Origin of the sequence: Tabrizicola sp. (assembly GCF_041919135.1) — a bacterium.
Taxonomy (GTDB): Bacteria; Pseudomonadota; Alphaproteobacteria; order Rhodobacterales; family Rhodobacteraceae; genus Tabrizicola.
Genome location: NZ_JAYRUJ010000003.1, coordinates 1 through 223472, shown reverse-complemented (window position 1 = coordinate 223472; position 223472 = coordinate 1). Strand labels below are relative to the sequence as shown.

214 protein-coding genes, 2 tRNA genes and 1 riboswitch are annotated in these 223472 nt (G+C 68.9%); of the genes, 138 read left to right on the top strand and 78 right to left on the bottom strand.

Annotated elements, in window-relative coordinates; translation table 11 throughout:
- Both ACE3UA_RS04160 and ACE3UA_RS04155 read right to left on the bottom strand, forming a co-directional pair.
- The coding region (locus tag ACE3UA_RS04160) for a hypothetical protein (RefSeq protein WP_374642815.1) at positions 1-200 on the bottom strand (200 nt) is incomplete at its 3' end.
- A complete protein-coding gene (locus ACE3UA_RS04155; protein ID WP_374642813.1) occupies positions 197-907 on the bottom strand; it encodes an ABC transporter ATP-binding protein in 711 nt (236 codons plus the stop codon). The genes ACE3UA_RS04160 and ACE3UA_RS04155, both read right to left, overlap by 4 nt.
- Between ACE3UA_RS04155 and ACE3UA_RS04150 the strand changes: the two genes are divergently transcribed.
- The 3 genes from ACE3UA_RS04150 to ACE3UA_RS04140 are packed head-to-tail and all read left to right on the top strand — an operon-like array spanning position 906 to position 2831.
- Positions 906-1604 (top strand): GDSL-type esterase/lipase family protein, encoded by a 699-nt coding sequence (locus tag ACE3UA_RS04150; protein WP_374642811.1) that lies wholly within the window; start codon positions 906-908, stop codon positions 1602-1604. The two genes, ACE3UA_RS04155 and ACE3UA_RS04150, sit on opposite strands and share 2 nt — an antisense overlap.
- Positions 1605-1662: 58 nt before the next feature.
- A complete protein-coding gene (locus tag ACE3UA_RS04145; protein ID WP_374642809.1) occupies positions 1663-2331 on the top strand; it encodes a ferredoxin in 669 nt (222 codons plus the stop codon).
- Positions 2328-2831 carry a histidine phosphatase family protein gene (locus ACE3UA_RS04140; RefSeq protein ID WP_287865527.1) on the top strand — a complete coding sequence of 168 codons (504 nt, stop codon included), beginning with the start codon at positions 2328-2330 and terminating at the stop codon, positions 2829-2831. Before ACE3UA_RS04145 ends, ACE3UA_RS04140 begins: the two co-directional genes overlap by 4 nt.
- A gap of 58 nt (positions 2832-2889) precedes the next feature.
- Here the strand turns inward: ACE3UA_RS04140 and ACE3UA_RS04135 are convergent, their stop codons facing one another.
- From ACE3UA_RS04135 to puuE, 4 genes are all read right to left on the bottom strand, one after another.
- Positions 2890-4374, bottom strand: coding sequence for a nucleobase:cation symporter-2 family protein (locus tag ACE3UA_RS04135; RefSeq protein WP_374642807.1), 1485 nt, complete (start codon positions 4372-4374; stop codon positions 2890-2892).
- A gap of 80 nt (positions 4375-4454) precedes the next feature.
- The gene (locus ACE3UA_RS04130; RefSeq protein ID WP_374642805.1) at positions 4455-4931 is read right to left on the bottom strand and encodes an ureidoglycolate lyase; all 477 of its coding nucleotides are present in this window, start codon (positions 4929-4931) and stop codon (positions 4455-4457) included.
- 82 nt (positions 4932-5013) lie between these two features.
- Positions 5014-5856: a bifunctional allantoicase/(S)-ureidoglycine aminohydrolase gene (locus ACE3UA_RS04125; RefSeq protein ID WP_374642803.1), complete on the bottom strand. Its 843-nt coding sequence runs from the start codon at positions 5854-5856 to the stop codon at positions 5014-5016.
- Positions 5853-7268: an allantoinase PuuE gene (puuE, locus tag ACE3UA_RS04120; RefSeq protein ID WP_374642801.1), complete on the bottom strand. Its 1416-nt coding sequence runs from the start codon at positions 7266-7268 to the stop codon at positions 5853-5855. The genes ACE3UA_RS04125 and puuE overlap by 4 nt, the downstream gene beginning before the upstream one ends.
- A gap of 139 nt (positions 7269-7407) precedes the next feature.
- Between puuE and uraH the strand changes: the two genes are divergently transcribed.
- Together uraH and ACE3UA_RS04110 are read left to right on the top strand one after the other, a co-directional pair.
- A complete protein-coding gene (gene uraH, locus ACE3UA_RS04115) occupies positions 7408-7761 on the top strand; it encodes a hydroxyisourate hydrolase (RefSeq protein WP_374642798.1) in 354 nt (117 codons plus the stop codon).
- Between the two features lie 96 nt (positions 7762-7857).
- On the top strand, positions 7858-9354 hold the full coding sequence (locus tag ACE3UA_RS04110; RefSeq protein ID WP_374642796.1) for a DUF2125 domain-containing protein: 1497 nt from the start codon (positions 7858-7860) through the stop codon (positions 9352-9354).
- 106 nt (positions 9355-9460) lie between these two features.
- Here the strand turns inward: ACE3UA_RS04110 and ACE3UA_RS04105 are convergent, their stop codons facing one another.
- On the bottom strand, positions 9461-10390 hold the full coding sequence (locus ACE3UA_RS04105; protein WP_374642794.1) for a LysR substrate-binding domain-containing protein: 930 nt from the start codon (positions 10388-10390) through the stop codon (positions 9461-9463).
- A gap of 107 nt (positions 10391-10497) precedes the next feature.
- On the opposite strand from ACE3UA_RS04105, the gene ACE3UA_RS04100 reads away from it, so the two are divergent.
- The 3 genes from ACE3UA_RS04100 to polA all read left to right on the top strand — a co-directional run bounded on the left by ACE3UA_RS04100 (position 10498) and on the right by polA (position 15294).
- Positions 10498-11730 (top strand): urate hydroxylase PuuD, encoded by a 1233-nt coding sequence (locus tag ACE3UA_RS04100; RefSeq protein WP_374642792.1) that lies wholly within the window; start codon positions 10498-10500, stop codon positions 11728-11730.
- 166 nt (positions 11731-11896) lie between these two features.
- Positions 11897-12349 carry a hypothetical protein gene (locus ACE3UA_RS04095; protein WP_374642790.1) on the top strand — a complete coding sequence of 151 codons (453 nt, stop codon included), beginning with the start codon at positions 11897-11899 and terminating at the stop codon, positions 12347-12349.
- A gap of 104 nt (positions 12350-12453) precedes the next feature.
- Positions 12454-15294, top strand: coding sequence for a DNA polymerase I (polA, locus tag ACE3UA_RS04090; protein ID WP_374642788.1), 2841 nt, complete (start codon positions 12454-12456; stop codon positions 15292-15294).
- Positions 15295-15354: 60 nt separating this feature from the next.
- Here the strand turns inward: polA and ACE3UA_RS04085 are convergent, their stop codons facing one another.
- Positions 15355-15726, bottom strand: a complete 372-nt coding sequence (locus ACE3UA_RS04085) for an HIT domain-containing protein (RefSeq protein WP_197642626.1) — start codon at positions 15724-15726, stop codon at positions 15355-15357.
- 15 nt (positions 15727-15741) lie between these two features.
- Positions 15742-17319, bottom strand: coding sequence for a DUF5928 domain-containing protein (locus tag ACE3UA_RS04080; protein WP_374642786.1), 1578 nt, complete (start codon positions 17317-17319; stop codon positions 15742-15744).
- Positions 17320-17460: 141 nt separating this feature from the next.
- Between ACE3UA_RS04080 and ACE3UA_RS04075 the strand changes: the two genes are divergently transcribed.
- Positions 17461-18279: a sulfotransferase family protein gene (locus ACE3UA_RS04075; RefSeq protein WP_374642784.1), complete on the top strand. Its 819-nt coding sequence runs from the start codon at positions 17461-17463 to the stop codon at positions 18277-18279.
- A gap of 11 nt (positions 18280-18290) precedes the next feature.
- Here the strand turns inward: ACE3UA_RS04075 and ACE3UA_RS04070 are convergent, their stop codons facing one another.
- The 3 genes from ACE3UA_RS04070 to ACE3UA_RS04060 all read right to left on the bottom strand — a co-directional run bounded on the left by ACE3UA_RS04070 (position 18291) and on the right by ACE3UA_RS04060 (position 19955).
- Positions 18291-18476: a zinc-finger domain-containing protein gene (locus ACE3UA_RS04070; protein WP_197642629.1), complete on the bottom strand. Its 186-nt coding sequence runs from the start codon at positions 18474-18476 to the stop codon at positions 18291-18293.
- A 123-nt stretch (positions 18477-18599) separates the two neighbouring features.
- Positions 18600-19376 (bottom strand): hydroxypyruvate isomerase family protein, encoded by a 777-nt coding sequence (locus ACE3UA_RS04065; protein WP_374642781.1) that lies wholly within the window; start codon positions 19374-19376, stop codon positions 18600-18602.
- A gap of 6 nt (positions 19377-19382) precedes the next feature.
- Positions 19383-19955: a DUF1285 domain-containing protein gene (locus ACE3UA_RS04060; RefSeq protein WP_374642779.1), complete on the bottom strand. Its 573-nt coding sequence runs from the start codon at positions 19953-19955 to the stop codon at positions 19383-19385.
- Positions 19956-20200: 245 nt separating this feature from the next.
- Between ACE3UA_RS04060 and ACE3UA_RS04055 the strand changes: the two genes are divergently transcribed.
- The 5 genes from ACE3UA_RS04055 to ACE3UA_RS04035 all read left to right on the top strand — a co-directional run bounded on the left by ACE3UA_RS04055 (position 20201) and on the right by ACE3UA_RS04035 (position 28260).
- On the top strand, positions 20201-21205 hold the full coding sequence (locus tag ACE3UA_RS04055; RefSeq protein WP_374642777.1) for an AAA family ATPase: 1005 nt from the start codon (positions 20201-20203) through the stop codon (positions 21203-21205).
- The gene (locus tag ACE3UA_RS04050) at positions 21202-22074 is read left to right on the top strand and encodes a DUF58 domain-containing protein (protein WP_374642775.1); all 873 of its coding nucleotides are present in this window, start codon (positions 21202-21204) and stop codon (positions 22072-22074) included. The genes ACE3UA_RS04055 and ACE3UA_RS04050 overlap by 4 nt, the downstream gene beginning before the upstream one ends.
- A complete protein-coding gene (locus ACE3UA_RS04045; RefSeq protein WP_374642773.1) occupies positions 22075-24846 on the top strand; it encodes a DUF4159 domain-containing protein in 2772 nt (923 codons plus the stop codon).
- A complete protein-coding gene (locus ACE3UA_RS04040; protein ID WP_374642771.1) occupies positions 24843-26912 on the top strand; it encodes a hypothetical protein in 2070 nt (689 codons plus the stop codon). Before ACE3UA_RS04045 ends, ACE3UA_RS04040 begins: the two co-directional genes overlap by 4 nt.
- Before the next feature lie 97 nt (positions 26913-27009).
- The gene (locus ACE3UA_RS04035) at positions 27010-28260 is read left to right on the top strand and encodes a flavin monoamine oxidase family protein (RefSeq protein ID WP_374642769.1); all 1251 of its coding nucleotides are present in this window, start codon (positions 27010-27012) and stop codon (positions 28258-28260) included.
- On the opposite strand, the gene ACE3UA_RS04030 is transcribed toward ACE3UA_RS04035, so the two are convergent.
- On the bottom strand, positions 28228-28914 hold the full coding sequence (locus ACE3UA_RS04030; protein ID WP_374642767.1) for a DUF599 domain-containing protein: 687 nt from the start codon (positions 28912-28914) through the stop codon (positions 28228-28230). The genes ACE3UA_RS04035 and ACE3UA_RS04030 overlap by 33 nt on opposite strands.
- 105 nt (positions 28915-29019) lie before the next feature.
- Between ACE3UA_RS04030 and ACE3UA_RS04025 the strand changes: the two genes are divergently transcribed.
- The 6 genes from ACE3UA_RS04025 (at position 29020) to ACE3UA_RS04000 (ending at position 35263) form a co-directional block, all read left to right on the top strand.
- Positions 29020-30453 carry an FAD-linked oxidase C-terminal domain-containing protein gene (locus ACE3UA_RS04025; RefSeq protein ID WP_374642765.1) on the top strand — a complete coding sequence of 478 codons (1434 nt, stop codon included), beginning with the start codon at positions 29020-29022 and terminating at the stop codon, positions 30451-30453.
- Positions 30454-30501: 48 nt separating this feature from the next.
- Positions 30502-31584, top strand: a complete 1083-nt coding sequence (locus ACE3UA_RS04020; RefSeq protein WP_374642763.1) for an FAD-binding protein — start codon at positions 30502-30504, stop codon at positions 31582-31584.
- On the top strand, positions 31584-32867 hold the full coding sequence (glcF, locus tag ACE3UA_RS04015) for a glycolate oxidase subunit GlcF (protein WP_374642761.1): 1284 nt from the start codon (positions 31584-31586) through the stop codon (positions 32865-32867). Before ACE3UA_RS04020 ends, glcF begins: the two co-directional genes overlap by 1 nt.
- Positions 32868-33051: 184 nt before the next feature.
- Positions 33052-33861 carry a serine protease gene (locus tag ACE3UA_RS04010; RefSeq protein WP_374642759.1) on the top strand — a complete coding sequence of 270 codons (810 nt, stop codon included), beginning with the start codon at positions 33052-33054 and terminating at the stop codon, positions 33859-33861.
- A complete protein-coding gene (locus ACE3UA_RS04005) occupies positions 33858-34667 on the top strand; it encodes a serine protease (protein WP_374642757.1) in 810 nt (269 codons plus the stop codon). Before ACE3UA_RS04010 ends, ACE3UA_RS04005 begins: the two co-directional genes overlap by 4 nt.
- Before the next feature lie 125 nt (positions 34668-34792).
- On the top strand, positions 34793-35263 hold the full coding sequence (locus ACE3UA_RS04000; RefSeq protein ID WP_374642755.1) for an Hsp20 family protein: 471 nt from the start codon (positions 34793-34795) through the stop codon (positions 35261-35263).
- 58 nt (positions 35264-35321) lie between these two features.
- Here ACE3UA_RS04000 and ACE3UA_RS03995 read toward each other — a convergent pair whose 3' ends face one another.
- The 9 genes from ACE3UA_RS03995 to ubiA form a co-directional block, all read right to left on the bottom strand.
- The gene (locus ACE3UA_RS03995; protein ID WP_374642753.1) at positions 35322-35687 is read right to left on the bottom strand and encodes a hypothetical protein; all 366 of its coding nucleotides are present in this window, start codon (positions 35685-35687) and stop codon (positions 35322-35324) included.
- Positions 35688-35808: 121 nt separating this feature from the next.
- Positions 35809-37908 carry a von Willebrand factor type A domain-containing protein gene (locus ACE3UA_RS03990; RefSeq protein ID WP_374642751.1) on the bottom strand — a complete coding sequence of 700 codons (2100 nt, stop codon included), beginning with the start codon at positions 37906-37908 and terminating at the stop codon, positions 35809-35811.
- On the bottom strand, positions 37905-38441 hold the full coding sequence (locus tag ACE3UA_RS03985) for an RNA polymerase sigma factor (protein ID WP_374642749.1): 537 nt from the start codon (positions 38439-38441) through the stop codon (positions 37905-37907). The genes ACE3UA_RS03990 and ACE3UA_RS03985 overlap by 4 nt, the downstream gene beginning before the upstream one ends.
- 152 nt (positions 38442-38593) lie before the next feature.
- A complete protein-coding gene (locus ACE3UA_RS03980; RefSeq protein WP_374642747.1) occupies positions 38594-39076 on the bottom strand; it encodes a peptidoglycan-binding protein in 483 nt (160 codons plus the stop codon).
- 197 nt (positions 39077-39273) lie between these two features.
- Complete coding sequence (yghU, locus tag ACE3UA_RS03975; protein ID WP_374642745.1) at positions 39274-40128, bottom strand: glutathione-dependent disulfide-bond oxidoreductase; 855 nt, start codon at positions 40126-40128, stop codon at positions 39274-39276.
- Between the two features lie 153 nt (positions 40129-40281).
- Positions 40282-41760 (bottom strand): NAD-dependent succinate-semialdehyde dehydrogenase, encoded by a 1479-nt coding sequence (locus ACE3UA_RS03970; protein ID WP_374642743.1) that lies wholly within the window; start codon positions 41758-41760, stop codon positions 40282-40284.
- Between the two features lie 177 nt (positions 41761-41937).
- Positions 41938-42267 carry a hypothetical protein gene (locus ACE3UA_RS03965; protein WP_374642741.1) on the bottom strand — a complete coding sequence of 110 codons (330 nt, stop codon included), beginning with the start codon at positions 42265-42267 and terminating at the stop codon, positions 41938-41940.
- On the bottom strand, positions 42264-44249 hold the full coding sequence (locus tag ACE3UA_RS03960) for an OmpA family protein (protein ID WP_374642739.1): 1986 nt from the start codon (positions 44247-44249) through the stop codon (positions 42264-42266). The genes ACE3UA_RS03965 and ACE3UA_RS03960 overlap by 4 nt, the downstream gene beginning before the upstream one ends.
- Positions 44250-44319: 70 nt before the next feature.
- Positions 44320-45294, bottom strand: coding sequence for a 4-hydroxybenzoate octaprenyltransferase (ubiA, locus tag ACE3UA_RS03955; RefSeq protein WP_374642737.1), 975 nt, complete (start codon positions 45292-45294; stop codon positions 44320-44322).
- A gap of 12 nt (positions 45295-45306) precedes the next feature.
- Between ubiA and ACE3UA_RS03950 the strand changes: the two genes are divergently transcribed.
- The 3 genes from ACE3UA_RS03950 to ACE3UA_RS03940 all read left to right on the top strand — a co-directional run bounded on the left by ACE3UA_RS03950 (position 45307) and on the right by ACE3UA_RS03940 (position 48022).
- Positions 45307-46023 (top strand): 16S rRNA (uracil(1498)-N(3))-methyltransferase, encoded by a 717-nt coding sequence (locus ACE3UA_RS03950; RefSeq protein WP_374642735.1) that lies wholly within the window; start codon positions 45307-45309, stop codon positions 46021-46023.
- Positions 46020-46565: a hypothetical protein gene (locus ACE3UA_RS03945; RefSeq protein WP_374642733.1), complete on the top strand. Its 546-nt coding sequence runs from the start codon at positions 46020-46022 to the stop codon at positions 46563-46565. The genes ACE3UA_RS03950 and ACE3UA_RS03945 overlap by 4 nt, the downstream gene beginning before the upstream one ends.
- Positions 46566-46675: 110 nt before the next feature.
- Entirely contained in the window at positions 46676-48022 is a 1347-nt protein-coding gene (locus ACE3UA_RS03940) for a glutamate--cysteine ligase (RefSeq protein ID WP_374642731.1), read from the top strand.
- Positions 48023-48177: 155 nt separating this feature from the next.
- On the opposite strand, the gene plsY is transcribed toward ACE3UA_RS03940, so the two are convergent.
- The 5 genes from plsY to ACE3UA_RS03915 form a co-directional block, all read right to left on the bottom strand.
- Positions 48178-48789, bottom strand: a complete 612-nt coding sequence (gene plsY, locus ACE3UA_RS03935; RefSeq protein WP_374642729.1) for a glycerol-3-phosphate 1-O-acyltransferase PlsY — start codon at positions 48787-48789, stop codon at positions 48178-48180.
- A gap of 3 nt (positions 48790-48792) precedes the next feature.
- A complete protein-coding gene (gene pyrC, locus ACE3UA_RS03930; RefSeq protein ID WP_374642727.1) occupies positions 48793-50064 on the bottom strand; it encodes a dihydroorotase in 1272 nt (423 codons plus the stop codon).
- 64 nt (positions 50065-50128) lie between these two features.
- Complete coding sequence (locus ACE3UA_RS03925; protein WP_374642724.1) at positions 50129-50653, bottom strand: hypothetical protein; 525 nt, start codon at positions 50651-50653, stop codon at positions 50129-50131.
- The gene (locus ACE3UA_RS03920; protein WP_374642722.1) at positions 50650-51093 is read right to left on the bottom strand and encodes a hypothetical protein; all 444 of its coding nucleotides are present in this window, start codon (positions 51091-51093) and stop codon (positions 50650-50652) included. The genes ACE3UA_RS03925 and ACE3UA_RS03920 overlap by 4 nt, the downstream gene beginning before the upstream one ends.
- A 172-nt stretch (positions 51094-51265) precedes the next feature.
- On the bottom strand, positions 51266-52228 hold the full coding sequence (locus ACE3UA_RS03915) for an aspartate carbamoyltransferase catalytic subunit (protein WP_374642720.1): 963 nt from the start codon (positions 52226-52228) through the stop codon (positions 51266-51268).
- Between the two features lie 99 nt (positions 52229-52327).
- Between ACE3UA_RS03915 and ACE3UA_RS03910 the strand changes: the two genes are divergently transcribed.
- The 6 genes from ACE3UA_RS03910 to ACE3UA_RS03885 all read left to right on the top strand — a co-directional run bounded on the left by ACE3UA_RS03910 (position 52328) and on the right by ACE3UA_RS03885 (position 59420).
- On the top strand, positions 52328-52516 hold the full coding sequence (locus tag ACE3UA_RS03910; protein WP_374642718.1) for a hypothetical protein: 189 nt from the start codon (positions 52328-52330) through the stop codon (positions 52514-52516).
- Between the two features lie 46 nt (positions 52517-52562).
- Entirely contained in the window at positions 52563-53351 is a 789-nt protein-coding gene (locus tag ACE3UA_RS03905) for a uracil-DNA glycosylase family protein (protein WP_374642716.1), read from the top strand.
- Positions 53352-53981 carry a LysE family translocator gene (locus ACE3UA_RS03900; protein WP_374642714.1) on the top strand — a complete coding sequence of 210 codons (630 nt, stop codon included), beginning with the start codon at positions 53352-53354 and terminating at the stop codon, positions 53979-53981.
- A gap of 15 nt (positions 53982-53996) precedes the next feature.
- Positions 53997-54539: a molybdenum cofactor biosynthesis protein B gene (gene moaB / locus ACE3UA_RS03895; RefSeq protein ID WP_374642712.1), complete on the top strand. Its 543-nt coding sequence runs from the start codon at positions 53997-53999 to the stop codon at positions 54537-54539.
- Between the two features lie 94 nt (positions 54540-54633).
- Positions 54634-56067 carry an efflux RND transporter periplasmic adaptor subunit gene (locus tag ACE3UA_RS03890; protein ID WP_374642710.1) on the top strand — a complete coding sequence of 478 codons (1434 nt, stop codon included), beginning with the start codon at positions 54634-54636 and terminating at the stop codon, positions 56065-56067.
- The gene (locus ACE3UA_RS03885) at positions 56067-59420 is read left to right on the top strand and encodes an efflux RND transporter permease subunit (protein WP_374642708.1); all 3354 of its coding nucleotides are present in this window, start codon (positions 56067-56069) and stop codon (positions 59418-59420) included. Before ACE3UA_RS03890 ends, ACE3UA_RS03885 begins: the two co-directional genes overlap by 1 nt.
- A gap of 91 nt (positions 59421-59511) precedes the next feature.
- Here ACE3UA_RS03885 and ACE3UA_RS03880 read toward each other — a convergent pair whose 3' ends face one another.
- Positions 59512-60306, bottom strand: a complete 795-nt coding sequence (locus ACE3UA_RS03880) for a protein-disulfide reductase DsbD domain-containing protein (protein WP_374642705.1) — start codon at positions 60304-60306, stop codon at positions 59512-59514.
- A 149-nt stretch (positions 60307-60455) separates the two neighbouring features.
- Here ACE3UA_RS03880 and ACE3UA_RS03875 point away from each other — a divergent pair, with 149 nt between their 5' ends.
- Positions 60456-61010 (top strand): YqgE/AlgH family protein, encoded by a 555-nt coding sequence (locus ACE3UA_RS03875; protein ID WP_374642703.1) that lies wholly within the window; start codon positions 60456-60458, stop codon positions 61008-61010.
- A 244-nt stretch (positions 61011-61254) separates the two neighbouring features.
- Positions 61255-62073: an abortive infection family protein gene (locus ACE3UA_RS03870; protein ID WP_374642701.1), complete on the top strand. Its 819-nt coding sequence runs from the start codon at positions 61255-61257 to the stop codon at positions 62071-62073.
- Between the two features lie 60 nt (positions 62074-62133).
- On the opposite strand, the gene ACE3UA_RS03865 is transcribed toward ACE3UA_RS03870, so the two are convergent.
- From ACE3UA_RS03865 to ACE3UA_RS03830, 8 genes are all read right to left on the bottom strand, one after another.
- The gene (locus ACE3UA_RS03865) at positions 62134-64473 is read right to left on the bottom strand and encodes an aldehyde dehydrogenase family protein (protein WP_374642699.1); all 2340 of its coding nucleotides are present in this window, start codon (positions 64471-64473) and stop codon (positions 62134-62136) included.
- Between the two features lie 123 nt (positions 64474-64596).
- Positions 64597-65586 carry a deoxyribose-phosphate aldolase gene (deoC, locus tag ACE3UA_RS03860; protein ID WP_374642696.1) on the bottom strand — a complete coding sequence of 330 codons (990 nt, stop codon included), beginning with the start codon at positions 65584-65586 and terminating at the stop codon, positions 64597-64599.
- Between the two features lie 216 nt (positions 65587-65802).
- The gene (locus ACE3UA_RS03855; protein ID WP_374642694.1) at positions 65803-66165 is read right to left on the bottom strand and encodes a cation:proton antiporter; all 363 of its coding nucleotides are present in this window, start codon (positions 66163-66165) and stop codon (positions 65803-65805) included.
- Positions 66162-66434, bottom strand: a complete 273-nt coding sequence (locus ACE3UA_RS03850) for a K+/H+ antiporter subunit F (RefSeq protein ID WP_374642692.1) — start codon at positions 66432-66434, stop codon at positions 66162-66164. Before ACE3UA_RS03850 ends, ACE3UA_RS03855 begins: the two co-directional genes overlap by 4 nt.
- Positions 66431-66919 (bottom strand): Na+/H+ antiporter subunit E, encoded by a 489-nt coding sequence (locus tag ACE3UA_RS03845; protein WP_374642690.1) that lies wholly within the window; start codon positions 66917-66919, stop codon positions 66431-66433. The genes ACE3UA_RS03850 and ACE3UA_RS03845 overlap by 4 nt, the downstream gene beginning before the upstream one ends.
- On the bottom strand, positions 66916-68400 hold the full coding sequence (locus ACE3UA_RS03840; protein ID WP_374642688.1) for a monovalent cation/H+ antiporter subunit D: 1485 nt from the start codon (positions 68398-68400) through the stop codon (positions 66916-66918). The genes ACE3UA_RS03845 and ACE3UA_RS03840 overlap by 4 nt, the downstream gene beginning before the upstream one ends.
- Before the next feature lie 133 nt (positions 68401-68533).
- Positions 68534-68869: a Na+/H+ antiporter subunit C gene (locus ACE3UA_RS03835; RefSeq protein WP_374642686.1), complete on the bottom strand. Its 336-nt coding sequence runs from the start codon at positions 68867-68869 to the stop codon at positions 68534-68536.
- Positions 68870-68987: 118 nt separating this feature from the next.
- Complete coding sequence (locus tag ACE3UA_RS03830; protein WP_374642683.1) at positions 68988-71816, bottom strand: monovalent cation/H+ antiporter subunit A; 2829 nt, start codon at positions 71814-71816, stop codon at positions 68988-68990.
- A gap of 238 nt (positions 71817-72054) precedes the next feature.
- Between ACE3UA_RS03830 and ybeY the strand changes: the two genes are divergently transcribed.
- The 4 genes from ybeY (at position 72055) to metK (ending at position 76215) form a co-directional block, all read left to right on the top strand.
- Complete coding sequence (gene ybeY / locus ACE3UA_RS03825; protein WP_374642681.1) at positions 72055-72555, top strand: rRNA maturation RNase YbeY; 501 nt, start codon at positions 72055-72057, stop codon at positions 72553-72555.
- Between the two features lie 42 nt (positions 72556-72597).
- Positions 72598-73485, top strand: a complete 888-nt coding sequence (locus ACE3UA_RS03820; protein WP_374642679.1) for a transporter associated domain-containing protein — start codon at positions 72598-72600, stop codon at positions 73483-73485.
- A 1-nt stretch (position 73486) separates the two neighbouring features.
- The gene (gene lnt, locus ACE3UA_RS03815; protein WP_374642677.1) at positions 73487-74959 is read left to right on the top strand and encodes an apolipoprotein N-acyltransferase; all 1473 of its coding nucleotides are present in this window, start codon (positions 73487-73489) and stop codon (positions 74957-74959) included.
- A 35-nt stretch (positions 74960-74994) separates the two neighbouring features.
- Positions 74995-75043: riboswitch (SAM-SAH riboswitch) on the top strand.
- A gap of 5 nt (positions 75044-75048) precedes the next feature.
- Positions 75049-76215 (top strand): methionine adenosyltransferase, encoded by a 1167-nt coding sequence (gene metK / locus ACE3UA_RS03810; protein WP_374642674.1) that lies wholly within the window; start codon positions 75049-75051, stop codon positions 76213-76215.
- Positions 76216-76275: 60 nt separating this feature from the next.
- Here metK and ACE3UA_RS03805 read toward each other — a convergent pair whose 3' ends face one another.
- Positions 76276-76605, bottom strand: coding sequence for a GYD domain-containing protein (locus ACE3UA_RS03805; protein ID WP_374642672.1), 330 nt, complete (start codon positions 76603-76605; stop codon positions 76276-76278).
- A gap of 190 nt (positions 76606-76795) precedes the next feature.
- Here ACE3UA_RS03805 and ACE3UA_RS03800 point away from each other — a divergent pair, with 190 nt between their 5' ends.
- From ACE3UA_RS03800 to ACE3UA_RS03730, 15 genes are all read left to right on the top strand, one after another.
- Complete coding sequence (locus ACE3UA_RS03800; protein WP_374642670.1) at positions 76796-77485, top strand: tRNA (guanosine(46)-N(7))-methyltransferase TrmB; 690 nt, start codon at positions 76796-76798, stop codon at positions 77483-77485.
- A 153-nt stretch (positions 77486-77638) separates the two neighbouring features.
- Positions 77639-78985: a 3-phosphoshikimate 1-carboxyvinyltransferase gene (aroA, locus tag ACE3UA_RS03795; protein WP_374642668.1), complete on the top strand. Its 1347-nt coding sequence runs from the start codon at positions 77639-77641 to the stop codon at positions 78983-78985.
- A 14-nt stretch (positions 78986-78999) separates the two neighbouring features.
- On the top strand, positions 79000-79941 hold the full coding sequence (locus ACE3UA_RS03790) for an ATP-grasp fold amidoligase family protein (RefSeq protein WP_374642666.1): 942 nt from the start codon (positions 79000-79002) through the stop codon (positions 79939-79941).
- A 73-nt stretch (positions 79942-80014) separates the two neighbouring features.
- Entirely contained in the window at positions 80015-80614 is a 600-nt protein-coding gene (locus ACE3UA_RS03785) for a d(CMP) kinase (protein ID WP_374642823.1), read from the top strand.
- 1 nt (position 80615) lies between these two features.
- Positions 80616-81581 (top strand): hypothetical protein, encoded by a 966-nt coding sequence (locus ACE3UA_RS03780; protein WP_374642664.1) that lies wholly within the window; start codon positions 80616-80618, stop codon positions 81579-81581.
- Positions 81582-81631: 50 nt separating this feature from the next.
- The gene (locus ACE3UA_RS03775; protein ID WP_374642662.1) at positions 81632-82465 is read left to right on the top strand and encodes a YihY/virulence factor BrkB family protein; all 834 of its coding nucleotides are present in this window, start codon (positions 81632-81634) and stop codon (positions 82463-82465) included.
- Positions 82466-82624: 159 nt separating this feature from the next.
- Complete coding sequence (rpsA, locus tag ACE3UA_RS03770; RefSeq protein WP_197647029.1) at positions 82625-84304, top strand: 30S ribosomal protein S1; 1680 nt, start codon at positions 82625-82627, stop codon at positions 84302-84304.
- 175 nt (positions 84305-84479) lie between these two features.
- Complete coding sequence (gene ihfB / locus ACE3UA_RS03765) at positions 84480-84761, top strand: integration host factor subunit beta (protein WP_197647030.1); 282 nt, start codon at positions 84480-84482, stop codon at positions 84759-84761.
- Between the two features lie 66 nt (positions 84762-84827).
- Entirely contained in the window at positions 84828-85181 is a 354-nt protein-coding gene (locus tag ACE3UA_RS03760; RefSeq protein ID WP_374642659.1) for a LapA family protein, read from the top strand.
- A gap of 1 nt (position 85182) precedes the next feature.
- On the top strand, positions 85183-85848 hold the full coding sequence (locus ACE3UA_RS03755) for a phosphoribosylanthranilate isomerase (protein WP_374642657.1): 666 nt from the start codon (positions 85183-85185) through the stop codon (positions 85846-85848).
- On the top strand, positions 85845-86294 hold the full coding sequence (locus ACE3UA_RS03750) for a GNAT family N-acetyltransferase (protein WP_374642654.1): 450 nt from the start codon (positions 85845-85847) through the stop codon (positions 86292-86294). The genes ACE3UA_RS03755 and ACE3UA_RS03750 overlap by 4 nt, the downstream gene beginning before the upstream one ends.
- A 50-nt stretch (positions 86295-86344) precedes the next feature.
- On the top strand, positions 86345-87577 hold the full coding sequence (gene trpB, locus ACE3UA_RS03745; RefSeq protein ID WP_374642652.1) for a tryptophan synthase subunit beta: 1233 nt from the start codon (positions 86345-86347) through the stop codon (positions 87575-87577).
- Positions 87578-87749: 172 nt separating this feature from the next.
- On the top strand, positions 87750-88202 hold the full coding sequence (locus ACE3UA_RS03740; protein WP_374642650.1) for a PepSY domain-containing protein: 453 nt from the start codon (positions 87750-87752) through the stop codon (positions 88200-88202).
- A gap of 90 nt (positions 88203-88292) precedes the next feature.
- The gene (locus ACE3UA_RS03735; RefSeq protein WP_374642648.1) at positions 88293-88700 is read left to right on the top strand and encodes a twin-arginine translocation signal domain-containing protein; all 408 of its coding nucleotides are present in this window, start codon (positions 88293-88295) and stop codon (positions 88698-88700) included.
- 24 nt (positions 88701-88724) lie between these two features.
- Positions 88725-89270: a helix-turn-helix transcriptional regulator gene (locus ACE3UA_RS03730; RefSeq protein WP_374642645.1), complete on the top strand. Its 546-nt coding sequence runs from the start codon at positions 88725-88727 to the stop codon at positions 89268-89270.
- Here the strand turns inward: ACE3UA_RS03730 and ACE3UA_RS03725 are convergent, their stop codons facing one another.
- Positions 89271-89645: a DUF2237 family protein gene (locus ACE3UA_RS03725; protein ID WP_374642643.1), complete on the bottom strand. Its 375-nt coding sequence runs from the start codon at positions 89643-89645 to the stop codon at positions 89271-89273.
- A gap of 227 nt (positions 89646-89872) precedes the next feature.
- Between ACE3UA_RS03725 and ileS the strand changes: the two genes are divergently transcribed.
- The 3 genes from ileS to ACE3UA_RS03710 all read left to right on the top strand — a co-directional run bounded on the left by ileS (position 89873) and on the right by ACE3UA_RS03710 (position 94284).
- Entirely contained in the window at positions 89873-92878 is a 3006-nt protein-coding gene (gene ileS, locus ACE3UA_RS03720; RefSeq protein WP_374642641.1) for an isoleucine--tRNA ligase, read from the top strand.
- Between the two features lie 5 nt (positions 92879-92883).
- Positions 92884-93345, top strand: a complete 462-nt coding sequence (locus tag ACE3UA_RS03715; protein WP_374642639.1) for a methylated-DNA--[protein]-cysteine S-methyltransferase — start codon at positions 92884-92886, stop codon at positions 93343-93345.
- Between the two features lie 102 nt (positions 93346-93447).
- The gene (locus tag ACE3UA_RS03710) at positions 93448-94284 is read left to right on the top strand and encodes an EamA family transporter (RefSeq protein ID WP_374642637.1); all 837 of its coding nucleotides are present in this window, start codon (positions 93448-93450) and stop codon (positions 94282-94284) included.
- 135 nt (positions 94285-94419) lie between these two features.
- Here ACE3UA_RS03710 and ACE3UA_RS03705 read toward each other — a convergent pair whose 3' ends face one another.
- The 4 genes from ACE3UA_RS03705 to fsa all read right to left on the bottom strand — a co-directional run bounded on the left by ACE3UA_RS03705 (position 94420) and on the right by fsa (position 97667).
- On the bottom strand, positions 94420-95124 hold the full coding sequence (locus ACE3UA_RS03705; protein WP_374642635.1) for a phosphatidylcholine/phosphatidylserine synthase: 705 nt from the start codon (positions 95122-95124) through the stop codon (positions 94420-94422).
- Between the two features lie 54 nt (positions 95125-95178).
- The gene (locus ACE3UA_RS03700) at positions 95179-96102 is read right to left on the bottom strand and encodes a tyrosine recombinase XerC (RefSeq protein ID WP_374642821.1); all 924 of its coding nucleotides are present in this window, start codon (positions 96100-96102) and stop codon (positions 95179-95181) included.
- Complete coding sequence (locus ACE3UA_RS03695; RefSeq protein WP_374642633.1) at positions 96099-96797, bottom strand: DUF484 family protein; 699 nt, start codon at positions 96795-96797, stop codon at positions 96099-96101. Before ACE3UA_RS03695 ends, ACE3UA_RS03700 begins: the two co-directional genes overlap by 4 nt.
- Positions 96798-97013: 216 nt before the next feature.
- Complete coding sequence (gene fsa, locus ACE3UA_RS03690; protein WP_374642630.1) at positions 97014-97667, bottom strand: fructose-6-phosphate aldolase; 654 nt, start codon at positions 97665-97667, stop codon at positions 97014-97016.
- A 133-nt stretch (positions 97668-97800) separates the two neighbouring features.
- Between fsa and ACE3UA_RS03685 the strand changes: the two genes are divergently transcribed.
- The 5 genes from ACE3UA_RS03685 (at position 97801) to ACE3UA_RS03665 (ending at position 103448) form a co-directional block, all read left to right on the top strand.
- On the top strand, positions 97801-99960 hold the full coding sequence (locus ACE3UA_RS03685) for a primosomal protein N' (RefSeq protein WP_374642819.1): 2160 nt from the start codon (positions 97801-97803) through the stop codon (positions 99958-99960).
- A gap of 99 nt (positions 99961-100059) precedes the next feature.
- Positions 100060-101295: an MFS transporter gene (locus ACE3UA_RS03680; protein WP_374642628.1), complete on the top strand. Its 1236-nt coding sequence runs from the start codon at positions 100060-100062 to the stop codon at positions 101293-101295.
- 50 nt (positions 101296-101345) lie between these two features.
- Positions 101346-102005 carry a peptide-methionine (S)-S-oxide reductase MsrA gene (gene msrA, locus ACE3UA_RS03675; RefSeq protein ID WP_374642626.1) on the top strand — a complete coding sequence of 220 codons (660 nt, stop codon included), beginning with the start codon at positions 101346-101348 and terminating at the stop codon, positions 102003-102005.
- A gap of 108 nt (positions 102006-102113) precedes the next feature.
- Positions 102114-102986: a 50S ribosomal protein L11 methyltransferase gene (locus tag ACE3UA_RS03670; RefSeq protein WP_374642624.1), complete on the top strand. Its 873-nt coding sequence runs from the start codon at positions 102114-102116 to the stop codon at positions 102984-102986.
- A 114-nt stretch (positions 102987-103100) separates the two neighbouring features.
- Positions 103101-103448 (top strand): hypothetical protein, encoded by a 348-nt coding sequence (locus ACE3UA_RS03665; RefSeq protein WP_374642622.1) that lies wholly within the window; start codon positions 103101-103103, stop codon positions 103446-103448.
- A 74-nt stretch (positions 103449-103522) separates the two neighbouring features.
- Here the strand turns inward: ACE3UA_RS03665 and ACE3UA_RS03660 are convergent, their stop codons facing one another.
- Positions 103523-103726: a DUF1127 domain-containing protein gene (locus tag ACE3UA_RS03660; RefSeq protein ID WP_197647048.1), complete on the bottom strand. Its 204-nt coding sequence runs from the start codon at positions 103724-103726 to the stop codon at positions 103523-103525.
- A 307-nt stretch (positions 103727-104033) separates the two neighbouring features.
- Between ACE3UA_RS03660 and ruvC the strand changes: the two genes are divergently transcribed.
- The 20 genes from ruvC (at position 104034) to folD (ending at position 122757) form a co-directional block, all read left to right on the top strand.
- Complete coding sequence (gene ruvC, locus ACE3UA_RS03655) at positions 104034-104543, top strand: crossover junction endodeoxyribonuclease RuvC (protein WP_374642619.1); 510 nt, start codon at positions 104034-104036, stop codon at positions 104541-104543.
- A 10-nt stretch (positions 104544-104553) separates the two neighbouring features.
- A complete protein-coding gene (gene ruvA / locus ACE3UA_RS03650; protein WP_374642617.1) occupies positions 104554-105231 on the top strand; it encodes a Holliday junction branch migration protein RuvA in 678 nt (225 codons plus the stop codon).
- Complete coding sequence (gene ruvB / locus ACE3UA_RS03645; RefSeq protein WP_374642615.1) at positions 105228-106259, top strand: Holliday junction branch migration DNA helicase RuvB; 1032 nt, start codon at positions 105228-105230, stop codon at positions 106257-106259. Before ruvA ends, ruvB begins: the two co-directional genes overlap by 4 nt.
- 164 nt (positions 106260-106423) lie before the next feature.
- Positions 106424-107038: a hypothetical protein gene (locus ACE3UA_RS03640; RefSeq protein ID WP_374642613.1), complete on the top strand. Its 615-nt coding sequence runs from the start codon at positions 106424-106426 to the stop codon at positions 107036-107038.
- A 173-nt stretch (positions 107039-107211) separates the two neighbouring features.
- Positions 107212-107616 carry a tol-pal system-associated acyl-CoA thioesterase gene (gene ybgC, locus ACE3UA_RS03635; RefSeq protein WP_374642611.1) on the top strand — a complete coding sequence of 135 codons (405 nt, stop codon included), beginning with the start codon at positions 107212-107214 and terminating at the stop codon, positions 107614-107616.
- A gap of 197 nt (positions 107617-107813) precedes the next feature.
- A complete protein-coding gene (gene tolQ, locus ACE3UA_RS03630) occupies positions 107814-108509 on the top strand; it encodes a protein TolQ (protein WP_374642609.1) in 696 nt (231 codons plus the stop codon).
- Positions 108510-108512: 3 nt separating this feature from the next.
- Entirely contained in the window at positions 108513-108995 is a 483-nt protein-coding gene (tolR, locus tag ACE3UA_RS03625; protein WP_197647056.1) for a protein TolR, read from the top strand.
- A gap of 5 nt (positions 108996-109000) precedes the next feature.
- Entirely contained in the window at positions 109001-110179 is a 1179-nt protein-coding gene (locus tag ACE3UA_RS03620) for a cell envelope biogenesis protein TolA (RefSeq protein ID WP_374642606.1), read from the top strand.
- A gap of 92 nt (positions 110180-110271) precedes the next feature.
- Positions 110272-111597 (top strand): Tol-Pal system beta propeller repeat protein TolB, encoded by a 1326-nt coding sequence (gene tolB / locus ACE3UA_RS03615; RefSeq protein WP_374642604.1) that lies wholly within the window; start codon positions 110272-110274, stop codon positions 111595-111597.
- A gap of 82 nt (positions 111598-111679) precedes the next feature.
- The gene (gene pal / locus ACE3UA_RS03610) at positions 111680-112216 is read left to right on the top strand and encodes a peptidoglycan-associated lipoprotein Pal (protein WP_374642602.1); all 537 of its coding nucleotides are present in this window, start codon (positions 111680-111682) and stop codon (positions 112214-112216) included.
- A gap of 3 nt (positions 112217-112219) precedes the next feature.
- Positions 112220-113074 carry a tol-pal system protein YbgF gene (ybgF, locus tag ACE3UA_RS03605; protein WP_374642600.1) on the top strand — a complete coding sequence of 285 codons (855 nt, stop codon included), beginning with the start codon at positions 112220-112222 and terminating at the stop codon, positions 113072-113074.
- A complete protein-coding gene (tilS, locus tag ACE3UA_RS03600; RefSeq protein ID WP_374642598.1) occupies positions 113065-114246 on the top strand; it encodes a tRNA lysidine(34) synthetase TilS in 1182 nt (393 codons plus the stop codon). The genes ybgF and tilS overlap by 10 nt, the downstream gene beginning before the upstream one ends.
- Before the next feature lie 77 nt (positions 114247-114323).
- Positions 114324-116246 carry an ATP-dependent zinc metalloprotease FtsH gene (gene ftsH / locus ACE3UA_RS03595; RefSeq protein ID WP_374642596.1) on the top strand — a complete coding sequence of 641 codons (1923 nt, stop codon included), beginning with the start codon at positions 114324-114326 and terminating at the stop codon, positions 116244-116246.
- A gap of 96 nt (positions 116247-116342) precedes the next feature.
- Positions 116343-117320 carry a magnesium transporter CorA family protein gene (locus tag ACE3UA_RS03590; RefSeq protein ID WP_374642594.1) on the top strand — a complete coding sequence of 326 codons (978 nt, stop codon included), beginning with the start codon at positions 116343-116345 and terminating at the stop codon, positions 117318-117320.
- Positions 117311-118081, top strand: a complete 771-nt coding sequence (locus tag ACE3UA_RS03585; protein ID WP_374642591.1) for a methyltransferase domain-containing protein — start codon at positions 117311-117313, stop codon at positions 118079-118081. Before ACE3UA_RS03590 ends, ACE3UA_RS03585 begins: the two co-directional genes overlap by 10 nt.
- On the top strand, positions 118081-118671 hold the full coding sequence (locus ACE3UA_RS03580) for an MOSC domain-containing protein (RefSeq protein WP_374642589.1): 591 nt from the start codon (positions 118081-118083) through the stop codon (positions 118669-118671). The genes ACE3UA_RS03585 and ACE3UA_RS03580 overlap by 1 nt, the downstream gene beginning before the upstream one ends.
- 244 nt (positions 118672-118915) lie before the next feature.
- Entirely contained in the window at positions 118916-120592 is a 1677-nt protein-coding gene (locus ACE3UA_RS03575) for a formate--tetrahydrofolate ligase (RefSeq protein ID WP_374642587.1), read from the top strand.
- Positions 120593-120654: 62 nt separating this feature from the next.
- On the top strand, positions 120655-120966 hold the full coding sequence (locus tag ACE3UA_RS03570) for a chorismate mutase (RefSeq protein WP_374642585.1): 312 nt from the start codon (positions 120655-120657) through the stop codon (positions 120964-120966).
- A gap of 7 nt (positions 120967-120973) precedes the next feature.
- Complete coding sequence (locus ACE3UA_RS03565) at positions 120974-121852, top strand: bifunctional 5,10-methylenetetrahydrofolate dehydrogenase/5,10-methenyltetrahydrofolate cyclohydrolase (RefSeq protein ID WP_374642583.1); 879 nt, start codon at positions 120974-120976, stop codon at positions 121850-121852.
- A 14-nt stretch (positions 121853-121866) separates the two neighbouring features.
- Positions 121867-122757, top strand: coding sequence for a bifunctional methylenetetrahydrofolate dehydrogenase/methenyltetrahydrofolate cyclohydrolase FolD (gene folD / locus ACE3UA_RS03560; protein ID WP_374642581.1), 891 nt, complete (start codon positions 121867-121869; stop codon positions 122755-122757).
- A gap of 35 nt (positions 122758-122792) precedes the next feature.
- Here the strand turns inward: folD and pdeM are convergent, their stop codons facing one another.
- Positions 122793-123440 (bottom strand): ligase-associated DNA damage response endonuclease PdeM, encoded by a 648-nt coding sequence (gene pdeM / locus ACE3UA_RS03555; RefSeq protein WP_374642579.1) that lies wholly within the window; start codon positions 123438-123440, stop codon positions 122793-122795.
- A gap of 77 nt (positions 123441-123517) precedes the next feature.
- Positions 123518-125905 (bottom strand): ligase-associated DNA damage response DEXH box helicase, encoded by a 2388-nt coding sequence (locus ACE3UA_RS03550; RefSeq protein ID WP_374642577.1) that lies wholly within the window; start codon positions 125903-125905, stop codon positions 123518-123520.
- A 363-nt stretch (positions 125906-126268) separates the two neighbouring features.
- On the opposite strand from ACE3UA_RS03550, the gene ACE3UA_RS03545 reads away from it, so the two are divergent.
- The 5 genes from ACE3UA_RS03545 to ACE3UA_RS03525 all read left to right on the top strand — a co-directional run bounded on the left by ACE3UA_RS03545 (position 126269) and on the right by ACE3UA_RS03525 (position 130520).
- Positions 126269-127081 (top strand): TIGR00282 family metallophosphoesterase, encoded by an 813-nt coding sequence (locus ACE3UA_RS03545; protein WP_374642575.1) that lies wholly within the window; start codon positions 126269-126271, stop codon positions 127079-127081.
- Positions 127082-127100: 19 nt separating this feature from the next.
- On the top strand, positions 127101-128879 hold the full coding sequence (locus ACE3UA_RS03540) for an SLC13 family permease (RefSeq protein WP_374642570.1): 1779 nt from the start codon (positions 127101-127103) through the stop codon (positions 128877-128879).
- A gap of 12 nt (positions 128880-128891) precedes the next feature.
- Complete coding sequence (locus ACE3UA_RS03535) at positions 128892-129245, top strand: hypothetical protein (RefSeq protein ID WP_374642568.1); 354 nt, start codon at positions 128892-128894, stop codon at positions 129243-129245.
- A 69-nt stretch (positions 129246-129314) separates the two neighbouring features.
- A complete protein-coding gene (locus ACE3UA_RS03530) occupies positions 129315-130055 on the top strand; it encodes a YebC/PmpR family DNA-binding transcriptional regulator (protein ID WP_374642566.1) in 741 nt (246 codons plus the stop codon).
- A gap of 258 nt (positions 130056-130313) precedes the next feature.
- Complete coding sequence (locus ACE3UA_RS03525; protein WP_197647075.1) at positions 130314-130520, top strand: cold-shock protein; 207 nt, start codon at positions 130314-130316, stop codon at positions 130518-130520.
- Positions 130521-130570: 50 nt separating this feature from the next.
- On the opposite strand, the gene ACE3UA_RS03520 is transcribed toward ACE3UA_RS03525, so the two are convergent.
- A complete protein-coding gene (locus ACE3UA_RS03520) occupies positions 130571-131449 on the bottom strand; it encodes a LysR family transcriptional regulator ArgP (RefSeq protein WP_374642563.1) in 879 nt (292 codons plus the stop codon).
- Positions 131450-131535: 86 nt separating this feature from the next.
- Here ACE3UA_RS03520 and ACE3UA_RS03515 point away from each other — a divergent pair, with 86 nt between their 5' ends.
- Positions 131536-132141 (top strand): LysE/ArgO family amino acid transporter, encoded by a 606-nt coding sequence (locus ACE3UA_RS03515; RefSeq protein WP_374642561.1) that lies wholly within the window; start codon positions 131536-131538, stop codon positions 132139-132141.
- A 139-nt stretch (positions 132142-132280) separates the two neighbouring features.
- On the top strand, positions 132281-133174 hold the full coding sequence (locus tag ACE3UA_RS03510; RefSeq protein ID WP_374642559.1) for a DMT family transporter: 894 nt from the start codon (positions 132281-132283) through the stop codon (positions 133172-133174).
- A gap of 10 nt (positions 133175-133184) precedes the next feature.
- Here ACE3UA_RS03510 and ACE3UA_RS03505 read toward each other — a convergent pair whose 3' ends face one another.
- Positions 133185-133628, bottom strand: coding sequence for an N-acetyltransferase family protein (locus ACE3UA_RS03505; RefSeq protein WP_374642557.1), 444 nt, complete (start codon positions 133626-133628; stop codon positions 133185-133187).
- A 126-nt stretch (positions 133629-133754) separates the two neighbouring features.
- Here ACE3UA_RS03505 and ACE3UA_RS03500 point away from each other — a divergent pair, with 126 nt between their 5' ends.
- The 3 genes from ACE3UA_RS03500 to ACE3UA_RS03490 all read left to right on the top strand — a co-directional run bounded on the left by ACE3UA_RS03500 (position 133755) and on the right by ACE3UA_RS03490 (position 137117).
- Positions 133755-135482 carry a DUF4153 domain-containing protein gene (locus tag ACE3UA_RS03500; RefSeq protein ID WP_374642555.1) on the top strand — a complete coding sequence of 576 codons (1728 nt, stop codon included), beginning with the start codon at positions 133755-133757 and terminating at the stop codon, positions 135480-135482.
- A 77-nt stretch (positions 135483-135559) separates the two neighbouring features.
- Positions 135560-136123 (top strand): heme NO-binding domain-containing protein, encoded by a 564-nt coding sequence (locus tag ACE3UA_RS03495; RefSeq protein ID WP_374642553.1) that lies wholly within the window; start codon positions 135560-135562, stop codon positions 136121-136123.
- Position 136124: 1 nt separating this feature from the next.
- Positions 136125-137117 carry a diguanylate cyclase gene (locus ACE3UA_RS03490; protein WP_374642551.1) on the top strand — a complete coding sequence of 331 codons (993 nt, stop codon included), beginning with the start codon at positions 136125-136127 and terminating at the stop codon, positions 137115-137117.
- Here ACE3UA_RS03490 and ACE3UA_RS03485 read toward each other — a convergent pair.
- The 14 genes from ACE3UA_RS03485 to ACE3UA_RS03420 all read right to left on the bottom strand — a co-directional run bounded on the left by ACE3UA_RS03485 (position 137114) and on the right by ACE3UA_RS03420 (position 149641).
- The gene (locus tag ACE3UA_RS03485; RefSeq protein WP_374642549.1) at positions 137114-138145 is read right to left on the bottom strand and encodes an ABC transporter ATP-binding protein; all 1032 of its coding nucleotides are present in this window, start codon (positions 138143-138145) and stop codon (positions 137114-137116) included. The two genes, ACE3UA_RS03490 and ACE3UA_RS03485, sit on opposite strands and share 4 nt — an antisense overlap.
- Entirely contained in the window at positions 138142-138936 is a 795-nt protein-coding gene (locus tag ACE3UA_RS03480; RefSeq protein ID WP_374642547.1) for an ABC transporter permease, read from the bottom strand. Before ACE3UA_RS03480 ends, ACE3UA_RS03485 begins: the two co-directional genes overlap by 4 nt.
- Positions 138926-139783, bottom strand: a complete 858-nt coding sequence (locus ACE3UA_RS03475) for an ABC transporter permease (protein WP_374642545.1) — start codon at positions 139781-139783, stop codon at positions 138926-138928. The genes ACE3UA_RS03480 and ACE3UA_RS03475 overlap by 11 nt, the downstream gene beginning before the upstream one ends.
- A gap of 3 nt (positions 139784-139786) precedes the next feature.
- On the bottom strand, positions 139787-141001 hold the full coding sequence (locus ACE3UA_RS03470; protein WP_374642543.1) for an ABC transporter substrate-binding protein: 1215 nt from the start codon (positions 140999-141001) through the stop codon (positions 139787-139789).
- Between the two features lie 87 nt (positions 141002-141088).
- Positions 141089-141163, bottom strand: a tRNA-Glu gene (locus ACE3UA_RS03465).
- A 42-nt stretch (positions 141164-141205) separates the two neighbouring features.
- A complete protein-coding gene (locus tag ACE3UA_RS03460) occupies positions 141206-141955 on the bottom strand; it encodes a lytic transglycosylase domain-containing protein (protein WP_374642817.1) in 750 nt (249 codons plus the stop codon).
- Between the two features lie 168 nt (positions 141956-142123).
- A tRNA-Glu gene (locus ACE3UA_RS03455) sits at positions 142124-142198 on the bottom strand.
- 61 nt (positions 142199-142259) lie between these two features.
- Positions 142260-143999, bottom strand: a complete 1740-nt coding sequence (gene recJ / locus ACE3UA_RS03450) for a single-stranded-DNA-specific exonuclease RecJ (protein ID WP_374642541.1) — start codon at positions 143997-143999, stop codon at positions 142260-142262.
- A gap of 73 nt (positions 144000-144072) precedes the next feature.
- Complete coding sequence (glpX, locus tag ACE3UA_RS03445) at positions 144073-145038, bottom strand: class II fructose-bisphosphatase (RefSeq protein ID WP_374642539.1); 966 nt, start codon at positions 145036-145038, stop codon at positions 144073-144075.
- A 68-nt stretch (positions 145039-145106) separates the two neighbouring features.
- Positions 145107-146402 (bottom strand): homoserine dehydrogenase, encoded by a 1296-nt coding sequence (locus ACE3UA_RS03440; protein ID WP_374642537.1) that lies wholly within the window; start codon positions 146400-146402, stop codon positions 145107-145109.
- Between the two features lie 65 nt (positions 146403-146467).
- Complete coding sequence (locus ACE3UA_RS03435) at positions 146468-146632, bottom strand: hypothetical protein (RefSeq protein WP_374642535.1); 165 nt, start codon at positions 146630-146632, stop codon at positions 146468-146470.
- Positions 146633-146659: 27 nt separating this feature from the next.
- On the bottom strand, positions 146660-147250 hold the full coding sequence (locus ACE3UA_RS03430; RefSeq protein WP_374642533.1) for a TadE/TadG family type IV pilus assembly protein: 591 nt from the start codon (positions 147248-147250) through the stop codon (positions 146660-146662).
- Between the two features lie 10 nt (positions 147251-147260).
- Entirely contained in the window at positions 147261-147824 is a 564-nt protein-coding gene (locus tag ACE3UA_RS03425; RefSeq protein WP_374642531.1) for a TadE/TadG family type IV pilus assembly protein, read from the bottom strand.
- Positions 147821-149641, bottom strand: a complete 1821-nt coding sequence (locus ACE3UA_RS03420; protein WP_374642529.1) for a pilus assembly protein TadG-related protein — start codon at positions 149639-149641, stop codon at positions 147821-147823. Before ACE3UA_RS03420 ends, ACE3UA_RS03425 begins: the two co-directional genes overlap by 4 nt.
- Before the next feature lie 303 nt (positions 149642-149944).
- Between ACE3UA_RS03420 and ACE3UA_RS03415 the strand changes: the two genes are divergently transcribed.
- The 8 genes from ACE3UA_RS03415 to ACE3UA_RS03380 all read left to right on the top strand — a co-directional run bounded on the left by ACE3UA_RS03415 (position 149945) and on the right by ACE3UA_RS03380 (position 159852).
- Positions 149945-151378 (top strand): Glu/Leu/Phe/Val dehydrogenase, encoded by a 1434-nt coding sequence (locus tag ACE3UA_RS03415; RefSeq protein WP_374642527.1) that lies wholly within the window; start codon positions 149945-149947, stop codon positions 151376-151378.
- Positions 151379-151522: 144 nt separating this feature from the next.
- A complete protein-coding gene (locus ACE3UA_RS03410) occupies positions 151523-151954 on the top strand; it encodes a TadE/TadG family type IV pilus assembly protein (protein WP_374642525.1) in 432 nt (143 codons plus the stop codon).
- A gap of 1 nt (position 151955) precedes the next feature.
- Positions 151956-153371 (top strand): pilus assembly protein TadG-related protein, encoded by a 1416-nt coding sequence (locus tag ACE3UA_RS03405; protein WP_374642522.1) that lies wholly within the window; start codon positions 151956-151958, stop codon positions 153369-153371.
- Between the two features lie 146 nt (positions 153372-153517).
- Complete coding sequence (locus tag ACE3UA_RS03400; protein WP_374642520.1) at positions 153518-154768, top strand: sarcosine oxidase subunit beta family protein; 1251 nt, start codon at positions 153518-153520, stop codon at positions 154766-154768.
- Positions 154769-154862: 94 nt separating this feature from the next.
- Positions 154863-155126, top strand: coding sequence for a sarcosine oxidase subunit delta (locus ACE3UA_RS03395; RefSeq protein ID WP_374642518.1), 264 nt, complete (start codon positions 154863-154865; stop codon positions 155124-155126).
- Positions 155123-158032, top strand: a complete 2910-nt coding sequence (locus ACE3UA_RS03390; protein ID WP_374642516.1) for a sarcosine oxidase subunit alpha family protein — start codon at positions 155123-155125, stop codon at positions 158030-158032. Before ACE3UA_RS03395 ends, ACE3UA_RS03390 begins: the two co-directional genes overlap by 4 nt.
- On the top strand, positions 158025-158570 hold the full coding sequence (locus ACE3UA_RS03385; protein ID WP_374642514.1) for a sarcosine oxidase subunit gamma: 546 nt from the start codon (positions 158025-158027) through the stop codon (positions 158568-158570). The genes ACE3UA_RS03390 and ACE3UA_RS03385 overlap by 8 nt, the downstream gene beginning before the upstream one ends.
- A 94-nt stretch (positions 158571-158664) precedes the next feature.
- Positions 158665-159852, top strand: a complete 1188-nt coding sequence (locus ACE3UA_RS03380; RefSeq protein ID WP_374642512.1) for a DegT/DnrJ/EryC1/StrS family aminotransferase — start codon at positions 158665-158667, stop codon at positions 159850-159852.
- 82 nt (positions 159853-159934) lie between these two features.
- On the opposite strand, the gene ACE3UA_RS03375 is transcribed toward ACE3UA_RS03380, so the two are convergent.
- From ACE3UA_RS03375 to phaC, 5 genes are all read right to left on the bottom strand, one after another.
- Entirely contained in the window at positions 159935-160876 is a 942-nt protein-coding gene (locus tag ACE3UA_RS03375; protein WP_374642510.1) for a LysR family transcriptional regulator, read from the bottom strand.
- Positions 160877-161422 carry a polyhydroxyalkanoate synthesis repressor PhaR gene (phaR, locus tag ACE3UA_RS03370; RefSeq protein ID WP_374642508.1) on the bottom strand — a complete coding sequence of 182 codons (546 nt, stop codon included), beginning with the start codon at positions 161420-161422 and terminating at the stop codon, positions 160877-160879.
- A 64-nt stretch (positions 161423-161486) separates the two neighbouring features.
- Positions 161487-162116 carry a glutathione S-transferase family protein gene (locus ACE3UA_RS03365; protein WP_374642506.1) on the bottom strand — a complete coding sequence of 210 codons (630 nt, stop codon included), beginning with the start codon at positions 162114-162116 and terminating at the stop codon, positions 161487-161489.
- 104 nt (positions 162117-162220) lie between these two features.
- Positions 162221-162670: a Phasin gene (locus ACE3UA_RS03360; protein WP_197645528.1), complete on the bottom strand. Its 450-nt coding sequence runs from the start codon at positions 162668-162670 to the stop codon at positions 162221-162223.
- Between the two features lie 143 nt (positions 162671-162813).
- A complete protein-coding gene (gene phaC, locus ACE3UA_RS03355; protein WP_374642504.1) occupies positions 162814-164589 on the bottom strand; it encodes a class I poly(R)-hydroxyalkanoic acid synthase in 1776 nt (591 codons plus the stop codon).
- Between the two features lie 122 nt (positions 164590-164711).
- Between phaC and phaZ the strand changes: the two genes are divergently transcribed.
- On the top strand, positions 164712-165977 hold the full coding sequence (phaZ, locus tag ACE3UA_RS03350; RefSeq protein WP_374642502.1) for a polyhydroxyalkanoate depolymerase: 1266 nt from the start codon (positions 164712-164714) through the stop codon (positions 165975-165977).
- Between the two features lie 58 nt (positions 165978-166035).
- On the opposite strand, the gene ACE3UA_RS03345 is transcribed toward phaZ, so the two are convergent.
- Positions 166036-166812: an alpha/beta hydrolase gene (locus ACE3UA_RS03345; RefSeq protein ID WP_374642501.1), complete on the bottom strand. Its 777-nt coding sequence runs from the start codon at positions 166810-166812 to the stop codon at positions 166036-166038.
- 165 nt (positions 166813-166977) lie between these two features.
- Here ACE3UA_RS03345 and thrS point away from each other — a divergent pair, with 165 nt between their 5' ends.
- Entirely contained in the window at positions 166978-168918 is a 1941-nt protein-coding gene (gene thrS, locus ACE3UA_RS03340) for a threonine--tRNA ligase (RefSeq protein WP_374642499.1), read from the top strand.
- A 204-nt stretch (positions 168919-169122) separates the two neighbouring features.
- Positions 169123-169329 carry a cold-shock protein gene (locus ACE3UA_RS03335; RefSeq protein ID WP_374642497.1) on the top strand — a complete coding sequence of 69 codons (207 nt, stop codon included), beginning with the start codon at positions 169123-169125 and terminating at the stop codon, positions 169327-169329.
- Here the strand turns inward: ACE3UA_RS03335 and ACE3UA_RS03330 are convergent.
- The 3 genes from ACE3UA_RS03330 to thyX all read right to left on the bottom strand — a co-directional run bounded on the left by ACE3UA_RS03330 (position 169326) and on the right by thyX (position 172875).
- Positions 169326-169652: an arsenate reductase family protein gene (locus ACE3UA_RS03330; RefSeq protein WP_374642495.1), complete on the bottom strand. Its 327-nt coding sequence runs from the start codon at positions 169650-169652 to the stop codon at positions 169326-169328. The genes ACE3UA_RS03335 and ACE3UA_RS03330 overlap by 4 nt on opposite strands.
- Before the next feature lie 722 nt (positions 169653-170374).
- The gene (locus tag ACE3UA_RS03325) at positions 170375-171973 is read right to left on the bottom strand and encodes a P-loop ATPase, Sll1717 family (protein ID WP_374642493.1); all 1599 of its coding nucleotides are present in this window, start codon (positions 171971-171973) and stop codon (positions 170375-170377) included.
- A complete protein-coding gene (gene thyX, locus ACE3UA_RS03320) occupies positions 171970-172875 on the bottom strand; it encodes an FAD-dependent thymidylate synthase (RefSeq protein WP_374642491.1) in 906 nt (301 codons plus the stop codon). The genes ACE3UA_RS03325 and thyX overlap by 4 nt, the downstream gene beginning before the upstream one ends.
- Before the next feature lie 92 nt (positions 172876-172967).
- On the opposite strand from thyX, the gene ACE3UA_RS03315 reads away from it, so the two are divergent.
- Entirely contained in the window at positions 172968-173396 is a 429-nt protein-coding gene (locus ACE3UA_RS03315) for a VOC family protein (RefSeq protein ID WP_374642489.1), read from the top strand.
- Positions 173397-173405: 9 nt separating this feature from the next.
- Here ACE3UA_RS03315 and ACE3UA_RS03310 read toward each other — a convergent pair whose 3' ends face one another.
- Positions 173406-176030, bottom strand: a complete 2625-nt coding sequence (locus ACE3UA_RS03310) for a response regulator (protein WP_374642487.1) — start codon at positions 176028-176030, stop codon at positions 173406-173408.
- 10 nt (positions 176031-176040) lie between these two features.
- Entirely contained in the window at positions 176041-176520 is a 480-nt protein-coding gene (locus ACE3UA_RS03305; protein ID WP_374642485.1) for a molybdopterin-dependent oxidoreductase, read from the bottom strand.
- Between the two features lie 247 nt (positions 176521-176767).
- Between ACE3UA_RS03305 and ACE3UA_RS03300 the strand changes: the two genes are divergently transcribed.
- Positions 176768-177412 (top strand): response regulator, encoded by a 645-nt coding sequence (locus ACE3UA_RS03300; protein WP_374642483.1) that lies wholly within the window; start codon positions 176768-176770, stop codon positions 177410-177412.
- Positions 177413-177703: 291 nt separating this feature from the next.
- On the top strand, positions 177704-177925 hold the full coding sequence (locus ACE3UA_RS03295; protein ID WP_374642481.1) for a hypothetical protein: 222 nt from the start codon (positions 177704-177706) through the stop codon (positions 177923-177925).
- 23 nt (positions 177926-177948) lie between these two features.
- Here the strand turns inward: ACE3UA_RS03295 and cueR are convergent, their stop codons facing one another.
- On the bottom strand, positions 177949-178398 hold the full coding sequence (cueR, locus tag ACE3UA_RS03290) for a Cu(I)-responsive transcriptional regulator (RefSeq protein WP_374642479.1): 450 nt from the start codon (positions 178396-178398) through the stop codon (positions 177949-177951).
- A 158-nt stretch (positions 178399-178556) separates the two neighbouring features.
- Here cueR and ACE3UA_RS03285 point away from each other — a divergent pair, with 158 nt between their 5' ends.
- The 7 genes from ACE3UA_RS03285 to ACE3UA_RS03255 all read left to right on the top strand — a co-directional run bounded on the left by ACE3UA_RS03285 (position 178557) and on the right by ACE3UA_RS03255 (position 184534).
- Positions 178557-178751 (top strand): heavy-metal-associated domain-containing protein, encoded by a 195-nt coding sequence (locus ACE3UA_RS03285; protein ID WP_374642477.1) that lies wholly within the window; start codon positions 178557-178559, stop codon positions 178749-178751.
- Positions 178751-179152, top strand: a complete 402-nt coding sequence (locus tag ACE3UA_RS03280) for a DUF305 domain-containing protein (protein ID WP_374642475.1) — start codon at positions 178751-178753, stop codon at positions 179150-179152. Before ACE3UA_RS03285 ends, ACE3UA_RS03280 begins: the two co-directional genes overlap by 1 nt.
- 58 nt (positions 179153-179210) lie before the next feature.
- Positions 179211-181694: a heavy metal translocating P-type ATPase gene (locus ACE3UA_RS03275; protein ID WP_374642473.1), complete on the top strand. Its 2484-nt coding sequence runs from the start codon at positions 179211-179213 to the stop codon at positions 181692-181694.
- A 136-nt stretch (positions 181695-181830) separates the two neighbouring features.
- A complete protein-coding gene (locus ACE3UA_RS03270; RefSeq protein ID WP_374642471.1) occupies positions 181831-182313 on the top strand; it encodes a group III truncated hemoglobin in 483 nt (160 codons plus the stop codon).
- Positions 182291-182773 carry a hemerythrin domain-containing protein gene (locus ACE3UA_RS03265; protein WP_374642469.1) on the top strand — a complete coding sequence of 161 codons (483 nt, stop codon included), beginning with the start codon at positions 182291-182293 and terminating at the stop codon, positions 182771-182773. Before ACE3UA_RS03270 ends, ACE3UA_RS03265 begins: the two co-directional genes overlap by 23 nt.
- 73 nt (positions 182774-182846) lie before the next feature.
- On the top strand, positions 182847-183866 hold the full coding sequence (locus ACE3UA_RS03260; RefSeq protein WP_374642467.1) for an NAD(P)H-dependent flavin oxidoreductase: 1020 nt from the start codon (positions 182847-182849) through the stop codon (positions 183864-183866).
- Positions 183863-184534: a 5-formyltetrahydrofolate cyclo-ligase gene (locus tag ACE3UA_RS03255; protein WP_374642465.1), complete on the top strand. Its 672-nt coding sequence runs from the start codon at positions 183863-183865 to the stop codon at positions 184532-184534. The genes ACE3UA_RS03260 and ACE3UA_RS03255 overlap by 4 nt, the downstream gene beginning before the upstream one ends.
- Here the strand turns inward: ACE3UA_RS03255 and rnk are convergent.
- Positions 184531-184938, bottom strand: a complete 408-nt coding sequence (rnk, locus tag ACE3UA_RS03250; RefSeq protein ID WP_374642463.1) for a nucleoside diphosphate kinase regulator — start codon at positions 184936-184938, stop codon at positions 184531-184533. The genes ACE3UA_RS03255 and rnk overlap by 4 nt on opposite strands.
- 314 nt (positions 184939-185252) lie before the next feature.
- Between rnk and ACE3UA_RS03245 the strand changes: the two genes are divergently transcribed.
- On the top strand, positions 185253-187550 hold the full coding sequence (locus ACE3UA_RS03245; RefSeq protein ID WP_374642461.1) for a Tex family protein: 2298 nt from the start codon (positions 185253-185255) through the stop codon (positions 187548-187550).
- A 189-nt stretch (positions 187551-187739) separates the two neighbouring features.
- On the opposite strand, the gene tldD is transcribed toward ACE3UA_RS03245, so the two are convergent.
- Positions 187740-189161 carry a metalloprotease TldD gene (tldD, locus tag ACE3UA_RS03240; RefSeq protein WP_374642459.1) on the bottom strand — a complete coding sequence of 474 codons (1422 nt, stop codon included), beginning with the start codon at positions 189159-189161 and terminating at the stop codon, positions 187740-187742.
- Between the two features lie 260 nt (positions 189162-189421).
- Between tldD and coxB the strand changes: the two genes are divergently transcribed.
- From coxB to ACE3UA_RS03190, 10 genes are all read left to right on the top strand, one after another.
- Positions 189422-190333 carry a cytochrome c oxidase subunit II gene (coxB, locus tag ACE3UA_RS03235; protein ID WP_374642457.1) on the top strand — a complete coding sequence of 304 codons (912 nt, stop codon included), beginning with the start codon at positions 189422-189424 and terminating at the stop codon, positions 190331-190333.
- Between the two features lie 71 nt (positions 190334-190404).
- Positions 190405-191349, top strand: a complete 945-nt coding sequence (cyoE, locus tag ACE3UA_RS03230) for a heme o synthase (protein ID WP_374642455.1) — start codon at positions 190405-190407, stop codon at positions 191347-191349.
- Entirely contained in the window at positions 191349-191561 is a 213-nt protein-coding gene (locus ACE3UA_RS03225) for a hypothetical protein (RefSeq protein ID WP_374642453.1), read from the top strand. Before cyoE ends, ACE3UA_RS03225 begins: the two co-directional genes overlap by 1 nt.
- On the top strand, positions 191558-192151 hold the full coding sequence (locus tag ACE3UA_RS03220) for a cytochrome c oxidase assembly protein (protein WP_374642451.1): 594 nt from the start codon (positions 191558-191560) through the stop codon (positions 192149-192151). The genes ACE3UA_RS03225 and ACE3UA_RS03220 overlap by 4 nt, the downstream gene beginning before the upstream one ends.
- 26 nt (positions 192152-192177) lie before the next feature.
- Positions 192178-193026 (top strand): cytochrome c oxidase subunit 3, encoded by an 849-nt coding sequence (locus tag ACE3UA_RS03215; protein ID WP_374642449.1) that lies wholly within the window; start codon positions 192178-192180, stop codon positions 193024-193026.
- Between the two features lie 65 nt (positions 193027-193091).
- Positions 193092-193760: an SURF1 family protein gene (locus ACE3UA_RS03210; RefSeq protein WP_374642447.1), complete on the top strand. Its 669-nt coding sequence runs from the start codon at positions 193092-193094 to the stop codon at positions 193758-193760.
- 10 nt (positions 193761-193770) lie between these two features.
- Positions 193771-195159 carry a threonine synthase gene (gene thrC / locus ACE3UA_RS03205; RefSeq protein WP_374642445.1) on the top strand — a complete coding sequence of 463 codons (1389 nt, stop codon included), beginning with the start codon at positions 193771-193773 and terminating at the stop codon, positions 195157-195159.
- A gap of 151 nt (positions 195160-195310) precedes the next feature.
- Complete coding sequence (locus tag ACE3UA_RS03200; protein ID WP_374642443.1) at positions 195311-196570, top strand: M16 family metallopeptidase; 1260 nt, start codon at positions 195311-195313, stop codon at positions 196568-196570.
- Positions 196570-197154, top strand: coding sequence for a GNAT family N-acetyltransferase (locus ACE3UA_RS03195; RefSeq protein ID WP_374642441.1), 585 nt, complete (start codon positions 196570-196572; stop codon positions 197152-197154). The genes ACE3UA_RS03200 and ACE3UA_RS03195 overlap by 1 nt, the downstream gene beginning before the upstream one ends.
- Positions 197155-197187: 33 nt before the next feature.
- A complete protein-coding gene (locus ACE3UA_RS03190; protein WP_374642439.1) occupies positions 197188-198597 on the top strand; it encodes an FAD-binding oxidoreductase in 1410 nt (469 codons plus the stop codon).
- 214 nt (positions 198598-198811) lie between these two features.
- Here the strand turns inward: ACE3UA_RS03190 and ACE3UA_RS03185 are convergent, their stop codons facing one another.
- The gene (locus tag ACE3UA_RS03185) at positions 198812-199678 is read right to left on the bottom strand and encodes an S-methyl-5'-thioadenosine phosphorylase (RefSeq protein WP_374642437.1); all 867 of its coding nucleotides are present in this window, start codon (positions 199676-199678) and stop codon (positions 198812-198814) included.
- 105 nt (positions 199679-199783) lie between these two features.
- Between ACE3UA_RS03185 and ACE3UA_RS03180 the strand changes: the two genes are divergently transcribed.
- Positions 199784-200419 (top strand): nucleoside/nucleotide kinase family protein, encoded by a 636-nt coding sequence (locus tag ACE3UA_RS03180; RefSeq protein WP_374642435.1) that lies wholly within the window; start codon positions 199784-199786, stop codon positions 200417-200419.
- Positions 200420-200535: 116 nt separating this feature from the next.
- Here ACE3UA_RS03180 and ACE3UA_RS03175 read toward each other — a convergent pair whose 3' ends face one another.
- A complete protein-coding gene (locus ACE3UA_RS03175) occupies positions 200536-202935 on the bottom strand; it encodes a methyl-accepting chemotaxis protein (RefSeq protein WP_374642433.1) in 2400 nt (799 codons plus the stop codon).
- A 232-nt stretch (positions 202936-203167) separates the two neighbouring features.
- Here ACE3UA_RS03175 and ACE3UA_RS03170 point away from each other — a divergent pair, with 232 nt between their 5' ends.
- The 14 genes from ACE3UA_RS03170 to ACE3UA_RS03105 all read left to right on the top strand — a co-directional run bounded on the left by ACE3UA_RS03170 (position 203168) and on the right by ACE3UA_RS03105 (position 217492).
- Positions 203168-204331, top strand: coding sequence for a putative peptidoglycan glycosyltransferase FtsW (locus ACE3UA_RS03170; RefSeq protein ID WP_374642431.1), 1164 nt, complete (start codon positions 203168-203170; stop codon positions 204329-204331).
- An 88-nt stretch (positions 204332-204419) separates the two neighbouring features.
- The gene (locus ACE3UA_RS03165) at positions 204420-205514 is read left to right on the top strand and encodes a UDP-N-acetylglucosamine--N-acetylmuramyl-(pentapeptide) pyrophosphoryl-undecaprenol N-acetylglucosamine transferase (protein WP_374642429.1); all 1095 of its coding nucleotides are present in this window, start codon (positions 204420-204422) and stop codon (positions 205512-205514) included.
- Positions 205511-206920 carry a UDP-N-acetylmuramate--L-alanine ligase gene (gene murC, locus ACE3UA_RS03160; RefSeq protein ID WP_374642427.1) on the top strand — a complete coding sequence of 470 codons (1410 nt, stop codon included), beginning with the start codon at positions 205511-205513 and terminating at the stop codon, positions 206918-206920. Before ACE3UA_RS03165 ends, murC begins: the two co-directional genes overlap by 4 nt.
- A gap of 79 nt (positions 206921-206999) precedes the next feature.
- Entirely contained in the window at positions 207000-207248 is a 249-nt protein-coding gene (locus tag ACE3UA_RS03155) for a DUF2484 family protein (protein WP_374642425.1), read from the top strand.
- On the top strand, positions 207245-207490 hold the full coding sequence (locus tag ACE3UA_RS03150; RefSeq protein WP_197645452.1) for a DUF2484 family protein: 246 nt from the start codon (positions 207245-207247) through the stop codon (positions 207488-207490). Before ACE3UA_RS03155 ends, ACE3UA_RS03150 begins: the two co-directional genes overlap by 4 nt.
- A 39-nt stretch (positions 207491-207529) precedes the next feature.
- Positions 207530-208456: a UDP-N-acetylmuramate dehydrogenase gene (gene murB, locus ACE3UA_RS03145; protein WP_374642422.1), complete on the top strand. Its 927-nt coding sequence runs from the start codon at positions 207530-207532 to the stop codon at positions 208454-208456.
- 42 nt (positions 208457-208498) lie between these two features.
- Positions 208499-209419 carry a D-alanine--D-alanine ligase gene (locus ACE3UA_RS03140; RefSeq protein ID WP_374642420.1) on the top strand — a complete coding sequence of 307 codons (921 nt, stop codon included), beginning with the start codon at positions 208499-208501 and terminating at the stop codon, positions 209417-209419.
- Positions 209407-210309, top strand: coding sequence for a cell division protein FtsQ/DivIB (locus tag ACE3UA_RS03135; RefSeq protein WP_374642418.1), 903 nt, complete (start codon positions 209407-209409; stop codon positions 210307-210309). The genes ACE3UA_RS03140 and ACE3UA_RS03135 overlap by 13 nt, the downstream gene beginning before the upstream one ends.
- The gene (gene ftsA, locus ACE3UA_RS03130; protein WP_374642416.1) at positions 210306-211640 is read left to right on the top strand and encodes a cell division protein FtsA; all 1335 of its coding nucleotides are present in this window, start codon (positions 210306-210308) and stop codon (positions 211638-211640) included. The genes ACE3UA_RS03135 and ftsA overlap by 4 nt, the downstream gene beginning before the upstream one ends.
- A 197-nt stretch (positions 211641-211837) precedes the next feature.
- Complete coding sequence (gene ftsZ / locus ACE3UA_RS03125) at positions 211838-213475, top strand: cell division protein FtsZ (RefSeq protein ID WP_374642414.1); 1638 nt, start codon at positions 211838-211840, stop codon at positions 213473-213475.
- A gap of 190 nt (positions 213476-213665) precedes the next feature.
- Positions 213666-214583, top strand: coding sequence for a UDP-3-O-acyl-N-acetylglucosamine deacetylase (lpxC, locus tag ACE3UA_RS03120; RefSeq protein WP_374642412.1), 918 nt, complete (start codon positions 213666-213668; stop codon positions 214581-214583).
- Positions 214584-214719: 136 nt separating this feature from the next.
- Positions 214720-215559 (top strand): outer membrane protein assembly factor BamD, encoded by an 840-nt coding sequence (locus ACE3UA_RS03115; RefSeq protein WP_197645438.1) that lies wholly within the window; start codon positions 214720-214722, stop codon positions 215557-215559.
- Between the two features lie 33 nt (positions 215560-215592).
- Positions 215593-217236: a DNA repair protein RecN gene (recN, locus tag ACE3UA_RS03110; protein ID WP_374642409.1), complete on the top strand. Its 1644-nt coding sequence runs from the start codon at positions 215593-215595 to the stop codon at positions 217234-217236.
- Positions 217237-217330: 94 nt separating this feature from the next.
- Positions 217331-217492, top strand: coding sequence for a hypothetical protein (locus ACE3UA_RS03105; RefSeq protein WP_374642407.1), 162 nt, complete (start codon positions 217331-217333; stop codon positions 217490-217492).
- Here ACE3UA_RS03105 and ACE3UA_RS03100 read toward each other — a convergent pair whose 3' ends face one another.
- A complete protein-coding gene (locus ACE3UA_RS03100; RefSeq protein WP_374642405.1) occupies positions 217493-218869 on the bottom strand; it encodes an FAD-binding oxidoreductase in 1377 nt (458 codons plus the stop codon). It lies immediately after the preceding gene.
- Positions 218870-218966: 97 nt separating this feature from the next.
- Between ACE3UA_RS03100 and purQ the strand changes: the two genes are divergently transcribed.
- Genes purQ through ACE3UA_RS03085 form a run of 3 tightly spaced genes read left to right on the top strand, consistent with a single transcriptional unit; the run spans position 218967 to position 222778 of the window.
- Positions 218967-219635 carry a phosphoribosylformylglycinamidine synthase subunit PurQ gene (gene purQ / locus ACE3UA_RS03095; RefSeq protein ID WP_374642403.1) on the top strand — a complete coding sequence of 223 codons (669 nt, stop codon included), beginning with the start codon at positions 218967-218969 and terminating at the stop codon, positions 219633-219635.
- Positions 219636-219681: 46 nt separating this feature from the next.
- On the top strand, positions 219682-221439 hold the full coding sequence (locus ACE3UA_RS03090) for an ATP-binding protein (RefSeq protein ID WP_374642401.1): 1758 nt from the start codon (positions 219682-219684) through the stop codon (positions 221437-221439).
- Between the two features lie 10 nt (positions 221440-221449).
- A complete protein-coding gene (locus ACE3UA_RS03085; RefSeq protein ID WP_197645426.1) occupies positions 221450-222778 on the top strand; it encodes a sigma-54 dependent transcriptional regulator in 1329 nt (442 codons plus the stop codon).
- The last annotated feature ends 694 nt before the right edge of the window (positions 222779-223472 follow it).

Here is a 223472-nt window from a genome sequence, read left to right as displayed (position 1 = left end):
AAGCGCATCTCGGCATCGCCGCCGAGGATCACCGCGCCCTGGTCGGCGAGGCCCTGCTGGATCCCGCTGCGCAGCGTGCCGACCGCGGCGATGGCGGCGACGCCAAGGGCAAGGCAGGCGAGAAAGACGCGAAAGCCGCGAAGGCCGCCGCGAAGCTCGCGCCGGGCGATGGTGAGAGCCAGAGACCTGCGGCTTCTCATTCGGCGGCTTTCGCTAGGCAATCGGGCGCGAGGCAATCGGGCGCCAGGCGGCCGTCGGCAAGGCGGATGATCCGGTCGCAGCGCGCGGCCAGCTCCGGCGCGTGGGTCACCAGGACCAGAGTCGCGCCGTGGCGGTCGCGAAGGGAGAAGAGCAGGTCCATGATCGCCTGGCCGTTGACGCCGTCGAGGTTGCCGGTGGGCTCGTCCGCCAGAAGGATCGCGGGACGCGGCGCGGCGGCGCGGGCCAGGGCGACGCGCTGCTGCTCGCCGCCGGACAGCTGGCTGGGATAGTGATGCATCCGGTTGCCCAGGCCCATGGCGGCAAGCTCGGCCTCGGCGCGGGGGAAGGCGTCCGATGCGCCCGCCAGTTCCAGCGGCAGGGCGACGTTCTCCAGCGCGGTCATCGTCGGAATGAGGTGGAAGGATTGGAACACAACCCCCATATTCCCCCGGCGGAAACGGGCGAGCGCGTCCTCGTCCATCGCGGTCAGGTCCTGCCCCAGGGCAAGCACGCGGCCGCCGGTGGCGCGCTCCAGCCCGCCCATGAGCATGAGGAGCGACGACTTGCCCGACCCCGATGGCCCGATGAGCCCGACTGTCTCGCCCCGCTGGACGGTCAGCGTGATCCCCTTCAGGATTTCCACCGGCCCGGCATTGCCCGCGAGGGTGAGGCGCGCGTCGGTGAGCGCGAGGATGTCGTCGGCCATGAAACGGTCCCTCGGGGCAATGGTTGCAAAGGGATATGGCGCGTGGCGGGGGCTGCGCAATGGGCTGGCGATCACGTTGTTGACGGCCGGGCTGGCCTCGGCCGAGCCGGTGACGCTGGTGGCGCTGGGCGACAGCCTGACGGCGGGGTTCGGGCTGGCGGATCCCGCGCAGGGCTTCGTGCCGCAGCTGGAGGGCTGGCTGAAGGCGCGCGGGCATGATGTCGTGGTGCAGAACGCGGGCGTCTCGGGCGATACGACGGCGGGAGGCCTTGCCCGGGTCGGCTGGGCGCTGGGGCCGGAGGCGGATGGGGTGATCGTCACGCTGGGGGGAAACGACCTTCTGCGCGGGATCGACCCTGCGGCCTCGAAGGCCAACCTGGATGGCATCCTGAAGGAGGCCGGGGCGCGGAAGCTGCCGGTGCTGCTGGTGGCGATGAGGGCGCCGGGGAATTTCGGGCCGGAGTACAAGGCGGCATTCGACGCGATGTATGGCGATCTGGCCGCAAGCCATGGCGCGCTGCTGGCCGAGGATTTCTTCGCCGGGTTGCGGGCGGTGGGGGCGGATCCGGCGGACCCGGCCTCGATGGCGGCGTTCATGCAGGCGGACGGGCTGCATCCGGGCTCCGAGGGGGTGCGGCTGATCGTCGAGGGGCTGGGGCCGAAGGTCGAGGAATTGCTGGCCCGTGTCGCCCGGTGACCTGCGTCGGGCCGGCGGGCGGGCATGATGCGGGGGCAAGGCTTTCGCGGAATGAACGATGCAGCATGAGGTGAACGGCCCTGCGGTGGCCGGATTGGCGGAACGGCTGGCCGAGGAGCGGCTGGAGGTGCTGGGCGGCTTTGCCGTGGCCGGGGACGAGGCGGGGTTTCCGCCGGGCACGCGGACGCTGCTGCTGCTCGGCCCGGCCGAGCCGGGGTTCTGGGCGCATCTGACCTCGGCCCCGGAATGGGACGGCGCGCCCGATCCGGTGGACCGCTGGTCGCGCCGCGTGATCGGGCGGATCGCCTGCGACCTGGGGGCCAAGGCGCTGTTTCCCTTCGGCGGGCCGCCCTGGCATCCGTTCTACCAATGGGCGCTGCGCACCGGGCGGGCCTGGGACAGCCCGGTGCGGCTTTTGGTCCATGCCGGGCAGGGGCTGATGGTCAGCTTTCGCGGCGCGCTGGCGCTGCGCGAGGCGGTGCCGGTGCCGCCCCCGGTCGCGAAGCCCTGCGAGACCTGCCCGGCCCCCTGCCTGAGCGCCTGCCCGGCGGGCGCGCTGGGCGGGGCGGGCTATGACGTTCCCGCCTGCCACGCATTTCTGGACCGGCCCGAGGGGGCGGAATGCATGACCGGCGGCTGCCTGGTGCGCCGCGCTTGCCCGCTGTCGCAAAGCTATGCAAGACTGCCGGAACAGTCGGCCTATCACATGGGAAAGTTCCACAAATGAAGCGGTTGATCCTGACGCGGCACGCGAAATCCTCGTGGGACGATCCGATGATGCCCGACCACGACCGCCCGCTGAACGAGCGCGGCAAGGCGGCGGCGGCGGATCTGGGGCAATGGCTGGCCAGCCGCGACTATATCCCGGGCGAGGTGCTGTGCTCGGACGCGCTGCGCACGCGCAAGACCTTTTCCGGCATCGCACCGGCGCTGCCCGGAACCCCGGTGCTGGAGCTGAAGCCCGCGCTGTACCATGCCGGGCCGGATGTGATGATGGCGGTCCTGCGCCACGCGACGGCGGATGTGGTGATGATGATCGGCCACAATCCCGGCATCGCCGAATTCGCCCAGCGGCTGGTGGCGCATCCGCCCGCGACGCCGGACTTCCAGCGCTATCCGACCGGGGCGACGCTGGTGGTCGATTTCGACGCGCCGGACTGGGCCTCGGTCGGCTTCGGCTCGGGCGTGGCGGCGGATTTCGTCGTCCCGCGCGAGATCGTGGCCTGAGGTCCTTGCCGCCGGAAGCCGAGAGGCTGTGGCCGGGGGAGTCCCCCGGCCCCTTCCGTCAGTGATCGGCGAGCGCGGCGGCCGATTTCGCCTCGGCGACCGAGCCCTGCGTGCCGTTGAAGAAGGCGTTCAGGATCACCGCCGCGATCGAGGCGAGCAGGATGCCCGATTCGATCAGCGGGTGGATCTCGTGCGGCATCCACTGCTTGAAGTCCGGCGCGACCAGCGGGATCATCCCCATGCCAAGGCTGACCGCGACGATGAAGAGGTTGTTGCGGCGGGTGAAATCGACGCCGGCCAGGATGCGGATCCCGGTGGCGGCGACCATGCCGAACATCACCAGCCCCGCGCCGCCCAGCACCATGGTCGGGATCGATTCGACCAGCGCGCCCATCTTCGGCACCAGCCCCAGCACGATCAGGATCGCGCCCCCCGCCACGCAGACGAAGCGCGAGCGCACGCCGGTCACGCCGACAAGGCCGACGTTCTGGCTGAACGAGGTATAGGGGAAGGTGTTGAAGATGCCGCCGATCAGCGTGCCGAGCCCGTCGGTGCGCAGCCCCGCCGAGAGCATCGGCTGGGTCACCGGCTTGCCGGTCATGTCGCCGAGCGCAAGGAACATGCCGGTCGATTCGATCATCACCACGATCATCACCAGCACCATGGTCACGACCATCACCAGGTCGAAGGTCGGCATCCCGAAGTGGAAGGGCGTGATCATCCCGAACCAGGCGGCGTCCGCCACCTTGGCGAAGGTCATCTTGCCCAGGGCAACCGCGATCACCGCGCCGATCACGATGCCCAAGAGCACCGAGATGTTGCACAGGAACCCCCTGGCATAGCGCGCGATCAGCAGGATCGAGACCAGGACCACGGTCGAGACCGCGACATTGCCGAGCGGGGCGTAGGCCTCGTTCGGCAGGGTCGCGGCGGCGGAGAATTTCGCGGGCAACTCGGGCAGGCCGGAGATCGTGCCCGCGCCGGCGCCCTCGGTCACGGCCTTCAGCCAGTCGGCATGGGCCGGGTCGACGACCATCGGCGCGGTCGGGCCGACCGGATTGCCGAAGATCCAGTTGATGCCGATCCGCATCAGGCTGACGCCGATCACCAGGATGATGGTGCCGGTCACCACCGGGGGAAAGAAGCGCAGCATCCGGCTGACGAAGGGGGCGATGAGGATCGAGATGATCCCGGCCGCGATGATCGCGCCGAAGATCGCCCGCGCGCCCTCGGGCCCGCCGTTTGCGTTGGCCATGGCGACCATCGGGCCCACGGCGGCGAAGGTGACGCCCATCATCACCGGCAGCTTGATCCCGAACCATTGCGTCGCGCCAAGCGACTGGATCAGCGTGACCAGGCCGCAGACGAAAAGGTCGGCGGAAATCAGGAAGGCCACGTCGGCGGGCTCCAGTTTCAGGGCGCGGCCGACGATCAGCGGCACCGCGACGGCGCCGGCGTACATGACAAGGACATGCTGGAGGCCAAGCGTGAAGAGCTTGGGCGGGGCCAGAACCTCGTCCACGGGGTGGACCTGCTGGGTCATTCGTTCACTACCTTTCCCTCGGGGCTTTCTGTTCGCGCCGTCTGCACATCGCCCCGTGATGTGCTCCGGTTAAGGGCCCCTCAGGGGGCCAGGACCGTCCAGGGCTGGCTGTAACGGTATTCTTCCAGGTTCGGGGTGCTGCCGATCCGGTCCACGACGGCGAACCGTCCGGGCGCGGAGAGTGGGGTGAGGACGCCGTGCCAGGTGCCGCGATGCAGGTTGATGCCCTGGGTGCCGTCGGTCAGGAAGGCCAGCGGCACCGCCTCCGGGCCGGGGGCGACGATGACGAGGAACGGGTGTTCCGTCATCGGCAGGAAGGCCTGGGAGCCTTCGGGGTGGCGTTCGATCAGATCGAAGCTGTAGGGCAGGGCGCGGGGCTCGGCCAGGAAGATCGAGATGCCGGCGCGGCCCCCGGGGCCGAAGTCCAGCGCCGCGCGGTCGTGGTGGCGGCGGCAGAGCCCCGCGTTGATCAGCCGGTGCGCGCCGCTCGCGTCGAGCAGGTCGCCGAAGGGGGCGAAAGCCTCGGCGGTGAGGGGCGCGGGGCGGATCGACCTCATCGGCCGCTCCTCGTCGGCCTTCGACCGCTCGTCGCAGGGGGGGCGGCCAGCGAGGAGTGCCGAAGGCATCGACGAGGGGCGCTCATCGGGCGGGACCGAAGGCGCCGGGGCCGCGCAGCCTGGCGTGGCGGTTGACGTCCTTGTAGAGGAGATAGCGGAAGCGGCCGGGTCCGGCGGCATAGCAGGCCTGCGGGCAATAGGCGCGCAGCCACATGAAATCGCCGGCCTCGACCTCGACCCAATCCTGGTTCAGCTTGTAGACGGCTTTCCCTTCAAGGACATAGAGGCCGTGTTCCATGACATGCGTCTCCTCGAAGGGGATCACGCCGCCGGGCTGGAAGGTCACGATGTTCACATGCGCGTCGTGGCGGAGGTCGTCCGGTTCGACGAAGCGGGTGGTGCCCCAGCGGTCCTGCGTGTCGGGCATCCAGCGGACGGGCACGTCGCGCTCGTTGATCACGAAGGCCTCGGCTGCGGGCACGCCGGGGGCGGGTTCGTAGATCTTTCGCAGCCAGTGGAAGCGGGCGGGTTGGGCGCCCTCGGCCAGGAGGGTCCAGCGCGATCCGGCGGGGATATAGGCGTAGGAGCCGTCCTCCATCTCATAGCCGGTGCCGTCGATGGTGAGGGTGGCGAGGCCGCCGGTGAAGAAGAGCCAGTGCTGCGCGCCGGTTTCCGCGTCGGGCGCGTCGGAGCCGCCGCCGGGGGCGACCTCCATCACATATTGGCTGAAGGTTTCCGCGAAGCCCGACATGGGGCGCGCGATCAGCCAGAGTTTCGTCCGGGTCCAGCCGGGCAGGCTGCTGGTGACGATGTCGGAAAAACAGCCCTTCGGGATGAAGGCATAGGCGGTGGTAAAGGCCGCGCGCTGGGTCATCAGGGCGGTCTGGGGCGGAAGTCCCCCGGTCGGGGCGTAATAGCCGGTCATGGCAGTTGGTCCTTGAGGCGCAGTTCGGCGATGCGCTCCACCTGTTTGCAGGCAGTGGCGAATTCCGTGGCGGTGTCATTGTCGATGCGGGTCTGGAAGGCCTGCAGGATCGAGGCCTTGGTATTGTCGCGGACGGCGATGATGAAGGGGAAGCCGTGCTTGGCGACATACTCCTTGTTCAGCCGCTGGAAGCGGCTTCGCTCCTCGTCGGTCAGCGCGTCCAGTGCGGCGGAGGCCTGTTCGGCGGTGGACTCGGGCGTCAGTCGCCTGGCCGCCGCCAGCTTGCCCGCAAGGTCGGGATGGGCCTTCAGGACGCCGAGGCGTTCCTCGGGCGCCGCACTGCGGAAGATGCGGGCCAGCGCATTGTGCAGGCCCGCGGCGCTGTCATGCGCGGGGCCCAACTCCAGGTCGAAGGCGCGCTCGGCGATCCAGGGGGAATGTTCGAAAATGGAGCCGAATCGTTCGACGAACCTTTCGCGCGTCATCTGCGAGGGACGCTCGAACCGCTTGTGCGGATGGGTCTTTTTCCAATGCTCGGCAATCTCGATGCGGCGAGGGAACCAGACGCCGCAGTGCGATTTTGCATAGTCGAGGAAGCGTTTCAGCCCGGCGATCTTGCCGGGGCGACCGATCAGGCGGCAGTGCAGGCCGATCGAGAACATCTTGGCCGCGCCCGCCGCGCCCTCGGCATAGAGCGTATCGAAACTGTCCTTGAGATACTGGTAGAACTGCTCGCCGGTGATGTAGCCCGGCGCGGTGGCGAAGCGCATGTCGTTGGCTTCCAGCGTATAGGGGATCACCAGCTGGTCGTGGTCGCCATATTCGCGCCAGTAGGGCAGGTCGTCGTCATAGGTATCGGAGATCCAGGCCAGCCGCCGGGTCTCGGCGGTCAGCCGCACGGTATTCATCGAGCAGCGGCCGGTATACCAGCCCTGCGGCGGCTCGCCCACGACTTCCTCGTGCAGGCGGAAGCTTTCGGCGATCTGGCGGGCTTCCTCCTCCGGGGCCATGTCGCGGTGATCGACCCATTTCAGCCCGTGCGAGGCGATTTCCCAGCCGGCGGCCTTCATCGCGGCGACCTGTTCGGGGTTGCGGGCAAGGGCGGAGGTCACGCCGTAGATGGTGACGGGAATCTCCATCCCGGTGAACAGGCGATGCAGGCGCCAGAACCCGGCCCGGGCGCCGTAGTCGTAGATCGATTCCATGTTCCAGTGCCGCTGGCCCGGCCAAGGGGCGGCGCCTGCGATGTCGGAGAGGAAGGCCTCGGACTGGGCGTCGCCGTGCAGGAGGTTGTTCTCGCCGCCCTCTTCATAGTTGAGCACGATCGACACGGCGATCTTCGCGCCGCCGGGCCAGCGGGCATCGGGGGGCGTGGGGCCGTGGCCACGGAAATCTCGGGGATAGCGGTTCAAGGTCGGTCTCCTTCGCGGGAAGGTTAGGCCAGGAGGGGCGAAGATATTTTCAGGATTTCACGAAAGGTCATATGCGCGCAATGCAGGGTCGCGGGGGCGGGGGTTTCGTGGTCAGATGCAGGCAAATCGGGGGGGTGTCATGGGGCGCTTGTCGACGCATGTGCTGGATACCGCGCGGGGAAAGCCTGCCGCGGGGGTGGTGATCCTGCTGTACCGGCTGGAGGGGACCGGGCGGAGCCTCTTGCGCGAGGTCGTCACCAACGCCGACGGACGGACCGACGGCCCGCTGCTGGAAGGCGTGGCGCTGGCGGCGGGGAGCTATGAACTGCTGTTCCGGGCGGGCGATTATCTGCGCGCCAGCGGCCAGGCGGGCGAGGGCGTGCTGTTCCTGGACGAGATTCCGATCCGCTTCGGGGTGCCCGATGCCGGCCAGCATTACCATGTGCCGCTTCTGATCTCGCCCTTCGGATATTCGACCTATCGCGGGTCCTGACACAAGCGTTATGATGGTCGTGAAACCGCCACTTGCGAAGGGCGGCGATAGGGTATTTTGTGCAGCCGTCCATTGCAGGGATTAAGGAGAAACCGCATGTTTCGTATGACGTCTTATTTGGTGGCGCCGGCTGCCGTCTTCCTGATGGGAAGCACCGCCTCGTTCGCGCTGACGGCGGACCAGGTCTGGCAGTCATGGAAGGACGCGGGCGCCTCGGCCGGGCTGGAGGTGAAGGCCGCGACCGAGAACAATTCCGGCGGCGTGCTGACGCTGAACGGCGTCTCGATCGCTCCGGCCGGAGAGTCGGGGATCACCATCTCGGACATGACCCTGACCGAGGCCGCCGACGGTTCGGTCAGCATCGCGCCGGGCGCGAATATCGGGCTGGAGCTTGCGGGCGAGACCAAGGGCTCGGTCAAGGTGACGCATGACGGGCTGACCCTCATCGCGCGCGAGGCCGACGGCGGCCTGGCCTATGACTATAGCGCGGCGAAGCTGGACCTCGCCTATGACACCACCGCGCCGGGCGTGTCCCTGGACGGATCGCCCGCGCCGGAAGTGAAGAATGCCGGCACGATGGGGCTTTCGGGCCTGTCGGGGACCTATTCCGACACCCCCGGCGCCAACCGCGCCTTCGGGCTGGACATGAAGGCCGACACGCTGGCCTATTCGACCAGCATGGACGACCCGTCGATGGAGATGAAGCAGACCAGCACCAGCACCACCGCCGGGCTGGAGATGGCCTTCGACCTGGTGCTGCCGACCTCGATGTCGGCGGCGGACGGCGCGGCGCCGGACTTCGCCACCGCGCTGAAGGAGGGGCTTTCGGTCACCTTCGCCAGCAAGCAGGGCGAGACCAGCGGCACGATGAACCAGGAAAGCCCCTACATGCCGATGAACCTGACCATCAAGGCGGGCGGCGGCGAGGCTTCGGGCCAGTTCGACAAGGACAGCCTGTCGTTCAAGTCGGCCGGCGCGGGGCTGGAGATCGAAGGCACCTCGGGCATGATGCCGGCGCCGGTCAAGGTGACCTCGGGTCCGATCGAATTCGGGCTGAGCACGCCGGTGACGGCCGCCGAGGCCGCGGGGGACTATTCCTTCCTGGTCAAGCTGAGCCAGTTCAGCCTGAACGAGGAGACCTGGGCGCTGTTCGACCCGCAGGGGGCGCTGAAGCGTGACGCGGCGGATGTGGTCATCGACCTGTCGGGCAAGACCAAGATCGACCTGCCGGCGATGATCGCCGCGGAAGAGTCCGGGGTCGAGCCGCCGGTGCCGCAGCCGGAAAGCCTGAACATCAACGAGGTTCTGCTGAAGGTCGCAGGCGCGGCCCTGACCGGGACCGGGGCCTTCACCTTCGACAACTCCATGGGCTTCCCGGCGCCGCTGGGCGAGGCGAACGTGACCGTGACCGGCGCGAATGCGCTGATCGACGGGCTGATCGCGACCGGGCTGATCACCGAGGACGATGCGATGGGCGCCCGGATGATGATGGGCATGTTCATGGTGCCCTCGGGCGACGATGCGCTGACCTCGAAGATCGAGGCCAAGGAGGGGATGCAGATCCTGGTGAACGGGCAGCCGCTGCCGATGTGATCCCGGATCGGGGCTTTGGGAAGGGCGGGGCTTTCGGGTCCCGCCCTTCTTCATGCCGGAAGGGTGGGCGGATCGCCGGCTTGCCGGGGGCGCGGCTGGGGGCGGTTCACCCGCCCTGCGCGGGAAGACTGGCGCGGCGGAGGTCCTCGCGGATCTGGTTCGCCATGAAATCGGTGAAAAGCTGCACCTTGGGGTCCTTCAGCCGCCGGTGCTGGCTAAGCGCCGAAAGCTGCACCGGCAGCGGCGGCGTGGCGGTCGCGACCGGGACCAGCCGGCCCGTCCGCAGATGCTCGGCCACTTCGAACAACGGTTTCAGCACGATCCCATGCCCGTCCAGCGCCCAGCCGGTCAGCACGTCGCCGTCGTCGCTCTCGAACGGGCCCGAGATTTCGAACCGGCGCGGACCCTCCGGGGTCAGCAGGGTCCACTGGAACTCTTTCGCGCCGGGGAAGCGCAGGTTCAGGCAGTCGTGCCGGTCATGGACCAGCGCCGCCCCGTCGGCCGGCATTCCCCGCCGCGCAACATAGGCGGGGGCGGCGCAGAGGAGGCGCGGGCAGTCGGCGATGGTGCGGACCTTCAGCGTCGAATCCTCCAGGAGCCCGAGGTGGAAGGACACGTCGATCCCCTCGGCCACCACGTCGATGCCGCGGTCCGACAGGCGCAGGCGCACGTCGATCTGGGGGTAAAGCTCCTTGAAGGACGGCACCCTGGGCGCGATCAGCCGCCGCCCGATCCCCAGCGGCGCCGCGACGAAGATCGTGCCGCGCGGGTTCTGCGTCAGGTCCATCACCGCGGCCTCGGCCTCGTCGATCGCCTCCAGCACCCGGCGCGCGCCGTCATAGAAGATGCGGCCGTTTTCCGTCGGTTGCAGGCTGCGCGTGGTGCGGGCGAACAACCTTACGCCGAGGTGCTTCTCCAGTTCCGAGATCCGCGCCGAGGCGACCGCCGGCGAGGTCCGCTGGTCGCGGGCGGCGGCGGACATGCTGCCCAGCTCGTAGACGCGGACGAACATGCGGATATTGTTCACATAGGACATGCGGGGGCCATTTTTCGGCACGGCTTGAAAGTGATGCGGGCTTTCGCTGAATTAACAGAAAGGTGTGCGACGGTATAGCGTGAAGGCGGCAGACCGGGGGGGCGGGCATGTACGACTGGGCGGTGCTTTGGGAGTGGGTCGAGATCGCGGTGCGCTGGCTGCATGTGGTCACCGCAATCGCCTGGATCGGGTCGAGCTTCTATTTCATCGCGCTGGACCTTGGCCTGCACCGGGACCGCAACCTTGCCTCGGGCGCGGATGGCGAGGAATGGCAGGTCCATGGCGGCGGGTTCTACCATATCCAGAAATACCTCGTCGCGCCCTCGGCGATGCCGGACCATCTGATCTGGTTCAAATGGGAAAGCTATGCGACCTGGCTTACGGGCTTTGCCATGCTGGCGCTGGTCTACTACCTCGGGGCCGAGCTGTTCCTGATCGACCCGACGGTGATGGAACTGTCGGTCTGGCAGGCCATTGCCATCTCGCTCGTCTCGCTGGCCTTCGGCTGGGTGGTCTACAACACGCTCTGCAAGGTCTTCGTCAATGCCGACCAGAACCTGCTGATGGTGGCGTTGTTCGTGGTGCTGGTGGGCATGGCCTGGTTCTATACCCAGGTCTTTTCGGGCCGGGCGGCGATGCTGCACCTGGGGGCCTTCACCGCCTCCATCATGTCGGGGAACGTGTTCTTCGTCATCATGCCGAACCAGCGGATCGTGGTGGCCGACCTGAAGGCGGGGCGGAAGCCGGACCCGAAGTATGGCAAGATCGCCAAGCAGCGCAGCACGCACAACAACTATCTGACCCTGCCGGTCGTCTTCCTGATGCTGTCGAACCATTATCCCCTGGTCTTCGCGACGAAGTGGAACTGGGTGATCGCCAGCCTCGTCTTCCTGATGGGGGTGACGATCCGGCACTGGTTCAACACCCGCCATGCGCGCAAGGGCAGCCCCTACTGGACCTGGGGCGTCACGGTGGCCCTGTTCCTGGCCATCGCCTGGCTTTCGACCGCGCCGATGCGGCTGGTCGAGGGCGAGGCCAGGTTGCAGGGCGCCGCGCTGACCTATGCTTCGGCCGAGGGGTTCGAGGATGTCGTCGGCATCGTGCAGGGCCGTTGCAGCATGTGCCACGCGGCCGAACCCTCGTGGGAGGGGCTGCACTGGCCGCCGAAGGGCGTGGTGCTGGAGACCGAGGCCCAGATCGCGCATGAGGCGCGGCGGATCTACCTGCAGGCCGGCGTGACCCATGCCATGCCGCCGGGCAACCTCAGCTTCATGGAGCCCGAGGAACGCGCCGCGATCCTGCGCTGGTTCCGCGCGGCGGGCGCCGGCGCGCCGATCTGACGGCGGCAAGGACCCGCGCAGCCTCTTTCCTGTTTCGGCGGGTCGGGAACAACCCGGCCCCGCGCCCGGTTGGGGACGCGAACCTTGGCTGGAAGCGGCCCGCCCGGACGGCGGCCTCGCTCTTGCCCGGGGTTTGCCAAGGAGCCATCCAATCCGGAGATAGAAGATGAAACTCTATGCAACCCTTTTCGCTGCCCTGCTGGCCGTTCCGGCCTTTGCCCAGACCGACGGCGGCACCGACGCCACTGCCGAGGCCACCGGCAACAGTGCCGGCGCCGATGCCCGGATGGAGGCCGAGATGTCCTCGCGCGTGGGGCCGGCCTTCTACAGCGACACCGAGATGACCACGCTGCGCCCGGCGGCCGAGATCCAGACCCAATGGGCCACGATCAGCCCCGAGGACCAGACCGCGCTGCGCGACCGCTGCGAGAAGCTGATGAACCAGGCGTCGGAAAGCGAGGGCGGTGACGCCTCTGCCTCGGGCGGCACCGATGCCGGCGCCAGCACGGGCGGCACCGCGACCGACTCGACCACGGCCGGCGCGACGGCGGCCGAGATCAACATGTTCGAGAACGACGCCCACATGCGTCAGATCTGCGAAGCGATCAAGGGTCTCTGACCCGGACTTCGGGCGGGGCTTCGCGGCCCCGCCCATCCGCAGGGTGGCACCCCGCCGGGCTTCGTGGCAATACTGGCCCAAGCCAGCCAAGGGGGCCAGGGATCATGACATTCGGCAAGGGTCACCACCTGCACCTGATCGACGGCTCGGCCTATATCTTCCGGGCCTATCACGCGCTGCCGCCGCTGACGCGCAAGTCGGACGGCCTGCCGGTGGGCGCGGTCGCGGGCTTCTGCAACATCCTGTGGAACGAGTTGTCGCGGTCGAACGGATCGAACGGGGACAAGGCCGCCACGCATCTCGCGGTGGTCTTCGACCATTCCTCCAGGACCTTCCGCAACGCGATCTACGCCGACTACAAGGCCAACCGCCCCGAGCCGCCCGAGGACCTGCGCCCGCAGTTCCCCCTCACGCGCGAGGCGACGCGGGCCTTCAACGTCGCCTGCCTGGAGACCGAGGGTTTCGAGGCCGACGACATCATCGCCACGCTGGCGAGGCGCGCGGTGGCGGCGGGTGGAAGCTGCACGATCATCTCCTCGGACAAGGACCTGATGCAGCTGGTCGGGCCGGGGATCGACATGTTCGACCCGATGAAGTCCCGCACCATCGGCCCCGACGAGGTGATCGAGAAATTCGGCGTCCCGCCGGACCGGGTGATCGACGTGCAGTCGCTGGCCGGAGACAGCGTCGACAACGTGCCGGGCGCGCCGGGCATCGGGCTGAAGACGGCGGCGCTTCTGATCCAGGAATACGGCGACCTCGACACGCTTCTGGCCCGCGCCGGAGAGATCAGGCAGCCCAAGCGCCGCGACACCCTGGTCGAGAACGCCGACCGCATCCGCATCAGCCGCGAGCTGGTGACGTTGCAGGACGACACGCCCGTCGATGCCACGCTGGAAGATCTGGAGATCCGCCTGCCCGAGGCCGACAAGCTGATGGACTTCCTCGCGAAGATGGAATTCCGCACCCTGACGAAGCGCGTGGCCGACAAGCTGGGCATCGCGCCCCCGTCGCTGCCCGAGGTCTCGCAACTGCAGGTCACCCCCCGCGAGGAGGAGACGAAGTCGAACGAGGAGCCGCTGCCCTTCGACCATGCCTCCTATGTCCGCATCGGCGACACCGCCACGCTGGACCGCTGGATCGCCCGCATCCGCGAGGTCGGCCATGTCGCCGTCGACACCGAGACCACCAGCCTTGACGAGATGCAGGCCGGGCTTGTCGGCATCTCGCTGGCGGTCGATCCGGGGCAGGCCGCCTATATCCCGCTCGGCCATACCACCGGCGGCGGCGACCTCTTCGGCGCGACGGCGCCGGCCCCGGACCAGTTGCCGCTGGCCGAAGTGCTGGCCGCGCTCAAGCCGGTGCTGGAAGATCCGGCCGTGCTGAAGATCGGCCAGAACATGAAATACGACTGGAAGATCTTCGCCCGCCTCGGCATCCGCATCACGCCCTTCGACGACACGATGCTGATGAGCTATGCCATGCAGGCCGGGCTGAACGGTCACGGCATGGACGAGCTTGCCGACCGCTATCTCGGCCATCAGTGCATCCCGATCAAGTCGCTCCTCGGCTCGGGCAAGTCGCAGATCACCTTCGACAAGGTCGCCATCGACGAAGCGGTGAAATACGCGGCCGAGGATGCCGACGTGACCCTGCGGCTCTGGCAGCTTTTCAAGCCGCAATTGCACCGCGCGCGCGTGACCACGGTCTACGAGACGCTGGAGCGCCCGCTGGTCCCGGTCCTGGCCGAGATGGAGATGGCCGGGATCAAGGTCGACCGCGAGGTCCTGCGCGGCATGTCCAACGTCTTTGCGCAAAAGCTCGTGCAGCTCGAGGAGGAGATCCAGTCCATCGCCGGCGAGCCGTTCAATGTCGGATCGCCGAAACAGTTGGGCGAGGTCCTGTTCGACCGGATGCAGGTGCCGGGGGGCGAGCGCGGCAAGACCGGGGCCTATGGCACCGGCGCCGATGTGCTGGAAGACATCACCACGCTGGAGGACAGCCATCCGCAGGGCGCGCGGCTGGCCGCGCGGGTGCTGGACTGGCGCCAGATCGCCAAGCTGAAATCCACCTATACCGACGCGCTGCAACAGGCGATCAACCCCGATACCGGCCGGGTCCATACCTGCTATTCCATCGCCGGGGCGAACACCGGGCGGCTGGCCTCGACCGACCCGAACCTGCAGAACATCCCCGTCCGCACCGAGGAAGGCCGCCGCATCCGCGAGGCCTTCGTCGCCCCTGCGGGCCGGGTCCTGGTGTCGCTCGACTACTCCCAGATCGAGCTTCGCATCCTGGCGCATATCGCCGACATCCCCGAACTGCGCCGCGCCTTCGAGGAAGGGATCGACATCCATGCGCTGACCGCGTCCGAGATGTTCAACGTGCCGCTGGACCAGATGACCCCGGACATCCGGCGCAAGGCCAAGGCGATCAACTTCGGCGTGATCTACGGCATCTCCGGCTTCGGCCTCGCCCGCAACCTGCGCATCCCCCGGGCCGAGGCGCAGGGCTTCATCGACCGCTATTTCGAACGCTTTCCCGGCATCCGCGGCTATATGTCCGATACTGTCAAATTCGCGCAGTCGAACGGCCATGTGCAGACGCTTTTCGGTCGGAAAATCCATACGCCCGAAATCAACGCCAAGGGTCCGGGGGCAGGTTTCGCCAAGCGCGCGGCGATCAACGCGCCGATCCAGGGCACGGCGGCCGACGTGATCCGCCGCGCGATGATCCGCATGCCCGCCGCCATCGCGGGGCTGGACGCGAAGATGCTTCTCCAGGTCCATGACGAACTTCTGTTCGAGGTGGCCGAGGCCGACGTCGCCCGCCTGATCCCGGTCGCGAAGGAGGTGATGGAAAGCGCCGCCCGTCCCGCCGTCGCGCTGAAGGTCCATCTCGCGGTCGAGGCCGGGCAGGGCCCGACCTGGGCGGCGGCGCATTGACGGGGGCCTGACCCCCGGATTTCCCGGCCGGGGGCAGCGCCCCCCGGCCAGGGCCCCCGGTCAGGCCGGCTCGATCATCCGGCCGATCGGGCGGCCGCCCAGGATGTGCAGGTGGTAATGCGGCACCTCCTGGTGCCCGTGGTCGCCGGTGTTCGAGATCGCGCGGAACCCGTCCTCGCCCGACAGGCCCAGGATCGCGCAGGTCTTGGCGATGGTGCGGTGGAAATCGACGATCTCCTCCTCGGATCCTTCGGCCGCGAAATGGTCAAGGCTGACATAGGCGCCTTTCGGGATCACCAGGACATGCACCGGGGCAAGCGGCCGGATGTCGTGGAAGACCAGCGTATGCGGGGTCTCCATCACGGTCCGGTTCGGGATCTCGCCCCGCAGGATGCGCGCGAAGATATTGGTGGGGTCGTAGGTCCAGCCCATGGGCACAGCCTTTCTTCAATCGACGAACAGATAGTCGGTGGCCGCGATCTTGTGCGCCACTTCCACCGGGATACCTAGGAATTCGGCCAGGGGCGAGGCGTTTTCCTCGGGGCTGGCGGATTGGCGGATGCGATGGTGGCCGGAAAGATCCATGTCGCGCAGCCGGTCGCTCTCGAAGCGGATGTCGTAGCGGATCGTGGGCAGAAGCCGCGCCAGCGCCGCCGCCGGGCTGTGCGGCCCGGCCAGCCCGACGCGGCGGGCGTGGCCGATCAGGTAGTCGTCGCTGAAGTCGCAGCCGATCTCCAGAAGCCGCACCTGCGCCCGGTCGGCGTAGAAGTCCTTGATCAGGTCGGTCGAGGCGGGATCGAGGCACAGCACCAGCCGGTCGGTCCCCCAGTAGTCGAACAGCATCCGCACCAGCGCGCGGCGATGGCGCATCCGCTTTTCCAGCCGGCTCTGGATGCCGCCAAGGTCGGGCAGGGGGGTGGCCTCCTCGTCGAACAGATAGTCCACCGCCGGCAGTCCGGTCACCTGGCGCACCCGCTCGACCAGGCGCTTGGCCACATGCCATTTCTTGCAGGTCACCAGCATCAGCGTGCGCGCATGGCCAAGGCTGGCCTCGGCCTCCCAGAAGCGGGGGGCGAAGCGGCGCCCCTCGCGGCCGCGGGCGGTCAGGAAGGCGAACTGCCGCTTGCCGTCGCCGCCGGTGTCGAAGCTGCGCCCGGTCTCGGCGTAAAGCGCGCCAAGGCTGTCCTTCAGCAGCTTCGCTTCGGGGCTGATCTTGCGGGCGAACAGGTAGTCCTGGCCAAGCAGCAGATCGAGATGGTCGTCGTGGAAGGTCACCGGCATCCCGTAATCGGTGAACATCAGGAACGTGAGCGTCCGCTTGCGCAACTCGCGTTCGGGGACCAGATGGGCGACGAGGGTCTGGAAGAAGGTCTCGTCCGGGATCCAGGTGGTGCGGAAGAAGCGCACCAGGTCGCGCCGCCTTGCGACCAGGTCCAGCACCGCCTCGACCGTGCGGCGGCGCAGGCACCACCACTGGCTGCCGATGCGCATCTTCAGGTCCGCGGGCACCCGGCGCGTCAGCCCCAGCCGCTTCTGCCAGTCGACCGAGGCATAGAACAGCCGTTTGTGCCGGCGCTCGTTGAACCAGTGGCGGCAGGTCAGCCGTTCTTCCCGGATCCCGGTCTTGATCCAGTCCGAGGTGAAGAAGTCGAAGCTCTCGATGTAATCCACATCCTCGGCCTCCAGCCGCCGATGCGCATATTCCGCCGTCTTGACCGGCATGCAGTCGCCCGAGAGCATGTAGAAATGCGTGGCCGCGGGAAAGGCGGCCTCGGCGGCGCGCAGGGCCTCCAGCGTCGCGGCGACCAGGCTCCACTCCCCCCAGCCGCATTTCACCCGCCGCCGGGTGAAGGTCACGCGCGGATTGCCCTCCAGCGCGCTGCGGATGCGGGCATGGTCGGCGGGATTGGCGCGGGCGTCGAAATGGATCGCGATGCCGTCGCCCCCGGCCGTCAGACGCAATGCCTGGGCGATGATCCCCTCGGGGTCCTTGTGGCAAAGCAGGATAAAGGCAATCTGCGTCATGCTGCGCACTGGCTACACCGGGACCTCCGGCATCCCTAAACCGTGGCAAGCTTCCTTGAAAAGCCCCAAGTTGTCTGCTTGATTGCCGCAGTCTTCGTGCAGTTGCTCATTTCTGCAGGATGTCCTTGGAAGGAGCGTGGCATGGGTTTCCCCGGAACCTGGATGACCGAAAGCGAAAGCGTCGTCTACCGCGTGGTGCCGAAATGCGCCTGCTCGACCATCGGGCAGATTCTGTACTATTCCGACCACGGCCGGTTCTTCGACGGCGACATCCACGATTCCAGCACCGGCCTGCACAAATGGGCGCAGGAGCATAGCCAGCCCCGGATCGAGGCGGTGGTGCGCGGCCGCAAGGCCCTGGCCTTCACCTGCGTGAGGAACCCCTACACGAGGATCCTGTCCTCGTTCTTCGACAAGATCTGCGGCATCCAGCGCAACGGCAGGCGCTACCGGGGCAATCTGGTGCCGCTTCTGGTCCAGAAATACGGGGTCGAGGTCGGCGGCGAGGACGGAAGGCAGGAGTTCGACCAGATCGCCAGTTTCCGCCGCTTCCTTCTTTTCGCGCGCGACACCATCCGCTTCAAGAAGCCGATGGAGCCCGACATCCACTGGTCGGCGATGGCGGGCCATGTCTCGACCTTCATCGTCAACGGCGGGCGCTACGACCGGATCTTCTTCACCGAGGATTTCAATGCCGGGATGCAGAATGTGCTGGACGGGATCGAGGTGCCGCATCCGGTGGACCTGGCGACGATCCCGCGCTTCAACGAAAGCGAGGGCCACGGGCCGAAGCGCGCCCATCCGGTCGAGGCCTATTTCGACGATCTCTCGATGCATCTGATGTGGGAAATCTACAAGCGGGACTTCCAGCTGTTCCGCTACGACTTCGACAACCCCGCCAACAAGATGCCGAAGGGCCCCGTCGACCTGGACGAGGTGCACGCCAAGCTGGGCGACTGAGCCGCGCCTGTTCAGTGATCGTCGTGGGCGTGTTCGCGGTCGATGACGTAGCGTTTGTCGCAATAGCCGCATTCGACCCAGCCGATGTCGGCCGGGATCGTCAGCCAGACGCGCGGATGGCCAAGCGCGCCCTCGCCGCCGTCGCAGGCCACTTTCCAGCTGGTAACGATCTGGGTCTCGGGGGCATCATCGCGCATGGGCCGGGTCCTGTCTGCTGTCGCTGCCCGCTTTTAGCTGCCACTGCCCTCCGGACACAAGGGACAGAGCGCCGCCCCGGCACCGAAAACCACCCCCTCGACGGGGGGGCAAGCCCGGCGCCCCTATCCCCCGATCAGCGCCCCGCGCGACTTCAGCGCCGCCAGCCAGCCCAGGCCCTGCGCCGTTCCCCTGGCGGGGCGGTATTCGGCGGCGATCCAGACCTCGGGGCAATGGCTGTCGATCTCGTCGCAAAGGTCGGGCAGCGAGAAGCCGCCGCCGCCCGGCTCGTTCCGGGCCGGGAAGCCTGCGATCTGGACGTGGTTGATCCGGTGGCGGTGCTCGGCCCAGACGGCGCCCGCGTCGCCATGCAGGCGCGCCGCATGCCAGAGGTCGAACTGGAGCCCGATCCGCGGATCGCCGATGTCGTCCAGGATGCGGGCGGCCTGATCGTAGTCGTTCAGGAAATAGCCCGGCATGTCGTCGGGGTTCAGGGGCTCGACCGTCAGGGTCAGCCCCGGCGCCTCGGCCAGCGCCCAGACGAGGTTTTCCGCATAGCACTGCTCCGCCTGCGGCCCCTTGGCGACGCCCGACATCACATGCACCCGCCCCGCCTTCAGCCGCGTGGCATATTCCGCCGCGCGCAGGAAGCTCTCGCGGAAGCGCAGTTCCATCCCCGGCACGGCGGCAAATCCCCGGTCGCCCGAGGCCCAGTCGCCCGGCGGCGTGTTGATCAGCGCCAGCGGCAGGCCGTTCAGCGCGGATTCCCAGTCGCTCATCGGCTGGTCATAGGGGAACAGGACCTCGACCCCGTCAAAGCCCGAGCGCACCGCCCAGTCGGGGCGGTCAAGCATCGGAACCTCGGTGAAAAGAAGCGTCAGGTTGGCGGCGAAACGGGGCATGTCTGATCAGGGCAATTCCGACGAGGGGATGACCGGGAAGAACTGCCCCGAGGACCACAGGCCGAACCACTTATGCCCGTCATGCTCGTGATGGCAACAAAGATCGACCAGCCGGTAGAAGGATTTCCGGTCCACCAGCGCCCATAGATTGCTGCGGATCAGGATATAGGGCGACGGCTCGCCGCTCTGCGGGTCGCGCTCGACGCGCAGGGGATGGTCCGGGCCAAGCGCCGCCACATCCTCGGTCCTGGTGGTGAAGGTCAGGATCTGGTCGCGCCCCGCGCCCGCTACGTCGAAGTCGATGGCCAGGAGCGGCGCGTCGTCGACCCGGATCCCGACCTTCTCGACCGGGGTGACAAGGAAATAGTCGTCGCCCTCGCGCTTCAGGATCGAGGAGAAGAGCTTCACCAGCGGCGCGCGTCCGATGGGCGTGCCAAGGTAGAACCAGGTCCCGTCCCGGGCGATGCGCATGTCGAGGTCGCCGCAGAACGGCGGATTCCACAGGTGAACGGGCGGCGGGCCCTTGGTTCCGGCGGCCTTGAGGGCGGCGGCGAGCGTATCTGCGCTGGGTTTCGACATGGATGCGCACTCTAGCGGCGTCTCGTGCGGGTGCAACGGGGGATGGCGGCCGGGGTTCCGGCGCACGGCCGCCAGGGGCCAGATTTCCTGAGCGAGAAATCTGTCAAAATCCTTGCTCAAGGATTTTGGCTCCCGATGCTGGCGACCCTCTCACGATCATTTGTGTCAAGGTGCCTTTTGCCATTTGTGCCCGCCGGGATAACTCGCTTTACTGACCGCGTATCACCCTGAAGGGAGCATCAGGCATGGCCGACACCAAGGCGCTTGTGGCGGAAATCGAGGCTCTGGGCGCCACGCTGGGCCAGGCCAAGGCCTCGATCAACCGCCGCTTCATCGGGCAGGAGAAGGTGGTGGACCTGGTGCTGGCCAGCCTGCTTTGCGGCGGCCATGCGCTGCTGGTGGGCCTGCCGGGGCTGGGCAAGACCCGGCTGGTGGACACGCTGGGCACGGTGATGGGGCTGAAGGCCAACCGCGTCCAGTTCACCCCCGACCTTATGCCCGCCGACATCCTGGGCTCCGAGGTGCTGGAGACGGCGGCCGACGGCAGCCGCTCGTTCCGCTTCGTCGAGGGGCCGATCTTCTGCCAGCTCCTGATGGCGGACGAGATCAACCGCGCCAGCCCCCGCACCCAGTCGGCGCTGCTGCAGGCGATGCAGGAAAAGGAAGTGACCATCGCCGGCCAGCACCGCCCGCTCGGCCGGCCCTTCCACGTCCTCGCCACCCAGAACCCGATCGAGCAGGAGGGCACCTATCCCCTGCCCGAGGCGCAGCTGGACCGCTTCCTGGTGCAGGTCGATGTCGAATACCCCACGCGCCAGACCGAACGCGACATCCTGATCGCCACCACCGGGGCCGAGGAGGCCGAGGCGCATCAGGTCTTCACCGCCGAGGACCTGGTCAAGGCGCAGGCCGTGATCCGCCGGATGCCGGTGGGCGAGCAGGTGGTCGAGGCGATCCTGGATCTTGTCCGCGCCTGCCGTCCCGGCGAACCCGAGGGGCGCGAGCTGGCCGACAGCCTGAGCTGGGGCCCCGGCCCCCGCGCGGCGCAGGCGCTGATGCTGACGGTGCGGGCGCGCGCGCTGCTGGACGGGCGACTGGCGCCCTCGGTCCCGGATGTGGCGGAACTGGCGCAGGCGGTGCTGGTACACCGCATGGCGCTCAGCTTCGCCGCCCGCGCCCGGGGCGAGACGCTCTCGGGCATCATCGCCCGCACCACCGGCCGCGTGCTGGGCCTCGAGGCGGCGGCGTGAGCACCAGCCCCGACCTCCGGTCTCGCGCCGAGGCGCTGGGGCAGACCCTGCCGCCGCTCCTGGCCGAGGCCGAGATGCTGGCGGCCACGGTCATGCTGGGCGAGCATGGCCGCAGGCGGGCGGGGCTCGGGGATGAATTCTGGCAATACCGACCCGCGCATCAGGGCGATTCGGCGCGGATGATCGACTGGCGGCGCAGCGCGCGGTCGGACGCGCATTTCGTGCGCGAACGCGAATGGCAGGCGGCGCAGTCGGTGACGATCTGGGTGGACCCCTCGCGGTCCATGGCCTTCACCGGCGACAGGTCGCGCCCGGCCAAGGCCGACCGGGCAAGGCTCCTCGGCCTGGCGCTGGCGGTCCTTCTCCTGCGCGGCGGCGAGAGGGTGGGCCTCGCGGGCCTTGCCGCCCCCCGCGCGGGCCGGACCCAGCTTTTGCGGCTGGCCGCGCGGCTGGCGGCGGGGGACGGGACCCAGGATTACGGCGCCCCCGAAACCGAGGGCATGGCCAGCCACGGCCGCGCGGTCTTCCTGTCGGATTTCCTGGGCGACCTGTCCGGCATCGAGGCCGGGCTGGCCCGCGCCGCCGACCGGGGGGTGAAGGGCGTGCTCCTGCAGGTCCTCGACCCGGCCGAGGAGGAATTTCCCTTCGACGGCCGCACGATCTTTGAATCCATGGGCGGCAGCCTGCGGCACGAGACCCGCCAGGCCGGGGAATTGCGCAGCCGCTACCTCTCGCGCCTGGCCGAGCGCAAGGACCGGCTGGCCACGCTTGGCCGCGCGGTCGGCTGGCATTTCAGCACGCATCACACCGGCCAGCCGGCGCAATCGGCGCTGCTCTGGGCCTATGCCGCGTTGCAGGGGGGGCGGTAGATGTTCACCCTTGGTCCGATCGGCTTTGCGACCCCCTGGCTCCTTCTCGCGCTGACCGCGCTGCCGGTGCTGTGGTTCCTCCTCCGCGCCGTGCCGCCCGCGCCGATCCGGCGGCGCTTTCCCGGCGTGGCGCTGCTGCTGGGCCTGAAGGATGACGAGGCCGAGACCGACCGCACGCCCTGGTGGCTGCTTCTGTTGCGGATGCTGGCGGTGGCGGCGGCGATCGTCGCCTTCGCCGGGCCGATCCTGAACCCCGAGGCGCGGGTCGCCGGCTCGGGTCCGCTGCTGGTCGTGGTCGATGGCGGCTGGGCGGATGCCCGCGACTGGCCGCGCCGGGTGGAGAAGGCCGAAGCCCTGGTCGCCGAAGCCGGGGCCGCGGGGCGCCCGCTGGCGCTGGTCCGGCTGAGCGACGCCCCCGAGACGGCGGCGTTCCAGACCGCCGAGGCCTGGACCGGCCGGGTCGCGGCGCTGGAGCCCCAGCCCTGGGCCCCGGCGATGGAGCCCTGGGCCGGGGCGCTGCCCGAGGGCAGGTTCGAGACGGTCTGGCTGTCCGACGGCCTTGACCACCCCGGACGCGGGGCGCTTCTGGCCGCGCTGCAGGGCCGGGGCACCGTCCGGGTGATCGAAAGCCCGCGCCCCGTCCTTGCCCTGCATCCGGCGCGCTTCGACGCGGGCAAGGTCGTGCTGGCCGCCAGCCGGATGCCTGCCGCCGATGCGCTCCAGCTCGAGGTTCTGGCGCGCGGCCCCGACCCTTCGGGGATCGAGCGGGAACTGGCCCGCCTGCCCCTGGCCTTCGCCGCCGGAGAGGCGCGGGCCGAGGCCACGCTGGACCTGCCGCCCGAATTGCGCAACCGGATCACACGCTTCGAACTCGCCGCCACCCGGACGGCCGGGGCGGTCAGCCTGGCCGACGACAGCCTGAAGCGGCGCAAGGTCGCGCTGATCGGCGCCGGGCCGGACCAGGAGGGGCTGCAACTGCTTTCGCCGCTGCACTACCTCCGCCAGGCGCTGGAGCCGGTGGCCGAACTGATCGAGGGCAGCCTGTCGGACGTGGTGCTGGCCAATCCCGATGTGGTGGTCCTGGCCGATGTCGCCCGCCTGACACAGGGCGAATCCGATGCCCTGACCGAATGGGTCGAGGCGGGGGGCCTCCTGCTCCGCTTCGCCGGGCCGCGCCTTGCCGCCTCGGACATCAGCCGCTTCGAGGAGGACCCGCTTCTCCCCGTCCGCCTGCGCGAGGGCGGCCGCACCGTCGGCGGCGCGATGAGCTGGGGCGAGCCGAAGGCGCTGGCCCCCTTCGCGGAAGGCTCGCCCTTCTACGGCCTCGTGGCGCCGGCGGATGTGGTGGTGCGGGCGCAGGTGCTGGCCCAGCCCGACCCGCAGCTTGCCGAACGCACCATCGCCGCGCTGGAGGACGGGACGCCCCTCGTCACCCGCAAGGCGCTGGGCGACGGGCAGGTGGTGCTGGTGCATGTGACGGCCAATGCGGAATGGTCCTCGCTGCCGCTTTCCGGCCTTTTCGTCCAGATGCTGGAGCGGCTGGCGGTCTCGACCCGCGCGGCGCTGCCGGGGGCGGCGGAACTGGCGGGCCAGACCTGGGTGCCCGAGGAACTGCTGGATGCCTGGGGCCGGTCGCAGGACGCCGGCGAGATGGGCGGCGTCGCGGGCGAGGCCCTGGCCGCAGCGATCGCCGCTGGCCCGACGCTCGCCCTGCCGCCGGGGCTTTACGCCGGCGAGGATCGCCGGGTGGCGCTGAACGTGATTGGGCCTGAGACGCGGTTTCTTCCCGCAGACTGGCCGCCCTCGGTCCCCGTCGAGGGGCTGGAGCGGCCCGAGGCGCAGGCGCTGAAAGGGGCCTTCCTGACGGCGGCGCTGGCGCTTCTGCTGCTGGACGTGCTGGCGGCGCTCTGGCTCGCGGGGCGGCTTTCCGGCCTGCGGCGCGGGGTGGCGGTGCTGGCCCTGGCGCTGCTGCCGCTGGCCCCCGATGCCCGCGCGCAAGAGGCGATGCCCGACGACGCCCTGGCGCTGGAGGCGACGACCGCCGTCGTTCTGGCGCATGTGCTGACCGGCGACGCCAGGGTGGACGACATCGCGCAGGCCGGGCTGCTGGGCCTTGGCGACAAGCTCTGGCAGCGCACCTCGGTCGAGCCGCAGCTGCCGATAGGCGTCGACATCGAACGCGACGAACTGGCCTTCTTCCCCTTCCTCTACTGGCCGGTGACGGCGGACCAGCCCACCCCCTCGGCCAAGGCCTATGACAAGCTGAACCAGTATCTGCGCACCGGCGGCATGATCCTGTTCGACACCCGCGACGCCGATGTGGCGGGCTATGGCGCGGCGACGCCGGAAGGGCAGGCCCTGCAGCGCATCGCCGCCGGGCTGGACGTGCCGCCCCTGGAACAGATGCCGCCCGACCATGTGCTGACCCGCACCTTCTATCTTCTGCACGATTTCCCCGGCCGCCATCCGCGCGGCCCGATCTGGGTCGAGGCCGCGCCCATGGCCGAGGCGGAGGCGCCCGAGGGGATGCCCTTCCGCAACCTGAACGACGGCGTGACCCCGGTGGTGATCGGCGGCAACGACTGGGCGGCCGCCTGGGCGGTGGATGACGGCGGCGTGCCGCTTTTGCCGGTCGGCCGCGGCATGGCGGGCGAACAGCAGCGCGAGATCGCCTGGCGCTTCGGGATCAACCTGATCATGCATGTGCTGACCGGCAACTACAAATCCGACCAGGTCCATGTGCCGGCCCTGCTGGAAAGGCTGGGGCAATGAACGCCTCGCTTGCCTATGCGCCGCTGGTCGGCTGGGGGCTGATCGCGGCGCTGGCCGGGCTTGCCCTGGCGCTGGTGGCGCTCGCGCTCTGGCGCGGGCTTCCGGGCTGGTGGCTGCGGGCGCTGGCCCTGGCCGCGCTTCTGGGCGCGCTGGTCAACCCCGCCCTGCAGGAGGAGGAACGCGCGGGCCTGTCCGACATCGTGATCCTCGTCGTCGACGAAAGCGCCAGCCAGTCGCTGGGCGACCGCAGGGCGCAGACCGCGGCCGCCGTGGCGGCGGTCGAGGCCGAGGTTGCGGCGCTGCCGAATACCGAACTGCGCATCCACCGCCTCGGCGACGGCGAGGAGGACGCCGGAACCCTGGCGCTGACCGCCCTGGCCGAGGCGCTGGCCGAGGAACCCCGCGCAAGGGTCGCGGGCGCGATCGTGATCACCGACGGGCGCACGCATGACCTCGGCCTGGTCCCGAACCTGCCGGCGCCGCTGCAGGTCCTGCTGACGGGGCATGAGGACGATTGGGACCGCCGCCTCGTGGTGAAGAACGCCCCCGCCTTCGCCATCATCGGCGAGGAGTTCGTCCTTGACCTGCGCATCGAGGACGTGGGCGCCCCGCCCCCCGGCGCGACCGAGGTGGCGCTGACCATCAGCGTCGATGCCGAGGAACCGGCCACCTATACCGTGCCTCTGAACGAGGATCTGGAACTGCCAGTCACCCTGCCGCATGGCGGGGTGAACGTGCTGCAATTCAGCGTGGCCCCGGTCGAGGGCGAGCTGACCGACCGCAACAACGCCACCGCGATCCAGATCAACGGCGTGCGCGACCGGCTGCGGGTGCTGCTGGTCTCGGGCGAGCCGCACGCCGGCGAAAGGGTATGGCGCAATCTGCTGAAATCGGATGCCAGCGTCGATCTGGTCCATTTCACCATCCTGCGCCCGCCGGAAAAGCAGGACGGCGTCCCGGTCGAGGAACTGTCGCTCATCGCCTTCCCGACGCGCGAGCTGTTCGTCGAGAAGATCGAGGAATTCGACCTGATCATCTTCGACCGCTACCGGATGCGGGGCATCCTGCCGATGTCCTATATCGAGAATGTGGTGAACTATGTCAGGAACGGCGGCACCGTGCTGGTCGCCGCCGGGCCGGAATATGGCGCGGTGGACAGCCTCTACCGCTCGCCCCTCGCGCAGATCCTGCCGGTCGCCCCCACCGCGCAGGTGGTCGAGGAAGGCTTCCGTCCCGCGCTTACCGATCTTGGCCGCCGCCATCCGGTGACCGAGGGGCTGGAGGACGCGGCCCCCGAAGGCGGCTGGGGCCGCTGGTTCCGCGCGATCGAGGTCGAGCAACTGGCGGGCCAGGTGCTGATGACCGGCCCGCGCGACCTGCCGCTTCTGGTGCTGAACCGGGTCGATCAGGGCCGGGTGGCTGTGCTGGCCTCGGACCACGCCTGGCTCTGGGGCCGGGGATATGAGGGCGGCGGGCCGCAACTGGAACTGCTCCGGCGGCTGGCGCACTGGATGCTGAAAGAGCCGGAGCTGGAGGAGGAGACCCTGACCGCCACCGTCTCGGGCGAGGCGATGACGATCACCCGCCGCTCGATGCTGGAGGAACCGCCGGGGCCGGTCACGATCACCGGGCCGGACGGGGCGCAGGTCGTGGTCGGGATGCCCGAGGTCAGCCCCGGCAAGTACGAGACCCTCTGGCAGGCCCCCGCCCTGGGCCTGTACCGGCTGGAGCAGGGCGACCTGGTGCGCGTCATCGCCGTCGGCCCCGCCGCCCCGCGCGAATTCGTCGAGACCATCGCCTCGGGCGCCGATCTCGCGCCGCTGGCCGAGGCGACGCGGGGCGGCGTGACGCGGATCGAGGCCGGGCTCCCGGACATCCGCGCCGTGTCCTCCGGCCGCCCGGCCCTGGGCCGCGGCTGGATTGGCGTGACCCCGCGCGAGGCCTATCTCACCACCGACGTGACCGTGGTGCCGTTCCTGCCCGCCTGGGCCTGGCTGCTGCTGGCGGCGGGGCTGGCGGTGCTGGCCTGGCTGGTCGAGGGCAGGAAGGGGGCGAAGGCGGGCTGAGGGACGTCCCGCAGCCTCGCCGGGCAAGACGGTCGAAACACTTGGCTCGAATCGCCGCCCGCCCCATTCTTGCCGCATTTCAGGGCGGGATTTTGCGATGACGGATGCGGATGTGGTGGTCGTCGGCGCGGGCGCGGCGGGGCTGGCGGCGGCGAAGCGGCTGATCGGCCAGGGCCTGCGGGTCACGGTGCTGGAGGCGATGGACCGGATCGGCGGCCGGGCCTGGACCACCTCGACCGATTTCGGGGTGCCCTTCGACATCGGCTGCGCCTGGCTCCATGCCGCCGACCGCAACCCCTTCTTCCCCGAGGCGGTGGCGGCGGGCTGGACCCTGCGGCATCACGACATGGGGCTGGATCACCTCTGGTTCGGCAAGCGCAAGGCCGGTGCGGCGGAAATGGCGGCCGAGGTGCGGGCGGCGGCAGAGCTGGCGGCCTGCATCGAGCGGCACCGGGGCGCGAGCGACCGGCTGTCGACGCTGGTCGAGGCCTGCCACGGCCTTCGGGCCAGCGCGACCTTCGCCGGGCCGATGGATTATGGCGCCGACGACGATGAGATCAGCGTGACCGACTTCCGCAGCGCGGCCGAGCTGGACCCGAACTACCTCACGAAGGAAGGCTTCGGCGCGCTGATCCACCGCTGGGGCGCCGATGTGCCGGTGACGCTGGCCACCCCGGTCCGCCGCATCCGCTGGGACGGCCCGGGGGTGGAGGTGGTGACCGACAAGGGCACGATCCGGGCGAAGGCGGCGATCGTGACGGTCTCGACCGGGGTCCTGGCCTTCGAGGAGATCGCCTTCACCCCCGACCTGCCCGACGGCCATCTGGAGGCGATCTTCGACCTGCCGATGGGCCTTCTGACCAAGATCCCGCTGCGTATCGAGGGCAGCCGCCTCGGCCTGCAGCCCTTCGACGACCTGCTGATCGAACGCCACGCGCGGCACGACCTCTATTTCCTCGCCTTTCCCTTCGACCTCGACCTGATGGTCGGCTTCGTCGGCGGCGATTTCGCCTGGGAGATGGAGGCGGCGGGCCGCGCGGCGGCGGTGGATTTCGTCACCGACCGGCTGGTGGAGGTCTTCGGCGCCTCGGCGCGAAAGGCGGTGACCGGCGGCGCGATGACGAACTGGAGCGCCGAGCGCCATGTCCGGGGCGCCTATGCCGCCGCCCGGCCCGGAAAGGCCCATGCGCGGGAGGTCCTGTCGCGCCCGGTGGGCGAGCGGATCTGGTTCGCCGGCGAGGCCCTGGCCGGGGGCCTGAAGCAGACCGCCGGCGGGGCGCGGCTGTCGGGCGAGGCGGTGGCGGGGAAGGTGGCGCTATGGCTCTCGCATCAGGATGACGCGGCGTGACTGGCTGGCGAATTCGCGCCGCAACAGGACGCCGGTCGCCAGCGTGTTGCCGATGATCAGGCCCCAGGGACCCAGCAGCCAGCCAAGCGCCGCCAGCGCGAAATAGATCGACCGCAGGCCCCGGTTGAAGCTTCTCGCCGCGGTGATGTTGATCTCGGCCGCCTGTCCGGCGCGGTGGAAGGCGACGGGATCGGCGGGGTCGTTCGGCACGGCGGCCATCAGGATCGAGCAATAGCCGAAAAGGCGATGCGCCCAGACAAATTTCAGAAGCGCATTGGCCAGGAAGCCGATCACCGGCAGCATCCGCAGCGCAAGGTCCGGCCCGGTCCCCGCCAGCGGCAGGTCGCCCGCCAGCCGCTGCACCGCCCCCGCATTGCCGATCAGCGCCACCCCGCCGCCGATCGCGATCATCGAGGCCGAGGCGAAGAAGGCCGTCCCCTGCCGCAGCGAGTCGATCAGCGTGGCGTCGAAGATCCGGGGCTGGCGGGTGACGAAGGTCCGCATCCAGTCGCGCCGGTAGTCCTGCATGATCAGCGAGACGGAGGGATGGCGGCGCGGCGGGCTTTCGATCAGCCAGCTCGCCAGGAACCAGGCTGCCACGAGATAGCCAAGCGCGGCGGCGTCGAGCAGCGGAAGGGGACCGAAGGGCAGCATGGCCACAGGTTAGGCGGGCGGCGGCGCTTTGGGAAGCGGATCGATTCCGGCTTGTGATCTGGGCGATTGGTTATATTATCTTACCAATCATCAGGGGGCTTGCCGATGCAGATGCCAAGGCCGGATCAGGGCGTGCTCGCCCGCAAGGCGCGGATCGTGGCGCTTCTGCGCGCCGTCCTGCCCCCCGACGCGGTGATCGACGCGCCCGAGGAGTTGCGCGCCTACGAATGCGACGCGCTGACCGCCTACCGCTGCCCGCCGCTGGCCGCCGTCCTGCCACGCTCGACGGCCGAGGTCTCGGCCGTGCTGCGCACCTGCTGGGAGGAGGGGGTGCCGGTGGTGCCGCGCGGCTCGGGCACCAGCCTGGCGGGGGGGGCGATGCCGACGGCCGACAGCGTGATCCTTGGGGTCGCGCGCATGAACGCGGTGCTGGAGACCGACTACGAGAACCGCTTCATCCGGGTGCAGTCGGGGCGCACCAACCTGTCGGTAAGTGGCGCGGTCGAGGCGGAGGGGTTCTTCTACGCCCCCGACCCCTCCAGCCAGCTTGCCTGCGCGATTGCCGGGAATATCGCGATGAACTCGGGCGGGGCGCATTGCCTGAAATACGGGGTGACGACGAACAACCTTCTGGGCGTGACGCTGGTGCAGATGGACGGCACCGTGGTCACCCTGGGCGGACCCTGGGGCGAGCCTTCCGGCATCGACCTTCTGGGCGTGGTCTGCGGCTCCGAGGGCCAGCTGGGTGTCGTCACCGAGGCCTGGCTCCGCATCCTGCCGAAACCCGAGGGCGCGCGGCCGGTGCTGGTGGGCTTCAACTCGAACGAGGTCGCCGGGGCCTGCGTCGCCGACATCATCCGCGCCGGCATCCTGCCGGTGGCGATCGAATTCATGGACCGCCCCTGCATCCGCGCCACCGAGGCCTTTGCCAAGGCGGGCTACCCGGATTGCGAGGCGCTGCTGATCATCGAGGTCGAGGGATCGGAGGCCGAGATTGCCGAACAACTCTCTCGCATCCGCCAGATCGCCATGGCCCACGACCCGGTGGAATTCCGCGAGGCGGCGGACGAGGATCAGGCCCGCCGTATCTGGCTGGGCCGCAAGTCGGCCTTCGGCGCGATGGGCCAGATCAACGACTACATGTGCCTCGACGGGACGATTCCCGTGTCGTCGCTCCCCCATGTCCTGAAGCGCATCGGCGAGATGAGCCGCGACTTCGGCCTGGATGTCGGCAATGTCTTCCACGCCGGCGACGGCAACATGCACCCCCTCATCCTGTTCGACGCCAACCGGCCCGGCGACCTGGAACGCTGCGAGGCCTTCGGGGCCGAGATCCTGAAGCTTTGCGTCGAGGTCGGCGGGTGTCTCACCGGCGAGCATGGGGTGGGGATCGAGAAGCGCGACCTGATGGCGGTGCAGTTCGCCCCCGCCGACATGGAGGCGCAGATGCGGGTGAAGGATGTGTTCGACCCGAAATGGCTCTTGAACCCGGCGAAGGTCTTCCCGCTGGAGGCAAGCGCGAACCGACGCCCCGGATGACCGCCCCAGGAATTATCGGCGAATATTCTTGGGGCCCAGGATGGAATGATGCGACCAAAGACCGAGACGGAACTGGCTGAGGCCATCGCGGGGACCAGGACCCCGCTTCTGCTGCGCGGCGGCGGCACCCGGACCCTTGGCCATGCCGTGGGCGAGGTGCTGGAGACCGGCGGCCTGGCGGGGGTGGAGCTGTACGAGCCGGGCGCGCTGACGCTGGTGGTGCGGGCAGGCACCCCGCTGGCCGAGGTGGACCGGGTGCTGGCGGCGGAACGGCAGCGGCTGGCCTTCGAGCCGCCGGACCTGCGCGGCCTTCTGGGGCGCGAGGGGGTCTCGACCATCGGCGGCGTGCTGGCCGCCAATGCCTCCGGCCCGCGCCGGGTGCAGGCGGGCGCGGCGCGGGACGCCGCGCTCGGGGTGCGCTTTGTCGATGGCGCGGGGACGGTAGTGAAGAACGGCGGCCGGGTGATGAAGAACGTCACCGGCTATGACCTGGTGAAGCTTCTCGCAGGCAGCCGGGGCACGCTGGGCGTCCTCTCCGAGGTCAGTTTCAAGGTCCAGGCCCTGCCCGAGGCCGAGGCGACGCTGGTGATCGAGGGGCTGGACCGCGAGGCCGGGCTGGCGGCGCTGCGCCGGGCGCTCGGCTCGCCCTTCGACGTCTCGGGCGCGGCGCGGCATTCCGGGCGCAGCCTGGTCCGGGTCGAGGGGATGGCCGGCTCCGTCGCCTACCGGCTGGGCCGGTTGCGCGCGCTTCTCGGCGGCGAGGCGACGGTGGCCGAGGACGCCGCCTCCGCCGCGCTCTGGCGCGAGGTGCGGGACGTGGCGCCCTTCCACGGCAAGCCGGGCGAGGTCTGGCGCATCGCGACCCTCCCCACGCTTGCCGCCGAAGTGGTCGCGCGGCTGGAGGGGCAGGCGCTCTGGGATTGGGGCGGCGGGCTGATCTGGCTTCTGGTCGAGCATGGCCGCGGGGCGGAGGTCGCCGCGACCCTGGCCGGACGCGGCCACGCGACGCTGGTGCGGGGCGAGGGCGGGCCGGTCTTCCCGCCGGAAGCGCCCGAGGTGGCGGCGCTGGTCGCCGGGCTGAAGGCGAGGTTCGACCCGCGCGGGATCCTGAACCGGGGGATGAAGGGCTGATGCAGACGAATTTCACCCCCGAGCAACTGGCCGACCCCGGCATCGCCCGCGCGAACGAGATCCTGCGCGCCTGCGTCCATTGCGGCTTCTGCACCGCGACCTGCCCGACCTACCAGGTGCTGGGCGACGAGCTGGACAGCCCGCGGGGCCGCATCTACCTGATCAAGGACATGCTGGAAGCGGGCCGCCCGGCCGACGCCAGGACGGTCAAGCACATCGACCGCTGCCTCTCCTGCCTCGCCTGCATGACCACCTGCCCGAGCGGCGTCCACTACATGCATCTGGTGGACCACGCCCGCGCCCATATCGAAAAGACCTACCGCCGGCCCTTCATGGACCGCGCCTTGCGGGCGGTGCTGGCGCGGGTGATCCCCTATCCGGGCCGCTTCCGGCTGGCGCTCTTCGGGGCCCGGCTGGCGAGACCCTTCGCGCGCTTCCTGCCGGATGCCCGGCTTCGCGCCATGCTGGCGCTGGCGCCGAAGCAGATCCCGCCGGTCAGCCGCAACGACGATCCGCAGGTCTTTCCCGCCCAGGGCGAACGGCGGCTGCGGGTCGCGCTGATGACCGGCTGCGCGCAGAAGGCGCTGAACACCGACATCAACGACGCGACCATCCGCCTCCTGCGCCGTCTCGGCTGCGAGGTCGTCGTCGCCAGGGGCGCCGGCTGCTGCGGGGCGCTGACGCATCACATGGGGATGCAGGACCTGTCCCATTCCAGCGCCGCCGCCAGCATCCGCGCCTTCATGGCCGAGAAGCGGGCCGGGGGCCTGGATGCCATCGTCATCAACACCTCCGGCTGCGGCACCACGGTCAAGGACTACGGCCACATGTTCCGCAATGACGCGCTGGCCACGGATGCGGCCACCGTCTCCGGGCTGGCCAAGGACGTGAGCGAGCTTCTGGCCTGGATCGGCCTGCCCGAAGGCGCGCCCAGGGGCCTGCGCGTCGCCTATCACGCCGCCTGCTCGCTCCAGCACGGCCAGCAGATCAAGGCCGCGCCGAAGGATCTTCTGAAACGGGCGGGGTTCGAGGTGGTGGAGCCCGCCGACAGCCATCTCTGCTGCGGCAGCGCGGGGACCTACAACCTTCTGCAACCCGAACTCAGCGCCGAGCTGAAGCGCCGCAAGGTCGCCACGCTGGAGGCGAAATCCCCGCAGGTGATCGCGGCGGGCAATATCGGCTGCATGATGCAGATCGGCTCCGGCACCGGGGTGCCGGTGGTGCATACGGTGGAACTGCTGGACTGGGCGACCGGCGGGCCAAGGCCGCGCGCTTTGGGCTGAATGTTCGGGAACTGACATTTCAAGCCACAAACTGGCGGCAAGAGCCGATGGAATTGTTCTGAATATCCAGCCGGTCCCGCACCCCAGCCGCCCGACCGATCCGATGCTTCCCGCGCCCCGGCCCGCTCCGCTCTTGCGCGACGGGCCAAAAGAGCGCCAAACTGGGCGCGAACAGGGGGAAGCGATGCGTCATCTTGGTCCCGTGCTGGTCGCGCTGGCGCTGGTCCTCTCCGGCCGGACGGCGGCGCAGGAGACGGCGATCGTCAGCCTCCAGACCGCCGACGACGCCCGCGGCTGGGATGCGGTCGGCAAGCTGGTCCTGGGTGATCACGGCTTTTGCACCGGCGCGCTGATCGCGCCGCAGCTCGTCCTGACCGCCGCCCATTGCCTTTACGACCGCAGCACCGGCGTGCAGATGCGCGCCGAGGAGATCGAATTCCAGGCCGGGTTCCGCAACGGCCGCGCCATCGCCTACCGCACCGTCGCCCGCGCCGTCACCCATCCCGACTACCGCTACGTCCCGGACGACCAGCTGGAGCGGGTCTCGGTCGACCTGGCGCTGCTGGAACTCGCCCAGCCGATCCGCCTGCCCTCGCTCACCCCGTTCGAGACCGGCGCCACCCCGGTCGAGGGCGACAAGGTCGGCGTCGTCTCCTATGCCCAGGGCCGCGAGGAGGCGCCCTCGATCCAGAAGGTCTGCGCGGTGCTGGCCGAACGGCCCGAGGCGCTGATCCTGACCTGCGACGTCGATTTCGGCTCTTCCGGCTCGCCGGTCTTCTCGCTTGGCGACGGGGTGGCGCGGGTGGTCTCGGTGATCTCGGCCAAGGCCGAGATCGACGGGCGGAAGGTCGCCCTGGCCGTGCCGCTGGCCGAACCCCTGGACCGGCTGCGCAGCGCGCTGGCCGAAAGCAAGGCGCAGGGCAGCGCCGGGGTCGGAACGGTAAGGATGCTCTCGGGCGGGCAGGGGGCCGGGGCAAAGTTCGTCCGGCCATGAGGGGTCTGCTTCTGGCCCTGCTGCTGCTGGCCCCGCCCGCCCTTGCGCAGGACGGTCTGGACCGGCTGACCACGCGCGAGGATCTGCGCGGGTTCGAGCCGGTGGGCCGGGTCGATCTTGCCGAAGGCGGCTTCTGCACCGGGGCGCTGATCGCGCCGGATCTGGTCTTGACGGCCGGCCACTGCGTGCTGCGCGACGACGGAACCCCGGTTCCCGCCGAAACCATCACCTTCCGCGCCGGCCTGGCCGAGGGGGTGGCGCTGGCCGAATCCGCCGTCCTGCGCACCGTGGTCAATCCCGGCTTCACCGCCCGCGATCCGGCCCCGGCGGCAGAACTGGAACTGGACGTGGCGCTGCTGGAACTGGCGACGCCGATCCCGACCGGCCTGATCTCGCCCTTTTCCGTGGCCCTGCCCGGCACGGGCGACGAGGTCAGCGTCGTCTCCTATGCCGCCGGGCGCGAGACGGCGCTGTCCTGGCAGCCGCTCTGCCATGCGCTTGACCGGCAGGGGGCGCTGATCGTCTTCGATTGCGACGTGGACCACGGCTCCTCGGGCGCGCCGGTGCTGGACCGCTCGCATTACCGGGCGAAGATCGTGTCGATCATCTCCTCCGGCGGCGTGGTGCAGGGACGGCGCGTCGCCATCGGGATGGAACTGCCCTCGCGCGTCGCGGCGCTCAAGGCCGAGTTGCGCGCCGGACGGGCGACCAGCGTTGCCGCCCCGGGGCCCGAGCGCAAGGCGGGCAAGCGCATCTTCCCCGGCAGCGGCAAGGACGGGACCGGCGCCCGCTTCGTCACACCCTGACGGGTCTTGAAAGGCCGTTTTCCGCTTCCTACCTCAGTCGCATCCGGGTGCCATGACGGGCCCGGAGAAACCTGCCTTGCCCCCGCAAAGGGAAGGCCCCTGACATCGCTTCCAGGAGGATGACAATGCGCAGCCTTGATTTCGCGCCGCTTTACCGTGCCACCGTCGGCTTCGACCGTATCGCCGACATGATGGACCGTGTTCTTTCCAGTGACGGCACCCAGCCGACCTATCCGCCCTACAACATCGAAAAGACCGCCGAGGATGCCTATCGCATCTCGATCGCCGTTGCCGGTTTCGCGCCGGAGGAACTGAGCGTCGAGGTCAAGGACGGCAACCTGCATGTCTCGGCCCGCAAGGCCGCCGACGAAACCGGGCGCGTCTACCTGCACCGCGGCATCGCCACCCGCGCCTTCGAGCGCCGCTTCGCCCTTGCCGATCACGTCCGCGTCGCGGGCGCGGTGCATGAGCACGGGATGCTGCATGTCGATCTCCTCCGCGAGACGCCCGAGGCGCTGAAACCGCGCCGGATCGAGATCGCCCGCGCGAACGACACCACCCCGGTGCTGGAAGCCAAGGCCGAAACGGTCAACTGATCCGCCCTTTCGGGATGTTCATCGGGCGCGCCGGACCTCCGGCGCGCCCTTTGTCCGTTCAGGGTTTGGCAACGTGCCAGACGCCGTTGACACCGTCGCCGGTCATGTCGCCCGGCTTTGCGTCCTTGACCCAGAGATAGAGCGGCATCTGCTTGTAGGTCCATTGCTTCGTGCCATCGGTGCGGTCGGTCAGGCCGTAGTCGCCCTCTGCCGCCGCGTCGGCGGCGGCGGCCAGCGGCGGCCAGTTCGCGGCGCACTGATCATAGCAGGACGACATGCCGTCCTTGTCCTCGTCATAGGTATAAAGCGTCATGCCATTGGCATCGGTCAGGATGCCGTCCTTCTCGACCACGGCCGTGACTTCGGCAAGGGCCGGGGCGGCCAGAAGGGCCAGTGAAAGGGCAAGAGCGGGAAATCGGGTCATGGGAACCTCCCATAGGCTTCGCGGGCCGGAAGCCGGGCAGGGGGCCGGGGCGGCCTCCCGGCGCAACAACGCGGCCGGGCGGTTTTCGCCCCGTCCCGGCCCCGCTTTCACGCGCAAGTGATCAGCGATCCAGCGCCTGCGCCAGCCGCATCAGGTTCACCGCCTCGGCCCGGTAGCCGAAGCCGTCCTCGCCCCGGTTTGCCTGTGCCAGCGCGATCGCCTCGTCCCAGCCCCAGTCGCCCAGGTAGACCGAGCCTTGCAGAAGCTGCCCGAAGCCGGCGATGGCGGCGGCAAAGCGGGTTTCCGTGCTGGCCGCCTCCGTCCCGGTGATCGGCGTTTCCACCAGCGTCGAGCTATCTTCACCCGGCGCCTTCCAGCGCAGCCGCAGGAAGCCAAGCTCGCCCGCCGTCCCCTCCGCCGGGGCCGCGCCATAGCGCAGCGGGTCGTTCAGCAGCGCGTTGGACCCCGGCGCCGTCACCTCGTAGATCGCCGTCACCTGCGTCCCCGCGCCGATCTCGCCCGCGTCGACCTTGTCGTTGTTGAAATCCTCGCGCCGGAGGCTGCGGGTCTCATAGCCGATCAGCCGGTATTCCGCGACGGTGGCCGGGTTCCATTCGACCTGGATCTTCACGTCATCCGCAATCGGGAACAAAGCCCCGGTCAACTGGTCGACCAGCACCTTCCGCGCCTCGGACAATGTGTCGATATAGGCCGCCGTCCCGTTCCCGTTCTGCGCCAGCGCCTGCATGATCGCGTCATCCAGATTGCCGCGCCCGAAGCCCAGCACCGAGAGGTAAGTCCCCGTCTCGCGCTTCTTCGCGACGTAAGATTCCAGCCCCTCGGGGTCGTCGATGCCCACGTTGAAGTCGCCATCGGTGGCCAGCAAGATCCGCGTGACCTCGCCCTCGGCCTTCATCCCCTCGGCCACCTGATAGGCCAGTTCCAGCCCCTCGGCCCCGGCGGTGGAGCCACCGGCGGCAAGGTTGTCCAAGGAGGCCATGATCGCCGCCCGGTCCTGCGCCGCCGTCGGCGGCAGCACCAGACCCGCCGAACCGGCATAGGTCACGATCGACACCTGATCCTCCGGCCGCAGTTCCGCCAGCATCAGCGACAGCGACTGCTTCAAGAGCGGCAGCTTGTTGGCATCCTCCATCGAGCCGGAGGTGTCGATCAGGAACACCAGGTTCAGCGGCGGCCGCGCGGTCACTTCCGGCAGCGCGCCCTGGATGCCGATGGTGACAAGCCGCGTGCCGGGGTTCCAGGGCGTCGGCATCACCGAAACGGTCGAGGCAAAGGCGGCATCCCCCTCCGGCGCCGCATAGGCATAGGGGAAATAGTTCACCATCTCCTCGACCCGCACCTGATCCGGCGTCGGCAGGTAGCCCCCGGTCAAGGAGGACCGCACCACCGCATAAGAGGCGGTATCCACGTCGATCGAGAAGGTCGAGACCGGCTCCTCCGCCGTCACCTTCACCGGGTTCGGGGCCTCGTTGGAATAGGCCTCGGTGTTCTCGACCGGCGGCGGCATCAACTCGGGTTCGGCGGCGAGGGAAGTGGCGGGGGCGGCGACATAGCCCATCGCGCCGCCCGCACCAGCCGGGGCCTCGGCCCGCCGCCGGGTTTCGCTGTCGGCGATCATGCCCTCCACCGGGGCGGCGGGCAGGGCCGCTTCGGCCTGCTCCGGCATCGGCGCCTCAACCATCGGCTCCGCCTCGGCCACGGTGACAGAGGCGGCGTCGTCGCTCTCGGCCGACCGGGCCAGTTCATCGACCGCCACTGCCTTGGCTTCCGGCTTCGGCGCAGCGGCATCGTCGCCGGTCGCGACCACGGCCTCGGCACCCGCGGGCGGAGTCGACGTGGCGTTGGCGTCGGCGGTTTCGGCCGCCGGCTCGGGTCTCGGGGCGACCACGGTCGGCTTGCCGATGCGCAGGTCGGCCACCGGCAGGATCACCGCGACACCGATGATCAGCGCCGCGACCGAGGTGGTGGCGGCAAGGGCCGGGCGGGAGGTCAGATAGTGGAACATGCGACGTACTCCGTTCAGGGGGGCCGCTTTGCTGCGGTCCTCACTGGAACGTGACGCGTCCTGCGATCCTTGGAGCGGATCGTGCAGTCGGTCGAAATTTTCCACCGCCAGCGCCATCGCCCGCGCCTTGGCATCCCCATCCGGGGCAGGGGCCGCCTTCAAGGCGGCGCGAAGGTCGTCAAGCTCGTCGCTCATTTCGCCTCCTCCTTCGCCATGGCCCGCAGGCGCTTCTTCACTTCGCTCATCCGCCAGGCGATCGTCCCCTCGGAGACGCCCAGCACCACCCCCGCCTCGGCCTGGGTCATTTCCTCGCCCAAGACCAAGGCGACCGTATCACGCAATTCCGGCGAAAGCTGCGTCATCGCCTGCGCCAGCCAGCCGGCGGCCTCGGCCTGCACAGCGATCTCGTCCTGCCGCGCGATCTCCCAGTCGCCCCAGCCCTGCGAAGCCCGGGAGCGCGTGGCCTGCCGCCGCCGCAGGTCATGCGCGGCGTTCACCACCACCCGGTAAAGCCAGGTGGTGAACCGCGCCTCGCCCCGCCAGTTCCGCAGCTTTGCTGGCAGGGCGGCGCAGATGTCCTGCGCCAGATCTTCGGCCTGATCCTTCGCCCCGGTCAGCCGCCAGGCAAGACCATGGATACGGTCGTAATGCCGCCCGACCAGCGCGGCAAAGGCCGCCCGGTCGCCCTGGGCGGCGGCAGTCGCAAGCATCTCGTCGGACCTGTCCATCTGCATCACGTTAGCTGTGACGCAACCGTCCCCGCAATCCTTGGGCCGGGCCCGGAAATCCCGACCCCGGACAAAAAACCCCCCGGCCCGAAGCGGCTCCGGACCGGGGGCACGGGGTCTGCCAAGTTCTTCCATCACCTGGGGGTCGGCGATCAGAACAGCAGCCCGTCGTAGACCGCATAGGCCCCGGAGGCCGACCGCAGGCTGGCCGACTGGCCCTCGTCCCGGGCATAGGCGGTGACCGCGTTATAGGTGCCGGGGCCGAAGGCGCCGTCGATGCCGCCGCGATAATAGCCCCAGGCGCGCAGGTTGCGCTGGATCGCCTTGCGCTCGCCCAGCGAATAGCTCTGGAACGCCTTCGCCGCGGGCGTGGCATAGACCGAGGTCGAGCGGTAGGCCGGCTCATAGGTGCTGCGCGGCTCGACATAGACGGTCCGCGGCGCGCGGCGCGCCTCGCGGGCCATGCGGCCCTGTTTCAGCAGTTCGTCCACGATCACGGCGGTGGCGACCCCGGCGACGAAGCCCTGTTCCTTGTCGCCCCAGGCCAGTGCCGGTGCGGCAGGCACGGCGGCGATGGCGGCGGCGGTGAGGGCGGCGACCAGAGAGGTCCGGGCCTTGGTGACAGAGAGCAGCATGTCATGTCCTTTCGCAGTTGACCCGAGCAGTTCGGGTCGATGCCAAAGGGTATGGGTCTTCGGGCCACGCTAGGCAAAAACGCTGGCACGTTAGGGGAAAACGCGGGGTTGTTATCGGATAACGCGAATGAAATCAGTGATTTGACGAAGGCGGCCGCCACCTTGCGGATGGCGGCCGGATGCGCGGGGACCGGATGTCAGGCCGGGGCTTTCGGCAGCGCGTCGAAATCGGCGGCGGAATGGCGCTCGGGCAGTTGCTCCCAGGGCTCGCCCCAGTTGCGGTTGACCTTGCGGCCCCGGATCACCGCCGGCCGCGCGTCGATGCGCTTTGCCCATTCCATGACGTTGCCATAGCTCGCCGCGTCCAGGAACTCGGCCGCGTTGTAGGACCGGCCCAGCACCAGCCCGCCGTACCAGGCATAGATCGCCATGTCGGCCAGCGAATAGTCGCCCGCCATCCACTCGTTCCGCGCCAGATGCCGGTCCAGCACGTCAAGCTGGCGCTTGGCCTCCATCGCATAGCGGTTGATCGCATATTCGATCTTCACCGGCGCATAATGGTAGAAATGCCCGAAACCGCCGCCGACGAAGGGCGCGGACCCCATCTGCCAGAACAGCCAGCTGAACATCTCGGTGCGCTCGCGCCGGTCCTTCGGGATGAAGGCGCCGCCGAACTTCTCGGCCAGGTACAGCATGATCGAGGCGCTTTCGAACACCCTTTGCGGCGGGTTGGCCGAATGGTCCATCAGCGCCGGGATCTTCGAGTTCGGGTTCACCTCGACAAAGCCGCTGCCGAACTGGTCGCCCTTGCCGATCTCGATCAGCCAGGCGTCATATTCGGCATCGAAACCCGCCTCCAGCAGCTCCTCCAGCAGGATCGAGACCTTGATCCCGTTCGGCGTCGCCAGCGAGTAGAGCTGCAACGGATGCCGGCCCACCGGCAGCGCCTTGTCATGCGTCGGCCCGGCGACGGGGCGGTTGATGTTGGCGAAAGTGCCGCCCGAGGGCGCCTCCCATTTCCAGACCTTCGGCGGGGTATAGTCGTTGGGCATGGCTGGACCTTGCATCCGTTGAACCTGAACCGAAAAGCTAGTGCATCGCCTGCCGGGGTTCCAGAGGCCGGCCTGCGGCAAGGGGCTGCACAAATGCACAGCCAATGCAAAAGGGGCGGCCCGAAGACCGCCCCCTGCATCCTGTGCCCCGGCTCAGACCGACAGGCAGACGTATTTCAGCTCCATATAGTCGTCCAGCCCGTGGCGAGAGCCCTCGCGGCCCAGGCCCGACTGCTTGACGCCGCCGAAGGGCGCCATCTCGTTCGAGATGAGGCCGGTGTTGACGCCGACCATGCCGTATTCCAGCGCCTCCTGCACGCGGGTGATCCGGCCGATGTCGCGGGCGTAGAAATAGGACGCCAGGCCGAAGATGGTGTTGTTCGCCATCTCGATCACCTCTTCCTCGGTGTCGAACTTGAACAGGGGCGCCAGCGGGCCGAAGGTTTCCTCCTGCGCGACCTTCATGTCGGGCTTCACCCCGGTCACGACGGTCGGCTGGAAGAAGGTCCCGCCCAGGTCATGCCGCTTGCCGCCGGTCACGACCTCGCCGCCGCCCTTCACCACGTCGGCGATATGTTCCTCGACCTTCTCGACCGCGGCCTCGTTGATCAGCGGGCCCGTCGTGACCCCGGACTTCAGCCCGTCGCCGATCGACAGCTTGTCCACCGCCGCCGCCAGCTTCTTGGCGAAGGCGTCATAGACCCCGGCCTGCACATAGATCCGGTTGGCGCAGACGCAGGTCTGGCCGTTGTTGCGGAACTTGGAGATCATCGCCCCCTCGACCGCCGCATCCAGGTCGGCGTCGTCGAAGACGATGAAGGGCGCGTTGCCGCCCAGTTCCATGCTGCATTTCAGGATCTGGTCGGCGGCCTGCTTCAGCAGGATGCGCCCGACCTCGGTGGAGCCGGTGAAGGTCAGCTTGCGGATCAGCGGGTTCTCGCAGAACTCCTTGCCGATGTCGGACGACCGCTTCGAGGTGATGACCGAGAACAGCCCCGCCGGAATCCCCGCCCGTTCCGCCAGCACCGCCAGCGCCAGGGCCGAGAGCGGGGTTTCCGCCGCCGGGCGCGCGACAAAGCCGCAACCCGCCGCCAGCGCCGGGGCCACCTTCCGCGCGATCATCGCATTGGGGAAGTTCCACGGCGTGATCGAGGCCGCCACCCCGATCGGCTGCTTCAGCACATGGATGCGCTTGTCGCGCTGGTGGCCGGGGATGATGTCGCCATAGGTGCGCTTGGCCTCTTCCCCGTAGAACTCGATGTAGGAGGAGCCATAGGCGATCTCGCCCTTGGCCTCGGCCAGCGGCTTGCCCATCTCGGCGGTCAGGATCGTCGCCAGGTCGTCCTGGTTCGCCATGCACAGGTCGAACCACTTGCGCAGCACCTGCGCGCGCTCCTTGGCGGTGCGGGCGGCCCATTCGCGATGCGCCTTGTGCGCGGCCTTGATCGCCCGCGCGGTCTCGGCCCGGCCGAGGTTCGGCAGTTCGCAGATCACGTCGCCGCGCGCCGGGTTGGTCACCGGGAAGGTGGTGCCGTCATCGGCACCGACCCATTCGCCGGCGACATAGGCCTTGGTCACCAGAAGCGAGGGATCTTTCAGAAGCGACGCGAGGTCGGTCACGGAATCGAGCATCAAAGCCTCCATTGATTGCCGCAAGGCCTGCCATGCGGGCGGCCGAATGTCCAGTTTCACCGGCCGGATCGGGCCAGCGTTGCCGCGGATCGCCCATGGACTGGCACCATCCGCCGGGCAGGGGCACAAATCTTTTCGAAAAGATTTGCAAATTCCTTCGAAGGAATTTGGCCCGCCTCAGCCGTTCGCGTGCATCCGCTCGATATAGCCGCGCATCTCCTCGGCCTCCTGCCGCGCCTCGCGCAGCCCCTCCATCGCCGCCTTCAGTTCGGCCTCGGTCTGGCTGATGTGGTTGGTCAGCTCGGCCTCGCGCTGCTCCATATAGGCCAGCGCCTGGTCGCGCAGTTCCTCGGCCTCGTGCAGCGATTGCGCCAGCTTGTCCATCTCGGCCATGTCGCCGCCCTTCACCCGGGTGAAGCGGTGCAGCACCCAATGGGCGAACCAGCCCATCGCGAAGGCGACCATGAGGATGATGGCGGTGGCGATGACGTATTCGGTGCGGTTCATGGGCTTCCCTCGGCCGCAAGGTCATCGGGCCGCGGCAAGGGTCGTATCGTCTTTTCCGTCGGAGCAACAGAGGGGCTGGTGTCGACCGCCGCGCCGGCCCCGGCCGTCCCGGCCGCTGCGGTCGTTTCGACCGCCGGCGCGGGCGCCGGATGGCCCTTTAGGACGAATTCGATCCGCCGGTTCCTCTCGCGCCCCTCGTCGGAATCGTTCTCGGCGATCGGCTGCGATTCGCCATAGCCCACCGCCGTCATGCCCGAGATGTCCACCCGCCGCCCCTGCAGCGCCAGAAGCACCGCCTCGGCCCGGGCCTGGCTCAGCGCCAGGTTCCCGCCTTCCGAGCCCTGCGCATCGGTATGGCCGCCGATCTCCATCTGCATCGGCGGGCAGCTGGTCAGGATCCCGGCCAGCTCGTCCAGCACCGGCCGCGCCGTGGTGGCGATCTCGGCCGAGGCGGGGGTGAAGGTGATCTTGGTGCGCGCGATCACCCGGTTCACGTCGGCCGCGCATTCCTCGGGCGTCGGCAGCGCGGCGACCGGGTCCAGCGCCTCGTCATAGCGGACGTTCACCCGGAAGGTCTGGCCCTGGCCCAGCTCGCCCGAGAGGATCTGCGTGATCTTGCCCCGCGCCTCGGTCGAGCCGGTGACGCCCGTCACCTCCACCGTATCCGCCCGCACCAGAAGCGAACCGTTGTCCACCAGCGACAGGGCCTGCAGCCCGGCCAGCACCCGGATCGGCCAGCCGTCGGGCAGGGTGGCGTCCACCCGCGTCGCGGTCACCACCTCGGCGCCCTCGAAGGCGGCGCGGGCGAAGGCATCGACGGCCTGGCGCTGCATCTCGTCGGTCAGGCGGCCGCGCAGGATGACCTTGCCGTCCCCGGACAGGGTCGCGGTGAACTCGGCCGGGCCCTGGGTCGCGGTTTCCTTCTTCTCCAGCGTCGAGGTCAGCGAGAAGGCATCCGGCAGGCCGGTCTCCAGTTCCCCGACCACCTTGTCGAAGGCCGCCTGGGTCACGTCGCTGCCGGCCAGCAATGTCACGTCGCCGTCCGAGAAGGTGACCGAGCCCGAGCCAAGCTCGGCCAGCGCGGCGATGGTCTGGACCACGGCCTCGGCCCAGCGCGGGGTGGGGGTGCCCAGGCCGATGGTGCAGGCGGGCGTGCCGGTCACCCCGGCCTTGGCCGCCGCCGCAAGGATCTGGCGCTGCGCCCGGTCGGTGTCGGCCGAGCAGCTGTCGAACCGCGCGCCCTCGCCGTCGACGACGAAGCGCAGCGTGAAGGGGGTGATCACCGGCCGCGGGGCAGAGATGTCCAGCACCAGCTGCACGCCCTCGGGCGCAAGATCGCGCAGCTTGCGTTCCAGCTCGCGCTTCTGCGCCGCGCTGTCCGAGATCGCCGTGACCTCGACCACCTTCGCCGTGACCGAGACCTTGGAACGCGGCAGCCGCCGCAGCGCCTCCAGCCCGAAGTCGAGCGCGGCCCCCCAGGTCGCGGGTGCGGGATAATCCGCGCTTTCCAGGATATTCTTCGGCTCGATCCCCGGTGTCAGGGCAGCGGCGGCCTCGGCCAGGGCCTCCTCCGACAGCGCGCCCTCGGCCGCTTTCAGCGGCATCAGGCCGATGAGCTGGACCCCGTCCTCGGTGCGCAGCATCTGGACCGAGAAATCCGGCGCCTTGATCGCCGAGGCGGGGGCCACGTCCAGCCCGTCGCGGATGCGCGAACTGTCGATGATCGCGCCGACCAGGTTGACCGCCCGGAACCGCGCCGCCTCGTTCGGGGCGGTGCCGGACAGCTGCACCTGCAGCCCGTCGGTCCGGACGGTGATCCAGTCGATCCCCTGTTCGGCCAGCCTGGCCTCGACCGCGTGGCGGCTGCGCGATTCGATGACCAGGGCGGTGCCATAGGCGACCGAAACCATGACGATCGCCGCCAGGATGAACGCCAGCAGCGCCAGCGTGGTCGATGAGAACTTGCGGATCAGGGGCAGCACGAAAACCGGCAGGGGCGACTCAGGCGCAGGGCGCGCGCCAGGGGCTTCCTAGGGGTTCGGGGCCCCTTGTTCAACCAAGCCATCCGGCGACGGCAAGAAACGGCACAGGGATCAGCCCCGCGTTCCGGTTCGCCCGGAACGCCGCCAGGCACGAGGCCGGGTCGTCCAGGTCCAGCCGTAGCATCTGCCCCACGATATGCCAGCCCATCGCCCAGACCCCGAGCAGCCCCACGACCAGCGGCATCAGGGCCGCATGCGCCGCCACCGCCGCCCCGGCGAACAGCAGCATCACCAGCACGAAGAAGCCCCAAAGCCAGGCCCGGCTCTTGTCGCCGAACAGCCGCGCGGTGGACTTCACCCCGATCAGCGCATCGTCCTCGCGGTCCTGATGCGCATAGATCGTGTCGTAATACAGCGTCCAGGCGATTCCCGCCGCATAAAGCAGCACCGCCGCCGGGGCCAGGCTTCCCGCATGGGCCGCCCAGAGCAGGATCGCGCCCCAGTTGAACGCCAGCCCCAGGAAGACCTGCGGCCACCAGGTGAAACGCTTGGCGAAGGGATAGATCGCCACCAGCGCCAGCGAGGCCAGGCCCAGCCCCACCGCCAGCCGGTTGTAGGTCAGCAGGATCCCGCCCGCGACCAGCGTCTGCACCGCCATCCAGACCAGCGCCTGCCGCACCGTGACCTGGCCCGAGGGGATCGGCCGGCTCCGCGTCCGCGCGACCGAGCCGTCGATATGCCGGTCGGTGATGTCGTTCCAGGTGCAGCCCGCCCCCCGCATCAGGAAGGCCCCCACCCCGCAGGAGAGGGCCAGCCACAGGTCCCAGGCGGTGAACCCGCCCGCCCCCCCGGCAAGAGCCAGCGCCCAGAGGCAGGGGATATAGAGCAGCCAGGTCCCGATCGGCCGGTCGGCGCGGGACAGCCGCAGATAGGGCCGCGTCCACTGCGGGGCGTAAAGGTCCACCCAGTTGCCCTTCGGCGCATCGGCCACGGCGCCAGCAGGCTCTGGGCCCGCGGGCTCTGGAAATTGCGACGGCAGGGACATAGGGTCACGCTCATGTCGGAGATCAGGCTTCATGTAGACCAGCCGCTTGCCCCGGGGCAAGCCGTCGCCCTGTCACAGGACCAGGCGCATTACCTTGTCGGCGTCATGCGGCTGGCGGTGGGCGACCCGGTGCTTCTGTTCAACGGCCGCGACGGGGAATGGCGGGCCACCCTTGCCGCCGCGGGCAAGCGCAATGCCATCGCCACCTGCGAGGCGCGGACCCGGCCCCTGCACCTGCCGCCCGACCTCTGGCTTCTCTTCGCGCCGATCAAGAAGGCCCGCACCGATTTCATCGTGGAGAAGGCCGTCGAACTCGGCGTCGCCCGCATCCTGCCGGTCCAGACCCGCCACACCAATTCCGAACGCATCCGCCAGGACCGCCTGCAAGCCCATGCCACCGAGGCGGCCGAGCAATGCGGCGCGACCTTCGTGCCGGAGGTCGCGGACCTCCAGCCGCTCGCCAGGCTCCTGGCGCAATGGCCCGAGGATCGCCGCCTCTACTGGTGCGACGAAACCGCCCTCGGCCAGCCCGCCACCCTGACCCCCGCGACCGGCCCCGCCGCCATCCTGATCGGCCCCGAGGGCGGTTTCTCGACCGAAGAAATCGCGAAACTCCGCGCCCGTCCGAATGTCACCCCCCTCAGCCTCGGCCCCAGGATCCTGCGCGCCGATACCGCCGCCGTCGCCGCCATCACCCTCTGGCAGGCCGCCTGCGGGGACTGGCGGTGATCCGGCCCGAGTTGCAGGCCGGGCTCCTGCGCTGGCGCGAAGTGATCGCCGCGCTTGGGCTTGCGCTGTTCGGCCTCTGGACCGCCTGGCAGGGCGGCTATCTCCTCACCCCCCTCGGCCTTGCGTTTCTCGCCATGGGCGCGGGCTGGGCGCTCACCTCCTGGCGCCGCCTGCGCTTTCACCAGCCGGGCGAGGCCCCCGGCATCCTGCGCGTGACCGAGGCGCAGATCGCCTATATGGGGCCGCGCACTGGCGGCTTCATCGGCCTGCCCGACCTGATCGAGATCCGCCTTCTCACCCTGCGCGGCCGCCGCATCTGGAAGCTGAAACAGGCCGACGGCCAGCTTCTTCATATCCCGGTCGAGGCCGAGGGGGCGGACGCCCTCTTCGACGCTTTCGCTGCCCTTCCCGGCATGGACACCGCCGCGCTTGTCGCCGCTCTCGGATCCGAAGGCCCGGCCCCCGACAGCCGCGTCATCGCCCTGGCCGAGGTCGACCACCTGATCTGGGCGCGCCGGGGACAGGGCGTTGCCTTGCGCTGACGCAAAGGTCGCACCGCCCCGCCCCCCCTTGACTCGCCCCTTGTCGCTTGACACCTGTTGGCGCCCGGCCTAGCCGCCGTAGCCAACGCATCCAGCCCCGGAGCCTGCCCATGTCCATCCCCCAGTCCGGCGGCGGACCCATCGAAAGCCTCGACCAGCTGGCCGGCCTGCTCGAATCCGGCTGCAAGCCGCGCGACCAGTGGCGCATCGGCGCCGAGCACGAGAAATTCGGCTGGCTCACCGACAGCCGCCTGCCCTTGCCCTATGCCGGCGACCGCTCGATCTCGGCGATCTTCGACGCGCTCGTCGCCCGCTACGGCTGGCAACCCCTGCGCGAGGGCGAGAACATCATCGGCCTGACCCGCGATGGCGCCAATGTCAGCCTCGAACCCGGCGGCCAGTTCGAGCTTTCGGGCGCCCCCCTCGTCTCGACGCTGGACGTCGCGGCCGAGTTGCAGCAGCACCTGGACGAGGTCCGCTCGATCGCCGGGCCGATGGGCGTGCGCTTCATGGGGATCGGCGCGCCGCCGGACTGGACGCATGACCAGATGCCGGTGATGCCCAAGGGGCGGTATCGGCTGATGACCGATTACATGGGCCGCGTCGGCACCCATGGCACGCAGATGATGTATCGCACCGCGACGGTGCAGGTGAATCTCGACTACGCCTCCGAATCCGACATGGTCCGGAAGCTGCGCGTCGCGCTGGCGCTGCAGCCGGTGGCGACCGCGCTTTTCGCCTCCTCCCCCTTCTTCGAGGGCAAGCCCAATGGCCACCGCAGCTGGCGCAGCCGGATCTGGCGCGGGCTGGACGACAGCCGCACCGGGATGCTGCCCTTCGCCTTCGAGGACGGGATGGGCTTCCAGCGTTACGTCGACTGGGTGCTGGATGTGCCGATGTATTTCGTCTACCGCGACGGCAGATACATCAACGCGCTGGGGCAGTCGTTCCGCGACTTCCTGAAGGGCGAACTGCCCGCGCTGCCGGGCGAGAAGCCCACGCTCTCGGACTGGGCCGACCACATGACCACCGTCTTCCCCGAGGCGCGGGTGAAGAAATACATCGAGATGCGCGGGGCGGATTGCGGCGACCAGGCCCATATCGCCGCACTTCCCGCCTTCTGGGTCGGGCTGATGTACGACCAGACCGCGCTGGATGCGGCCTGGGACCTGGTGAAGGGCTTCGACGCCGAGACGCGCGAGGGCCTGCGGGTCGCGGCCTCGGTCTCGGCCCTGGCCGGAGAGGCGGGCGGGGTGAAGCTGCTCGACCTCGCCCGCGCGGCGGTCGGCCTCTCCCATGCCGGCCTTGCCGCGCGCGGCCTGGGCGAAGAGGCGCAGCTGCGCCCGCTGGTCGAAAGCCTGAAATCCGGCAAGGTGCAGGCCGACAGGTGGCTGGAGCTTTACAACGGCCCCTGGAACCGCGACCTCACCCCGCTTTACGAGGCGTCGAGCCTCTAGCTCGGCCGCCTCCTCGTTCGACTTCGTCTCCTCGTCGGCCGCCCGCGAGGAGTGACGAAGTCATCGACGAGCAGCCGGAAGTCTTGCCGAAAGGTAAACGCCCGAAGGCAACCCATTGATTTCATTCAATGGACAAAACTGTCCACCGTGGACAGTCAGGCCCGCTTGCGCCCGATGCGCGGCTCGGTCCCCGCCTTGATCCGCCGCAGGTTCTCGGCGTGCCGGATATATATCAGGATCGTCAGCACCACGACCAGGATCAGAAGCCGGCCCTCGCCGAACCAGAACACCCAGCCCGCGCTCGACGCCGCCGAGACCAGCGCCGCCGCCGAGGAGATCCGCAGCAGGGCCGCCGCGACCAGCCAGGTCGCGCAGGCCGCCAGCCCCACCGGCCAGGCCAGCGCAAGCAGCGTGCCCAGGAAGGTCGCCACCCCCTTGCCGCCCCGGAAGCCCAGCCAGACCGGGAACAGGTGGCCCAGAAAGGCCATCAGCCCCGCCAGCTGCGCCGCATCCTCGGCCAGAAGCGCCCGCGCGATCAGCACCGCGATCCCGCCCTTGCCCGCGTCCAGCAGCAGCGTCGCCAGCGCCGCCGCCTTGTTGCCGGTCCGCAGCACGTTGGTCGCCCCGATATTGCCCGAGCCGATCTTGCGCAGGTCGCCCAGCCCCATCGCGCGGGTGATGACCAGCCCGAAGGGAATCGCGCCCAGAAGATAGGACAGCACCGCCGTCAGGATCAGGAACAGGGTCGGACTGGTAATCTCGGGCATCGGTTATTCCGCGGCGAAGACCTGCGTCCCCGCGACCCAGGTGGCCAGCACCTTACCTTCCATCCGCGCGCCGTCAAACGGCGTGTTCTTCGATTTCGAGCGCAGCCTGAAGCGGTCCAGCAGGAAGGGCGCCTCGGGGTCGAACAGGATCAGGTCCGCCGGAGCGCCCAGCGCCAGCCGGCCCTGCGGCAGGCCCAGCCGGTTGGCCGGGTTCAGCGCCATCGCCCGGAACAGCGCCGGCAGGTCCAGATGCCCGGCGTGATAAAGGCGCATCGCGGCCGGAAGGAAGGTCTCCAGCGCGACCGCGCCGGGGGCGGCTTCCTCGAAGGGCAGGCGCTTCGATTCCTCGTCGGCCGGGGTGTGCATCGAGCTGATCACCTCGATCGTGCCCTCGGCCACCGCCGCCACCATGGCCAGCCGGTCCACCTCCGACCGCAGGGGCGGCGTGACCTTGAAGAAGGTCCGGTAGTCGCCCACGTCGAATTCGTTCAACGTCAGGTGGTGGATCGAGGTCCCCGCCGTCACGTCCAGCCCCGCCGCCCTTGCCCGGGCCAGCGCGGGCAGGGACTTCGCGGTGGTGATCTGGTCGGCGTGGTAGCGCACCCCCGTCATCTCGACCAGGGCGAGGTCGCGCTCCAGTCCCATCCGCTCGGCCATGGGCGAGACGGCGGGAATCCCGCGCAGGCTGGCGAACTTGCCGCTCGTCGCCGCCGCGCCCTGCGACAGGCCCGGATCCTGCGGATGGCCCACGACAAGCGCGCCCAGCGACTTGGCATAGGCCATCGCCCGGGTGATCGCCTTGGCCTTGGTCGAGACGCGGAAGACATCGGTGAAGGCGATCGCGCCCGCATCGCGCAGGAAGCCGATCTCGGTCATCTCGCGCCCCTCGCACCCCTTGGTCAGGGCCGCCATGTGGCGGATACGGACCGGGCTCTCCGCCGCGCGGCGGGTGACGAATTCCAGCGTCTCGGGCGTGTCGATGGCCGGGCTGGTATCGGGCCGCGCGATGATCGTGGTCACCCCGCCCGCCGCCGCCGCCTGCCCGGCCGAGCCGAAGCTCTCGCGGTGCCGCTCGCCCGGCTCGCCGATCTTGACGCCCCAGTCGACGATGCCGGGGGCGAGGCACCTGCCGCCGCAATCCACCATCGCCGCGCCCTTGGGGGCCTTCTCGTCCCGGGCCAGGATCACGCCGCCCCTCACCGTCAGGCTGCCGGGCGCGTCGGTCCCCGCCTCGGGGTCGATCAGGCGGGCGTTGTGGAAATGCAGCGTGGTCATGGAGGGTCCGTTCCTGGCTGATCCGCTGCCATATGCGGCCTTGCGCGCCGCCTGTCCAGCCATGCTAGCGCCAGGCGAGGAGCAGGGCCGCGAGGCCCGCGAGGAGCAGCGCCGCGCCCAGGGCCAGCGCCCCGCGCGGCAGGCGGGCGGGCGGGGCCGAGGGGCCGGGCGCCGTCAGACTGCCCTTTGCGGCCGCCGAGGGCAGGGGCTCGAAATGCACCGGGGGGCGCTCCTCGGCATAGCTGGCGATCAGGGTCAGGCGCGGGTCGGGGGTCAGCGTGACCGCGCGGCCGTGCAGGGCGCGGGAGTGCAGGATCAGCACCGGCCCCATAACCGCCTCCAGCCGGGCGCGGTCGGGGGCAAGGGCGGCATCGGACACGCCCAGCCCCTCGGCCAGATAGCCGGCAAGGCCGACCCCGGCCAGGTCGGCGGTGTCGAACAGCTCGACATGCGCCGGGTCGAGGTCCGGATCATCGAAAAGCGCCGCCACCAGCCCCGCCTTGTCGCGCCGCATCGCCTCGGGCGACAAGGCGGCGGCAAAGACGCGGATGCCGTGACGCTCATGCGCGGGGATGGCCAGCGATGTCATCGGCGGCTGCCCGTCAGGCGGTTGGCGGCGGCGGCGGGGTCGGCCTGGTACTTGATCAGATGCCGCTCGCCGGTCGTGGTGGTGATCTGCACCGCCCCCAGGAAAGGCCGGGCCGAGTGCAGCCGCGCCAGCGGGATCGCCCGTCCGCCCGGCCCCAGAAGCCGCCGGTCGGTCAGGAGCCAGACCTCGGCCAGCGCCTCGGAGGCGAGGAAGGCCGCCCGCGCGCCGATGGCGATGACCGCGCCCACCGGCCCCATCACCGGCCAGGCGCTGCCCTGCCAGAGGAGGACCAGCCCCGCCGCCACGCCCAGGACCACCGCAAGGATCAGATGCCCGCGCCAATAGGCCTGGCGGTCGGCGGGAAACTCGGCCACCAGCCGCTCGCCCTCCTGCAGGGGGGTGGCATGGCCCAGGATGCTGTCGGGTTCGATCCGGGCCATGGCTCAGGCGATCCAGACGATGACGAGGGTGAAGACGGCGAGGAAGACGAGGACGGCGGCGGCGACCCTGCCGCCCTGGCGCATCTCGGCTTTGGTGGGTTTGCGGTCGGGGATCATCTTCGCGCCTTTCGCCAATGGTGCGCTGTAGCGCACCCTACGCCCGCGGCGCCGGTCACGCCATCATGTCCACGATCTTCCGGCCCCTTTCGGCGCGCAGGTTCCGCGCCAAAAGGTCCATGCAGGCCATGCGCACCGCGACGCCCATCTCCACCTGGTCCTGGATCACGCTGCGGTTGATGTCGTCGGCCAGGTCGCCGTCGATCTCCACCCCCCGGTTCATCGGGCCGGGGTGCATGACGATCGCATCCGGCGCGGCGTGGGAGAGTTTCTCGGCGTCGAGGCCATAGCGGTGGTAATATTCGCGCTCGGACGGGATGAAGCCGCCGTCCATCCGCTCTTTCTGCAGCCGCAGCATCATCACCACGTCGGCGCCCTTCAGCCCCTCGCGCATGTCGTCGAACAGCTCGCAGCCGAAATCCTCGACGCCCGAGGGCATCAGGGTCGGCGGCGCGATCAGGCGCAGGCGGTTTTCCATCTTGCCGAGCAGGATCAGGTTCGACCGCGCGACGCGGGAATGGGCGATGTCGCCGCAGATCGCGACGGTCAGGCGCTGGATCCGGCCCTTGGCGCGGCGGATGGTCAGCGCGTCCAAGAGCGCCTGGGTCGGATGCTCGTGCCGCCCGTCGCCCGCGTTCAGCACCGCGCAATCCACCTTCTGCGCCAGAAGGTTGACCGCGCCCGAGGAGCCATGCCGGACGACCAGCAGGTCCGGGTGCATCGCGTTCAGCGTCATCGCGGTGTCGATCAGGGTCTCCCCCTTCTTCACCGAGGATGTGGCGACCGACATGTTCATCACATCCGCGCCCAGCCGCTTGCCCGCGAGTTCGAAACTGGACTGGGTGCGGGTCGAGGCCTCGAAGAACAGGTTGATCTGCGTCATCCCGGCCAGCACGTCCGATTGCTTGACCGTGCGGCGGTTGAGGTCGACGTATCGCTCGGCCAGGTCGAGGACCGTGGTGATCTCCAGCGGCGAAAGCTGCTCGATCCCCAGAAGGTGGCGGGCGCGGAAGGCCATGGGCGGATCCCCTTTTCCGGTTTGGCCCTCTATCGCAAACCGGGGGCGGGGGGGCAATGGCCGCGTTGCAGCGGGGCCGGCGCCTGCTAAGCTGGCCGGATGGAGGACAGGTCCCGCCCGCAGACGCCCGATCCCGACCCGCCGCCGCCGGAACGCTCGACGGCCGGGACGGTCGTCGCCATCGCAAGGGTTGCGCTCGACCTGCCGCGGCTGCTGTTCGCGCTGATCGCCCGTGCGCTGATCCTGGGACTGGCGGGGTTCTTCTTCTGGCGGCTCCTGTTCGGCTAGGTGGTTCGCTCTGGCTCCCGCCGGGGCTTGGCCTTACCTTCGTCGCATGGGAATCGCCGCCGACATCGCCGGGGACTGGCACGCCGCGCTCGCCGCGCTGGAATGGCTGGGCGAGGCCGGGGTGGACGAGGCCATCTCCGACGCGCCCGTCAACCGCTACGAGCTTGCGGCCGAGGCGCCGAAGCCCGCAGCCCTGGCCCGGCCCGCCGCCGCGCCCGAACCCGTGTTCGCCGCCGCCGACCCGGCCGAGGTCGCCCGGGCCGCCGCCGCCCGCGCCGCGACGCTGAAGGATCTGCGCGCCGCGCTCGCCGGTTTCGACCTGTGCGAGCTGAAGCGGGGCGCGCGCAACACGGTCTTTGCCGATGGCAACCCCGCCGCCCGCGTCCTGATCCTGGGCGAGGCCCCGGGGGCCGAGGAGGACCGCGAGGGCCGTCCCTTCGTCGGCCGGGCCGGGCAGCTTCTGGACCGGATGTTCGCCGCCATCGGCCTGTCCCGCACCAGCCTCGACGCGCAGTCAGCACTCTACATCACCAATGTCCTGCCCTGGCGCCCGCCCGGCAACCGCGACCCCGATCCGGCCGAGATCGCCATGATGCGCCCCTTTGTCGAGCGGCATATCGCGCTGGTGGACCCGGCGGCGATCGTCGTCATGGGCAACACGCCGCTCTTTGCCCTGACCGGGGGCAGGGGCATCCTGCGGGCGCGCGGCAACTGGGCGCAGGCGCTGGGCAGGCCGCTTCTGCCGATGACCCATCCGGCCTACCTCCTGCGCAACCCCGCCGCCAAGCGCGAGGCCTGGGCGGATCTTCTTTCCCTGCAGGCAAGGCTGCGCTGAATGCTATCCGTCGAACCCCTCACCCTTCTGGCCTTCGTCCCCGCCGGCCTGGCGCTGAACCTGACGCCGGGGGCGGACATGATGTTCTGCCTGGGACAGGGGCTGAAATCCGGCCGCCGCGCGGCGATGGCGGCGAATTTCGGCATCGCGCTTGGCGGGATGGTGCATACCCTGCTGGCCGCGCTGGGCCTTGGCGCGCTGGTCAAGGCGCATCCGGCGGCGTTCGAGGCGATCCGCTGGCTGGGGGTGGGCTATCTGCTGTGGCTGGCGGCGGGGGCGCTGCGGTCCTCGCCCTTCGCGGCCGAGGCGCAGGTGGTGCCCACGGCCACCGGCCGGGCGTTCTGGCAGGGGCTGATGGTCAACCTCCTCAACCCCAAGGTGATCCTGTTCATCCTGGCCTTCCTGCCGCAATTCGTCGATCCCGCGCGCCCGATCCTGCCGCAGTTCCTGACGCTGGGGCTGGTGTTCTCGTTCGGCGGGCTTCTGGTCAACGGCGCGGTGGGATTGTTCGCGGGCTCCATCGGCCAGCGTGTCGCCCGCTCGGCGGGCCTTTCGCGCTGGCTTTCGCGGATCAGCGCCACCATCTTCGGCGCGCTGGCCCTGCGGCTGGCGCTGATGCCCCGAACCTGAACCGGCGGAGCTGGAATGTCCCGGATCGACGAGAGCCTGCCCTTCCACCCGGTCCGCATCGCGGTGCTGACGGTCAGCGACAGCCGCACCCCCGAGGATGACAAGTCCGGCGACACCCTGGTCGAGCGGCTGACCCTTGCGGGGCATCTGCTGGCCGACCGGGGCATCGTCCCGGACGACCGCGCCGGGATCGTGTCCCGGCTGCGGCAGTGGATCGCCGATCCGCAGGTCGACGTGATCCTGACCACCGGCGGCACGGGCCTCACCGGGCGCGACGTCACGGTCGAGGCCCATCGCGAGGTCTACGAGAAGGAGATCGAGGCCTTCGCCACCGTCTTCACCATGGTCTCGATGCAGAAGATCGGCACTTCGGCCGTGCAAAGCCGTGCCACCGGGGGCGTGGCGGGCGGGACCTACCTCTTTGCCCTGCCCGGCAGCCCCGGCGCCTGCCGCGACGCCTGGGACGAGATCCTGCGCTGGCAACTCGACAGCCGCCACCGGCCCTGCAACTTTGTCGAGATCATGCCCCGGCTGGAAGAACATCTGCGACGGAAATAGCCGGGACGGCCGTAACATCTGCGTTGAAGCGCGTTCCATGGCTGGCAGGCCCCCCGGCTTGCGCTAGACTGCGCGCGGCAATCATGGGGACGGGATGCGATTTCTGGCGCGCAGTCTGACCGGGCTTTTCCTGCTGGTCCTGACGCTGGCCCTTCTGGGGGCGGCGGCACTTCTGCTGGGCGGGGCGATCCGCGCCTCGCTGGAGCCTGGCGGGCCGGGCCATCCGGCCGAGGAGCGGGTCGTCGCGGCCAATGTCACCCGTCTGGAGCCCGTGCAGGTCACGCCGGTCCTGACCGCCTATGGCAAGGTCGAGGCCCGGCGCGCGCTGGATCTGCGGGCCCGGCAGTCGGGCAGCGTGGTCTGGGTCGCCGAGGGCTTCCGCAACGGGCTTTCGGTCCGCTCGGGCGAGGTCCTGGTCCGGCTCGATCCGGCCCCGGCCCAGGAGGCGCTGGCGCTGGCCCAGGCCGATCTTGCCGAAGCGACGGCCTCGGATACGCAGGCGCAGGCGGCGGTGATCCTGGCCCGCGACGATATCGCGGCGGCCGAGGCGCAGGTGGTGCTGCGCCGGCAGGCGCTGGACCGCCAGCGCCAGATCGAGGCGCGCGGGGCCGGATCGTCCCAGGCGGTCGAGACGGCGGAACTGGCGCTTTCCTCGGCCGAGCAGGCGGTCCTGTCGCGGCGGCAGGCCCTGGCCCAGGCCGAGGCGGCGGTGGACCAGGCTAAGGTGGCCGTCACCCGCGCCGGAATCGCCCTGGCCGAGGCCGAGCGGGCGCTTTCGGAAACCGAGATCCGCGCCGGGCTTTCCGGCCGCGTGGACGGGGTAACGCTGGTCCCCGGCGCACTGGTCGGCGCGAACGAGGTGATCGGCCGGATCATCGACCCTTCCGCGCTGGACGTGGCGGTTCGGCTGTCGACCGCGCAATTCGCGCTGCTGGTCGGCCCGGATGGCGCGCTGGGGCCGGCCCCGGTGACGCTGGGCAACGGCCTTACCGGCCGTCTGGAGCGTGCGGCGGCGGCGGTGGCCGAGGGGCAGACCGGCCGCATGGTCTATGTCGCGCTGGATCCCTCGCCGGCGGCAGAGGCGCTCTTGCAGCCCGGCGATTTCGTCGAGGTCAGGATCGAGGAGCCGCCGCTTGCCGGCGTCGCCCGCCTGCCCGCGCTGGCCGTGGGGCGCAACGGCACGCTTCTGGCCCTGGCCGAGGGCGACCGGCTGCAGGAAATCCCGGTCGAGGTCCTGCGGCGGCAGGGCGATGACGTTCTCGTCCGTGTCGGCGCGCTGGCGGGCCGCGAGGTGGTGCTGGAACGCTCGGCCCTTCTGGGCGAGGGCATCCGCATCCGCCCGGTGCGCCCCGGCGCGGGCGCGGGAATGGTGCCGTTGAGCGAGGCGCGCCGGGCAGAGCTGGTCGCGCTGGTCGAGGCCGACGCGGCCATGCCCGAGGCGGCCAAGGCGCGGCTTCTGGACGAGCTGAAGGCGGGCGCGATCCCGGCCGCGACACTGGAGCGGCTGGAAGGCCGCACGGGCGGCTGATGCAGATCCTGGGCCTTTTCGTCCGCCACCGGACGGCCGCCAACCTGCTGATGGCGCTGATGCTGGTCGCGGGCCTGATCGCCGCCTTCAACATCCGCGCGCAGTATTTCCCCGATGTCGTGGTGAACGCGGTCTCGGTCAGCGTGGCCTGGGACGGGGCCGGGGCCGAGGATGCGGACCGCGCCATCGTGCAGGTGCTGGAGCCCGTGCTGCAGACCGTCGAGGGGGTGGCCGGCGTCAGCTCGCGCGCCAGCGAGGGGCGGGCGGTGGTGACGGTGGAGTTCGAGCCGAACCATGACCTCTCGGTCGCGGAAAAGGACGTGCAGGCGGCGGTGGATGCGCTGAACACCCTGCCCGAAGGCAGCGAGGACCCGGTGGTCGCGGCCTCGGCCTGGCGCGACCGGGTGACGGATGTGCTGATCTCGGGCCCGGTCGGGATCGACCAGCTGGGCCGCTTTGCCGACAACCTGGTGGCGCGCCTGTTCGAGGCCGGGATCAGCCGGGCCACGATCACCGGGCTTGCCGCGCCCGAGATCCTGGTCGAGGTGCCGTCGACCGCGCTGATGCAGCACGACCTCACCATGGCCGAGGTCGCGGGCGCCATCGCCGCCGCCACCGCCGACAGCCCCGCCGGCGAACTGGGCGAGGGCGCGCGGCTGCGCACCGGCAACGACGGGCGCAGCCTGGCCGATGTGGCGGCCATCGTCCTGCGCTCGGCCCCCGACGGGACCAAGCTGGTCCTTGGCGACATCGCCGCGATCAGCGCGAACGCCGCCAATTCGGTGCGCGCGGCCTATGTCGGGGCGAACCCGGCCATGACCATCCGCGTCGACCGCGCCGCCGAGGGCGACGCGATCCGCCTGCAGGCGACCGTGGCCGAGGTCGCGGCCGCGATGCAGCCGACGCTGCCGCCCGGCGTCACGGTCGAGCTGGTCCGCACGCGGGCCGAGCAGATCAAGGACCGGCTCATGCTGTTCATGGACAACGGCACCACCGGCCTTCTGCTGGTGCTGGCGGTCCTGTTCCTGTTCCTGAACGCCCGCATCGCCTTCTGGGTGGCCGTCGGGATCCCGATCGCCATGGTGGGCACGCTGGCGGTGATGCTGGTCCTGGGCCAGTCGCTGAACATGATGTCGCTCTTTGCGCTGATCATCATGATCGGCGTGGTGGTGGACGATTCCATCGTCGTGTCGGAGAATGTCGAGCGCCGCGTCCGCCTCCTGGGCGAGACCGGCGAGGAGGCGGCCGAGCGGACCGCGCGCTGGATGTCGGGGCCGATCCTCGCCTCGTCGATCACCACGATCATCGCCTTCCTGGGCCTTGTCGGCATCGGCGGCCATTTCGGCGCGATGATCGCCGACATTCCCCTGACGGTCGTCGTGGTGCTGCTGGTCTCGCTGGTGGAATGCTTCCTGATCCTGCCCAACCACCTGGCCCATGCGATGCAGGATGCGATGCACGACCGCTGGTACGACTGGCCCTCGCGCCAGGTGAACCGGGGGCTGGACTGGCTGCGCCGGGTGGCGATCCGGCCGGGGATCCGGCTGGTGATCCGGGCGCGCTATCCGGTGCTGGCGGCCTGCCTGCTGGCGCTGGCCTGGCAGGGCTCGCTGTTCCTGCGCGGCGAGGTGCAGTTCCGCTTCTTCAACCCGCCCGAGCAGGCCTCGGTCAGCGGCGCCTTCTCGATGCTGCCGGGGGCCGATCGCGCAGACACGCTGGCGATGATGCACGAGTTGCAGCGCGCCACCGATGTGGTGACCGCCCGGTTCGAGGCCGAATATGGCGCGAATCCGGCCACCTTCGTCCTGGCCGAGGTCGGCGGCGCCAGTTCGCGCAGCCTCTCCAGCGCCGAGACCAAGGGGCCGGACCTCCTGGGCTCGATCACGATGGAGCTGATCAGCCCGGACCTGCGCCCCTGGCCGGCCAGCGCCTTCCTGGCCGCGCTGGAGGCCGAGATCGTGCCGCATCCGCTGCTGGAGGAACTCAGCTTCCGCGGCGCGCGCTACGGATCCGGGGGCGATTCGCTTTCCGTCGACCTGTCGGGCGGCGAGGCCGGGACGCTGAAGGCCGCGGCCGAGGCGCTGAAGGCGGCGCTGGCGGCCTATCCCGAGGTCTCGGGGCTGGAGGACAGCCTGGCCTATGACAAGGAAGAGCTGGTCCTGACCCTGACCCCGCAGGGCCGCGCGCTGGGGTTCGACACCGCGACCCTGGCCCGCACCTTGCGCGAGATGCTGGGCGGGATCGAGGCCGCGACCTTCCCCGAAGGCCCGCGCCAGGCCGCGATCCGGGTGGAACTGCCCGACTCCGAACTGACCGCCGATTTCCTGGACCGCACCCAGATCCGCGCCGCGCCGGGCCTTTTCGTGCCGCTGGCGGATGTGGTCACGGTGGAAAGCCGCTCCGGCTTCTCGACCGTCCGGCGCGAGAACGGGCTGCGGCTGGTCACCGTCTCGGGCGAATTGTCCGAGGAGGACCCCGCCCGCGCGACAGAGGTCGGCCGCGTGATGGAGGAGGAGATCCTGCCCCGCATCGCGCAGGACTTCGGCGTCGACTGGCGCCTGTCCGGCCAGGCGGCGGCCGAGGAGGAGTTCCTGTCCGGCGCGCTGGTCGGCGTGGTGCTCTGCCTGCTGGGGATCTACGTCACCCTGACCTGGATCTTTGCCCACTGGACCCGGCCGCTGGTGATCATGTCGGTGATCCCCTTCGGCCTGGTGGGGGCGATCTTCGGCCATTGGGTCTGGGGGATCCCGGTCTCGATGTTCTCGATCGTCGGGATGATCGGCATGTCGGGGATCATTATCAACGACTCGATCGTGCTGGTCAGCACGGTGGACGAATATTCCGAAAGGCGGGGGCTGATCCCGGCGATCGTCGACGGCGTCTCCGACCGCTTCCGGGCGGTGCTGCTGACGACGCTGACCACGCTCCTGGGTCTTCTGCCGCTGCTGTACGAGCGGTCCTCGCAGGCCGAATTCCTGAAGCCCACCGTGGTGACGCTGGTCTTCGGCCTGGGCTTCGGCATGCTGCTGGTGCTGCTGGTCGTGCCGGCCTTCCTGGCGGTGCAGGCGGATGTGGGACGGGCGCTGCGGGCCCTGCGGCGCGGGGCGGGGCGCGAGCGCCTGCGCCTGCGCCCGGCGCTGCGGCCGGTGGCCTTGGGGCTGATCCTGCTGGCGCTGGCGCTGCCGGTCCAGGTGGCGGCGACGGGGGCCTTGCCGGGCTGGCTGGTGGCTCTGGTCCCGGCCCTGGCCGATGCCGCGCCGGGGCTGGCCGCGCTGGCGCTGTTCCTGGGGCTGGGCCTGATGCTCTGGCTGCTGGCGGCGGTGCTGGCGATCCTGCGGCTGCGACGCCCGTAGGGGCGGCGTGCGCGGGGGGCATCGAGCCCCCCGCACCCGCGTTGCCACCCGCTCTGCCGCGCCGGACGGCTCCCGGTATCAGGGCGCAGTATCAGGGCGCGGGGCAGCCCCTGACCTCGACCGCCTCGCCGCCGGCCAGGATGGTCAGAGTGACGTCCGAACGGTCCAGCGCGAAGGGCGCGCCCGAGGGGGCCACCAGTTCGGTGACCGAGACCAGTTCGCCGCCCTCGCGCTGGCTGACGGCTTCGGCGACCCAGACGGAGGGATCGCCGGTCTCGAAGGCCACGACCTCGGCCAGGCCCGGGTCCGGCAGCCGCACCCGCGCGGTCAGCCGCAGCCCGTCGTCGATCGGGTCCACCGTGCAGGCCACCCGGCTGACCCCGGCCTCGCGCGCAGGGATGGCGCGGGCGGCAAGGGCGGACTGGATGCCGGGATCGGCGGTGCCGGGACTGTCAAGCTCGGCCTGCAGCGAGAGGCTGGCGGGCATGCAGATCTCGTCGCAGACGCCCAGTTCCATCTCGACCGACAGCCGCACCGGCTGGGCCGGATCCACCGGCTCGACCTCGACCGGGAGGAGCAGCTTTTCGTGATAGCCGATGGTCTGGAACCCGTTCGCCTCGAACACCACCGGGGCGGGCCAGTGGATGTGGACCGACTTGACATTGCGCGAGCCGGACCAGTCGAAGCTGGGGGGGATGCCGGCATCGCCGGGGCTGCGCCAATAGGTCTTCCAGCCGGGCGCCAGGTCCAGCTCCACCGCCGCCATATGGGTGCCCGACTCCATCTGCCAGCCCGGCCGCAGCTGGGCGGAAAGGACATCCTCTTGCGTGGTGGCAAGGGCGGGCGAGGCGGCGAGGCAGCCGAGGGCGAGGGTGCGGCAGATCATGGCCGCAGGATAGGAAACCCGTGCCGGGATGGAAATCACGTTGCAGCGACATCGCGCGACCGTGTCCGCGCGGTTACGCCGCAGCGGCCCGCCGGGGCTTGAGACCGGCCCCCGGCGGGTCCATCTTCATGGAAAGGGGAGGTGACTCGATGGACCTAGCCGGACAGATCCTGATCGCGATGCCGGGAATGGCCGACCCGCGCTTCGACCACAGCGTCATCCTGGTCTGCGCCCATTCCCAGGATGGGGCGATGGGGTTGATCCTGAACAAGCCGTTGGAGGAGCTGAGTTTTTCCGGCCTTCTCGAGCAGCTTGGCATCCCGCGCGCCCCCCAGGGCCGCGACATCCGCATCCAGTTCGGCGGCCCGGTCGAGCGGGGGCGGGGCTTCGTGCTGCATTCCTCGGACTGGCAGGCCGAGGGCTCGACCCTGGAGGTGCCGGGCGGGCTGGGCATGACCGCGACGCTGGACATCCTGCAGGCGCTGGCACGGGGCGGGGGGCCGGGCGAGGCGGTGCTGGCGCTGGGCTATTCCGGCTGGGGGCCGGGGCAGCTGGAGGCCGAGATCGGGCGCAACGACTGGCTGACCTCCACCGCGCCGGAGGGGCTGGTGTTCGGGGCGGACGACGGCGGGAAATGGTCGGCGGCGCTGCGGGGGATGGGGATCGATCCGCTAACGCTGAGTGCTGCGGCGGGGCGGGCGTAGGGGCCGCGAGGGACTCCGGCAAGGGGTTGGGAACGCTGGGGTAATCCGGGGGATTTCCGGGAGGTTAACGGTATGGCAGGCGTCTGGCATGTGTCGGGTATCTGTCCAGACGCCTGGCGGGCGGGTGGGTCGTTAACCTTGGGGGGCGAATCGGGGGTGTCGACTTGAGAAGTGCACCTGCAATAGATTGCCAGTATCGGCTAAAATTGAGCATGGTTCAGAGGCCGAGTTCTGGAGTTGTGGCATGGATCGTATCCCGACGAGTTTAATCGGCCTACTGAGTCAGATATTTCCTGACCGCTACACTCAAGCGGAGATTGACGCCCTTTTCCTCTTTGCGGGAGCCCCGGAACCTATCCCCGACGGGAGCAAGGCAACAAAGGTTCAGGCGTGGCTACGCCAAATAAATGCTCGCGCCGAACAACCAACAAGAGTCCTTGGGATCATACTTGATGATTTCATGGAGAAGCCTGCACCAACCAGTACTTTCTGGCTTTCATCTGGCGAGGATCACGCCGCGAGATTAGAAGATGAAAAGACTAAGATAAGAGAGACGCTTGCGCGGGAGGGGGTAGCATACGTCCGGGGCGGTAACTTTGTTCGAGCCGGTGCTACAGCAACGATTTCGCTTGTAGAAGCGGTCAAGAAGAATGGTCTCGCAACTGTTGATGTCGAAATTCAGCGTGCGCTCGCACAGATTGAGACCGATCCGCAAGCTGCCGCACACTATGCAGGAAATGTGCTAGAAGCTGCCCTGAAAGCGTACCTAGACCATAAAGGCAAAGCCTACGCTAGCGGCGATGCGCTTGCAGAACTATGGAAGTCTGCAGCCGACCAGATTGGCTTGCGACCGGTTGACTGGGACAGTAAAGACCTCAAGAAGATCGCTTCTGGCCTCAACAGCATTGTTGATGGCATTATGCACCTAAGAAATAATAAGAGTGGTGCGCATGGAAAATCCGAAGAACAAGCGCGAGCTTATTCCATAAAGCCTCGGCATGCTCGCTTGGCTATACACGCGTCGCATACGGTGGCGGCTTACGTTCTTGAACTTATTGAATAGCTGGTGTGCAAATCTGACGAAGGGAAAGGAAGGGAGTCGGGGCAAGCCCCGACCTACGGGTCACTCCCCATACGGCACCCAGATCGTCTTGACCTCGGTCGCTTGGGACAGGAAGGTCCGGCCTTCGCCCTCGGGGCCTAGCCAGTTCCGCGCCTTGCCGTGGTTGACCCAGGTGCGCTTGAGGTTGCCTGCCGCCTCGCGCTCGATGAGGGCGGAGAGGGGTTGGGAGGAGAAGCTCCAGACCGCGTCGACGTCCATGTGGCCGGCGAGTGACTTCGCGAGGTCGGGGGCGGGGCCGGTGACGATGTTGACGACTCCGGCGGGGACGTCGGAGGTGTCGAGGATCTGGTAGAAGTCGGTGGCGCTGAGGGGGGCGGTGCCGGGGACGAGGACCGTGGTGTTGCCCATGGCGATGGCGGGGGCCATGACGGAGACGAGGCCGAGGAGGGGGGCTTCGTCGGGGAGGAGGGCTCCGATCACGCCGACGGGTTCGTTCATCGCAAGGGCGATGCCGCGGATCGGGACGGATTTGGCCGCGCCGTCGTATTTGTCGGCCCAGGCGGCGTAGGTGAAGAGGCGCTGGATGCTCGTGTCGACCTCGGCCTGGCCGGGTTTGCCGGTGACGTCTTGCAGGCGGCTCGCGAACTCTCCGGCGCGGGCGGAGAGGTTCTCGGCGATGAAGTAGAGGACCTGGGCGCGGTTGTAGGCGGTGGTCCTGGCCCAGCCTTTGGCGGCGTGGGCGGCCTCGACGGCGTTGCGGATGTCCTTGCGGTTGCCGATGCCGACATGGCCGAGGAGCTTGGCCCTGGGGCCGTAGACGGGCTGTGAGTAGCCGCTGTCGGGGCGGGCCTGTTTGCCGCCGATGTACATCTTGGCGGTGCGGTCGAGGGTGTCGACTTGCGGCTCCGCCGGGGCCGGGATGGGGGTGGCGGGTTTCAGGGCCAGGGGTTTGGCGGCGGGTTTGAGGTAGGCCATCAGGCCCTCCCATCCGCCCTCACGCCCGAAGCCCGACTCGCGGACGCCGCCGAAGCCGGCAGCGGCGTCGAAGAGGTTGGTGGCGTTGATCCAGACGACCCCGGCCTTTAGCTTCGGAGCCACGTCGAGGGCGAGGTTGATGTTCTCGGTCCAGACGGTGGCGGCGAGGCCGTAGCGGGTGTTGTTGGCGAGTTGGACGGCTTCCTCGGGCGTGCGGAAGGTCATGGCGACGAGGACGGGGCCGAAGATTTCCTCTTGCATGAGGGGAGAAGCGGTGCCGAGGCCGGTGATCAGGGTGGGGGGGTAGAACGAGCCCTGCGCGGGGAGGGGGCAGGGGGCCTGGTAGTGCTGCCCCTCGGGGTTGTCCTTGACGAGGCGGGTGATGGTGTCGAGCTGGATGGGATCGACGATGGCGCCGATGTCGATGGCCTTGTCCAAGGGGTCGCCGAGGCGGAGGCCGTCCATCCGGCGCTTGAGTTTCTCGTAGAAGCGGGGGGCGGTGCCTTCCTGGACGAGGAGGCGCGAGCCGGCGCAGCAGACCTGGCCCTGGTTGAACCAGATCGCATCGACGAGGCCCTCGACGGCGGAGTCGAGGTCGGCGTCGTCGAAGACGATGTAGGGGGATTTGCCGCCGAGTTCGAGGGTGAGCGCCTTGCCGCTGCCCGCGGTCGCCTCGCGGATGCGCTTGCCGACCGAGGTGGAGCCGGTGAAGGCGATCTTGTCGACGGGCGAGTCCACCAGCGCGGCGCCGGTGCTGCCGTCGCCGGTGACGATGTTGAGGACGCCTTTGGGGAGGCCTGCTTCCTTGCTGATCTCGGCGAAGAGGAGGGCGGTGAGGGGGGTGTATTCGGCGGGCTTGAGGACCACGGTGTTCCCGGCGGCCAGCGCGGGGGCGACCTTCCAGGCGAGCATCAGGAGCGGGAAGTTCCAGGGGATGACGGCGCCGCAGACGCCGAGGGGCGTGAGGTCGGGGTGTTCGGAGGGGAGGAGCTGGGCGAGGCCGGCGTGGTAGGAGAAGTGGCGGGCGACGAGGGGGATGTCGATGTCGCGGCTCTCGCGGATCGGCTTGCCGTTGTCGAGGGTTTCCAGCGTGGCGAGGAGGCGGGAGTGTTTCTGCGTCAGTCTTGCCAGCGCATACAGGTATTGGGCGCGCTTGAAGGCGGGGAGGGCGGCCCATTTCGGCTGGGCGCGGCGGGCGGCCTGGACCGCGCGGGCCACGTCCTCGGCGGTGCCCTGGGTGACTTCGGCCAGGGATTTGCCGGTGGCGGGGTTGGAGGTGGTGAAGGTCTCGCCCGGTTGGGTGAAGGCGCCGTCGATGTAATGGCCGAAGCTGCCGTCGTGGCGGGCGATCCAGGCCAGGGCCTCGGCGGCGGATTCGGGGGCGGGGCCGTAGGCCATGCTGTCGAAGATTTCCTTGATGGTCATGGGGTCCTCAATGACGCAGGGCGTTGGCGCGGGAAGGCTCGTCGGGAACTTCGTTCCTCCTCGCGGGGCGGCCGGTGAGGAGACGAAGTTGAACGAGGAGGGGTCGGGCGGAGGGCATCGAGTTTAGCCCATCGCGTGACGGTTGGCGGCGGAGTAATGGCCGGTGAGGTGGTGTTCGAGCTGGCGCTCGATGTCGCCGAGGAGGCTGGAGGCGCCGAAGCGGAAGAGGTCGGGTTGCAGCCAGGGGTGGCCCAGTTCGTCCTTCATCAGGGAGAGATAGACCAGCGCGTCCTTGGCCTTGGCGATGCCTCCCGCGGGCTTGTAGCCGACCTTGAAGCCGGTCCGCGCCTCATAGTCACGGATGGCGCGGATCATGGTGAGGGAGACGGGGAGGGTGGCGTTGACGGCTTCTTTCCCGGTGGAGGTCTTGATGAAATCGGCCCCGCCCATCATGCAGACGAGGCTGGCGCGGGCGACGTTGCGCAGCGTGCCAAGCTCGCCGGTGGCGAGGATGGCCTTGACATGGGCGTCGCCGCAGGCCTCGCGCATGTCGCGCATCTCGTCGTAGAGGGCCTGCCAATCTCCGGTCAGGACATGGCGGCGGGAGATGACGATGTCGATCTCGCGCGCCCCGGCGCGGACGCTTTCGCCGATCTCGGCGATGCGGAGCTTGTAGGGGGAGAGCCCCGCCGGGAAGCCGGTGGAGACGGCGGCCACCGGAATCGACGTGCCCTCAAGCGCGCGGACGGCGGCCTCTACCATCTCGTGATAGACGCAGACCGCGCCCACGGTGAGGCCCTGCATCCCGAGCTTTTCCAGCATCCAGGGGGCGACGGGCTGGCGGGCCTTGGCGCAGAGGCGCTGGACGCGGCCGGCGGTATCGTCGCCGGAAAGGGTGGTGAGGTCGATCAGCGACACGGCCTTCAGGAGCCAGGCGGCCTGATACTCTTTCTTCACGCTGCGGCGGCCGGGATGGGTGGCTGCGCGGCGTTCGATGGCGGAGGTATTGGCCTGGACCGAGGCGACCCAGTCGAGGTCCAGCGCCATGCCGGGGTTGCGGGCATGGGTGACTTGCGGCAGGAGGGCGGTCTTCGGTGCGGTGGCGGTTGTCATCGGGGGGCGGTCCCTTGGCTGTGGCTGAGTGCGGGGCGCGCGCCCACCCCATCCCTCTCCCACGGCGGGGCGAGGGACGCGCCAGGTGCCGGGTGGCGGTCTGCAAGGGCGGCGGTCGGGTCCATTGCCCCTCCTTCGATTGCCCCCGACGATGCCATGCGGGGGCCGGGGGTGGCAAGGGCCGGGCATCGGGATTTCTGACCGGATGGTCAAATCCTAGGGGTCGGCGCGTTCCGGCGCGAGGGTGGCCCAGTCGGATCCGGTGCCGGTGGCGGGCAGGTTCGGGTCGGCCTCGCCGCGCAGGATCAGGGTCTTGGCGAGGAACAGGGCCGAGATCGGGGCGGTGAGGAGGAGAAAGAGGGTGATCAGAAGCTCCTGCCAGCTGATCCGGCCCTGGCCCAGCATGTCCAGCGCCGAGACGAGGAGCGCCGCGCCGACCCCGATCGTGGTGGCCTTGGTCGGCGCATGCAGCCGCTGCATCGGGCGCGGCAGGCGCAGGAGGCCGTAGGAGCCGATGAGGGCGAAGAGGCCGCCGCCGACCAGCACGGCCGAGAGCGCGAGGTCGAGGAGGAGGGTCATTCGATGATGCTCCCGCGCAGGAGGTATTTGCAGTAGGCGACGGTGCCGACGAAGCCGGTCAGCGAAAAGAGCACGGCGATTTCCAGGTAGAGGCCGGTCCCGGCCCGGATTCCCCAGGCGACGACCAGCGCGATGGCGTTCACCGCCATGGTGTCGAGGGTGAGGATGCGGTCGGTGAGCGTCGGCGCGGTGAGCAGGCGCCAGAGGTTCAGCACCAGCGAAAGCGCGATGCAGGCCAGGAAGACGATCAGGGCATGGGGCAGGATCATGCGAAAATCCTTTGCAGGCGGGCCTCGTAGCGCGACTTGATCTCGTCGCGCACGGCGTCGGGATCGGGGGCGTGCAGCGCATGGACGAGGAGGAGGCGGCCATCGGCGGAAAGATCGGCGGTCAGCGTGCCGGGCGTCATGGTGATGGTCCCGGCGAGGAGGCTGATCGCCTCGGGCTGGGTGAGGGCGAGGGGGACGGGGATCCAGGCCGAGCGGATGCGGTCGCGCGGCAGGAAGAGGACGATGCGGGCGACCTGGAAATTGGCCAGGATCACGTCCCAGAGGACCAGCGCGGCATAGGCGGCCAGCGCGAGGGGGCGGCGGATCCGGGGCCGGTCGGGCCACCAGGCCGAGGTGACGAGCGGGAGGATGGTGCCGAGGATCAGCGCCATGACCAGGCTGCCGAGCTTCCATTCGTTCACCAGCAGGAACCAGAGGCCGGTGAGGGTGAGGGTGAGGTAGGGATGGGGGAAAAGGCGTCTCATGCGGCCTCCAGCCCGGTGGCGGCGATATAGGCGGCGGGGTCGTGGAGTGCTTGGGCGGTGGCGGCGAGCCAGTCGCTGACCGGGCCGGCGAAGAGGGTGAGGGCGGCGAGCGCGGCGAGGAGGGCGAAGGCCGCGGCAAGGGCCAGCGGCTCGCGGGTCGGGGCGGGCGCGGCGGGTTCGGCCTTCCAGAACAGGATGGAGCCGGCGCGGGCCTGGCCGACGAGCATCAGGAAGGAGGCGAGGAGGAGCGCGGTCCAGGCGAGGGCGGCGCGGTCGCGCAGGGCGTCGAGGACGAGGAGCTTGCCGAGGAAGCCGGAGAGCGGCGGCAGGCCGACGAGGGCGATGGCGGCGGCGAAGTAGAGCGCGCCAATCGGGCCGGCGGCGGGGATCGCCGGCGCGGGGCCGAGGCGGGCATGGGCGCGGCGGCGGGTCACGAGGTCGGCCACCAGGAAGAGGAGCGCGGTCGCGAGGGTGGAGTGCAGGATGTAGTAGAGCGCGGCGCTGGTGCTGGCGGGGGTGAAGGCGGAGAGGGCGAGGAACACCGTGCCCATCGAGGCGATGCCGGCGAAGGCCGCGAGGCGCGGCAGGGTGCTGGCGCCGAGGGTGCCGATGGCTCCGACGGCGAGGGTGGCGAGGGCGGCGGGATAGAGGAGGTCCGCCAGGAGCGGGCCGGTGGCGGGCAGGTCGGGCGGGAAGACCAGGGTGCCGAAGCGCAGGGTGGCATAGGCGCCGATCTTGGTCATCACGGCGAACATGGCGGCGACGACTCCGGGCGCGTTGGCATAGGTGCCGGGTAGCCAGAATTGCAGCGGCACGAGGGCGCCCTTGATCGCGAAGACCAGGATCAGCAGGACGGCGGCGACGCGGAGGAGGGCGGTGTCGCCTTCGGGCAGTTGCGGCAGTTTCACCGCGAGATCGGCCATGTTGAGCGTGCCGGTGACGGCGTAGAGCAGCGCCAGGGCGAAGAGGAAGAGCGAGGAGCCGAGCAGGTTGAAGGCGATGTACTGGATCCCGGCGCGGGTCCGGGCGCCGCCGCCGCCGTGGATCATCAGCCCGTAGGAGGCGATGAGCAGGACCTCGAAGAAGACGAAGAGGTTGAAGGCGTCGCCGGTCAGGAAGGCGCCGCCGATGCCCATGAGGAGGAACTGCAGGAGCGGGTGGAAATGCGCGCCCTTCGCGTCCCAGCCCGAGCCGATGGCGTAGAGCGCGACGGGAAGCGCGAGGCCGGCGAGGAGGGCGAGCATGAGCGCCGAGAGCCGGTCGAGGACCAGCACGATCCCGAAGGGCGCGGGCCAGTCGCCGAGGAAATAGGCCTCGGGCGTGGGGCTGGCCTTGAGGAGGGCGAGCGCGATGGCGTTGAGGGCGAGGATCGCGGCCAGGCTTGCGGCGCGTTGCAGGGCGAGGTTGCCGCGGAGCGCGATGACCATGACGGCGGCCATGAGCGCGGGCAGGACGACGGGGGCGATGATCCAGTGGCTCATGCGGCGGGGCCCGGCGTCGGGGCGGCTGTGAAGATGGGCGCTGGCGCGCAAGTCTTCTGTCTCGCCCCGCTGCGTGACGGACGCAGCAGGGCTCGGGCGGCCTCCGGCGGGAGTATTTGGGGAAAAGAGCAAGTCATGGCTGGTCGTTCCCCCGGTCGAGGTCGATGCGGTCGTGGCCGGCGGCGAGGTGGCCGCCGATGGCCATGATCATCATCACGGCGGTCATGCCGAAGGAGATCACGATGGCGGTCAGGACCAGGGCCTGGGGCAGCGGGTCGGCATGGGGGCCGGGAGTGCCGATGATCGGGGCCGCGTTCACCGCAAGCCGGCCGGCGGCGAAGATGAACAGGTTGACGGCATAGCTGAGGAAGGTGAGGCCGAGGATCACCGGAAAGCTGCGCAGGCGCAGCATCAGGTAGATCCCGACGGCGGTCAGCGTGCCGATGGCGCTGGCGAGGAGGGCTTCCATCAGGGCGTTCCCCCGCTGGCAGGGGCGCGGCGGCCTGCCGGAGTTCCGGGGGGCGGCGCGGGGCGGGTCGCGGCGGGCGTCGGGGTGCCGATGGCGGTGGCGGGGAGGAGAGAGTCCATCAGGGCGAGTCCTCGGTGTCATAGGCGCGCAGGTTGACCGGCTCTCCGGTCTTGAGCGCGAGGCGGGAGAGCGAGGCGAGGGCGAGGAGCACCGCGCCGAGGACGCAGAGGAAGACGCCGAGGTCGAAGATCGCGGCGCTGGCAAGCTCGAATTCCTCGAGCGGCCAGAGGTGGATGTAGCTGTAGCCCGAGGTCAGGAAGGGCAGGCCGAAGGCCCAGGCGCCGGTGCCGGCGAGGAGGGCGGTGAGGACACCGGCCCCGATCAGGGCGTGGTGGTCGTAACGCTGGCGGGCATGGGTCCAGTCGTATCCCGAGGCCATGTATTGCATGAGATAGGCGATGGCGAAGACGAGGCCGGCGACGAAGCCGCCGCCGGGCAGGTTGTGGCCGCGCAGGTAGATGTAGATGCCGACCAGCATCGCCATCGGCAGGAGGAGCCGGGTGGCGACGACCAGCATCATCGGGTGGCGGTCGCCGGATTCCTTTGCCCTTGGCCAGGCCCGGAGCCGCCGGGTGACGGCGGGGCTGCGCAGGAGGGCCTGGGCGAGGGCGAAGATGACCAGGGCGGCGATGCCGAGGACGATGATCTCGCCGAAGGTATCGTAGCCGCGGAAATCGACGATGATGGTGTTGACGGCATTGGTGCCCCCGGCCCCCGGTTTCGACTGGGCGAGGTGGAAGGCCGAGATCGGCGGGAAGGCCGCCTCGCGCGTGAGCATGGCCCAGGCGAGGGCGCCGATGCCGAGGCCGGCGATGGCGGCGACGGTGGCGTCGCGCAGCCGGCGGGCGGGGCGGCTTTCGGCGGGGGTCTGCTTGGGCAGGAAGTGGAGCGCGAGGAGCATCAGGAGGATGGTCACCACCTCGACCGCGACCTGGGTGAGGGCGAGGTCGGGGGCGGAGAAGAGCATGAACAGGGGCGCGATCAGGAGGCCGGTGACGCCGGTCAGGATCAGGGCCACGACCCGGTTGCGGTGCAGCGCGGGGGTGGCGAGGGCGGCCGCGAGCATGACGGCCCAGATCGTGACCGTGACCGGATCGGCGGGCAGGGGCGCGCGGGTGCCGGGGCTGTGGCCCTGGCCGAGGAAGGCCCAGAGCGCGGCGGCAGCGATGGCGAGGACGGCGAGGGTGACGCTGCGGCCGAAGGCGCCGTCGTGCAGGCCCTCGGTGACGTGGCGCGAGAGGCGGGTCAGGGCGTCGGTGGCGGCGTCGAAAAGGCGCTTCGCCTCGGGCCGGGGGGCGCGGTCCCAGGCCGCGCGCAGCGGGCGGTAGAGGCCGAGGAGGAGGAGGCCGCCGCCGATCGCCGCGAGCGACATCCAGAGCGCGGGGGCCCCGGTCCCGTGCCAGTGGCCGATCTCCACCGCGACGGGCTGGCCGGTGACGGCGCCGGCGGCGATGTCGACGAGCCAGGCGGCGCTGGCCATGGGGAAAAGGCCGATCAGGACCACCAGCAGGACCAGGATGCCGGGGGCGGCCCAGAGGCCGGGGCCGGGGTCGTGCGGCGGGTGGGGATAGTCGCTGCGCCGGGGGCCGAGGAAGCCCTGGGCGAGGAGGCGGAAGCTGTAGCCCACCGAGATCGCCGCGCCGAGCGTGGCCAGCGCGCCCATCGCCCAGGGGGTGAGCCAGGCGGTATGGGCGGCTTCCTCGAGCATCAGTTCCTTGGAGAGGAAGCCGTTCAGGGGCGGGATCCCGGCCATGGAGAGCGCGGCGAGCAGGGCGATGGCGAAGGTGAGCGGCATCAGGTGGCGCAGGCCGCCGAGGCGGCGGAGGTCGCGGGTATGGGCGGAATGGTCGACGATCCCGGCCACCATGAAGAGCGCGGCCTTGAAGGTGGCGTGGTTCAGGATGTGGAAGACGGCGACGGTGGCGGCGGCCCTGGTGCCGAAGCCGAGCAGCATGGTGATCAGGCCGAGGTGGCTGACGGTCGAGAAGGCGAGGAGCGCCTTCAGGTCGTCCTTGAACATCGCGATGGTGGCGGCCAGGATCATGGTGACGAGGCCGGTGGTGGTGACGATCCAGAACCATTCGGGCGTCCCCGCCAGCACCGGCCAGAGCCGCGCCATCAGGAAGATCCCGGCCTTCACCATGGTGGCGGAGTGGAGATAGGCCGAGACCGGGGTGGGGGCGGCCATGGCATGCGGCAGCCAGAAGTGGAACGGGAACTGCGCCGATTTGGTGAAGGCGCCGGCGAGGATCAGGAGGAGGGCGGGCAGGTAGAGCGGGCTGGCCTGGATCGCCTCGCGCTGGGTCAGGATCTGGCTCAGGTCGTGGGTGCCGGCGATGGAGCCGAGGATCAGCATGCCCGCGATCATCGCAAGGCCGCCGCCGCCGGTGACGGCCAGGGCCATGCGGGCGCCCTGGCGGCCCTCGGGCAGGTGGCTCCAGTAGCCGATGAGGAGGAAGGAGGAGAGGGAGGTAAGCTCCCAGAAGACGAGGAGGAGGAGGAGGTTGTCGGAAAGCACGATCCCCAGCATCGCGCCCTGGAACATCAGGAGGTAGCTGTAGAACCGGCCCATCGGATCGCGGGGGGCGAGGTAGAAGCGGGCGTAGAGGATGATGAGAAGCCCGATGCCGAGGATCAGCCCGGCGAAGAGGAGGCCGAGGCCGTCGAGGCGGAAATCGGCGTTCAGGCCGAGCGCGGGGAGCCAGGCGAGGCGGGTCGCGATGCTGCCGCCCGCAAGGACGGCGGGGGCGGCGGCGAGCAGGAGCGCGAGGGCGGCCAGCGTGGGCAGGGCGGTGCCGAGCGCGGCCGGGGTGCGGCCGAGCCGGATCAGGACTGCGGGCAGCACTGCGCCCAGGAAGGGAAGCGCCACGATCAGGGCTGGGGTCATGCGGGTTGGCGTCCTCGTCGTGGCGGCAGGCGTCGCAGCGCGGCGGGTTTTGCGGAACCTTGCCCTTCGGGGCGGCAGATTCAAGGGCTTTCGGCCCCGAGCGGGTGGATTTCCGGGCCGGGGGGCCGTCCTTGGGGGCATCGAGCCCCCGCGGACGGCGCTGCCGCGGGGGGCGGGGGGAGTTGCGAGAAAGGGCAAGGCGCTTGCAGAGGGGAAGGGCAGGCGCTAGGGCGCAGGCATGGAACTGGTCGAGACCTTGATCGAGGATGCGCGCTGGCAAGGGCTTGGCCTTGCCGCGCTGGCGGAACGGGCGGCGCGGGCGGCGCTGGCCGGCGCGGGGCTGCCGGGCGAGGGCTTCGCGATCGGCCTGATGGGCTGCGACGATGCCCGGATCGCGGTGCTGAACGCCGATTTCCGCGGCAAGCCGCAGCCGACGAATGTGCTCAGCTGGCCCTCGGAGGAGAGGGGGGCGGAATTCCTGGGCGAGGCGCCGGAGCCGCCGGAGCCGGGCCCGGCGGATGATCCCGAATCCCTGGGCGACATCGCCATCGCCTGGGAGACCTGCGCGGCCGAGGCCGAGGCGCAGGGCAAGCCGATGGGGGAGCATGTGACCCATCTGATCGTGCATGGCGTGCTGCATCTTCTGGGCTACGACCATGTCGAGGACGAGGATGCCGCGCTGATGGAGGGGCTGGAGGTGCGGATACTTGCCAGCCTCGGGGTTTCTGACCCATATTAGGCGCTGCACCCGCGTGACGGGTGGTTGCTGGACAAAGGACCGATGGGCAGTAGCACCGACGGGTCACCCGCAGCGCAGGGCGCGCTGGACGGGTCGGCCGATGAACCCTCCCCTGACCAGGGCCAACGCGGCTTTTTCGGCAGGCTTCTTTCCGCTTTCAGCCCCGCTTCCGAACCGCAAGGCGCCGTGACCCAGCCCGGCGGACCCGCCGCGCCGCAGGGGCTGCATGTCCTGCGCCGGATGCGCGTCGACGACGTGGCGATTCCCAAGGCCGAGATCGTGGCCGTGCCGCTGGACATCGGCAAGGACGAGCTGGTCGCGGTCTTCCGCGAACACGGGTTCAGCCGGGTGCCGGTCTACAAGGGCACGCTGGACCATCCGCAGGGGCTGGTGCTGCTGAAGGACCTGGCGCTGCAGCATGGCTTCGGCGCGGGCGGGCGGTTCAGCCTGAAGCGGCTTCTCCGCCCGATCCTTTACGCGCCGCCCTCGATGCCCACCGGCGTCCTTCTGCAGAAGATGCAGAAGGAGCGCGCGCATATGGCGCTGGTGATCGACGAATACGGCGGGGTCGACGGGCTGGTCACCATCGAGGACCTGATCGAGACGGTGATCGGCGAGATCGAGGACGAGCATGACGAGGACGAGGGCGCGCTGTGGAAGGAGGAGAAGCCGGGGGTGATCCTGGCCCAGTCCACCGCGCCGCTGGAGGAGATCGAGGCCGCCATCGGCCTGCCCCTGCGCGCGGGCGAGGAGGACGAGGAGATCGACACGCTGGGCGGGCTGGTCTTCCTGCGCTCGGGCCGGGTGCCGGCGCGGGGCGAGGTGATCGCGCATGAAAGCGGCGTCCAGTTCGAGATCGTCGATGCCGATCCGCGCCGGATCAAGCGGCTGCGGGTGCGGCTGCCCTCGGCCCAGAGCGGCGCGGCCTGAGATGGCGCATCGGCTGGCTGGTCGGCGGCGGTTGGCGCTTGCCTTCGGCCTGGGGCTGCTGGCGGCGCTGGGCCAGGCGCCCTGGGGGCTTTGGCCGCTGACGCTGGCGGGGCTGGCGGGGCTGGTCTGGCTGGTGACGCGGGCGGAAGGCGCGCGGCCGGCGTTCTGGATCGGCCTTGCGGCGGGGACGGGGCATTTCGCGCTGGCGTTGTCCTGGATCGTCGAGCCCTTCCTGATCGACATCGCCCGGCACGGCTGGATGGCGCCCTTCGCGGTCCTGTTCCTGGCGGTCGGCCTGGGCCTGTTCTGGGCGCTGGCGGCGGCGCTGGCCCGGCGCGCGCGGCTGCCGGCGCTGGGCTTCGTCGCGAGTTTCACGGTGCTGGAATGGCTGCGGGGGGTGATCTTCACCGGCTTTCCCTGGGCGATGGCCGGCCATGTCTGGATCGGCACGCCCCCGGACCAGCTGGCCGCGCTGGCCGGGCCTTCCGGGCTGAGCCTCATGGCGCTTCTGGTCGCCGCGCTGCCGGTCATGTGGCGCTGGCGGGGGCTCGTGGCCTCGGGCGTGATGCTGGCGCTGGCCTTCGGCTTCGGCCTCTGGCGGCTGGACCAGCCGATGCCCGGGGACCGGGCCGTGACCCTGCGGCTGGTGCAGCCCAATGCCGAGCAGTCGCTGAAATGGGACCAGGCGCTGGCGGACGAGTTCCTGGGACGGCTCCTGGACCTGACGGCCGAGGGTATGCCCGCCGACCTGACGCTCTGGCCCGAGACGGCGGTGCCCTTCATGCTGGAATATGCGCCCACGGTCGCGGATCTGGTGGTCGCGGCCTCGAACGGGCGGCCGGTCGTGGCGGGGATCCAGCGCGAGGAGGCGGGGCGCTACTACAACAGCCTGCGCATCCTGGAGGGCGAGGGCGAGGAGCGGGTGCGCTATGACAAGGCGCATCTGGTGCCCTTCGGCGAATACATCCCCTTCGGCGACCTGGCCTATGACTGGTTCGGCCTGCGCGCCTTTGCCGCCCAGGCCGGGGCGACCTATTCGGCGGGACCGGGGCCGATGGTGCTGGACCTTGGCCCGATGGGAAAGGTGCTGCCGCTGATCTGCTACGAGGCGATCTTTCCCCGCTTCGTCAATGCCGCGCCGGAACGGGCGGACTGGATGCTGCAGGCCACCAACGATGCCTGGTTCGGGGTCTGGACCGGCCCGTTCCAGCATTTCGCCCAGGCCCGGCTGCGCGCGGTGGAGCAGGGCCTGCCCCTTGTCCGCGTGGCGAATACCGGGGTGACGGCGGTGGTCGATGCGCGCGGGCGGGTGGTGGCGGCGCTGCCCTTCGGCAGGATGGGGGCGCTGGACGCAGCCCTGCCGGGCGCGCTGCCGCCGACGCCCTATGCGCGCTGGGGCGACGGGCCGGTGCTTCTGTTGCTGGCCGGTCTCGGCCTTCTCGCGCTGCGCCGTCCGCGCCGCAACGCCCATTGACGCCCTGACCCCCGAGGTCTAGTCAGACGCATCTTGAACCGCCACAACGGCTTCCTGGCGTGGCGGGGATCCCCCAACGGAGCACTTCCATGAGCCGCAAAGATTACGTCTTCACTTCCGAGTCCGTCTCGGAAGGCCACCCCGACAAGGTCTGCGACCGCATTTCGGACGCCGTTCTGGACGCCTTCCTGACCGAGGAGCCGAACGCCCGCGTCGCCTGCGAGACCTTCGCCACCACCAACCGCGTGGTGGTCGGCGGCGAGGTCGGCCTGTCGTCGAAAGAGGCGACGGCGGCGATGCTGAAGCGGGTCGACGGCATCGTCCGCGACTGCGTGCGCGACATCGGCTATGAGCAGAAGAAGTTCCACTGGGACAAGATCAAGGTCCACAACTATCTGCACGAGCAATCGGCCCATATCGCGCAGGGCGTGGACCGCGACGGGGCCGGCGACCAGGGCATCATGTTCGGCTATGCCACGACCGAGACGCCCGAGTTCATGCCGGCGCCGATCCAGTATGCCCATGCGATCCTGCGCCGCCTGGCCGAGGCGCGCAAGACCGGCGCCGAGCCGACGCTGGGGCCGGATGCGAAAAGCCAGCTGACGCTGCGCTATGCCGATGGCAAGCCGGTGGAAGTGACCTCGATCGTGCTGTCGACCCAGCACACTTCGAAGCGGCAGACCTCGAAGGTGATCCGCAAGATCGTCGAGCCCTATATCCGTGAGGTCCTGCCCGAGGGCTGGATCACGAAAAAGACCGAATGGCACGTCAACCCGACCGGAACCTTCGTGATCGGCGGGCCGGACGGCGATGCGGGGCTGACCGGGCGCAAGATCATCGTCGACACCTATGGCGGGGCCGCGCCCCACGGCGGCGGGGCCTTCTCGGGCAAGGATCCGACCAAGGTCGACCGCTCGGCCGCCTATGCCGCGCGCTATCTGGCGAAGAACGTGGTGGCGGCGGGCCTTGCCGACCGCTGCACGCTGCAGGTCAGCTATGCGATCGGCGTGGCCAAGCCCCTGTCGATCTATGTCGACACCCACGGCACCGGCCAGGTCGAGGCCTCCCGCATCGAGAAGGCGGTGGCCGAGGTCATGGACCTGACCCCGCGCGGCATCCGCACCCATCTGGAGCTGAACCGGCCGATCTATGCCCGCACCTCGGCCTATGGCCATTTCGGCCGCGCGGCCGAGGCCGACGGCGGCTTCTCCTGGGAACGCACCGATCTGGTCGAGGCGCTGAAGAAGGCGGTCTGACCCCGCAGGACATCGCCGCCGGGAACCGCGCCGCCCCCTGCAAGGGACAGCGCATTCCGTTCAGGCGGGCGATGCGTATCTTGCCGCGATTTCGCCCGCGCGCTGCTGCGCCGCCATGAACTCTGCCGCCGAGAAGGCCTGCACGGTCTTCAACCCCGAGACGGCACCGGAGGCTCCGGCCACGACCAGTGCGGCCAGCATGTTCTGAAGGCTGTCCGATTCGGCGACCATGAGGAAATCGGATTCGCCGGTCGTGACATAGTAGGACAAGAGCTTTCCGCCCGCTGCGGCAACCAGTGCCGATGTTGCCGCCTCGCGATCCGACGGCCTGGCCAGAAGGCCCTTCATTGCCGCCGCAGTATAGCTTCCCGTGACGATGTAGCGTGCCATTGGATGACCCCCCTGGCACAGCCGCGCGGCCCGATGCCTCGCAGGCTGGTGCCAGGGAGAAGGGTATCACGAATGCGTGTGCCTGTATCGTCGTATCCGGCCGCCGGATCCGCCCCCTGACGGTACGGCCCGCTTGACCCCTGCTGCCTGCTCTGCTTGAAGGCCCCGGATCAATCCCGGGGCTTTTCGCATGAGTGAGGCGGGCGAACACCGCAATTTCTATGGCCGCATCCACGGCAAGACCCTGCGCGCGCAGCAGAAGGCGGATCTGGAGACCGGGCTTGCCGCGCTGGCGCTGAAAGGGGTGACGCGCGAGGAGAACCCCGCCCGCGCGGCCCTGGACCTGTCCTTCGCCGGCGGGCGGCCCCTCTGGCTGGAGGTGGGCTTCGGCGGCGGCGAGCATCTGGTGCATATGGCGGCCCGGAACCCCGGCATCTTCCTGATCGGCTGCGAACCCTTCGTGAACGGGGTCGCCATGCTGCTGGGCAAGCTGCGCGACGGCAAGGTGTCCAACGTCGCCATCCATCCCGGCGATGTGCGCGACCTGTTCGACGTGCTGCCCGAGGGCTGCCTGGCGAAGGTCTTCCTCAACTATCCCGATCCCTGGCCCAAGGCGCGCCACCACCGCCGGCGCTTCGTCTCTCCCGGCTATCTTCGCGCCCTCGCCCGGGCCTGCGCGCCGGGGGCCGAGTTCCGCGTGGCCACCGACATTCCCGATTACGTGCGCCAGACGCTGGAGGAGGTTCCCCCTGCCGGTTTCGAGCTGGTGCGGCAGGCCGGCGAGGGCGGCGCCTGGGAGGACTGGCTTTCCACCCGCTATGAGCAGAAGGCCCTGCGCGAGGGCCGGGCGCCGCATTACCTGACCTTCCGTCGCAAGTGAGTATTTGGGAAAAGAGCAAGACCTGCCGATTTGCTCTTTTCCACAAATACTCCCCCCGGAGGGTCCGACATCCAAACCCGCGCGCCGGTTCAGGGAATGGACCCGGGTGTCCGCTTGCGCTATCAGGCATCGCGAATGTGAGGGGAGTCCCAGATGTCCGGCCATGGTGAAGCGCAACCGATGAAATCCCGCAAGTCGGGGCCCTTGCGGGGCGTGGCCGAGGTGCCGGGGGACAAGTCGATCTCGCACCGCTCGCTGATCTTCGGGGCGATGGCGGTGGGCGAGACGCGGATCACCGGGCTTCTGGAAGGGCAGGACGTGCTGGACACGGCCGCGGCGATGCGGGCCTTCGGCGCGACGGTCACGCGGCAGGGCGAGGGGGCCTGGACGGTGAACGGCGTCGGCGTCGGCGGCTTCCGCGAGCCGGAGGACGTGATCGACTGCGGCAATTCCGGCACCGGGGTCCGGCTGATCATGGGGACGATGGCGACGACGCCGATCAGCGCGACCTTCACCGGGGATGCCTCCTTGCGCAAGCGGCCGATGGGGCGGGTGACGGACCCCCTGTCCCTGTTCGGGGCGCGGGCCTATGGCCGCCAGGGGGGCCGCCTGCCGATGACCGTGGTCGGCGCGGCGAACCCGGTGCCGGTGCGCTATGCGCTGCCGGTCGCCAGTGCTCAGGTCAAGTCGGCGGTGCTGCTGGCGGGCCTCAACGCGCCGGGCGAGACGGTGGTGATCGAGCGTGAGCCGACACGGGACCATTCGGAACGGATGCTCATCGGCTTCGGGGCGCAGCTGTCGGTGGAAAAGACCGGCGAGGGCCATGTCATCACCCTGACCGGCCAGCCCGAGTTGCGGCCGCAGACCGTGGCGGTGCCGCGCGATCCGTCCTCGGCCGCCTTCCCGGTCTGCGCGGCGCTGATCGTCGAGGGCTCGGACATCCTGGTGCCGGGGGTCAGCCAGAACCTGACGCGGAACGGGCTGTACCTGACCCTGGTCGAGATGGGGGCCGAGATCGAGTTCCAGAACCCGCGGGAAGAGGGCGGCGAGCCGGTGGCGGACCTGCGCGTGCGCTTCTCGGGGAACATGCAGGGGATCGAGGTGCCGCCCGAGCGGGCGCCGTCGATGATCGACGAATATCCGGTGCTGTCGGTGGTCGCGGCCTTCTCGCATGGCAGGACGGTGATGCGCGGCGTGAAGGAACTGCGGGTCAAGGAGAGCGACCGGATCGACGCGATGGCCCGGGGGCTGGAGGCCTGCGGCGTGCGGATCGAGGAGGACGAGGACACGCTGATCGTGCATGGCATGGGGCCGAGCGGCGTGCCGGGCGGGGCCACCTGCGCCACCCATATCGACCACCGGATCGCGATGTCCTTCCTGGTCTGCGGGCTGGCCGCGAAGGCCGAGGTCGCGGTGGATGACGGGTCGCCGATCCAGACCTCGTTCCCGGTGTTCCTGCCGCTGATGAACGGGCTTGGGGCGAGCCTGACCGCGGGATGAGGCAGGGCGATTCCGTGCGGACCCGGCCGGAATGGCTGGTGGCGGCGGCCCAGCGGGCGGCGTCGCTGGCGCGGGGACTGGCCGCGCGGGCGGATGCGGCCCTGGGCTATCCGCATCTGCGCCGCCGGTTCCGGCACCGCGTGGGCTATGCGCCGGATTTCGACAACCCGCGCAGCTTCAACGAAAAGATCAACTGGCGGAAGCTGCACGACCGGGCCAGCGTCTATCCGGTGATCAGCGACAAGGCCCGCATGCCGGAATATCTGGCGCTGCGTCTGGGCGCGGAGCGCGCCGCGGCGCTGGTTCCGACGCGGCGGCTGGTCACGGCCCGGCCGACCGCCGCCAATCTGGCGGCAGCGGGGACGGGGGTGGCGATCAAGGCCAGCCACGGCTCGGGCTGGGTGCGGATCGTGGCGGCGGGGGAAAGCCCGGACTGGCGGGCGCTGGCGGCCGAGGCGCGGGGCTGGCTGCGCCAGGTCTATGGCCAGACGCGGCAGGAATGGGCCTATTGGCCGATCCGCCCGCAGATCGTGGTCGAGGAGCTGATCCTGAAGGCCGACGGCACGCCGGCGGACGACATCAAGATCGCGGTGATGCAGGGGCGCGCGGTCTATCTGTTCGTCGAGGCGGACAGGTTCTCGGCGCATCGGCTGAGCTATTACACGCCGGACTGGCAGCCGCTGGAGGTGGCGATGGGGCGCAATCCGGTCGGGAACCACCGCCCGCCGCCCGCCCGGCTGGCCGAGATGGTCGCGCTGGCCGAGGAGATCGGCCAGGACTTCGACTATATTCGGGTGGACCTGCTGGACGGGGCGGAAGGGTTCCGGGTGAACGAGCTGACGCTGTATCGCTCCAGCGGCCTGGCGGCGATCGACCCGCCCGAGCTGGACTGGCAATGGGGCGCGCAGTGGCGGCACCGGCCCTATCGCGGGGTCTGGCCGGCGGACCGGCGCTGACGGCTGCGCCTTCCGGGCCGGGGCGATCTGCGCTATGTGCAGCGCAATGGGCGGGCAGGACGGGCGGATGGCATTGGGCTTTACGGTGGCGATCGACGGGCCGGCGGCGGCGGGCAAGGGAACCATCGCGCGGGATATCGCGGGGCGGTTCGGGCTGCGGCACCTGGATACGGGCCTTCTCTATCGCGCGGTGGGGGCGCTGGGCGGCGATCCGGTCGCGGCGGCGCTTGGCCTGAGGCCGGAGGACCTGCGGCGCGACGACCTGCGCAGCCTTGCGGCCGGGCAGGCGGCCAGCCGGGTGGCCGCGATTCCCGAGGTGCGCGCCGCGCTGGTCGAGTTCCAGCGCCGATTCGCCCGCGAGGAGCCGGGCGCGGTGCTGGACGGGCGCGACATCGGCACGGTGATCTGCCCCGAGGCCGAGGTGAAGCTTTACGTCACCGCCAGCCCCGAGGTTCGCGCGCACCGGCGCTGGCTGGAGCTTGGCGGAGACGAGGCGCGGGTCCTGGCCGAGGTGAAGGAACGCGATGCCCGCGACATGGGCCGGGCCGATGCGCCGCTGCGCCCGGCGGCGGATGCGGTGCTGATCGACACCAGCGCCATGTCCATCGGCGAGGCGGTGGAACGGGCCGCCGGCGTGGTCGAGGCGGCGCTGCGCCGGGCCGGCAGCGGCTGAGATGGCCCCGCGGCCCGAGGTCCGTTTCCACATCAACCCGCGGCAGGCCCGGGTCTGGCGCGGCAAGGAGCGGCTGGCGATCTTCACCCGGCTGGCACTCATGTGCGAGGCGCATGGCCTGACCTTTCGCGCCATCGCCCGGCCCGGCCACGAGATGACCGCGCAGGCGGGCGCGGCGGATGGCAACCTGCATATCGTCGAGAATGGCCAGATGCGGGGCGAGGGCTGGCTGAACACCGCGCTCGCCTATCTGCAGGGGTTCTGGCATCTGGACCCCGAGGGGATCCAGGCGGAAAGCAGCGCCGGGCGGGCGGTCTTCGATCCCGAGGCGGTGGAGCAGGAGGCGGCGCAGCACTTCCTGCGCCGGTTGCGCCGCCGCTTCGTCGCCCCGCGCCTGTCGCGCTTTCACCAGCCGCGAGACCCTGCGCAGGGCCTGCCGGAGGGGGCGGTCGCCCTGTTCCTGCAAGGGCGGTCGGCCTATCACAACGGGCGCTGCGCCCTGCCGATGGAGCGGATGATCCTTGCGGTCGCGGCGGGATCGGGCGGGCGGCCGGTGCTGGTCAAGCCGCATCCGCAGGCGCTGGACGAGGGCCGGGCGGCGATCGCGGCCGCCGTGGCGCAGGGCGCGCGGCTGCAGGCGACCGAGGCCAATGTGCATGACGTGCTGGCGGCGGCCTGCGTCACCGTCTCGGTCAATTCGGCGGTGGCGATCGAGGGATTCCTGCACCGCAAGCCCGCGATCCTGTTCGGGCGGTCGGATTTCCCCTCGCTGGCGGTGCGGGCCGGGGACGAGGCGGATTTCCCGCAGGCGCTGGCGGCGGCCCTGGGGCGGGGCTGGCCCTATGCCCGGATGCTGCACTGGTATTACAGCCGCCACGCGCTGGAACTGGCGGCCCCGGATTTCGAGGCCCGGGCCTTCGCGGCCTTCGAACGTGTCGGCTTTCCGAAGGACCGGCTGGGGCTTTGACCGGAACCATGCGCGCGTCCGGCGGTTCCTTCCGAAAGGAGGACCCGGCCATGGCGATCTTCAGGCTTCCCGATCTGCGCGGCATCTTGCGCGACCTGAAGGACGAGATCCTGCGCGACCGGGTGCTGGCGGTGGCGGCGGGCGTGACCTTCTATGCGCTGCTGGCGATCGTTCCGGCGATCACGGCGCTGATCTCGATCTTTGGCCTGATCCTGGCGCCGTCGGAGGTGCCGGACCTGCTGGCGCCGCTCTACGGCCTCTTGCCCGAGGAGGCGGCGGTGCTGGTGACCGACCAGGCCACGCGGATCGCGGCCAAGGCGGATGACGCGCTGTCGCTGACCGCGCTGGTCGCGCTGCTGATCGCGCTCTGGTCGGCCAATGGCGGCACCAAGGCGCTGATCGAGGCGCTGGGCATCGCCTATGACGTGCGCGAGACGCGGAGTTTCTTCCGGCTGACGCTGGTCGCCCTCGGCTTCACGCTGGGCGCGCTGGTGCTGGTCATCCTGCTGGGCGTGGCGGTGGCGGCACTGCCCTTCCTGGTCGAGCGGCTGGGGGGGGTGGCCGAGGCGCTGGTCCTGATCCTGCGCTGGCCGGTGATCCTGGCGCTGCTGCTGCTGGTACTGGCGGTGCTGTATCGCTGGGGCCCGAACCGGCCGGATGCCGAATGGCGCTGGATCACGCCGGGGGCGGTGGTGGCCGCACTGGGCCTGGTGGCGATCTCGGGCGGGCTGGGCTGGTATGTCGCCAATTTCGGCAGCTACGACGAGACCTATGGCTCTCTGGCCGCGGTGGTGGTCCTGATGCTGTGGATCTGGCTTTCGACCATGATGGTGCTGGTCGGAGCCGAGTTGAACGCCGAGCTTGACCGGCGCAGCCGGCGCTGACTTTCCTTGCGCCGGGGCGGCATTGGGTCTATAGCCGCCCCATCCCGAAGACATCCCCGCCACCGGCCTGCCCGGAGGTTGGGTCTTTCCATTCGGGGCCAAGACCGGCGGAGCCAACCGCAAGGCCAGTGAAAACACGAGAAAAGGAAACTGAACTACATGTGCGCTAAAGCATCCATGGACGAATTCGAAGCCCTTCTGAAGGAGAGCTTCGAGATCGACACGCCCGAAGAGGGCACTGTCGTCAAGGGCAAGGTCATCGCCATCGAGGCGGGCCAGGCCATCATCGATGTCGGCTACAAGATGGAAGGCCGCATCGACCTGAAGGAATTCGCAAATCCCGGCGAGGCCCCGTCGATCAACGTCGGCGACACCGTCGAGGTCTACCTGGACCGCGTCGAGAACGCCCGTGGCGAGGCCCAGATCAGCCGTGAGAAGGCCCGCCGCGAGGAAGCCTGGGACCGCCTGGAGAAGGCCTATGCCGCCGAGCAGCGCGTCGATGGCGCGATCTTCGGCCGCGTCAAGGGCGGCTTCACGGTCGACCTGGGTGGCGCCGTGGCCTTCCTGCCCGGTTCGCAGGTGGACGTCCGTCCGGTGCGTGACGCCGGCCCGCTGATGGGCATGAAGCAGCCGTTCCAGATCCTGAAGATGGACCGTCGCCGCGGCAATATCGTCGTGTCGCGCCGCGCGATCCTGGAAGAATCGCGTGCCGAGCAGCGCGCCGAAGTCATCGGCAACCTGTCGGAAGGCCAGACCGTCGACGGCGTGGTCAAGAACATCACCGAATACGGTGCCTTCGTCGACCTGGGCGGCGTGGACGGCCTGCTGCACGTCACCGACATGGCCTGGCGCCGCGTCAACCACCCGTCGGAAATCCTGTCGATCGGCGAGACCGTCAAGGTCCAGGTCATCAAGATCAACAAGGAAACCCACCGCATCAGCCTGGGCATGAAGCAGCTTCAGTCCGACCCGTGGGATGCCGTCGAGAAGATGTATCCCATCGGTTCGGTCCACAAGGGCCGCGTCACCAACATCACCGACTACGGCGCCTTCGTGGAGCTGGAAGCCGGGGTCGAGGGCCTGGTTCACGTCTCGGAAATGTCCTGGACCAAGAAGAACGTGCACCCCGGCAAGATCGTCTCGACCTCGCAGGAGGTTGACGTCATGGTTCTGGAAATCGACAGCGCCAAGCGTCGCGTCTCGCTCGGCCTGAAGCAGACCCAGCGCAACCCGTGGGAAGTCTTTGCCGAAACCCATCCGGTCGGTTCGGCGATCGAGGGCGAAGTCAAGAACATCACCGAATTCGGTCTGTTCGTCGGCCTCGACAACGACATCGACGGCATGGTCCACCTCTCGGACCTCAGCTGGGACCAGCGCGGCGAGGAAGCGATCCAGAACTACCGCAAGGGCGACACGGTCAAGGCCGCGGTCACCGAAGTGGATGTCGAGAAGGAGCGCATCTCGCTCTCGATCAAGGCTCTGGGCGACGACACCTTCACCGATGCGGTCGATGGCGTGAAGCGCGGGGCGATCATCACCGTCACCGTCTCGGCGATCGAGGATGGCGGGGTCGAGGTCGAGTACAACGGCCAGAAGTCCTTCATCCGCCGTTCGGACCTGTCGCGCGACCGCGCCGACCAGCGTCCCGAGCGTTTCCAGGTGGGCGACCATGTCGACGTCCGCGTGACCAACATCGACCCGAAGACCCGCAAGCTGGGCCTGTCGATCAAGGCGCGCGAGATCGCCGAAGAGAAGGAAGCCGTCGAACAGTATGGCTCGTCCGATTCGGGCGCCTCGCTGGGCGATATCCTGGGCGCGGCGCTCAAGGATCGCGGCTGAGCCCATACCAAGGGTCGAAATCGGAAAGGCCCCGCCCCCGTGCGGGGCCTTTTCCTTTGGCCGACCCCGGCCAAGTCCCGGTTTTTATTTGTCAGAGGCCAAATCCTGCCGCTATAGTCAGGCGAGAAAAATCGTGGCGGCCGCTGCCATTGGGCCGACCACAGGGGGGACACGGATGATTAGGTCCGAACTGATCCAGAAGATCGCCGACGAAAATCCGCATCTGACACAGCGCCATGTCGAACGGATCGTTAACACGGTCTTCGAGGCGATCATCGACGCCCTGGCCAAGGGGGACCGGGTCGAGTTGCGCGGCTTCGGCGCCTTTTCCGTCAAGGCGCGGGACGGGCGCGTGGGCCGCAATCCCCGCACCGGCGAGGCGGTGCAGGTCGATGACAAGAAGGTGCCCTTCTTCAAGACCGGCAAGCTTCTGCGCGACCGGCTGAACACCAAATAGTCCGGCGGCTTGCGCCCGGTCGGGATCGGGCCGATATTGGCCTGAAGTTGCTCGCTGGGGCCTGACATGATCCGCACCTTACGACTGATCCTTCTCGGCCTGCTGGGGCTGGTGCTTCTGACTCTGGCGCTGGCCAACCGCGCGCCGGTCGAGGTGCGGCTCTTGCCCGGCGACCTGGCGGCGCTGACCGGGCTGACCTGGGGGATGCAGCTGCCGCTGTTCCTGGTGATCTTCGCCGGGATCCTGGCGGGGGTGCTGATCGGCTTTGTCTGGGAATGGTTCCGCGAACATGGCCACCGCGCCACCGCCAGCCAGAAATCGCGCGAGGTGGCAAAGCTGGAGCGGGAACTGGCGGTGCTGCGGGACTCGACCTCGGTTCCGCCGAAGGACGAGGTGCTGGCGCTTCTGGACAAGGGCTGAGATGGAGGTCCGGGTCAAGATCTGCGGGCTGCGCACGGCGGCGGATGTCGCGGCGGCGGCGGCGGCCGGGGCGGCCTATGCCGGCTTCGTCTTCTTCCCGAAAAGCCCGCGCCACCTGACGGTCGCGGCCGCGCGCGCCCTGGCGCTGGAGGCGCCCGAGGGGCTGTGCAAGGTGGCGCTGACGGTCGATGCCGACGAGGCGACGCTGGACGCCATCGTCGAGGCGGTGCCCCTGGACATGTTGCAACTGCACGGCCACGAGACGCCGGAGCGGGTGGCCGAGGTCAAGGCGCGCTATGGCCTGCCGGTGATGAAGGCGATCGGCGTGGCGGACGAGGGCGATCTGGCCGGGCTCATGGAGATGAGCCTCGCGGCGGACCAGCTGCTGATCGACGCGAAGCCGCCGAAGGGCGCGGCGCTGCCGGGGGGCAACGGGCTGGCCTTCGACTGGCGGCTGCTGGTCGGGCGCAAGTGGCTGCGGCCCTGGATGCTGGCCGGGGGGCTGACGCCCGAGAACGTGGCGCAGGCGGTGCGGCTGACCGGGGCGCGGCAGGTGGATGTCTCCTCGGGCGTGGAAAGCGCGCCGGGGGTGAAGGATCACGCGAAGATCGCGGCCTTTGTCGAGGCGGCGCAGGGCGTGAAGGCCGGGGTGCCGATCCTGCGATGAGCGAGGTCCGATTCCGCGATGCCACCCGCGCCGATGTACCCGCAATCGTGGCGCTGCTGGCCGATGACCCTTTGGGCAAGGGCCGCGAAGGCGCGGCGATGGCGGATTACCTTGCCGCCTTCGCGGACATCGCCGCCAATCCGATGCACCAGCTGATCGTCGGCGAGGCCGGGGGCCAGATCATCGCCTGCTGCCAACTGACGATCCTTGCCGGGCTGTCGCGCGGTGGCGGCCGCCGGGCGCTGGTCGAGGCGGTGCGGGTCGCGGCCGGGCTGCGCTCGCAGGGGATCGGGGCGCGGATGATGGCGGAGTGCGAGGCGCGGGCAAGGGCGGCGGGCGCGACGATCATCCAGCTGACCACCGACCGCAGCCGCACGGACGCGCATCGCTTCTACGAGCGGTTGGGCTACCGGGCCTCGCATCTGGGGATGAAGAAGCCGCTTTGACGCCGCCGCCGTTGGGCGCTACATCCCGAGGGAAGCAACGGGGGTGCATCATGGCCGAGGACGGGTTGAACAGCTTCATGACGGGGCCGGACGAGGCGGGGCGCTTCGGGATCTTCGGGGGGCGTTTCGTCTCCGAGACCCTGATGCCGCTGATCCTGGAGCTGGAAGATCGCTACAACCACGCCAAGACCGACCCCAGCTTCTGGGCCGAGATGGACGACCTGTGGAAGCACTATGTCGGCCGGCCCTCGCCCCTGTATTTCGCGCCGCGCCTGACCGAACATCTGGGCGGCGCCAAGGTCTACATGAAGCGCGACGAGCTGAACCATACCGGCGCGCACAAGATCAACAACGTGCTGGGCCAGATCATCCTGGCCCGCCGCATGGGCAAGACCCGGATCATCGCCGAGACCGGCGCGGGCCAGCATGGGGTGGCGACGGCGACGGTCTGCGCCAAGTTCGGGCTGAAATGCGTGGTCTACATGGGCGCGCATGACGTGGAACGCCAGGCGCCGAACGTGTTCCGGATGAAGCTTCTGGGCGCCGAGGTGATCCCGGTGACGAGCGGCCGCGGCACGCTGAAGGACGCGATGAACGACGCGCTGCGCGACTGGGTGACGAACGTGCGCGACACCTTCTACTGCATCGGCACGGTGGCGGGGCCGCATCCCTATCCGGCCATGGTGCGCGACTTCCAGTCGATCATCGGCAAGGAGGTCCGCTGGCAGCTGGCCGAGCAGGAAGGCGAGGGGCGGCTGCCCGACGTGGTGGTCGCGGCCATCGGCGGCGGGTCGAACGCGATGGGGCTGTTCTTCCCCTTCCTCGACGATCCCTCGGTTCGGATCGTGGGGGTCGAAGCGGGCGGCAAGGGCGTGGATGACCGGATGGAGCATTGCGCCTCGCTCACCGGCGGGCGGCCGGGTGTGCTGCACGGCAACCGGACCTATCTGTTGCAGGATGCGGACGGGCAGATCCTGGAAGGCTTCAGCATCAGCGCGGGCCTCGATTACCCCGGCATCGGGCCGGAGCATTCCTGGCTGCATGACGTGGGCCGGGCGGAATATGTCAGCATCACCGACGCCGAGGCGCTGGAGGCGTTCCAGCTGTGCTGCAAGCTGGAGGGAATCATCCCGGCGCTGGAGCCGAGCCATGCGCTTGGGCAGGTGATGAAGCTGGCGCCGACGCTGTCGCGCGACAAGATCATCGTGATGAACATGTGCGGCCGCGGCGACAAGGACATCTTCACCGTCGCCAAGCATCTGGGCGTGCAGATGTCGGTCTGATGCCCGGATCGGGCCGGCGGATTTTGGCCATAAACCCGAGTTTAGGGGAACAATCCATCGGCTTATGGACTGGGCGCTAAACCCTGGGGCAATTTCTTTGCGCGACATGCGGCGGTCAGTTCGGGGCTCTTGCCGCCGAACCGGCCAGGCAGATCGCAAAGGGAAACGACCGATGAAACTCAAGACCAGACTGATGTTGTTCGCCGCCGCCACCGCCTTGTCGGCGAACATGGCCCATGCCGCGATCAGCGGCGACGACCTGGCCCAGGCCTATCTGGCGCAGGGCTATGACCATGTCGAGGTGAAGGTCGGCCCGACGCAGACCAAGGTCGAGGCGGTGAAAGGCTCTGCCAAGGTCGAAGTGGTCTATGACAACGAGACCGGCAGCATCCTCAAGCAGGAGCAGGAAGTTGCGGAGGGCGACGACCTGGGCAAGACCGGCGCGGAGATCACGACAGTCGAGCGCGACTTCGAGGACGGCGATGATGACGGCAGCGATGATGACGCGGACGACGATCAGGACGACGACGACGATGGAGACGATCACGGCGGCGACGACGACCACGACGACGACCATGACGACGGCGACGACCACGGCGGCGACGACAAGGACGGCGAGGACTGAGGCCTTGGCCCGAGCGAAGCGGAGGTCCCGGTCTTGCCGGGGCCTCCGGCCTGTTCCATACTTGCCCGAGACGGGCCCGAGGGGATCGACATGAAACGCCGGGATTTTCTGACCGTCCTTGCGGCGGGGGTGGCGGCCGCAAGCCCCGCCCTGGCGCAGGATTATGTCCGGGGCATCGTCCGTCAGCTGCAACAGCAGGGCTTCGCCTCGGTCACCGAGGAACGCACCCTGCTGGGGCGCGTCAGGATCGTCGCGGTCAGCGGGGACGGCCGGCGCGAGATCATCGTCAACCCCAACAACGGCGAGATCCTGCGCGATCTGTGGTCGCCCAGCGGGAACGGCGTTGCCGAGGTGACCATCATCGACGACCGCAAGCCCGGCAAGGGCAACGGCAAGGGCAAGGGCGGCAGCGACGATGACGACGATGATGACGACGACGACGACGACGATGACGATGGCGACGATGATCGGGATGACGGCGATGACGACCATGACTGAAGCCGCGCCGGATCGGGGCCCCCGGTGAGACGCACGGCCCCATTCCTGACGATCTTCGTCATCCAGGCGGTCTGCGCCTTCTTCTTCGTGTCCGACATCCTCGCCTCGGTCCTGGGCGTCGAGACCACGCCGGTCAGCTGGGAGACGCGCGAGTTGATGGAGATCGGCGCCTCGGTCGGCCTGGTGCTGGGCGTCGTGGTCGGCGGGCTGATGCTGCACCGGGCGCTGCGCGACCGGACCCATGCGGTGCGCGACCGCAACGAGGCCGAGGAACGCCTGCGCCGCGCCTCGGGGGCCTTCATGGATCTCTTGCACGAACGCTTTGCCGAATGGGGCCTGACGCCGTCGGAAAGGGACGTGGCGCTGTTCGCGATCAAGGGCCTGTCCACGGCCGAGATCGCGGGCCTGCGCATGACCAGCGAGGGGACGGTGAAGGCGCAGACCAATGCGATCTACCGCAAGGCCGGGGTCAGCGGACGGCCGCAGCTTCTCAGCCTGTTCATCGACGACCTGATGCGCGAGGACGGGGCGGTGCGTCTGGCGGCGAACCAGACCGGCGACGCGGCCTGATCAGGTCGCGTCCGTGGCGTATTCGCGCAGGATCTCCAGCGGGACGACGGCCAGCGTGGCCTGATGGGTGGCGGCAAGGCGCAGCTGCGGGGCGGCGCCCTCCTCATGCGCCTGCAGGAAACGGGCGGCGCAGAGGCACCACTGGTCGCCGGGCTTCAGCCCCTTGAAGCCGTATTCCGGGCGCGGGGTCGAAAGATCGTTGCCGAGGTATTTCGACAGCGCCAGGAATTCGGCCGTCATCAGGGCGCAGACGGTGTGCAGCCCGCGGTCCATCGGTCCGGTATTGCAGCAGCCGTCGCGGAAGAAGCCGGTGACCGGATCGGCGGAGCAGGGTTCCAGCGGCTGGCCAAGGACGTTGAGCGAGGGGAGTTTCATGCGGTCTCCTTTCGCCCTTCAGGGTAGCGCCCGGCGGGCCATTGTCCAAGGGTTGCCGCACTGGACCCTTGCCGGGGCTTTGTCTATAACGCCGCCATGAAGACCTGGGCCCGCACCGCGCGAATTACCGGCCCGGCGGGCTGAGCTTCAGCCGCCGGGTTTGTCGTCTTGCCGCTGGTCCGGGGTCGCCGGACCGACCCTGCCCCTGACTTGAAGGTCCGATCCGCATGTGTGCCGATACCGTTCTGCCCTCTGACGTCCCCGATTACCGCGATACCGTCTTCCTGCCCGAGACCCAGTTCCCGATGCGCGCGGGCCTGCCCCAGCGCGAGCCGGGCTGGCTGGCGCGGTGGGAGCGGATCGGGGTCTATGACCGGCTGCGCGCTTCGGCGGCGGGCAGGGCGCCCTTCGTGCTGCATGACGGCCCTCCTTACGCCAACGGGCACCTGCACATCGGCCATGCGCTGAACAAGGTGTTGAAGGACATGGTGGTGCGCAGCCAGCAGATGATGGGCCGCGACGCCCGCTATGTGCCGGGCTGGGACTGCCACGGCCTGCCGATCGAGTGGAAGATCGAGGAGCAGTACCGCGCCAAGGGGCTGAACAAGGACGACGTGGACACGGTCGCCTTCCGCCAGGAATGCCGCAAGTTCGCCGAGGGCTGGATCGACGTCCAGCGCGAGGAGTTCAAGCGGCTGGGGGTCACGGGGAAGTGGGACCGGCCCTATCTGACGATGGACTACCACGCCGAGGCGGTGATCGCCGACGAGTTCATGAAGTTCCTGATGAACGGGTCGCTGTATCAGGGCTCGAAGCCGGTGATGTGGTCGCCGGTGGAAAAGACCGCGCTGGCCGAGGCGGAGGTGGAGTATCACGATCATACCTCGCATCAGGTGTGGGTGGCATTCAAAGTTGTACGAGTCGGAACCGCTGACTTCTTTGAGGTAGTGCCGTCTTACGATCCCGGCGACATGGGCTATGAGCGAGCCTCTCAGTATGCCTTCAGTCGTCAAAGTCGGTTGCTGGGTGCGAGCGTTGTCATCTGGACGACCACCCCCTGGACCATTCCGCAGAACCGCGCGGTCGCCTTCGGACCAAGCGTGACCTACGGGCTTTACGAAATGGAGTCCTGGTCCGGCAATCTGAACCTTGGTCTGCTCGAAAGGGTCATTCTCGCTGACAACCTTGCCGCAGCTACCTTTGCCGCGGCAAAAGTGCCCGAGGGCCAGTTTAGGCGGCTGGGAGATGTGTCGGCAGACGACTTGGCGAACCTAACCCTCGCCCACCCCTTCCGGGGCGTCGAGGGCGGCAATGGCGAATGGGACTATGACGTTCCGATGCTGCCGGGCGATCATGTCACCGACGATGCGGGCACGGGCTTTGTCCATACCGCCCCGTCCCACGGGGATGACGACTATCAGCTTGGGGTGAAGTTCGGCCTGCCGATGACTTACAACGTCGAGGCGGACGGGTCCTACCGGGCCGACCTGCCACTGTTCGGCGGGCAGCACATCATCACGCCCGAGGGCAAGGAAGGCCCGGCGAACGTCAGCGTCATCAAGCAGCTGGCCTATGCCGGCGCGCTCTTCGCCAAGGGGAAGCTCAAGCATTCCTATCCGCATAGCTGGCGGTCGAAGGCTCCGGTGATCTACCGCAACACGCCGCAGTGGTTCGTGGCCATCGACCGCAAGCTGGAGGACGGGCTTGGCACCTATGGCGACACGATCCGCTCCCGGGCGCTGACTTCGATCAACCAGCTGGTCGAGTGGACCCCGGCGACGGGGCGGAACCGGCTGAACTCGATGATCGAGGCGCGCCCCGATTGGGTGCTGTCGCGCCAGCGCGCCTGGGGCGTGCCGCTGACCTGCTTCGTGAAGAAGGGCGCGCGGCCGGATGCAGCGGACTTCCTGCTGAAGAACGCGGAGGTCAACGCGCGGATCAGGGCTGCCTTCGAGGCCGAGGGCGCGGATGTGTGGTATGTGCAAGGATTCAAGGAAAAGATGCTGCAAGGCATCGTGGATCCGCAGGATTATGAACAGGTCTACGATGTGCTGGACGTCTGGTTCGACTCCGGCTCGACCCATGCCTTCGTGCTGCGCGACCGCGAGGACGGCAGCCCGGACGGGATTGCCGACCTGTATCTCGAAGGCACCGACCAGCATCGCGGGTGGTTCCATTCCTCGATGCTGCAGGCCTGCGGCACCAAGGGGCGGGCACCTTACCGGGGCGTGCTGACCCACGGCTTCACGCTGGACGAGAAGGGCATGAAGATGTCCAAGTCGCTTGGCAACACCACGGCCCCGCAAGAGGTGATCGGCGAATATGGCGCCGATATCCTGCGGCTCTGGGTGGCGCAGTCGGACTATACGGTCGACCTGCGGATCGGGAAGGAGATCCTGAAAGGGGTCGCCGACAGCTATCGCCGTCTGCGCAATACCATGCGCTACATGCTGGGCGCGCTGGCCGGGTTCAGCGAGGCGGAGCGGGTAGAGCCCGCAGCGATGCCCGAGCTGGAACGCTGGGTGCTGCACCGGCTGGCGGAACTGGATGCCGAGGTGCGCGCGGGTTATGCGGCCTACGACTTCCAGGGGGTGTTCCAGAAGCTGTTCACCTTCTGCACCACGGATCTTTCGGCGGTCTATTTCGACATCCGCAAGGACGCGCTTTACTGCGATGCGCCGTCCTCGCTGCGGCGGCGGGCCTGCCGGACGGTGATGGACCTGCTGTTCCACCGCCTGACGACCTGGCTGGCGCCGGTGCTGGTCTTCACCATGGAGGAGGTCTGGCTGGAGCGGTTCCCGGGCGAGGAAAGCTCGGTCCACCTGGTCGATTTCCCGGAAACACCGGCCGGATGGCGGGATGAGGCGCTGGCGGCGAAATGGGACTCCCTGCGCGATGCGCGCCGGGTGGTGACGGGGGCGCTGGAGGTGCAGCGGACCGCCAAGGTGATCGGGGCGAGTCTCGAGGCCGCGCCGGAGGTCTTCGTCTCGCCGGTGCTGGCGGGGCTGCTGGGCAGCGTGGATTTCGCGGAACTTTGCATCACCTCGGACCTGAAACTGTCCACCGAGGCCGCGCCGGAGGGTGCCTTTGCCCTGGCCGAGGTGCCGGAGGTGGCGGTGGTCTTCCATCCGGCGGCCGGGACGAAATGCGAACGCTGCTGGAAGGTCCTGCCGGATGTGGGCACCCACAAGCACGCGGGCACCTGCCAACGCTGCAACGACGCGCTGGGCTAGGCAGGGTGGGCGATATTGCCCACCTTGCGCGCGCGGTGGTCCCGACGCCGTTCGGGCCGGTGACGCTGGTCGAGGCGGGGGGCCTTCTGGTGCGGCTGGACTGGCGGGCCGATCCGGGCGAAGGCTCGGCCCTGCTGGAGGAGGCCAGGCGGCAGCTGGAGGCCTATTTCGACCGCCGCCTCGCCCGTTTCGACCTGCCCTTCGACTGGGGCGCGGGGCTGGATGCCGCCGTGCGCCGGGCGATGGCGGATATCCCCCTGGGCGAGACGCGGACCTATGGCCAGATCGCCCGGGCGGTGGCTGCGCCCGCGCAGGCGGTGGGGCAGGCCTGCGGCGCGAATCCGCTGCCGATCCTGATCCCCTGCCACCGCGTCACCGGCACCGCCTGGTTCGGCGGCTTTTCCGCGCCGGGCGGCGTGGAGACCAAGGCCGCGCTCCTGCGGCACGAGGGGGCGCTGCTGCTCTAGGCTCTGGCCCTGTCGAAAGGGCGGCTCTGGAGCCATGCGCCCGCTTGTGCGGAGCCGGGCCGGCGGTTAGCCATGGGGCAACGGTCTTCTTGCGGGTGCGTCTTGACCCTTGGCATCTTCCTGGCGGTCCTTGGCGCGGCCTTCCTGCATGCGTTGTGGAATGCGCTGATCAAGCTTGGCACCTCGAAGGTGGGCGGGATGGTGATCCTGTCGATCGTCGAGATTCCGATCGGCCTGGCGGTTCTGGTCTTCGCCGATCCGATCGACCCGGCGGCGGTGCCCTGGGTGATCGCGGCGGGCTGCACCCATTTCGCCTACAAGTTCTTCCTGACCTATGCCTATGACCGGGGCGACCTGAGCCGGGTCTATCCCATTGCGCGCGGCGCGGCGCCGATGGTGGTGGCGCTGGTCGGCGCGGCCTTCCTGTCGGATGCGGTGAGCGGGCAGGAATATCTGGCGATCGCGGTGCTGGCGGGGGGGATCCTGCTGATGGCGCGGGGGGTGATCGCCTCGGGCGAGGACCGCCGGCTGCTGCCCTTTGCGCTGGGCTCGGCCATGGCGACGGCGACCTATACGCTGATCGACGGGATGGGGGCGCGGGTCTCGGGCGCGCCGGTGGCCTATGTGGCCTGGGTCTTCGTGGCGGACGGCTGCTTCTTCTCGGCGGGGATGGTGGCGCTGCGGGGATGGGATGTGATCCCGCGCAACTGGCGCGCCTGGCGGATGGGAACCTTCGCCTCGGCGGCGAGCTACGGGGCCTATGCGGTGTCGATCTGGGCGATGACGCTGGCCCCAATCGCGGTGGTGGCGGCGCTGCGCGAGACCTCGATCCTGTTCGCGGTGCTGATCGGCTGGCTGGTCTTCGGCGAGAGGATGAGCGGCGAGAAGGCGCTGGCGGCGGTCACCATCGTCGCCGGCGTGATGCTGATGCGGCTGTGACGGCTCCTCGTGCGACTTCGTCCTCTCGTCCTGGGGAGCGATCTTTCCGGCAGCGAAGGGCTGCTCCTCGTGCGACTTCGTCTTCTCGTCGCGGCGCAGCGAGGAGTGACGAAGTCATCGACGCGCGGGACGGGATCAGCGGACCCGGCGGATGCCTTCGGGGACCAGCTGCTGGGCGATCCCGGCGAGGGCGAGGTAGAGCGAGGTCAGCACCAGCAGCCATTTGGCGACGGGCCCTTCCTGGAAATCCCACCAGGCGGCCCAGCTGGCCAGGATGATCCAGGCGACGGTCACCGCCAGCGAGATCTCGTGCCAGCGGTTCGTGCGGACCGGGTGGATGAACTTGAGATTGGTGAACATCGTCACCGTCAGCAGGATCACCACCAGCAGGATCACCGTCTGGCTGGGCTGGGTGGCGAAAAGCACCAGGACCACCATGTTCCAGCAGCCGGGGAAGCCGGCAAAGCTCTTGTCCTTGGTCTTCATCCGGGTGTCGACGAAATAGATCACCGAGCCGTAGCAGATCACGATGATCGCCAGCCAGCCGGTCCAGCCCGGCAGGAGGCCGGACTTGAAGAGGGCAAAGGCCGGGATGAAGACATAGGTGAGGTAGTCGATGATCAGGTCCATCAGGATCCCGTCATAGTTCGGCCAGTTGGTCTTGACATGGTAGCGCCGCGCCAGCGGCCCGTCGATCCCGTCGACGATCAGCGCCGCCACCAGCCAGAGGAACATCAGGCTCCACTTCTCCTCGACGGCCGCCAGCATGGCGAACATCGACAGCACCGCCCCGGTGGCGGTGAGCAGGTGGACCGAGAGGGCTTTCAGACGTGGGCTCATCGGTTTCTTGATGGCGGATAACGCTTCCGTGCGCAACAGGGGTTGGGCGTCAAGTCAGGCTCTCGGGTGGGCTTTTTCATAGACCTCCATCAGCCGCGCGGCATCGACGGCGGTATAGCCCTGCGTGGTGGAGAGCGAGGCATGGCCCAAAAGCTCCTGGATCGCGCGCAGGTCGCCGCCGGCCGCGAGCAGATGGGTGGCGAAGCTGTGGCGCAGCGCATGCGGCGTGGCCGAGGCGGGCAGGCCGAGGCGCAGGCGGGCGCGCTCCATCGCGGCCTGGATCAGGCGGGGGTTGACCGCGCCGCCGCGCGCGCCGCGGAACAGGGGCTCGGACGGGACGAGGTCATAGGGACAGACTGCGGCATAGGCGGCGACGGCCTCGGCCGCGGCGGGGATCACCGGGACGATGCGGGTCCGACCGCCCTTGCCGGTGACGCGGAGGCTTTGCGGCAGCGGATGGTCGGCGCCGGTCAGGGCCAGCGCCTCGGAGATGCGCAGGCCGAGGCCGTAGAGGAGGGTGGCGATGGCGGTGTCGCGGGCGATGATCCAGTCCTCGCGCGCGTCCTGGCCGATCTCGCCCAGCATGGCGCTCGCACCGTCCTCGGACAGCGGGCGGGGCAGGGTGCGGCGGTAGCGCGGCGAGCGGGCCGAGAGGACGGTGGTCGGCTCGGCCTCGCTGCGGTCGGCGGCCCAGGCGGTGAAGGTCTTGACCGCCGAGAGCGCCCGGGCCAGCGAGCGCGAGGAAAGGCCGCGCGCGCGTTCCTCGGCCATCCAGGCGCGCAGGTCGGCCTGGGTGGTGGCGGCGACGCGGGCCAGCCCTCCGGCCCCGCCCTGGTGCTGCGCGAGAAAGGCGAGATAGCGCGCGACGTCGCGGCGATAGGCGGCGATGGTGTTGGGGGCGGCGCCCTCCAGCGCGGCCAGTTGCGCCAGCCAGTCCGCCAGCGCCTGCCCCAGCGCCGGGGCCAGGAAGGGGATCAGGCCAGCCACCGCTGCATCTGCCGCTCGAACACCCCGGCGAAGAAGGTCAGCAGGTCGGTGCCATGCGTCGGGCGGAACATGTGCGGGTCCTCCGAGCCGAAGGCCAGCAGTCCGGGCAGCCGTCCCTTGCCGAGGTCGAGCTGCATCAGCGCCTCGGAGCGCAGTTCGGCGGATTGCGGCCCGAAGACGGTGGCGGCAAGCGCGGTGGTGGCGCGCAGGACGACGGGCCGGGCGGTGCCGCTGCGGCCGTTCGAGAGATACTGGCCGACATGGCCGCGCGGGCCGACCTGCATCACCTCGCCCTGTTTCCGCAGCGCGGGGTCCGAGCGGCCATCCTCCTGTGCGGTTTCCAGCACCAGCCGGACGGCATCGACGCGCAGGGTCTGGGCGACCTCGCCCTTCAGGGCGGCGATGAATCCCTCGAAGCTGGCGGGCTCCAGCAGGTGCAGGACGGCGCGGTGGATCTGGTTGGTGCCGGCGAGGTTCTCGTAGGCGGCCGCGATGACCGAGCGGTGGGTATCCTCCAGCCGGTCGAGCCGGGTTTCCAGCCGGCGCATGGCGATGCCGCGCAGGTCGACGATATTGGCGCCCATCGCGCGCTCGTTGGCGGCGACAAGGGCGTTCATCACGTCGCGGTCTTCCAGAAGCCGTTCGGGTTCGGCCAGGATCAGGTCGCGCAGGTCGGGTTCGATCATGGGTCAGCCAGCCGGTTTGGACAGGAAATCCCGCGCATTATAGGCGGAAGCTGATCCTTCTGGCGACTGGTTTCTGGCGCAAGGGCGGCCGGGATCGGCAGGGATGCAACAATCCGCTTTGCCGCCGCCCCGCAGGGTGATCCGGGGGCCAAGCGGCCGGCCCGCCGGCAAGCCGGGCCGAAGCCCGGCCTGCGACGGCGTCGCGCGCCGCCGGGGTCAGAGGATCTTCTGGCCGGTCTTGGCCCAGTCGGCGTTGAACTGCTCCAGCCCCTTGTCGGTCAGGACATGGCTGGCCAGCGCCTTGATCACGGCCGGGGGCGCGGTCACCACGTCGGCCCCGATCAGCGCGCAATCCTTGACATGGTTCGGGTTGCGGATCGAGGCGGCGAGGATCTGGGTGTCGAAGCCGTAATTGTCGTAGATCGTGCGGATGTCGCCGATCAGGTCGATGCCGTCGAGGTGGATGTCGTCCAGCCGGCCGATGAAGGGCGAGATGAAGGTCGCGCCCGCCTTGGCCGCGATCAGCGCCTGGTTGGCGCTGAAGCAGAGCGTCACGTTGACCATGAAGCCCTCGCCCGACAGCACCTTGCAGGCCTTGAGCCCGTCCCAGGTCAGCGGCACCTTGACCGCGATGTTCTGGGCGATGGCGGCGAGTTTCCGGCCCTCGGCGATCATGTCGTCGGCTTTCATCGCCACGACCTCGGCCGAGACCGGGCCCTCGACGAAGGAGCAGATTTCCCTGGTCACTTCCAGGATGTCGCGGCCGGATTTCAGGATCAGCGAGGGGTTGGTGGTGACGCCGTCCACCATGCCCAGCGCGTGCAGGTCGCGGATGGCCTCGACGTCGGCGGTGTCGATGAAGAATTTCATGGGGGTCGCTCCTTCGGCGGTTGCGGGGGGTGCCGCGCGGGGGTTGAATGCTCTCGGGGCGCGGTTTAACGCAATCGGCTGGTGAGCGAAAGGTTGCAGCTTGGCGGATCGGACCTATCAGGCGGGCGACCTCGTGGGGGTGCTGACGACCGAGCCGCTGGGCCGGGTGCTGGACTACCGCGCGCCGGAGGGCGGCTGCGGCGACGGCGATTTCGTCGAGGTGCCGCTGGGCCCGCGCCGGGTGCTGGGCGTGGTCTGGGGACCGGGCGAGGGGAGGTTCGATCCCGCGAGAATTCGGCCCGTCACCCGGGTTCTGGACGCAAGGCCGATGCGGGCGGAGTTGCGGGCGTTTCTGGCGAAGGCGGCGGATTACACGCTGACGCCGCTGCCGGCGATGCTGCGGCTGGCGACACGGGCGCCGGGTCTGGGGGCGCCGCCCTCGACGCGGCGGGTCTACCGGCTGGCGGGGCCGGTGCCGAACCAGCTGACCGACGCCCGGCACCGGGTGATCGAGGCCTTGCGCGCGTTCGGCGGCGCTCCGGTCACTTTGGGCGAATTGGCCGAGGCGGCGGGCTGCGGCGCCTCGGTGGTCAAGGGGCTGGTGAAGCTGGGCGTGGTGGCCGAAGAGGACGCGCCGCGCGACACGCCCTATCCGCGGCTGAAGGCGGACATGGGGATGCGGCTGGCGGGGGATCAGGTTGCGGCGGGGGATGCCCTGGTCGCGGCGGTGGCGCTGGGGGGCTATTCGGCGACGCTGCTGAAAGGGGTGACGGGGTCGGGCAAGACCGAGGTCTATCTGGAGGCGGTGGCGGAATGCCTGCGGGCGCACCGACAGGCGCTGGTCCTCTTGCCCGAGATCGCGCTGACCTCCGAGTTCCTGACCCGGGTGGAGGCCCGGTTCGGGGCAAGGCCGGCGGAGTGGCATTCCGGCGTCACGATGACCGAACGCCGCCGGTTGTGGAAGATGGCGGCCGAGGGCGAGGCCGGGCTGGTCGTCGGCGCGCGCTCGGCGCTGTTCCTGCCGTTCCAGGATCTCGGGCTGATCGTCGTCGACGAGGAGCACGACACCTCCTACAAGCAGGAGGACGGGGTGTTGTATAACGCCCGCGACATGGCGGTGCTGCGGGCGGCGATCTGCGGCTGCCCGGTGGTGCTGGCCTCGGCCACGCCCTCGCTGGAGAGCTGGGCCAATGTCGAGGCGGGGAAGTACCGCCGGCTGGACCTCGGCTCCCGCTTCGGGGCGGCGGAACTGCCGGAGATGCGGGCGATCGACATGCGGAGCGAGCGGTTGCCTTCGGACCGCTGGATCTCGCCGACGCTGGCGGCCAAAGTCGATGCGGTGGTCAGGCGCGGCGAGCAGGCCTTGCTGTTCCTGAACCGGCGGGGCTTCGCGCCGGTGACGCTGTGCCGGGCCTGCGGGCATCAGGTCGGCTGCGACCATTGCGACGCGCGGATGGTCGAGCATCGCTTCCAGAAGCGGCTGGTCTGCCACCAGTGCGGCGCAACGAAGCCGGTGCCGCTGGCCTGTCCCGCCTGCGGGGTCGAGGGGAAGATGGCCGCCGTGGGGCCGGGCGTCGAGCGGCTGGCCGAGGAGGTGGCGGCGCGGTTTCCTTCTGCCCGCGTCGCCGTGTTGTCGTCGGACCTGTTCGGGTCGGCCCGGGCCTTGAAGGAGGCGATTGCCGGGATCGCGGGCGGGGGGGCCGACATCATCATCGGCACGCAGATCGTGGCCAAGGGGCACAACTTTCCGCTGCTGACGCTGGTCGGGGTGATCGACGCCGACCTCGGGTTGCAGGGATCGGACCTGCGCGCGGCGGAGCGGACCTTCCAGCTGATGCGGCAGGTCGCGGGCCGCGCGGGGCGGACGGCGGAGCGGAAGGGCGAGGCCTGGCTTCAGACCCATCAGCCGGAGCATCCGGTGATCCGGGCGATCCTTGGGGGGGACGAGGAGGCGTTCTGGGCGGCGGAGGCGGCGGAACGGAAGACGGCAGGCGTGCCGCCCTATGGCCGGATGGCGGGAATCATCCTGTCCTCGCCGGATGTGGCGCAGGTGTTCGACTTCGGGGCAGAGCTGGCGCGGCGGGACGGGCCCCTGCGCCGGATCGGGGCCGAGGTCTGGGGTCCGGCGCCCGCGCCCATCGCAAGGGTGCGGGGGCGGCATAGGGTGCGGCTCCTGGTGAAGGCGGAGAAGGGGGCGCCGTTGCAGGCGGCGCTGGCGGAATGGCTGGCGCAGTTCAAGCTGCCGCGGGATTTGCGCCTGGCGGTGGATATCGACCCGCAGAGCTTTATGTGAGTAGGCGCGTGCGCCACCACCCTACGATGGCGGGGCCGGATTGTGACTGACACAAGCTTTCGCTTTGCCTGCCCTGCGCGCAGGGAGTAAGCGGGGAGCATGTTGCGCGCGCCGATGTCCCTTGCCGAAGTCCACGATCTGCCCGCGTGGCGGCGGCCCGAGGCTCTCCTCTACCTCATGGCAGCGGCGATGCCCTTGAGCTTCGCCACCTGGTCGGCGCTTCTGAACAACTTCGTCATCGAGGTCGCGGCCTTCACCGGGCGCGAGATCGGCTGGCTGCACACGGTGCGCGAGATCCCCGGTTTTCTGGCCATCGGCGTCATCCTAATCCTGCTGGTGATGCGCGAGCAGGTGCTGGCGCTGGTCGCGCTGGCGCTCCTCGGCGCGGCCTCGGGGGTGACGGCGTGGTTTCCGTCCTTCACCGGGATCCTGGTCTGCACGCTCCTGTCCTCGATCGGGTTCCATTATTTCGAGACGGTGAACCAGTCGCTGCAGCTGCAATGGATCGACAAGGACCGCGCGCCCATCCTGCTGGGGCGGATCATGGCGGTGGGGGCGGGGGCCTCGCTCGCGGCCTATGGCGCCATCGTCGCGCTGTGGGAGGCGCTGGGGCTGGACTACAACACGGTCTACCTCGCCTCGGGCGGGTTGACGCTGGCCATCGTCCTGGTCGCGGCGCTGGCCTATCCGCAGTTCGAGAATCCGCATCCGCAGCACAAGCACATGGTCCTGCGCCGGCGCTACTGGCTGTATTACGCGCTGCAGTTTATGGCCGGGGCGCGGCGGCAGATCTTCGTCGTCTTCGCGGGCTTCATGATGGTAGAGCGTTTCGGGATGAAAGTCGGCGAGATGACCGCGCTTCTTCTGGTCAACTACCTGATCAACATGGCCATCGCACCCGCCATGGGCCGGGCGCTGGGCCGGTATGGCGAGCGCAATGTCATGGGCTTCGAATATGTCGGGCTGACGCTGGTGTTCCTGGCCTATGGCGGACTTTACTGGTTCGGCTGGGGCATCGTGGTCGCGGGCGGGCTTTACATCCTGGACCAGCTGTTCTTCGCGCTTTCCTTCGCGCTGCGGACCTATTTCCAGAAGATCGCCGATCCGCGCGACATCGCGCCCACCGCGGCGGTGGCCTTCACCATCAACCATATCGCGGCGGTCTTCCTGCCGGCGGCGCTGGGCTACCTGTGGGCGCGGTCGCCCGACCATGTGTTCGTCCTGGGCGCGGGAATGGCGCTGGTCGCCTTCGGGCTGATCTGCCTGATCCCGCGCCATCCCGCGCCGGGGAACGAGACGCTGTTCTCGCGCGCCCTGCCGCAACCGGCCGAGTAGGCTGGCGCGGCGGGCGGGTTGCCCTATATTCGGGAAAACGGAGGTCGCAGATGCTGTTCAACCGCGCGAAGATGGAAATGGTCACGCCCGAGAACGCCCTGCCGGGGCGGGCCGAGCCCCTGCCGACAGCCGAGACGCATTTCCTGAGCGGTCTGCCGCTGAAATCCCCGGTGCCTCCGGGGATGGAGGAGGCGATGTTCGGGATGGGCTGCTTCTGGGGCGTGGAGCGGAAGTTCTGGCAGATGCCGGGGGTCTGGCTGACCATGGTCGGCTATGCCGGGGGCTTCACGCCGAACCCGACCTACAAGGAGACCTGCACGCAGGCGACCGGGCACAACGAGGTCGTGCGGGTGATCTACGACCCCTCGGTGGTCAGCTACGAGGCGCTTTTGCGGCTGTTCTGGGAAAACCACGATCCGACGCAGGGGATGCGGCAGGGCAATGACGTCGGCTCGACCTATCGCTCGGGGATCTACACTTATACCCCGGAGCAGATGGAGGCCGCGACGGCCTCGAAGGCGGTCTACCAGCAGGCGCTGACGGCGGCGGGGAAGGGGCAGATCACCACCGAGATCCTGCCCGCGCCGGTGTTCTATTTCGCCGAGGATTATCACCAGCAGTATCTGGCGAAGAACCCGGACGGCTATTGCGGCATCGGCGGCACGGGCGTGACTTGCCCGATCGGGACCGGCGTCCGGGCGGGGGCCTGAGATCCGGGGCCCAAAATTTTTCGTCGAAAAATTTTGGGCCGTCTCCTCCGGGCGAAACTTGTCGGGGCGCGGCCTTCCGCGTAAGGCCGGAGGCAAAGGAGTGCCGCCATGCCCACCTATTCCGCCCTGACCACCCTGCCCGGCGAGGAGGCCGCGCAATCCCTTGCCGCCGCCATGGAGCGGATGGACCCGGAACCCACCGGGGTCGGCGTCTTCGAGATCGAGGACGGCTCGGGCCTGTGGGAGGTCGGCGGCTATTTCCTGGAACCGCCGGACGGGGTGATGCTGGAGGTCCTGGCCACCGCCTTCGGCGCGCGGCCCTTCGCGCTTTCGGAACTGCCCGAGATCGACTGGGTCGCCAAGGTCCGGCGCGAGCTTGCCCCGGTCGAGGCGGGGCGGTTCTTCGTCTACGGCAGCCATGACGCGGACAAGGTGCCTCAGGGGCGCGTGGCCTTGCAGATCGAGGCGACGGTCGCCTTCGGCACCGGCCACCACGGCACGACGCTGGGCTGCCTGCTGGCCTTCGACCGGCTGCTGACCGAAGGCTGGCGGCCGGCGAAGGTGGCCGACATCGGCTGCGGCACGGCGGTCCTGGCCATGGCGGCGGCGGCGACCCTGCCCGGGGCGCTGGTCATCGCCAGCGACATCGACCGGGTCGCGGTGGACGTGGCCGAGGCCAATGTCGCGATCAACGGGCTTGAAGGCCGGGTCGAATGCCTGGAGGCGGCCGGGCTGGATCACGCGCGGATCGTGGCAGCCGGGCCCTACGACCTGATCTTCGCCAATATCCTGAAGGGTCCGCTGATCGAACTGGCGCCGGGAATCGCGACTCAGCTTGCAGCCGGAGGTAGAGCCATCCTGTCCGGTTTGCTCGCTGTGCAAGCAGATTCGGTGAAGGCGGCTTACGAGACCGCCGGACTTTGTCTGCAAAGTCGCGACGATCTTGGCGAATGGTCGGTGCTTGTTCTGCGAAAACCCTGAAGTCGTGGACAATCCTTGACGGAAGGGCGCGTTGGGTGCACCCAAGGCAACATGCCGCATTTTGGCCATAAAACCGCAGCAACATTGCCTTGTCCGAGTTTCGGGGAGCAGACCATGTGGGTAGATCCCAACCTTAATGATTTCTACAGCCGCGTCTCGCGGATCGAGAAGGCCCATGCCAAGGGCTATGGCTTCGAGGCCGCCGGAACCCTGGGCCGCAAGGCCTCGACCCGGCACGGCTCGCGTCTGTTGCGGCTGGCGAAGCCCCTGGTGCTGGCCCTGGCGGTGGGGATCGGGCTGAAGGGCGTGATCCATTACTATGTCGGGCCGCAGACCTATGAAAGCCGGGTCAGCTCGCTTGCGGCGGGAAGCGGTTTCGATCCGGTCGGGGCCTGGCTGATGCATGCCGATCCGGGGACGCTCTGGGTCTCAAGCCAGCTGCGGGCGCTGCTGCCGCGCTGAGGCCCGATGGAAAAGCAGAAAGGCCGCACCAGGGTGCGGCCTTTCACATTCCGGCTATGCGCCTCACCCGTCGCTCAGCGACCGATGAACTCGATGTCGCCGCGGCACAGACCGATATCGTCCAGCTCGCGGTCGGAAAGCTTGTTCAGCGAATTGCGGGTCACGCGCGCATCGTTCCATGCGGCAAGAGCCCCGAAGACATTCGTCACCGCGTTGATCGCGCGGAAGGTGGTGATGGCGCCGTAGGGCGCCGGGCGGGTCGTCTCGACAGCGGCCATGGCGTTCATCCTGTTCATACTTCACATCGCAAGGGCCTATTCCCTTGCCCTTGACGATCTAGTCTTGCTGCGGGTGCAAAGCAACTGACGCCCGGACAAGGCCGCAATGCAGCCGCTGCATGGCTGGCGTCACGATTTTTTCATCTATTTCAGGGCGTTTTTGCGCTGTTGTCGAATTCATGCGTCGTTGCGTCGTATTCTGCAAGTGCAAAATGACGCGGCCCTCCTGTCCGGCAACCGGAAAAGCCATTGGCGGATGTTCCCTTTTCGTGCTAGCCCTTGTGGCAAAGGAAAGGACGGGGGCAAGATGCGGGTCATCGGCATCGATCCGGGGCTGCGGAACCTGGGCTGGGGGGTGATCGACGTCGCGGGCTCGCGCCTGACCCATGTCGCCAACGGCATCTGCCATTCCGATGGCGGCGAGGGGGATCTCGCGGTGCGGCTCCTGTCGCTGCATCTCCAGCTGACCGAGGTCCTGCGCGCCTGGCGGCCCGAATCGGCGGCGGTGGAGCATACTTTCGTCAACAAGGATGCGGTGGCGACGCTCAAGCTGGGCCAGGCGCGGGGAATCGCGCTTCTGGTGCCGGCGCAGTTCGGCCTGAGCGTCGGGGAATATGCGCCGAATGCGGTGAAGAAGACGGTGGTGGGCGTGGGGCACGCGGCGAAGGTGCAGGTGGACCATATGGTGAAGCTGCAGTTCCCCGGCGTGAAGGTCGCCGGACCGGACGCGGCGGATGCGCTGGCGGTGGCGATCTGCCACGCGCATCATGTGCAAAGCGCGGGCCGGTTGCAGGCCGCGCTGAGGGCGGCGGAATGAGGGGCTTTTCGTGATCGGACGGATCTCGGGGCGGCTGGACTGGCGCGGGCCGGACCATGTGCTGATCGACGTGCGCGGCGTGGGCTATGTCGTCCATGTCAGCGAGCGGACGCTGGCCGGGATGCCCTCGGTCGGCGAGGCGGTCAGCCTTTATACCGAGCTTCTGGTGCGCGAGGACCTGCTGCAGCTATTCGGCTTCCCGACCATGCTGGAGAAGGAGTGGCACAAGCTTCTGGTGACGGTGCAGGGTGTGGGCGCCAAGGCCGCGATGGCGATCCTGGGGACGCTCGGGGCCGAGGGCGTGGGCCGGGCGATCACGCTGGGCGACGCGCGGGCGGTGCAGGCGGCGCCGGGCGTCGGGCCGAAGCTGGCGCAACGGGTGATCCTGGAGCTGAAGGCCAAGGCGCCGGGCGTCATGGCGGCGGGGGCGGGCCTGTCGGCCAAGGCCGGGGCCGAGGATGTGGTAATCGAGGCGGCCGCGCCGCCGCCCGCGCGAAAGCCCGCGAAGGCGGACGAGGGCGCGGCGCGGCGGGCCTCGGCCTCGGCCGACGCCTTGTCGGCGCTGGTGAACCTTGGCTATGGGCAAGGGGATGCCGCGCAGGCGGTGGCGGCGGTTTCCGGGAATGAGCCAGATGCGGATACGGCCACGCTGATCCGGGCGGCGCTGAAACTGCTGGCGCCGAAATGACCGAGCCGAACCCCGCCCTGCGCCCCGAGAAGCTGCCCGAGGATACGGACCGCGCGCTGCGCCCGCAGATGCTGGGCGAGTTCATCGGCCAGGCCGAGGCGCGGGCGAACCTTGCGGTGTTCATCGAAAGCGCCCGGATGCGGGGCGAGGCGATGGATCACACGCTGTTCCACGGGCCCCCGGGACTGGGCAAGACGACGCTGGCGCAGATCATGGCGCGGGAGCTGGGGGTGGGGTTCCGGATGACCTCCGGCCCGGTGCTGGCCAAGCCGGGCGACCTCGCGGCGATCCTGACCAATCTGGAGCCGCGGGACGTGCTGTTCATCGACGAGATCCACCGCCTGAGCCCGGTGGTGGAGGAGGTGTTGTATCCGGCGCTGGAGGATTTCGCGCTGGACCTGGTGATCGGCGAGGGGCCGGCGGCGCGGACGGTGCGGATCGACCTGCAGCCCTTCACCCTGGTGGGCGCGACGACGCGGCTGGGGTTGCTCACGACGCCGCTGCGGGATCGGTTCGGCATCCCGACCCGGCTGGAGTTCTATTCCGAGGCCGAGCTTTACGAGATCGTCGCCCGGGGCGCGCGGCTGATGGGGTTGCAGGCCGAGCCGGAGGGCTGCCGCGAGATCGCGCGCCGGGCGCGGGGGACGCCGCGGATCGCCGGGCGGCTGTTGCGCCGGGTGGCGGATTTCGCGCTGGTCGAGGCGGGGGGGCGGATCAGCCGCGAGCTGGCGGACCGGGCGCTGACGCGGCTGGGGGTGGATCATCTGGGGCTGGACGGGGCCGACCGGCGCTATCTGACGCTGCTGGCCGAGAACTACGGCGGCGGGCCGGTCGGGGTGGAGACGATCGCGGCGGCCCTGTCCGAGCCGCGCGATGCGATCGAGGAGGTGATCGAGCCTTACCTCTTGCAGCAGGGCCTGATCCTGCGGACACCGCGGGGCCGGATGCTGGGGGCCAAGGCCTGGCGGCATCTGGGGCTGGAGGCGCCGAAACCGGCGGGGCAGGCGGATCTGTTCGGGGGCAAGTGAGCGGAGCGCGTTCCGCGCAAGTCTCCTGTCTCGTCGTCGGGCTTCGCCTCCTCCTCGGCGTGGGGGGTTTTACCCCCAAACCCCCAGGATATTTCCGCCAGTATGAAAGGTTGTCGGCGGGGGGCGCGGCATGGTAGCGGGCGCCCATTCGGACGGAGGCGGGCATGGGACCGGGCGAGATCGAGGCTTTGTTCACGCGGGGCGACGGGAGTTACCTCTTTGCCCGCTGGGGGCGGCCGATCGTGCCGGTGGTGTTCGGGGTCGATGATGCCTCGCTTGCCGTGTTCAAGGGCGCTTTCGAGGCCGTGGTGGCGCTGGCGGGGCACCGGATGGCCGAGACGGACCCGGAACTCGGGGCGAACCTGATGCTGTTCTGCTTCCGGGACTGGGCGGAACTCCTGGAGGTGAAGGACCTCGGTCGGCTGGTGCCGGAACTGCCGGCGCTGGTGGCGCGGCTGCAGGCGGCGGGGGCGAACCAGTACCGGATCTTCCGCTTCGAGCCGGACGGGGCGATCAAGGCGGCCTTCGTCTTCCTGCGGATGGATGCGGCGCTGGCGGCGATGGAGGCGGAGACGCTGGCGCTGGCCCAGGCGGTGCAGGTGATCCTCTTGTGGTCCAGCCAAGCCTTCGACGGGACCTCGCCGCTGGCCCGGGTGGGGGAGCGGGTGATCCTGCGGCCGGAGATCGGGGCGGTGATCCGGGCGGGGTATGATCCGGTGATGCCGGCGGTGGCGCGCGATCCCTCCCACGCGCTGCGGCTGGCGGCGCGGGTGGGGTGATCTGTCCACGGTGGACAGGATTTTTGGCTGAGCGATTTCAAGGGGTTGCGCGCGGGCGTTCAGGATTTGTCAAGGTCTGGCGTCCTGGTCCCCGTCCCGGAGACGGCGCTTGCTGCCCCGGGGTTTTCCGGCGACCGGAAACCGCCTAGGGTCGCGCAAGATTTGGAGGCCGCATGACCGCGCATCAGTTCCGCACCCGCGTCTATTATGAGGACACCGATCTTGCCGGGATCGTCTATTATGCGAACTACCTGAAGTTCATCGAACGGGCGCGGACGGAATGGGTGACCTCGCTGGGGGTGGACCAGATGGCTTTGCGGGACGCGCAGGGGATCGTCTTTGCCGTGCGGCGGGTGGAGGCGGATTTCCTGCGCCCGGCGAGGTTCGGCGATGACCTGGTGGTGGAGACCAGGCTGCAGGGCCTGGGCGGGGCGCGGATCGTGCTGGAGCAGCTGGTGCTGCGCGGGGGCGAGAGGCTGTTCGCCGCGATCGTGACGCTGGTCTGCCTGACCGAGGCCGGCCATGCGGCGCGGCTGCCGCCGGAGCTGCGCGCGAGGCTGGCGGGGCCGCTGCATTGAGCACCGTCCCGGCCGCTCGTCGATGACTTCGTCACTCCTCGCGGGGGGGATCGGCCGAGGAGGAGACGAAGTCGAACGAGGAGGGGCGGATGGCGGATGCCTGCCGCTGACAGAGTTGTGTTGGCATTCCCCCTGCAATCTTGATAGAATCCACGGTAACGGAGCCGATCAACGGCCCGACACACAAGAGCAGGCGTATGGACACGGACACCCTTGCGATGGCGCAGGAGATTGATTTCTCCATGGTCGCCCTTTTCTTGCGAGCGACCTTCACGGTGAAGATCGTCATGATCATGCTGATGATCATGTCGTTCTGGTCCTGGGCGATCATCATCCAGAAGCACATCATGCTGCGCAAGGCGCAGGGCGAGGCCTCGATCTTCGACCGGGCCTTCTGGTCGGGCGAGCCGCTGGACGAGCTTTTCGAGAAGATCGGATCCGAGCCGCAGGGCCAGTCGGAAAAGATCTTCTCGGCCGGGATGCTGGAATGGCGGCGCAGCCACAAGCAGGACGGCGGGCTGATCGCGGGGGCGCAGAGCCGGATCGACCGGGCGATGAACGTGGCCATCGCGCGCGAGAGCGAGTTCATGAACCGCGGCCTCAGCTTCCTGGCCACCACCGGCTCGACCGCGACCTTCATCGGGCTGTTCGGCACGGTCTGGGGGATCAAGCACAGTTTCGAGCAGATCGCGATCAGCCAGAACACCAGCCTGGCCGTCGTGGCACCCGGCATCGCCGAGGCGCTTCTGGCGACCGGCGTCGGCCTGGTCGCGGCGATCCCGGCGGCGGTCTTCTACAACAAGCTGTCGGCCGACATCGACCGGGTGGTCGGCGGCTATGAGGCCTTTGCCGACGAATTCGCGACGATCCTGTCGCGCCAGCTGGACTCGTAAGCCATGGGCATGGGGGTTTCGGGATCGGCGGGCGGCGGGCGGCGTCGCCGGCGCGGGGGGCGTTCCGCCTCGATGCACGAGATCAACATCACGCCGATGGTCGACGTGATGCTGGTGCTTTTGATCATCTTCATGGTGGCGGCGCCGATGCTGACGGTGGGCGTTCCCGTGGAACTGCCGAAGACGGCGGCCGCGGCGCTGCCGACCGAGCAGGAGGAGCCGCTGACGGTGACGGTCACCGCAACCGGCGGGATCACGATCCAGACCACCGAGGTGGCGGATGGCGAGATGATCCCCAAGCTGAAGGCGATCGCGGCCGAGCGGACCTCGAAGAAGGTGTTCCTGCGCGCCGATGGCGCGGTGCCCTATGAGCGGGTGGCCCAGGTGATGGGGGCGCTGAACGCGGGCGGGTTCAACGAGATCGGGCTGGTCACCGATGCCGAGGGGCCTGCCTTCGGGGCGGCCGACGGCGGGTCGGGCGGCTGAGGCGGATGGAGCGGCGGTTCCAGACGGGGACGGTGGTCTCGGCGATCGGGCACGCGGGGGTGATCCTCTGGGTGCTGCTCGGCGACTGGCTGTTCTCGCCCGCGCCGCCGCAGGAGATCGTGCTGACCTCGGTCGATTTCGTGACCAGCGCCGAGTTCGACGCGATGCAGGCGGCGGCGACCGAGACGCCCGCCGAGGAGCCCGCGCCGGTCCGCCCGCAAGCGCGGCCGGAGGAGGTAGTGGTGCCGGAGCCTGAGCCTGAGCCGGAACCCCAGCCCGAACCTGAGCCGGAGCCGGAACCCCAGCCCGAACCTGAGCCGGTGCCCGAACCCGAGCCTGTGCCCGCGCCCAGCGATGCGGTGCAGGCGGAGACCGAGCAGCTTCTGCCGTCGGAATCGACCGAGATCCAGCCCGAGGCCGAAGCCGAGGCGATCGTCGCCCCCGATCCGGTGCAGCCGGAGACCGAGGCCGAGACCTCGGACACGCCGGAGCCGGCGGTGAGCGAGGAGCCGGCGGCGGAGGAGATCATCCAGCAGGAGCCGACCGAGGCGACCGTCCCCGAGGATACCGGCGACATCACCCGGACCGAGGCGAACGAGGACCAGCAGGCCGAGACCGGGATGACCACCTCGCTGCGGCCGAGGGCCAAGCCCGCGCGCCCGGCGCCGCAGCCCGAGCCGGAGCAGGAGCCCGAGCCGGAGATCGCCGCCGCCGAGCCGGTGCAGGAGACCCCGGCCGAGCCGGAGGCCCAGCCGGTGGACGATGCCGCGACCGAGGATGCGATCGACGCGCTGCTGGGCGAGGCGGCGGCCGAGCCGGTGGAGGAGCCTGCCGCCTCGGGCGGGCAGGACCTGCCGCAGGGCCCGCCCCTGACCGGGGGCGAGATGGGCAACATCTCCAGCGCGATCTCGCGGAAGTGGAACCTCGGCGCGGCCTCGACCGAGGCGCTGAGTTCGACCATCGTGCTGCGGGTGAGTTTCGCGCCGGACGGCAAGCCGACGAACTTCGAACTGCTGGAATCGACCGGGCCAAGCCAGACCGGGATCGACAAGCTTTACGAAACCGCGCGCCGGGCGGTGAACCGGGCCCATGCCGACGGCGGACTTCCGCTGCCGGCGGACAAATACGACACCTGGCGCGTGCTTGACCTGGTCTTCGATGCCAATGGGATGCGGGCAAGATGACCGGGGAACCAAAGCCGCGAATTCCCCTTTCTCCCGCAGGGCAGGCGGGCAAGGACAGCAACGAACGGAGCATGAGGCCGATGATCAGACCCATGAGACAAGCAATCGCCGCACTTCTGGCGCTGACGCTCGGCCTTGCCGGGGGCTCGGCGGTGCTGGCGCAGAACGCGCCGCCCCGCATCGTGATCGGCCCCGGCGTGATCGAGCCGATGCCGATCGCGGTGCCGACCTTCATCGACGAGGGCGGCGCGGGCGACTATGCGCGCGAGATCGGCCGGGTGGTGATCTCGGACCTGGAGGGGACCGGCTTCTTCCGCAACATCGGCGAGGAGGCCTATATCAGCCGGGTGACGGGCTTCGACGCCCCGGTGGCCTTCGAGGACTGGAAGGCGATCAACGCCCAGGTGCTGGTCACCGGCGCGGTCACCGTCAGCGGCGACCGGATCACGGTGAAGTTCCGCGCCTATGACGTGTTCAACGGCACCACGATGGAGGGCGCCGCGCTGCAGTTCGCCGGCACGACCCAGGGCTGGCGGCGGATGGCGCATAAGGTCGCGGACGTGGTCTATTCCAAGATCACCGGCGAGGGCGGCTATTTCGACAGCCGCGTGGTCTTCGTCAGCGAGAGCGGGCCGAAGAACCAGCGGCTGAAGCGGCTGGCGGTGATGGATTACGACGGGGCCAACGTGGCCTTCCTGACCGATTCCTCCTCGATCGTGCTGGCGCCGCGCTTCTCGCCGCAGGGCGACCGGATCCTCTACACCAGCTACGAGACCGGCTTTCCCCGGATCACGCTGATGGACGTGGCCAGCCTCGGCCGGCAGACCCTGGCCGAGCAGCCGGGCACGATGACCTTTGCGCCGCGCTTCAGCCCCGATGGCGGCACCGTGGTCTTCAGCCTGGAGCGCGGCGGCAATACCGACATCTATGCGCTGTCGGTCGGCTCGGGGCAGTTGACGCAACTGACCAATGCGCCCTCGATCGAGACCGCGCCCTCGTTCAGCCCCGATGGCAGCCAGATCGTGTTCGAGAGCGACCGTTCCGGCGTGCCGCAGATCTATGTCATGCCGGCGGGCGGCGGCGAGGGCACGCGGATCTCGGGCGGGGCGGGGCGCTATGGCACCCCGGTCTGGAGCCCGCGCGGCGACTACATCGCCTTCACCAAGCAGAACGAGGGCCGCTTCCACATCGGCGTGATGCGCACCGACGGATCGGAAGAACGGCTCCTGACCGCCAGCTTCCTGGACGAGGGCCCGACCTGGGCGCCGAACGGCCGCGTGCTGATGTTCACCCGCGAGACCTCGGGCGGCGGCGGTCAGGCGAGCCTGTGGTCGGTCGACATCACCGGGCGGAACCTCAAGCAGATCCCGACCGACGGCCCGGCGAGCGACCCGGCCTGGTCGCCGCTTTTGCCGTGAAACGTGACGCGCCGCCGGATTCCCCTGGCGGCGCAAAGCTGATACTGTGCCCGCAATCGAGCCAACAAGAAGGATCCCCCCGATGAGCCTTGCTGCGAAGTCCCTGCTTCTGATCGCCGTCCTTGGCCTTGCGGCCTGCAACAATCCCGACCGCTACGGCGCGGGCGGCCCCGGCGGCGCGGGCGGTGCCGGAGGCGCCGGCGGCATGGGCGGGATCGACACCACGGGCCTTGGCGATCCGAACAACCCGACCTCGATCGCCTATTTCAACCAGCGCGTCGGCGACCGGGTGCTGTTCGCGAACGACCAGTCCACCCTCTCGCCCGAGGCGCGCACGATCCTGTCCGGCCAGGCGCAGTGGCTGAACACCAACACCGGCTATGCCGCGATCATCGAAGGCCATGCCGACGAGAAGGGCACGCGGGAATACAACCTTGCGCTTGGCGCGCGCCGCGCGGCGGCGGTGCAGAACTTCCTGATCAGCCAGGGCGTTCCGGCGAACCGGCTGCGCACGATCTCCTACGGCAAGGAGCGCCCGATCGAGGTCTGCTCGACCGAGGACTGCTATTCCAAGAACCGCCGGGCGGTGACGGTGCTCTCGGCCGGCGTGGGCATGTAAGCCATGCGGCTTGGCCTTGCCCTGATCCTGACGCTGCTGCCGGTCCTGGGTCATGCCCAGGACCGCACGCAGACCCTGGCCGACATCCGCGCCGAGCTTTCGGCGCTGGCGGCCGAGTTCAACGCGCTGAAGGCCGAGCTTGTCTCCTCCGGCGCGGCCACCAGCGGGGCGGCGGGGGGCGATGCGCTGACCCGGATGGACACGATCGAGGCCACGCTGGCCCGCCTGACCGCGCGGACCGAGGAGGTCGAGCTGAAGCTGAACCGGGTGGTCTCGGACGGGACCAACCGGATCGGCGACATCGAATACCGGCTGTGCGAAGTGACCGAGGGCTGCGATCCGGCCACGCTGGGTTCGACGCCCACGCTGGGCGGCGAGGCGGCGACGGCGGTGCCCGCGCCCGCGGCCGATCCGGTGGCGACGGGGGGGGCGACGGCCCCGGCGACGGCCCCGGCGACGGGCGGGGCGGAACTGGCGGCAAGCGAGCAGCAGGACTTCGACCGGGCCAAGGAGGTGCTCGGTACGGGTGACTTTCGCACCGCCGCAGACCTCCTTGCGACCTTTACCCAATCCTATCCTGGCGGGCCGCTGACCCAGGAGGCGCATTACCTGCGCGGCGAGGCGCTGACCGTCCTTGGCGATACCGCGGGCGCGGCGCGGGCCTATCTGGACGCGTTCTCGGCCGCGCCCGAGGGGGTATTCGCGGCCGATGCGCTGCTGAAGCTGGGCGAGGGGCTGGGCAAGCTGGGCCAGGTCCCCGAGGCCTGCGTGACCCTGGGCGAGGTCGGCCTGCGCTTTCCCGGCAGCATGGCGGCGACCCAGGCGACGGTGGCGATGCAGGGCTTTCAGTGCCAGTAGACGGCGACCGGCTGGTCGGGCTGCTGCGTGACGGCCTGCCGGCGGGCGAAGTGATCGGGGTGGCCTTGTCGGGCGGTGGGGATTCCACCGCCCTTCTGCATCTGTGCCTTGCCGCCGGGCTGCGGGTCGAGGCGGTGACGGTGGACCACCGCCTGCGCGCCGAAAGCGCCGCCGAGGCCGCGGCGGTGGCGGCGGCCTGCGCCGCCCTGGGCCTGCGGCACGAGGTCCGGGTCTGGGACCATGGCGCGCTTGCCGGCAACGTGATGGATGCGGCGCGGCGGGCGCGGATGGCGCTGATCGCGGACTGGGCGCGGGCGCGGGGGATCGGCTGCGTCGCCCTGGGCCATACGCGGGACGACCAGGCCGAGACGCTGCTGATGGGCCTCGCGCGCGCGGCCGGGCTGCCGGGGTTGTCGGGGATGCGGCCGGGGTTCGCGCTGGACGGGCTGCGCTTCCGGCGGCCCCTGCTTGCCGCCGGGCGCGAGGAGCTGCGCGACTGGCTGCGGGGACGGGGAATTCCCTGGCTCGACGATCCGAGCAACGAGGATGCGCGCTATCAGCGGGTGCGGGCGCGGCGGGCGCTGGCGGCGCTGGCGCCCCTGGGGATCACGGCCGAGGGGCTGGCCACGGTGGCGGGGAACCTCGCCCGGGCGCAGGCCGCGCTGGCGCAGCAGGTCCGCGCCGCCGGCCGGCACCTGCGCGAGGCGGCGGGGGCGTTGCAGGTCGCGCCGGGCTTCCGCGAGGAGCCGGAGGAGATCAGGCGGCAACTGCTGCAGGCGGCGCTATGCTGGCTTTCGGGCGCGGACTATCCGCCGCGCGCGGCCGACCTGGCGCGCTTCCTGGCGGCGATGCACGAGGGGCGCGACGCGACGCTGGCGGGCTGCCGCCATCGCAAGGGCTGGATCGCGCGCGAGGCGCGGGCGCTGCGCGGGATCGAGGGCGGCCTCTGGGACGGGCGCTGGCGCGTCACCGGGGCGGGCGAGGTGCGGGCGCTGGGCGAGGCGGGGCTGCGGCAATGCGACTGGCGGGCCACCGGCCTGCCGCGCGAGGTCATCGCGGTGGCGCCGGGCCTCTGGCAGGGCGATCGGCTGCTGGCCGCCCCTGCGGCGGGATTCGGCGCAGGGGCGGCGACCATCGCGCGCCCCTTCCACCTTTTCGGACTATCGGATTGAACCCCGACCGCAAAAGTCTATCTTAGAGCCAAGACCGCGCGCCCCTGACGCTTGCGCGGAGCAATCGGGAGATCCTTTTGGGCAACGCACGCAATATCGCTTTCTGGGTCGTGCTGCTGATCCTTGTGATGGCGCTGTTTCAGCTGTTTTCGGGCAACCAGACGACGATGTCGTCGCGCACGCTCAGCTATTCGGAATTCGTCGAGCGGGCGAACAGCGGCCAGGTCGACCGGGTGACGCTGGACGGAGAGCGGATCATCCTGCGCGCCAAGGACGGCAACACCTATGTCGCGATCAAGCCGCAGGGCGACATGGTCACCGACAACCTGACCCGCGACCTGATGGCCAAGGGCGTCGCCGTCGAGGCCGAGCCGCAGGCGCAGTCGGGCTTCATGTCGCTCCTGGCGATGTGGCTGCCCTTCATCATCCTGATCGGGATCTGGTTCTTCTTCATGAACCGGATGCAGGGCGGCGGGCGCGGCGGCGCGATGGGTTTCGGCAAGTCGCGCGCCAAGCTCCTGACGGAAAAGCACGGCCGGGTGACCTTCGACGACGTGGCCGGGATCGACGAGGCCAAGGAGGAGCTTGAGGAGATCGTCGAATTCCTGCGCAATCCGCAGAAATTCAGCCGTCTCGGCGGCAAGATCCCGAAGGGGGCGCTGCTGGTCGGCCCTCCGGGCACCGGCAAGACGCTGCTGGCCCGCGCCATCGCGGGTGAGGCGGGGGTGCCGTTCTTCACCATCTCCGGCTCGGACTTTGTCGAGATGTTCGTGGGCGTCGGCGCCAGCCGCGTGCGCGACATGTTCGAGCAGGCGAAGAAGAACGCGCCCTGCATCGTCTTCATCGACGAGATCGACGCCGTGGGCCGCGCGCGCGGCGTGGGCATCGGCGGCGGCAATGACGAACGCGAGCAGACGCTGAACCAGCTTCTGGTCGAGATGGACGGGTTCGAGGCGAACGAGGGCGTGATCATCATCGCCGCCACCAACCGCAAGGACGTGCTGGACCCGGCGCTTCTGCGTCCCGGCCGGTTCGACCGCCAGATCCATGTGCCGAACCCCGACATCAAGGGCCGCGAGAAGATCCTCTCGGTCCATGCCCGCAAGGTGCCGCTGGGGCCGGATGTGGACCTGCGCACGATCGCGCGCGGCTCGCCGGGGTTCTCGGGCGCCGACCTGATGAACCTGGTGAACGAGGCCGCGCTGATGGCGGCGCGGGCCGGGCGGCGCTTTGTCACCATGCTGGATTTCGAGAATGCCAAGGACAAGGTGATGATGGGGGCGGAACGCCGCTCCATGGTCCTGACGCCCGAGCAGAAGGAAATGACCGCCTATCACGAGGCCGGCCACGCCATCGTCGGCATGTCGCTGCCGAAATGCGACCCGGTCTACAAGGCCACGATCATCCCGCGCGGCGGTGCGCTTGGCATGGTGATGAGCCTGCCCGAGATGGACCGCCTGAACTGGCACCGCGACCAGTGCGAGGAGCGGATCGCGATGACCATGGCCGGCAAGGCGGCCGAGATCATCAAATACGGCGCGGATTCGGTCTCGAACGGGCCCTCGGGCGACATCCAGCAGGCCAGCGCCCTGGCCCGGGCCATGGTGTTGCGCTGGGGCATGTCGGACGTGGTCGGCAACATCGACTATGCCGAGGCGGCCGAGGGCTATCAGGGCAACACCGGCGGCTTCTCGGTCAGCGCCGAGACCAAGCGGCTGATCGAGCAGGAAGTGAAGCGGTTCATCGACGAAGGCTATGAGACCGCCCGCCGCATCCTGCTGGAAAAGCACGACGAATGGGAACGGCTGGCCAAGGGCCTGCTGGAATACGAGACGCTGACCGGGGACGAGATCCGCAAGGTCATCGCCGGAGAGCCCCTGGGCGGCGACGACAACGCCGACAAGCCCTCGTCCGGCGGCGGATCGGCCTCGATCGCGGCGATCCCCAAGACGCGGGGGCGCGCGAAGCCGGGGACGGATCCCGAGCCCGCGCCGCTCTAGGCAGGAAGAAGGCCCCGCATCGGCGGGGCCTTTTGCTTTGCGGGCCCTGCCGCTAACCTGCCCTCCAACCTGCCATCGGGGCCAGGGAGGCGGCGGATGATCACGGCATATGCAAGGCGCGGCGCCCGGCTGGAGGCGCTGGACCTCGGGCAGCGGCACCTGTCCGAGGCGCTCTGGGTCGATCTGGAGGCCCCAACCGAGGCCGAGGAGGACGCGGTCGAGGCCGCGCTGGGCCTGGACATCCCGACCCGCGAGGACATGCAGGAGATCGAGGTCTCGTCCCGCATCTACCGCGAGGGGGGCGTGCTGTTCCTGACCGCGCAGGTGATCGCCAGCCCCGAGGCGCGCGAATCCGAGATCGGCCCCGTCACCTTTGCCGTCCTGCCCGAGCGGCTGGTGACGGTGCATTACCACCACCCGCGCTCCCTGACCTATTTCGCCGACTGGGCCGCGCGGCACGACACGGCGCTGGAGACGGGGCTGGATGCGCTGATGGGCCTTCTGGAGGCGGTGGTGGACCGGCTGGCCGACATTCTCGAGGGCGAGGCGCGCAGCCACGAGATCCTGTCGAAGGCGATCTTCGCGGCGCACCGGCCCTCGGGCAAGGCCGAGACCCTGGGCGCGGTGCTGCAGCGGATCGGCCGGGCCGAGGCGATGAACGGCAAGGTGACGGAAAGCCTGGCCACGATCCTGCGCCTGCTGACCTATCTGACCTCGACCCCCGAGACCGAGGAGGGGCCCTGCCTGCATGCCCGCCAGATGCCGGTTGCGCTGGCGCAGTTGCAGGACCTGCGGTCCCTGCGCGAGGTGGCGGCGGCGCAGGCGGACAAGGTGCGGTTCCTGCTGGATGCGACGCTGGGGGTGATCAACATCCGGCAGTCGGACGTGATCAAGATCTTCTCGGTCGTGGCCTTCGTCTTCCTGCCGCCGACGCTGATCGCCAGCATCTACGGCATGAACTTCGTCCATATGCCCGAGCTGAAATGGACCTGGGGCTATCCGATGGCGCTGGGGTTGATGGTGGTCTCGGCGCTGGTGCCCTATGCGATCTTCCGATGGAAGAAATGGCTGTGAAGGACTGGGACCCCGCCCGCTATGGCGCGTTCCGCGACCTGCGGCTGCGCCCGGCGCTGGACCTTCTGGCGCAGGTGCGAGAGGTGCCGGACGGCGACGTGATCGACCTCGGCTGCGGCGATGGGGCGGTGGGGCCGGCGCTGGCCGCCCGGTTCAGGCCGGGCCACCACCTGATCGGCGTCGATGCCTCGGCCGCGATGCTGGAGAAGGCGGCGGGCCGGTATGACCGGCTGGTTCGGGCGGATATCGGGGGCTGGCGGCCGGATGGCCAACCGGCGCTGATCTTCTCCAACGCCGCGCTGAACTGGTTGCCCGACCATGCCGCGCTGATGCCCCGGCTGGCGGCGATGCTGGCCCCCGGCGGGGTGCTGGCGGTGCAGATGCCGCGGCAGGGCGGGGCGCCGTCGCACCGCCTGCTGGCCGAGGTGGCGGAGCGGCTGTTTCCGGGCCGGTTTCCGGCGAAACCCGCGCCGGTGCTGGCGGCGGCGGAGTATGTGGCGCTGCTGCTGGCCTTCGGCGAGCTGCGCGCCTGGACGACCGACTATGTCCAGCTGCTCGACCCCGTGGCCAAGGGTCATCCCGTCCGCGCCTTCACCGAAAGCACGGCTATGCGGCCCTTCCTGGCCGGGCTGGACGAGGCCGAAACCCGCGCCTATCTCGCGGCCTGCGACGCCGCGCTGGCCGGCGCCTATCCGCCCCTGCCGGATGGTCGCGTCCTGTTCCCCTTCACCCGCGTCTTCTTCATCCTGGAGCGTTCCTGATGCCACCCCTGATGCCCACGACCCACAGCGCCCGCGTCACCTGGCTGGGCTACCAGCCGGTGCCGGTGGAACGGCTGGTGATCACCTCGGTGCCGGTGGAGGTCATGCCGTTGCGTTTCGCCGGATTCGCGGGCGAGGTTCACGCCGGGCTGACGCGGCCGTCCTGCAGCCGCGTGCTGAAGCAGCATCCGCGCGACACCGAGATCCGCAACACCCGCCAGCTGAGCGTGGTCAGCGCCGAGGAGATGGCCGAGGTCGCCCGCGACATGGGGCTGGAGCGGATGGACTATGCCTGGGTCGGCGCCTCGCTGGTGCTGGAGGGTATCCCCGACCTGACGCATCTGCCGCCCTCCAGCCGGTTGCAGGGGCCGGACGGGGTGACGCTGGTCGTCGACATGGAGAACCTGCCCTGCCAGGAACCCGCCGTGACGATCGAGAAGGCCCGGCCCGGCCTGGGCAAAGGCTTCAAGCGCGCGGCCGAGGGCAAGCGCGGGTTCACCGCCTGGGTCGAACGCGAAGGCGTCCTGCGGCTGGGCGACGTGGTTCGGCTGCATGTGCCGGTGCAAAGGGCCTGGGCGCCGGGGGGCTGAGGCGGCGCGTCCCGGCCCGCAGCCGGGGGGTTTCACACCCCCCGGACCCCCCGTGGAGTATTTCCCAAAAGAGCAAGCAAATTTTAGTAGAACTGCGCGCTTTGGCCTTGTGGGGGCGGGAGTTTCCGATAGGAAACCGCTTGCGGCGAAATTTGCGGATTTAAGGTCGGAATCCGCCGCAGGAAAGCGGGTTCGGCCCGGTATCACGTCGCAAACGGCACAAGTTAGCCCCTGGGAGACGCATATGGCCTTCAAGACCGACATCGAGATTGCGCGCGAAGCGAAGAAGAAGCCGATCATGGAGATCGGCTCCAAGCTGGGCATCCCGGCGGAGCATCTGCTGCCCTATGGTCATGACAAGGCCAAGGTGAGCCAGGAGTTCATCAAGAGCCTCGCGGGCAAGCCCGATGGCAAGCTGGTCCTGGTGACCGCGATCAACCCGACCCCGGCGGGCGAGGGCAAGACCACCACCACCGTCGGCCTGGGCGACGGGCTGAACCGGATCGGCAAGAAGGCGGTGATCTGCATCCGCGAGGCGAGCCTCGGCCCGAACTTCGGGATGAAGGGCGGCGCGGCCGGCGGCGGCATGGCCCAGGTCGTGCCGATGGAGGAGATGAACCTTCACTTCACCGGCGACTTCCACGCGATCACCAGCGCCCACAACCTCCTGTCGGCGATGATCGACAACCATATCTACTGGGGCAACGAGCTGAACATCGACGCCCGCCGCGTGGTGTGGCGCCGGGTCATGGACATGAATGACCGCGCGCTGCGCGACATCGTGGTCAACCTCGGCGGCGTCTCGAACGGCTTCCCGCGCCAGACCGGGTTCGACATCACCGTGGCCTCGGAAGTCATGGCGATCCTCTGCCTGTCGAACGATCTGGAAGACCTGCAGAAGCGGCTGGGCGACATCGTCGTCGCCTATACCCGCGAGAAGAAGCCGGTCTACTGCCGCGACATCAAGGCCGACGGCGCGATGACCGTTCTGCTCAAGGACGCGATGCAGCCGAACCTGGTGCAGACGCTGGAGAACAACCCGGCCTTCGTCCACGGCGGCCCCTTCGCCAACATCGCCCATGGCTGCAACTCGGTCATCGCGACCAAGACCGCGCTGAAGCTGGGTGAATATGTCGTGACCGAAGCCGGCTTCGGCGCGGACCTCGGCGCCGAGAAGTTCTTCGACATCAAGTGCCGCAAGGCCGGGCTGAAGCCTGCCGCCGCCGTGATCGTCGCCACCGTGCGCGCGATGAAGATGAACGGCGGCGTCGCCAAGGCCGACCTCGGGGCGGAAAACGTCGATGCGGTGAAGAAGGGCTGCCCGAACCTCGGCCGCCACATCGCCAACGTGAAGTCCTTCGGCGTGCCGGTGGTCGTGGCGATCAACCACTTCTACAGCGACACCGACGCCGAAGTGGCCGCCGTCAAGGCCTATGTCGCCGAACAGGGCGCGGAAGCGGTGCTGTGCAAGCACTGGGCCATGGGCTCGGCCGGGATCGAGGACCTGGCGCATGCCGTGGTCAAGCTGGCCGAATCGGGGACCTCGAACTTCGCCCCGCTCTACCCGGACGAGATGGGCCTGTTCCAGAAGGTCGAGACCATCGCCAAGCGCATCTACCATGCCGACGAGGTGATCGCCGACAAGTCGGTCCGCGACCAGCTGAAGGCCTGGGAGGCGGCGGGCTATGGCCATCTGCCGGTCTGCATGGCCAAGACCCAGTACTCGTTCTCGACCGATCCGAACCTGCGCGGCGCGCCGACGGGCCACACCATCCCGGTCCGCGAAGTGCGGCTGTCGGCCGGCGCCGGCTTCATCGTCGTGATCTGCGGCGAGATCATGACCATGCCGGGCCTGCCCAAGGTCCCGTCGGCCGAAGTGATCCGGCTGAACGACGCGGGCCAGGTCGAAGGCCTGTTCTAAGGTCGCATTGCCCTTTCCCGGCTGTCCCCGTATCTCGGGGGCAGCCAGAAGGGGAGACGAGGATGCGCAAGCCCGCCGACTGCACGACCATGGCCGAGATCCGGGCCGAGATCGACCGGCTGGACGAGACCCTCGTCCGGCTGTTCGCCGAGCGGGCGGGGTTCATCGACCGGGCGGCGGAGATCAAGGCCGAGGTCGACCTGCCGGCGCGGATCGGATCGCGCGTCGAGGAAGTGGTGCGGAATGTGCGCGCCCATGCCGAAATTCATGGCCTGCCGCCCGATCTGGTGGAAAAGCTCTGGCGGCGGCTGATCGACTGGTCCATCGCGCGCGAGGAAAGCCGCCTGGGCCCGGACTCTTTGCGGAAGGAATGAAGGCCCGATGACTGCCACCCTGATCGACGGCAAGGCCATCGCGGCCCGGATGCGGGACGAGACGCGGGCAGAGGCGGCGCGGCTGACGACGCTGGGCTGGGCGCCGAAACTGGTGTCGATCTCGGTCGGCGACGTGGCGGCGGCAGAGCTTTATGTCCGCAACCAGCAGAAATCGGCGGAAGCGGCGGGCGTCGGCTTCGAGGCGCGGAACTATCCCGAGACGATCAGCCTGGAGCAGTTGCAGGGCGTGCTGGCCGGGCTGAACGCCGATCCGCGGGTGAACGGGATCATCATCCAGCGGCCGCTCCCGTCGCATATCCCGGTCAAGGCGCTGCAGAAGGCGGTGCATCCGATGAAGGATGTCGAGGGGATGCATCCCTCCTCCATCGGCAACATCGTCTATAACGATCTGACGCTTGGCCCCTGCACGGCGGTCGCGGCGGTGGAGATCCTGAAGACCCTGCCCTTGAAGATGGAGGGGCTGGACGTCTGCGTGATCGGCCATTCCGAGATCGTCGGCAAGCCGATCGCCTTCCTGATGATGGGGCTGGGGGCCACGGTCACCGTCTGCCACCACATGACGCGGCAGGTCGCGGTGCATAGCCGCGCGGCGGATGCGGTCTTCGTGGCGGTGGGCAAGCCGGGGCTGGTGCGGGGCGAGATGCTGAAGCCGGGCGCGGCGCTGATCGACATCGGGATCAACCGGGTGGACGGGCGCACGGTGGGCGACGCGGACTTCGCCAGTTGCAAGGACGTGGCGGGCTGGATCACTCCGGTCCCCGGCGGGGTCGGGCCGGTGACGGTCTCGATCCTGATGAAGAACGCAGTGCTCGCAACCGCGATGCAGATGGACCATTACCGCAGCGCCTTTGCGGCGGCGGTTTGAACGGAGGGAACGGGATGACGGCCAAGGTGATCGACGGCAAGGCTTTCGCGGCGAATGTGCGGGCCCAGGTGGCAGAGCATGTGGCGCGCCTGAAGGAGGAAAACGGGCTGACCCCCGGCCTGGCCGTGGTGCTGGTGGGCGAGGACCCGGCCTCCAAGGTCTATGTGAAGAACAAGCATGCCTCGACCATCGAGGTCGGAATGGCGAGTTTCGAACATCGGCTGGATGCGAACACCTCCGAGACCGAGCTGCTGGCGCTGATCGACCAGCTGAATGCCGATCCCTCGGTACACGGGATTCTGGTGCAATTGCCGCTGCCTGGCCATCTGAACTCGGAACTGGTGATCAACCGGATCGCCCCGGCCAAGGATGTGGATGGCTTCCACATTTCGAACGTCGGCCTGCTGGGGACCGGGCAGAAGTCGATGGTGCCCTGCACGCCGCTGGGCTGCCTGATGATGCTGCGCGACCATCATGGCAAGCTTGCGGGCCTGAATGCGGTGGTGGTGGGCCGGTCGAACATCGTCGGCAAGCCGATGGCGCAGCTTCTGCTGGGCGACAGCTGCACGGTGACCATTGCGCACAGCCGGACCAAGGATCTGGCGGCGGTTTGTCGTGGGGCGGACATCCTGGTCGCTGCCGTGGGCCGGCCGGAGATGATCACCGGCGACATGGTGAAGCCGGGCGCGACGGTGATCGACGTCGGCATCAACCGGATCGAGCGCGACGGCAAGGCGAAGCTGGTCGGCGACGTCCACTATGAGAGTGCCGCGGCGGTGGCCGGGGCGATCACGCCGGTTCCGGGCGGGGTCGGGCCGATGACGATCGCCTGTCTGCTGGCGAATACGCTGACCGCCTGCTGCCGGGCGAACGGGCTGGCGGAGCCGGAGGGGCTGACGGCGTAAGTCTAAAAATTTTCTAGAAAATTTTTAGACTGGCGTCAGCGCGGCATCGGGATGGCAAGGACGCGCGGGCCGGTGAGGAGGGCCAGCGCATCCTTTGCCATCAGGGCGGTGAGGGCGGCGTCCTTGCTGCGCAGCCCGCCGGTATAGGTGCCGTAGGCGGGCAGGATCAGCCGGGCGGCATCGGCGAGGAAGCAGGGCCGCGACTGGCCGGCAAGGCTGGCCTTCGGATGGTAATGGCCTGAAATCTCACCCTTCTCCTGCGGCTCGGCGATATGGCGGAAGGTGAAGGGCTGGAGTTTCAACTCGGCCCGGTGGGTTCCACCAAGGTCGAGCGGGCCGGGGTCGTGGTTGCCGGTGATCCAGGTCCAGTCCTTTCCCGCCATGAGCCGGATGAGCCAGAGGCGCGAGGCTTCCTCGATCCCGTCGGCGGCGGCGAGGTCGTCGAAGCTGTCGCCGAGGCAGATGACGGTCTCGGCGCCGGTCGCCTCGAGGTCGCGGTCGAGTTTCTCCAGCGTGGCCTGCGTCTCGTAGGGCGGCAGCAGCGATCCGCCCCTTCGGGCAAGGCGATCGGATTTGCCGAGATGCAGGTCGGAGACCGTCAGGGTCTTGCGGGCGGGCCAGTAGAGGCCGCCGAAAGGCAGCAGGTGCAGCGTCTGGCCGTGGAAGAAAAGCTTGTGGTGCATGGCGGAGGAATGCCCCGGCATTGCGCCGGTGGCAAGGCTGGAGCCTCCGGCGGGGATATTTGCGCCAGTATGAAAGGCTATGCGAGGCCTGCGGCTTCCATCAGGGCCTGCGCCTGTGACGCGGCGAGGCGGTCGCGGCCGGCGCCTTCGACGGGGATGCGGCTGGGTTCGAAGAACAGCGGCGCGGCGAGGGGGGTGACGCGGGGAAGGCGGATCAGGGTGATGTTGTCGCCGATGCGGGCGAGGAGTTGTTCGATGCGGGAGAAGTCGATCAGGCCGCGCAGGGCTTCCTCGCGGGTGATCCGCAGGAGGAGGTGGTCGGGGTCGTAGCGGCGCAGCGTGTCGTAGAGGATGTCGGAGGAGAAGGTCGCCTGCCGCCCGGTCTTGCGGCGGCCCTGGTGGCTGCGTTCGATCAGGCCGGCGATGATCGCGGTGTCGCGGAAGGTGCGTTTCATCACCGCATTGCCGGCGAGCCAGGCGTCGAGACCCTCGCGCAGGGTTTCGAGGTCGAAGAGGGGGCCGGGATCGGTGACGGGCTCGAGGCCCCAGATCAGCGTGGCATAGTCGGTGGCGACGAAGCCGAGGGGGGCAAGGCCCTGGGATTCCATCTGTTTCGTGACCAGAAGGCCGAGGGTCTGCTGGGCGTTCCGGCCGGCGAAGCCGTAGATCACCAGATGCTCGCGGCCGTCATGGGGGAAGCTTTCGAGGAGGAGGGAGCGGGGGTCGGGGAGGCGCGAGACCTCGCGCTGGAGGCTTAGCCAGGCGGCGGTGTGGGCGGGGAGGCCGGGCCAGCTTTCCTGTTGGAAGATCTGGAGAATCCGGTCGGCGAGGAGGGTGGAGGTGGCGAATTTGGTGCCGGAGAAGACGGCGATCTTCGGCTCGCGGCCGGGGGTCTTCGAGACCTCGACCGTCATTTCGCGCAAGCTTTCGTAGCGGACGACCTGGCCGCCGATCAGGAAGGTATCGCCGGGGGTGAGGGAGGCGGCGAAGCTTTCCTCGACCTCGCCCAGGGGCGCGCCGTGGTTGCGGAGGCGGACTTTCAGGGTCTCGATGTCGATGATCGTGCCGAGGTTCTGGCGGATCAGCGCCGCGGCGCGGGGGTCGCGAAGGTGCCATTTACCATTCGTTAACTTCAATCTCTGCCAGCGGTCATAGGCTTTCAGCGCATAGCCGCCGGTGGCGGCGAAATCGAGGCAGGCGTCGAATTCCTGTTTGGTCAGAAGGGCATAGGGACCGGCGGTGAGGACCTCGGCATAGAGGTCCCCGGCATCGAACGGCCCGGCGCAGGCCGTGGCGAGGATGTGCTGGCAGAGGACGTCGCGCGGGCCGGGGCCGCGGGGTTCGCCGTCCAGGTCATGGTCGCGGACGGCGTCGAGGGCGGCCTGGCATTCCACCACCTCGAAGCGGTTCGCCGGGACGAGGAGGGCCTTGGAAGGGGCGTTGTAGCGGTGGTTGGCACGGCCGATCCTTTGCACCAGGCGTTTCACGTTCTTCGGCGCGCCGACCTGGATCACCAGGTCCACGTCGCCCCAGTCGATGCCAAGGTCGAGCGAGCCGGTGCAGACGACGGCGCGCAGGGCGCCGGTGGTCATCGCCTGTTCGACGCGTTCCCTTTGCTCGCGGGAAAGCGAGCCGTGGTGGATGCCGATGGGCAGGTCCTGCGTGTTCTGTAGCCAGAGGTCGTGAAAGAAAAGCTCTGCCTGCGCGCGGGTGTTGTGGAAGATCAGCGTGGTCCTGTGGCGGGTGATCTCGTTCAGGATGGCGGGGATGGCGTAGCGACCGCCGCCGCCGGACCAGGGGGGCGGGGTCTCGGTTTCCAGCATGGAAATGTCGGGGTCGGGGCCGGGGTCGGCTTCGAGGATCGTCGTCCGGGGGCTGAGGAAGCGGGCGAGGGCGGGCGGGTTTTCCACGGTGGCGGAAAGGCCGATGCGGCGGAGGGCCGGGTTCAGGCTTTGCAGGCGGGCGATCTGGAGGACGAGCTGGTCGCCACGTTTGCTCTCGGCCAGGGCGTGGAGTTCGTCGATGATAACCCTTTGTAATCCCGCGAAGATGCGGGGTGCGTCCTCGTAGGAGAGGAGGAGGGCGAGGCTTTCCGGCGTGGTCAGCAGGATATGCGGCGGGTCGGCGCGCTGGCGGCGGCGCTGGCTGTAGGAGGTGTCGCCGGTGCGGTCCTCGACCCGGATCTTCAGGCCCGCGCCTTCGATGGGGCGGCCAAGGTTGCGGCGGATGTCGGCGGTAAGCGCCTTCAAGGGGGAGACGTAGAGGGTGTGGAGGCCGGGGGGCGGATTCGGGCCGAGTTCGGCGAGCGTGGGCAGGAAACCGGCAAGGGTCTTGCCGCCGCCGGTCGGCGCGATGAGGAGGGTGGCGGGATCGCCGCTGCGCGCCAGCATCGCCTGCTGGTGCGGGTGGAGCGTCCAGCCTTTTGCGGCGAACCAGTCGGAGAGGGCGGGCGGGAGTGTCGTCATGGGCAAGAGATAATGCGGCGGTCGGGGGTCGGGAACGGGGCGCGGCGCGCGCTGTGGTAACCGTCTGATCCGGTTGCGGATTTTGGTGCTGCGATCCGTCTGCCGCCTGTCTGGCATCCGTATGGCAGGGGGCTGGCAGGGGGTTTGGGCCGGGCCGTGTTAACCATGGGGGCGAATCGGCGTTGGGCGCTGGAAGGCGGGTGCGGCGGCGCGGCGAAGAATTTTCGGCGAAAATTCTTCTTTGCGGGCGGTTTTCCCGAGGCGGGCGGCGAAAAGCGGGAGCTTGGGCTTTTCCGCGAAATTTCTTCCCGCCGGACCGCCAATTCGCTTGCCCGGACCCGGCCCCGCGCCTAATCCGAGCGCATGAGACTGCTTTTTCTGGGTGATGTCGTCGGCCGCTCGGGCCGGGCGGCGGTGATCGAGAGGCTGCCGGGGCTCCGGCAGGCCTGGGGGCTGGATTTCGTCGTGGTGAACGGCGAGAACGCGAGCCAGGGGGCCGGGATCACCGGCGACCATGCCAGGGAGCTGCTGGCGGCGGGGGCGGATTGCCTGACGCTGGGCGACCATGCCTTCGACCAGAAGGACATGCTGAGCTTCATCGAGCAGGAACCGCGGATCGTGCGGCCGCTGAACTTCTCCAAGGTCGCGCCGGGCAGGGGGTTCCGGGTGTTCGAGGCGACGCAGGGGCGCAAGGTCCTGGTGGCCCAGGCGCTGGGCCAGGTGTTCATGAAGCGGCCCTTCGACGACCCGTTCAGCGCCTTGGAGCAGGTGCTGAAGGCGCATACCTTGGGCGGCGTGGTGCAGGCGGCGGTGGTCGATTTCCATGCCGAGGCGACCAGCGAGAAGATGGGGATGGGGCATTGGTGCGACGGGATGGCGTCGCTGGTCGTCGGAACGCATACCCATGTCCCGACCAGTGACACGATGATCCTGGGCAAGGGGACGGCCTATCAGTCCGACGCGGGCATGTGCGGCGATTATGACAGCGTGATCGGGATGGAGAAGCTGGAGCCCTTGCGCCGCTTCCTGACCGGGATGGCGAAGGGGCGGTTCGAGCCGGCGAACGGCGAGGCGACGCTGTCGGGGGTCTTTGTCGAGACCGACGACAGGACCGGGCTGGCGCAGAAGGTGCGGATGATCCGGGTCGGCGGGCGTTTGCAGGAGGCGACCCCATGAGCCTGCGGCGGGCGGTCTGATGTTCGGCCTTTCGGTTCCCGCGGAAGCGGCGCCCTGGGTCGCGATGGCGATCCTGGCGATGATGTTCCTGCTTTTCGTGCTGGAGCGCACGCCGGTCGAGGTCACGGCCATCGGTGGCGCGGCGCTGATGCTGGTGCTGGGCATCCTGCCGGTGAAGGAGGCGACCGGGGTCCTGTCCAACCCCGCCCCCTGGACCATCGCGCTGATGTTCCTGGTGATGGGCGGGCTGGTCCGGACCGGCGCGGTCGAGGCGGTGATCAGCGCGCTGGGGCGGCATGCGGGGGACCGGCCGAAGACGACGGTGGTTGTGCTGATCGGCGCGATCGCGCTGGCATCGGCCTTCATGAACAACACGCCGCTGGTCGCGGTGATGATCCCGGTGGTGATCCAGCTGGCGGTGAAGATCGGGACTTCGCCCTCCAAGCTGCTGATCCCGCTGAGTTACATGACGGTGCTGGGGGGGATGATCACGCTGATCGGCACCTCGACCAACCTTCTGGTGGACGGGGTGGCGGTGAAGCAGGGGCTGGAGCATTTCAGCCTGTTCGAGATCGCGCCGCTGGGGATCGCGGTGACGCTGGCGGGGGGGCTGTTCCTGGCGCTGTTCGGCAACCGGCTGCTGCCGGTGCGGCAGTCGATGGGGGTGCTGCTGAACGACCGGCGGAAGATGAAGTTCTTCACCGAGGTCGCGGTGCCCGAGGACAGCCCGCTGATCGGCCAGCAGGTGATGGCGGTGGACATCTTCAAGCGCGAGGGCGTGCGGGTGATCGACGTCTTGCGCGGCGATGCGAGCCTGCGGCGCGACCTGCAGCCGGTGGTGCTGGAGGCGGGCGACCGGGTGGTGCTGCGCACCGAGATGACCGAGCTTCTGGGCCTGCAGGGCCGCAAGGATGTGCGGCTGGTCGACAAGCTCTCGTCGGTCAAGACCGAGACGGTCGAGGTGCTGATCGGCCCCGGCTGCCGGATGGAGGGGCAGCGGCTGGGCGACCTGCGGCTGCGGCGGCGCTATGGCGTCTATGTGCTGGCGGTGCACCGGCGCAACCAGAACATCGGGCGGCAGCTGGACGACCTGATCGTGCGGGTGGGCGATACGCTGCTGCTGGAGGGCAGCGTCGAGGATATCCAGCGGATCGCGGCGGACATGGAGCTGGTGGACGTCAGCCGCCCGCGCGCCATGCCGTTCCGGCGCCGGAAGGCCCCGATCGCGCTGGCGGCGCTGGCGCTGATCGTGGTGGTCTCGGCGCTGGACCTGGCGCCGATCCTGCCCCTGGCGCTGATCGCGGTGGCGGTGATCCTGGTGACGCATTGCGTGGACAGCGACGAGGCGTTCAGCTTCGTGGACGGCCGGCTTCTGGCGATGATCTTCGCCATGCTGGCGGTGGGCGAGGGGCTGGACCAGTCGGGCGCGGTGGGGATGATCGTGGACGGCGTGGCGCCCTGGCTGGAGGGGCTGGGCCCCTTCGTGCTGATCCTGTCGGTCTATTTCATCGGGCTGGTGCTGACCGAGTTCCTGTCGAACAATGCGGTGGCGGTGATCTATACCCCGGTCGCGATCCAGCTGGCCGAACGGCTGGGCCATGACCCGCGGCCCTTCGTGGTGGCGGTGATGTTCTCGGCGACCTTGGCTTTTGCGACCCCGGTGGGGTATCAGACGAACATGATGGTCTACGGGCCGGGGGGCTATCGCTTCTCGGACTTTGCCCGGGTCGGGATTCCGCTGAACATCATCGTGATGCTGGTCAGTTGCGCGCTGATCCCGCTGATCTGGCCGCTGTAAGGGGAGGTGCCGATGCGCTGGATGCCGGGGGTTCTGCTGCTGGGGGGCTGCGTGGCCCTGCCGCTCGCGCCGGCGCCGCAGGAGGCGCGGCTGTCGGACCGGGAGCTGGTGCTGGTGCTGTCGGACGGGACCGCCTGCCGGGCGGATTGGGCCGCCGCGGGCGGGGCGGGCCGGTTCGAGGATTGCGGGCCGGGCTTTTCCTATGCCGTCGAGGTGATGGAGAATCCGAATCCGCTGCGGCAGGTCGTCCAGGCGTTGGCGGGCGAGGGCGCGCTGGCGCCGATGGCGCGGGTGGTGATCACCGATGCGGCGGGACGGGCGCATGTCTTCGCCTCGCCCCCGCGGCGGGAGCCCGAGCGCGACTGAGGCGCTTGCCCTTGCCGCATTCGCGGGTGTAGAGGGCAGCATCACCGAATTGGGACCGAGGGGACGGCCATGGCAGGCCATTCGAAATGGGCGAACATCCAGCATCGCAAGGGCAAGCAGGACAAGCTGCGCTCGAAGGCGTTTTCCAAGCTGTCGAAGGAAATCACCGTCGCGGCCAAGATGGGGATGCCCGACCCCGACATGAACCCGCGCCTGCGGCTGGCGATCAAGGCGGCGAAGGCCGTGTCGATGCCGAAGGACGTGATCGACCGGGCGATCAAGAAAAGCCAGATGGGCGACGGGGCGGATTACACCGAGATCCGCTATGAGGGCTATGGCGTGAACGGGATCGCGATCATCGTCGAGGCGATGACCGACAACCTGAACCGCACCGCCTCGAACGTGCGCAGCTACTTCACCAAATGCGGCGGGAACCTCGGGACCACCGGCTCGGTCGCGCACAGCTTCGACCGGGTGGGGGAGATCACCTATCCGGCGGACGTGGGTTCGGCGGATGACGTGATGATGGCGGCGCTGGATGCGGGCGCGGAGGACGTGGAATCGGACGAGGACGGCCACTGGATCTATTGCCAGGTGGAGAACCTGTCCGAAGTCTCGGACGCGCTGGAGAAGGCGCTGGGGGAATCGACCGAGTCCAAGCTGGTCTGGAAGCCGCAGACCCGGACCGAGGTCGACCTGGAGACCGCGCAGAAGCTGATGCGGCTGATCGACCTGTTGGAAGAGGACGACGATGTGCAGACCGTGACGCACAACTTCGACGTCCCCGAGGATGTGGCCGCGCAGCTTTGAGGAAGGTGCGCTGTAGCGCACCCTACGCCGGTTGCGATCCGGGGGCCGGGACTGCGGCGTCGGGGCCGCTGCACCGGGGTCCCGGCGCAGCTTGATCCGGGCCGCCCCTTGCAATGTGCCGCCGGAAGGCGCATGTGCGGGGGGCAGAGTTTCCTTTCCTTCGTCTTCTGTCTGCTTCGGCCTTCAGCTTCGATCGTGACGACACTTGGGCCGGGCCACCGCAACCTGCGGGTGGCAATTTTGACAGGAGATCTCACGATGGCCAATGGCACCGTGAAATGGTTCAACGCAACCAAGGGTTTCGGCTTCATCGCGCCGCAGGGCGGGTCGAAGGACGTGTTCGTCCACATCACCGCGCTGGAGCGCGCGGGCATCCGCTCGCTGCCCGATGGGCAGGCCGTGACCTATGACGTCGAGCAGGACCGCAACGGCCGGGAATCGGCCGTGAACCTGGCGCTGGCGTAAGCTTTTCCTTCGGGAACCGGGAACGGGGGTGGCGAAAGCCGCCCCCGTTTTCATTTCTGCACCAGCATTGCCGCGGCAGCCCGGCGCAGGGCCTCGGTCAGCGGGCGGAGCGGGGCGGCGGCGAGGCGGGTGAACTGCCAGTAGAGCGCGACGTCGAGGGGGGTGTCGGGCAGAAGCTCGACCAGGCTGCCCTTTGCGAGGTGGGGGGCGACCAGGGGCTCGGGGTTCATGCCCCAGCCGAGGCCCGCGAGGCAGGCGTCGACGAAGGCCTGGGACGAGGCCATGCGGTGCGTCGGCAGCGCCTCGCGTCCCGGTCGCAGGTATTGCGCGGCCCAGCGGGCTTGCAGCCGGTCCTTGTCGGAGAAGGTGAGCGCGGGCGCGCGGGCGAGGGCCTCGGCGGTGACGCCCTGCGGAAACCAGCGGTCGAGGTAGGCGGGCGCGGCGGTGGCGCGGTAGCGCAGGGCGCCGAGCGGGAGCGTGTCGCAGCCTTGCAGCGGGCCGTTGTGGGCGGTGATGGCGGCCAGGACCTCGCCGCGCCGGAGCCAGTCCTGGCTGTGGTCCTGGTCGTCGATCACGAGGTCGAAGAGGAAGCCCCGGGTTGCGGCCAGGGCCGGGAGGATCCAGGTCGCGAGGCTGTCGGCGTTGACGGCGATCCTGAGCGTCGCGGGGCCGGGGGCGAGGCCGAGGTCAAGCGCGAGGCTGCGTTCGAGCAGCGCGATCTCGTCATGGTGGCGGATCAGGCGCAGGCCGGTCGCGGTGGCCTCGCAGGGTTGGCCGCGGCGGATCAGGAGGGTGCCGGTCGCCTCCTCCAGCGCCTTGATGCGCTGCGAGATGGCGGAGGGGGTGACGTGCAGTTCGGCCGCCGCAAGGTCAAAGGCGCCGCGGCGGTGGACGGCGGTGAGGGCGGCGAGCTGGGCGGGATCGAGCATAAGCGATGCTTCATCGGCGACAGAAGGATTAACTGGATTGATGCCGGGCCCCGTCCTATCGGTCAAGCCGCAAGCGGAGGGCGGGAATGATCGAGGCGGCGGTGAACGGTTATCTGGTGGCGCTGAGCCTGATCCTGGCGATCGGGGCGCAGAATGCCTTTGTCCTGCGGCAGGGGCTGCGGCGCGAACATGTGGCGGCGGTGGTGGCGGTCTGCGCCTTGTCGGATGCGGTGCTGATCGCGGCCGGCGTGGCGGGGTTCGGCACGCTTTCGGCGCGGCTGCCGTGGTTCGGCGCGGCGATGCGCTGGCTGGGGGTGGGGTTCCTGCTGGTCTATGGGGCCTTGCGCTTTCGGGCGGCGTCGCAGGGGGGCGAGGCGTTGCGGCCCGCGGCGACGGGGGCGGCCCCGCTGGGAAAGGTGTTGGCGACCTGCCTGGTGCTGACCTGGGCCAATCCGCATGTCTATCTGGATACGGTGGTGCTGATCGGCTCGATCTCGGCGCAACATGCGCCGCATCAGGCGGTGTTCGGCGTGGCGGCGGCCTGTGCCAGCCTGAGTTTCTTCACCGCGCTGGGCTTTGGCGCGCGGCTTCTGGCGCCGGTCTTCGCGCGCCCGGTGGCCTGGGTCTGGCTGGAGCTGGGCGTGGGGCTGGTGATGTGGGCGATCGCGGCGGGGCTGGCGCTTGGCGGGTGATCCGTTTGCGCCGGAGGATGGTCGGCCGCCGCGGTGCGCTGTAGCGCACCCTACGGCGGGGGATGGCGATCGGGTCACGCTGCGGGGACTTCCGCCAAAGGGCGTTGCCATTGCGCGCGGCTTGGGGTTCTGTGCCGCCATGCGCGCGCTGACCGATCTTGGCCGCCCCGTCGAGGGGGTTCTGTGGATGCTGGCCACCACGCTTGCCTTTGTCGGCGTGAACGGGATCGTCCGGCACCTGGGGACCGAGCTGCCGGCGGCGCAGTCGGCCTTCATCCGCTTCGGCTTTGGCCTGGTCTTCCTGGCCCCGGCGCTGTGGACGATGCGCGGGGTGCGGCTGCCCGAGGGGATCTGGCGGCTGTTCCTGTGGCGTGGCGCGCTGCATGTCGCGGCGGTGATCTTCTGGTTCTGGGCCATGGCGCGGGTGCCGGTGGCCGAGATGGCGGCGATCGGTTTCCTGAACCCGGTGATCGTGCTGGTGATCGCGGGGCTTCTGCTGGGCGAGGGGCTGGGGAAGGGGCGCGTCGTCTCGGTCCTGGTGGCGCTGGCGGGGGCGCTGGTCGTGCTGCGGCCGGGGCTGCGCGAGATCTCGGACGGGCATCTGTCGCAGCTGGCGGCGACGGTCTGCTTTGCGGTGAGCTATATCTTCGCCAAGCGGCTGAGCGGGATGGCCCCGCCCTCGGTGGTGGTGGCGGTGCTGTCGGTGACGGTCTCGCTGGGGCTGGCGCCGGTGGCGATCTGGGTCTGGCAGCCGGTGAGCGGGGTGCAGCTGGCCTGGCTGGCGGTGGTGGCCGGGCTGGCGACGCTGGGGCATTACACGATGACGCGGGCCTTCCGGGCGGCGCCGCTGGCGGTGACGCAGCCGGTCACCTTCCTGCAGATCCTCTGGGCGACGGCCCTGGGCGCGCTGGTCTTCGGCGAGGCGGTGGACGGTTTCGTGATCCTGGGCGGCGCGCTGATCGTGGGCGCGGTGAGCCTGAACACCTGGGCCGAGGCGCGCCGGGGCCGGATCCCGCCGCAGCCCGAACCCTGACCCCGCGCGCTCAGGCCCGGTTGTAGCGGATGAAGGGCGAGACCCTGGCGATCCGGTCGTAAAGCTGCCGCGCCTCGGTGTTGAAGTCCTGCGTCAGCCAGTAGACGCCGGGCGCCCCGGCGGCATCGGCGCGGGCATAGACCGCCTCGATCAGGGCGCGGCCAAGGCCGGTGCCGCGGGCCTCGGGGGCGACGAAGAGGTCCTGCAGATAGCAGACGTTCTCGATCCGCCAGCAATGCCGGTGGAACAGGTAATGCGCGAGGCCCATCGGGCGGCCATCCACCTCGGCGATCAGGGCCGAGAAATCCTGCGGGTCGTCGCCAAGGAGCCGGGCGAAGGTCGAGGCATAGACCGCCTCGGGGACCGAGGTCTGGTAGAAGTCGAGATAGCCGGTCCAGAGGCGGCGCCAGTCGGCCTCGTCATCGGGGCGGAGGGGGCGGATCGTGAGGGGCATGGGGCGCGGTCCTTTCAGGCTGCGCCGCAGGATGGGGCAGGGCAACGGGCTTGGCAAGCGTCCGGAAATCCTGACTATGGCGGGCCGGCGGCGGCGTGGAAAAGCTGCGGCGGAAAAGGGGACGGAATGGGAGCGGCCTTGCAGGCACGGTGGAGCCTTGCGCTTCTGGGGGCGCTGGGTGGCGCGCTGATCTGGGCATTGGGCGAGGCCGTCCCGCGCGGGATCCTGGACGACCGGCTGGCCCTGGCGCTGCATGCGGCGGTGGCGAGCTTCGTCCTTGCGGCGCTGGCCATGGCGGGCCCGATGGGCCTGGCGCGCGCGGCCGCCCGCGCCCTGGGGCCGGGGGTGCTGACGGGCGGCCTGGTCGGGCTGGTCGCCTTGCGCTTCGCCTCGGCCGAGGAGGTCTTTGCGGTCCCGATGCATCTTCTGGCGGCGCTGACCGTCGCCAGCCTTCCGGTGCCCTTCCTGATCGCGGCCGCCCGTCCGGGCTGGCGCGACTATCCCGCGCTGTTCGAGGAAGCCTGGTCCATCGTCATCCGCCTTGCCGCCGCGCTGGCCTTCACGCTGCTGGTCTGGATCCTGGTCCTGCTGTCGGACCAGGTGCTGCGCATCGTCGGGATCGGCCTCTTGTCGCAGCTGCTGGAAAGCCGGCTGGCGGTCCGGACGCTGGTCGGGGCGACGCTGGGCCTTGGCATGGCCGTGGTCTGGGAACTGGCGGGACCGATCGCGCCGCAACTGGTGCTGCGGCTGTTGCGGCTCTTGTTGCCGGTGGTGCTGGCGGTGATGCTGGTGTTCCTTCTTGCCCTGTCGCTGCGCGGGTTCGAGCGGCTGGTGCTGGGGCTGTCGCGGGCGGGGCTGCTTTTGTCCATGGTCGCGGCCGGGGTGGCGCTGGTGGCGGTGGCGGTGGACCGCAGCGATGCCGAGGCGGCGCAGGGCCGGGCGATCCGCTGGGCGGCGCTGGGCATGGCGCTGGTCCTGCCGCTGGTCGCGGGGCTGGCGCTCTGGGCGCTGTGGCTGCGGGTCGGGCAATATGGCTGGACGCCCGAACGGCTGTTCCTGGCGCTGGGGGCGCTGATCGGGCTGGGCTACGGGCTGACCTATGCGATCGCGGTCCTGCGCGGGGCGGGCTGGATGGCGCGCATCCGGCGCGGCAACGTCGGGATGGCGCTGGCGGTGATCGCGGCCGCGGCTTTGTGGCTGACGCCTCTGTTCAACGCCGAGGCGATCGCGGCGCGGAGCCAGGTGGAACGGTTCCTTGCGGGCCGGACCGGGGTGGCGGATCTGGACCTCTGGGCATTCCGCCGCTGGGGCAGGCCGGGTGCTGCGGCGCTGGCGCGGCTGGAGAAACTGGCGGCCGAGCCGGGGAACGAGGCGCTGGCGGCGCGGCTGCGCGGCGACGACGATCCCCTGGGCACGGAACGCGCCGAGGCGCTGGCCGGGCTGACCGCGATCCTGCCGCTGCAGCCGCCGACCGCCACCGGCACGCGCGACATGATCCTTGCCGCGGCCGAGCCCTACCGGCTGCGCGACTGGGCCGGGGTCTGCGCCCGCAAGCTTGAGACCGGGCAGCCCGCCTGCGTCATGGTGGTGGCCGATCTTCTGCCGGCGATCCCCGGCGAGGAGGCGATCCTGGTGCTGGAACGCAGCTCCGGCGCGGCCGAGGCCATCGGCCTATACCCGAATGCGGACGGCTATCTGACCGAGCGTCCGGTGGCGCGGCCGGATCAGGGCTATCTGCCGGGCGAGGCGGCGGCGGAGCTATTGCGCGCGGCGCAGGCGGCGCCGCTGGCGCTGACCCCGGCCGAGATCAACCAGTTGGGCACCGGCGCGACGGGGGTGCTGATCCTGCCCTGAGACGGAGGGCAGTTTGTTAACACCTGCCGGCTAGTCTGGGCGCGAAAGGTGACGAAGGGACGTTCATGGATGCGCTGATGCTGCGGTTCCTGCAGGGCTATGTCCGCGGCACGTTCGGCGTTCCGGTCTGGCAGACGATCTGCCGCCGCGCCGACGTGCCGGTCGAGACGTTCGAGCCCATGTTGCGCTATGCGCCGGGCCTGGCCGATCAGGTCGCGGCCCAGGCCGCGGCCGTCCTCGGCCGTCCGGTCGAGACCATATGGGAGGATCTGGGCACCTATCTGGTCACCAGCCCCGGCCACGAGGGCGTGCGCCGCCTGTTGCGCTTTGGCGGCATCGGCTATGCCGACTTTCTGCATTCGCTGGAGGAGCTGCCGGGCCGGGCGCGGCTGGCCCTGCCTGACCTCGACCTGCCGGAGATCCGCCTGACCGAGATCGCGCCCGACCGCTTCGTGCTGGAGTGCGGGGCGGGCTTGCGCGGCACGATCCGGGTGCTGGTGGGGATGCTGACCGCGATGGCGGATGATTTCGGCACGCTCTGCCTGATCGAGGCCGAGGGCGAGGGCCGCATCGCCATCCGCATCCTCGACCGCGCCCATGCCGCCGCGCGGCCCTTCGACCTCGCCCTGCCGGAGGGGTAGGGTGGAGCGGGATCCCGACGGGCCGATGGCGGAGCAGGCGATGCTGGCGCGCTTCATGCCGATGCATCTTCTCCTCGACCGCGAGGGGCGGGTGCTGGGGGCCGGGCCGACGCTGCGGCGGATGCTGCAGGGGCCGGGCCTGGCCGGCGCCCGGTTCGAGGATCTGTTCGAGGTCCGCTCGCCCGGCGGAGCGGTCACCGCCGATCAGGTCCTGGCCCGCGCCGGCCACCGCTTTCGCCTGGTGGCGCGCAACGGGGTGCGGGCCGGGCTGCGCGGGATGGGAGAGCGCCTGCCGGACGGCAGGATGCTGATGAACCTGAGTTTCGGGATCGACCTGATCGCGGCGGTGCGCGAGCTGGGGCTGACGGACGCCGATTTCGTCGCCACCGACCTTGCGATGGAACTGCTCTATCTGGCCGAGGCCAATGCCGCCGTCACGCGCGAGTTGCGTGGGCTGAACCTGCGGCTGGAAGGGGCCCGCCTGGCCGCCGAGGAGGAGGCGCTGACCGATCCCCTGACCGGGCTGCGCAACCGCCGGGCCGCCGACCTGGTGCTGGCGCGGCTGTGCGCCGCCCGGATGCCCTTCGGCCTTCTGCATCTGGACCTGGACTATTTCAAGTCGGTCAACGACACCCTGGGCCATGCCGCGGGCGATCATGTGCTGGAGGTGGTCGGCCGCATCCTGCGCGAGGAATTGCGCGTCGAGGATTGCGTGGCGCGGATCGGCGGGGACGAGTTTCTGGTCCTTGTCGTCAACCGCATCGAGCTGCGGGTGCTGCAGGGCATTGCCGACCGGATCATCCAGCGCATCAGCGAGCCGATCCCCGTCGCCGGCAAGGTGGCGCGGATCTCGGCCAGCATCGGCATCGTCCGCTCGCCCGATGTGGCGCTGCCCGACCCCGTGCGCCTGATGGCGCTGGCCGACCGTGCGCTTTACGCGGCCAAGCGGGCGGGGCGGGGACGGTCGATCCGGCTGCGCTCGGCGGCGGACTAGCCGGGCAGCCGCCAGAGGGCGGCGGGCGGCAGGGTGACGGCGACGGTGTCGCCGGGGCGCAGGGCCTCGGCGGCGGCGGGTTGCAGAAGGGCGGTCAGGCGTTCCCCGGCCAGGATCAGCTCGACCCGGCTTTGCGTGCCCAGAAGCGTGACGCCCAGCACCCTTGCCGCCAGAGACCCCGGACCGGAATGCAGCAGCACCGCCTCGGGGCGGATGGTCAGCCGGGCGGGGCCGGGCGGGCCGGGCCGGTCCAGCGCCAGGCGGCCGGGGCCCCAGAGGAAGCTTGCGCCCTCTGCCACGCCGTCCAGGAAGTTCACCCCGCCGAAGAAGCGCGCCACGGCCTCGGTTTCCGGCCGGCGCAGGATCTCGGCCGGGGTGGCCGCCTGCGCCAGTTGCCCGTCGAGCAGGAGCGCGATCCGGTCGGCCATCACCACGGCCTCGGACTGGTCATGCGTGACCATCAGCGTCGTTACCCCGGTGTCGCGCTGCAGGTCGCGGATCAGCGCGCGCATCTCGTCGCGCAGGCCCGCGTCGAGGTTGGCCAGCGGCTCGTCCAGCAGCAGAAGGTCGGGCCGCAGGACCAGCGCCCGCGCCAGCGCCGCCCGCTGTTGCTGGCCGCCCGAAAGCTGGTCCGGCCGCCGCGCGCCAAGGCCCGCCAGTTGGACCCGCTCCAGCATCGCGGCGACCTCGGCCCTTATCCGGGCGGCGGGCTCGCCGCGCATCTTCAGGCCGAAGCCGACGTTGCCCGCAAGGGTCAGATGCGGAAAGAGCAGCGGATCCTGGAACACCATCGCCACCCCGCGCCGCTCGGGCGGGAGGTCGGTCAGGGAGCGGCCGTTGAGGATGACCTCACCCGAATCGGGGGCCAGATGGCCGGCGATCAGCCTCATCACCGTCGTCTTGCCGCTGCCCGAGGGGCCGAGGAGCGCGGTGAGGCTGCCTGCCGCGACGGCAAGGTCCAGGCCGGGAATCGTGGGCTGGCCCGCGCCGGGCCAGGCTTTCCGCAGGCTGCGCAGCTCCAGCGTCATGGCCGGGGCACCCGGCCGGGGGCGCGCCCGGCGATCCGGCCGATGAGGCAAAGGAGGAGAAGCATCCCCGGCAGGGCGTAAAGCACCGCGATGGCCCCGGCCACGTCGTTCCGCCCGGCCGCGACATAGGCGTAAAGCACCAGGGGCAGGGTCTGCACCCGCCCGCCGCCGATCGCCAGCGTCAAGAGGTATTGCGACCAGGAGACGAGGAAGGCGAAAAGCGCGCCGGTCATAAGGCCCGGCAGCACGGCCGGAAGCGTGACATGCAGGAAGCAGCGGACCGGCCCCGCGCCCAGGCTGCGGGCCTGCGCCTCGATCCTGGTGTCGAAGCCCGCGAAGACCGAGGCCATCACCAGCACCATATAGGGCAGGACCGGGACCAGATGGGCAAGAACCACGCCATGGATGCTGCCGGTCAGCCCCAGCCGCAGGAACAGGTCGTGCAGGCCGAGGACCAGCGCGATCCCCGGCAGGACGGCGGGAACGAGGAGGAGGAGCAGCACCGCCCGCTTGCCGGGAAAGTCATGCAGCCCCAGCGCCCGCCCTGCCGGCAGGCCGACCAGCGCCGCGAGCGCCGTGGTCGCGGCCGCGATGGCGAGGGTCAGGCCGAGGCTGCCCGGCACCCCCGCCGAGGCTGCGACGCCCCAGGCCCGGAGCGACCACTCCTGCGGCAGCAGGTCGGGAAAGCGCCAGCCATGCGCGAGGGACCAGAGCGCCAGCGGCAGCAGGGGCAGGACCAGCGCCAGCGCGAGGACCAGCCCCGCCAGAAGCCGCAGCCTCTCAGCCCGCATCGCGGCCCCGCCTTGGCAGGATCAGCCGGGCACAAATCGCCAGCAGCCCCGCGCCAAGCGCCGCGATCAGGATCGAGATGGCAAAGGCCTCGGGCCGGGCGGCGAGGTCGACATCGGTGAAGCTGCGCCAGGCGCGGAGCGGCAGCGCCTCGGGGGCATGGGCGCCAAGGACCAGCGGCACCTCATAGGCCCCGAAGGCGAAGGCGAAGACCAGCGCCGCCCCGGCCGTGAGCGCGGGCAGCAGCTGCGGCAGGAGGACGAAGCGGAAGGCCTGCCAGCGCGTCGCGCCCAGGCTTCGCGCCGCGGCCTCGAGGTCCGGGCCAAGGGTCTGCAGCCTGGCCAGCAGGATCAGGGTGATGAAGGGCACCTCCTTCCAGACATAGGTCAGGATGATGCCGATGGCCCGGGGATCATGGGTCAGCGCCGGAAACTCGCCCGGCGCGGCGATCAGGCCCGCGGCATGGGCGAGGCGGGCGAAGCTGCCGGATTGCGAGATGAGGTAGAGGATGCCGATGGCCCCCACGACATGCGGGATGGTCAGGTTCAACTGCACCAGCACCGCCACCAGCCTGCGGCCGGGAAAGGCCTGCCGCAAGAGCATCGCCGCCGCCAGCGCCAGAGCGGCGGCGACCAGGGTCGAGACCGTGGCGATCCAGAAGGACAGGGCCAGCGAGGCCAGCACCCCCGGCGAGGCCAGCACCGAGGCATAGGCGGAGAGGCCCGGTTCCGCCAGTGGCAGCAGCCGGAGCGAGCGCAGGAGCGCCAGCCCCAGCGCGCCAAGGACCAGCCCCCCCACCAGCGCCACCGCCGGGCCGAGCAGGAGGAGGAGGCGGGTCCGCGTGCGCATCGCCTAGTTGCCCACGTTCACGGCCCAGCCCGCCTCGATCGCGGTCAGCCAGCCGGCCTGCAGTTCGGGAAGGGCGGATTTCGCCAGTTCGGCGGCCGGGATCACCGAGGGATGCGTCTTGATCGCGGCGAATCCGGCCTGGATGCCGGGCGGGGTGCGGGAAATCTCGATGGCGGGGGCGGCGCCCCAGACCTCGGTCCTTGCCTTCTCCAGCTGCGCCTCGCCGGACAGGAGCAGGTTCTGCACCACCATCGCCGCCGCCTTGTTGGGCGAGTTGAACGGGATCAGCGTGTAGTTGGTGTTGCCGATGGTGCCATCAGTCAGGCCGAAGGAGCGGGTTGTCGCCGGGTAGGTGCCGGCGTCGACGGCAAGGCCGAACTGCGCCGGGTCGTAGTTGAAGGTGAAGGCAACCTCGCCATTGGCGAAAAGCTCGTTCAACTGGGTGACGGTGGTGGGATAGGTCGCGCCCTCGCGCCAGAGGAAGGGCTCCAGCCCGTTCAGGATCGCCCAGGTCTTGCCGGCGACGGCGTCGAACCTCGCCTGGTCGAAGGGGCCGAGAAGCCCTTCGGGCCCGCCGGCGGCATGGATGAACACATGCCGCACGAAGGCCGAGCCGGTGAAATCCGGCGGCGCGGGATAGGTGAAGCGGCCGGGGTTGGCCTTGATCCAGGCGATCAGCCCGGCCATGTCGCGCGGCGGTTCGGCCAGCACGGCGCTGTCATGGGCAAAGGCGAATTGCACCGTGTTCCAGGGCACCTCGCAGCCCGCGACCGGGACGCCGAAGTCGTTGGCGATGGCCGGGTTGTCCCAGTCGACCAGCCTGTCGTTCGGCAGCAGCGCGGTATGGCCGCAGAAGGCCAGACCCGCCTGTTTCATCGAGCGGAAATTCTCGCCGTTGATCCAGATCAGGTCGACCGTGCCATTGTCGGTCACGCCGGCCTCCTTCTCGGACAGGATCAGGTTCACGATCTCGGCCGCGTCGGTGATCGGCACCCGGTTCAGCGTGATGTCGTAGTCCCGCTGCAGCGCCGCGCCGATGTAGTCGCTGGCATAGGCGTTGATGTTGTCCGCGCCGCCCCACATGAACCAGTTGACCGTGCCGCCGCGCGCCTGCCGGACGATCTGGTCCCAGCCCATCGCCTTCAGCGCCTCGCCATCGGCGGTATCGGCCAGGGCGGCGGTGGAGAGCAGGAGAAGGGCGGCAAGGGATCGCAACATGATGGCTCCGGTTGCAGGGACTTTCCCATGAAGCCGATCCGTCCGGCCAAAGCCAGTCAAATGCGTGTTTGCCGGATGTAACGGAAGTGGCAGCCCGTAGGGGAGTCGAACCCCTCTTCCCAGGTTGAAAACCTGGTGTCCTAACCGATAGACGAACGGGCCACTTGCAGCCGTCTACAGGGCCGCGACGCTGGGCGCAAGGGGTCAGCGGTCGATCTTTGCCGCCATGATCGCGATGGCCTGCTGATAGACCTTGGCCGCGTTCCATTCCTTGATCACGGCAAAGTTCGGCTCGCCCTCCTGATAGCCCTTGCCGGGCTTCCAGCCCTTCTTGCGCAGGTAGTTGGCGGTCGTGGCCAGCGCGTCGGCCTGGTTGTAAAGGTCGATCTGCCCGTCGCCATTGCCGTCCACGCCATAGGCATAGGCGTTGCCGGGCAGGAACTGGGTATGGCCCAGCTCGCCATGCTTGGCCCCCACCGTCCCGGGCGAGATCATGCCCGCGTCGACCATCTTCAGCGCCCCGATCAGATGCGGGCGGAAGAAGTCCGAGCGGCGGCAGTCGTAGGTCAGCGTCGCGATGGCCGAGACGACATTGGTGTCGCCCATGAAGCCGCCGAATCCGGTCTCCATCCCGTGGATCGCGATCAGCACCCCGGCGGGCACGCCATAGGCGGCCTCGAGGCTGGCGTAGAAATCGGGATTCTTCGCCTTGCGGCCGCGGCCCTGGCTGACGATCGTGTCGGCCCCGCGCACCTGCAGGAACTTCTCCAGGCTGTATTTGAAGCTTTTCTGATTCCGGTCCGCCCCGATGGTGGCCTTGGAATAGGAGGTCGCCATCAGCGCCTCGATCCCGCGCTTGCCGACGCCCTCGGCCTGGGCCTCGGCGGCCATCTCGGCCTTCCAGGATTCATACTTGCCGCCGGTATCGCTGCAGCCGGCGGCATGGGAAGCCATCGGCAGGGCAAGGAAAAGGGCGGCGGCGGAAAGGCGGCGGAGAAGGATCACGTCAGGCACCCGCAGGAGAGATTTGACGCAGCATATTGAGAAGGCAGCCATAATCAAGCCGCCCCCTGCCGGGATCGGTGCTGGCGTCTGACATCTTGGTGAAGCGGCAGGGTGAAGTGGCAGCCCGTAGGGGAGTCGAACCCCTCTTCCCAGGTTGAAAACCTGGTGTCCTAACCGATAGACGAACGGGCCACGCTGTCGGTGCGCGGTGTCTAGAATCTGCGCAAGGCTTCTGCAAGAGGAAAAATGCGCCCTACGCCGGGGCCGCATCGTCCAGCCGCAACTGCACGCGGCTGCGGCCGTTCCAGTGGTTCAGCTCCAGCTTGCCCGCCAGATGAAAGCGCCGGTGGCCCGCGTTCTCCAGCGCGGCGCCGAGCGGCCCGTCGAAGGCCCCGAAGGCGATCGCGTCCAGCGTGGGGCCCGCGCCGTCCGAAAGGCCGAGCTTCAGGTGGCTTTCGCCCACCCGGCGGGTGTTGACCGCGACATTGGCGAAGGCGAAGCGCGGGGCGGGGGCCGAGGCGCCGAAGGGGCCGGCGTTCTCGATCTCCTCCAGCAGCGCGACCGTGGCGGCGGTCGGGGTCAGCAGGCTGTCGATCCGCAGGTCCTGCGGCCCGGCCGCGCCCGCGCCCTGGCGCGCCAGAAGCTCGGCCAGCCGCTCCATCGCGGGCTCCAGTTGCGACCGGCCGAGGGAAAGCCCCGCGGCCATCCGGTGCCCGCCGCCCTTCTGGATCAGCCCCTCGGCCGCGAGGCGCTGGATCGCCGCGCCAAGATCGACGCCGGGAATCGAGCGGGCGGAGCCCTTGCCCGCATCGCCCTCGAAGCCGATCACCACGGCGGGGCGGTTCGTCGCCTCCTTCAGGCGGGCGGCGACGATGCCGACGACGCCGGGATGCCAGCCCTCGGCCGCGGCCCAGACCAGGGGGCCCGCAAGGCCCCGCGCCTCGGCCTGGGCCAGGGCTTCCTCGCGCACGGCCTCGGTGATGCTGCGGCGGTCGGTGTTCAGCTGGTCGAGATGCGCGGCGAGGCGCGCGGCCTCCATCGCGTCGTCGGTGGCGAGAAGGCGCGCGCCAAGATCGGCCTGGCCGATGCGCCCGCCCGCATTGACCCGGGGACCGAGCAGGAAGCCCAGGGCATGGGCGGTGGGGGCCTGGTCCATGCGGGCGACATCGGCGAGCGCACGCAGGCCGGGGCGGTCGCGGCGGGCCATGACCTTGAGGCCCTGGCGGACGAAGGCGCGGTTGACCCCGGTCAGGGGCGCGACATCGGCGACGGTGGCCAGCGCCACGAGGTCGAGGAGCGCCATGAGGTCGGGGCCTTGCTGGCCCTGCTGCCTGAGCCGCCGGTTGGCCTCGACCAGGAGGAGGAAGACCACCCCGGCGGCGCAGAGATGGGCGAGGCTGCCATCCTCGTCCTGGCGGTTCGGGTTCACGACGGCCAGCGCGGCGGGCAGGGTTTCCAGCGCGAGGTGGTGGTCGAGGATGACCACGTCCGCCGCCTTCGCGGCCGCGATCGGCTCGTGGCTGAGGGTGCCGCAGTCGACGCAGAGGATCAGGTCGTGATCGGCGGCGAGGCGGGCCATCGCGGGGACGTTCGGGCCGTAGCCCTCGTCGATGCGGTCGGGGATGTAGAGGGTGGCGGCGATCCCGAAGGCGCGCAGCCAGGTCAGGAGGAGGGCGGCCGAGGCGCCGCCGTCGACGTCGTAATCCGCGAAGACGGCGACGCGGTCGCGGCGGGCGACGGCGCGGAGGAGGCGGTCGGCGGCCGGGGCCATGTCCTTCAGGGTGAGGGGGTCGGGCAGGAGGTCGCGGAGCGCCGGGGCGAGAAAGGCGGGCGCGGCCTCGGGGAGGATGCCGCGGCAGGCGAGGATCCGGCAGAGCGGCAGCGGCAGGCGGGTCGCTTGCGCCATCCCCTCGGCCAGGCGGTCGGCGGCGGGGTCGGGGCCGACCCAGCGGCGGCCGGTGAGGGAGGTCTCGACGGAGAGAAAGGCGGTCATGCGGCAGGGGTGCCGCAAAGCCGGGCCCCGTGCAAGGGGGGAGTGGCGCGGCCGTGACCCGCAGGCCGACCGATCAGCGCATCGGGGTGCGGTAGATCATCCGGCGGACCGAGCCGGTCTTGGAGCGCATCAGAATGGTTTCCAGCGTGACCCAGCCGGGTTCGCGCTTGATTCCGGCGAGAAGCGAGCCGTTCGTCACCCCGGTGGCCGAGAAGATCACGTCCGAGCGCACCAGGTCGTCGCGGGTATAGACGCGGTCGAAGTTGGTGATGCCGGCCTTGCGGGCGCGGGCACGCTCGTCATCGTTGCGGAACAGGAGCTTGCCGAAGAACTGCCCGCCCATGCATTTCAGCGCGGCGGCGGCGAGGACGCCTTCCGGCGCGCCGCCCGAGCCCATGTACATGTCGATGCCGGTGATCTCGGGCTCGGCGCAGTGCATGACGCCGGCGACGTCGCCGTCGGTGATCAGCCGGATCGCGGCCCCGGTGGAGCGGACCTCGGCGATCAGTTCCTCGTGCCGGGGGCGGTCGAGGATGCAGACGGTGATGTCATGCGTCGAGCAGCCCTTGGCGGCGGCCAGCGCCGAGACGCGCTCGGAGGGCGACATGGCCATGGTGACGGTGCCGGACTTGTAGCCGGGGCCGATCGCCAGTTTCTCCATATAGACGTCGGGGGCGTGCAGCAGCGTGCCGCGCGGGGCCATGGCGATCACGGTCAGCGCGTTCGGCATGTCCTTGGCGGTCAGCGTGGTGCCTTCCAGCGGGTCGAGGGCGATGTCGACCTCCGGCCCCTCGCCCGAGCCGACCTCCTCGCCGATATAGAGCATCGGGGCCTCGTCGCGCTCGCCCTCGCCGATGACGACGACGCCCTTGATGTCCAGCATGTTCAGCTGGTCGCGCATCGCGTTGACGGCGGCCTGGTCGGCGGCCTTTTCGTCGCCGCGGCCGATCAGCCGGGCCGAGGCAAGGGCGGCGGCCTCGGAGACCCGGCCGAGACCGAGGCTGAGGAGCCGGTCCTGGAATTGCGAGATTTCGGACATGTGCGCCTCCATTTTCTCCCGTGTAGCCGGGGTGATGCGGGGCGGCAAGGCTGCTGACGCTAACGGCGTCAGACTTCCTCGATCCGGATCGCGACGGGCTGGCCGACAAGGACGCCGGTCGCGGCGAAGCGGCCGGTGGCATGGGCCACGTCGGCGGGGGCGGCCTTGTGGGTGACGATCAGCACGACGGCATCCTCGGCCCGGTCGCCGGGGCGGTGCAGCTGGCGCATCTGGTCGATGGAGATCCCGGCCTCGCCGAGGCAGGTGGCGATCTTGGCCAGCGCGCCGGGTTTGTCGAGAAGCGTCATCCGCAGGTAATAGGGCGCGGGCGTGGCCGAACTGGCGGGGACGGGCTGGGCCAGCGCGGTCGCGGGGATGCCGAAGGTCGGCAGGCGCAGGCCGCGGGCGATGTCGATCACATCGGCCATGACCGCGCTGGCGGTGGGGCCCATGCCGGCGCCGGGGCCGCGCAGGACGATCTGGCCGACGGAATCGCCTTCCAGCACGACCATGTTGGTCCCGCCCTGAAGCTGCCCCAGCGGGCTGTCGGCGGGGACGAGGCAGGGGGTCATCCGCTGCTCCAGCCCGCGGCCGGTCAGCTGTGCCACGCCCAGAAGCTTGATCCGGTAGCCCATGTCCTCGGCCAGGCGGATGTCGTCAATCGAGACATTGCCGATCCCCTCCAGCTCGACCGCATCGAAGGAGACGCGGGTGCCGAAGGCGATGGCGGAGAGGAGGGAGAGCTTGTGACCGGCGTCGATGCCGCCGACGTCGAGGTTCGGGTCGGCCTCGAGATAGCCGAGCTGCCGGGCCTCCTCGAACACGGCGTCATAGGGCAGGCCCGCGGATTGCATCCGGGTGAGGATATAGTTGCAGGTGCCGTTCATCACCCCCATCACCCGCTTGATGCGGTTGGCGGCGAGGCCCTCGGTCAGGGCCTTGATCACCGGGATGCCCCCGGCGACGGCGGCCTCGAAGCGGATCAGGCGGCCTTTCGCCTCGGCCGCCTCGGCAAGGGCCTGGCCGTGATGGGCGAGCAGCGCCTTGTTGGCGGTGACGACATCCTTGCCGGCGGCGATCGCGGCCTCGGTCGCCTCGCGGGCGGGGCCTTCGTGGCCGCCCATCACCTCGACGAAGACATCCACATCCTCGCGCCGGGCGAGGGCGACGGGATCGGTCTCCCAGGCATAGGCGGAGAGGTCGGCATCGCGGTTCTTCTGCGGATCGCGGGCCGAGACGGCGGTGATCGCCACCGGACGGCCGGCGCGGGCGGCGATCAGCCCGGCCTGGGCCTGGACGATCTTCACCACGCCGATTCCGACGGTTCCAAGGCCGGCAAGACCAAGACGCAGGGGGGCGGACATGGGCGGAACCTCGGGCTTTGGAACAGGCTGGATGTCTGTAGCCGGAACCCGGCCGGGGCGCAATGCTAGGGGGCGCGCGGCGCGACCCCGGCCTCGGCCAGGATCTCGTCCATCGGCAGGAGCCGCGGATATGCCGCGGGCGCATCGGCGCGCGGTCCGGCACAGCCCGCCAGCGCCAGGGCAAGCGATGCGGCGGCGAGGCGGGGCAGAAGCCTGCGGGCGTGTGTCATGGTTTCCTCGGGTCCTGGCCTTGCGGCCTAGATCCCGACCGGGCAGCCGGGGTTCTGAAGGCAGATCATCTTGCGGAAACGCGGCTGTGTCACCACGAATTCGGTAAAGACCTGCGGGCCGAGCGCCCGGACGAAATTGAAGATGCCGGTGTCGAAGGGCGGGGTGTAATCGACCGCAGTCTCGACGATCACCACCGAATCCTTGTTGTTCATCACCGGGATCCGGTCCTCGAGCGGTTGCAGGTCGGCCTCCTCGTAGGGGTCCATCTTGCCGCCGGGCGAGACCGAGAAGATCCGGACGTACTTGTCCTGGGCCTCGTCGTAATAGAGGCTGGTGATGCGGAGCCGGGTGTCCTGGCCGCTGTTCAGCATCAGATAGTCCATGACCTCCTGCATCCCGTCCACGAAGGCGGGGGTCAGGTTGTCCTCTTGCCGCGAGATCAGGTCCGAGACCGAATAGGCGGCCTTCTGCGCGGTGTTGATGGTGCGGAACACGTCCCAGAACACGACCATCGCGATCAGGACCCAGATCAGCAGGGGAAAGAAGAACAGGAATTCGATCAGGACGGCGCCCCGCTCCTCCCGCAGCATCCGGGCCGGGCTGGCTTTGTTGAACATCGCGCGCATCTCAGGTCCTCGGTTCGTTCACGAAGGTCGAGGTCGTGATCAGCGAATAGCCGCCGTCGGGGCCGGTCCGGTTCATCCGCGCGCCGAAGACCGTGGTCTTGAACATCGGATCGGCCTGCAGGCAGACGCGCATCAGCATGATCTGGTTGCCCTCGCCAAGCGCGTATTCCGAGGGGCTGGGCTGGATCGCAGGGTCGATCGGCTGGGTGCGGTCGACACAGGTGGTCGGCGTGGTCGGCATGGCGAAACTGGCGGTGTTGATCGGCTGAAGCTCGATCTTCATGCCCAGTTCGCAGGCGGCGGTACTGCCCAGGACGGCGGCGCGCGAGCAGATCTCGTGCTTGAGCTGGCTGTGCGAGATCGAGCCCAGGGTGCCCAGCCGCAGGTCGCGGATCACCAGATCAAGGCTGCGCTCGAGGCTGACGCTCTTGATCATGTAGAAGCTGCTTTCCACGCCGAGGCAGAAGACGCTGATCACGAAGGGGAAGGTCAGCACGAACTCGATCGTCGGGCTGCCGCCTTCGTCGTGGAAAAAGCGCCGCAGGGAGGAGGAGAGCCGGGTCATAGCGTCAGCCGCAGCTTGGAGATCTGCGAGGCGATGTCGCGGAAGGCGTCGGTCAACTCGCTGCTGGTCTGCGGCTTGAAGTAATAGCCGGTCTTGTCGTTCGGATTGCTGCCCTTGGCCGAGGCGCAGCCGCGGATCTGCGTCTCGCCATCGCTGCCCGCGCCGAAGGCGATGCCATAGACCTCGATCCCGCTGGCCTTGGCGGCGGCGCAGTTGGTCTGCAGGAGCGCGTCCATCGTGTTCTTGGGGACATAGGCCGTGGAGTCGTTGCTGTCGTCGCCCTTGAAGAGGGCCATCTGGGCATTGTAGATCGTCGTCTCGCTGCTGCCGTTGTATTTGGAGCGGGCGTAAAGCTGACGTGCGACCCAGGTGATGCGGACGGCCTGCCAGACCTCGCTCCAGTCCAGCTGGCGGAACGCGCCCGAGTTGGCCGAGTTCGACCAGGGCTGCGCCCGCCAGCCACTCGTGCACGCGTTCGAGCCCGTGCAGAGATGCGGGACCCAGTAGTCCAGATTGGTGCCGGACCGATTGTGGAAGATGGAGTAGTTGCCATCCACGTTGCTGCGGTAGATCGGCGAGATTCCCGTCTTGTAGGCGTCGCGCACCCAGCTGGTCTTCACATGCTCGCCGTCGGTCATCAGAACGATGATCTTGCGCGTCTCCGGGTCGATGTTGTCGGCCGGGCGGCCGGCCATCAGGGTTTCGCCGGCGCGCAGGTTGTCATAGATCGGTCGGGCCGATTCATCCAAGAGCGCCACGCCCCAGCGCATCCCCATCATGATCGAGGTCCGGCCGGCCGGTTTCAGGCTGCTGATCTTGGCCAGGACCGTCGAACGCTCCATCGTCGGCAGCAGCACCTCGGAGTAGGAATAGGCCGGGCACATGTAGTTGCTGCCGCCGCTGACGGTGTTCCAGTTCGTCAGGGTGGCGGAGCCCGTGTTGTTCCAGGCAACATAATAGGAGTTGCTGCCCGTGCTGGTGGTCCCCTCAAGGTCGGCATGGACCGACATCGGCAGGGGCAGGGTGCGCGAGATGCCGGTGGTCTGGAAGAAGGCGGTGGTGGTCGGCACCTCGAGGCAGTTCACATTGGTCACGCCGGCATTGGCCACGCCATTCACCGTGGGGATTCTGGTTGCGGCGTATTGCGCCCGCAGCGCGGGGCCGAGGTTGACCTGGGTGTTGTAGGGCACGACCCCGATCGAGACCTGGTTCAGCCCGTCCAGGTTCTTGACCTCGTTCACGAACAGCGTCGCAGCCTCGATCAGGCCGTCGATCTTCTTCTTGGTGTCGTTGGGAAGGCGGGAATCCATCGAGCCGGTGATGTCGAGGACCAGCATCACCTCGACCTGGGAGGCGCCCTGTTCGGCGCGGGTGTTGGCCGGGGCCTCCAGATAGTCGACCGGCATGAAGCCCATGCCCATGAAATAGTTGTAGGACCGGACGTCCGCGCTGATGGTCACGCTTTTCGACGCGCCGTTCGTCCCCTCGATCACCTGGACCACGGGGACCGAATATTCGGTTCTGACGGTTCCTTCCTGAAGGCGGGCCTTGGCGAAGTAATCCTCGGCCACGGAGGTGGGATCGAGCTTGTTCTCAAGGTTCGCGGCGGCCAGGGCGGCGCGGTCCATGGTCTGCTGCAGCGCGACGCGCCGGATCTCGAAGCGCATGTAGTCGACGGCGATGCCGCCGAAGACCATCAGGATGAAGAAGAGCATCAGCGTGATCACGGCCATCACGCCGCGGTCGTCGTCGCGGAACGCCCGCAGCGAGGCGGTGAGGCGGTGGCATCTGGCGGAGAGGGCCGGAATCATCATCATCATCGCACCTGCAAAGGAACACGGGCCTGCCTTCGGCCGACAGGAATCCAACAAGGCATTGTACGTAACTTCGGGCGGAAGTATGGCATTTTTGTCCGATCCCGCCGAAAACCACGCTTTTTGGAAACAAACGCTGTGGATTCCGTGTGGCCGGTTCCCGGGCGTGCGTAGTTCCGGTCGGGGCCTTCCCCCGGTGATGCGGCGATTCGCTGCTGTCGGACTGGTCCGGGCGGGGTTCACTCTTTGGAAATGTCCGCTAGTGTAGGCTTCGGTGCAAAGGGCACCGGGTCAAGGATTTTGAAGATGCAGCAAGCCGGAGAACCGAGTTTCCGCGAGTCGGTCGATCTGATGTTCAACCGCGCCGCAAGGCTGATGGACCTTTCGCCGGGGCTGGAGCAGAAGATCCGGGTCTGCAACTCGACCTATACGGTGCGCTTCGGCGTCCGCCTGCGCGGCAAGATCGAGACCTTCGTCGGCTACCGCAGCGTCCACTCCGAGCATATGGAGCCGGTGAAGGGCGGCATCCGCTTTTCCATGGCGGTCAACCAGGACGAGGTCGAGGCGCTGGCGGCGCTGATGACCTACAAATGCGCGCTGGTGGAGACGCCGTTCGGCGGCTCGAAGGGCGGGCTTTGCGTCGATCCGCGGCAGTGGGACGAGCATGAGCTGGAACAGATCACCCGCCGCTTCGCCTATGAGCTGATCAAGCGCGACCTGATCCATCCGGCGCAGAACGTCCCCGCCCCCGACATGGGCACGGGCGAGCGCGAGATGGCCTGGATCGCCGACCAGTATGCGCGGATGAACACGACCGAGCTGAACGCCAAGGCCTGCGTCACCGGCAAGCCGCTGGAGGCCGGCGGCATCCAGGGCCGCAAGGAGGCGACGGGGCGCGGCGTGCAATACGCGCTGCGCGAGTTCTTCCGCCATCCCGAGGACATGGCCAGGGCCGGGCTGACCGGCGGGCTGGAGGGCAAGCGGCTGATCGTGCAGGGCCTGGGCAACGTGGGCTATCACGCGGCCAAGTTCCTGTCCGAGGAGGACGGCTGCAAGGTCATCGCCGTGATCGAGCGCGATGGCGCGGTGATGGATCCCAAGGGGCTGGACATCGAGGATGTGCGGCAGTGGATGAACCAGTCCGGCGGCCTTCTGGCGGGCTATCCGGGCGCCAGCTTCGTGGCCGAGGGCGCGGCGGTGCTGGAGGAGGCCTGCGACATCCTGATCCCGGCGGCGATGGAGGGGGTGATCCACCTCGGGAATGCCGCGCGGATCAAGGCGCCGCTGATCATCGAGGCCGCGAACGGACCCATCACCTTCGGCGCCGACGAGATCCTGCGCCGCAACGGCTGCGTCATCATCCCCGACATGTATGCCAATGCCGGCGGCGTGACGGTGAGCTATTTCGAATGGGTGAAGAACCTGAGCCACATCCGCTTCGGCCGGATGCAGCGCCGGGCCGAGGAGGCGCGCTCGCGCCTTCTGGTCGAGGAGCTGGAACGGCTGAGCGCCGACAAGGGCCTGGGCTGGTCGCTGGCGCAGGACTTCAAGCAGCGCTTCCTGACCGGCTCGGACGAGCTGGCGCTGGTGCGCTCGGGTCTGGATGACACGATGCGCATCGCCTACCAGTCGATGCGCGAGGTCTGGCACTCGCGCCAGGACGTCGAGGACCTGCGCGTCGCGGCCTATATCGTGGCCATCGACCGGGTGGCAAAGACCTATCGCAGCAAGGGGCTGTAGGTCCGAAAGCACGGGCCGGAAACGGACGGAACTTTACAGCCGTCCGTTTTCCATTCATTCTATTGCATATGGTGGGGTGCCAGTAATAGTCGCTGTCCCGATTGTTTCCGGGAAGTCACGGATATTTTCTGTAGCGGGGTCATCATGGTGGACGCCGGCGACAATTTCAGAAGCCCCCGGGCGTATTTGCGCGACGAGGAGGCTTCGGCGACAATCGAATTCGTTCTCTGGCTGCCGATCGTCCTTCTGATTCTCTTGCTGATCGTGGATGCGAGCATGCTGTTCATGAGCCGCTCGCAGGCGATCCGCATCCTGCAGGATACCAACCGGCTGTATTCGACCGGCCAGTTCACGGGTGAGACCCTGGACGAAAAGCTTGCGAAGGCCGAGGCCTATGCGCTTTCCCGGCTGCAGCCCATGTCGCCCAGCGCGACCGCCGACACGTCCGAGAGCCTGAACCGCGTCGTTCGGACCGTGGCGACGCTTGAAACAGGTGAAATCTCGCAGATCGGTTTTCTTGGCGTGGTGATCGACCGGAGGATGACGGTCGTCGCCGAGCACCGGGTGGAGTTCTGACATGGCGCGCACCTTCTTGGACATTCCGGATTTCGCCGCTGCCGAGGACGGCAGCATCACCACCGGGGGGCTGATCCTGATCGTTACCTTCATGGCCCTTGGCGGCCTGGCGGTGGACGTCTCGAACATGGTCAACCAGCGGACGCAGTTGCAGATGGCGGCCGACAGCGCGGCACATAACGCGCTTTACGAACGCAACGAACGCCTTGACGTCACCCCCGAAATCGCCATCGCCGCCGGCGTCGCGATGGGCGAGCGGAACATGCCCGACCAGTTCTACGGCAATGTGGTGAACCCCGAGGATGTCCGGTTCGGGGTCTGGAACCCGGCCACCCGCACCTTTACCCCCGACCCGAATTCGCGCAGCGCGGTCCGGGTCGAGACCCATCGCGACGAGGCAGGGGGCAACGAGATCGCGACCTTCCTGCTGAAGTTCGCCGGGTTCGATTCCTGGAACGTGCGCACCGTCTCGGTCTTCGAGACCTACGATCCGCCCTGCCTGCGCGAGGGATTCGTGGCCGAGAAGATGGTCGATATCCAGAGCAACAACAGCTATTTCGAGGGCTTCTGCATCCATTCCAACGATGTGGTGTCGATCAACAGCAACAACTACTTCCAGGAGGGTACGATCGTCTCGATGCCGGATGCCACCCGGCTGGACATCCCGAAATCGGGATACAAGACGAACGAGGGCCTGCAGGAGGCGCTGCGCTATGGCGCGATCCAGATCCGGCTGATCAACGCCCTGCGCGAGGTGGCGGCTTCGCCCTTCGCCACCGGCTCGGCCGAGATGTGGGAATATGTCCGGCTGGCCACGCGGGACGGGCAGCTGGATTATGTCACCGGCCAGCCGCGGCAGGTGACGATCGTGAACGGCGCCCCGAAGAAAAGCAGCCCGGACGCCAACCAGGTCGAGGCGAACAAGACCCTGCTGGACAAGGACGGTGTCTCGGTGCTGCGACAGAATGCGGTCAATTACCTCTACTGCTCGAGCACGAGCACGCAGTTGCAGGTCAAGCAGGTGCTTTCCGATGTGGTGATCATCACCAATTGCCAGGTCAGCTTCGGCTCGGGCGGCGCGATCGAGGGCGGTCTGATCGCCACGCTGCACACGGGCGCCGCCTCGATCTCGGGTTCGTCGGGCACCCGGATCGGCAGGGTCGACAATTGCGTGGAAGGCGGCGGCGCGCAGCTGGTCAGCCTGGGCGGCATGGACTTTGCGTCCGGGGTCACGATCCAGGGCGGCCAGCTGATCGCGCTGAAGGAGATCCGGTTCTCGGCCAATGGCGATGGGCTGAAGGGCACCTCGATCATCTCGGGCGACACGGTCTCGGGGACCTCGAACATGGAGATGGGTCTCTGCGGCACCGGGATGGAGGACAACCTCTCGCTCGACTACTTCCGCATGGTGCTGTAGCGCGGCGCGGGACCCGGTCCCTGCCGCTGCGCGCCGGGACGGAAAGCGACATCCGGCGTCGCGGGCGGAGAAGTCCTCCAAGCCCCGGGCTTGCATCTTCGGCACGGCCGGCATCTACTCCGACCGGCAAAGTGGCGAGGCATGCGATGCGCTATTCCGGCCTGAAGGTCATCACCGAAGGGTTGTTCGGCAACAAGGGCTGGAAACCCGCCTGGCGCGATCCGGCGCCGAAGTCGGACTATGACATGGTGATCATCGGCGGCGGCGGGCACGGGCTGTCGACGGCCTATTACCTGGCGAAGAACCACGGCATCACCAATGTCGCGGTGCTGGAGAAGGGTTATCTGGGCGGCGGCAACGTCGGGCGGAACACCACCATCGTGCGGGCCAACTATTTCCTGCCGGGCAACAGCGAGTTCTATTCCCACAGTCTGAAACTGTGGGAGGGGTTGGAGGCCGACCTCAACTACAACGTCATGCACAGCCAGCGCGGGCTGATCAACCTGTTTCATTCGGACGGGCAACGCGATGCCTTTGCCCGGCGCGGCAATGCGATGATCAACCAGGGCGACGATGCGATCCTGCTGGACCGCGAGGGGGTGCGGGAGCATCTGCCCTACCTCGATTTCGAGCAGACGCGGTTTCCGATCTATGGCGGATTGCTGCATCCGCGCGGGGGCTCGGCGCGCCATGACGCGGTGGCCTGGGGCTATGCGCGGGGCGCGGACCGGCGCGGGGTCGACCTGATCCAGAACTGCGAGGTCACCGGGATCGACATCGAGAACGGGGTGGTGAAGGGCGTGCAGACTACGCGCGGGGCGATCCGGGCGAAGAAGGTGGGGATCGTGGTGGCGGGACGGTCGTCCCAGGTCGCGGCGATGGCGGGGATGCGGCTGCCGATCGAGAGCCACATCCTGCAGGCTTTCGTGACCGAGGGGCTGAAGCCGGTGATCGACCATGTGGTCAGCTTCGGCATGGGCCATTTCTATATCTCGCAGTCCGACAAGGGCGGGCTGGTGTTCGGCGGCGACCTTGATTTCTACGCCAGCTATGCCGCGCGGGGGAACCTGCCGATGGTCGAGCATGTGATGGAGGCGGGGATGACCCTGATGCCGATGATCGGCCGCGCCAAGGTGCTGCGGAGCTGGGGCGGGATCATGGACATGTCGCCGGATGGCTCTCCGGTCATCGACAAGACGCATGTCGAGGGGTTGTTCCTGGACTGCGGCTGGAACTACGGCGGGTTCAAGGCGGTGCCTGCAAGCGGCTGGTGCATGGCGCATCTGATGGCGACCGGCGAGCCGCATGAGGTGGCGCGCAAGTTCCGGCTGGACCGCTTTGCGACGGGGCATCTTCTGGACGAAGAAGGCACCGGCAGCCAGCACAACCTGCATTGAGGGGGCGCAAGATGGATCGACGCTTGCGCCTTGCTCGACTGTCGGATGCCTCCGGCGGGGATATTTCTACCAGTATGAAAGCGGAGGCCGGACAATGCGGCTGACATGTCCCTTGTGCGGTGAACGGGACCGGCGGGAGTTCTATTACTACGGGGCGGAGGATTATCTGCACCGCCCGGGGGAGGGCGCCCCCTTGGCCGATTGGGACGACTACCTGCACCTGCGGGACAACCCGGCGGGGGTGACGAAGGATCTCTGGTATCACGAGGCGGGCTGTTCGCAGTGGCTTCTGGTCACGCGGAACACGGTGACGCATGAGATTTCCGGCGTGGAACTGGTGGCGGAGCGGAAAGCATGAGGATCGACGGCAAGGGTCTGGTCGACCGCACGAAGCCGGTCCGCTTCCGCTTCGACGGCCGGGATTATGCGGGCTACAAGGGCGACACCCTGGCCTCGGCGCTGCTGGCGAACGACGTGCGGCTGGTCGGGCGCAGCTTCAAGTATCACCGGCCGCGCGGGGTGCTGACCGCCGGGTCGGAGGAGCCGAACGCGCTGGTCGAGGTGGTGGGGGCGACGAACCAGACGCCGAACGTCCGGGCGACCGTGCAGGAGGTGTTCGAAGGGCTGGATTGCCGGAGCCAGAACCGGCTGGGGTCGCTGAAATACGACCTCCTGGCGGTGAACGACTACCTTTCGCCCTTCCTGTCGGCGGGCTTCTACTACAAGACCTTCATGTGGCCGCGCGCCTTCTGGGAGGGGATCTACGAGCCGGTCATCCGCCGGGCGGCGGGGCTGGGGAGCCTTTCGGGCAAGCATGACGAGGGCACCTACGAGAAGGCCTTCGCCTTCTGCGACGTGCTGGTGATCGGCTCCGGTCCGGCCGGGCTGATGGCGGCGCTGACCGCGGGGCGGGCGGGCGCGGATGTGATCCTGGCCGAGGAGAGCCATGCGCTGGGCGGGCGGCTTCTGTCGGATGGCGGAACCATCGGCGGGGCTCCGGCGGCGGAATGGGTGGCGCAGGTGGTGGCCGAGTTGCAGGCGCTGCCGAACGTGCGGATCATGCAGCGGACGGCGGTGACCGGGGCCTATGACCACGGCACCTGGGGCGCGCTGGAGCGGGTGGGGCTGCACAAGCCCGCGCGGCCGAACCTGCCGCGCGAATGTTTCTGGCGGATCGTGGCCAAGCATGCGGTGCTGGCCAGTGGCGCGCTGGAGCGGCCTGTCGCATTCCCGGACAACGACCGGCCGGGGATCATGATGGCCTCGGCGGTGCGGACCTATCTGAACCGTTACGGCGTGGTGCCGGGCAAGCGGGTGACGCTGTTTGCCAACACCGACGCGGCGCGGGCCACGGCGCGCGAGCTGATGGCGGCGGGGGTGCAGGTGGCGGCGATCATCGACCCGCGCCCCGATGCCTTCAGCGTCGAGGATTGCCCGGTGCATGCCGGGGCCGAGGTCGTGGGGACTCGCGGCCGGCTGGGCCTGTCGGGGATCCAGGTGCGGAAAGGGTCGGAGATCATCGAGATCGAGACCGATTGCCTGGCCATGTCGGGCGGCTGGAACCCGACCCTGCACCTGACCTGCCACATGAACGGGCGTCCGCGCTGGGACGAGGATCTGGCGGCCTTCGTGCCGATGGAGGGCGCGGTGCCGGGGCTGGTGGCGGTAGGGGCGGCCAACGGGTCGATGTCCACCCATGGCGCGCTTGTCACCGGACATGCGGCGGCCTTGCGGATGGTCGAGGCCCTGGGGCGGGCGGTGTCTGTCCCGCTGCCCGAGGCCGAGGATGCGCCCTATCGGCTCAAGGCGCTCTGGGCGGTGGAGGGCAAGGGGCGGGCCTGGCTCGACTTTGCCAATGACGTGACGACCAAGGACGTGAAGCTGGCGGCGCAGGAGGGCTATCGCTCCGTCGAGCACATGAAACGCTACACCACGCAGGGCATGGCGCCGGACCAGGGCAAGAACTCCAACGTCGGCGCGCTGGCGGTGCTGGCCGACGCGACCGGGCGCGGGATTGCGGAGACCGGGGTCACGACCTTCCGCCCGCCCTATACGCCGGTGTCGATCGCCGCGATGGGCGCGGGGGGCCGGGCCGAGGGCTTTGCGCCGCAACGCTTCCTGACCAGCGATCAGGCCAGCCGCGACCGCCATGCGCCGATGATCGAGGCGGGGCTGTGGTATCGGCCCTCCTACTTCCCGAAGCCGGGCGAGGCGACCTGGCGCGAGGCCTGCGACCGCGAGGTCATGATGGTGCGGCAGGCGGTCGGCGTGGCCGATGTCTCGACCCTGGGCAAGATCGACATCCAGGGAAAGGATGCCGGGCGGTTCCTGGATTTCGTCTATACCAACACGTTCAGCACCCTGCCGGTGGGGCGCGTCCGCTATGGGCTGATGCTGCGCGAGGACGGGCTGGTGCTGGATGACGGCACCTCGGCGCGCCTTGGCGAAGAACACTACCTGATGACGACCACCACGGCGGCGGCGGGGCTGGTGATGCGGCATCTCGACTTCGTGCATCAGGCCTTCTGCGCCGACTGGCAGCTGCGGTTCATCTCGGTCACGGAAAGCTGGGCGCAGTTCGCGGTGGCGGGACCGAAGGCGCGGGCGCTGGTCAATTCCTTCCTGGAAACCCCGGTGGAGCTGCCCTTCATGGGGGTCGCCCCGGTGCGGATCGGGGGGGTGGACGGGCGGCTCTTCCGCATCTCGTTCAGCGGCGAGGAGGGCTATGAGCTGGCGGTGCCGACCCGTTATGGCGAGGCCCTGTTCCGCGATCTGGTGGCGCGGGCCGAGACCATGGGCGGCGGACCCTACGGGATGGAGGCGCTGAACGTCCTGCGGATCGAGAAGGGCTTCCTGACCCATGCCGAGATCCACGGCAGGATCACGGCGCATGACCTGGGGATGGAGAAGATGGTGTCCGCGAAGAAGGACTGCATCGGCAAGGCGGCGGCGACGCGGCCGGGGATGTGGGGGCCGGAGCGCGAGCAGCTGGTCGGCCTGAAGGCGCAGGCGGCGATCAGCGCCGGGGCGCATCTCTTCGTGCCGGGGCAGGAGGTGCACCGCGAGACGGACCAGGGCTATGTGACCAGCGTCTGCTGGTCGCCCACGGTCGGGGCCTGGCTGGGGCTGGGCTTCCTGAAGGACGGCCGGTCGCGGATCGGCGAGCGGATCCGGCTGGTCGATCACCTGCGGGGCCTCGACGTGATCTGCGAGGTGTTGAACCCGGTCTTCCACGACCCGGAGGGGGAGAAGCTGCGTGCCTGAACTGATCGCGAAATCCGCCCTTGAAGGGCGCACGGAGACGCTGGGTCCTGTCACCCTGGCCGAGGTCGAGGTCGGGCCGATCACCTCGGTCGCGCTGTTCCCCGGCGGGGGGAAGCTGGCGGCGAAGGGGCTGAAGGCGCTGGGACTGGCGATGCCGGGCCCGAATACCTTTACCGCGAAGAAGGGCTCGCGGATCGTCTGGACCGGGCGCGACCAGGCCTTCCTGATCGGCGTGGAGCCCCCGGCGCTGGAGGGCGCGGCGCTGACCGACCAGACCGACGGCTGGACGGTGCTGGGGCTGTCCGGCGCCGGCGCGGTCGAGGTGCTGGCGCGGCTGGTGCCCCTGGACCTGCGGCTTGCGGCCTGCCCGGTGGGCACGGCGCTGCGCAGCCAGCTGAACCACATGAATGCGGTGATCCTGCGCACCGGCGATCATGCCTTCGAGATCATGGTCTTCCGCTCGATGGCGCGCAGCGCCTGGCACGAGATCCACGCCGCGATGGAGATGCTGGCGGCGCGGGCCGGGACGAAATTCTAGGCGGAAAGGCGCAGGCGGAACAATTTGTCACTGGCGCGTCGCTGACGGGGTGTTTACATCTTTCCTGAACCTGAGTTTCAGAAAAGGTGCACGAATGGCCCCGGATGGTCAAACCCTCGCCCCGAACGTCTATGATGCCGAAGCGATCCCCGAGGCCGCGCGGGCCGAGATCGACCGGCTTCTGGCTTCGGGCGACCTTTTTCGCTACACCGCGCCCTCGGATGCTCCGGTGGCGCTGCTGGAACAGGAATTCGCCGAGCTTCTGGGCGCGCGCTATGCGCTGGCGGTCTCCTCCTGCTCGGCCGCGCTGTTCCTGTCGCTGAAGGCGCTGGACCTGCCGCGCGGGGCCAGGGTGCTGATCCCGGCCTTCACCTTCGCGGCGGTGCCGTCCTCGGTCGTGCATGCCGATTGCGTGCCGGTGCTGGTCGAGGTCGGCGACAACTACCGCGTCGACATGGCGGATTTCGCGCGCAAGCTGCCGGAGGCGGATGCCGTGCTGATCAGCCACATGCGGGGGCATACCTCGGACATGGACATGATCATGGCGCTGTCCGACGCGGCGGGGGTGCCGGTGATCGAGGATGCGGCGCATTCGCTGGGGACGGTCTGGGGCGGGAAGAATATCGGGACGATCGGCAAGGTCGGCTGCTTCAGCTTCCAGTCCTACAAGCTGGTGAACGCGGGCGAAGGCGGGATCATGGTCACCGACGATCCCGAGATCGCGGCGCGGGCGATCATCATGTCGGGGGCCTATGAGTCGAACTGGAAGAAGCATCCCGGCCTGACGAATTCCTGCGCGCATTGGCAGAACAGGCTGCCGCTCTATAACCTGCGGATGCAGAACCTGTCGGCGGCGGTGATCCGGCCGCAGCTGCCCTTGGTGGCGGAGCGGGTGGCGAAGGGGCGGGCCGGGCATGACCGGGTGGCGGCGCAGCTGAACCTTTCGGCGCATCTCGCGGTGCCCGAGGCGCTGGGGCCCGAGGAACGCGCGCCGGATTCGATCCAGTTCAACCTGGTCGGCGGCTGGTCGGACCAGCAGGCGCTGGATTTCCAGACCGCGGCCAAGGCGCGCGGCATCTCGGTCCAGGTCTTCGGGCTGAGCGAGGGCAATGCGCGGGCCTTCTGGAACTGGCAGTTCCTGGGCGAGGTGCCGGACCTGCCGCAAACCCGGGCGATGCTGATGCGGGCCTGCGACGTGCGGCTGCCGACGCGTCTGACCGAGGCGGAGCTGGATTACATTGCCTCGGCCCTGGTGGATGCGGCGGCCGAAGTGCGGGGGTAGCGCGCTTTCCGCCTGGGGGCGCCCGGCCGGGCGGTCGGATGCCTCCGGCGGGAGTATTTCTGAAAAGAGCAAGATGCCTTGCTCAGAGCACCCTTAACGCGGGGGCGAGCCAGGGCGCGGCGGCAACCGCGGGGGCGATCACGACCTCGGCGATCAGGGGTTTCAGCCGGGCGGCGATCTGGGCGGGGACGCCGTGCAGGATGCCCGCGCGGGCGGAGAGCGAGAGGGTGCGTTCGAGCGCCGGGAAGGGCAGGGGGCGCACCTCGACGGATGCGCGGAAGGCGCGGGCCTGGTGGAGGGCAAGCGGGGTGAGGATGGTCCAGCCCTCGCCGCCCGCGACCATGGCCAGGATCGCGGCATAGCTGTCCAGTTCGAAGCGATGCGCGGGTTTCAACCCGTGGCGCGCGAGATGGGCGGCGATCTGGCGGCCCATCAGGTGGCGCGCGGTGTAAAGGATCAGCGGCAGATCCTCGATCCGGGCGCCGGGGGGCGTGACGGAGAGGAAGGGTTCGGACATCAGCGGATGCACCTCGCGCCAGTCCTCGGCCGCGGGGCCGCTGTCGGCGGCGATCACGATGTCCAGCGCCCGGGCCTCGAGCTGGTCCATCAGCCGGTGGCTGGCCCCGGTCTCGAGAAGGAAGCGGCAGCCCTTCAGGTCGCGGGCCAGCGCCGAGAGGAGGCGGGGGGTGACGTCGCTGTCGAAATCCTCGATCACCCCGAGGCGCAGGGTGGTCAGGCCGGAGAGGTCGGCCATCGCCAGTTCCGCCCGGGCCTCGGAGGCGGCGTTCAGGATGGTCTGGGCGTGGCGGCGGAACATGGCGCCGGCCGGGGTGACCTGCATCGGGCGCCCGGAACGGTCGAGAAGGACGGCCCCCAGCGCGGCCTCCAGCCCGGAAAGCTGCTGGCTCACGGTCGAGGGGCTGACGCCCAGGCGGCGGGCGGCGGCGGAGATCGAGCCCTCCTCGGCTGCCGCCACGAAGACCTCGATCCCCCAGAGCGTGACGCGGCCCTCGGCTTCGGCCATCTAGAGTCTGGACAGTTTCTTCTGCAACTCGGCCAGTTGCTTCTTGATCTCGGCGATGTCCTCGGAGGAGGATTCCTCCTTCGTCGGGCCCGAGCCGCCCCAGGCGGGCATGCCGCCCATCATCGACTTGAGGAAGGCCTCCTGCTGCTTGCGCATCGCCTCGAATCCGGGGACGGCGGCCATCGGGTTCGGGAAGGCGGAGAGGTTCTCCATCATCTTGGACTGGCTGTCGCGCAGCATCTCGAACGAGGTGGCGAGGAATTGCGGCACGATCGACTGCATCCCGCTGGTGTAGCTGCGCACGAGGTCGGTCAGCACGTCGACGGGCAGGACGCTTTCGCCCTTGGATTCATGCTCGGCCACGATCTGGAGGAGATATTGCCGGGTCAGGTCGTCGCCGGTCTTGAGGTCGACGATCTGCACCTCGCGCCCCTGGCGGATGAAGCCGGCGATATCCTCGAGCGTGACGTAATCCGAGGTTTCGGTGTTGTAGAGCCGGCGGCTGGCGTAACGCTTGATCAGCAACGGCTTGTCGGTGTCGGCCATGGTTCCCCCCGCGCCTTTTGCGCTTGCAGAGAAGTCTAGGGGAGGCTCGCGCAGAAATAAAGGGTTACGAGGGGCGGCCGGCATCGGCAGCGGCGAAATGGGCCAGCTGGTCCCGCCGGGCCTGTTCGAAGGCAGGGCGGGAGAGGGTGCGGTCGAGATAGGCCGCAAGCGGCGGGCCAAGGCGCCGGCGCAGGGCGGGAACGCGCAGGATGTCGGCCATCAGGATGTCGGCCACGGTGAAGCGGCCGGCGGCCAGCCAGTCGCGGCTGGCCAGCACATCGGCAAGCCGCGTCAGCCGCTGGTCGAGCCAGCCATCGAGCGGGTTCGCCTCGGGCCGGGAAAGGCCGATGAACCACCAGGGGACCGAGACCATCTCGACCGAGTTCAGCCCGGCGATCAGCCATTGCAGCGTGTCGGCCCGGCCCGCTGTGTCGCGCGGCATCAGGACTTCGGACTTTTCGGCAAGGTGCAGCAGGCAGGCCCCGCTTTCGAACAGGGTGACCTCGCCATCGGTCAGGAAGGGCACCTGGGCAAAGGGCTGGCGGGCGATGTGCCCGGGGCCGCGGTTGTCGAAGGGGACGGTGGCGACGGTATGGGGCAGTCCGGCCTCGATCATCGCCCAGCGCAGGCGGATGTCGCGGACATGGCCGCGGGGGGGCGGGGGCACCCAGTCATAGGTCCAGAGCGTCAGCATCGCGGGCCTCGCGCATGATCCGGGACAGTCTAGCGCGGGACCGGCAAAAGAACAGGGCCCGGGGTTTCCCCCGGGCCCATCGGCGCGACAGCGCCTGTCCTGGATTACTTGGCGGCCGCAGCGGCCTTTTTCGCGACCGAGGTCACTTCGGCGGTGGCCTTCTTCACGGCGGCGGTGGCGTCTTCCGACATGTCCTTGCCGGCGGCCAGCATCAGCTCGACGGTTTCCATCTGCACTTTCTTGGCGACTTCGGCGAAGGCGGCCAGGTTCTCGGCAGCCATCTCGGCAGCGGCCGAAGCGAAATCGGTGGCGGCCTTGGTGTAGTCGGTCGGCTCGGCCTTGGCTTTCGAGATGTCGGAAACCTTGGCGAGGGTGTCCTTGGCCCATTTGGCCGAGATCTCGGTCGACTTCTCGGCGGCTTCGATCGCCACTTTCGAGAACTTCTCGGCGAAGGCGGCCTGGGTCTTGAAGGCGTTCTGGAAGGCCGAGGCGTCAACCGGGATGGAGGCCATCATGTCCTGCACGACCTTGGTGAAATCGGGGGTCTTGGTCATTTCATTTGCTCCGCTTTGCCCGGGACCGCCCCGGTTCGACATGACAGGGATATACATGCTGCGGTGCAGCATTTCAAGTCTTTTTCTGCAATGCAGCAAAGCGCCGGTCGCGGCGGTTAACCCTGCGTAAAGGCGACGAAATGTCAGGCCCCGGGCGTGGCGGTGACGTAGGTTCCGGGGGCGGCGGCCAGCGAATCGACCGGAATCCGGGCCTTGACCAGCGGGCCGGAGCGCGCCTTCAGCCATTCGCCCCAGCGCGGCCACCAGCTGCCCTTGTGGAAGGTCGCGGACTTCAGCCAGTCCTCGGGCGCGCCCGCGACGGGGGCGTCGGAGGTGTAGTGGCCGTACTTGTCCTTCGAGGGCGGGTTGATGATCCCGGCGATATGGCCGGACTGCGACAGGATGAAGGTCTTGTCCTTCGATCCCATCTGCTTGACGCCGTTGAAGCTGCCCCGCCAATGCGCGATGTGGTCGGTCTCGCAGGCGACGGCGCAGAGCGGCAGCTTCACGTCGGCAAGATCGACCGGGCTGCCGAAGACCTGGAACTCACCCTTGGCGAAACCGTCCTGCTGGCACAGGCCGCGCAGGTATTCGACGGCCATGGTTGCGGGCAGGTTGGTGCTGTCGCCGTTCCAGTAGAGCAGGTCGAAGGCCGGCGGCGCCTCGCCCAGCATGTAGGACTTGATGGCGGGGGTGTAGATCAGGTCGTTCGAGCGCAGGAAGCTGAAGGTCCGGCTCATGAAGAACCTGGACAGGATTCCGTCGCGCTCGGTCTGCCGCTCGATCCCGTCGACGAAATCGTCGTTCAGGAACACGCCGACCTCGCCGGGGTCCGAGAAATCGGTGAGGGTGGTGAAGAAGGTGGCCGACTTGACCGAATGGTCCCCTGCCTTCTGCAGATGCGCGAGCGTGAGGCCCAGCGTCGTGCCGGCGATGCAGTAGCCGGTGGCGTTGATCTGCTTCTCGCCGGTGATGCGGCGCACCTCGGCCATGGCGCGCAGATAGCCGTCGCGGATATAGTCGTCCATCGCGGTCCCGGCATAGCTGGCGTCGGGGTTGACCCAGGAGACGACGAACAGGGTAAAGCCCTGGTCCACGATCCACTTGATCAGCGAATTCGCGGGCTTGAGGTCCATGATGTAGAACTTGTTGATCCAGGGCGGGAAGATCACCAGCGGCGTCTTGTGCACCTTCTCGGTGGTGGGCTCGTACTGGATCAGCTCCATCATCCGGTTGCGGTAGACCACCGCGCCGGGCGTGGTGGCGAGGTTCTCGCCGACCTTGAACGCCTCGCGGTCGGCCAGGGTGACCAGAAGGTCGCCCTGGTTCGCCTCGATGTCGCGGACCAGGTTCTCCAGCCCCTGCACCAGGCTTGCGCCGTCGGTTTCCACCGCCTTCTCCAGCGCGTCGGGGTTGGTGCCGAGGAAGTTGGTGGGCGAGAACATGTCGACGATCTGCCGGGTGAAATACTCCACCCGCTTGCGGTCGGCGGGGTCAAGGCTGTCCATGTCGCCGACGGCGGTGCTGATCGCCTCGGCGTTCAACTGGTACTGCTGCTTGAGGTAGTTGAAGAAGGGATGCGTCTCCCAAAGGGGGTTGGAAAAGCGCCGGTCCTTGGGGTTCGGGTCCGGGGGCGCCTTGAACTCGCCCTTGGCGAGGGTCTGCTGCGCCTCGACATAATGCTTCAGCGTCTTGCCCCAGTAGTTGATCTGGTGCTCGACCACCTTGGCGGGGTTCGACATCATCTCGGCCAGATAGGCGGCGGCGGCCTTCATGTAGACATCGGGCGCGGGGCCATGCAGCGCGGGATCGACCGGGCGGCGATGCGCCAGCGCGGCGGTCAGCCGTTTCGACAATTCCTCGACCCTGGCGAGGTTGGCATTCAACCGCGCGAGGCGGGCTTCGGCGTCATCGGTCACGGGGGGCTTATCTTCTGTTGTCACGCGAATGGTTCCCACCTATTCTTGCCGCTATGCAGCATTGCGCTGTCCGTTCCAAGGCCCGCCGTGCACTCAAGCGCCCGCAAGGGTGAGGAGACTTGATGAAGTATACCAATACCTACGACCTGATGGAAAGCGCGCGCAACACCAATGAATGGTTGGGCTCCACCGCTCAGGCCTTTGCCAGTTACCCCGCCTTCGCCATGTCCCTGAACCCGCTCCTGCCGCTGATGGCGGCCTGGGGCACCGTCACGGAACGGACCTTCGCCCGGATGATCGCCAAGCCCGACTGGGGCATCCGCTCGATCGTGGGACCGGACGGGCAGGACCACCTGGTCGACGTGAATCCGGTGGTGGAGAAGCCCTTCGGCAATCTGGTGCATTTCTTCGTCCGCCGCCGCTCGCCCATGGCGCGCAAGGTGCTGCTGGTCGCGCCGATGTCGGGGCATTATGCGACGCTGCTGCGCTCGACCGTGGCCTCGCTTCTGCCGGATGCCGATGTCTATGTGACCGACTGGCACAATGCGCGCGACATTCCGGTCAGCGCGGGCAAGTTCGACGTCGAGGATTACACGCTCTACCTGGCCGAGTTCATGAAGGTCCTCGGCCCCGACACCCATGTGATCGCGATCTGCCAGCCGGCGCCGCTGGCGCTGGCCGCCACCGCCTATCTGGCGGCCGAGGCGCCCGAGGCGCAGCCCAGCTCGCTGATCCTGATCGGCGGGCCGGTCGATCCCGACGCGGCGCCGACCGAGGTCACCGATTTCGGCCGCCGGGTGACGATGGGGCAGCTGGAGCATCTGGCGATCCAGCGCGTCGGCTTCATGTCCAAGGGCGCGGGGCGGCTGGTCTATCCGGGCCTGTTGCAGCTGCAAAGCTTCATCGCGATGAACGCCGAGCGTCACAGCAAGGCCTTTACCGAGCAGATCTTCCGCGTCGCCCGGGGCGAGGCGTCGGACCATGACGCGCACAACCGCTTCTACGACGAATATCTGGCGGTGATGGACATGACGGCCGAGTTCTACCTCTCGACGGTAGAGCGCCTGTTCAAGAACGGCGAGGTCGCGCGCAACCAGTTCACGGTCGCGGGCCGCAAGGTGGACATGGGGGCGATCACCAGCGTCTCGGTGATGACGGTCGAGGGCGCGAATGACGACATCTCGGCGCCGGGGCAATGCGTGGCGGCGCTGAAGCTGTTGACCAACCTCCCGGACGGGAAGAAGGGCCACCACCTCGAGCCGGGCGCGGGCCATTACGGCATCTTCGCCGGAAAGAGCTGGCGGTTGAACATCCGCCCGCTGGTCCTGAACTTCATCGACCGCGCCGCGGGCAAGCCCAAGGCCAAGATCGCGCTGGCCTCGGCCTGACGTCGCGCGTCCTTGTGCGAAAAGTGCAAGGGCGGGCCGCTTCCGGCCGGGCCGCCGGCTAGCTGGCGTTCGGAATCTGCACCTCGGCCGGGGCGGACAGGGCCAGCACCTCCTCCACCGTGCGGGTGATCAGCCCCAGGCAGGCGGGCGAGGAGAAGCGGTGGTCCGCGTCCTTGACCAGCGTCAGCCGCAGGTCGGGGCTGGAGATATGGTCCAGAAGCCCCAGCGCCACCGCCGGCGGCACATCCGCATCGGCGGTGCCCTGCAACAGCCGCACCGGGATCGGCAGGTGCAGCGGCCCCTGCAGCACCAGGTTCTGCCGCCCGTCCTCGATCAGGCGGCGGGTGATCGGATAGGGCTCTTCGGAATAGTCCGAGGGGCGCTGGAACAGGCCGGTCTCCAGCAGCGTGCCGCGCTCGGCCGGGGTCATCTCCTCCCACATCCGTTCGGTGAAATCGGGGGCGGCGGCGATGCCGACCAGGCCCGCCACCCGCTCGGGCAGGTCGCGGGCCAGGAGGAGCGCGATCCAGCCGCCCATCGACGAGCCGACCAGGACCTGCGGCCCCTCGGTCAGAAGTCCGATCAGCGCCGCCGCATCCTCGCGCCAGTCCGAGAGCGCCAGCTCCTCGAAGACCCCGCGCGAGGCGCCGTGCCCGGAATAGTCGAAGCGCAGGAAGGCGCGGCCCGTCGCCTCGGCCCAGGCTTGCAGGTGCAGGGCCTTCGAGCCGGTCATGTCGGAACGGAAGCCGCCGAGAAAGACCACCCCGGGCTCGCGGCCGGGGGTGCGGTGGCAGGCGATGTGGCGGCCCTGGGGCGTGGTGATGAAGGTGGTCATGCCCCGTGTATAATCGGCCTTCTCGCCCCGTGTGAGGCGGCCCGAGGCCCCAAGGCGAAGTTCCGCGCATGGCTTGACTTTGGCCCCGCCCGAGGGCAAGAGAGCCGCCGACATATCACCCGCAACCGGGCGTTCCGTAGGCGCCAAACCGACGAGGAGCCGGCCATGAGCCAGATTTCCCTGACATTTCCCGACGGCAACATCCGCCAGTATCCGGCGGGGGTCACGCCTGCCGAAGTGGCGGCCTCCATCGCGCCCTCGCTGGCCAAGGCCGCGATCTCGGCGCAGGTGAACGGCAAGCACTGGGACCTGGCCTGGCCCATCGCGCAGGACGCGACGATCGCGCTCAACACGCTGAAGGACGAGGCCCCGGCGCTGGAACTGATCCGGCACGACCTTGCCCATATCATGGCCCGCGCGGTGCAGGAATTGTGGCCGGAGGTGAAGGTCACCATCGGCCCGGTACGGGATCAGGGCTGGTTCTACGATTTCGACCGCGAAGAGCCGTTCACGCCGGAAGATCTGGGCCAGATCGAGGCGCGGATGAAGCAGATCATCAACGCGCGCGACCCGGTTCGCACGGAACTGTGGGAGCGGGCGCGGGCGGTGGAATACTACCGCGGCCGGCAGGAGCCGTTCAAGCTGGAGCTGCTGGACCGCATCCCCGAGGGCGAGGACATCCGCATGTACTGGCACGGCGACTGGCAGGACCTCTGCCGGGGGCCGCACTTGCAGCACACGGGCCAGGTCCCGGCGGACGCCTTCAAGCTGACCCATGTCGCGGGCGCCTACTGGCTGGGCGATGCCTCGCGGCCGATGCTGCAACGCATCTATGGCGTGGCCTTCCGCAACCGCGACGACCTGAAGGCGCATCTGACGATGCTGGAGGAGGCCGCCAAGCGCGACCACCGCAAGCTGGGCCGCGAGATGGAGCTGTTCCACCTGCAGGAGGAAGCGCCGGGCATGGTGTTCTGGCACCCGAACGGCTGGACGATCTACCGCACGCTGGAAGACTACATGCGGGGCCGCCTGCGCCAGGCGGGCTACAAGGAGATCAAGACGCCGCAGGTGGTGGACCGCGTGCTGTGGGAGAAGTCGGGCCATTGGGAGGCCTATCGCGAGAACATGTTCATCGTCGAGGTGGACGAGGACGGCGCCAAGGAAAAGCGGATCAACGCGCTGAAGCCGATGAACTGCCCCTGCCATGTGCAGGTCTTCAACCAGGGTCTGAAGTCCTACCGCGATCTGCCTCTGCGGCTTGCGGAATTCGGCTCGTGCCACCGCTATGAATCCTCGGGCTCGATGCACGGGCTGATGCGGGTGCGCGGCTTCGTGCAGGACGACGCCCATATCTTCTGCACCGAGGACCAGATCGAGCAGGAATGCGCCGGGTTCATCGCGCTCCTCTCCAGCGTCTACAAGGACCTCGGCTTCGAGAGGTTCGACATCAAGCTCTCGACGCGGCCCGAGGTCAGGGTCGGCTCGGACGAGGTCTGGGACAAGGCCGAATCCGCGCTGGAAAAGGCGATCCAGTCGCTGGGCCTGCCCTATGAGGTCAACCCCGGCGACGGCGCCTTCTACGGGCCGAAGCTTGACTTCAAGCTGACCGACGCCATCGGGCGCGAGTGGCAGTGCGGCACCTTCCAGTGCGACTTCAACCTGCCGGTGCGGCTGGATGCGGAATATGTCGGCGAGGACGGGATGAAGCACCGCCCGGTCATGCTGCACCGCGCGGTCCTGGGCTCGTTCGAACGCTTCATCGGCATCCTTTTGGAGAACTACGCCGGCAAGCTGCCGTTCTGGCTGGCCCCCCGGCAGGTGGTGGTGGCCTCGATCGTCTCGGACGCCGATCCCTTCGTGCATGAGGTCGTCGCGGCCCTGCGCAAGGCGGGGGTCCGGGCCGAGGCCGACACGCGCAACGAGAAGATCAATTACAAGGTCCGCGAACATTCGGTCGGCAAGGTCCCGGTGATCCTCGCCATCGGCATGCAGGAGGTCGAGGGCCGCACGGTTTCCGTCCGCCGCCTGGGCGAGACCCGGACCGAGACCATGGCGCTGGATGCGGCGCTGGCGGCCTTCGGCTTCGAGGCGCTGCCGCCGGGCTGACTTCTGTCGGTGCACGAATTTCGGGCATCGCGGTTGCCCGGCAGCGCGCCTCCTCGCCTTGCTGCTTGATTTTCGTCGAATCATCGGCATCATCGCCGCAGTGACGACAGAATTCCTGCACGGCTCTCTGAACGAAGCCCTGGAAGACCTGGTGGCACGGCCCGGGGCAATGGCGCCTCGGGGGGTTCTGAGAGGAGAAGCGGCATGCCGACAGGCACCGTGAAATGGTTCAACGCCACCAAAGGCTACGGCTTCATCGCCCCCGATGACGGCGGCAAGGATGTGTTCGTGCATATCTCGGCGGTCGAGCGTGCCGGGCTGAAGGGCCTGAACGACAACCAGAAGATCGGCTACGAGCTGCAGTCGGGCCGCGACGGCAAGCAGTCGGCCGGCGACCTCCGCCTGCTTTAAGCGGTCAGCGCGGCTTCGGTCGCGCTGTCCCACCCCAGATACCAGCGATCCCCGTCCTGGATGACCGGCCGTTTCATCACGGTCGGCTGCGCCATGATCTGCGCCTCGGGATCGGAGGCCTTCAGGAAGTCGTTGAAGGCGCGGTAGGTGGTGGACTGCTGGTTCACCGCCTTCGAGCCGAATTCCTGCACGATCCGGTCGACCTCGGCTTGGCTGAGGGGGTTGGCCCGGACATCGCGGAAGGTGACCTCTCTCCCCGCACGTTCAAGGGCCTTCAGGGCCTTCTTGCAGCTGTCGCAGGTCGGGATGCCGTAGAGGATCATGGGACTCCTTTCCGTCCACAGTGGACATCTTCGGATTTTCGTTTTCTGTCAGGCGCTTGCCTGCGGGCGTCTACCGGGTGGTACCATATTGCCGCGAAGCCTGCAAAGGGGAGCATGCTAACGCCGGGTTAACCAGGCGCGCGCAGACTGCCGCCATGTCGCGCTACATCCGTCCCCTGGTTCCCGGTGCCTGCATCTTCTTCACGGTCAATCTTGTGGATCGGGGGTCGGATACGCTGGTCCGGCATGTCGATGTGTTGCGGCAGGCAGTGGCGATGACGAAGGCGAAGCGGCCGTTCGGGATTGAGGCTTGGGTGGTATTGCCGGACCACATGCATTGCGTCTGGACCTTGCCGGAGGGGGATGCGGATTATTCCGGGCGTTGGCGCGAGATCAAGGGGCAGTTCTCGATGGCGTTGCGTAGGTCGGGGCGTGCCCCGACTCTTGTTGGAGAATACCCATACGGCGCGCGGGGTGGACGCGTCAGAGTCGGGGCACGCCCCGACCTACGTAAGGGGACGAAGCCCCCATCTGGCAGAAGCGCTTCTGGGAGCATCACATCCGGGATGACCGTGATTTCGCGGCGCATGTGCGGTATTGCTGGTTCAATCCGGTGAAGCACGGGTTGGTCGGGCATCTGCGGGAGTGGCCGTGGTCGTCGTGGCATCGGGATGCGGGTGGGGCGGTGTGATAGGGCGGTGTTGGGCCACGAGATACACTTGCTAACCGAAAGCCAATTGGATTGCTCTGTGAAGTCTAACCTTTCCGTCCATTTGCGGCGACCGATTTCCCCGATGGTAGGCATGTTCAATTCGTTGGCCAGAACGATCCGACTTCTCAGTAGAAAAGAGGCCAAGCACGTACAGCATCTCCACAAATTCCTCCCGCGAAAAATCGAAGCTTCCACCAGCTGTTGCAGCCAAATAGACGTCCTCAATCCCATCCGCGAAGTCCTCAACGGTAAGTTGTGAGCTACCATCCAAGAAATGAGGGGCTATTCTGCGAATGTAATTCTCAAGTGCCACGCGACCACCCTGCGGAATAAATGAGGCAAGACTTGCAAGTAGTTCGCTCCAAGAAAGTTCCCCATACTTGTTCAGGACGGTTTTCACTCGCGATCTGTCCAAGCTCCAACGCTCCGGATACAACGCTTGGGCCGTTCTAAAGAATCGAACAAAGTCTCTCGGCTTTGCCCACGTATGTGAAAGAAATTCTCCAGGATCGATCCCGCTAAGTACAGTTAATGGATTTGTTGCGCGACCACCATCCCTTGTCACCAGCCGCTTTGCAATAAACTTGAACAACGGATGGTCGCGGTTAAATGGGTATTCATGCCAATTTATTGAGAAGGAAGCCGACTCGACTGTATGAACCGAATCTAGCTCCTTGATTACTGGATGCATCAAGAATTCAGAGCGAACTGCTGCATATAGAATCACGTCAATTTGTTGCTCTGCAAATGTGGAGTTAAGCACTGTGCAAACGTGGAGCAGGTCTCTTACTAGCATTGCATTGGTAAGCTGGCCATCTGCGGACTGATAAGAAAAATGGACTTCATCGAAAAAAATTCGCAATCTTAGGCCATTTCGTTTAGCATCCTGCAGTACAGCTTTAGAAAGGGAGTCGTTCATACTCTTGATTTTTCGACTCACATCAATGTCCACTTTTCCGCCGGTAGCGTTCGACATATCAATTGATATGGCCTTAAACGTGGACAAAATTGAGTCGAAAGTATTCTTTATAGCGCTGGCAGCGTCCTGTCCTACAATCCTACTAAGAAGCCCTCGATCATCGTCGGACAGATCACTACTCTCATCGAACGCTCCCTGCTTGGATCTGCTTGCAATTAGCAATAGGACAAGCCGCTTAAGCATGTGATAGTAGTGCTTTGCTTGAGCGGCTTTCTTGTCATCAAAAATTGCTATTTGTGATTCCTGAATTAGGTCAGTTTCTTCAAGAATCGAGCTTTTGAACACTATGAACTCTGTCATGAGGCCGATAGACGCGCATTGGTGCTGAAGGTTCCGCAAGAGCGCGGTCTTCCCAGTTCCCTTTTGCCCTAGGACGAAAGTCTTTTCTCCCGATATAAATTGGCTCGAATTGTAGTTTGGCAGTGGATAATAGTGACTTTGAAAAATCGGCTGCACGCGCAATCGCCACGCTGTCGTCTGTTCGATATTAGCATCTGGCTCGCCGATAACCAGTTCCGAAAGAAGAACTCGCTGCTGTGCCGAGGCACCTTCTGTCTTTTTCTCTCCTCGAAAGTATCGACGTCTGCTCCGTTGGTTGCTACCTTTTGTTCCGTCACTGACTACACTCATCCCCAAACCTCCATAAGCTCCCGCCACTCGCCCTTTGACATGCCGGAGTCTTGCTGGCTCACCATTTCACCCGCAAGTCTGCGTTTCAAGACGGAAATCGCCCTGGAGGAGAGTGTCACTCCCCCCATCCGGTAGTCCTCGAACGCCGCATAGGCCAAGGGCACCCAGTCCTTCACGCAGGCCGCGATCGCCTCGGCATAGACGCGGATTTCGTATTGGGCGTGGGGGTCGGCGCGCAGGCGCAGGAAGTGCATCAGGTTGTGCAGGTCCACCTTCCAGTACCATTGCGTGTAGATGTTGGCGGGGAGGTTCATCCGTGCCAGCTCGCGGGCGAGGCCCTGCTGGCCGTCCTGGGACAGCATCGCCTCGTAATGGTCATAGGCGCGGTTGGCGTCGCTTTTCAGCAATTCGAGGACGCGGGCGGCCTCGGCGCCGGTCAGGACCTCGCCCCGGCCCTGGTTGTTCACCGTCGACTGGGCGGCCAGCTGCTCTGGCGCGGGGATATAGAACTCGCGGTCCAGGATCGAGTAGCGGGCGGAGTATTCGTTGACGTTGGCGGTGCGGTGGCGGATCCACTGGCGGGCGACGAAGACCGGCAGCTTGACGTGCAGCTTGACCTCGCACATCTCGAACGGGGTGGAGTGCCAGTGCCGCATCAGGTAGCGGATCAGCCCCTCGTCGTTCTGGACGTGTTTCGTCCCGGCGCCGTAGGAAACGCGGGCGGCCTGGACGATGGCGCTGTCGTCGCCCATGTAGTCGATGACCCGGATGAAGCCGTGGTCGAGGACCGGGTGCGCGCGGTAGAGATGCGCCTCCATCCCCTCGGCTACAGCGCGGAGGGTGGGGCGGGGAGTGGCCCTTGCGGCCTCGATCTCGGCGGTCTGTTCGGGGGTGAGGGGCATCCGGGGCCTCATGTGGTTACGAGTCGGGCACCACTATAGCTTGCGGACCGGGGGGGCGATACCGCAAGATGGACGGGAAGGCGGAGGGTAGAATGACGATCAGATATCTGCACACCATGGTGCGCGTGAAGGATCTGGAGGCCTCGATGGCCTTTTACCGGCTTCTGGGGCTGGAGGAGGTGCGGCGCTACGACAACGAGGGCGGGCGGTTCACGCTGGTGTTCATGGCGCCGCCGGGGCAGGAGGAATGCCCGGTCGAACTGACCTACAACTGGGATGGCGACGAGGGGCTGCCCTCGGACAGCCGGCATTTCGGGCATCTGGCCTATGAGGTGGACGACATCCATGCCACCTGCGCGCATCTGATGGCGAACGGGGTGGTGATCAACCGGCCGCCGCGCGACGGGCGGATGGCCTTCGTGCGCTCGCCCGACAATATCTCGGTCGAGCTGTTGCAGAAGGGGGCGGCGCTGGAGCCGGCCGAGCCCTGGGTGAGCATGGCCTCGGTCGGGCACTGGTAGGGGCGGACCTTACGCCCGCGCAAGGCCGAGGGCGCGGTCGAGATGGGCGAGGCTGCGGGTGAAGAGCGGCGGGATCGCCGCCTGCAGCTGCTCGGCCCGCCGGGACTGGCCGTCACGGGCGGCGTCCTCCTGGTCGCAGAGCGCGTTGCGCAGCGCGAGCAGGCCGAGGACCGCCGCCCCGCCGGCGAAACGGTGCGAGAGAGCCTGGACCCGGGCGAGGTCGCCGGCCTTGAGGGCCGCGGCCGTGGCGGTGATGGCGGCATGGCCGTCCTCGCGGAACTGGCGGACCATGCCGGCGAGGAACGCCGGCTCCATGTCGGCGCGCAACTGGGCGAGGATCTCGTCCTGGGCCAGGGGCGTCAGGACCTCGGGCTCGATGAAATCGGGCGCGGGATCGGGCGCGGCATCGGATCCGGCGGGGCTGCGGCGGGCCGCGCAGAAGCGCAGGATGATGGCGGCCAGTTCCTCGACGCGGGCGGGCTTGGTCAGGACTTCGTTGAGTTGGGCGGCGCGGAACTGCTGCACCCGCTCGGGCGAGGCCTGGGCGGTGACGGCGATGATCGGGACCTCGGGCTGGCGCTGGCCGCGACGGATCTGCGCGGTCGCGGTGAGGCCGTCCATCCGGGGCATCGAGACATCCATCAGGATCACGTCGAAATCCTGCGTCCGGGCGCGTTCCACGGCCTCGATCCCGTCGGTGGCTTCGGTGACCTGCAGGCCCAGGCCTTCCAGCTGCCGGCGCATCAGGGCCCGGTTGATGGCGTTGTCCTCGGCCAGGAGGACGGAATATCCGTCCAGGTGAAGGCCGGTCGGGCCGGCCTCGGCGACGTCACGCGGCGGAAGGTCGGTGAGCGGGGCCTCGAACACCAGCGTGAAGCGGCTGCCCTCGCCCAGGCTGCTGTGGGCCTCGATCCTTCCGTGCAGCGCCTCGGCGGAGAGCTTGGCGATGCCGAGGCCGAGGCCGCTGCCTTCGTGCACGCGGGCGAAGGAGGAATCCAGCGTCTCGAAATTGCGGAAGATGCGGTCCAGGTTCTCTTCGGCGATGCCGATCCCGGTATCCTCGACCGCGATCCTGAGGCCGACATGGCCGGGCCGGTCGGAGGCGAAGCGTTCCAGCCGGAGGGTGATGGTGCCGTCCTCGGTGAACTTGACGGCGTTGGACAGCAGGTTGGACAGCGCCCGGCGCAGCGACTGCAGCTGGATCGAGACCGCGAAATCGGGCTTGAGGTCGCCGGTGACCGTGATGGCGGTCCCCTGGCGCGCGGCGTCGGCGCTGAATTGCTGCGCCATCCCCAGCAGGGCCTGCGGCAACGAGACGGTGGCGGCGGGGAAATTGCCGCCGTCGGCGCTGCCCATCCGGGTCAGGTGCAGGACATTGTTCACCTGTTCCAGCGCGGTATGGCCGCAGCCGCGGATGATGTCGATGAACCACCGCTGTTCCGAGGTCAGGGGCGCGCTGCGGTCGAGAAGATCGGTGGCGGAGAGCAGGCCGTTCAGGGGCGTGCGCATCTCATGGCTCATCACCGCGAGGAAGCGGGCCTTGGCCTCGTCCGCGGCTTCGGCGGCGTGGCGGGCGGCGGCAAGGCCTTCCTCGTAGCTCACCTGGTCCGAGATGTCGCGCAGGAACACCACCGAGACGTCATGCCCGTCGCCGCTGCGGGCGCTGGCCAGGCTGATCTCGGCGGGGAAGGAGGTGCCGTTCGCGCGCAGCGCCTTGATCCGCCGCCGTTCGCCCGGAATCAGGGCCGCGAAATGCACCGGCTGCGAAGGATCGCCGGGATCGCGCAGGAAACTGGTCAGCGAGGGCCGCGATTCCAGCGCCATGTCGCCGAGGATCCGGTGGCAGGAATGGTTCGCCCCGACGATCTGGCCCCCCCGGTTGACGAGCATGACGGCGTCGAGCGAGGAATCCAGCGTGGTGCGCAGGTTGTGGACCGCGATTTCCAGGATCTTCGCATGCCGGGTCTGCTGGCGGCCCTGCAGGTAGAGCGAGACCATGAGGCCCGCGAGGCAGATCGAGAGCCAGAGGATCGCGAGGCCGAAAAGCTTGAGCGCCGCGCGCAGCTCGCTGCGGGCGCGGTCGCCTTCTCCCATCATGGTGGCGACGCTGTCCACGACCGTGTTGCGGATCGGCTCGAGCTGGGCATGGGCGGCGGCCTGCAACTCGGGCAGTGCGGCGACCAGATGTTCCGCCGGGCCGTCGATCAGCGGCAGCGCGGCCTGGACCAGCCCGCTCTCCCCGACCAGCGCCTGCCATTCCGGGCGGGCGCGGACCGTCTCGTTCGCTTTGCCGGGGGCGTTCGAGATCAGCGAGATCCGGCTGAACAGGATGTCGAACTGGCGCCGGATCCGGGACAGGAGCTGCGCATCCCCCGGATCCGCCGCGGCGGCGTCCAGCGCGAGCGTATAGTTCAGCAGGTCGACCTGCAGCTGGGCGATCACCCAGGTCCGGTTGTCCGAGGCCGAGGCCTCGCTGAGGTTGAACTGCTCGCGGATGCTGCCGAAGATGGTGACCGAGATGCTCGCGGTAAGCACGGACAGCACCATGATGATCAGCGCGATCGCCCGCTGGCGGCGGCGGGCACGCTCGGCCGTCTCGGTGTTCCTGATGCTGTAGTATTCGGCGTAGGGCACTACTACCGCGCTACTTGGCCAGAAGCCGGTTCAGCTGCCAGACGCTGCGGCCATAGGCGGTTTCGGACTGATACCGGCTGTCCTCGTCAAAGGGATAGACGATCCACAGCGGGCCCTTCTGCCGGATGCCGAAGGGCTGGCCGTCGAGGTGATAGGCGATGATCGGGGCGGCGTCGTCCAGCTCGGCCACCGGAAGGTCCACGGCATAGTCGTTCAGGGCCACGGCGCGGACGGTGCCCTCGGTGATGCCGGCGCTTGCGAGGACCTCTTTCAGCGGCACGCCGGTGAAATGGTGCTTGCCATCGGTCCAGGGCGTCGTGGTGTCGAATTCGACCCGGGTCATGGCGGACAGCGCCTCAAGATCAAGCTGGACCGGGGCGGCGTCGCCTGCGGCCGTGACGGTCAGCAGCACCTCGGAGGCCCGGGCCGCCGGGGCGGACGACAGGCTGCCGGACAGGGCCACGGCCAGGATGGCGAGGGTGGGACGCATGATGATCTCCTAGGGGGCGCGTGCTTGCGGCGGATTACCAGAAAGCAGACGGATGTGCATCCAGACAAAAGAAAGCGAGCCATACTTTAGAAGGATTATGGACATTTTTTGGCCAACTCTATGGGCCAGGCAGGAATATGACTGTAGTGGGTGGTGCGCTGACGGATGGGGGTGACCCGGCGTCACTGGTTTGTATTTGTACAGGGTCTCCCTGTTGTCCCAACCATTTGCAGGACGAGAGAACCGAATGTCCGACACTGCCCAGCCCGCCGCGAAGCTGCGCGTACTGCTTGCGGATGATCACAGAATGATTCTGGACATGTTCTCGATGTTCCTTGCTTCCTCGGCCAGCATGCAGGTCAGCACGGCCAACGACCTTGACGAAGCCGTGGAGCTGGTCGAGGAGAACGGGGCCTATGACGTGGTGCTGCTTGACCTGAACATGCCGGGGATGAACGGCGTCTCGGGCCTGCGCCGGATGGTGCGGCTGAACGAGGGCAAGCCGGTCGGCATCATCACCGGCAATCCCACGGCGCGGATGACGGACGAGCTTCTGGGCTCGGGCGCGGCGGGGATCGTGCTGAAGACCACGCCGGTGCGCAGCCTGGCCAATGCGATCCGCTTCATGCATGCGGGCGAGCGGTATCTGCCGATGGAACTGATGCGCACCGGCGCGGACCAGCAGCGGATGGCGAAGAAGGGCGAGCTGAGCGACAAGGAGATGAAGGTGCTCGAGTATCTGGCGGAGGGCCGTCCGAACAAGAGCATCGCCGTCGAGATGCAGCTGGCCGAGCCGACGGTGAAGATGCATGTCACCGCGATCTGCCGCAAGCTCGGGGCGCAGAACCGGACGCAGGCGGTGGTGCTGGCGCGCGATCTGGGACTGGTCTGAGCCGGGCTCCGGCCGGCGCGGACCGGCCCCTTTGCCTCCGTCGCGCGCCGATCGCGCCTGACGGGCGCGCGCCGGCCTGCCGGGGCGCTTCCGGCCAGGCGAAAGCGAGCGCCCCGCCGGTGGGGCATCCGAAAGTCTGGCCGGTTTCACCTTATGTCGGCATGACCAGAGAGAGGCGGATGGTTCGGCTCCGCAGCCGTTGACGCGATGGCGTGGCGGAAGAATAAGCCGTCAGAACACGCAAAATCTGCCATTCCCGCCCGTAACCATTTCGGGCGAAGGGGAAATATCATGTCTCTTTCGATCGCCGCCCTTCCCGGAACATTTGCCGCGATCAGCCTGGTCGCCACCTCGGGCGGCGCTGTCCCGCGCGGCCTGGCAGTCGTGGACTGCTGGAGCCGCGTCGCCGGCGAACGTCTGGCCCGCCCGGAGCGTCAGGACGGCGTGGCGCTGTTCCGCCCGGCGAATGCCGGCATCCGCGCCCGCAGCCTGTTCGGCAAACGGGCGGCGTGATCGCCGCCCTCCGGGACCCTTGGTCAGGGCCTGGAGCGCGCCACCGCGCCCGGACGCGGCAGGATCGTCGCGGGGGTGTCGTTCTCCGGCGTTTCCAGCCGGTCCAGGATCGGGCAGTCCGGCCGGTGGTCGCCGTGGCAGCAATGGGCCAGCTCGGCCAGCGTGTCGGCCATCTCCTGCAACTCGCGGATCTTGGTCTGCAAGGCGGCCACATGATTCTCGGCGATCCGCTTCACATCCGCGCTCTGGCGCGAGCGGTCGCGCCATAGGCCGAGAAGATCCACGATCTCGGCCGTGGCGAAGCCGAGGTCGCGGGCGCGGCGGATGAAGCGCAGCTCATGCACATCCTTGCTCGAATAATCCCGGTAGCCCGCGCCGGTGCGCCCGGCCGGGGGAATCAGCCCGCTCTGTTCGTAATAGCGGATCATCTTGGCGGAAACGCCCGAGGCCCGGGCCGCCTGGCCGATGTTCATCTGTATTCTCCCCTGATCCCTGCCGATATGGGGATCTCTTCTGCGGCTTCCAACCATGGGAAGGTCAAGGCGCGAAATTCCTTGCGGAACCCTCTTGACCTTCCCATCGTTGGAAGGGCTAGCTTGCAGGGCATGAGACGAAAGGAATGGAGGCTCTCATGCAATTCCGTATCGAAGACATGACCTGCGGCGGCTGCGCGCGCTCGGTCACGGCGGCGATCCGCGCGCTGGATCCGGCGGCGGTGGTCGAGGCCGATCCCCCCGCCCGCCGGGTGACGGTCCGGACGGCGGCCCCGCAGGCGGCCATCATGGCGGCGCTGGCCGAGGCCGGCTTCCCGGCGGTGGCCGAGTGATGAACCGGCTGTCCCCGATCTTCATCACCGGCGCGCTGGTCGTGGCGGCCGGCCTGGCCTTCGCGCAAAGCCAGGCCACCGGCGACCAGGCCGGGACCGGGCACGACATGGCGGGCCATGACATGTCCGCCGCCACGACGTCGGACGATCCCTCGACCCGGGCCTATGCCGAGGCGATGGCCCGGATGGGCGCTGCCATGGTCATGGATTTCACCGGCGACGCCGATGTGGACTTCATGCGGGGCATGATCCCGCACCACCGGGGCGCCATCGACATGGCGAAGGTCGCGCTGGAATTCGGCAAGGACCCCGAGGTGCGCAAGCTGGCCGAGGAGGTCATCCGCGCGCAGGAGGCCGAGATCGCGATGATGCAGGCCTGGCTGGCCAGGCGCGGCCAGTGAACAGCCGGGCAGCCGGAGGCGCTGCCCGCTCCCGAACCAGACAGAAAGGAGGCGGCAGATGACCATGCCCGCCCGCAAGCCGATCCCCGCCGCCACGATCTCGCTGCCCATCGAGGGCATGACCTGCGCCTCCTGCGTGCTGCGCGTCGAGCGCGCGCTCAAGGCCGTTCCGGGTGTCTCGGACGCGGTGGTGAACCTTGCGACCGAGAAGGCCAGCATCACCACCGACGCCCCGGTCGACCGCGCCAGCCTGGTCGCGGCGGTCGAGAAGGTGGGCTATGGCGTCCCGGCCGCCCCCGCCCCCGCCGCCGTCGAACTGGCGGTCGAGGGCATGACCTGTGCCTCTTGCGTGGCCCGGGTCGAGCGGGCGCTGAAGGCCGTCCCCGGCGTCTCGGACGCGGTGGTGAACCTTGCGACCGAACGGGCCAGGGTGCAGGGCACGGCCGATAGCGCGGCGCTGGTCGCCGCCATCGCGGCCGTGGGCTATGACGCCAGCCCCGTCGCCGCCGACCCCGGCGCGGCCGAGGCCCGCGGCGAAAGGAAGGCGGCCGAGGCGCGCGAATTGCAGCGCGACCTGCTGCTTGCCGCCATCCTGACCCTGCCGGTCTTCCTGCTGGAGATGGGGGCGCATCTGGTTCCGGGGGTGCATGAACTGATCGCCGGGACCATCGGGATGCAGGCCAGCTGGTATCTCCAGTTCGCGCTGACGACCGTCGTGCTGTTCGTGCCGGGCATCCGCTTCTACGAGAAGGGCCTGCCCGCGCTGTGGCGGCTGGCGCCCGACATGAACTCGCTGGTCGCGGTGGGGACGCTGGCGGCCTATGGCTTCTCGATGGTGGCGACCTTCGCGCCGGTCTTCCTGCCCGCGGGCACGGTGAACGTCTATTACGAGGCGGCGGCGGTGATCGTGGCGCTGATCCTGCTGGGCCGCCTGCTGGAGGCCCGCGCCAAGGGCCGCACCTCCGAGGCGATCAAGCGGCTGATGGGGATGCAGGCCCGGACCGCGCGGGTGCGGCGCGGCGGATCGGCGGTCGAGGTTCCCATCGCCGCGGTCGTCGCGGGCGATCTGGTCGAGGTCCGCCCCGGCGAGCGGATCCCGGTCGATGGCGAGGTGACCGAGGGCGAGAGCTATGTCGATGAATCGATGATCACGGGCGAGCCGATCCCCGTGGCCAAGGCTGCGGGCGGCGCGGTGGTCGGGGGCACGGTGAACCAGACCGGCGCCTTCGTGCTGCGCGCCACGGCGGTCGGCGGCGATACGGTGCTGGCCCAGATCATCCGCATGGTCGAGGAGGCGCAGGGCTCGAAGATGCCGATCCAGGCGCTGGTGGACAAGGTGACGATGGTCTTTGTCCCGGTGGTCTTCGCCCTGGCCGCGCTGACCTTCGCCGCCTGGCTGGCCCTCGGCCCGACGCCCGCGCTCAGCTTCGCGCTGGTCAATGCGGTGGCGGTGCTGATCATCGCCTGCCCCTGCGCCATGGGCCTGGCGACGCCGACCTCGATCATGGTCGGCACCGGGCGCGGGGCGGAACTGGGGGTGCTGTTCCGCAAGGGCGAGGCGCTGCAACTCCTGAAGGACGCGCGCGTCGTCGCGGTGGACAAGACCGGCACCCTGACCGAGGGCCGGCCCGCGCTGACCGACCTGGACCTGGCGCCGGGCTTCGACCGTGCCGGGGTCCTGGCCAGGATAGCCGCCGTCGAGGCGAAATCGGAACACCCGGTCGCCCGCGCCATCGTCGCGGCGGCCGAAGCAGAGGGGCTGCCCCTGGCCGAGGCCGCGGGCTTTGCCTCGGTCACCGGGCTGGGCGTCCGGGCCAAGGTGGGCGGCGAGCCGGTCGAGATCGGGGCAGACCGCTACATGACGGGGCTGGGCCATGACGTCTCGGGCTTCGCCGCCATCGCCGAGCGGCTGGGCAACGAGGGCAAGTCGCCGCTTTACGCCGCAATCGGCGGCAGGCTGGCGGCGATCATCGCGGTCGCGGACCCGATCAAGGAGACGACTCCGGCCGCGATCAGGGCGATGCACGATCTTGGCCTGAAGGTCGCGATGATCACCGGCGACAACGCCCGCACCGCCCGTGCCATCGCGGCGCGCCTCGGGATCGACGAGGTGATCGCCGAGGTCCTGCCCGAGGGCAAGGTCGAGGCGGTGCGCCGCCTGCGCGCGGCGCATGGCAAGGTGGCCTTCGTCGGCGACGGGATCAACGACGCCCCCGCGCTGGCCGAGGCGGATGTGGGTCTGGCGGTCGGCACCGGAACCGATGTCGCCATCGAGGCGGCCGAGGTGGTGCTGATGTCGGGCAGCCTGAAGGGCGTGCTGAATGCGATCGCGCTGTCGCGGGCGGTGATCGGCAACATCCGGCAGAACCTGTTCTGGGCCTTCATCTACAACGCCCTGCTGATCCCGGTCGCGGCGGGGGTGCTGTATCCGGCCTGGGGCGTCCTGCTCTCGCCCGCTTTCGCGGCAGGGGCCATGGCGCTGTCCAGCGTCTTCGTGGTGGGCAACGCGTTGCGGCTGAAGCGGTTCAGGGCGGCGGCCTGACACGGACGCGCGGCCCATGCCGGGCCGCGCCCCTGCCGCAGATACGGCCGGGGCGGGGGGGGGGGATCTTTCAATAGGTATTTACAGTACCGATTTGCAGGACTAGACAGAAGTGCAAGCAGGACCGGACCCCGCCATGTCTTTTGACCGCCCCGCCATCATCTCTGCCCGCCCCGCGCTGACCGCCGAGCTTGTGGAAAGGACCGGGCTGGACGAGGCGATCCTGCACCGTCTGGTCCACCGCTTCTATGACCGCGTTCGCGCTGATCCGCTTTTGGGGCCGATCTTCGCCGCGCGCATCCGTGACTGGGGTCCGCATCTTGACCGGATGGTGGAATTCTGGTCCTCGGTCGCGCTGATGACCGGGCGCTATCATGGCGCGCCGGTGCCGGCCCATGCCACGCTTCCGGTGAGCTGGGCGCATTTCGAGCAATGGCTCACGCTGTTCCGTGCAACGGCCGAGGAGGTCTGCCCGCCCGAGGGTGCTGCGCATGTGATCGAGCGGGCCGAGCGGATCGCGCGCTCGCTAAACATGGCGGTTCAGGATGCGGCGCGGGTCGCCTCGGCGGTGCCGGTGCTGCGGGGAGGAGGGGCAGATGGCCGCGACGGATCGGCATGAGGCGCTGGCTGCGCTGACGCGGCATATCGAGACAAGGTTCCACGCCCGTCACCGGGAACAGCTGCCCGCGCTTGTCGCCCTGGCCGAACGGGTCGAGGATGTGCATTTCGGTGATGAGGATCTGCCCGAGGGGCTGTCCCTCCTCTTGCGCCGGATGATCGGTGAACTTGAGGTCCACATGAAGAAGGAGGAACTCCTTCTCTTTCCCGCGATCCGTCGCGGCGGCATGCCGGGGACCGCCGAAAGGGTCGCCCTGATGCGGGCCGACCATGACGACCATGCGCAGGAACAGGCCGAGATCCGCCGCCTGACCAGGAACCTGACCCCGCCAAGGGATGCCTGCCGGACCTGGGCCGCGCTTTATGCCGGGCTGGAGCAATTCCTGGCCGATCTGTCCGAACATATCCGGCTGGAGAATGACGAGCTGTTCCCGCCGTTCGAGGCATCGACAGATGCCTGAGCCGGATGCAACCATGCGCCGCAGGCGGCGTTGACCAGCGCCGGTCGCTTGCCGGCATCAGGAGGGGGGAGCGATGGCGAACACGACCGGGCGGCTGCACAGGCCGCTGTGCGATCTTCTGGGATGCGAGGTCCCGATCCTTCTGGCCGGGATGGGCGGCGTCGCCCGCTGGGAACTGGCGGCGGCGGTGGCCAATGCCGGGGGCTATGCCATGCTGGGGATGGTGCGCGAAAGCCCCGAGCTGATCGAGGCCGAGGTCCGGGCGCTGCGCGCCGCGACGAACCAGCCCTTCGCGGTGAATGTGATCCCCTCGGCCACCGACCCCGCGCTGCTTGACCGGCAGATCACGCGCTGTCTGGATCTGGGGGTGCGTGCCTTCGCCTTCTTCTGGGACGTGGTGCCCGAGACGGTGGCCCTGGTGAAGCGCGAGGGCTGCCTGGTCCTGCATCAGGTCGGCACGGCCGAGGCCGCGCAGCAGGCGCAGGATGCCGGGGCTGATGTGCTGATCACCCAGGGGATCGAGGCCGGCGGTCATGTCCACGGCCGGATCGGGGCCTTTGCCCTGGCCGAGGAGGTGCTGCAGACAGCGCGCGTGCCGGTGGTCGTCTCGGGCGGGATCGGCACCGGGCGCGGCCTTGCGGCTGCCCTTGCGCTGGGCGCGCAGGGGGTGCATTGCGGCACCGCCTTCCTTGCCACGACCGAGGCCTTCGCGCATGACTACCACAAGGACCGCGTCGTCGCCGCCAGCGGCGGGGATACGGTGCTGACCGATGTCTTCGTGCTGAACTGGCCCAAAGGGGCCGCCGTGCGGGTGATCGGCAACGTCATCACCGAAGGGCTGGGCGACCGGCTGCTGGGCCACGATCCGGCCAGGCTCCCGCGCGAGGTGATCGCGCATGACGCCGGCCAGCCGCTTCTGCGCTACAGCACCGATTCGCCGATGCGCCACACCACCGGCGCGCTGGAGGAGATGGCGCTTTACGCCGGCCAGGGCGCGGGCGCGATCCGCGAGGTGATCCCGGCGGCCGAAAGGCTGAACCGGATGGTGGCCGAGGCCGAGGCCTGCCTGGCCGCGCTGGAGGAAGGACGATGACCGCAAAGACCTATGCCTCGCCGCCCTGCATGGCCGCCAAGGTGGACCCGACCTATTTCGACCCGCTGGCCGTCGATCCCGAACAGGCCCGCGATGTCGCGCGCTGGCGCAAGGCCGAGCGGGCGCGCCTGCGGGCCGAGCGCGACGCGCTGCCGGTGGCCGCGCGGCAGGAGATCGGCACCGCCATCGCCGCCCATCTTCTCCGCTTCCTGCATGGCCATTTCGGCGAGATGCGCGGCCGCGTCTTCTCGGGCTACTGGCCGATCAAGGGCGAGCCCGACCTGCGCCCGCTCCTGGCCGAACTGCACGAGGCCGGGGCCCTGGTCGCCCTGCCGCTGGTCGAGGTGAAGGCCTCTCCCCTGGTCTTCCGGCGCTGGACGCCCGATACCCGGATGGTGCGCGGCGACTGGAACATTCCGGTGCCGCCGCCCGATGCCCCCGTGGTCACGCCCGAGATTTCTCTCGCGCCGGTGGTCGGCTGGACCGGGGATTGCTACCGGCTGGGCTATGGCGGCGGCTATTTCGACCGCACCCTGGCCAGCCTGTCGCCCCGGCCCTTCACCATCGGCATCGGCTTCCAGTCGGCGCGGCTGGCGACGATCTATCCCCAGCCGCACGACATCCGGCTGGACGCGATCCTGACCGAGGCGGGCCCGGTCGCCCCTTAGGCCGAGACCGGCGCGGGCGGCTGGACCGACAGAACCGTCAGCTCGCGCTGCTCGCCGGTGCGGGTCTCCCAGGGAAAGCGCGCCCCGGCCTTCAGTCCCAACAGCGCCACGCCGATCGGAGTCAGCACCGAGACGCGGCCGGCGCCGATGTCGGCCGCCTCGGGCCAGACCAGGGTCGCCGATTGCTCCTGCCCGGTGCTCTCGTCGCGCCAGGTGACCGAGCTGCCGATCCCCGCCACATCGGCGGGCATCTTCGCCGCCGGAACGATGCGCGCGCGCGACAGTTCCTCCAGCAGCCGCTCGGCCAGGGCCGGCATCCGGGCGGCCGCACCCTCGACCAGCTTCTCCAGGTGGTCGAGGGTTTCCTGGGCGATGACGATCTGCGGGCGGGTGGTTCTGGACATGGCGGGACTCCTTGGGTGCGATCGGCCGTCTTGCGGCACCGGAACTGACAGGAAGGGGGAAAGGGACGCGTGCCCCGGACGGCGGATCAGCGCAACCGCGTCGCCGCCCGGGGTCGGGCGCGACCTTGCGGAAATCCGGCAAAGGGCCGGGTCCTGCGCAGGGGAAAACAGCTGATCATTTCGACAAGATAGGCATTGCCGCGCCGAAGTCCATGCCGCATCACGCGAATTGCGCTGGCACCCCGGCGGCGGACCCGCCTTCACCTCGACCCCCGCCTTGGTTAGTCTGCCCGCCCCAACTGACGAGGATTCGCATGAGCCTGACCCAGATCCCCCGCCTGATCGCCGCCGAGATCGGGGCCACGCCCCAGCAGGTCGGCGCGGCGGTCGAGCTTCTGGACGGCGGCGCGACGGTGCCCTTCGTCGCCCGCTACCGCAAAGAGGTGACGGGCGGCCTCGACGATACCCAGCTGCGCAAGCTGGAGGAGCGGCTGGGCTATCTGCGCGAGCTGGAGGCGCGGCGGGCGGCGATCGTCGGCTCGATCACCGAGCAGGGCAAGATGACCGATGCGCTGGCGAAATCCATCGCCGGGGCGGCGACCAAGGCCGAGCTGGAGGACATCTACCTGCCCTACAAGCCCAAGCGCCGCACCAAGGCGATGATCGCCCGCGAGGCGGGGTTGCAGGGGCTTTACGACGCGATCGTCGCGGATCGGTCGGCAGAGCCGGCGGCGCTGGCGGCGGGCTACCTCACGGAAGGGTTCCCGGATGCCAAGGCCGCGCTGGAGGGCGCGCGCGACATCCTGGCCGAGGGGCTGGCCGAGGATGCCGCGCTGCTGGGTCGGTTGCGCGACCACATGCGCAAGGCGGGGAAGCTGGCGGCGAAGGTGGTGGCGGGCAAGGAGGCGGCGGGGGCCAAGTTCGCGGACTATTTCGCCCATACCGAGGAGTTCAGCCGGGTGCCCAGCCACCGGGCGCTGGCGATGTTCCGCGGCCGGAACGAGGAGGTGCTGACCCTGGACCTGGAGATCGACGCCGAGGCCCCGCGCGGCGAAAGCCCCTCCGAGCGCGCCTGCGGCGCGGCGGTGGGGGCCGCGGGGCAGGGGCCGGGCGACAAATGGCTGCGCGAGGCGGCGGCCTGGGCCTGGCGGGTGAAGCTGAAGACCTCGCTGACGCTGGACCTGATGGCCGAGCTGCGCGAGGCGGCCGAGGCCGAGGCGATCCGGGTTTTCGCGCGCAACCTCAAGGACTTGCTGCTGGCGGCCCCCGCCGGGGGCAAGGCCACGATGGGGCTGGACCCCGGCATCCGCACCGGCGTCAAGGTCGCCGTGGTCGATGCGACGGGCAAGCTGGTGGCGACGGATACGGTCTATCCGTTCCAGCCCAGGATGGACCTGAAGGGCGCGCAGGTGGCCATCGCCCGGCTGATCGGGCAGCATGGGGTGAAGCTGATCGCCATCGGCAACGGCACGGCCAGCCGGGAGACGGAAAAGCTGGTGGCGGAGCTTCTGGCGCTCTTGCCCTCGGCCGCGGAGAAGCCGGTGAAGGTGGTGGTTTCGGAGGCCGGGGCCTCGGTCTATTCGGCCAGCGAGTTGGCGGCGCGGGAGTTTCCAGAACTGGATGTCTCGCTGCGCGGCGCGGTGTCGATTGCACGGCGCTTGCAGGATCCGCTGGCCGAACTGGTGAAGATCGAACCGAAGGCGATCGGGGTCGGCCAGTATCAGCATGATGTGGACCAGCACCGGCTGGCGAAATCGCTGGACGCGGTGGTCGAGGATGCGGTGAACGGGGTGGGGGTGGACCTGAACACGGCCTCGGCCCCGCTCTTGGCGCGGGTGTCCGGCGTGGGGCCGGGGCTGGCCGAGGCCATCGTGGCGCATCGCGATGCCAACGGGCCGTTCGCGACGCGGAAGGAATTGCTGAAGGTCGCGCGGCTGGGCCCGAAGGCCTTTGAGCAGGCGGCGGGGTTCCTGCGGATCACCGGGGGGAAAGAGCCGCTGGATGCCTCCAGCGTCCACCCGGAAGCCTATGATGTGGCACGCAAAATCGTCGCGGCCTGCGGGCGGGACATCCGCGGCCTGATGGGCGACGGGGCGGCGCTGAAGAAGCTGAATCCGGCGGCCTTCGTCGATGACCGCTTCGGGTTGCCGACGGTCAGGGACATCCTGTCGGAGTTGGAGAAACCGGGCCGCGACCCCCGTCCCAGCTTCAAGACCGCGACCTTTACCGAGGGGGTGGAGGAGATCACCGACCTGCGTCCCGGCATGGTGCTGGAGGGCACGGTGACCAACGTCGCGGCCTTCGGCGCCTTCGTCGATATCGGCGTGCATCAGGACGGGCTGGTGCATGTGAGCCAGCTGTCCGACAGCTTCGTCAAGGATCCCCATGCGGTGGTGAAGGCCGGGGATGTGGTCAAGGTCCGGGTGGTGGAGGTCGATGTGCCCCGCAAGCGGATCGGGCTGACGATGAAATCGGACGGCGGCGCTTCGGCGCGGGATCAGGCAAGGGAGCGGGGGCCTGCGGCAAAGCCGGTCAGGGGGCCGATGCAGGCGGGGGGGCAGGGTGGGGGGAATGCCTTTGCCGATGCGCTGAAGGGGAAGTTCGGGAGGTAGGGGCAAGTCCTTGCGGGCGCCGGGTTAAATCGGCGAGAGGCGAAGGGGGCAGGCGTCTGGCATGTGTATGGCAGGCGTCTGGCTTTGGTCCCGACCGGCTGCGGGCGGGGGCTGCGTTTACCATGCGGGCGAATCGGGTGCGGCTGGGCGGCAAATTCCTTGCTTAAGGAATTTGGGTTGCGCCCGGTGTCAGGCCGCCGCGCCGCCGACCGTGAGGCCCTGGATCAGCAGCGTCGGCTGGCCCACCCCCACCGGAACCCATTGCCCGGCCTTGCCGCAGTTGCCGATGCCGGGATCAAGCTGAAGGTCGTTGCCGATCGCGCGGATGCCTTTCAGCGCGGTCGCTCCGTCGCCGATCAGGGTCGCGCCCTTCACCGCCTCGCCCACGACGCCGTTCCGCACCCGGTAGGCCTCGGTGCAGGAGAACACGAACTTGCCGGAGGTGATGTCGACCTGCCCGCCGCCGAAGCCCACGGCGTAGATGCCGTCCCGGAGGCTGGCCACGATCCCGGCGGGGTCGTCCTTCCCTGCGAGCATGTAGGTGTTGGTCATCCGCGGCATCGGGATATGGGCAAAGCTTTCGCGCCGTCCGTTGCCGGTGGGGGCGACGCCCATCAGGCGCGCGTTCTGGCGGTCCTGCATGTAGCCCACCAGCACCCCGTCCTCGATCAGCACGTTCCGGCCCGAGGGCGTGCCTTCGTCGTCGATGGAGATCGAGCCGCGGCGGTCGGGGATTGTGCCGTCATCAAGGACAGTCACGCCGCGCGAGGCGATCTGTTGCCCCATCAGCCCGGCGAAGGCCGAGGTTTCCTTGCGGTTGAAGTCGCCCTCCAGCCCGTGGCCGATGGCCTCGTGCAGAAGGATGCCGGGCCAGCCGGGGCCGAGGACGACATCCATCACCCCGGCGGGGGCCTCGACCGCGCCAAGGTTCACGCGGGCGATGCGCAGGGCCTCGGCGATCATCGGCTTCCAGGTCTCGGGCGACATGAGTTCGGCCAGGCCATGGCGGCCGCCCCGGCCCATGCCGCCCTGTTCGCGGCGGCCGTTCTCCTCGATCATCACCGAGACGTTCAGCCGGGCCATCGGGCGGATGTCGGCAAGACGGGTGCCTTCGGGGCGCAGGATCTCGACCTCTTGCAGCGAGGCCGAGAGGGTGGCGGAGACCTGCACCACGCGCGGGTCGAGGGCGCGGGCATGGGCGTCGATCTCGCGCAGAAGGTCGAGCTTCACCGGGAAGCTGGCGTCGGCCATCGGGTCGTCGGGGCGGTAGAGGCGGGTGTTGGTGCCGCGCGGCGGATCGGCCAGCGTGCCGCCGCCCGCGCCCACGGCAAGGCGCGCGGTCTGGGCGGCGCGGCGGAGCGCGGTCTCGGAGATTTCGGTGGAATGGGCGTAGCCCGCGACCTCGCCCCGCACGGCGCGCAGGCCGAAGCCCTGGGAGGCGTCATAGGTCGCCTGCCGGATGCGCCCGTCGTCGAGGACGATGGTCTCGGCCCGGCGGCGTTCGAGGAAAAGCTCGCCATCGTCGGCCCCGGCGGTCGCCGCGCGCAGGGTGGCAAGGGCGGCGGTCTCGTCGAGGTGGGTGTCGAAGGGGCGGAAGGGGGCGTCGGTCATCGCGGGCCTCTGGCGGAAGGGCAGGGGCCAGAGATGGGCCGTGCCGCGGGTCCGGTCAAGGCGGAAAGCCCGGCGGGGGGAGCGGGGGGGCGCGGGGACCCGGCCCTGCGCGGCGGGCCCGGCCGGGGGGGGTGCGACACTTTTGCTTGTCCCGGCCGGGCGAATATGGTTTGAGGACAAAAGGAAACAGCGGGATTCTGCCGGAAAGGCAGGGCCCGAAAAAAGGCGGCGACAGGCCGCCATGCGAACGGGATACAGACATGCGCCTTTCCACTGTGATGACCGGCATTGCAGCCCTTGGCACCACCGCTTTCGCGGCTGGAACGGCCTTTGCGCAGCAAGCTCTTGAAATCGTTGGGCAGCCGGTGGACGGCTTGATGGGGTTCCAGCCCGCCGCGACCGAGGGTGCGCGCGATCTGCACTGGCTGGACGACATGATCCTGTACATCATCACCGCCGTGGTGATCCTGGTCGTCGCGCTGCTGCTGTTCGTGATCCTGCGCTACAACCGCCGTGCGAACCCGGCGCCGGCGCGCTTTACCCACAATTCGCCGCTGGAAGTGGCATGGACCCTGATCCCGGTCGTCATCCTGGTCGTCATCGGGGCCTTCTCGCTGCCGATCCTGTTCAAGCAGCAGGAGATCCCGGTGGGCGAGGTCACGATCAAGGCGACCGGCTTCCAGTGGTACTGGAACTATGAATATGTCGACGAGGGCGTGAGCTTCGACAGCTACATGATCGGCTCCCCCGCCACCGGCGGCGCCAACATGATGACCCCCGAGGTCGAGGCGCAGCTGGTCGAGGCCGGCTACAGCAAGGAGCAGTTCCTGCTGGCCACCGACACCGCGGTCGTCGTCCCGGTGGGCAAGGTCGTCGTGGTCCAGGTGACCGGCGCCGACGTGATCCATTCCTGGAAGGTCCCGGCCTTCGGCGTGATGCAGGACGCGGTTCCCGGCCGCACCGCCGCGCTGTGGTTCAAGGCCGACCGCGAGGGCATCTATTTCGGCCAGTGCTCGGAACTTTGCGGCCAGATGCACGCCTATATGCCGATCACGGTGAAGGTCGTGTCGGAGGCCGCCTATGCCGAGTGGCTGGCGAAGGCCAAGACCGGCGACGTGCAGCTTTCGGCGGTGGAAACCCCGGCCGAAGTGCAGGTCGCCGCGAACGACTGAGCCGCAGCCAGACTGCAACGATCTGACGGGGGTTTGCCGCGGCAGGCCCCCTTGCAGCAGACGGAGCCGGAATGAGCGATATCGGAGCATATCAGGGCGCGACCCAGACCCCGCATGAGGCGGGGTTCGGCGATTATGTCGAATTGCTGAAGCCGCGCGTCATGTCGCTGGTGGTATTCACCGCGCTGGTCGGCCTGCTGGTCGCCCCGGTCGGGCTGCACCCGGTCGAGGCTTTCGCCGCGATCCTGTTCATCGCGCTGGGCGGCGGGGCCTCGGGCGCGTTGAACATGTGGTGGGACGCGGACATCGACGCGGTGATGAAGCGCACGGCGCGGCGGCCGATCCCCTCGGGGCGGATCCCGGCGGGCGAGGCGCTGGCGCTGGGGCTGGCGCTCTCGGGCTTCAGCGTGGTGATGCTGGGGCTGGCGACCAACATGGCCGCGGCGGGGCTTCTGGCCTTTACCATCTTCTTCTATGCCGTGGTCTATTCGATCTGGCTGAAACGCTCGACCCCGCAGAACATCGTGATCGGCGGCGCGGCCGGGGCCTTCCCGCCGATGATCGGCTGGGTCGCGGCGACGGGCTCCGTCTCGCTGGAGGCGGTGCTGATGTTCGCGCTGATCTTCATGTGGACCCCGCCGCATTTCTGGGCGCTGGCGCTGTTCATGAAGGAGGACTACCACACGGCGGGTGTGCCGATGCTGACGGTCACGCATGGCCGCAAGGCGACACGGGCGCATATCCTGGTCTATACGATCCTGCTGGCGCCGTTCGCGCTGGGCGCCGCGCTGACCGGGATCGGCGGGCCGCTGACGCTGGCCGTGGCGCTGGGGCTGAACCTGTGGTTCCTGCTGGGCGCCATCCGCATCTGGCGGCGGGACGAGGCCGTGGCGGTGGCGGACGGCTACGCGGCCGAGAAAGCCTTTTTCCGCTTCTCGCTGCTGTATCTGTTCCTGCATTTCGCCGCCTTCCTGGCGGAGGCGCTGCTGAAGCCCTACGGGCTGGGAGGCTGGTGATGGCCTTCCCGCCGCAGCACGAGCTTCACAAGCGCCGCTTCAGCCGCAACCTGGGCCTTGGCCTGACGCTGGCCGCCTTCGTGGCGCTGGTCTTCGCGCTGACCGTGGTCAAGGTGACGCGGGGCGAGATGACCCCCGCCAAGCTGCAGGGCCAGATCCCGGCCCCGGCGGAACAACCGGCGGCGCCGGCCGGGACGGGGGCCGCGCCATGATCTTTCCGCGCCTGCAGGGCCCGAACCGCACGATGGCGAAACTGGTCGCCCTGGTGGTGACCATGGCCTCGCTCTCCTTCGCGGCGGTGCCGTTCTACGACTGGTTCTGCCGCGTCACCGGCTATGCCGGCACGACCTCGGTCGCCGAGGCCGGCTCGGACGTGATCCTGGAACAGACGGTCAAGGTGCGCTTCGACGCCTCGCTGGAGCAGGGGATGCCCTGGACCTTCCGGCCCGTCGCCCCCTTCATGCAGATCCGGATCGGCGAGACCGGCCTTGCCTTCTACGAGGCGCACAACCCGACCGACCGCGTGGTCGCGGGCACGGCCAGCTTCAATGTCTTTCCCTATGCCGCCGGGGGCTATTTCACCAAGATCGAATGCTTCTGCTTCACCCAGCAGGTGCTGCAGCCCGGCGAGACGGTGCAGATGCCGGTCAGCTTCTACATCGACCCCGAAATCGTCGATGATCCCGAAGGGAAGTTTGTGCGCGAGATCGTGCTGAGCTATACCTTCCACGAAACCCCGCTGCCTGCCGAACAGGCCGCGCTGGACACTTCCGCCGCAGAGAACGCAGCTGCGGTGAACTGAGAAAAGAAACGAGGGAACCGCCGGCCATGGCTCACGCAAAGAACCACGATTACCACGTCCTGCCGCCATCGATCTGGCCGCTTCTGGGGGCTGTCACGGCTTTCGCGATGCTGTTCGGCGCGGTGCTGGGGATGCATACGCCGGACGCGAATTCGGAGGACGGCTATACAATCGTCGATTTCGCCAGCGGCTACTGGCTGTTCCTGATCGGCCTCGCCGGGGTGCTTTACGTCATGTACGCCTGGTGGGCGGAAGTCGTGCACGAGGGCCAGACCGGCGACCATACCCCGGTCGTGCGCCTGGGCCTGCGCTACGGCTTCATCCTGTTCATCATGTCGGAAGTGATGTTCTTCTCGGCCTGGTTCTGGACCTTCTTCAAGCACCGGCTTTACCCGATGGGGCCGCAGTCGCCCGCCGTCGACGGCCCCTGGCCGCCCGCCGGGATCGAGACCTTCGACCCCTGGCACCTGCCCTTCATCAACACGCTGATCCTTTTGCTGTCGGGCTGCGCCGCGACCTGGGCGCACCATGCGCTGGTGCATGAGAACAACCGCAAGGACCTGGTGAACGGGCTGGCGCTGGCCATCGCGCTGGGCTTCGTCTTCACCCTCCTGCAGGCCTATGAATACAGCCATGCGGCCTTCGGCTTTGCCGGGAACATCTATGGCGCCTCGTTCTTCATGGCGACCGGCTTCCACGGCTTCCACGTCATCATCGGGACGATCTTCCTGACCGTCTGCCTGATCCGGGCGCTGAAGGGGCATTTCACCCCCGAGCAGCATGTCGGCTTCGAGGCCGCCGCCTGGTACTGGCACTTCGTCGACGTGGTCTGGCTGTTCCTGTTCGCCGCGATCTACGTCTGGGGCCAGGGCTGAACCCTTCCCCTGAAGCACCAACCCGCGCGGGCCTTCGGGCCTGCGCTTTCATTTCCGGATGACCGATGCGCCGATACTTCTTCCCCGTCCTCATGGGCATCGCCGGGGTTGCCGTGCTGATGAGCCTCGGCTTCTGGCAACTGGAGCGGATGCGGGAAAAGCGCGCCTATCTGGACGAGATCGAGGCCCGGATCCACAATGCCCCGATCCCCCTGCCCGAGGTGCCCGAGGAAGGCCGCGACAAGTTCCAGGCGGTGTTCGCCGAGGGGCGGTTCACCGGCGAATATCTGGAGGTCCTGGCGGGCCAGACCGGGGCAAGCCCCGGCGTGCTGGTGATCGAGGCCTTCGCACTGCCGGGCGGGCGCCGGATCCTGGTGCAGCGCGGCTTTGTCGCCGATGACCGGCGCGCGGCGCCCAGGGTCGCGGGCGAGGCCCGGGTCGAGGGCAACCTGCACTGGCCGCAGGACGCCAATGCCGCGACCCCGCCGCCGGATGAAAAGACCGGGCTGTGGTTTGCCCGCGACGTGGCCGCGATGGCCGCGCGGCTGGGGACCGAGCCCACGCTGATCGTGGCCAGTAAGCCCACCGGCGACGGGATCGCCCCGCTGCCGGTCGATGCCTCGGGCATCCCCAACGACCATTGGGGCTATGCGATCCAATGGTTCCTGCTTGCGGCCAGCTGGGCGGGGATGACACTGTTCCTTCTCTGGCGTATCAGGGGCCGGAACGACTGAAGGCAAGATCATGCGCTACATCTCGACTCGCGGCACCGCTCCCGTCCTTGGCTTCGGCGAGGCGATGATGACCGGGCTTGCGCGGGACGGCGGGCTTTACGTTCCCGAAACCGTGCCGGAGTTCTCCGCTGCCGAGATCGCGGCGCTGGCGGGCGCGCCCTATGAGGAGGTCGCGTTCAAGGTGATGCGGCCCTATCTGGGCGGGTTCTTCACCGATGACGAATTCCGGGGGCTGATCGCGAAAGCCTATGAGGGCTTTCACCACGCCGCCCGCGCGCCGATGGTGCAGCTGGGGTCGAACCATTTCCTGCTGGAACTGTTCCACGGGCCGACGCTGGCCTTCAAGGACTTCGCCATGCAGCTGATCGGGCAGATGATGCAGGCGGCGCTGGCGCGGAGTGGCGAGCGGATCACCATCGTCGGCGCGACCTCTGGCGATACCGGCTCGGCGGCGATGGAGGCGTTCCGGGGCCTGGCCAATGTGGACGTGTTCATCCTGTTCCCGCATGGCCGGGTGTCGGAGGTGCAGCGGCGGCAGATGACCACGCCCGCCGAGGCGAATGTCCATGCCCTGGCGATCGACGGCGATTTCGACGATGCGCAGGCGCGGGTGAAGGACATGTTCAATGACTTTGCCTTCCGCGACGGGGTGCGGCTGGCGGGGGTGAACAGCATCAACTGGGCGCGGGTGCTGGCGCAGGTGGTGTACTACTTCTACGCCGCCACGGCGCTGGGGGCGCCGCACCGGGCGGTCAGCTTCACCGTGCCGACGGGGAACTTCGGCGACATCTTCGCGGGCTATATCGCCCGGCGGATGGGGCTGCCGATCGACCGGCTGGTGATCGCGACGAACCAGAACGACATCCTGGACCGGGCGCTGCGCCTGGGCGAATACCGGACGGATGGGGTCCGGCCCTCGATCAGCCCGTCGATGGACATCCAGGTCTCGTCGAACTTCGAGCGGGCGCTGTTCGATGCCTATGGCCGCGACGGCGCGGCGGTGGGGCAGCTCATGGGCGAGCTGAAGGCGGGCGGCTTCCGCATCAGCCAGGGCGCGCTGGAGATGCTGCGGGGGACCTTCGCCTCGGGCCGCTGTTCCGAGGACGAGACCCTGGCGGTGATCGCGCGGCATTACCGGACGACCGGAGAGCTTCTCTGCCCGCATTCGGCGGTGGGAGTGAAGGTGGCCGAGGAGCATGTCGGCGGCGCGCCGATGATCACGCTGGCGACGGCGCATCCGGCGAAATTCCCCGATGCGGTGGAACGGGCGACCGGCGTGCGGCCGGGCCTGCCGCCGCATATGGCGGACCTGTTCGACCGGCCCGAGCGGGTGACGCGGGTGCCGAACGATCTTGGCGCGCTGCAGGCGCTGGTGCGCGAAAGGATCGCTCGTCGATGACTTCGTCACTCCTCGCTGCGGGTCCGCTCTCCGACGAGAAGACGAAGTCGCACGAGGAGGGGGCGTCGGGGAAGGATGCGGGCGCACCCCTTTCCCAAGCCGCGCCGGGGTTGTATCACCGGGCCATCCGACAGAACCACTGGACCGCATCTTGACCCAGAAGCTCCACACGCTGCCCAACGGCTTTCGCATCGTCACCGAGGCGATGCCGGGGCTGCAATCGGCCTCGGTCGGCCTCTGGGTCGAGGCCGGGGGGCGGCACGAGACGGCCGAGCAGAACGGCATCGCGCATTTCCTTGAACACATGGCCTTCAAGGGCACCAAACGGCGCAGCGCGTTGCGGATCGCCGAGGAAATCGAGGATGTGGGCGGCTATATCAACGCCTATACCAGCCGCGAGATGACGGCCTATTACGCCCGGGTGCTTTCGGGCGACGTGGTGATGGCGCTGGACGTGATCGCGGACATCGTGCTGAACCCGCTGTTCCGCAAGGCCGACATCGAGACCGAGCGCCATGTGATCCTGCAGGAGATCGGGCAGGCGCTGGACACGCCGGACGACATCATCTTCGACTGGCTGCATGAGGTGAGCTATCCCGGCCAGAGCTTCGGCCGCACCATCCTGGGGCCGGAGGAGCGGGTCTCGGCCTTCCGCAAGGCGGATTTCGAGGCGTTCACCGGCCGGCATTACGGCCCGGACCAGATGATCCTCTCGGCCGCGGGCGGCGTGGAGCATGACGCCATCCTGGCTGCGGCGGAGCGGATCTTCGGCGGGTTGAAGCCGGTGGGCAAGCCGGCGCTGGAACCGGCGCGCTTCGAGGGCGGCGAGCGGCGCGAGGTCAAGGACCTGGAACAGGTGCATTTCGCGCTGAGCTTCGAGGGGCCGGGCTACCGCGACGACAAGGTCTATACCGCGCAGGTCTATGCGACCGCGATGGGCGGCGGCATGTCCAGCCGCCTGTTCCAGAAGATCCGCGAGGACCGGGGCCTGTGCTATTCGATCCATGCCCAGTCGGCGGCCTATGAGGATACCGGGCAGCTGACGATCTATGCCGGCACCTCGGAGGCCGAGATCGGGGAACTCACGCAGCTGACGCTGGACGAGCTGAAGCGGGCGGCGGCGGACATGACCGAGGCCGAGGTCGCGCGCGCGCGCGCGCAGCTTCGGGCGGGGCTGCTGATGGGGCTGGAAAGCCCGACCAGCCGGGCGGAACGCAATGCGCGGCTTCTCTCGATCTGGGGCCGGGTGCCGGATGTGACGGAGGCGGTGGCGAAGATCGACGCGGTGGATACCGCTTTGGTGCGCGCCTATGGCGCCGAGCTGACCGGGGCGCGCTCGGCGCTGGCGGTCTACGGGCCGGTTGCCGGGGCACCGGGGATCGAGGCGATCCGGAAGGGGCTTGCCGCCTGATGCTGGGGCTGAAGCGCCGCGTCCGGGTCGAGACCGAGCGCATGACGCTGCGCCTGCCCGAACATGGCGACTGGCGGCAATGGTCCGCGCTGCGCGAGGCCTCGGCCGAGTTCCTGATCCGGTGGGAGCCGGTCTGGGCCAACGATCACCTGACGCGGCGGGCCTTCACCAACCGGGTCTACTGGGCGCAGCGGGCCGAGGCGCAGGGCACCGCGCTGCCGATGCTCTTGATCCGGCGCGAGGACCAGCAATTGCTGGGCGCGCTGACCCTGGACAATATCCGCCGGGGCCCGGCGCAGACCGGAACCTATGGCTACTGGATCGGCGGGGCCTTCGCGCGGCAGGGTTACATGCGCGAGGCGATCCTGGCGCTGACGCATCACGCCTTTACCCGGATGGACCTGAGCCGGATCGAGGCCGCCTGCCTGCCCGAGAACCTGCCCTCGCGCGGGGTGCTGGAGAAATGCGGCTTCAAGTATGAGGGCGTGGCGCAGAGCTATCTGCAGATCAACGGCCGCTGGCGCAACCATGTGCTTTACGCCAACCTGCGCGGCGACCGGCGCGGACGGACGGATGTGGGCTGAGGCCGGTCCGGGCCGCGGGAAGGAGCCTTCTGGATGCTGAACCCCTGCGATCCCGCCTTCGTCGCCCGGCTGGAGGCGCTTGTGCCGCCCGGCCGGATCATCGCGCCCGAGCCGCGCCATCTGGAGGAACCGAGGGGCCGCTGGCATGGCCGGGCGGGCGCGGTGGCCCGGCCCGAGACCACGGCGGAGGTTGCGGCGCTTGTGCGGGCCTGTCACGAGGGCCGGGTGGGCGTGGTGCCCTGGGGCGGGGGGACGGGGCTGGTCGGCGGGCAGGTGATGACCGGCGGGCCCGCGCCGCTGCTGCTGTCGCTGGAGCGGATGACCCGGCTGCGCGGCGCCTATCCGCAGGAGAACGCGCTGGTGGTCGAGGCCGGGATGATCCTGGCCGAGGTGCAGGCCGAGGCGGCGCGGATCGGGCGGCTGTTCCCGCTGACGCTGGCGAGCCAGGGCAGTTGCCGGATCGGCGGCAATCTGGCGACCAATGCCGGGGGGGTGCATGTGCTGCGCTATGGCAACACGCGCGAACTGTGCCTGGGGCTGGAGGCGGTGCTGCCGGACGGGACCGTGTTCGACGGGCTGGCGCGGCTGCGCAAGGACAATGCGGGCTATGACCTGCGCGATCTCCTGATCGGCGCGGAGGGGACGCTGGGGGTGATCACGGCGGCCAGCCTGCGGCTGTTCCCGGTCCCGGCGGCCGAGGTGGTGGCGCTTCTGGCGGTGCCGTCGCCGGCCGATGCGCTGGCGCTGCTGTCCCTGGCGCAGGAGCGGCTGGCGGGCATGGTCTCGGCCTTTGAACTGATCGGGCGGACGGGGTTCGACTTTCTGGCCGAAACCCTGCCGGCGGTCCGCGCGCCCTTCGATCCGGTGCCGGAGTGGATGGTCCTGGTCGAGCTTGGCCTGCCGCAGGGGCTGGAGCCGGAGGCCGCGATGGCGGGGCTTTACGCGGCGGCGGAGGGCCGGGGGCTGGTGACGGACGGGGTGATCGCGGGGTCGGTGGCGCAGGGGCGGGCGCTGTGGCAGCTGCGCGAGCTGATCCCCGAGGGCAACCGCCGGATCGGCGCGGTGTCGAGCCACGACATCTCGTTGCCCCTGTCGGCGATCCCCGGTTTCATCGCGGCCGCGCCGGCGGCGATCCGCGCGTTCGGCGCCTTCCGGGTGAACTGCTTCGGCCATCTCGGCGACGGCAACCTGCACTGGAACGTCTTTCCGCTGCCGGGACACAGCCGGGGCGAGCATGAGGCGGTGCGCGACCGGGTGAAGGGCGCGGTGCATGACCTGGTGCATTCGCTGGGCGGGTCGGTCGCGGCCGAGCATGGGGTGGGGCGGCTGAAGCGGGGCGATCTGGCGCGCTATGGCGATCCGGGCAAGCTGGCGGCGATGCGGGCGATCAAGGCGGCGCTGGACCCGCGCGGGATCATGAATCCGGGCGCGGTGCTGGACTAGGTTACCCCGCCGCAAGAGGATACCTGCGACGGGGTGCTTCGGGGTGTGTGGGTCACGCCGTGGGTAGCGGCGCGGTCGGAGTGGGTAGCCCCGACAGGGACAGGTCTAGGGTGATTCTCTTTCAGGACGGTTAACGCGGACCCCTTGCCGCGACCGGCGCGGTGATTTCCGCGCAGAAATCGTGACGGAGTTCGGGGTTCGCGAACAGGATCCTTCAGAGCAAACGGGCCGCGATGGCGTCGAGTTTCGCGACGAGGCCGGGGTCGCGCCTGTCGGGGGCGGTCATCAGCGCATGGGTCAGGGCATGGTCGCAGCCCTGCGGGCAGGCCTGGCGGTCGGGATCGACAAGCGCGGGCAGGCGCGCGACCAGCCCGCGTGCGGCGGCGGCATTGGCCTGGACCACGGCGATCACCCCGGCGACGTCGACCGCGCCGTGGCTTTCGTGCCAGCAGTCGTAATCGGTGACCATGGCAAGCGAGGCATAGCAAAGCTCGGCCTCGCGGGCGAGGCGGGCCTCGGACATGCCGGTCATGCCGATCACGTCGGCGCCCCAGGCGCGATACATCCGGCTTTCGGCGCGGGTGGAGAATTGCGGACCCTCCATCGACAGATAGGTCGCGCCGGCGTGCAGGGTCAGGCCGGTCTCCCGCGCCGCCCGGGCGACCAGCGCGCCGAGGCGGGGGCAGGTCGGGTCGGCCAGGCTGACATGGGCGACAAGGCCGGGGCCGAAGAAGCTGGGCGGGCGGCGGGTGCTGCGGTCGATGAACTGGTCGACGAGGACGAAGTCGCCGGGCGCGAAATCCTCGCGCAGCGAGCCCACGGCCGAGACGGCGAGGAGGTCGGTGCAGCCCAGCCGCTTCAGCGCGTCGATATTGGCGCGATAGGGGACGGAGGCCGGGTCGAGGACATGGCCGCGGCCGTGGCGGGGCAGGAAGGCCAGGGCGAGGCCGCCGAGCCGGCCGGTGAGGATCTCGTCCGAAGGCTGGCCCCAGGGCGTCGCCACCCTGGTCCAGGCGGCACCCTCCAGCCCCTCGATCTGGTAGATGCCGGATCCGCCGATGATGCCGAGCATGGTCTGCATGGGTCCCCCCTGGTGACGGGCGGCAGGATAGACGGGGGGCGGGGCAGGGGGAAGGCCTTGCGCGCGGGGCCGGGGCCCGGCATCCTTGGCGAAAGAGGGGCGCGGATGGTGCAGGCGATCGATCTGGCGGGGCTCGCCGATGTGCTGGAGGCGCGGGCGGCGGGCGGGCGGGTGATCCTGGCGATCGCCGGGGCGCCGGGCTCGGGCAAGTCGACGCTGGCGGAGAAGCTGGTGGGCAAGCTGAACGGCCGCCGTGCCGGGATGGCCGCGGTCCTGCCGATGGACGGCTTTCATTACGACGACCTGCATCTGGTGCCGGCGGGGCTGCGACCGCGCAAGGGGGCGCCGCAGACCTTTGACGTGGGCGGGCTTTGCCACATGCTGTCCCGGCTGCGCGCCCGCGACGAGGCCGGGGTGGCGGTCCCGGTCTTCGACCGCAAGCTCGAGATCGCCCGGGCCGGTGCGCGGCTCATCCCGGCGGAGGTGCCGGTGATCGTGGTCGAGGGCAATTATCTGCTGCTGGACCAGGCCCCCTGGGACCGGCTGCGGCCGATGTTCGACCTGACCGCGATGGTCGATGTCGCCGAGCCCGTGTTGCGCGCCCGGCTGCGCGGCCGGTGGGAGCGGCTGGGCCTGGCCGAGGGCGAGGTCCGGGCGAAGCTGGAGGACAACGACCTGCCGAACGGGCGGCTGGTCCGTGAGGCGTCGGTTCCGGCCGATTACCGGCTGGCGAACGGCTGAGGCCGGGGCGGCGGGCGTCGCCCCTGCCATATGGTGCGCCTTCGGTCGCTGTCGTCCGGCCGCATCGCGCGGGTCGCATCCCGGAGGTCGTCCGGCCCCCGGTCGCGGCAGCGCGGTCAGCTTGCGGCGCGCAGCCGCGGGTCGCGGGCGTCGTCGGCCTGGTCCTCTTGCCAGCCCTTGAAGCGGCTGACGAGCTGGTTCAGCTCCTCGATCGACTGCGAGAGCGAGACAGTGGCGGCAAGCGTCTCCTCGAACATGGCGGCGTTGCGCTGGGTTGCCCCGTCCAGGTCGCGCAGCGAGGCGTTGACGTCCCTGATCCCGTTTTCCTGCTGCGCGGCCGAGCCCGCGATCCCGGCGACGCTGTGCGAGATCGCGCTGACCGAGCGGGTGATCGATTCCACCACGCCGCCGCTTTCGCGCATCGCGACCACGCCATCGCGGACATGCTGGCCGGAGTCGGTGATCAGCTGCCCGATCTCGCGCGCCGATTCCGAGGCGCGCTGCGCCAGCGCCCGCACTTCCGAGGCCACGACGGCGAAGCCGCGGCCGCTGTCCCCGGCGCGCGCGGCCTCGACGCCCGCGTTCAGGGCGAGGAGATTGGTCTGGAAGGCGATGTCGTCGATCACGGCGATGATCCGGGTGATCGCCTCGGAGGAGGTCTGGATCCGCATCATCGCGGCCTCGGAGCGGGTGATGATCTCCATCCCGGCGGTGGCCTGCCGGGCCGCCTCCCTGGTCAGGTCGCGCACGGTCTGGATGCTGCTGGTCGTGTCGCCGACCAGGCCGGTCATCTCGGTCATCGTGCCGGAGGTCTGGTTGATCGCGGCGGCCGACTTCTCGGTCCGTTGCGCCAGGTCCTCGGTCGCGAAGCGGATCGCCTGGACATCGGCGTTGATCCTGCCGGAGGATCTGGAAATCTCGGCCACGATCTTGCGGAGCGCGCGGACCGCGTCGTTGAAATCCATCCGCAGGGTCTTGTAGCTTTCCGAGAAGAACTCGTCGATCGTCACGTCCAGATCGCCCTCGGCCATGCGGCGCAACGACCTGGCCAGGTGGTCCACCACCGTCTGCTGCGCCTGGCGCTGGCTGTCCTGCGCGGCCTCGTGTTCAGCGCGGGCGCGGTCCTGTTCGGCGCGGAAGGCGGCGTCGCGGTCCTGTTCGGCGCGCTCGGCCTCCTGGCGGCGGGTCTCCTCGGCGCGTTCGGCGGCGCGCTGCCGTTCGAGCAGCGCGAGGCGGTCGGCCTCGGCCTTGCGGGCCTCCTGCTCGGCCTCGGCGAGCGTGCGGTCCATGTCGCGCAGCGCCCGCGCGATCTCGCCGATCTCGTCGCCGCGTCCGGTATGGCCGATCTGGCCCGCGGCCTCGCGCCGGGCGACGCGGCCCATGTCGGCAACCAACCGTTGCAGCGGACGCACGATCGAATGCGAGGCAAGGCCGGCGATGATGCTGGTCCCGGCCAGCACCACGAGGCCGATGCCGACGAACCACCAGGTCATCACGGTGATCGGGCGGAACAGCACGGCGCGGTCGATCTCGGTCACCACGGCCCAGGCGGCGCCCGGCACCGAGAGCGGGTGGACCGCGGCGACGATGGGCTGGCCGTCGGCGCCGGTAGTCTCGGCGATGGTCGGCCGGGTGGAGGACAGCAGCGCGATCACCCCGCTTGGCGCGCGGGCGGAGAGAACCTCGTCCGCAGGCGTGGCCGGCAGGTCGCTGCGCAGGATGCCGTCGCGACCGACGAGGTAGCTGCGCAGCGGCGAGCCTCCGGCGTCCTTGCCGTTGAGGGCCGCGTTCAGGTGGTCGATCGAGACCTGGATCGCCACCACGCCCAGGACCTGGCCCTTGCGGTCGACGAGATGCCGGCCGATGAAGGCGCCCGGTGCGCCGCCCGCGGGCGGGTAGGGCGAGAAATCCTCGAACACCGGAGTGCCGGGGGTGTCGAGCAGCGAAAGCCGGTCGAAGACCCGCGAAAGGCCGGTGCCGTTCCACGGGCCGGTCCTGAGATTGGTGGCGAAATCCGCCCCTTTCGCGGTCGAGAAGACGACGGTCCCCTCACGGTCGATCAGATAGACGTCGTGGTAATCCATCGCCGCCGCCCAGGCCGAAAGCTCGGCCTGGATGTCGGCGTGCAGGAGGTCGAAGGCGCTGCCCGGGTCCGGCGGCCCGGCGCTTTCGCCGGAGGGAGGGGGAATGTCCCGGACATAGCGGTCGTGCAGCGCGGCAAGGCCGCCGGGTTCGATCCCGATCGCGCGGGAGAGGTCGACGACGCCGGCCGCGAGGCCCCGGTTGTGGGAAAGGCCGTCGACATGGGCCACCAGGTCGCCCATCACCGCGTCGAGCGTCGCGGCCGGACCGATCGCCGCTTCCTCGATCCAGGCATTCGCGGCGTCGGACAGGGCGATCTCGGCCCGGATATAGGCGGCACCGGCCACGAGCAGCACGGCGATGGCGCTGACCGCAAGCATCAATGCCGGCAGCTTGCGGGTAAGCTTCAGCGAATTCAGATCCATGCGTGGCATCACGCGACCCCCTGGTTTGGCCCGGGCAGTCTGCGGCCGCCCGGTTGACGAAGGGTAAATTCCCGCCCGCCCGATCCGGGCAATTGCATCGAATTTCCGGTTCAATGCCCGCCACCACGGCGGCGTGACCGTATTCCCGCTGGCCTTGAAGACGATTTGCCGCTAACCTTCCGGCCAAGACCCGGGGGCACACCCGGGCTTGAGGCAGAACAGGCATAGCAGGCGGCTTCCCATGACTGAGATGGTCTATGGCTCCAATCCCGTTCGGGTATCGGAGCCGGTCATTCCCCGCTGGTGGCGGACGATCGACAAATGGACGCTGACCTCGGTCTTCGTCCTGTTCGGGATCGGGCTTCTGCTGGGGCTGGCGGCCTCGGTGCCGCTGGCGACGCGCAACGGGCTGGAGCCGTTCTATTATGTCCAGCGCCAGGCCTTTTTCGGCGGGGTCGCGCTGGCGGTGATGATCGCGGTCTCGATGCTGTCGCCGGCGCAGGTGCGGCGGCTGGGGGTGCTGGGCTTCGCGGTCTCGATGCTGGCGCTGATGCTCTTGCCGGTGCTGGGCACCGATTTCGGCAAGGGCGCGGTGCGCTGGTTCAGCTTCGGCTTCGCCTCGGTCCAGCCGTCCGAGTTCCTGAAGCCCGGTTTCGTCGCGGTGGTGGCCTGGCTGATCGCCTCGGGCCAGGATCTGAACGGACCGCCGGGCAAGACGATCTCCTTCGCGCTGACGCTGGTGGTGGTGGGCTTCCTGGCGATGCAGCCGGATTTCGGCCAGTCGGCGCTGATCGTCTTTGCCTGGGGGGTGATCTATTTCGTCGGCGGCGCGCCGATGACGCTGATCGTCGTCGTCGGCGGGATCGTGGCGCTGAGCGGGCTGGTCTTCTATGAATCCTCGGAGCATTTCGCCCGCCGCATAGACGGGTTCCTCTCGCCGGATGTCGATCCGCGCACGCAGCTGGGCTATGCGGCCAACGCGATCCAGGAGGGCGGGTTCTTCGGCGTCGGCGTGGGCGAGGGCCAGGTGAAATGGTCGCTGCCGGATGCGCATACCGACTTCATCATCGCGGTGGCGGCCGAGGAATACGGGCTGATCCTGGTGCTGGCGATCCTGGCGCTGTACGGGATCATCGTCGTCCGCTCGCTGGGCCGGTTGCTGGCCGAGCGCGATCCCTTTGCGCGGCTGGCGGGCACCGGGCTGGCCTGCATCTTCGGGGTGCAGGCGATGATCAACATGGGCGTCGCGGTGCGGCTTCTGCCGGCGAAGGGGATGACGCTGCCATTCGTGAGCTATGGCGGCTCCTCGGTCATCGCGGCGGGGATCACCATGGGGATGCTGCTGGCGCTGACCCGGTCGCGGCCGCGCGGGCAGATGAGCGACGTCTTCCGGCGGGGGCGGTGATGGGTTTCCTGGCCGTCAGCCCCCCCACCCCGGCCCTCCCCCACGGAGGGGGGAGGGAGGCGCTTGTCGCAGCCGGAGGTGCGGGTCGATGAGCGGCAAGCTTCTGTTGATCGCGGCGGGGGGCACGGGCGGGCACATGTTCCCGGCGCAGGCCCTGGCCGAGGCGATGCTGGCGCGCGGCTGGCGGGTGAAGCTGTCCACCGACGAGCGCGGCGCGCGCTATGCGGGCGGGTTCCCGCTGGCGGTGACGGTCGAAAGGGTCGCCAGCGCCACTTTCGCGCGGGGAGGGGCGGCGGCCCGGCTGCTGGCGCCGTTCCGGATCGCGGCCGGCGTGCTGGGGGCGGTGGTCTCTCAGCTGCGCGACAGGCCCGCGGTGGTGGTGGGCTTCGGCGGCTACCCCTCGATCCCGGCGCTGACGGCGGCCTGGGTCTTGCGGCGGCCCCGGATGATCCACGAACAGAACGGGGTTCTGGGCCGGGTGAACCAGGTCTTCGCCCGCAAGGTGGACCGGGTGGCCTGCGGCACCTGGCCGACCGAGCTGCCCGAGGGCGTGAACGGCGAGGCGACGGGCAATCCGGTGCGGCAGGCGGTGCTGGAGCGGGCGGGGGCACCCTATATCCCGCCGGGGGATTACCCGATGGCGCTGGTGGTGATCGGCGGCAGCCAGGGGGCGCGGATCCTGTCGGACGTGGTGCCGGCGGCGGTGGCGCTGTTGCCCGAGGCGCTGCGCGGAAACCTGCGCATCGGCCACCAGGCGCGGGACGAGGATGCGGTGCGGGCCGACGCGGCCTATCAGGCGGCGGGCGTCCGCGCCGAGATCGCGCCCTTCTTCGCCGACATTCCGCGCAGGCTGTCCGAGGCGCAGCTGGTGATCAGCCGCTCGGGTGCGTCCTCGGTCGCGGATATCAGCGTGATCGGACGTCCGGCGATCCTGATCCCCTATGCGGCGGCGACCGCAGACCACCAGGCGGCGAATGCGAAGGGGCTGGCCGAGGCGGGCGCGGCGGTGGTGATCCGGGAGAATGCGCTTGACGCCGCCGCTCTCGCGGGCCACATCGCCGCGATCCTGAATGACCCGCACCGGGCCGAGACGATGGCCAGGCAGGCCCTGGGCGAGGGAAAGCCCGACGCAACGGCCCGATTGGTGGCGCTGGTCGAAGACCTTGGCGGAGAAACGCAATGAACGCAGCAACCAAGCTTCCGCTGGAACTGGGCCCGATCCATTTCGTCGGCATCGGCGGGATCGGCATGTCGGGCATCGCCGAGGTGCTGATCACGCTGGGCTATGCGGTGCAGGGCTCGGACGCGAAGGCGTCGAGGATCACCGACCGGCTGGTGACGCTGGGCGCGCGGTTCTTCGAGGGGCAGCGGGCCGAGAACATCGGCGAGGGCGTGTCGGTGGTGGTGATCTCCTCGGCGATCAAGAAGGGCAACCCCGAGCTGGAGGAGGCGCGGCGGCGGAAGCTGCCGGTGGTGCGCCGGGCCGAGATGCTGGCGGAGCTGATGCGGTTGCGGTCGAACATCGCCATCGCCGGGACGCATGGCAAGACGACGACGACGACGATGGTGGCGACGCTCTTGGACAAGGGCGGGTTCGATCCGACGGTGATCAACGGCGGCGTGATCCACGCCTATGGCTCCAACGCGCGGGCCGGGGCGGGGGAGTGGATGGTGGTGGAGGCGGACGAGTCGGACGGCAGCTTCAACCGGCTGCCGGCGACGATCGCCATCGTGACCAACATCGACCCCGAGCATATGGAGCATTGGGGAACCTTCGACGCGCTGCGGAAAGGGTTCCTGGATTTCGTCTCGAACATCCCGTTCTATGGCCTCGCCGTCTGCTGCACCGATCATGCGGAAGTGCAGGCGCTGGTCGGGCGGGTGACGGACCGGCGGGTGGTGACCTTCGGCTTCAACGCGCAGGCGGATGTGCGGGCGGTGAACCTGAGCTACGAGAATGGCGTGGCGCATTTCGACATCGCCTTGCAGGGCGAGGGCCAGATGATCGAGGGCTGCACCCTGCCGATGCCGGGGGATCACAATGTCAGCAATGCCCTCTCGGCAGTGGCGGTGGCGCGGCATCTGGGGATGAAGAAGGACGAGATCCGCGAGGCGCTGGCCGGGTTCGCGGGGGTCAACCGCCGCTTCACCCGGGTGGGCGAGGTGAACGGCGTCACGATCATCGACGATTACGGCCACCACCCGGTCGAGATCGCGGCGGTCCTGAGGGCCGCGCGGCAGGCGACCAAGGGGCGGATCATCGCGATCCACCAGCCGCACCGCTACAGCCGTCTCAGCCATCTGTTCGAGGAATTCTGCACCTGCTTCAACGAGGCGGATGTGGTCGCCATCGCCGATGTCTATGCCGCGGGCGAGGAGGCGATCCCCGGCGCCTCGCGCGATGATCTGGTCGCGGGGCTGATCGCGCATGGCCACCGCCACGCCAGGGCGCTTCTGGACGAGGCGGATCTTGCGCGGCTGGTGAAGGAGCAGGCCCGGCCGGGCGACATGGTGGTCTGCCTTGGGGCGGGCACGATCAGCAGCTGGGCCAATGCGCTGCCCGCGCGGCTGATGGGTGCCGCCGCATGAGGGGAGCCAAGACTTTTCGAAAAGTCTTGCAAATTCCTTCGAAGGAATTTGGGTCCCGGTTGAACCGGATGCGCGCCGCATGAGCGCGCCGCTGATCCTGGGATGCCTCTGGGTGCTGGCCGCGGCGGTCACGGCGATGCTGCCGATGCGGGCGCAGATGCTGCCGGGACTGGCGCTGCTTGCCGCCGCGCCGGTGCTGCTGGTCTGGATCGGCCGCGAGCATGGCTGGCCCTGGCTGGCGGTCGGACTTTTCGCCTTCCTGTCGATGTTCCGTCGCCCGCTGGCCTATTTCGCGCGCCGCGCGCTGGGGCGGGGGGTGCGCGGATGACGGTGCCGCTTGCGTTGTGCATGGTCTGGCTGATCGCGGCCAATGTGATCGCCATGTTCCCCTCGCGCGATTACCACTGGCGCGCGGCCTATGGGCTGATCGCGGTCGGCGTGCCGCTCTTGGGCTGGATCACCTGGGTGGCCGGGCCCTTCGTCGGCATGGCGATCCTGGCGGCGGGGGCCTCGATCCTGCGCTGGCCGGTGGTCTATTTCTGGCGCTGGCTGCGCCGGCAGGCGGGCTGACCGCTTGCCCCCCGGCCCGGCGGCGGCTATCCCGCTGGCATGACCAGGCTTCCCACCCCTCGCGGCACGCTGACCCCGGACCGGCCCCTGGCCGACCTTACCTGGCTTCGGGTCGGCGGTCCGGCGGACTGGCTGTTCCAGCCGGCGGACGAGGATGACCTGGCGCAGTTCCTGGCGGCGCTCGACCCCGCGGTGCCGGTCTTTCCGATGGGGGTGGGATCGAACCTGATCGTGCGGGATGGCGGGATCCGGGCGGTGGTGATCCGGCTGGGGCGGGGCTTCAACGGGATTGCGATCGAGGGGCGCCGCGTGACCGCGGGGGCGGCCGCGCTGGATGCGCATGTGGCGCGCCGTGCGGCCGAGGCGGGGCTGGACCTGACCTTCCTGCGCACCATTCCCGGCAGCATCGGCGGCGCGGTGCGGATGAACGCCGGCTGCTATGGCGCCTATGTGGCTGACCGGCTTGAGGAAATCCGCATCGTCACCCGCGAGGGCCGGGTGGAGGTGCTGCCTGCCGCGGCGCTGGACCTGCGCTATCGCCAAAGCGCGCTGCCCGAGGGCGCGGTGATCGTCCAGGCCAGCTTCCGGGCCGATCCGGGCGATCCGGCCATGCTCGAGGCGCGGATGGCCGAGCAGATCGCCAAGCGCGACGCCTCCCAGCCCACGAAGGAACGCAGCGCGGGATCGACCTTCCGCAATCCGGCGGGCTACAGCTCGACCGGGCGGGCGGATGACAGCCATGGGCTTAAGGCCTGGAAGGTGATCGACGACGCCGGGATGCGCGGCGCGCGGCTGGGCGGGGCGCAGATGTCGCAGATGCATTCCAACTTCCTGATAAATGCAGGTGGGGCGACGGCCGCCGATCTGGAAAATCTGGGCGAGGAGGTGCGAAAAAAGGTTTTCCAATCAAGCGGTATCAGGCTAGAGTGGGAAATCATGCGGGTCGGAGAATATCCGCAGGATTAACGATAGATCACGGGGCGGATAAGCACCCGGATGAGGCAGAGAATGGCGGGCGCATCGAGCAGGATGGCCCCCAGAGTGGCGGTGTTGATGGGTGGGCTTTCCGCTGAGCGGGAGGTTTCGCTTGTCTCTGGGCGCGAATGCGCCAAGGCGCTCCGGGCGGCGGGGTATGAGGTGGTCGAGGTCGATTGCGGCCCCGACCTGCCTGTGCGCCTGTCCGAGATGCGGCCCGATGTCTGCTTCAACGCCCTGCACGGCCGCTGGGGCGAGGATGGCTGCGTCCAGGGCATCCTGGAATGGCTGCGCATCCCCTATACCCATTCCGGCGTGCTGGCCTCGGCGCTGGCGATGGACAAGGTGAAGACCAAGGAGGTCTACCGCGCCGCCGGGCTGCCGGTGGTGGAAAGCGTGCTGGCGACGCGGGACGAGGTCGCGGCGGGGCATGTGCTGCCGGCGCCTTATGTGGTGAAACCCTATAACGAGGGCTCCTCGGTCGGGGTCTATATCGTGCGCGAGGGGTCGAACGCGCCGCGGCTGGCAGACACGATGCCGGACGTGGTGATGGTCGAGACCTATGCGCCGGGCCGCGAACTGACGGCGACCGTGATGGGCGACCGGGCGCTGGGGGTGACGGATATCATCACCGACGGCTGGTACGATTATGACGCCAAATACAAGCCGGGTGGCAGCAGGCATGAATGTCCGGCGAAGCTGCCCGAGGAGATCGCGGCGGCCTGCATGGACTTTGCGCTGCGGGCGCATCGGGCGCTGGGGTGCCGGGGCGTCAGCCGCACCGATTTCCGTTGGGACGAGGCCCGCGGCCTGGCGGGGCTGATCCTGCTGGAGACCAATACCCAGCCGGGGATGACGCCGACCTCGCTTGCCCCGGAACAGGCGGCGTTGCAGGGGATTACCTTCGCCGAGTTCTGCGACTGGATGGTGAGGGATGCGTCATGCAACCGCTGACCGCCCGCCGCCCCGCCTATCAGCGCCAGCTGCGCCGCGATCCGGCGCCGTCGAAATGGGCCTACCGGCTGCAACGCTGGATGCTGACGCCCTATGTGCGGATGTTCCTGCGCACCGGCCTGCCGACCGTCCTTCTGCTGGGCACGGGCGGGTTGTGGTTCAGCCATGAGGGCAACCGCGCGGCGCTGATCGGCCAGCTGACCCATCTGCGCCAGGAGTTCGAGGCCCGGCCCGAGTTCCGCGTCAGCCTCGCCCGGGTCGAGGGCGCCTCGCCCGAACTGGCCGAGGCGGTGCGGGCGCGGCTGGCGCTGCCCCTGCCGATGTCTTCGTTCGACATCGACCTCGACGCCGCCCGCGCCCGGATCGAGGCGCTGGACGCGGTGCTGCGCGCCGATCTGCGGGTCCGCTCGGGCGGGGTGCTGCAGGTCATGATCACCGAACGCGAGCCGGTGGCGATCTGGCGCACCGACGCGGGGCTGATGCTGGTCGATACCGGCGGCCACCGGGTCGCGGGCCTCTTGTCGCGGGCCGACCGGCCGGACCTGCCGCTGGTCGCGGGCGAGGGCGCCGACCGCGCCATGGCCGAGGCCGTGGCGCTGTTCGACGCCGCCGGGCCGCTGCTGCCGCGCATCCGGGGCCTCGTCCGCATCGGCGAGCGGCGCTGGGACCTGATCCTGGACCGCGACCAGCGCGTGCTTCTGCCCGCCGTCAATCCGGTGCAGGCGCTGGAGCGGTTGCTGGCGCTGGACCATGCCCAGGACATCATGAACCGCGACATCCTGACCGTGGACCTGCGGTCCGACCATCGCCCGACCCTTCGCCTGACCCCCAACGCCCTTGCCGAGCTGCGCCGCGCACAAGGCATCGAAACCGTGGAGAACGAACTGTGACCGATCTCTATACCTCCCAGCGCGCCATGCGGAACATGCGCCGCGCCGCCATGCAGCGCGGCGTGATCGCCATCCTGGACGTCGGCACCTCGAAGATCGCCTGCCTTGTCCTGCGTTTCGACGGGCCGGACCGGCTGCGCGAACAGGACGGGGTCGGGCCGATGGCGGGGCAAAGCCAGTTCCGGGTGATCGGGGCGGCGACGACCCGCAGCCGTGGCGTGCGCTTCGGCGAGATCGCGGTGATGAACGAGACCGAGCGCGCGATCCGCACCGCGGTGCAGGCGGCGCAGAAGATGGCGAACGTGCGCGTCGACCATGTGATCGCCTGTTTCTCGGGGGCCGAGCCGCGCAGCTATGGCCTTGCGGGCGAGCTGGAGTTGCAGGATTCGGTCGTCAGCGAGCAGGACGTGAGCCGGGTCCTCGCCTCTTGCGACGTGCCCGACCTTGGCGCGGGGCGCGAGGTGCTGCATGCCCAGCCGGTGAACTTTGCGCTGGACCATCGCAGCGGCCTGGGCGATCCGCGCGGGCAGATCGGGCATCGGCTGGCGGTGGACATGCATCTTCTGTCGGTCGGCGGCGATGTGGTGCAGAACCTCTTGTACTGCATCAAGCGTTGCGACCTGGAACTGGCGGGGATCGCCTCCTCGGCCTATGTCAGCGGCATTTCCAGCCTGGTCGAGGACGAGCAGGAGCTGGGCGCGGCCTGCATCGACATGGGCGGCGGCGCGACGGGCCTGTCGATCTTCATCAAGAAGCACATGATCTATGCCGACTCGGTGAGGATGGGCGGCGACCATGTGACCAGCGACATTTCCAAGGGGTTGCAGATCCCGATGGCCACGGCCGAACGGATCAAGACGCGGCACGGCGGGCTTTACGCCACCGGCATGGACGACCGCGAGATGATCGACATCGGCGGCGACAGCGGCGACTGGGAGAAGGACCGCCGCCAGATCAGCCGGACCGAGCTGATCGGCATCATGCGCCCGCGCGTCGAGGAGATCCTGGAGGAGGTCCGCGCCACGCTGGACGCGGCCGGGTTCGACAGCCTGCCCAGCCAGCAGATCGTGCTGACCGGCGGCGGCAGCCAGATTCCCGGCCTGGACGGGCTGGCGACGCGGATCCTGGGGCAGAGGGTGCGCCTTGGCCGCCCGCTGCGGGTGCAGGGCCTGCCGCAGGCGGCGACCGGGGCGGCCTTTGCCAGCGCGGTGGGGCTGTGTCTCTTTGCCGCGCATCCGCAGGACGAGTGGTGGGACTTCGAAATTCCGGCCGAACGCTATCCGGCGCGCTCGCTGCGGCGGGCCGTAAAGTGGTTCAAGGACAACTGGTGACCACCATATCCGGCATTTCGGGCGAAATACCGCTGAAACCGGGGAAATACCCCCCAGATTTTGCGGTCGCGCAAGGTTTTTTGCGTGACGTTATTCCGGGTTGTGGATAGAATCCGGGATAAATCGGCCAGTTTGCACGCGGGACAGGTGCGGGCCGAACGAAACAGGCGGCGGACAAGAAACGGACGGGCAAACCCATGGCACTCAATCTGACGATGACTTCCGAGCGTGAAGAGCTGAAGCCGCGCATCACCGTTTTCGGTGTGGGCGGGGCCGGCGGCAACGCGGTCAACAACATGATCGACCAGCAGCTTGAGGGCGTGGAGTTCGTGGTCGCGAACACCGATGCGCAGGCCCTGCAACAGTCGCGGGCGGCCGCGCGCATCCAGATGGGCCTCAAGGTGACCGAGGGCCTTGGCGCGGGGGCGCGCCCCAGCGTCGGCGCCGCCGCGGCCGAGGAGACGATCGAGGAGATCGTCGATCACCTGGCGGGCGCGCATATGTGCTTCATCACCGCCGGCATGGGCGGCGGCACCGGGACCGGCGCCGCCCCGATCATCGCCCAGGCCGCGCGTGAGCTGGGCGTGCTGACCGTCGGCGTCGTGACCAAGCCCTTCCAGTTCGAGGGCAACAAGCGGATGAAGCAGGCCGAGGAGGGGATCGAATCCCTGCAGAAGGTCGTCGATACGCTGATCATCATCCCGAACCAGAACCTGTTCCGCCTGGCGAACGAACGGACCACCTTCACCGAAGCCTTCGCCATGGCCGACAACGTGCTTTACCAGGGCGTGAAGGGCATTTCCGACCTGATGGTGCGGCCGGGCCTGATCAACCTGGACTTCGCCGACGTGCGTTCGGTGATGGACGAGATGGGCAAGGCGATGATGGGCACCGGCGAGGCCGATGGCGAGGATCGCGCGGTGCAGGCGGCCGAGAAGGCGATCGCCAACCCGCTGCTGGACGAGATCAGCCTGAACGGCGCCAAGGGCGTGCTGATCAACATCACCGGCGGCTACGACCTGACCCTGTTCGAACTGGACGAGGCCGCGAACATCATCCGCGACAAGGTGGATCCCGAGGCCAACATCATCGTCGGCTCGACGCTGGACACCGGCATGGAAGGCCGGATCCGGGTGTCGGTCGTGGCCACCGGCATCGACGCTTCGGCCGCCCGGGCCGAGGAGCCGGTCGCGCGCCGCTCGATGGCCGCGCCGCTGGCGATGGCCCCGAGCCAGCCGGTCGAGGCTCCGCGCGCCCCGGCGCCGCAGGTCCAGGCCGCCGCGCCGATCGCGCTGTCGATCGTGGACGAGCCCGAGTATGACGAGCCGGTCGCGAAGATGCCGGCCTTCGACCCGGTCGCCGCCCGCGCCGGCTATGAGGCCGAGCCGATGGCCGACGACCTGCCGCCCCCGGCCTATCGCCCGGCCCCGGTGCAGCAGCCCTCGCTGGTGCGTTCGACCCCGGCCGCGATCGAGGCCGATGCCGGCGATTTCGTCGCCCCGCGTCCGCGCCAGGCGGGCCAGCCCTCGGCCGAGGCGCTGGCGCGCCTGCAGGCCGCGGTCAGCCGCCCGGCCGCCGCCGCCCCGGCGGCGCGCGCGGCCCGGCCGGCCCCGGTCGCCCAGGCGCCCGGCCCGGTGGCCCAGGCCGCAGCCAAGCCGCGGTTCGGGATCGGCTCGCTGATCAACCGGATGGCCGGCCATCTCGAGACCCCCGGCGCCGCCGTCCCGGCCAGCCGCCAGCAGCCGCCGGTGACCGCCTATGACGACGATCCGGACATGGGCACCGATCAGGACCGGATCGAGATTCCCGCCTTCCTGCGCCGTCAGGCGAACTGACGGGCGTTTGCGGAGAGACTGGAGAAGGGCCCGGGAGACCGGGCCTTTTTCTTTGGAATCAACCGCTTGGCCCATGTTTCAAACCTGACACATACCGTCACAAAGAGTGAGTTGTGGTCCGTCGCCCCAGGGACTAGCTAAAATGCGACTGAAGGCCGGCCGAGACCGGCCAGGGAAAAGGTTAGGCGTCGTGCAGAATACCGTGGCATCCCCTGCGACCTTCACCGGGTTCGGACTGCATTCCGGCCAGCCGGTGCGGATGGTCGTCCGTCCGGCCCCGGCCGATCACGGCATCTGGTTCCGCCGCACCGACATACCCGGCGGCTCGCTGATTCCCGCGCGTTGGGATGTGGTCACGCCGTCGCGCCTGTGCACCGTGGTCGAGAATGTCGAAGGGGCCTCGGTCTCGACGATCGAGCATGTGATGGCCGCGCTGGCCGGCTCGGCGATCCACAACGCGCTGATCGACATCGACGGGCCCGAGGTTCCGATCCTGGACGGCTCGGCCATGCCCTTCGTCGCGGGGTTCCTGCGGGCAGGGATCGAGGAGCAGGACGCGCCGGTCCGCGCGATCCGGGTGCTGAAGCCGGTCGAGGTCCGCGAGGGCGAGGCCGTGGCCCGGCTGGAGCCGGCCGACATGCTGGAGATCGATTTCAGCATCGACTTTGCCGAGGCCGCGATCGGGATGCAGTCGCGGCGGCTGAACATGGCCAACGGCGCCTTCGTGCGCGAGTTGTCGGACAGCCGCACCTTCTGCCGCCAGTCGGACGTGGATGCGATGCGGGCCAACGGCCTTGCGCTGGGCGGCACGCTGGAGAATGCGGTGGTCTTCGACGGCGAGCGGGTGCTTTCGCCCGGCGGGTTGCGCCACGCGGACGAGCCGGTGCGGCACAAGATGCTGGACGCGGTGGGCGATCTTGCGCTGGCCGGCGGGCCGATCCTGGGCCGCTACACCGGCGCGCGGGCGGGCCATGCGCTGACCAACCGCCTCCTGCACGCGCTGTTCGCCGACCCCTCGGCCTGGCGGATCGTTGATTGCGGACCGCAGACCCTGGGCAAGCTGCCAGGCGTCGGTGTGCATGCCGGCGACCTGCCCGCGCGGGCCTGAGCCCTTTCCCGGCCGTGGAAAAGTCGTGAAAGGCGTTTTGCGCCCCGGATTTTTCTGTGCTAGGACAAGTCAAATCGTCCGGGCGGCAAACCCGCTGGGGATGCCGGACAGGGGCAAGGGTTTGGATAGGCTGAAAATGTCAGGCAGAAGGCCCGCCGCAGGGCTCCTTACGGTCGCGTTGCTCGCGGGGGTGCTGGCAGGTTGCGCAGGCGGCTCGAAAGAGCCTGCGCTGGACACCTACACCGCCGAAGAAATCTTCAAGAAGGGCGAGCTGGAGCTTGCGACCGGCAAGCGCCCGAAGAATGCGCTGGTCTACTTCCAGGAGGTCGAGCGGCTGTATCCCTATACGGAATATGCCAAGCGCGCCCTGATCATGCAGGCCTATACCCATCACAAGGCCAAGGAATATCCCGAGGCCCGCGATGCCGCGCAACGCTTCCTGGACTTCTATCCCGGCGACGAGGACGCGCCCTATGCGCTCTACCTGATGGCGCTGAGCTATTACGACCAGATCGACGACGTCGGCCGCGACCAGGGGATCACCTTCCAGGCGCTCTCGGGCATGCGCGACGTGATCGAGACCTATCCCGACAGCGAATATGCCCGTTCGGCGATCCTGAAGTTCGACCTCGCCTTCGACCAGCTGGCCGCGAAGGAGATGGAGGTCGGCCGCTACTATCTGAAGCGCCGCCATTATACCGCCGCGATCAACCGTTTCCGCGTCGTGGTGCAGGATTTCCAGACCACCACCCATACCGCCGAGGCGTTGCACCGCCTGGTCGAGAGCTATGTCGCGCTTGGCCTGAACGACGAGGCGCAGACGGCGGCGGCGATCCTGGGCTACAACTACCAGTCCTCGCCCTTCTACGAGGACAGCTATCGCCTGCTGAAGGGCAAGGGCCTGTCGCCCGAGGCCAAGGGCGAAAGCTGGCTGCGCACGATCTATCGCCAGATGGTGAAGGGCGAGTGGTTGTGAGGATGGTGGGTTTCACCCACCCAACGAACGACGATGCTGCGTAGTCTGGACATCCGCGATGTGCTGATCATCGACCGGCTGAGCCTCGACCTCGGTCCCGGGCTGAACGTGCTGACGGGCGAGACGGGGGCGGGCAAGTCGATCCTGCTGGATGCGCTGGGCTTCGTGCTGGGCTGGCGCGGCCGGGCGGAACTGGTGCGGGCGGGCGCCGCGCAGGGCGAGGTGACGGCGGTGTTCGACCTGCCTCCCGGCCATGCCGCCCGTGCGGTGCTGGACGAGACGGGAATCGCCGCCGGGGATGAGCTGATCCTGCGCCGGGTCAACAGCGCGGACGGGCGCAAGACCGCCTTCGTGAACGACCGCCGCGTCTCGGGCGAGGTCTTGCGCGACCTCTCGGACCATCTGGTCGAGCTGCATGGCCAGCATGACGACCGGGGACTGCTGAACCCGCGCGGGCATCGGGCGCTGCTGGATGCCTTCGCGGGGCTGGACCTTTCCGCCCTGCGCGCGGCCTGGGCCTTGCAACGCGAGGCGCGGGCGGCATTGGCGGAGGCCGAGGGCGCGCTGGCCCGCGCGGCGGCCGAGGAGGAGTTCCTGCGCCATGCGGTCGCGGAACTGGACAAGCTGAACCCGGAGCCGGGGGAGGATGCGGCGCTGGATGCGCGGCGGCGGCTGATGCAGGGCGCGGGCCGGATCCGCGAGGATGTGGCGAAGGCTTTGGCGGCCTTGTCGGAGGAGGGCGCCGAGGGCCGGATGCGCGATGCCTTGCGCTGGCTTGACGGGGCGCTGGACCGGGCCGAGGGGCGGCTAGACGCGCCGATGGAGGCGCTGAACCGGGCGCTGATCGAACTGGGCGAGGCGCAGGACGGGGTGGCGCGGGCGCTGGAGGCGCTGGACTTCGATCCGGGCGAACTGGAGCGGGTCGAGGAGCGGCTGTTCGCGATCCGGGCGCTGGCGCGCAAGCATGGGGTGCTGGCCGACGATCTGGGCGGTTTCGCCGAGGGGTTGCGGGCGCGGCTGGCGGCGATCGACGGCGGGGCGGCGGGGATCGCCCGGCTAGGCAAGGCGGTGGCCGAGGCGGAGGCTGCCTATGCGGCCGAGGCGGCGCGGGTGACGAAAGCGCGGGTCGCGGCGGCGAAGCGGCTAGATGCGGCGATGGCGGCGGAACTTGCGCCGCTGAAGATGGAGCGCGCGGTCTTTGCCACCGAGATCACCGGCGGCGAACCGGGGCCGGAGGGGGTGGATGCGGTGACCTTCACCGTCGCGACCAACCCCGGCGCGCCCTCGGGGCCGTTGAACCGGATCGCCTCGGGCGGGGAACTCAGCCGGTTCCTGCTGGCGCTGAAGGTCTGCCTGACCGGCGACAATCCGGGCGTGACGCTGATCTTCGACGAGATCGACCGCGGCGTCGGCGGGGCCACGGCGGATGCGGTGGGCCGCAGGCTGAAGGCGCTGGCGCAGGGCGCGCAGGTGCTGGTGGTGACGCATTCGCCGCAGGTCGCGGCCTTCGGCGCGCGGCACTGGCGGGTGGAGAAGCGGGTGGCGGAGGGGCAGACGCTCTCGACCGTGACCGGGCTGGGCGAGGGGGACCGGGTCGAGGAGATCGCGCGGATGCTGGCCGGCGACACGGTGACCGAGGCCGCGCGGGCGGCGGCGCGGGCCTTGCTGGTGGGTTGAGCCATGCGTTCGGCGCATGTCGGGCCTGTCGCGCCGTCCCTGTAATGCTGCGCTGCGGCATCCTATGTTCCGGGCAGGACAAAGGACCGCAAGAATGCTCAACTTTCTCAAATCGCTGATTTCCGGAAAGGCTTTCCCCTCCATCGCCGAGCTGGAACGCGCCTATCTGAATGCCTCGGTCTCGCGGATCGACCTGGAGCGCCGCGAGCGCGAAATCGAGGGCGGGCTGTTCCGCCGCTCGAGCTTTGACTTCTGATCAGGGCTGATCCGGTACCAGCTTGCCGGGGTTCATCAGGCGCATCGGATCCAGCGCCGCCTTCACCGCACCCATGACCTGCCAGGCCGCGCCATGCTCGGCCGCCATCAGGCCCAGCTTGCCGAAGCCCACCCCATGCTCGCCGGTGATGGTCCCGCCAAGGCGGAGCGCCCGTTCCGCCATCCGCGCCGCCAGGGCCTTGGCGGTCGCCACCTCACCGGGGCTGGCCGGGGCGACCATCAGGATCGCGTGGAAATTGCCGTCGCCGACATGGCCTAGGATCGGGCCGGGGATGCCAGCGGCGGCGATGTCGGCCCGCGTCTCCTCGACGGCCTGCGCCAGCGCCGAGATCGGCACGCAGGCATCCGTCACCACCGCCTTCGCGCCCGGCCTTGACGCCAGGATAGCCCGGTAGGCGGCGTGGCGGGCGGCCCAGAGCCGGGTCCGGTCCTCTTGCTGCGCGGCCCAGTCCAGACCCGAGGCCCCGAACCCGGCCGCAAGGTCGCGGAAGCGGTGGACATCCTCGGCCAGGCCCTCGGGGTGGCCGTGGAATTCCACCAGCAACTGCGGGGCAGGGGGGAGGGTCAGGCCGGAAAAGGCGTTGCAGGCGGCGACGGTGTCGGCGTCCAGGAACTCGATCCGGGCCGGGGTCAGGCCCATCTGCATCGTCGCGATCACGCAATCGACCGCCGCCGCGACCGAGGGGAAGGCGGCCACCGCGGTCATCACCGCCTCGGGCTGGCCGGTCAGCTTCAGCGTCAGCTCGGTGATCAGGCCCAGCGTCCCCTCCGACCCGACGAAGAGCGCGGTCAGGTCATAGCCCGCCGCCGATTTCGGCGCGCCCGAGCCGGTGCGGATCACCTCGCCCCCGGCCAGCACCACCTCCAGCCCGCGGACATTGTCGCGCATCGTGCCGTAGCGCACCGCCGTGGTGCCCGAGGCCCGCGTCGCCGCCATGCCGCCAAGGCTGGCATTGGCGCCGGGATCCACCGGGAACATCAATCCGGTGGTCCGAAGCTCGCGGTTCAGCGCCTCGCGGGTGATGCCGGGCTGGACGCGGACGAGGCGGTCCTCGGGCCGCAGCTCCAGCACCGCGGCCATCTCGCGGAAGTCGACCGCCACGCCGCCCGCCAGCGCCAGCGCGTGACCCTCGAGCGAGGTGCCGGCGCCCCAGCCGATCAGCGGCATGCGATGTTCGGCCGACCAGCGGGCAAGGGCCGCGACCTCATGGGTCGCGCGGGGGAAGACCACGGCGTCCGGCGGGCCGGCCGAGACCAGGCTTTCGCCTTGTCCGTGTTCCGCCAGGACGGCGGGGGCGATCGAGGCGCGGTCGCCGAAAAGGGCGCGCAGGGCGGCAAGGGCGGGAGAGGTCAGCATCGGCCCAGCCTAGCCGCTTTCGATGGGGGTGCAAGCACTGGCCCTTCCCGCGCCGATCCGCTAGAAGGCCCGCATCCGCCAGCACGGGAGTCGCGCCATGAAAGCCGCCGTCGTCACCTTCCCCGGATCGAACTGCGACCGCGACCTTGCCGTCGCCTTCGAAGGCGCGGGATTCGAGGTCGCCCGCGTCTGGCACAAGGACACCGAACTGCCCGGGGGCGTCGATGTCGTGGGCATCCCCGGCGGGTTCAGCTTCGGCGACTACCTGCGCTGCGGCGCCATCGCCGCCCAGTCGCCCATCGGCCGCGCGATCCGCGCCCATGCCGACCGTGGCGGCTTTGTCCTGGGCATCTGCAACGGCTTTCAGGTCATCACCGAGATGGGCCTCTTGCCCGGCGCGCTGATGCGCAATGCCACGCTGAAATTCCTTTGCCGCACGGTCACGCTGCGGGTGGCGACCACCGACAGCGCCTATACTTCCGGCTATGCGAAGGGCCAGGCGCTGCAGATCCCGATCGCGCATCACGACGGCAACTACACCATCGACGCCGAGGGGCTGGCGCGGCTGCAGGGCGAGGGGCGCATCGCCTTTACCTATGAGCAGAACCCGAACGGCAGCGCCGCCGACATCGCGGGCGTGCTTTCGGAAAACCGCCGCGTGCTGGGGATGATGCCGCATCCCGAACGCGCGACCGATGGCGCGCTGGGGTCCGAGGACGGCCGTCCGCTGTTCGCCGCGCTGATGGGCGGGATGGCGCTGGCCTGACCACCCCCCGCTTGAGGGTGCCGGACCCCGGCCCTACTCTCGCCGCATGAGATCCGAGACGTCCCCTCTTTCCAGCAGCCCGTCCGGCCTGCCCTGGCGCGTGAAGCTGGTGGTGGGGTTTCTGATCCTGCTGGCGGTGGGGATCGTCCTGGTCTCGAACCGCCTGCTGACCGACCGCTATACCGCCGACACCAGGGGCAGGGCCGAGGTCCGGCTGGCGCTTTACACCGGCAACCTGATGGCGGAATTGCAGCGCACCTCGGTCGTGCCGCTGCTTCTGGCCGCGGATCCCGATCTGGTGCAGGCGCTGCGGGACAAGAATTTCTCGTCGACCTCCGCCAAGCTGATCGCCTTGCAGGGCCAGATCGGCGTCGCCTCGATCCGGCTTCTGGATGCGGACGCGCGCACGGTGGGGGCCACCAACCGCAACGTCCTGGGAACCAGCCAGCGCAACGAGACGTTCTTCGTCGCGGCGCAACGCAACAAGGAAACCGTCTTCACCGCGCTGCGCCGCGATACGGGCGGGTTCGACTTTCTGTATTCGCGGGCGATCATGGGGGATGCGAAGCCGATCGGCGTGATCGTGGTCTCGGTCGACCTGATGAAATACGAACGCGCCTGGGCGGGGTTGCAGGATGCGGTGATGGTCACCGACAGCGAGGGGACCGTGGTCCTTTCGACCGAGCCGCGCTGGCGCGGGCAGAAGATCGACGAGGCGCTGGCGCTGCGCGACCCGCCCTCGGCCATCGCGCGCGCGCTGCAGGCGACCGCCGACTGGGCGCAGACGCCGCCCGACGCCTATGTCAGCGGCGAGGCCGTGATGAAGACCGAGGCGCGGGTTCCCTTCCGCGGCTGGAAACTGTCGACCTTCACCGCCTATGGCTCGGTCCGCGAGCAGGTGAACGGCATCCTCGCGCTGGAAATCATGGGCTTTGCCATCCTGATGGCGATCACCTTCTACATCCTGTCGCGCCGGGCCTGGTCGCGCTCGCTGTCGTTCCAGCGCGAATCGTTGGAACTGCGCAAGCTGAACGCCCGCCTCCAGCGCGAGATCGCCGAACGCGAGAAGGTGCAGAAGGACCTGGAGGTGGCGGAACTGACGCTGGCGCAGTCCTCGAAACTGGCCGCCCTGGGCGAGATGTCGGCGGCCGTGAGCCACGAGCTGAACCAGCCCCTGGCGGCGATGAAGACCTATCTCGCCGGCGCGCGGCTGTTGTTGCAGCGCAAGCGGCCCGAGGAGGCCTTGTCCAGCTTCCAGCGCATCGACGACCTGATCGAGCGGATGGGCGCCATCACGCGACAGTTGAAGTCCTATGCCAGGAAGGGCGGCGAAGCCTTCGAGGAGATCGACCTTCGGGCCTGCGTCTCCTCGGCGCTGGCGATGATGGAGCCGCAGCTCAAGGCGCGGGTCGTCAAGATCAGCCGGGGGATGCCGCGCCAGCCGGTCATGGTCATGGCCGACCGGATCCGGCTGGAGCAGGTGATCATCAATCTCTTGCGCAACGCGCTGGACGCGACCAAGGATGTGGCATCGCCGCAGATCGACCTTCTTCTCTCGGCGGGCGAGACGGCGACGCTGACGGTGCGGGACAACGGCCACGGGATCGTCGATCTCGAGAACCTGTTCGAGCCCTTCTACACCACCAAGAAACCCGGCGAGGGCGTGGGCCTCGGGCTGGCGATCTCCTCGGGGATCGTGACGGATCTCGGCGGACGCCTGACCGCACGGAACGCGGAAGGGGGCGGCGCCGTTTTCGAAATGCAGTTGCCGATCCTTGGCAACAGACAGGAAGCAGCAGAATGAAGAGGTCCATATGGCCCGCGCAATGAAAGTGGCGATCGTCGACGACGAGACCGACATGCGGCAGTCGATCAGCCAGTGGCTGGCGCTCTCGGGGTTCGACACCGAAACCTATGCCAGCGCGGAAGAGGCGCTGAAGGTGATCGGCGCCGATTTCCCCGGCGTGGTGGTCAGCGACATCCGGATGCCGGGGATGGACGGGATGGCCTTCCTCAAGCGGCTGATGGGGCTGGACTCGGGGCTGCCGGTGATCATGATCACCGGCCACGGCGACGTGCCGATGGCGGTCGAGGCGATGCGGGTCGGGGCCTTCGACTTTCTGGAAAAGCCGTTCAACCCGGACCGGATGACCGAGCTGGCCAAGAAGGCCACCCAGGCGCGGCGGATGACGCTGGACAACCGGGCGCTGCGCAAGGAGTTGTCCGACGGCTCGACCATCATGAAGAAGCTGATCGGCTCCTCGCCCGCGATCGAGCGGCTGCGCGAGGATATCCTGGACCTCGGCCAGGCCGACAGCCATGTGCTGATCGACGGCGAGACCGGGACCGGCAAGACGCTGGTGGCGCATGCCCTGCATGCCGTTGGGCCCAGGGCCTCGAAGAAGTTCGTCGCGATCTCCTGCGCCGCCTGGGGCGAGGACCAGCTGGCGGCGCGGCTGTTCGGGCCGGGCGAGGACGGGGCGATCCCCCTGGTCGAGGAGGCGCGGGGCGGCACGCTTTGCCTTGAGGACATCGAGGCGCTGCCGAACGCGCTCCAGGCGCGGCTTCTGGCCTTCATCAACGACCAGGGCACCCCGCCCGAGACCCGGATCATCGCGATCTGCAACCAGCACGCCCCCGACACGACGCTGGAACAGGCGCTGCGGCCGGACCTTTACTACCGGCTGGGGGCGATGACGATCCTGCTGCCGCCGCTGCGCAGCCGGGGCGAGGATATCCTGACGCTCTTCACCCGGCTTTCCGAGCAGTTCGCCGAGGAATACGGCTGCGAGGCGCCGCAGGTGACCGCGCAGGAGGCGGCGCAGCTTCTGCAGGCGCCCTGGCCGGGGAACGTGCGGCAGCTGGTCAACATCGCCGAGCGCGCGGTCCTGCAGAACCGGCGCGGCTCGGGGTCGATCGCCTCGCTGCTGATGGCCGACAACGAGGCGGCGGGGCCGGCGCTGACCACGGAGGGCAAACCCTTGAAGGATTATGTCGAGGCATTCGAGCGGATGCTGATCGACAACACGATGCGGCGGCACAAGGGGTCGATCGTGGCGGTGATGGAGGAGCTTTGCCTGCCGCGGCGGACCCTGAACGAGAAGATGGCCAAGTATGGGCTGAGCCGGTCGGACTATGTCTGACCGTATCGCCTGAAATCAAGGGCCTGGCCGGGGGTGTCCGCGCCTGGCGGGGTGGCTCGTCGATGACTTCGTCACTCCTCGCCGGCGCCGACCGACGAGGAGACGAAGTCGAACGAGGAGGGGTCCGGACCCGTCGCGATGCGACCTCGCGCCGGGCGGGAGGCGAAATTCGTCATTGCTCTTGCCCCTTTTTTGCCTTTAGGGTCGCAGAAAGGCGGTCTGACCGCCCAGGAATTCTCTCCCCCTCTGTCGGATGCGCATATTCGTGTCTCGTTCGGGGAGCCGGATCGACCGCAAGGTTGTGCACATTGCCTGCAAGTCCCTGGATTTGCCGGCTTTCAGAGGTGAGGGGCTGTTCTGGCCCTTCAGATGTAAACCGCGATGAGGCGCGCGAGCACAGATAGCACGGCAGGAGTCCGCCCCCTGGGCCGGACAACCGCGCTTGCGCCCGCCGTCCGCGCCCAGACAAGCCGCCCCGTCCGTTTCCTTCCCGCTGGCCCGCCAGGGGGTCTCTTGCGCCCGGGGCGCAATGGACAAACATGTCAAGAAAGATGCTTATCGACGCCACCCATTCCGAGGAAACCCGGGTGGTCGTGGTCGACGGAAACAAGGTCGAAGAATTCGACTTCGAGACCGTAAACAAGCGCCAGCTGGCCGGAAACATCTACCTGGCCAAGGTGACGCGGGTCGAACC

Coding starts and splice junctions, on each gene's coding strand:
- ACE3UA_RS03215 (WP_374642449.1), top strand. CDS start 192,178: ATGGCTCACGCAAAGAACCACGATTACCACGTCCTGCCGCCATCGATC.
- ACE3UA_RS03430 (WP_374642533.1), bottom strand. CDS start 147,250: ATGTTCAACAAAGCCAGCCCGGCCCGGATGCTGCGGGAGGAGCGGGGC.
- ACE3UA_RS03345 (WP_374642501.1), bottom strand. CDS start 166,812: ATGACCACCTTCATCACCACGCCCCAGGGCCGCCACATCGCCTGCCAC.
- plsY (WP_374642729.1), bottom strand. CDS start 48,789: ATGCCCGAGATTACCAGTCCGACCCTGTTCCTGATCCTGACGGCGGTG.
- ACE3UA_RS03545 (WP_374642575.1), top strand. CDS start 126,269: ATGAGACTGCTTTTTCTGGGTGATGTCGTCGGCCGCTCGGGCCGGGCG.
- phaZ (WP_374642502.1), top strand. CDS start 164,712: ATGAAGTATACCAATACCTACGACCTGATGGAAAGCGCGCGCAACACC.
- folD (WP_374642581.1), top strand. CDS start 121,867: ATGACGGCCAAGGTGATCGACGGCAAGGCTTTCGCGGCGAATGTGCGG.
- ACE3UA_RS03470 (WP_374642543.1), bottom strand. CDS start 141,001: ATGTTGCGATCCCTTGCCGCCCTTCTCCTGCTCTCCACCGCCGCCCTG.
- ACE3UA_RS03535 (WP_374642568.1), top strand. CDS start 128,892: ATGCGCTGGATGCCGGGGGTTCTGCTGCTGGGGGGCTGCGTGGCCCTG.
- ACE3UA_RS03820 (WP_374642679.1), top strand. CDS start 72,598: ATGGGCAGTAGCACCGACGGGTCACCCGCAGCGCAGGGCGCGCTGGAC.
- ACE3UA_RS03885 (WP_374642708.1), top strand. CDS start 56,067: ATGCAGATCCTGGGCCTTTTCGTCCGCCACCGGACGGCCGCCAACCTG.
- ACE3UA_RS03520 (WP_374642563.1), bottom strand. CDS start 131,449: ATGCTCGATCCCGCCCAGCTCGCCGCCCTCACCGCCGTCCACCGCCGC.
- rnk (WP_374642463.1), bottom strand. CDS start 184,938: ATGTCCAGAACCACCCGCCCGCAGATCGTCATCGCCCAGGAAACCCTC.
- pyrC (WP_374642727.1), bottom strand. CDS start 50,064: ATGACCACGCTGCATTTCCACAACGCCCGCCTGATCGACCCCGAGGCG.
- ACE3UA_RS04065 (WP_374642781.1), bottom strand. CDS start 19,376: ATGCCCCGTTTCGCCGCCAACCTGACGCTTCTTTTCACCGAGGTTCCG.
- cyoE (WP_374642455.1), top strand. CDS start 190,405: ATGAGCGATATCGGAGCATATCAGGGCGCGACCCAGACCCCGCATGAG.
- ACE3UA_RS03660 (WP_197647048.1), bottom strand. CDS start 103,726: ATGGCCGCTGTCGAGACGACCCGCCCGGCGCCCTACGGCGCCATCACC.
- ACE3UA_RS04075 (WP_374642784.1), top strand. CDS start 17,461: ATGGGTTTCCCCGGAACCTGGATGACCGAAAGCGAAAGCGTCGTCTAC.
- fsa (WP_374642630.1), bottom strand. CDS start 97,667: ATGAAATTCTTCATCGACACCGCCGACGTCGAGGCCATCCGCGACCTG.
- ruvC (WP_374642619.1), top strand. CDS start 104,034: ATGCGGGTCATCGGCATCGATCCGGGGCTGCGGAACCTGGGCTGGGGG.
- ACE3UA_RS03980 (WP_374642747.1), bottom strand. CDS start 39,076: ATGCTGCTCTCTGTCACCAAGGCCCGGACCTCTCTGGTCGCCGCCCTC.
- ACE3UA_RS03725 (WP_374642643.1), bottom strand. CDS start 89,645: ATGAAACTCCCCTCGCTCAACGTCCTTGGCCAGCCGCTGGAACCCTGC.
- ACE3UA_RS03365 (WP_374642506.1), bottom strand. CDS start 162,116: ATGCTGACGCTCTGGACCTATGACTGGGTGCCCCCGCCCCCCCGCGGC.
- ACE3UA_RS03300 (WP_374642483.1), top strand. CDS start 176,768: ATGTCCGACACTGCCCAGCCCGCCGCGAAGCTGCGCGTACTGCTTGCG.
- coxB (WP_374642457.1), top strand. CDS start 189,422: ATGCGCCTTTCCACTGTGATGACCGGCATTGCAGCCCTTGGCACCACC.
- ACE3UA_RS03285 (WP_374642477.1), top strand. CDS start 178,557: ATGCAATTCCGTATCGAAGACATGACCTGCGGCGGCTGCGCGCGCTCG.
- ACE3UA_RS03185 (WP_374642437.1), bottom strand. CDS start 199,678: ATGCAGACCATGCTCGGCATCATCGGCGGATCCGGCATCTACCAGATC.
- thyX (WP_374642491.1), bottom strand. CDS start 172,875: ATGCCCCTCACCCCCGAACAGACCGCCGAGATCGAGGCCGCAAGGGCC.
- ACE3UA_RS04095 (WP_374642790.1), top strand. CDS start 11,897: ATGAAACTCTATGCAACCCTTTTCGCTGCCCTGCTGGCCGTTCCGGCC.
- ACE3UA_RS03085 (WP_197645426.1), top strand. CDS start 221,450: ATGGCCCGCGCAATGAAAGTGGCGATCGTCGACGACGAGACCGACATG.
- ACE3UA_RS03360 (WP_197645528.1), bottom strand. CDS start 162,670: ATGACCAAGACCCCCGATTTCACCAAGGTCGTGCAGGACATGATGGCC.
- moaB (WP_374642712.1), top strand. CDS start 53,997: ATGTCCCGGATCGACGAGAGCCTGCCCTTCCACCCGGTCCGCATCGCG.
- ACE3UA_RS03540 (WP_374642570.1), top strand. CDS start 127,101: ATGTTCGGCCTTTCGGTTCCCGCGGAAGCGGCGCCCTGGGTCGCGATG.
- ACE3UA_RS03265 (WP_374642469.1), top strand. CDS start 182,291: ATGGCCGCGACGGATCGGCATGAGGCGCTGGCTGCGCTGACGCGGCAT.
- purQ (WP_374642403.1), top strand. CDS start 218,967: ATGAAAGCCGCCGTCGTCACCTTCCCCGGATCGAACTGCGACCGCGAC.
- cueR (WP_374642479.1), bottom strand. CDS start 178,398: ATGAACATCGGCCAGGCGGCCCGGGCCTCGGGCGTTTCCGCCAAGATG.
- ACE3UA_RS03190 (WP_374642439.1), top strand. CDS start 197,188: ATGCTGAACCCCTGCGATCCCGCCTTCGTCGCCCGGCTGGAGGCGCTT.
- ACE3UA_RS03570 (WP_374642585.1), top strand. CDS start 120,655: ATGCGCAAGCCCGCCGACTGCACGACCATGGCCGAGATCCGGGCCGAG.
- ACE3UA_RS04040 (WP_374642771.1), top strand. CDS start 24,843: ATGAACGCCTCGCTTGCCTATGCGCCGCTGGTCGGCTGGGGGCTGATC.
- ACE3UA_RS03740 (WP_374642650.1), top strand. CDS start 87,750: ATGAAACTCAAGACCAGACTGATGTTGTTCGCCGCCGCCACCGCCTTG.
- ACE3UA_RS03255 (WP_374642465.1), top strand. CDS start 183,863: ATGACCGCAAAGACCTATGCCTCGCCGCCCTGCATGGCCGCCAAGGTG.
- ACE3UA_RS03940 (WP_374642731.1), top strand. CDS start 46,676: ATGTCCATCCCCCAGTCCGGCGGCGGACCCATCGAAAGCCTCGACCAG.
- ACE3UA_RS03845 (WP_374642690.1), bottom strand. CDS start 66,919: ATGAGACGCCTTTTCCCCCATCCCTACCTCACCCTCACCCTCACCGGC.
- ACE3UA_RS04155 (WP_374642813.1), bottom strand. CDS start 907: ATGGCCGACGACATCCTCGCGCTCACCGACGCGCGCCTCACCCTCGCG.
- ACE3UA_RS03970 (WP_374642743.1), bottom strand. CDS start 41,760: ATGCTCGATTCCGTGACCGACCTCGCGTCGCTTCTGAAAGATCCCTCG.
- ACE3UA_RS03220 (WP_374642451.1), top strand. CDS start 191,558: ATGATCTTTCCGCGCCTGCAGGGCCCGAACCGCACGATGGCGAAACTG.
- tolB (WP_374642604.1), top strand. CDS start 110,272: ATGAGACAAGCAATCGCCGCACTTCTGGCGCTGACGCTCGGCCTTGCC.
- ACE3UA_RS03500 (WP_374642555.1), top strand. CDS start 133,755: ATGGGAGCGGCCTTGCAGGCACGGTGGAGCCTTGCGCTTCTGGGGGCG.
- tolQ (WP_374642609.1), top strand. CDS start 107,814: ATGGACACGGACACCCTTGCGATGGCGCAGGAGATTGATTTCTCCATG.
- ACE3UA_RS04025 (WP_374642765.1), top strand. CDS start 29,020: ATGCAGATGCCAAGGCCGGATCAGGGCGTGCTCGCCCGCAAGGCGCGG.
- ACE3UA_RS03950 (WP_374642735.1), top strand. CDS start 45,307: ATGTCGGAGATCAGGCTTCATGTAGACCAGCCGCTTGCCCCGGGGCAA.
- ACE3UA_RS03590 (WP_374642594.1), top strand. CDS start 116,343: ATGATCACGGCATATGCAAGGCGCGGCGCCCGGCTGGAGGCGCTGGAC.
- ACE3UA_RS03510 (WP_374642559.1), top strand. CDS start 132,281: ATGCGCGCGCTGACCGATCTTGGCCGCCCCGTCGAGGGGGTTCTGTGG.
- recJ (WP_374642541.1), bottom strand. CDS start 143,999: ATGACCGCCTTTCTCTCCGTCGAGACCTCCCTCACCGGCCGCCGCTGG.
- yghU (WP_374642745.1), bottom strand. CDS start 40,128: ATGCCCAACGACTATACCCCGCCGAAGGTCTGGAAATGGGAGGCGCCC.
- ACE3UA_RS03840 (WP_374642688.1), bottom strand. CDS start 68,400: ATGAGCCACTGGATCATCGCCCCCGTCGTCCTGCCCGCGCTCATGGCC.
- polA (WP_374642788.1), top strand. CDS start 12,454: ATGACATTCGGCAAGGGTCACCACCTGCACCTGATCGACGGCTCGGCC.
- ACE3UA_RS04035 (WP_374642769.1), top strand. CDS start 27,010: ATGACGGATGCGGATGTGGTGGTCGTCGGCGCGGGCGCGGCGGGGCTG.
- ACE3UA_RS03890 (WP_374642710.1), top strand. CDS start 54,634: ATGCGATTTCTGGCGCGCAGTCTGACCGGGCTTTTCCTGCTGGTCCTG.
- lnt (WP_374642677.1), top strand. CDS start 73,487: ATGGCGCATCGGCTGGCTGGTCGGCGGCGGTTGGCGCTTGCCTTCGGC.
- ACE3UA_RS03925 (WP_374642724.1), bottom strand. CDS start 50,653: ATGACATCGCTGGCCATCCCCGCGCATGAGCGTCACGGCATCCGCGTC.
- ACE3UA_RS03425 (WP_374642531.1), bottom strand. CDS start 147,824: ATGACCCGGCTCTCCTCCTCCCTGCGGCGCTTTTTCCACGACGAAGGC.
- ACE3UA_RS03870 (WP_374642701.1), top strand. CDS start 61,255: ATGGATCGTATCCCGACGAGTTTAATCGGCCTACTGAGTCAGATATTT.
- ACE3UA_RS03575 (WP_374642587.1), top strand. CDS start 118,916: ATGGCCTTCAAGACCGACATCGAGATTGCGCGCGAAGCGAAGAAGAAG.
- ACE3UA_RS03175 (WP_374642433.1), bottom strand. CDS start 202,935: ATGCCACGCATGGATCTGAATTCGCTGAAGCTTACCCGCAAGCTGCCG.
- ACE3UA_RS03460 (WP_374642817.1), bottom strand. CDS start 141,955: ATGGCTTCCCATGCCGCCGGCTGCAGCGATACCGGCGGCAAGTATGAA.
- ACE3UA_RS03475 (WP_374642545.1), bottom strand. CDS start 139,783: ATGCGCACGCGGACCCGCCTCCTCCTCCTGCTCGGCCCGGCGGTGGCG.
- ACE3UA_RS03270 (WP_374642471.1), top strand. CDS start 181,831: ATGTCTTTTGACCGCCCCGCCATCATCTCTGCCCGCCCCGCGCTGACC.
- tldD (WP_374642459.1), bottom strand. CDS start 189,161: ATGACCGACGCCCCCTTCCGCCCCTTCGACACCCACCTCGACGAGACC.
- murB (WP_374642422.1), top strand. CDS start 207,530: ATGACCAGGCTTCCCACCCCTCGCGGCACGCTGACCCCGGACCGGCCC.
- ACE3UA_RS03440 (WP_374642537.1), bottom strand. CDS start 146,402: ATGTCCGCCCCCCTGCGTCTTGGTCTTGCCGGCCTTGGAACCGTCGGA.
- ACE3UA_RS03325 (WP_374642493.1), bottom strand. CDS start 171,973: ATGAGTGTAGTCAGTGACGGAACAAAAGGTAGCAACCAACGGAGCAGA.
- ACE3UA_RS03165 (WP_374642429.1), top strand. CDS start 204,420: ATGAGCGGCAAGCTTCTGTTGATCGCGGCGGGGGGCACGGGCGGGCAC.
- ACE3UA_RS04060 (WP_374642779.1), bottom strand. CDS start 19,955: ATGTCGAAACCCAGCGCAGATACGCTCGCCGCCGCCCTCAAGGCCGCC.
- recN (WP_374642409.1), top strand. CDS start 215,593: ATGCTGCGTAGTCTGGACATCCGCGATGTGCTGATCATCGACCGGCTG.
- ileS (WP_374642641.1), top strand. CDS start 89,873: ATGTGTGCCGATACCGTTCTGCCCTCTGACGTCCCCGATTACCGCGAT.
- ACE3UA_RS04145 (WP_374642809.1), top strand. CDS start 1,663: ATGCAGCATGAGGTGAACGGCCCTGCGGTGGCCGGATTGGCGGAACGG.
- phaR (WP_374642508.1), bottom strand. CDS start 161,422: ATGGCCGACACCGACAAGCCGTTGCTGATCAAGCGTTACGCCAGCCGC.
- glpX (WP_374642539.1), bottom strand. CDS start 145,038: ATGTCCGAAATCTCGCAATTCCAGGACCGGCTCCTCAGCCTCGGTCTC.
- trpB (WP_374642652.1), top strand. CDS start 86,345: ATGGCCGAGGACGGGTTGAACAGCTTCATGACGGGGCCGGACGAGGCG.
- ACE3UA_RS03880 (WP_374642705.1), bottom strand. CDS start 60,306: ATGATCTGCCGCACCCTCGCCCTCGGCTGCCTCGCCGCCTCGCCCGCC.
- ybgF (WP_374642600.1), top strand. CDS start 112,220: ATGCGGCTTGGCCTTGCCCTGATCCTGACGCTGCTGCCGGTCCTGGGT.
- ACE3UA_RS03090 (WP_374642401.1), top strand. CDS start 219,682: ATGAGATCCGAGACGTCCCCTCTTTCCAGCAGCCCGTCCGGCCTGCCC.
- ACE3UA_RS03390 (WP_374642516.1), top strand. CDS start 155,123: ATGAGGATCGACGGCAAGGGTCTGGTCGACCGCACGAAGCCGGTCCGC.
- ACE3UA_RS04140 (WP_287865527.1), top strand. CDS start 2,328: ATGAAGCGGTTGATCCTGACGCGGCACGCGAAATCCTCGTGGGACGAT.
- ACE3UA_RS04080 (WP_374642786.1), bottom strand. CDS start 17,319: ATGACGCAGATTGCCTTTATCCTGCTTTGCCACAAGGACCCCGAGGGG.
- ybeY (WP_374642681.1), top strand. CDS start 72,055: ATGGAACTGGTCGAGACCTTGATCGAGGATGCGCGCTGGCAAGGGCTT.
- deoC (WP_374642696.1), bottom strand. CDS start 65,586: ATGACAACCGCCACCGCACCGAAGACCGCCCTCCTGCCGCAAGTCACC.
- ACE3UA_RS03260 (WP_374642467.1), top strand. CDS start 182,847: ATGGCGAACACGACCGGGCGGCTGCACAGGCCGCTGTGCGATCTTCTG.
- ACE3UA_RS03315 (WP_374642489.1), top strand. CDS start 172,968: ATGACGATCAGATATCTGCACACCATGGTGCGCGTGAAGGATCTGGAG.
- ACE3UA_RS03640 (WP_374642613.1), top strand. CDS start 106,424: ATGGGACCGGGCGAGATCGAGGCTTTGTTCACGCGGGGCGACGGGAGT.
- ACE3UA_RS03995 (WP_374642753.1), bottom strand. CDS start 35,687: ATGACCCGATTTCCCGCTCTTGCCCTTTCACTGGCCCTTCTGGCCGCC.
- ACE3UA_RS03910 (WP_374642718.1), top strand. CDS start 52,328: ATGGAGGACAGGTCCCGCCCGCAGACGCCCGATCCCGACCCGCCGCCG.
- ACE3UA_RS04125 (WP_374642803.1), bottom strand. CDS start 5,856: ATGACCGGCTATTACGCCCCGACCGGGGGACTTCCGCCCCAGACCGCC.
- ACE3UA_RS03330 (WP_374642495.1), bottom strand. CDS start 169,652: ATGATCCTCTACGGCATCCCGACCTGCGACAGCTGCAAGAAGGCCCTG.
- ACE3UA_RS03115 (WP_197645438.1), top strand. CDS start 214,720: ATGTCAGGCAGAAGGCCCGCCGCAGGGCTCCTTACGGTCGCGTTGCTC.
- ACE3UA_RS03680 (WP_374642628.1), top strand. CDS start 100,060: ATGTTGCGCGCGCCGATGTCCCTTGCCGAAGTCCACGATCTGCCCGCG.
- ACE3UA_RS03280 (WP_374642475.1), top strand. CDS start 178,751: ATGAACCGGCTGTCCCCGATCTTCATCACCGGCGCGCTGGTCGTGGCG.
- ACE3UA_RS03585 (WP_374642591.1), top strand. CDS start 117,311: ATGGCTGTGAAGGACTGGGACCCCGCCCGCTATGGCGCGTTCCGCGAC.
- ACE3UA_RS03735 (WP_374642648.1), top strand. CDS start 88,293: ATGAAACGCCGGGATTTTCTGACCGTCCTTGCGGCGGGGGTGGCGGCC.
- ACE3UA_RS03780 (WP_374642664.1), top strand. CDS start 80,616: ATGGCCCCGCGGCCCGAGGTCCGTTTCCACATCAACCCGCGGCAGGCC.
- thrC (WP_374642445.1), top strand. CDS start 193,771: ATGCGCTACATCTCGACTCGCGGCACCGCTCCCGTCCTTGGCTTCGGC.
- ACE3UA_RS03140 (WP_374642420.1), top strand. CDS start 208,499: ATGGCGGGCGCATCGAGCAGGATGGCCCCCAGAGTGGCGGTGTTGATG.
- ACE3UA_RS03435 (WP_374642535.1), bottom strand. CDS start 146,632: ATGACACACGCCCGCAGGCTTCTGCCCCGCCTCGCCGCCGCATCGCTT.
- ACE3UA_RS03180 (WP_374642435.1), top strand. CDS start 199,784: ATGGTGCAGGCGATCGATCTGGCGGGGCTCGCCGATGTGCTGGAGGCG.
- ACE3UA_RS03170 (WP_374642431.1), top strand. CDS start 203,168: ATGACTGAGATGGTCTATGGCTCCAATCCCGTTCGGGTATCGGAGCCG.
- ACE3UA_RS03900 (WP_374642714.1), top strand. CDS start 53,352: ATGCTATCCGTCGAACCCCTCACCCTTCTGGCCTTCGTCCCCGCCGGC.
- ACE3UA_RS04030 (WP_374642767.1), bottom strand. CDS start 28,914: ATGCTGCCCTTCGGTCCCCTTCCGCTGCTCGACGCCGCCGCGCTTGGC.
- ybgC (WP_374642611.1), top strand. CDS start 107,212: ATGACCGCGCATCAGTTCCGCACCCGCGTCTATTATGAGGACACCGAT.
- ACE3UA_RS03335 (WP_374642497.1), top strand. CDS start 169,123: ATGCCGACAGGCACCGTGAAATGGTTCAACGCCACCAAAGGCTACGGC.
- ACE3UA_RS03210 (WP_374642447.1), top strand. CDS start 193,092: ATGCGCCGATACTTCTTCCCCGTCCTCATGGGCATCGCCGGGGTTGCC.
- ACE3UA_RS03865 (WP_374642699.1), bottom strand. CDS start 64,473: ATGACCATCAAGGAAATCTTCGACAGCATGGCCTACGGCCCCGCCCCC.
- ACE3UA_RS03800 (WP_374642670.1), top strand. CDS start 76,796: ATGAGTGAGGCGGGCGAACACCGCAATTTCTATGGCCGCATCCACGGC.
- ACE3UA_RS03245 (WP_374642461.1), top strand. CDS start 185,253: ATGAGCCTGACCCAGATCCCCCGCCTGATCGCCGCCGAGATCGGGGCC.
- ACE3UA_RS03295 (WP_374642481.1), top strand. CDS start 177,704: ATGTCTCTTTCGATCGCCGCCCTTCCCGGAACATTTGCCGCGATCAGC.
- ACE3UA_RS04100 (WP_374642792.1), top strand. CDS start 10,498: ATGTACGACTGGGCGGTGCTTTGGGAGTGGGTCGAGATCGCGGTGCGC.
- ACE3UA_RS04130 (WP_374642805.1), bottom strand. CDS start 4,931: ATGAGGTCGATCCGCCCCGCGCCCCTCACCGCCGAGGCTTTCGCCCCC.
- aroA (WP_374642668.1), top strand. CDS start 77,639: ATGTCCGGCCATGGTGAAGCGCAACCGATGAAATCCCGCAAGTCGGGG.
- glcF (WP_374642761.1), top strand. CDS start 31,584: ATGCAGACGAATTTCACCCCCGAGCAACTGGCCGACCCCGGCATCGCC.
- ACE3UA_RS04045 (WP_374642773.1), top strand. CDS start 22,075: ATGTTCACCCTTGGTCCGATCGGCTTTGCGACCCCCTGGCTCCTTCTC.
- ACE3UA_RS03135 (WP_374642418.1), top strand. CDS start 209,407: ATGCAACCGCTGACCGCCCGCCGCCCCGCCTATCAGCGCCAGCTGCGC.
- ACE3UA_RS03695 (WP_374642633.1), bottom strand. CDS start 96,797: ATGATCGAACCCGACCTGCGCGACCTGATCCTGGCCGAACCCGAACGG.
- ACE3UA_RS03530 (WP_374642566.1), top strand. CDS start 129,315: ATGGCAGGCCATTCGAAATGGGCGAACATCCAGCATCGCAAGGGCAAG.
- ACE3UA_RS03420 (WP_374642529.1), bottom strand. CDS start 149,641: ATGATGATGATTCCGGCCCTCTCCGCCAGATGCCACCGCCTCACCGCC.
- ubiA (WP_374642737.1), bottom strand. CDS start 45,294: ATGTCCCTGCCGTCGCAATTTCCAGAGCCCGCGGGCCCAGAGCCTGCT.
- ACE3UA_RS03410 (WP_374642525.1), top strand. CDS start 151,523: ATGGTGGACGCCGGCGACAATTTCAGAAGCCCCCGGGCGTATTTGCGC.
- ACE3UA_RS03380 (WP_374642512.1), top strand. CDS start 158,665: ATGGCCCCGGATGGTCAAACCCTCGCCCCGAACGTCTATGATGCCGAA.
- ACE3UA_RS03195 (WP_374642441.1), top strand. CDS start 196,570: ATGCTGGGGCTGAAGCGCCGCGTCCGGGTCGAGACCGAGCGCATGACG.
- ACE3UA_RS03405 (WP_374642522.1), top strand. CDS start 151,956: ATGGCGCGCACCTTCTTGGACATTCCGGATTTCGCCGCTGCCGAGGAC.
- tolR (WP_197647056.1), top strand. CDS start 108,513: ATGGGCATGGGGGTTTCGGGATCGGCGGGCGGCGGGCGGCGTCGCCGG.
- uraH (WP_374642798.1), top strand. CDS start 7,408: ATGGGGCGCTTGTCGACGCATGTGCTGGATACCGCGCGGGGAAAGCCT.
- ACE3UA_RS03985 (WP_374642749.1), bottom strand. CDS start 38,441: ATGGACAGGTCCGACGAGATGCTTGCGACTGCCGCCGCCCAGGGCGAC.
- ACE3UA_RS04070 (WP_197642629.1), bottom strand. CDS start 18,476: ATGCGCGATGATGCCCCCGAGACCCAGATCGTTACCAGCTGGAAAGTG.
- ACE3UA_RS03905 (WP_374642716.1), top strand. CDS start 52,563: ATGGGAATCGCCGCCGACATCGCCGGGGACTGGCACGCCGCGCTCGCC.
- ACE3UA_RS03830 (WP_374642683.1), bottom strand. CDS start 71,816: ATGACCCCAGCCCTGATCGTGGCGCTTCCCTTCCTGGGCGCAGTGCTG.
- ACE3UA_RS03875 (WP_374642703.1), top strand. CDS start 60,456: ATGGACCTAGCCGGACAGATCCTGATCGCGATGCCGGGAATGGCCGAC.
- ACE3UA_RS03480 (WP_374642547.1), bottom strand. CDS start 138,936: ATGCGGGCTGAGAGGCTGCGGCTTCTGGCGGGGCTGGTCCTCGCGCTG.
- ACE3UA_RS04055 (WP_374642777.1), top strand. CDS start 20,201: ATGGCCGACACCAAGGCGCTTGTGGCGGAAATCGAGGCTCTGGGCGCC.
- ftsZ (WP_374642414.1), top strand. CDS start 211,838: ATGGCACTCAATCTGACGATGACTTCCGAGCGTGAAGAGCTGAAGCCG.
- ACE3UA_RS03580 (WP_374642589.1), top strand. CDS start 118,081: ATGCCACCCCTGATGCCCACGACCCACAGCGCCCGCGTCACCTGGCTG.
- ACE3UA_RS03150 (WP_197645452.1), top strand. CDS start 207,245: ATGACGGTGCCGCTTGCGTTGTGCATGGTCTGGCTGATCGCGGCCAAT.
- ACE3UA_RS03990 (WP_374642751.1), bottom strand. CDS start 37,908: ATGAGCGACGAGCTTGACGACCTTCGCGCCGCCTTGAAGGCGGCCCCT.
- pdeM (WP_374642579.1), bottom strand. CDS start 123,440: ATGCACCACAAGCTTTTCTTCCACGGCCAGACGCTGCACCTGCTGCCT.
- ACE3UA_RS03395 (WP_374642518.1), top strand. CDS start 154,863: ATGCGGCTGACATGTCCCTTGTGCGGTGAACGGGACCGGCGGGAGTTC.
- ACE3UA_RS03965 (WP_374642741.1), bottom strand. CDS start 42,267: ATGAACCGCACCGAATACGTCATCGCCACCGCCATCATCCTCATGGTC.
- msrA (WP_374642626.1), top strand. CDS start 101,346: ATGCTGTTCAACCGCGCGAAGATGGAAATGGTCACGCCCGAGAACGCC.
- murC (WP_374642427.1), top strand. CDS start 205,511: ATGAACGCAGCAACCAAGCTTCCGCTGGAACTGGGCCCGATCCATTTC.
- ACE3UA_RS04110 (WP_374642796.1), top strand. CDS start 7,858: ATGTTTCGTATGACGTCTTATTTGGTGGCGCCGGCTGCCGTCTTCCTG.
- ACE3UA_RS03920 (WP_374642722.1), bottom strand. CDS start 51,093: ATGGCCCGGATCGAACCCGACAGCATCCTGGGCCATGCCACCCCCCTG.
- ACE3UA_RS03620 (WP_374642606.1), top strand. CDS start 109,001: ATGGAGCGGCGGTTCCAGACGGGGACGGTGGTCTCGGCGATCGGGCAC.
- ACE3UA_RS04105 (WP_374642794.1), bottom strand. CDS start 10,390: ATGTCCTATGTGAACAATATCCGCATGTTCGTCCGCGTCTACGAGCTG.
- ACE3UA_RS03670 (WP_374642624.1), top strand. CDS start 102,114: ATGCCCACCTATTCCGCCCTGACCACCCTGCCCGGCGAGGAGGCCGCG.
- ACE3UA_RS03705 (WP_374642635.1), bottom strand. CDS start 95,124: ATGAGCCCACGTCTGAAAGCCCTCTCGGTCCACCTGCTCACCGCCACC.
- ACE3UA_RS03525 (WP_197647075.1), top strand. CDS start 130,314: ATGGCCAATGGCACCGTGAAATGGTTCAACGCAACCAAGGGTTTCGGC.
- ACE3UA_RS03155 (WP_374642425.1), top strand. CDS start 207,000: ATGAGCGCGCCGCTGATCCTGGGATGCCTCTGGGTGCTGGCCGCGGCG.
- ACE3UA_RS04135 (WP_374642807.1), bottom strand. CDS start 4,374: ATGACCCAGCAGGTCCACCCCGTGGACGAGGTTCTGGCCCCGCCCAAG.
- ACE3UA_RS03835 (WP_374642686.1), bottom strand. CDS start 68,869: ATGGAAGCCCTCCTCGCCAGCGCCATCGGCACGCTGACCGCCGTCGGG.
- ACE3UA_RS04010 (WP_374642759.1), top strand. CDS start 33,052: ATGCGTCATCTTGGTCCCGTGCTGGTCGCGCTGGCGCTGGTCCTCTCC.
- ACE3UA_RS04000 (WP_374642755.1), top strand. CDS start 34,793: ATGCGCAGCCTTGATTTCGCGCCGCTTTACCGTGCCACCGTCGGCTTC.
- ACE3UA_RS03275 (WP_374642473.1), top strand. CDS start 179,211: ATGACCATGCCCGCCCGCAAGCCGATCCCCGCCGCCACGATCTCGCTG.
- thrS (WP_374642499.1), top strand. CDS start 166,978: ATGAGCCAGATTTCCCTGACATTTCCCGACGGCAACATCCGCCAGTAT.
- ACE3UA_RS03760 (WP_374642659.1), top strand. CDS start 84,828: ATGATCCGCACCTTACGACTGATCCTTCTCGGCCTGCTGGGGCTGGTG.
- ACE3UA_RS03105 (WP_374642407.1), top strand. CDS start 217,331: ATGCTCAACTTTCTCAAATCGCTGATTTCCGGAAAGGCTTTCCCCTCC.
- ACE3UA_RS03485 (WP_374642549.1), bottom strand. CDS start 138,145: ATGACGCTGGAGCTGCGCAGCCTGCGGAAAGCCTGGCCCGGCGCGGGC.
- ACE3UA_RS03375 (WP_374642510.1), bottom strand. CDS start 160,876: ATGGCCGAAGCCGAGGGCCGCGTCACGCTCTGGGGGATCGAGGTCTTC.
- ACE3UA_RS03850 (WP_374642692.1), bottom strand. CDS start 66,434: ATGATCCTGCCCCATGCCCTGATCGTCTTCCTGGCCTGCATCGCGCTT.
- ACE3UA_RS03400 (WP_374642520.1), top strand. CDS start 153,518: ATGCGCTATTCCGGCCTGAAGGTCATCACCGAAGGGTTGTTCGGCAAC.
- ACE3UA_RS03305 (WP_374642485.1), bottom strand. CDS start 176,520: ATGCGTCCCACCCTCGCCATCCTGGCCGTGGCCCTGTCCGGCAGCCTG.
- ACE3UA_RS04020 (WP_374642763.1), top strand. CDS start 30,502: ATGCGACCAAAGACCGAGACGGAACTGGCTGAGGCCATCGCGGGGACC.
- ACE3UA_RS03775 (WP_374642662.1), top strand. CDS start 81,632: ATGGCGATCTTCAGGCTTCCCGATCTGCGCGGCATCTTGCGCGACCTG.
- metK (WP_374642674.1), top strand. CDS start 75,049: ATGAGCCGCAAAGATTACGTCTTCACTTCCGAGTCCGTCTCGGAAGGC.
- ACE3UA_RS03225 (WP_374642453.1), top strand. CDS start 191,349: ATGGCCTTCCCGCCGCAGCACGAGCTTCACAAGCGCCGCTTCAGCCGC.
- ACE3UA_RS03415 (WP_374642527.1), top strand. CDS start 149,945: ATGCAGCAAGCCGGAGAACCGAGTTTCCGCGAGTCGGTCGATCTGATG.
- ACE3UA_RS03505 (WP_374642557.1), bottom strand. CDS start 133,628: ATGCCCCTCACGATCCGCCCCCTCCGCCCCGATGACGAGGCCGACTGG.
- ACE3UA_RS03665 (WP_374642622.1), top strand. CDS start 103,101: ATGTGGGTAGATCCCAACCTTAATGATTTCTACAGCCGCGTCTCGCGG.
- ACE3UA_RS03515 (WP_374642561.1), top strand. CDS start 131,536: ATGATCGAGGCGGCGGTGAACGGTTATCTGGTGGCGCTGAGCCTGATC.
- ACE3UA_RS04085 (WP_197642626.1), bottom strand. CDS start 15,726: ATGGGCTGGACCTACGACCCCACCAATATCTTCGCGCGCATCCTGCGG.
- ACE3UA_RS03805 (WP_374642672.1), bottom strand. CDS start 76,605: ATGGCACGCTACATCGTCACGGGAAGCTATACTGCGGCGGCAATGAAG.
- ACE3UA_RS04005 (WP_374642757.1), top strand. CDS start 33,858: ATGAGGGGTCTGCTTCTGGCCCTGCTGCTGCTGGCCCCGCCCGCCCTT.
- ACE3UA_RS03755 (WP_374642657.1), top strand. CDS start 85,183: ATGGAGGTCCGGGTCAAGATCTGCGGGCTGCGCACGGCGGCGGATGTC.
- ihfB (WP_197647030.1), top strand. CDS start 84,480: ATGATTAGGTCCGAACTGATCCAGAAGATCGCCGACGAAAATCCGCAT.
- ACE3UA_RS04150 (WP_374642811.1), top strand. CDS start 906: ATGAAACGGTCCCTCGGGGCAATGGTTGCAAAGGGATATGGCGCGTGG.
- ACE3UA_RS03100 (WP_374642405.1), bottom strand. CDS start 218,869: ATGCTGACCTCTCCCGCCCTTGCCGCCCTGCGCGCCCTTTTCGGCGAC.
- rpsA (WP_197647029.1), top strand. CDS start 82,625: ATGTGCGCTAAAGCATCCATGGACGAATTCGAAGCCCTTCTGAAGGAG.
- pal (WP_374642602.1), top strand. CDS start 111,680: ATGAGCCTTGCTGCGAAGTCCCTGCTTCTGATCGCCGTCCTTGGCCTT.
- ACE3UA_RS03915 (WP_374642720.1), bottom strand. CDS start 52,228: ATGGCCTTCCGCGCCCGCCACCTTCTGGGGATCGAGCAGCTTTCGCCG.
- ACE3UA_RS03495 (WP_374642553.1), top strand. CDS start 135,560: ATGCTGCGGTTCCTGCAGGGCTATGTCCGCGGCACGTTCGGCGTTCCG.
- ACE3UA_RS03750 (WP_374642654.1), top strand. CDS start 85,845: ATGAGCGAGGTCCGATTCCGCGATGCCACCCGCGCCGATGTACCCGCA.
- ACE3UA_RS03855 (WP_374642694.1), bottom strand. CDS start 66,165: ATGACCCTCCTCCTCGACCTCGCGCTCTCGGCCGTGCTGGTCGGCGGC.
- ACE3UA_RS03550 (WP_374642577.1), bottom strand. CDS start 125,905: ATGACGACACTCCCGCCCGCCCTCTCCGACTGGTTCGCCGCAAAAGGC.
- ACE3UA_RS03565 (WP_374642583.1), top strand. CDS start 120,974: ATGACTGCCACCCTGATCGACGGCAAGGCCATCGCGGCCCGGATGCGG.
- ruvB (WP_374642615.1), top strand. CDS start 105,228: ATGACCGAGCCGAACCCCGCCCTGCGCCCCGAGAAGCTGCCCGAGGAT.